At 66.2% G+C, this 230,686-nt stretch carries 202 protein-coding genes, 5 tRNA genes and 5 pseudogenes (2 of these 212 cut by a window edge); 123 read left to right on the forward strand and 89 right to left on the reverse strand.

The window, feature by feature from the left end; translation table 11 throughout:
* The 8 genes from LQ955_RS18655 to LQ955_RS18690 form a co-directional block, all read right to left on the reverse strand.
* Positions 1-253: the beginning of a hypothetical protein gene (locus tag LQ955_RS18655; RefSeq protein ID WP_231025976.1), read on the reverse strand. Its footprint begins 1,295 nt before the window's first position; the window shows 253 of its 1,548 coding nt (coding positions 1-253); its start codon is at positions 251-253; the stop codon falls past the left edge of the window.
* 63 nt (positions 254-316) lie between these two features.
* Positions 317-1,102, reverse strand: coding sequence for a glucosamine-6-phosphate deaminase (locus LQ955_RS18660; RefSeq protein ID WP_231025977.1), 786 nt, complete (start codon positions 1,100-1,102; stop codon positions 317-319).
* Between the two features lie 3 nt (positions 1,103-1,105).
* The gene (locus LQ955_RS18665; RefSeq protein ID WP_231025978.1) at positions 1,106-2,320 is read right to left on the reverse strand and encodes an ROK family protein; all 1,215 of its coding nucleotides are present in this window, start codon (positions 2,318-2,320) and stop codon (positions 1,106-1,108) included.
* Entirely contained in the window at positions 2,317-3,987 is a 1,671-nt protein-coding gene (locus LQ955_RS18670) for a glycoside hydrolase family 3 N-terminal domain-containing protein (protein WP_231025979.1), read from the reverse strand. Before LQ955_RS18670 ends, LQ955_RS18665 begins: the two co-directional genes overlap by 4 nt.
* On the reverse strand, positions 3,984-4,883 hold the full coding sequence (locus LQ955_RS18675; protein ID WP_390623500.1) for a carbohydrate ABC transporter permease: 900 nt from the start codon (positions 4,881-4,883) through the stop codon (positions 3,984-3,986). The genes LQ955_RS18670 and LQ955_RS18675 overlap by 4 nt, the downstream gene beginning before the upstream one ends.
* Positions 4,884-5,014: 131 nt before the next feature.
* On the reverse strand, positions 5,015-6,052 hold the full coding sequence (locus LQ955_RS18680) for a carbohydrate ABC transporter permease (protein WP_231025981.1): 1,038 nt from the start codon (positions 6,050-6,052) through the stop codon (positions 5,015-5,017).
* A gap of 148 nt (positions 6,053-6,200) precedes the next feature.
* The gene (locus LQ955_RS18685) at positions 6,201-7,475 is read right to left on the reverse strand and encodes an extracellular solute-binding protein (RefSeq protein ID WP_231025982.1); all 1,275 of its coding nucleotides are present in this window, start codon (positions 7,473-7,475) and stop codon (positions 6,201-6,203) included.
* A 125-nt stretch (positions 7,476-7,600) separates the two neighbouring features.
* Positions 7,601-8,821: an ROK family transcriptional regulator gene (locus LQ955_RS18690; protein ID WP_231025983.1), complete on the reverse strand. Its 1,221-nt coding sequence runs from the start codon at positions 8,819-8,821 to the stop codon at positions 7,601-7,603.
* A gap of 132 nt (positions 8,822-8,953) precedes the next feature.
* Between LQ955_RS18690 and LQ955_RS20100 the strand changes: the two genes are divergently transcribed.
* The 3 genes from LQ955_RS20100 (at position 8,954) to LQ955_RS18710 (ending at position 11,627) form a co-directional block, all read left to right on the forward strand.
* Positions 8,954-10,771 carry an alpha-keto acid decarboxylase family protein gene (locus LQ955_RS20100; protein ID WP_304961253.1) on the forward strand — a complete coding sequence of 606 codons (1,818 nt, stop codon included), beginning with the start codon at positions 8,954-8,956 and terminating at the stop codon, positions 10,769-10,771.
* Positions 10,772-10,875: 104 nt separating this feature from the next.
* The gene (locus LQ955_RS18705; RefSeq protein WP_231025984.1) at positions 10,876-11,268 is read left to right on the forward strand and encodes a hypothetical protein; all 393 of its coding nucleotides are present in this window, start codon (positions 10,876-10,878) and stop codon (positions 11,266-11,268) included.
* Complete coding sequence (locus LQ955_RS18710) at positions 11,241-11,627, forward strand: helix-turn-helix domain-containing protein (RefSeq protein WP_231025985.1); 387 nt, start codon at positions 11,241-11,243, stop codon at positions 11,625-11,627. Before LQ955_RS18705 ends, LQ955_RS18710 begins: the two co-directional genes overlap by 28 nt.
* Before the next feature lie 27 nt (positions 11,628-11,654).
* Here LQ955_RS18710 and LQ955_RS18715 read toward each other — a convergent pair whose 3' ends face one another.
* Genes LQ955_RS18715 through LQ955_RS18725 form a run of 3 tightly spaced genes read right to left on the reverse strand, consistent with a single transcriptional unit; the run spans position 11,655 to position 15,212 of the window.
* Positions 11,655-12,416, reverse strand: a complete 762-nt coding sequence (locus tag LQ955_RS18715; protein WP_231025986.1) for a GntR family transcriptional regulator — start codon at positions 12,414-12,416, stop codon at positions 11,655-11,657.
* Positions 12,413-13,537 (reverse strand): DMT family transporter, encoded by a 1,125-nt coding sequence (locus LQ955_RS18720; protein ID WP_231025987.1) that lies wholly within the window; start codon positions 13,535-13,537, stop codon positions 12,413-12,415. Before LQ955_RS18720 ends, LQ955_RS18715 begins: the two co-directional genes overlap by 4 nt.
* Before the next feature lie 31 nt (positions 13,538-13,568).
* Positions 13,569-15,212 carry a DHA2 family efflux MFS transporter permease subunit gene (locus LQ955_RS18725; RefSeq protein ID WP_231025988.1) on the reverse strand — a complete coding sequence of 548 codons (1,644 nt, stop codon included), beginning with the start codon at positions 15,210-15,212 and terminating at the stop codon, positions 13,569-13,571.
* A 151-nt stretch (positions 15,213-15,363) separates the two neighbouring features.
* On the opposite strand from LQ955_RS18725, the gene LQ955_RS18730 reads away from it, so the two are divergent.
* From LQ955_RS18730 to LQ955_RS18740, 3 genes are all read left to right on the forward strand, one after another.
* The gene (locus LQ955_RS18730; RefSeq protein WP_231025989.1) at positions 15,364-15,879 is read left to right on the forward strand and encodes a MarR family winged helix-turn-helix transcriptional regulator; all 516 of its coding nucleotides are present in this window, start codon (positions 15,364-15,366) and stop codon (positions 15,877-15,879) included.
* Positions 15,880-15,891: 12 nt separating this feature from the next.
* Positions 15,892-17,244, forward strand: coding sequence for a glycosyl hydrolase family 28-related protein (locus LQ955_RS18735; protein WP_304961254.1), 1,353 nt, complete (start codon positions 15,892-15,894; stop codon positions 17,242-17,244).
* Between the two features lie 63 nt (positions 17,245-17,307).
* Positions 17,308-17,547: a hypothetical protein gene (locus LQ955_RS18740; protein ID WP_231025990.1), complete on the forward strand. Its 240-nt coding sequence runs from the start codon at positions 17,308-17,310 to the stop codon at positions 17,545-17,547.
* Positions 17,548-17,609: 62 nt separating this feature from the next.
* Here LQ955_RS18740 and LQ955_RS18745 read toward each other — a convergent pair whose 3' ends face one another.
* Positions 17,610-19,862, reverse strand: a complete 2,253-nt coding sequence (locus tag LQ955_RS18745) for a heavy metal translocating P-type ATPase (RefSeq protein ID WP_231025991.1) — start codon at positions 19,860-19,862, stop codon at positions 17,610-17,612.
* Between the two features lie 175 nt (positions 19,863-20,037).
* On the opposite strand from LQ955_RS18745, the gene LQ955_RS18750 reads away from it, so the two are divergent.
* The 5 genes from LQ955_RS18750 to LQ955_RS18770 all read left to right on the forward strand — a co-directional run bounded on the left by LQ955_RS18750 (position 20,038) and on the right by LQ955_RS18770 (position 27,097).
* Positions 20,038-20,709, forward strand: coding sequence for a response regulator transcription factor (locus LQ955_RS18750; protein WP_231025992.1), 672 nt, complete (start codon positions 20,038-20,040; stop codon positions 20,707-20,709).
* A gap of 39 nt (positions 20,710-20,748) precedes the next feature.
* The gene (locus LQ955_RS18755; protein WP_231025993.1) at positions 20,749-22,179 is read left to right on the forward strand and encodes a sensor histidine kinase; all 1,431 of its coding nucleotides are present in this window, start codon (positions 20,749-20,751) and stop codon (positions 22,177-22,179) included.
* Between the two features lie 15 nt (positions 22,180-22,194).
* Positions 22,195-22,968, forward strand: coding sequence for a DedA family protein (locus LQ955_RS18760; protein WP_231025994.1), 774 nt, complete (start codon positions 22,195-22,197; stop codon positions 22,966-22,968).
* A 15-nt stretch (positions 22,969-22,983) separates the two neighbouring features.
* Positions 22,984-24,327: an aminotransferase class III-fold pyridoxal phosphate-dependent enzyme gene (locus LQ955_RS18765; RefSeq protein WP_231025995.1), complete on the forward strand. Its 1,344-nt coding sequence runs from the start codon at positions 22,984-22,986 to the stop codon at positions 24,325-24,327.
* A 199-nt stretch (positions 24,328-24,526) separates the two neighbouring features.
* A complete protein-coding gene (locus tag LQ955_RS18770) occupies positions 24,527-27,097 on the forward strand; it encodes a putative bifunctional diguanylate cyclase/phosphodiesterase (RefSeq protein ID WP_231025996.1) in 2,571 nt (856 codons plus the stop codon).
* A 131-nt stretch (positions 27,098-27,228) separates the two neighbouring features.
* Here the strand turns inward: LQ955_RS18770 and LQ955_RS18775 are convergent, their stop codons facing one another.
* Entirely contained in the window at positions 27,229-28,533 is a 1,305-nt protein-coding gene (locus LQ955_RS18775; protein ID WP_231025997.1) for an LCP family protein, read from the reverse strand.
* Between the two features lie 55 nt (positions 28,534-28,588).
* A complete protein-coding gene (locus LQ955_RS18780; protein WP_231025998.1) occupies positions 28,589-29,440 on the reverse strand; it encodes a DeoR/GlpR family DNA-binding transcription regulator in 852 nt (283 codons plus the stop codon).
* Positions 29,441-29,479: 39 nt separating this feature from the next.
* Here LQ955_RS18780 and galT point away from each other — a divergent pair, with 39 nt between their 5' ends.
* Genes galT through galE form a run of 4 tightly spaced genes read left to right on the forward strand, consistent with a single transcriptional unit; the run spans position 29,480 to position 34,183 of the window.
* The gene (galT, locus tag LQ955_RS18785) at positions 29,480-30,718 is read left to right on the forward strand and encodes a galactose-1-phosphate uridylyltransferase (RefSeq protein ID WP_231025999.1); all 1,239 of its coding nucleotides are present in this window, start codon (positions 29,480-29,482) and stop codon (positions 30,716-30,718) included.
* Positions 30,715-32,043, forward strand: coding sequence for a galactokinase (galK, locus tag LQ955_RS18790; protein ID WP_231026000.1), 1,329 nt, complete (start codon positions 30,715-30,717; stop codon positions 32,041-32,043). The genes galT and galK overlap by 4 nt, the downstream gene beginning before the upstream one ends.
* Positions 32,040-33,221, forward strand: a complete 1,182-nt coding sequence (locus LQ955_RS18795) for an aldose 1-epimerase family protein (RefSeq protein ID WP_304961255.1) — start codon at positions 32,040-32,042, stop codon at positions 33,219-33,221. Before galK ends, LQ955_RS18795 begins: the two co-directional genes overlap by 4 nt.
* On the forward strand, positions 33,218-34,183 hold the full coding sequence (gene galE / locus LQ955_RS18800; protein WP_231028193.1) for a UDP-glucose 4-epimerase GalE: 966 nt from the start codon (positions 33,218-33,220) through the stop codon (positions 34,181-34,183). The genes LQ955_RS18795 and galE overlap by 4 nt, the downstream gene beginning before the upstream one ends.
* Before the next feature lie 31 nt (positions 34,184-34,214).
* On the opposite strand, the gene LQ955_RS18805 is transcribed toward galE, so the two are convergent.
* A complete protein-coding gene (locus tag LQ955_RS18805) occupies positions 34,215-34,916 on the reverse strand; it encodes a hypothetical protein (protein WP_231026001.1) in 702 nt (233 codons plus the stop codon).
* A 91-nt stretch (positions 34,917-35,007) separates the two neighbouring features.
* Positions 35,008-35,505, reverse strand: coding sequence for a Rieske (2Fe-2S) protein (locus LQ955_RS18810; RefSeq protein WP_231026002.1), 498 nt, complete (start codon positions 35,503-35,505; stop codon positions 35,008-35,010).
* 176 nt (positions 35,506-35,681) lie between these two features.
* On the opposite strand from LQ955_RS18810, the gene LQ955_RS18815 reads away from it, so the two are divergent.
* Both LQ955_RS18815 and LQ955_RS18820 read left to right on the forward strand, forming a co-directional pair.
* Positions 35,682-36,185 carry a sigma-70 family RNA polymerase sigma factor gene (locus tag LQ955_RS18815; RefSeq protein WP_231026003.1) on the forward strand — a complete coding sequence of 168 codons (504 nt, stop codon included), beginning with the start codon at positions 35,682-35,684 and terminating at the stop codon, positions 36,183-36,185.
* Positions 36,182-37,138: an anti-sigma factor family protein gene (locus tag LQ955_RS18820; RefSeq protein ID WP_231026004.1), complete on the forward strand. Its 957-nt coding sequence runs from the start codon at positions 36,182-36,184 to the stop codon at positions 37,136-37,138. Before LQ955_RS18815 ends, LQ955_RS18820 begins: the two co-directional genes overlap by 4 nt.
* Positions 37,139-37,142: 4 nt before the next feature.
* Here LQ955_RS18820 and LQ955_RS18825 read toward each other — a convergent pair whose 3' ends face one another.
* The gene (locus tag LQ955_RS18825; protein WP_231026005.1) at positions 37,143-37,748 is read right to left on the reverse strand and encodes a histidine phosphatase family protein; all 606 of its coding nucleotides are present in this window, start codon (positions 37,746-37,748) and stop codon (positions 37,143-37,145) included.
* A gap of 229 nt (positions 37,749-37,977) precedes the next feature.
* Between LQ955_RS18825 and LQ955_RS18830 the strand changes: the two genes are divergently transcribed.
* Positions 37,978-38,283: a DUF7882 family protein gene (locus LQ955_RS18830; protein WP_313788400.1), complete on the forward strand. Its 306-nt coding sequence runs from the start codon at positions 37,978-37,980 to the stop codon at positions 38,281-38,283.
* 69 nt (positions 38,284-38,352) lie between these two features.
* On the opposite strand, the gene LQ955_RS18835 is transcribed toward LQ955_RS18830, so the two are convergent.
* The 4 genes from LQ955_RS18835 to LQ955_RS18850 all read right to left on the reverse strand — a co-directional run bounded on the left by LQ955_RS18835 (position 38,353) and on the right by LQ955_RS18850 (position 42,567).
* Complete coding sequence (locus tag LQ955_RS18835; protein WP_231026007.1) at positions 38,353-39,951, reverse strand: HNH endonuclease signature motif containing protein; 1,599 nt, start codon at positions 39,949-39,951, stop codon at positions 38,353-38,355.
* 298 nt (positions 39,952-40,249) lie between these two features.
* Positions 40,250-40,963: a GAF and ANTAR domain-containing protein gene (locus LQ955_RS18840; protein WP_231026008.1), complete on the reverse strand. Its 714-nt coding sequence runs from the start codon at positions 40,961-40,963 to the stop codon at positions 40,250-40,252.
* A 7-nt stretch (positions 40,964-40,970) separates the two neighbouring features.
* A complete protein-coding gene (locus LQ955_RS18845) occupies positions 40,971-41,714 on the reverse strand; it encodes a GAF and ANTAR domain-containing protein (protein ID WP_231026009.1) in 744 nt (247 codons plus the stop codon).
* Between the two features lie 91 nt (positions 41,715-41,805).
* A complete protein-coding gene (locus LQ955_RS18850) occupies positions 41,806-42,567 on the reverse strand; it encodes a fructosamine kinase family protein (protein WP_390623501.1) in 762 nt (253 codons plus the stop codon).
* 279 nt (positions 42,568-42,846) lie between these two features.
* Between LQ955_RS18850 and LQ955_RS18855 the strand changes: the two genes are divergently transcribed.
* Together LQ955_RS18855 and LQ955_RS18860 are read left to right on the forward strand one after the other, a co-directional pair.
* Positions 42,847-43,653: a putative protein N(5)-glutamine methyltransferase gene (locus tag LQ955_RS18855; RefSeq protein ID WP_231026011.1), complete on the forward strand. Its 807-nt coding sequence runs from the start codon at positions 42,847-42,849 to the stop codon at positions 43,651-43,653.
* A gap of 176 nt (positions 43,654-43,829) precedes the next feature.
* Positions 43,830-45,233, forward strand: a complete 1,404-nt coding sequence (locus LQ955_RS18860) for a glutamate decarboxylase (protein WP_231028194.1) — start codon at positions 43,830-43,832, stop codon at positions 45,231-45,233.
* A 116-nt stretch (positions 45,234-45,349) separates the two neighbouring features.
* Here the strand turns inward: LQ955_RS18860 and LQ955_RS18865 are convergent, their stop codons facing one another.
* The 5 genes from LQ955_RS18865 to LQ955_RS18885 form a co-directional block, all read right to left on the reverse strand.
* Complete coding sequence (locus tag LQ955_RS18865; protein ID WP_231026012.1) at positions 45,350-46,048, reverse strand: hypothetical protein; 699 nt, start codon at positions 46,046-46,048, stop codon at positions 45,350-45,352.
* Between the two features lie 36 nt (positions 46,049-46,084).
* Positions 46,085-46,681, reverse strand: a complete 597-nt coding sequence (locus LQ955_RS18870; RefSeq protein WP_231026013.1) for a hypothetical protein — start codon at positions 46,679-46,681, stop codon at positions 46,085-46,087.
* 100 nt (positions 46,682-46,781) lie between these two features.
* Complete coding sequence (locus tag LQ955_RS18875) at positions 46,782-47,237, reverse strand: anthrone oxygenase family protein (protein WP_231026014.1); 456 nt, start codon at positions 47,235-47,237, stop codon at positions 46,782-46,784.
* Between the two features lie 313 nt (positions 47,238-47,550).
* Positions 47,551-48,195, reverse strand: coding sequence for a Clp protease N-terminal domain-containing protein (locus LQ955_RS18880; RefSeq protein ID WP_304961256.1), 645 nt, complete (start codon positions 48,193-48,195; stop codon positions 47,551-47,553).
* Positions 48,188-48,424 carry a helix-turn-helix domain-containing protein gene (locus LQ955_RS18885; protein WP_231026015.1) on the reverse strand — a complete coding sequence of 79 codons (237 nt, stop codon included), beginning with the start codon at positions 48,422-48,424 and terminating at the stop codon, positions 48,188-48,190. The genes LQ955_RS18880 and LQ955_RS18885 overlap by 8 nt, the downstream gene beginning before the upstream one ends.
* 128 nt (positions 48,425-48,552) lie before the next feature.
* Between LQ955_RS18885 and LQ955_RS18890 the strand changes: the two genes are divergently transcribed.
* A complete protein-coding gene (locus LQ955_RS18890) occupies positions 48,553-49,545 on the forward strand; it encodes a class I SAM-dependent methyltransferase (RefSeq protein WP_231026016.1) in 993 nt (330 codons plus the stop codon).
* Positions 49,546-49,700: 155 nt separating this feature from the next.
* Here LQ955_RS18890 and LQ955_RS18895 read toward each other — a convergent pair whose 3' ends face one another.
* Positions 49,701-49,973 carry a DUF2277 domain-containing protein gene (locus LQ955_RS18895; protein ID WP_231026017.1) on the reverse strand — a complete coding sequence of 91 codons (273 nt, stop codon included), beginning with the start codon at positions 49,971-49,973 and terminating at the stop codon, positions 49,701-49,703.
* 172 nt (positions 49,974-50,145) lie between these two features.
* Between LQ955_RS18895 and LQ955_RS18900 the strand changes: the two genes are divergently transcribed.
* The gene (locus LQ955_RS18900) at positions 50,146-51,147 is read left to right on the forward strand and encodes a DUF4436 family protein (RefSeq protein ID WP_231026018.1); all 1,002 of its coding nucleotides are present in this window, start codon (positions 50,146-50,148) and stop codon (positions 51,145-51,147) included.
* A 91-nt stretch (positions 51,148-51,238) separates the two neighbouring features.
* Here the strand turns inward: LQ955_RS18900 and LQ955_RS18905 are convergent, their stop codons facing one another.
* Positions 51,239-52,231 carry an alpha/beta fold hydrolase gene (locus tag LQ955_RS18905; protein ID WP_231026019.1) on the reverse strand — a complete coding sequence of 331 codons (993 nt, stop codon included), beginning with the start codon at positions 52,229-52,231 and terminating at the stop codon, positions 51,239-51,241.
* Positions 52,228-53,271, reverse strand: a complete 1,044-nt coding sequence (locus LQ955_RS18910) for an isopenicillin N synthase family dioxygenase (RefSeq protein WP_231026020.1) — start codon at positions 53,269-53,271, stop codon at positions 52,228-52,230. Before LQ955_RS18910 ends, LQ955_RS18905 begins: the two co-directional genes overlap by 4 nt.
* A gap of 165 nt (positions 53,272-53,436) precedes the next feature.
* On the opposite strand from LQ955_RS18910, the gene LQ955_RS18915 reads away from it, so the two are divergent.
* Positions 53,437-54,468, forward strand: a complete 1,032-nt coding sequence (locus LQ955_RS18915) for a PDDEXK nuclease domain-containing protein (protein WP_231026021.1) — start codon at positions 53,437-53,439, stop codon at positions 54,466-54,468.
* 39 nt (positions 54,469-54,507) lie between these two features.
* Here the strand turns inward: LQ955_RS18915 and LQ955_RS18920 are convergent, their stop codons facing one another.
* Positions 54,508-55,542 (reverse strand): isopenicillin N synthase family dioxygenase, encoded by a 1,035-nt coding sequence (locus LQ955_RS18920; RefSeq protein WP_231026022.1) that lies wholly within the window; start codon positions 55,540-55,542, stop codon positions 54,508-54,510.
* A gap of 23 nt (positions 55,543-55,565) precedes the next feature.
* Here LQ955_RS18920 and LQ955_RS18925 point away from each other — a divergent pair, with 23 nt between their 5' ends.
* Positions 55,566-56,144 carry a helix-turn-helix domain-containing protein gene (locus LQ955_RS18925; protein WP_231026023.1) on the forward strand — a complete coding sequence of 193 codons (579 nt, stop codon included), beginning with the start codon at positions 55,566-55,568 and terminating at the stop codon, positions 56,142-56,144.
* A 198-nt stretch (positions 56,145-56,342) separates the two neighbouring features.
* Here the strand turns inward: LQ955_RS18925 and LQ955_RS18930 are convergent, their stop codons facing one another.
* From LQ955_RS18930 to LQ955_RS18950, 5 genes are all read right to left on the reverse strand, one after another.
* Positions 56,343-58,553, reverse strand: a complete 2,211-nt coding sequence (locus LQ955_RS18930; RefSeq protein ID WP_231026024.1) for a glycoside hydrolase family 127 protein — start codon at positions 58,551-58,553, stop codon at positions 56,343-56,345.
* A complete protein-coding gene (locus tag LQ955_RS18935) occupies positions 58,543-60,642 on the reverse strand; it encodes a glycoside hydrolase family 31 protein (RefSeq protein WP_231026025.1) in 2,100 nt (699 codons plus the stop codon). Before LQ955_RS18935 ends, LQ955_RS18930 begins: the two co-directional genes overlap by 11 nt.
* 2 nt (positions 60,643-60,644) lie before the next feature.
* A complete protein-coding gene (locus LQ955_RS18940; protein ID WP_231028196.1) occupies positions 60,645-61,406 on the reverse strand; it encodes a carbohydrate ABC transporter permease in 762 nt (253 codons plus the stop codon).
* Between the two features lie 119 nt (positions 61,407-61,525).
* Complete coding sequence (locus tag LQ955_RS18945) at positions 61,526-62,521, reverse strand: carbohydrate ABC transporter permease (RefSeq protein WP_231026026.1); 996 nt, start codon at positions 62,519-62,521, stop codon at positions 61,526-61,528.
* Between the two features lie 83 nt (positions 62,522-62,604).
* Positions 62,605-63,870 (reverse strand): sugar ABC transporter substrate-binding protein, encoded by a 1,266-nt coding sequence (locus tag LQ955_RS18950; protein ID WP_231026027.1) that lies wholly within the window; start codon positions 63,868-63,870, stop codon positions 62,605-62,607.
* A gap of 177 nt (positions 63,871-64,047) precedes the next feature.
* Here LQ955_RS18950 and LQ955_RS18955 point away from each other — a divergent pair, with 177 nt between their 5' ends.
* Positions 64,048-65,076, forward strand: coding sequence for a LacI family DNA-binding transcriptional regulator (locus LQ955_RS18955; protein ID WP_231026028.1), 1,029 nt, complete (start codon positions 64,048-64,050; stop codon positions 65,074-65,076).
* Positions 65,077-65,237: 161 nt separating this feature from the next.
* On the opposite strand, the gene araA is transcribed toward LQ955_RS18955, so the two are convergent.
* The 4 genes from araA to LQ955_RS18975 form a co-directional block, all read right to left on the reverse strand.
* On the reverse strand, positions 65,238-66,758 hold the full coding sequence (araA, locus tag LQ955_RS18960) for an L-arabinose isomerase (RefSeq protein WP_231026029.1): 1,521 nt from the start codon (positions 66,756-66,758) through the stop codon (positions 65,238-65,240).
* Positions 66,755-67,444: an L-ribulose-5-phosphate 4-epimerase gene (locus LQ955_RS18965; protein ID WP_231028197.1), complete on the reverse strand. Its 690-nt coding sequence runs from the start codon at positions 67,442-67,444 to the stop codon at positions 66,755-66,757. The genes araA and LQ955_RS18965 overlap by 4 nt, the downstream gene beginning before the upstream one ends.
* A gap of 95 nt (positions 67,445-67,539) precedes the next feature.
* Complete coding sequence (locus LQ955_RS18970; RefSeq protein ID WP_231026030.1) at positions 67,540-69,267, reverse strand: xylulokinase; 1,728 nt, start codon at positions 69,265-69,267, stop codon at positions 67,540-67,542.
* Positions 69,268-69,377: 110 nt separating this feature from the next.
* Entirely contained in the window at positions 69,378-70,400 is a 1,023-nt protein-coding gene (locus tag LQ955_RS18975; RefSeq protein WP_231026031.1) for a LacI family DNA-binding transcriptional regulator, read from the reverse strand.
* Between the two features lie 31 nt (positions 70,401-70,431).
* Between LQ955_RS18975 and LQ955_RS18980 the strand changes: the two genes are divergently transcribed.
* On the forward strand, positions 70,432-70,830 hold the full coding sequence (locus LQ955_RS18980; protein ID WP_231026032.1) for a VOC family protein: 399 nt from the start codon (positions 70,432-70,434) through the stop codon (positions 70,828-70,830).
* Positions 70,831-70,999: 169 nt separating this feature from the next.
* Here LQ955_RS18980 and LQ955_RS18985 read toward each other — a convergent pair whose 3' ends face one another.
* On the reverse strand, positions 71,000-71,584 hold the full coding sequence (locus LQ955_RS18985) for a GIY-YIG nuclease family protein (protein ID WP_231026033.1): 585 nt from the start codon (positions 71,582-71,584) through the stop codon (positions 71,000-71,002).
* Between the two features lie 218 nt (positions 71,585-71,802).
* On the opposite strand from LQ955_RS18985, the gene LQ955_RS18990 reads away from it, so the two are divergent.
* Entirely contained in the window at positions 71,803-72,630 is an 828-nt protein-coding gene (locus tag LQ955_RS18990) for a zinc-ribbon domain-containing protein (RefSeq protein WP_231026034.1), read from the forward strand.
* Here the strand turns inward: LQ955_RS18990 and LQ955_RS20060 are convergent, their stop codons facing one another.
* From LQ955_RS20060 to LQ955_RS19000, 3 genes are all read right to left on the reverse strand, one after another.
* Positions 72,631-72,756 (reverse strand): hypothetical protein, encoded by a 126-nt coding sequence (locus LQ955_RS20060; RefSeq protein WP_255713662.1) that lies wholly within the window; start codon positions 72,754-72,756, stop codon positions 72,631-72,633. It abuts the gene before it with no gap.
* Positions 72,757-73,073: 317 nt separating this feature from the next.
* Entirely contained in the window at positions 73,074-74,099 is a 1,026-nt protein-coding gene (locus LQ955_RS18995; protein ID WP_231026035.1) for an aldo/keto reductase, read from the reverse strand.
* A 149-nt stretch (positions 74,100-74,248) separates the two neighbouring features.
* On the reverse strand, positions 74,249-74,410 hold the full coding sequence (locus tag LQ955_RS19000; protein WP_231026036.1) for a hypothetical protein: 162 nt from the start codon (positions 74,408-74,410) through the stop codon (positions 74,249-74,251).
* 82 nt (positions 74,411-74,492) lie between these two features.
* Here LQ955_RS19000 and LQ955_RS19005 point away from each other — a divergent pair, with 82 nt between their 5' ends.
* Positions 74,493-74,666 (forward strand): hypothetical protein, encoded by a 174-nt coding sequence (locus tag LQ955_RS19005; RefSeq protein ID WP_231026037.1) that lies wholly within the window; start codon positions 74,493-74,495, stop codon positions 74,664-74,666.
* Between the two features lie 119 nt (positions 74,667-74,785).
* On the forward strand, positions 74,786-75,424 hold the full coding sequence (locus LQ955_RS19010) for a MaoC/PaaZ C-terminal domain-containing protein (protein ID WP_231026038.1): 639 nt from the start codon (positions 74,786-74,788) through the stop codon (positions 75,422-75,424).
* A 520-nt stretch (positions 75,425-75,944) separates the two neighbouring features.
* On the opposite strand, the gene LQ955_RS19015 is transcribed toward LQ955_RS19010, so the two are convergent.
* Both LQ955_RS19015 and LQ955_RS19020 read right to left on the reverse strand, forming a co-directional pair.
* Entirely contained in the window at positions 75,945-76,259 is a 315-nt protein-coding gene (locus LQ955_RS19015; protein ID WP_231026039.1) for a ferritin family protein, read from the reverse strand.
* Between the two features lie 244 nt (positions 76,260-76,503).
* On the reverse strand, positions 76,504-78,240 hold the full coding sequence (locus LQ955_RS19020; RefSeq protein ID WP_231026040.1) for an L-aspartate oxidase: 1,737 nt from the start codon (positions 78,238-78,240) through the stop codon (positions 76,504-76,506).
* A gap of 76 nt (positions 78,241-78,316) precedes the next feature.
* On the opposite strand from LQ955_RS19020, the gene LQ955_RS19025 reads away from it, so the two are divergent.
* The 8 genes from LQ955_RS19025 (at position 78,317) to LQ955_RS19060 (ending at position 85,585) form a co-directional block, all read left to right on the forward strand.
* Positions 78,317-79,288, forward strand: a complete 972-nt coding sequence (locus LQ955_RS19025) for a LysR family transcriptional regulator (RefSeq protein ID WP_231026041.1) — start codon at positions 78,317-78,319, stop codon at positions 79,286-79,288.
* 175 nt (positions 79,289-79,463) lie between these two features.
* Complete coding sequence (locus LQ955_RS19030; protein ID WP_231026042.1) at positions 79,464-80,540, forward strand: iron-siderophore ABC transporter substrate-binding protein; 1,077 nt, start codon at positions 79,464-79,466, stop codon at positions 80,538-80,540.
* Positions 80,541-80,715: 175 nt separating this feature from the next.
* Positions 80,716-81,837, forward strand: a complete 1,122-nt coding sequence (locus tag LQ955_RS19035) for a FecCD family ABC transporter permease (protein WP_390623502.1) — start codon at positions 80,716-80,718, stop codon at positions 81,835-81,837.
* Complete coding sequence (locus LQ955_RS19040) at positions 81,834-83,015, forward strand: FecCD family ABC transporter permease (protein WP_231026044.1); 1,182 nt, start codon at positions 81,834-81,836, stop codon at positions 83,013-83,015. Before LQ955_RS19035 ends, LQ955_RS19040 begins: the two co-directional genes overlap by 4 nt.
* A 127-nt stretch (positions 83,016-83,142) precedes the next feature.
* Complete coding sequence (locus LQ955_RS19045; RefSeq protein WP_231028198.1) at positions 83,143-83,916, forward strand: ABC transporter ATP-binding protein; 774 nt, start codon at positions 83,143-83,145, stop codon at positions 83,914-83,916.
* A gap of 131 nt (positions 83,917-84,047) precedes the next feature.
* Positions 84,048-84,323, forward strand: coding sequence for a type II toxin-antitoxin system Phd/YefM family antitoxin (locus tag LQ955_RS19050; RefSeq protein ID WP_231026045.1), 276 nt, complete (start codon positions 84,048-84,050; stop codon positions 84,321-84,323).
* Positions 84,324-84,338: 15 nt separating this feature from the next.
* Positions 84,339-84,716: a PIN domain-containing protein gene (locus tag LQ955_RS19055; RefSeq protein ID WP_231026046.1), complete on the forward strand. Its 378-nt coding sequence runs from the start codon at positions 84,339-84,341 to the stop codon at positions 84,714-84,716.
* A 116-nt stretch (positions 84,717-84,832) separates the two neighbouring features.
* Positions 84,833-85,585 (forward strand): DUF429 domain-containing protein, encoded by a 753-nt coding sequence (locus LQ955_RS19060; RefSeq protein WP_231026047.1) that lies wholly within the window; start codon positions 84,833-84,835, stop codon positions 85,583-85,585.
* A gap of 234 nt (positions 85,586-85,819) precedes the next feature.
* On the opposite strand, the gene LQ955_RS19065 is transcribed toward LQ955_RS19060, so the two are convergent.
* The 5 genes from LQ955_RS19065 to LQ955_RS19085 form a co-directional block, all read right to left on the reverse strand.
* Positions 85,820-86,104, reverse strand: a complete 285-nt coding sequence (locus LQ955_RS19065; RefSeq protein ID WP_231026048.1) for an STAS-like domain-containing protein — start codon at positions 86,102-86,104, stop codon at positions 85,820-85,822.
* Positions 86,101-86,919 (reverse strand): ATP-binding protein, encoded by an 819-nt coding sequence (locus tag LQ955_RS19070; RefSeq protein WP_231026049.1) that lies wholly within the window; start codon positions 86,917-86,919, stop codon positions 86,101-86,103. Before LQ955_RS19070 ends, LQ955_RS19065 begins: the two co-directional genes overlap by 4 nt.
* Positions 86,920-87,171: 252 nt before the next feature.
* Positions 87,172-88,257, reverse strand: coding sequence for a DNA cytosine methyltransferase (locus LQ955_RS19075; protein WP_313788366.1), 1,086 nt, complete (start codon positions 88,255-88,257; stop codon positions 87,172-87,174).
* Positions 88,212-90,155 (reverse strand): ATP-binding protein, encoded by a 1,944-nt coding sequence (locus tag LQ955_RS19080; RefSeq protein WP_231026051.1) that lies wholly within the window; start codon positions 90,153-90,155, stop codon positions 88,212-88,214. The genes LQ955_RS19075 and LQ955_RS19080 overlap by 46 nt, the downstream gene beginning before the upstream one ends.
* 141 nt (positions 90,156-90,296) lie before the next feature.
* The gene (locus LQ955_RS19085) at positions 90,297-90,551 is read right to left on the reverse strand and encodes a ribbon-helix-helix domain-containing protein (RefSeq protein ID WP_231026052.1); all 255 of its coding nucleotides are present in this window, start codon (positions 90,549-90,551) and stop codon (positions 90,297-90,299) included.
* A gap of 56 nt (positions 90,552-90,607) precedes the next feature.
* On the opposite strand from LQ955_RS19085, the gene LQ955_RS19090 reads away from it, so the two are divergent.
* From LQ955_RS19090 to LQ955_RS19100, 3 genes and pseudogenes are all read left to right on the forward strand, one after another.
* Complete coding sequence (locus tag LQ955_RS19090; protein ID WP_231026053.1) at positions 90,608-90,994, forward strand: phage integrase central domain-containing protein; 387 nt, start codon at positions 90,608-90,610, stop codon at positions 90,992-90,994.
* Positions 90,995-91,006: 12 nt separating this feature from the next.
* Positions 91,007-91,519, forward strand: a pseudogene (locus LQ955_RS19095) (site-specific integrase); the annotation flags it as partial.
* Positions 91,520-91,560: 41 nt separating this feature from the next.
* Positions 91,561-93,036, forward strand: coding sequence for a DUF4041 domain-containing protein (locus LQ955_RS19100; RefSeq protein WP_231026054.1), 1,476 nt, complete (start codon positions 91,561-91,563; stop codon positions 93,034-93,036).
* A gap of 7 nt (positions 93,037-93,043) precedes the next feature.
* On the opposite strand, the gene LQ955_RS19105 is transcribed toward LQ955_RS19100, so the two are convergent.
* The 5 genes from LQ955_RS19105 to LQ955_RS19125 form a co-directional block, all read right to left on the reverse strand.
* Positions 93,044-93,619 carry a hypothetical protein gene (locus LQ955_RS19105; RefSeq protein WP_231026055.1) on the reverse strand — a complete coding sequence of 192 codons (576 nt, stop codon included), beginning with the start codon at positions 93,617-93,619 and terminating at the stop codon, positions 93,044-93,046.
* Between the two features lie 145 nt (positions 93,620-93,764).
* Positions 93,765-93,837, reverse strand: a tRNA-Phe gene (locus LQ955_RS19110).
* 64 nt (positions 93,838-93,901) lie between these two features.
* Positions 93,902-93,975, reverse strand: a tRNA-Asp gene (locus LQ955_RS19115).
* Positions 93,976-94,064: 89 nt separating this feature from the next.
* Positions 94,065-94,137, reverse strand: a tRNA-Glu gene (locus LQ955_RS19120).
* Positions 94,138-94,335: 198 nt separating this feature from the next.
* Positions 94,336-94,830, reverse strand: coding sequence for an inorganic diphosphatase (locus LQ955_RS19125; RefSeq protein ID WP_231026056.1), 495 nt, complete (start codon positions 94,828-94,830; stop codon positions 94,336-94,338).
* A 47-nt stretch (positions 94,831-94,877) separates the two neighbouring features.
* Here LQ955_RS19125 and tilS point away from each other — a divergent pair, with 47 nt between their 5' ends.
* Entirely contained in the window at positions 94,878-96,035 is a 1,158-nt protein-coding gene (tilS, locus tag LQ955_RS19130) for a tRNA lysidine(34) synthetase TilS (protein ID WP_231026057.1), read from the forward strand.
* 133 nt (positions 96,036-96,168) lie between these two features.
* The gene (gene hpt, locus LQ955_RS19135) at positions 96,169-96,720 is read left to right on the forward strand and encodes a hypoxanthine phosphoribosyltransferase (RefSeq protein WP_231026058.1); all 552 of its coding nucleotides are present in this window, start codon (positions 96,169-96,171) and stop codon (positions 96,718-96,720) included.
* Between the two features lie 201 nt (positions 96,721-96,921).
* Here the strand turns inward: hpt and LQ955_RS19140 are convergent, their stop codons facing one another.
* Positions 96,922-98,472, reverse strand: coding sequence for an MFS transporter (locus LQ955_RS19140; RefSeq protein ID WP_231026059.1), 1,551 nt, complete (start codon positions 98,470-98,472; stop codon positions 96,922-96,924).
* 99 nt (positions 98,473-98,571) lie between these two features.
* Here LQ955_RS19140 and LQ955_RS19145 point away from each other — a divergent pair, with 99 nt between their 5' ends.
* Positions 98,572-99,222, forward strand: a complete 651-nt coding sequence (locus LQ955_RS19145; RefSeq protein ID WP_231026060.1) for a TetR/AcrR family transcriptional regulator — start codon at positions 98,572-98,574, stop codon at positions 99,220-99,222.
* Between the two features lie 155 nt (positions 99,223-99,377).
* On the opposite strand, the gene LQ955_RS19150 is transcribed toward LQ955_RS19145, so the two are convergent.
* Positions 99,378-100,898 (reverse strand): MFS transporter, encoded by a 1,521-nt coding sequence (locus LQ955_RS19150; RefSeq protein WP_231026061.1) that lies wholly within the window; start codon positions 100,896-100,898, stop codon positions 99,378-99,380.
* A 296-nt stretch (positions 100,899-101,194) separates the two neighbouring features.
* Between LQ955_RS19150 and ftsH the strand changes: the two genes are divergently transcribed.
* The 16 genes from ftsH (at position 101,195) to cls (ending at position 116,205) form a co-directional block, all read left to right on the forward strand.
* On the forward strand, positions 101,195-103,207 hold the full coding sequence (gene ftsH, locus LQ955_RS19155) for an ATP-dependent zinc metalloprotease FtsH (RefSeq protein WP_231028200.1): 2,013 nt from the start codon (positions 101,195-101,197) through the stop codon (positions 103,205-103,207).
* Between the two features lie 107 nt (positions 103,208-103,314).
* Positions 103,315-104,052, forward strand: coding sequence for a GTP cyclohydrolase I (gene folE, locus LQ955_RS19160; protein WP_390623408.1), 738 nt, complete (start codon positions 103,315-103,317; stop codon positions 104,050-104,052).
* A gap of 71 nt (positions 104,053-104,123) precedes the next feature.
* Positions 104,124-104,939 carry a dihydropteroate synthase gene (gene folP / locus LQ955_RS19165; RefSeq protein ID WP_231028201.1) on the forward strand — a complete coding sequence of 272 codons (816 nt, stop codon included), beginning with the start codon at positions 104,124-104,126 and terminating at the stop codon, positions 104,937-104,939.
* Positions 104,940-104,970: 31 nt separating this feature from the next.
* On the forward strand, positions 104,971-105,342 hold the full coding sequence (folB, locus tag LQ955_RS19170) for a dihydroneopterin aldolase (protein ID WP_231026062.1): 372 nt from the start codon (positions 104,971-104,973) through the stop codon (positions 105,340-105,342).
* Entirely contained in the window at positions 105,339-105,863 is a 525-nt protein-coding gene (gene folK, locus LQ955_RS19175) for a 2-amino-4-hydroxy-6-hydroxymethyldihydropteridine diphosphokinase (RefSeq protein ID WP_231026063.1), read from the forward strand. Before folB ends, folK begins: the two co-directional genes overlap by 4 nt.
* The gene (locus tag LQ955_RS19180; protein ID WP_231026064.1) at positions 105,860-106,345 is read left to right on the forward strand and encodes a DUF3180 domain-containing protein; all 486 of its coding nucleotides are present in this window, start codon (positions 105,860-105,862) and stop codon (positions 106,343-106,345) included. Before folK ends, LQ955_RS19180 begins: the two co-directional genes overlap by 4 nt.
* 64 nt (positions 106,346-106,409) lie before the next feature.
* Positions 106,410-106,859, forward strand: coding sequence for a PH domain-containing protein (locus LQ955_RS19185; RefSeq protein ID WP_231028202.1), 450 nt, complete (start codon positions 106,410-106,412; stop codon positions 106,857-106,859).
* Positions 106,856-108,820: a PH domain-containing protein gene (locus LQ955_RS19190; protein ID WP_231026065.1), complete on the forward strand. Its 1,965-nt coding sequence runs from the start codon at positions 106,856-106,858 to the stop codon at positions 108,818-108,820. The genes LQ955_RS19185 and LQ955_RS19190 overlap by 4 nt, the downstream gene beginning before the upstream one ends.
* Positions 108,817-109,653 (forward strand): Rossmann-like and DUF2520 domain-containing protein, encoded by an 837-nt coding sequence (locus LQ955_RS19195; protein WP_231026066.1) that lies wholly within the window; start codon positions 108,817-108,819, stop codon positions 109,651-109,653. The genes LQ955_RS19190 and LQ955_RS19195 overlap by 4 nt, the downstream gene beginning before the upstream one ends.
* A gap of 394 nt (positions 109,654-110,047) precedes the next feature.
* Positions 110,048-110,911, forward strand: coding sequence for a 4-phosphopantoate--beta-alanine ligase (locus LQ955_RS19200; RefSeq protein WP_449342979.1), 864 nt, complete (start codon positions 110,048-110,050; stop codon positions 110,909-110,911).
* Between the two features lie 164 nt (positions 110,912-111,075).
* Positions 111,076-112,785, forward strand: a complete 1,710-nt coding sequence (lysS, locus tag LQ955_RS19205) for a lysine--tRNA ligase (RefSeq protein WP_231026068.1) — start codon at positions 111,076-111,078, stop codon at positions 112,783-112,785.
* Positions 112,785-112,967: a nucleolar 14 family protein gene (locus LQ955_RS19210; RefSeq protein ID WP_231026069.1), complete on the forward strand. Its 183-nt coding sequence runs from the start codon at positions 112,785-112,787 to the stop codon at positions 112,965-112,967. The genes lysS and LQ955_RS19210 overlap by 1 nt, the downstream gene beginning before the upstream one ends.
* Positions 112,968-113,040: 73 nt before the next feature.
* Positions 113,041-113,196, forward strand: a complete 156-nt coding sequence (locus LQ955_RS19215) for a hypothetical protein (RefSeq protein ID WP_231026070.1) — start codon at positions 113,041-113,043, stop codon at positions 113,194-113,196.
* A gap of 72 nt (positions 113,197-113,268) precedes the next feature.
* Entirely contained in the window at positions 113,269-114,075 is an 807-nt protein-coding gene (locus LQ955_RS19220) for a hypothetical protein (protein ID WP_231026071.1), read from the forward strand.
* Positions 114,072-114,626, forward strand: coding sequence for a hypothetical protein (locus LQ955_RS19225; protein ID WP_231026072.1), 555 nt, complete (start codon positions 114,072-114,074; stop codon positions 114,624-114,626). The genes LQ955_RS19220 and LQ955_RS19225 overlap by 4 nt, the downstream gene beginning before the upstream one ends.
* Before the next feature lie 121 nt (positions 114,627-114,747).
* On the forward strand, positions 114,748-116,205 hold the full coding sequence (cls, locus tag LQ955_RS19230; RefSeq protein ID WP_231026073.1) for a cardiolipin synthase: 1,458 nt from the start codon (positions 114,748-114,750) through the stop codon (positions 116,203-116,205).
* Between the two features lie 98 nt (positions 116,206-116,303).
* On the opposite strand, the gene LQ955_RS19235 is transcribed toward cls, so the two are convergent.
* Complete coding sequence (locus LQ955_RS19235) at positions 116,304-117,314, reverse strand: pirin family protein (RefSeq protein ID WP_231026074.1); 1,011 nt, start codon at positions 117,312-117,314, stop codon at positions 116,304-116,306.
* 571 nt (positions 117,315-117,885) lie between these two features.
* On the opposite strand from LQ955_RS19235, the gene LQ955_RS19240 reads away from it, so the two are divergent.
* The 3 genes from LQ955_RS19240 to LQ955_RS19250 all read left to right on the forward strand — a co-directional run bounded on the left by LQ955_RS19240 (position 117,886) and on the right by LQ955_RS19250 (position 128,182).
* Complete coding sequence (locus LQ955_RS19240) at positions 117,886-121,074, forward strand: LamG domain-containing protein (protein ID WP_231026075.1); 3,189 nt, start codon at positions 117,886-117,888, stop codon at positions 121,072-121,074.
* Positions 121,075-121,106: 32 nt separating this feature from the next.
* Positions 121,107-127,484 carry an RHS repeat domain-containing protein gene (locus LQ955_RS19245; protein ID WP_231026076.1) on the forward strand — a complete coding sequence of 2,126 codons (6,378 nt, stop codon included), beginning with the start codon at positions 121,107-121,109 and terminating at the stop codon, positions 127,482-127,484.
* A 206-nt stretch (positions 127,485-127,690) separates the two neighbouring features.
* A complete protein-coding gene (locus tag LQ955_RS19250; RefSeq protein WP_231026077.1) occupies positions 127,691-128,182 on the forward strand; it encodes a hypothetical protein in 492 nt (163 codons plus the stop codon).
* On the opposite strand, the pseudogene LQ955_RS20280 reads toward LQ955_RS19250, so the two are convergent.
* Positions 128,154-129,427, reverse strand: a pseudogene (locus LQ955_RS20280) (transposase). The gene LQ955_RS19250 and the pseudogene LQ955_RS20280 sit on opposite strands and share 29 nt — an antisense overlap.
* A gap of 560 nt (positions 129,428-129,987) precedes the next feature.
* Here LQ955_RS20280 and LQ955_RS19270 point away from each other — a divergent pair.
* The 5 genes from LQ955_RS19270 to LQ955_RS19285 all read left to right on the forward strand — a co-directional run bounded on the left by LQ955_RS19270 (position 129,988) and on the right by LQ955_RS19285 (position 133,697).
* The gene (locus tag LQ955_RS19270; RefSeq protein WP_231026079.1) at positions 129,988-130,446 is read left to right on the forward strand and encodes a hypothetical protein; all 459 of its coding nucleotides are present in this window, start codon (positions 129,988-129,990) and stop codon (positions 130,444-130,446) included.
* Positions 130,447-131,311: 865 nt separating this feature from the next.
* Positions 131,312-131,575 (forward strand): DUF2283 domain-containing protein, encoded by a 264-nt coding sequence (locus tag LQ955_RS19275; RefSeq protein ID WP_231026080.1) that lies wholly within the window; start codon positions 131,312-131,314, stop codon positions 131,573-131,575.
* Positions 131,576-131,596: 21 nt separating this feature from the next.
* Complete coding sequence (locus tag LQ955_RS19280; RefSeq protein ID WP_231026081.1) at positions 131,597-132,280, forward strand: tetratricopeptide repeat protein; 684 nt, start codon at positions 131,597-131,599, stop codon at positions 132,278-132,280.
* Positions 132,281-133,003: 723 nt separating this feature from the next.
* Positions 133,004-133,312, forward strand: a complete 309-nt coding sequence (locus tag LQ955_RS20285; RefSeq protein WP_390623409.1) for a tetratricopeptide repeat protein — start codon at positions 133,004-133,006, stop codon at positions 133,310-133,312.
* 64 nt (positions 133,313-133,376) lie between these two features.
* Positions 133,377-133,697 (forward strand): hypothetical protein, encoded by a 321-nt coding sequence (locus tag LQ955_RS19285; RefSeq protein WP_231026082.1) that lies wholly within the window; start codon positions 133,377-133,379, stop codon positions 133,695-133,697.
* Between the two features lie 300 nt (positions 133,698-133,997).
* Here the strand turns inward: LQ955_RS19285 and LQ955_RS19290 are convergent, their stop codons facing one another.
* On the reverse strand, positions 133,998-135,233 hold the full coding sequence (locus LQ955_RS19290) for an IS256 family transposase (RefSeq protein WP_231028027.1): 1,236 nt from the start codon (positions 135,231-135,233) through the stop codon (positions 133,998-134,000).
* Between the two features lie 724 nt (positions 135,234-135,957).
* On the opposite strand from LQ955_RS19290, the gene LQ955_RS19295 reads away from it, so the two are divergent.
* A complete protein-coding gene (locus LQ955_RS19295) occupies positions 135,958-136,329 on the forward strand; it encodes a hypothetical protein (protein WP_231026083.1) in 372 nt (123 codons plus the stop codon).
* A 385-nt stretch (positions 136,330-136,714) separates the two neighbouring features.
* Here LQ955_RS19295 and LQ955_RS19300 read toward each other — a convergent pair whose 3' ends face one another.
* Positions 136,715-138,433 (reverse strand): hypothetical protein, encoded by a 1,719-nt coding sequence (locus tag LQ955_RS19300; RefSeq protein WP_231026084.1) that lies wholly within the window; start codon positions 138,431-138,433, stop codon positions 136,715-136,717.
* Between the two features lie 110 nt (positions 138,434-138,543).
* On the opposite strand from LQ955_RS19300, the gene LQ955_RS19305 reads away from it, so the two are divergent.
* The 4 genes from LQ955_RS19305 to LQ955_RS19320 all read left to right on the forward strand — a co-directional run bounded on the left by LQ955_RS19305 (position 138,544) and on the right by LQ955_RS19320 (position 143,121).
* Positions 138,544-138,957: a DUF5684 domain-containing protein gene (locus LQ955_RS19305; protein ID WP_231026085.1), complete on the forward strand. Its 414-nt coding sequence runs from the start codon at positions 138,544-138,546 to the stop codon at positions 138,955-138,957.
* Between the two features lie 170 nt (positions 138,958-139,127).
* Positions 139,128-141,635, forward strand: a complete 2,508-nt coding sequence (locus tag LQ955_RS19310; RefSeq protein WP_231026086.1) for an ATP-dependent Clp protease ATP-binding subunit — start codon at positions 139,128-139,130, stop codon at positions 141,633-141,635.
* A gap of 440 nt (positions 141,636-142,075) precedes the next feature.
* Entirely contained in the window at positions 142,076-142,615 is a 540-nt protein-coding gene (locus tag LQ955_RS19315) for an amino-acid N-acetyltransferase (RefSeq protein ID WP_231026087.1), read from the forward strand.
* A 20-nt stretch (positions 142,616-142,635) separates the two neighbouring features.
* The gene (locus tag LQ955_RS19320) at positions 142,636-143,121 is read left to right on the forward strand and encodes an 8-oxo-dGTP diphosphatase (RefSeq protein ID WP_231026088.1); all 486 of its coding nucleotides are present in this window, start codon (positions 142,636-142,638) and stop codon (positions 143,119-143,121) included.
* Positions 143,122-143,260: 139 nt separating this feature from the next.
* Here LQ955_RS19320 and LQ955_RS19325 read toward each other — a convergent pair whose 3' ends face one another.
* The 5 genes from LQ955_RS19325 to LQ955_RS19345 all read right to left on the reverse strand — a co-directional run bounded on the left by LQ955_RS19325 (position 143,261) and on the right by LQ955_RS19345 (position 149,855).
* The gene (locus LQ955_RS19325; RefSeq protein ID WP_231026089.1) at positions 143,261-144,427 is read right to left on the reverse strand and encodes an alpha/beta hydrolase; all 1,167 of its coding nucleotides are present in this window, start codon (positions 144,425-144,427) and stop codon (positions 143,261-143,263) included.
* Between the two features lie 97 nt (positions 144,428-144,524).
* Positions 144,525-146,018 carry a hypothetical protein gene (locus LQ955_RS19330; RefSeq protein ID WP_231026090.1) on the reverse strand — a complete coding sequence of 498 codons (1,494 nt, stop codon included), beginning with the start codon at positions 146,016-146,018 and terminating at the stop codon, positions 144,525-144,527.
* Positions 146,015-147,268, reverse strand: coding sequence for a GNAT family N-acetyltransferase (locus tag LQ955_RS19335; RefSeq protein WP_231026091.1), 1,254 nt, complete (start codon positions 147,266-147,268; stop codon positions 146,015-146,017). Before LQ955_RS19335 ends, LQ955_RS19330 begins: the two co-directional genes overlap by 4 nt.
* The gene (locus tag LQ955_RS19340) at positions 147,265-148,257 is read right to left on the reverse strand and encodes a hypothetical protein (protein ID WP_231026092.1); all 993 of its coding nucleotides are present in this window, start codon (positions 148,255-148,257) and stop codon (positions 147,265-147,267) included. The genes LQ955_RS19335 and LQ955_RS19340 overlap by 4 nt, the downstream gene beginning before the upstream one ends.
* Complete coding sequence (locus tag LQ955_RS19345; protein WP_231026093.1) at positions 148,257-149,855, reverse strand: phenylacetate--CoA ligase family protein; 1,599 nt, start codon at positions 149,853-149,855, stop codon at positions 148,257-148,259. The genes LQ955_RS19340 and LQ955_RS19345 overlap by 1 nt, the downstream gene beginning before the upstream one ends.
* Before the next feature lie 105 nt (positions 149,856-149,960).
* Here LQ955_RS19345 and LQ955_RS19350 point away from each other — a divergent pair, with 105 nt between their 5' ends.
* The 3 genes from LQ955_RS19350 (at position 149,961) to LQ955_RS19360 (ending at position 154,824) form a co-directional block, all read left to right on the forward strand.
* Entirely contained in the window at positions 149,961-151,751 is a 1,791-nt protein-coding gene (locus tag LQ955_RS19350; RefSeq protein ID WP_231026094.1) for a phosphoenolpyruvate--protein phosphotransferase, read from the forward strand.
* A gap of 206 nt (positions 151,752-151,957) precedes the next feature.
* Positions 151,958-152,713, forward strand: coding sequence for a hypothetical protein (locus tag LQ955_RS19355; RefSeq protein WP_231026095.1), 756 nt, complete (start codon positions 151,958-151,960; stop codon positions 152,711-152,713).
* A 41-nt stretch (positions 152,714-152,754) separates the two neighbouring features.
* Complete coding sequence (locus LQ955_RS19360) at positions 152,755-154,824, forward strand: carboxylesterase/lipase family protein (RefSeq protein ID WP_231026096.1); 2,070 nt, start codon at positions 152,755-152,757, stop codon at positions 154,822-154,824.
* Positions 154,825-155,968: 1,144 nt separating this feature from the next.
* Here LQ955_RS19360 and radA read toward each other — a convergent pair.
* From radA to LQ955_RS19380, 4 genes and pseudogenes are all read right to left on the reverse strand, one after another.
* Positions 155,969-157,294, reverse strand: a pseudogene (radA, locus tag LQ955_RS19365) (DNA repair protein RadA); the annotation flags it as partial.
* An 87-nt stretch (positions 157,295-157,381) separates the two neighbouring features.
* Complete coding sequence (locus LQ955_RS19370) at positions 157,382-158,173, reverse strand: hypothetical protein (RefSeq protein ID WP_231026097.1); 792 nt, start codon at positions 158,171-158,173, stop codon at positions 157,382-157,384.
* Between the two features lie 211 nt (positions 158,174-158,384).
* Positions 158,385-159,176, reverse strand: coding sequence for a PIG-L family deacetylase (locus tag LQ955_RS19375; RefSeq protein ID WP_231026098.1), 792 nt, complete (start codon positions 159,174-159,176; stop codon positions 158,385-158,387).
* 135 nt (positions 159,177-159,311) lie between these two features.
* The gene (locus LQ955_RS19380) at positions 159,312-160,502 is read right to left on the reverse strand and encodes an RtcB family protein (RefSeq protein ID WP_231026099.1); all 1,191 of its coding nucleotides are present in this window, start codon (positions 160,500-160,502) and stop codon (positions 159,312-159,314) included.
* A 324-nt stretch (positions 160,503-160,826) separates the two neighbouring features.
* On the opposite strand from LQ955_RS19380, the gene LQ955_RS19385 reads away from it, so the two are divergent.
* On the forward strand, positions 160,827-161,723 hold the full coding sequence (locus tag LQ955_RS19385) for an alpha/beta fold hydrolase (RefSeq protein WP_231026100.1): 897 nt from the start codon (positions 160,827-160,829) through the stop codon (positions 161,721-161,723).
* A 459-nt stretch (positions 161,724-162,182) separates the two neighbouring features.
* Here LQ955_RS19385 and LQ955_RS20135 read toward each other — a convergent pair.
* The 3 genes and pseudogenes from LQ955_RS20135 to mgrA all read right to left on the reverse strand — a co-directional run.
* A pseudogene (locus LQ955_RS20135) lies at positions 162,183-163,193 on the reverse strand (glycosyltransferase family 2 protein); the annotation flags it as partial.
* Positions 163,194-163,632: 439 nt separating this feature from the next.
* A complete protein-coding gene (locus tag LQ955_RS19400) occupies positions 163,633-164,592 on the reverse strand; it encodes an IS481 family transposase (RefSeq protein ID WP_231026101.1) in 960 nt (319 codons plus the stop codon).
* Between the two features lie 103 nt (positions 164,593-164,695).
* Positions 164,696-165,721, reverse strand: coding sequence for an L-glyceraldehyde 3-phosphate reductase (gene mgrA / locus LQ955_RS19405; protein WP_231026102.1), 1,026 nt, complete (start codon positions 165,719-165,721; stop codon positions 164,696-164,698).
* 377 nt (positions 165,722-166,098) lie between these two features.
* Here mgrA and LQ955_RS19410 point away from each other — a divergent pair.
* Positions 166,099-166,188 (forward strand) — tRNA-Ser (locus LQ955_RS19410).
* Positions 166,189-166,347: 159 nt separating this feature from the next.
* On the opposite strand, the gene LQ955_RS19415 is transcribed toward LQ955_RS19410, so the two are convergent.
* Complete coding sequence (locus LQ955_RS19415; protein WP_231026103.1) at positions 166,348-166,908, reverse strand: hypothetical protein; 561 nt, start codon at positions 166,906-166,908, stop codon at positions 166,348-166,350.
* Positions 166,909-167,220: 312 nt separating this feature from the next.
* Between LQ955_RS19415 and kdpF the strand changes: the two genes are divergently transcribed.
* The 9 genes from kdpF to LQ955_RS19460 all read left to right on the forward strand — a co-directional run bounded on the left by kdpF (position 167,221) and on the right by LQ955_RS19460 (position 176,848).
* A complete protein-coding gene (kdpF, locus tag LQ955_RS19420; RefSeq protein WP_231026104.1) occupies positions 167,221-167,310 on the forward strand; it encodes a K(+)-transporting ATPase subunit F in 90 nt (29 codons plus the stop codon).
* On the forward strand, positions 167,310-168,983 hold the full coding sequence (kdpA, locus tag LQ955_RS19425) for a potassium-transporting ATPase subunit KdpA (protein WP_231026105.1): 1,674 nt from the start codon (positions 167,310-167,312) through the stop codon (positions 168,981-168,983). The genes kdpF and kdpA overlap by 1 nt, the downstream gene beginning before the upstream one ends.
* A gap of 2 nt (positions 168,984-168,985) precedes the next feature.
* Positions 168,986-171,145 (forward strand): potassium-transporting ATPase subunit KdpB, encoded by a 2,160-nt coding sequence (gene kdpB / locus LQ955_RS19430; RefSeq protein WP_231026106.1) that lies wholly within the window; start codon positions 168,986-168,988, stop codon positions 171,143-171,145.
* A 39-nt stretch (positions 171,146-171,184) separates the two neighbouring features.
* Entirely contained in the window at positions 171,185-171,793 is a 609-nt protein-coding gene (gene kdpC, locus LQ955_RS19435) for a potassium-transporting ATPase subunit KdpC (RefSeq protein ID WP_231026107.1), read from the forward strand.
* Positions 171,794-171,795: 2 nt separating this feature from the next.
* On the forward strand, positions 171,796-174,303 hold the full coding sequence (locus LQ955_RS19440; protein WP_231026108.1) for an ATP-binding protein: 2,508 nt from the start codon (positions 171,796-171,798) through the stop codon (positions 174,301-174,303).
* Positions 174,300-175,022, forward strand: coding sequence for a response regulator (locus LQ955_RS19445; RefSeq protein ID WP_231026109.1), 723 nt, complete (start codon positions 174,300-174,302; stop codon positions 175,020-175,022). Before LQ955_RS19440 ends, LQ955_RS19445 begins: the two co-directional genes overlap by 4 nt.
* Before the next feature lie 124 nt (positions 175,023-175,146).
* The gene (locus LQ955_RS19450) at positions 175,147-175,698 is read left to right on the forward strand and encodes a DUF6611 family protein (protein ID WP_231026110.1); all 552 of its coding nucleotides are present in this window, start codon (positions 175,147-175,149) and stop codon (positions 175,696-175,698) included.
* Between the two features lie 155 nt (positions 175,699-175,853).
* The gene (locus LQ955_RS19455) at positions 175,854-176,198 is read left to right on the forward strand and encodes a hypothetical protein (protein ID WP_231026111.1); all 345 of its coding nucleotides are present in this window, start codon (positions 175,854-175,856) and stop codon (positions 176,196-176,198) included.
* A gap of 56 nt (positions 176,199-176,254) precedes the next feature.
* The gene (locus tag LQ955_RS19460; protein WP_231026112.1) at positions 176,255-176,848 is read left to right on the forward strand and encodes a dihydrofolate reductase family protein; all 594 of its coding nucleotides are present in this window, start codon (positions 176,255-176,257) and stop codon (positions 176,846-176,848) included.
* Positions 176,849-176,852: 4 nt separating this feature from the next.
* Here LQ955_RS19460 and LQ955_RS19465 read toward each other — a convergent pair whose 3' ends face one another.
* Together LQ955_RS19465 and LQ955_RS19470 are read right to left on the reverse strand one after the other, a co-directional pair.
* Entirely contained in the window at positions 176,853-178,148 is a 1,296-nt protein-coding gene (locus LQ955_RS19465) for an ATP-binding protein (RefSeq protein ID WP_231026113.1), read from the reverse strand.
* A 62-nt stretch (positions 178,149-178,210) separates the two neighbouring features.
* Positions 178,211-179,656, reverse strand: a complete 1,446-nt coding sequence (locus LQ955_RS19470; protein ID WP_231026114.1) for an alanine--tRNA ligase-related protein — start codon at positions 179,654-179,656, stop codon at positions 178,211-178,213.
* Between the two features lie 77 nt (positions 179,657-179,733).
* On the opposite strand from LQ955_RS19470, the gene LQ955_RS19475 reads away from it, so the two are divergent.
* Positions 179,734-180,990: an APC family permease gene (locus tag LQ955_RS19475; protein WP_231026115.1), complete on the forward strand. Its 1,257-nt coding sequence runs from the start codon at positions 179,734-179,736 to the stop codon at positions 180,988-180,990.
* Between the two features lie 122 nt (positions 180,991-181,112).
* On the opposite strand, the gene LQ955_RS19480 is transcribed toward LQ955_RS19475, so the two are convergent.
* Both LQ955_RS19480 and LQ955_RS19485 read right to left on the reverse strand, forming a co-directional pair.
* A complete protein-coding gene (locus LQ955_RS19480; RefSeq protein WP_231026116.1) occupies positions 181,113-181,850 on the reverse strand; it encodes a VIT1/CCC1 transporter family protein in 738 nt (245 codons plus the stop codon).
* 57 nt (positions 181,851-181,907) lie between these two features.
* Complete coding sequence (locus LQ955_RS19485) at positions 181,908-182,231, reverse strand: antibiotic biosynthesis monooxygenase family protein (RefSeq protein ID WP_231026117.1); 324 nt, start codon at positions 182,229-182,231, stop codon at positions 181,908-181,910.
* A gap of 104 nt (positions 182,232-182,335) precedes the next feature.
* Between LQ955_RS19485 and LQ955_RS19490 the strand changes: the two genes are divergently transcribed.
* Positions 182,336-183,190: a helix-turn-helix domain-containing protein gene (locus LQ955_RS19490; protein ID WP_231026118.1), complete on the forward strand. Its 855-nt coding sequence runs from the start codon at positions 182,336-182,338 to the stop codon at positions 183,188-183,190.
* On the opposite strand, the gene LQ955_RS19495 is transcribed toward LQ955_RS19490, so the two are convergent.
* The 3 genes from LQ955_RS19495 to LQ955_RS19505 form a co-directional block, all read right to left on the reverse strand.
* The gene (locus tag LQ955_RS19495) at positions 183,156-184,010 is read right to left on the reverse strand and encodes a TIGR03620 family F420-dependent LLM class oxidoreductase (protein WP_231026119.1); all 855 of its coding nucleotides are present in this window, start codon (positions 184,008-184,010) and stop codon (positions 183,156-183,158) included. The genes LQ955_RS19490 and LQ955_RS19495 overlap by 35 nt on opposite strands.
* A gap of 85 nt (positions 184,011-184,095) precedes the next feature.
* The gene (locus tag LQ955_RS19500; protein WP_231026120.1) at positions 184,096-185,205 is read right to left on the reverse strand and encodes an LLM class flavin-dependent oxidoreductase; all 1,110 of its coding nucleotides are present in this window, start codon (positions 185,203-185,205) and stop codon (positions 184,096-184,098) included.
* 116 nt (positions 185,206-185,321) lie between these two features.
* Positions 185,322-186,839: a nuclear transport factor 2 family protein gene (locus tag LQ955_RS19505; RefSeq protein WP_231026121.1), complete on the reverse strand. Its 1,518-nt coding sequence runs from the start codon at positions 186,837-186,839 to the stop codon at positions 185,322-185,324.
* Between the two features lie 153 nt (positions 186,840-186,992).
* Here LQ955_RS19505 and LQ955_RS19510 point away from each other — a divergent pair, with 153 nt between their 5' ends.
* On the forward strand, positions 186,993-187,349 hold the full coding sequence (locus LQ955_RS19510) for a hypothetical protein (protein ID WP_231026122.1): 357 nt from the start codon (positions 186,993-186,995) through the stop codon (positions 187,347-187,349).
* Positions 187,350-187,429: 80 nt separating this feature from the next.
* Here LQ955_RS19510 and LQ955_RS19515 read toward each other — a convergent pair whose 3' ends face one another.
* Positions 187,430-187,852 carry a hypothetical protein gene (locus LQ955_RS19515; RefSeq protein ID WP_231026123.1) on the reverse strand — a complete coding sequence of 141 codons (423 nt, stop codon included), beginning with the start codon at positions 187,850-187,852 and terminating at the stop codon, positions 187,430-187,432.
* 119 nt (positions 187,853-187,971) lie between these two features.
* Positions 187,972-189,018 carry an LLM class flavin-dependent oxidoreductase gene (locus LQ955_RS19520; RefSeq protein ID WP_231026124.1) on the reverse strand — a complete coding sequence of 349 codons (1,047 nt, stop codon included), beginning with the start codon at positions 189,016-189,018 and terminating at the stop codon, positions 187,972-187,974.
* A gap of 123 nt (positions 189,019-189,141) precedes the next feature.
* Here LQ955_RS19520 and LQ955_RS19525 point away from each other — a divergent pair, with 123 nt between their 5' ends.
* Positions 189,142-190,215 (forward strand): ATP-grasp domain-containing protein, encoded by a 1,074-nt coding sequence (locus tag LQ955_RS19525; RefSeq protein WP_231026125.1) that lies wholly within the window; start codon positions 189,142-189,144, stop codon positions 190,213-190,215.
* Positions 190,215-190,565 (forward strand): carboxymuconolactone decarboxylase family protein, encoded by a 351-nt coding sequence (locus LQ955_RS19530; RefSeq protein WP_231026126.1) that lies wholly within the window; start codon positions 190,215-190,217, stop codon positions 190,563-190,565. Before LQ955_RS19525 ends, LQ955_RS19530 begins: the two co-directional genes overlap by 1 nt.
* Before the next feature lie 146 nt (positions 190,566-190,711).
* On the opposite strand, the gene LQ955_RS19535 is transcribed toward LQ955_RS19530, so the two are convergent.
* Positions 190,712-191,686: an NADP-dependent oxidoreductase gene (locus LQ955_RS19535; protein ID WP_231026127.1), complete on the reverse strand. Its 975-nt coding sequence runs from the start codon at positions 191,684-191,686 to the stop codon at positions 190,712-190,714.
* Between the two features lie 277 nt (positions 191,687-191,963).
* Here LQ955_RS19535 and LQ955_RS19540 point away from each other — a divergent pair, with 277 nt between their 5' ends.
* From LQ955_RS19540 to LQ955_RS19555, 4 genes are all read left to right on the forward strand, one after another.
* The gene (locus LQ955_RS19540) at positions 191,964-192,230 is read left to right on the forward strand and encodes a hypothetical protein (RefSeq protein WP_231026128.1); all 267 of its coding nucleotides are present in this window, start codon (positions 191,964-191,966) and stop codon (positions 192,228-192,230) included.
* 49 nt (positions 192,231-192,279) lie between these two features.
* Positions 192,280-193,935 carry an ABC transporter substrate-binding protein gene (locus LQ955_RS19545; RefSeq protein WP_231026129.1) on the forward strand — a complete coding sequence of 552 codons (1,656 nt, stop codon included), beginning with the start codon at positions 192,280-192,282 and terminating at the stop codon, positions 193,933-193,935.
* 158 nt (positions 193,936-194,093) lie between these two features.
* Positions 194,094-195,899, forward strand: coding sequence for an ABC transporter ATP-binding protein (locus LQ955_RS19550; protein WP_231026130.1), 1,806 nt, complete (start codon positions 194,094-194,096; stop codon positions 195,897-195,899).
* Positions 195,896-197,785, forward strand: coding sequence for an ABC transporter ATP-binding protein (locus tag LQ955_RS19555; RefSeq protein ID WP_231026131.1), 1,890 nt, complete (start codon positions 195,896-195,898; stop codon positions 197,783-197,785). Before LQ955_RS19550 ends, LQ955_RS19555 begins: the two co-directional genes overlap by 4 nt.
* A gap of 197 nt (positions 197,786-197,982) precedes the next feature.
* On the opposite strand, the gene LQ955_RS19560 is transcribed toward LQ955_RS19555, so the two are convergent.
* Together LQ955_RS19560 and LQ955_RS19565 are read right to left on the reverse strand one after the other, a co-directional pair.
* On the reverse strand, positions 197,983-198,660 hold the full coding sequence (locus tag LQ955_RS19560) for a winged helix-turn-helix domain-containing protein (protein WP_231026132.1): 678 nt from the start codon (positions 198,658-198,660) through the stop codon (positions 197,983-197,985).
* A gap of 45 nt (positions 198,661-198,705) precedes the next feature.
* Positions 198,706-198,776, reverse strand: a tRNA-Cys gene (locus tag LQ955_RS19565).
* A 176-nt stretch (positions 198,777-198,952) separates the two neighbouring features.
* Between LQ955_RS19565 and LQ955_RS19570 the strand changes: the two genes are divergently transcribed.
* From LQ955_RS19570 to LQ955_RS19595, 6 genes and pseudogenes are all read left to right on the forward strand, one after another.
* Positions 198,953-200,413 carry an NtaA/DmoA family FMN-dependent monooxygenase gene (locus LQ955_RS19570; RefSeq protein ID WP_231026133.1) on the forward strand — a complete coding sequence of 487 codons (1,461 nt, stop codon included), beginning with the start codon at positions 198,953-198,955 and terminating at the stop codon, positions 200,411-200,413.
* Positions 200,410-201,762, forward strand: coding sequence for an O-acetylhomoserine aminocarboxypropyltransferase/cysteine synthase family protein (locus LQ955_RS19575; protein ID WP_231026134.1), 1,353 nt, complete (start codon positions 200,410-200,412; stop codon positions 201,760-201,762). The genes LQ955_RS19570 and LQ955_RS19575 overlap by 4 nt, the downstream gene beginning before the upstream one ends.
* A gap of 131 nt (positions 201,763-201,893) precedes the next feature.
* Complete coding sequence (locus tag LQ955_RS19580; RefSeq protein WP_231026135.1) at positions 201,894-202,943, forward strand: LLM class flavin-dependent oxidoreductase; 1,050 nt, start codon at positions 201,894-201,896, stop codon at positions 202,941-202,943.
* 95 nt (positions 202,944-203,038) lie between these two features.
* Entirely contained in the window at positions 203,039-203,353 is a 315-nt protein-coding gene (locus tag LQ955_RS19585) for an LLM class flavin-dependent oxidoreductase (RefSeq protein ID WP_231026136.1), read from the forward strand.
* Positions 203,353-204,518 (forward strand): annotated as a pseudogene (locus tag LQ955_RS19590) (alpha-hydroxy acid oxidase). The gene LQ955_RS19585 and the pseudogene LQ955_RS19590 overlap by 1 nt, the downstream one beginning before the upstream one ends.
* Positions 204,519-204,857: 339 nt before the next feature.
* Positions 204,858-206,459, forward strand: a complete 1,602-nt coding sequence (locus LQ955_RS19595) for an HNH endonuclease signature motif containing protein (RefSeq protein WP_231026138.1) — start codon at positions 204,858-204,860, stop codon at positions 206,457-206,459.
* Between the two features lie 60 nt (positions 206,460-206,519).
* On the opposite strand, the gene LQ955_RS19600 is transcribed toward LQ955_RS19595, so the two are convergent.
* On the reverse strand, positions 206,520-207,560 hold the full coding sequence (locus tag LQ955_RS19600; RefSeq protein ID WP_231026139.1) for a zinc-binding dehydrogenase: 1,041 nt from the start codon (positions 207,558-207,560) through the stop codon (positions 206,520-206,522).
* Positions 207,561-207,609: 49 nt separating this feature from the next.
* Between LQ955_RS19600 and LQ955_RS19605 the strand changes: the two genes are divergently transcribed.
* The 3 genes from LQ955_RS19605 to LQ955_RS19615 all read left to right on the forward strand — a co-directional run bounded on the left by LQ955_RS19605 (position 207,610) and on the right by LQ955_RS19615 (position 209,688).
* Positions 207,610-208,239 (forward strand): TetR/AcrR family transcriptional regulator, encoded by a 630-nt coding sequence (locus tag LQ955_RS19605; RefSeq protein WP_231026140.1) that lies wholly within the window; start codon positions 207,610-207,612, stop codon positions 208,237-208,239.
* Between the two features lie 120 nt (positions 208,240-208,359).
* Positions 208,360-208,560: a hypothetical protein gene (locus LQ955_RS19610; protein ID WP_231026141.1), complete on the forward strand. Its 201-nt coding sequence runs from the start codon at positions 208,360-208,362 to the stop codon at positions 208,558-208,560.
* 87 nt (positions 208,561-208,647) lie between these two features.
* Positions 208,648-209,688, forward strand: coding sequence for a Gfo/Idh/MocA family protein (locus tag LQ955_RS19615; RefSeq protein ID WP_231026142.1), 1,041 nt, complete (start codon positions 208,648-208,650; stop codon positions 209,686-209,688).
* Here LQ955_RS19615 and LQ955_RS19620 read toward each other — a convergent pair.
* On the reverse strand, positions 209,636-210,499 hold the full coding sequence (locus LQ955_RS19620; protein ID WP_231026143.1) for a GntR family transcriptional regulator: 864 nt from the start codon (positions 210,497-210,499) through the stop codon (positions 209,636-209,638). The two genes, LQ955_RS19615 and LQ955_RS19620, sit on opposite strands and share 53 nt — an antisense overlap.
* A gap of 198 nt (positions 210,500-210,697) precedes the next feature.
* Between LQ955_RS19620 and LQ955_RS19625 the strand changes: the two genes are divergently transcribed.
* The 10 genes from LQ955_RS19625 to LQ955_RS19670 all read left to right on the forward strand — a co-directional run bounded on the left by LQ955_RS19625 (position 210,698) and on the right by LQ955_RS19670 (position 220,273).
* A complete protein-coding gene (locus tag LQ955_RS19625; protein WP_231026144.1) occupies positions 210,698-211,972 on the forward strand; it encodes an FAD-dependent oxidoreductase in 1,275 nt (424 codons plus the stop codon).
* 80 nt (positions 211,973-212,052) lie between these two features.
* Positions 212,053-212,514 carry a flavodoxin domain-containing protein gene (locus LQ955_RS19630; protein WP_231026145.1) on the forward strand — a complete coding sequence of 154 codons (462 nt, stop codon included), beginning with the start codon at positions 212,053-212,055 and terminating at the stop codon, positions 212,512-212,514.
* Positions 212,514-213,758, forward strand: coding sequence for a cytochrome P450 (locus LQ955_RS19635; protein WP_231026146.1), 1,245 nt, complete (start codon positions 212,514-212,516; stop codon positions 213,756-213,758). The genes LQ955_RS19630 and LQ955_RS19635 overlap by 1 nt, the downstream gene beginning before the upstream one ends.
* Positions 213,755-214,240 (forward strand): HtaA domain-containing protein, encoded by a 486-nt coding sequence (locus LQ955_RS19640; protein ID WP_231026147.1) that lies wholly within the window; start codon positions 213,755-213,757, stop codon positions 214,238-214,240. Before LQ955_RS19635 ends, LQ955_RS19640 begins: the two co-directional genes overlap by 4 nt.
* 34 nt (positions 214,241-214,274) lie before the next feature.
* Positions 214,275-215,249: an aldo/keto reductase gene (locus LQ955_RS19645; RefSeq protein WP_231026148.1), complete on the forward strand. Its 975-nt coding sequence runs from the start codon at positions 214,275-214,277 to the stop codon at positions 215,247-215,249.
* Positions 215,246-215,998, forward strand: coding sequence for a creatininase family protein (locus tag LQ955_RS19650; protein WP_231026149.1), 753 nt, complete (start codon positions 215,246-215,248; stop codon positions 215,996-215,998). The genes LQ955_RS19645 and LQ955_RS19650 overlap by 4 nt, the downstream gene beginning before the upstream one ends.
* Before the next feature lie 145 nt (positions 215,999-216,143).
* Complete coding sequence (locus tag LQ955_RS19655) at positions 216,144-217,196, forward strand: substrate-binding domain-containing protein (protein WP_231026150.1); 1,053 nt, start codon at positions 216,144-216,146, stop codon at positions 217,194-217,196.
* 111 nt (positions 217,197-217,307) lie between these two features.
* Positions 217,308-218,381, forward strand: a complete 1,074-nt coding sequence (locus LQ955_RS19660) for an ABC transporter permease (RefSeq protein WP_231026151.1) — start codon at positions 217,308-217,310, stop codon at positions 218,379-218,381.
* A 5-nt stretch (positions 218,382-218,386) separates the two neighbouring features.
* Positions 218,387-219,178: an ATP-binding cassette domain-containing protein gene (locus LQ955_RS19665; RefSeq protein ID WP_231026152.1), complete on the forward strand. Its 792-nt coding sequence runs from the start codon at positions 218,387-218,389 to the stop codon at positions 219,176-219,178.
* Between the two features lie 6 nt (positions 219,179-219,184).
* A complete protein-coding gene (locus LQ955_RS19670; protein ID WP_231026153.1) occupies positions 219,185-220,273 on the forward strand; it encodes a transaldolase family protein in 1,089 nt (362 codons plus the stop codon).
* Between the two features lie 40 nt (positions 220,274-220,313).
* Here the strand turns inward: LQ955_RS19670 and LQ955_RS19675 are convergent, their stop codons facing one another.
* Entirely contained in the window at positions 220,314-221,075 is a 762-nt protein-coding gene (locus LQ955_RS19675; protein WP_231026154.1) for a GntR family transcriptional regulator, read from the reverse strand.
* A 200-nt stretch (positions 221,076-221,275) separates the two neighbouring features.
* Between LQ955_RS19675 and iolC the strand changes: the two genes are divergently transcribed.
* The 9 genes from iolC to LQ955_RS19720 all read left to right on the forward strand — a co-directional run.
* Positions 221,276-222,232, forward strand: coding sequence for a 5-dehydro-2-deoxygluconokinase (iolC, locus tag LQ955_RS19680; RefSeq protein ID WP_231026155.1), 957 nt, complete (start codon positions 221,276-221,278; stop codon positions 222,230-222,232).
* Position 222,233: 1 nt separating this feature from the next.
* Positions 222,234-223,145, forward strand: coding sequence for a class I fructose-bisphosphate aldolase (locus tag LQ955_RS19685; RefSeq protein ID WP_231026156.1), 912 nt, complete (start codon positions 222,234-222,236; stop codon positions 223,143-223,145).
* Between the two features lie 89 nt (positions 223,146-223,234).
* Positions 223,235-224,779, forward strand: a complete 1,545-nt coding sequence (locus LQ955_RS19690; RefSeq protein WP_304961257.1) for a CoA-acylating methylmalonate-semialdehyde dehydrogenase — start codon at positions 223,235-223,237, stop codon at positions 224,777-224,779.
* Between the two features lie 49 nt (positions 224,780-224,828).
* Positions 224,829-225,746 carry a 5-deoxy-glucuronate isomerase gene (iolB, locus tag LQ955_RS19695; protein ID WP_231026157.1) on the forward strand — a complete coding sequence of 306 codons (918 nt, stop codon included), beginning with the start codon at positions 224,829-224,831 and terminating at the stop codon, positions 225,744-225,746.
* Positions 225,743-227,653, forward strand: coding sequence for a 3D-(3,5/4)-trihydroxycyclohexane-1,2-dione acylhydrolase (decyclizing) (gene iolD / locus LQ955_RS19700; RefSeq protein WP_231026158.1), 1,911 nt, complete (start codon positions 225,743-225,745; stop codon positions 227,651-227,653). Before iolB ends, iolD begins: the two co-directional genes overlap by 4 nt.
* A 15-nt stretch (positions 227,654-227,668) precedes the next feature.
* On the forward strand, positions 227,669-228,604 hold the full coding sequence (locus LQ955_RS19705) for a sugar phosphate isomerase/epimerase family protein (protein WP_231026159.1): 936 nt from the start codon (positions 227,669-227,671) through the stop codon (positions 228,602-228,604).
* 58 nt (positions 228,605-228,662) lie between these two features.
* On the forward strand, positions 228,663-229,676 hold the full coding sequence (locus LQ955_RS19710) for a Gfo/Idh/MocA family protein (protein WP_231026160.1): 1,014 nt from the start codon (positions 228,663-228,665) through the stop codon (positions 229,674-229,676).
* Between the two features lie 15 nt (positions 229,677-229,691).
* Positions 229,692-230,561 (forward strand): sugar phosphate isomerase/epimerase family protein, encoded by an 870-nt coding sequence (locus LQ955_RS19715; protein ID WP_231026161.1) that lies wholly within the window; start codon positions 229,692-229,694, stop codon positions 230,559-230,561.
* Between the two features lie 22 nt (positions 230,562-230,583).
* Positions 230,584-230,686, forward strand: the 5' portion of a protein-coding gene (locus LQ955_RS19720; protein ID WP_231026162.1) for an SDR family NAD(P)-dependent oxidoreductase. It continues 683 nt past the right edge of the window; only the first 103 of its 786 coding nucleotides appear in the window; it begins with the start codon at positions 230,584-230,586; the stop codon falls past the right edge of the window.

The raw sequence follows: 230,686 nt of genomic DNA on the forward strand, positions 1-230,686 counted from the left end.
TCGGAACAGAACTGGCCCACATCAGTGCGCCCGCCAGCGTAGAAATGAGGGTGCCACCGTAGGCCTGTCCCCAGAACAGCGCAGAGAACTCGCCGTGCGCCTGTCGCACCGCCATGAGGTAGACGACGGCTTTGTCGGCATCGAGAGTGAACGAGGGCGAGAAGATCAGCACGATACGCACGGCGGCGCCCAGCGCTAGCACGCCACCCACGACCCAGAGACCCTGCCGGCTAATAAACTGAAGAAACATCACCTTCTGATGATGTCAGATCGTTTTCTCCTCAGCTGGCAACCTGCTGGGTCGCTCTCCGGTTCGTCAGAGCTGCTGCCAGGCCGGGCGGTTCGCCCAGGCGTGCCGGTAGTAGTCGGCGTTCGCGAGGTCGGCGGCGGCGTCTTCGTCGACGAGCACAGTGGTGTGCGGGTGCAACTGGATGACCGACCCTGGCTGGCTCGCAGTGACAGGCCCTTCCACAGCGGCGGCGATCGCGGCGGACTTCGCGGCCCCGAATGCCAGCAGCACGAGGTGACGCGCGCGGCGGATGGTGCCGAGACCCTGCGTGATGCAGTGCATCGGTACGGCATCCAGGCTCTCGAAATAACGCGCGTTGTCGCGGCGGGTCTGCTCGGTGAGGGTCTTCACTCGGGTGAGTGACGCGAACGACGACCCGGGTTCGTTGAAGCCGACGTGCCCGTCGGTGCCGATGCCGAGAATCTGCAGGTCGACGCCGCGGGACTCGGTGATGGCGCGTTCGTAGGCGTCGCCGGCGGTATTGATGGTCTCGGGCGACCCGTCGGGAGTGCGGATGTTCGCGGCCGTCAGCCCCAGCGGCTCCACCACCTCGCGGGTGATGACGGCCCGGTAGCTTTCCGGGTGACCGGGCGGCAGGCCGAGGTACTCGTCGAGTGCAAAACCGCGTACTTCGCTCAGGTCGAGGGCTTCGGCACGCGCATGTTCGACAAGAGCGCTGTAGGTCGACAGGGGAGTCGACCCGGTAGCGAGACCGAGTACCGCATCGGGTTTTCGCGCGATGACTCGCACGATGGCGTCTGCGGCGAGACGGCCGGCCGCAGCGGCGTTTTCGACGATCACGATCTGTGCCATGGGTCAGGAGCTGCTTTCTGAGGCGTTGACGAGGTCGCCTGCGGGGTCGTGAAGAGGGACGGAGTCGGAGTCGGAATCGGTCTCCGTGGCGATCTCCGTGTCGGTTTCGGCGGTGATCTCACTGGCGATCTCCGTGTCGGTTTCGGCGGTGATCTCGCCGGCGACCTCCGTGTCGGTTTCGGCGGTCGCTGCGGCGGTCGTCAGCCCTACCAATGCCGCGCCGACGGCTGCCGCGGGAAACCCTTCGGGTAACAACTCGACGCGGCGTGCCAAGTCGAGCGAAGCGATGAAGGGCGAGGCCGCCGCCCAGTCGGAGAGAACCGCGCAGACGCGCGCGAGAAGGGGGCGCCCGAGATTGCTGAGGCCCCCGCCGATCACGACGGTGTCGACATCGACCGTCAGCACGAGAATGCGCACAGCCGACGCGATGCCCTCGATGAAGCGGTCGCGAAGATCGCTCGCGTACGGGTCGCCGGCGTCTGCCGCTGCGAACAACGATTGCGCCGGTTTCGGGTCGTCGGTCTGCCATTGGCGTGAGATGCCGGAGCCCGATGCCACGGTCTCGAGGCAGCCGCGTTGCCCGCACGGGCAGACGGCACCGGCTGGATCGAGAGGAATGTGGCCGATCTCGCCCGCCGCTCCCCACGATCCGCGCCAGAGTTCGCCGTCGAGCACGAGTCCGGCGGCAAGTCCCGTTCCGAGGTTGAGGTATGCCATCGAACGCGGACGAGCCGCCTCCGTAACGGCCGCGCCCTCAGCCGGCGCGCCCGCTATCGGTGCACCCGCAACCACAGCCCCGCCCGCAACTGCCGAGCCCCACGCCGGCGCGCCCGCCACCACGGCTTCTGCATCGTGCTCGAGCAAGAAGTACGCCCCGACCGCGGCGGCTTTCACATCGTTTTCGATGCGCACCCGGATGCCCAGCCGGGCTTCGAGAGCCGCGCCGAGGTCGAGCGTGTCAAAGCCGAGGTTGACCGCGTGCGACACATGACCCGAGATGCTGTCGACGGTGCCGGGAATGCCGATTCCGACGGATCGGGCGTCGCTGAGCCGAAGCCCCGTCGGCGCGAGCAGCTCGCCGATCGCGGTGACGACCGATTCCACCACCGCATCGGCGCCGAAGCCGGTGGCGACGCGGATGCGACGCGCCAGGGTTCCGTCGTCCGCGACGATCACGGCGTCGGTCTTGGTTCCGCCGATGTCGATTCCGATTCTCACAGCAGAAGCCTTTCGTGGTGCAGGCTCGTGGTCGCCGGCGGTGTATCGAGATTCGTGGGGTGAGAAGCGAGCGCGATGAGCAGCGCCTCGCCGACGAGCCGTGAGGCTCCGAACGTGGCGATGTCGGCGTACTGCCGCTCGGCGTCAGGCCAGCCCATGTCGACGACGAGTACGTCGTTCGAGCGGCGGAGTGTATCGACGAGTCGCCGTACCCAGCTCACTCGGTGGTTGTCGCGGCCGATGACCACGACGCGGTTGCGGGCGAAACGAGGGTCGTCGCCGAGTCGTTCGAGGTCGGCTGCAGACCGTTCGGTGACGGTGATCACGTCGGCGCCTCGCCACCAGCCGCTCGTCGCGGTCGACGTAGCGCTTGCCGCAGTCGACGTAACGCTCGACGCCTCGATCGCCGCGCTCGACGTGGCGCTCGTCGACTCGCTCGCCGACTCACTCGCTGGCTCGCCCGCCATCGTGCGATCGAGAGCGGCGAACGGCCCCCACGGCGCAGTGCCGACCGCCTCGTTGGCGGGTGCCTCGAGTCGCACCACGAGACCGGGGTCGCCTGCCGCGATCCACTGCCGTGCCCAGTCGGAGACGTCGAACGAGGCGGCCACTTCGCCGGCGGTCGGAATCGCCCCGGCGGACGGCATCGTGCCGGCACTCCTGTCGGTGCGGCTCGTGCTGGAGTCCAGCGTGCGCACAGACTGAGCGGCTGCACGCACGCGGCCCTCGGAGAGCCGGCCACCGGCGACGGCAGCCAAGACCACATCTTCGATGGTGGTGAGCTGGGCATCCGTGTTCTTGGTGCCGATGCAGAGCAGGTCGCAGCCCGCGCCGAGTGCCCGCGCGGCCGCCTCGGGAATGCCGATGGTTCCGCTGGCGCCGGCCATGTCGAGGGCGTCGCTGACAATGACTCCGGTGAAGCCGAGTTCGTGTCGCAGCAGGCCGAGCACCGCGCTCGACAGGGTTGCCGGATGCTCGGGGTCGAGCTGCGGCAGCAGAATGTGCGACGTCATGATGGTCTTCACGCCTGCCTCGATAGAGGCCACGAAAGGAACCAGTTCGCGCGAACGAAGGTGCTCGAGCGAAGCATCGACGACAGGCAGGGCTCGATGCGAATCGGTCGCGGTGTCGCCGTGACCGGGAAAGTGTTTGGCGCTCGCGGCGACACCCGTCGACTGCAGCCCACGAACCCAGGCCGCACTGTGTCGGGCGACGTGCTCGGCAGAGGCGCCGAAGCTGCGCACCCCGATCACGGGATTGTCGGGATTCGAATTGACGTCGACGTCGGGAGCGAAGTCGAGCGTCACGCCGGCCTCGGCCAGTGCGGCTCCGACCGCCGCCGCCACGGCCTCGGTGCGTGCCGGGTCGTCGATTCGCCCGAGCACGGCGTTGCCCGGGTACGGCGACCCGATGTCGTAGAAAAGGCGGGTGACGTCGCCGCCCTCTTCGTCGATAGCGATCACCGCGGCCGGATTGGCGGCGTGAATGTCGCCGGTCAGCTCGCGCAGCTGAGCGAGTGACTCGATGTTCTCGCCGAACAGACACACCCCGGCGAGGCCTGACGCGAGCCTGTCGCGCACCCAGTCGGGCAGTCTGCGGCCGTCGAATCCGGGCAGCAGGGTGCCGGCGACGGCAGTGCGCAGCCCGGTTCGGGATTCGTCGCTCATCCCTTCACCGCCCCGCTCATCAGCCCACTCGTCATGCGACCCTGAACGATCAAGAAGAACACGACCACCGGAATCGCCATGAGGGTCGACCCGGCCATGATGGCGGCCCAGTCGGTGGTGCCGTTCGCTTGCTGAAAGGTGCGCAACCACACGGGCAGCGTCTGCGATGCCGGCCGCGACATGACGACAAGGGCGAGTACGAACTCGTTCCAGGCTTGGATGAACCCGAACACGCCGGTGGCCACGAGGCCTGGGGCGAGCAGGGGGAAGGTGATCTTCCAGAACGCGCCGATGCGCGACAAGCCGTCGATCATCGCCGCCTCTTCGAGCTCGACCGGAACGCCGTTGACGAAGCCGCGCAGAGTCCAGATGGTGAAAGGCAGCACGGTCGCGACATAAACCAGCGTGAGCCCGGCGATCGTATTGAGCAGCGACCAGCTGTCGAGCACACGATAGGTCGAGACGATCATCGCTTCGGCCGGAATCATCTGGATGATCAAGATCGAGAGGATGAACGCCTTACGGCCCTTGAACCGGAACCGCGTGACGGCCAGCGACGCCAAGAAGGCGAACACCAGGGCGATGATCACCGTGAGAACCGTCACCGCGAGGGAGTTCGCCAGTGCCGGGAGAAACGGTGAGCGTGACGGCTCGAACAACACCGTGACGTAGTTGCCGAGCGTGAAGTCTTTCGGAAAGAAATTCGGCACGGGCGTGCGGATCTCGTTGTTCGGCTGCAGGGAGGTGTTGATCATCCAGTACACCGGAAAGACCGAACAGACGAAGATGACGACAGCAATCGCGCTGAACACGATGTTCGCCAGCCGGCGCTTCACACGCGGGCCGGAGACCTGGTAGCGGCGCACGCCGTTTCGGGCTGACGGCGGCACGATCATTGCAGAGACCGCAGAGGTCAACGCCCTCGACTCGACAGACGACTCGCCTGCTGAGTCAGACGATTCTGCTGACTGTGCCGACCCGGCCGACGCTGCGGATGAGGAATTCTTGGTGGTGCGGGTGGGAGTGCTCACAGCTCCACCTCCTTGATGACCTGGCGAACATAGAAGATCGAGATGGCCATCATGATGATGACCATGATGACGGCGATCGCGCCGCCGGCCCCGTAGTCGCCGGTACCGAGCGAGGTCTGGTAGATGTAGACGCCGAGTGTCGAGGTCTGCTCGCGCACACCGCCGATGCCCTGCAGCGCGAAGACCTGGGTGAAGACGCGCAGATCCCAGATGATCTGCAGAATCGTGACGACCACGAAGATCGACTTGAGGTACGGAAAGATGACGAGGCGAAAGCGCTTCACGGCACCCGCGCCGTCGAGCTGCGCGGCCTCGAGCACCTCGTCGGGAACCTGGGTCAGACCCGCGTAGATGGTGAAGGCGACGAACGGAACCGACTGCCAGATGATGATGATGGCGGCGACCGCGAAGAAGCTGATGGGGTTGATCAGCCAGGAGTGGCCGATGAAGTCGATGCCGGTGACCTGAGTGAGTACGTAGTTGACCACGCCGAACTGCGTGTCGAAGAGCCAGCCCCACACGATGACCGCGGTAAGAGCCGGCATCGCCCAGGCGAGCAGCAGCCCGACGGAGAGCAGGGCGCGAAAGAACTTGTTCAGTCGGGTCATGAGCAGGGCGATCAGGGTGCCGAGGCTCATGGTGACCACGACATTGACGGCGCAGAACAGAAAGCTGCGTGCGAGCACCTGCCAGAACTGCGAGTCGCCGAGCACACGGGTGTAGTTGTCGAAGCCGATGAAGGGCGCCGCCTGGCCGAACACCTGCGCTCGACCGTACTGCTGAAAAGAAACCACGACGAGCTGCACCAGGGGCCAGCCGATGATGACGATGAGAATAACGATGGCGGGTACGAGCAGCAGCGCCGGGGCGAGCCGCTTGCCGCCGAGCAAACGCCTCGCCCGCGAGCGACGCGACTCTGCAGGGCCGCCGGAGCCGGCGGCGCCGCCCGAGCCGCCGGAGCCGGGGCCGGGCACCTGGCGGGCGCAGTCGATGGCGCCGGGGGCCACATCGATAGAGCTGCTGACAGAAGACATGAAAGGAATCGCTTTCGTTACGATGGCGAGTGTGACTTCACCTTCCTAGGGCTGAAATCACCTGGTGGATGTTCGGGCCCGGCGGGCGATGCCGGGCCCGAACATTCCTATGCGCGCCGCAGGAGCGGCGGCGCGCTATTGGTGCAGCTCAGCCGTTCAGGATCGCGTTGATCTTGCCGTCGACGTCGGCCGCCAGCGTGGGAACGTCGCCGCCCTGCGCGATCTTCACGAAGAAGTCCTGCAGGATGCCCGCCGCCTCAACGTCGGCCCACTTGGGTGAGGCCGGCGTCAGCTTGGCGTTCGCTGCTGCCGCCGCGGTCGCCTTTGCGACGTCGTCGGTGCCGAGCGTGGACGCGAGCGACTTCTTCGCCGGAACCAGACCGTTGTTGCCGAGAATGGTCTGATAGCCGTCGCTCAGCATGATCTTCAGCGCACTGTAGGCCAGTTCGGGGTGAGCCGACTTGGCCGCAATGGCGATGTTCGAGCCGCCGGCGAACACGGAGGCAGCGCCACCGTTCTTACCGGGCAGTGCGAACACGCCGAGGTTCGCCTCTTGGTCGGGGCATCCCGGAGCCGTGGCGGTCGCCGGTGCCAGAATCGACCCCTTCACCCAGCTCGGTGCTGAGAGTTGAGCGACGGTACCGGCGCAGAACGGAACCTGCGGGTCGGTCTCATTGCCGTCTTTCGGCGCGACCGAGGCGGTCGTCATGACCTTCTGCACCTCTTTTAGCCCGGCGATGGAGCCTGCGGACTCGAAACCGGCCTTCCACGTGCCGTTGTCATCGGTTGCGATCTCGCCGCCGTTCTCCCAGATGTAGGGCAGGGCGTTGTACCAGTCTTGACCGGGAAAGTAGATGCCCGAGACACCCGGGTTCGCCGCGGCCAGCGTCACTCCGTTGGAGATGTACTGGTCGAGGGTCGTCGGCACCGTGAGCCCGGAGGCCGCCATCAGGTCTTTCTTGTAGAACACCAGTCGAGCGCCCGAGTAGTAGGGTGCCGCGTAGAACTTGCCGTCGTACGTTCCCGCCGTCACGAAGCCGGGCAGCAGGTCGTCACCCCCGAGATCTTGGTATTTGTCGGTGAGGTCTTCGAAGGCACCGGCCGATGTGAACGCGGCGGCCTGGGTGTTGCCGACCTCCACGACATCGGGGCTGTCGCTGCCCGACAGGCTGGTGGTCAGCTTGTCGACCAGACCCGTCCACGACTGCTCTTCGATCGTGAGCGTCGAACCCGGGTTCTGCGACTCGAAGGTCGTCTTCAGGTAGTCGCGGGCCGCTTGCGGGGTGTCGGTGCCGTTCAGCCAGACGCGGATGTTCGCTGCCTCGGGAGTGCTGCTCGAACCGGAGTTCGCGCCTGACGAGCACGCCGCGAGGGCGAGCATGCTGGCTACGCCGAGGGCGGCGAGGCCGAGTTTCTTTCGCATTGTTGTTACCTTTCCTAGGGCTGATTGTGTCGGCACGATGCCGACGCGTGGGGCGAGATGTGTGCAGTTGTGGAGAAGCGATGCCGAAGGCAGGCTGTGGAAAGTCGCAGGTGGTGTGGTACCTCCTACGACACCCCCAGCTGGCCCGAGAGCACCATGACGGCCGCGCCGCGCAGAACGATGTCGTGCCCGAGCGTGGTCATCCGCAGCGTCAGATCGCCGTGGAACTCGGCCATCGTGCGGCTGCGGAGCGTCTCGATAGTGGCGCGGGCGAGCGCCCCATCGAGAAGTTCAGTGGGCCCGGCGAGCACAACTTCGGGCAGGTTGAGGGCGCCGACGATCGGCGCGAGCGCGATGCCGAGCCGCTGCCCGGCTTCGGTCAGAATCACGTCGATCTGGGCATCCACTTCGCCCTGCGAGGCACCGGATGCCCGGGCGAGATCGATGGCCAGCGTGAGGTTCGGCGTCGAGAGCCAGGTCTCGAGGCAGCCGTGTTTGCCGCAGACGCACAGCGCGCCTCCGTCGGTGCCGACGACGACGTGGCCGATCTCACCGGCCGCGAACCGGCTTCCGTAGAGTGGGGAGCCGCCGAGCAGCAGCCCGGCGCCGACGCCGTGCCCGACCTTGACGATCATGAGGTCGCCGTCGGCTCCGCCGAAGCTGTGTTCGGCGAGGGCCGCCGCATTCGCATCGTTCGCCACGATGATGGGGTGCGCGAACTTCGCTTCGACCTTGGATCGGAGGTCGAGATTGTGCCAGCCGAGGTTCGGAGCGCTCAATACCACCCCCTCGAGATTGACCACACCGGGGGATCCGATGCCGATACCGAGAATCGGTGCCGTCGCGGCGTCGAGCAGTGTCGCCGTGAGTGCGAGCACCTTGGCTACCGCGTCGTCGCCCACGCTGCCGGCGAGGGGGAGTTCGGCGCGCTGCAGAATACGGCCGTCGAGGTCGAGCACCGCGCCGCGAAAGAGGGAGTGCTCAGAGAGGTCGATTCCGACGATCTGAAAGGCCGAACGATCGATGTCGAGAATCGTGGCCGGTTTGCCCGGCCGGGCATCCTCTCGCTGGCCCATCTCGATGACGAGGTGCTCGGCGATGAGATCGTTGACGAGGTCGGAGACCGTCACACGGGTGAGGCCGGTTTCGCGAGCGATGTCGGCACGGCTCAGTTGGCCGGTGCGGTAGAGGGTCTGCAGAACGAGGGAGCGGTTGTGGTGCCGGGCGTGCTCTGGCAGTACTTTCGCGCTCGGGCGCAGTGCTCGGCTCTGGGCGAAACCGAGGTGGGTGTGGGGGTGCGCGGGTTCCAGAATCGAAGAGCCGCGCTGCCCTTCTGATGCAGACATGTTTGTTAGTAAAGCTTACGAACAAACCTCTGGCAAGTGTTCGGCCCAGATTTTTCGGGAATTTACCTTCTCGAAACACGCGAGGTGTGCGGCGGCTCATGCGGTGTCTGCCGCCTGTGATGCAATGGCGGCATGACCGACGCCGCCCGCTATACCGTGACCGACTACCTACTCGATCGGCTCGCCGAACTCGGTGCCGACCGCATTTTCGGTGTGCCCGGCGACTTCACGCTGACCCTCCTCGATCACGTCGAGGCGCACGAGCACGTCGCGTGGGTCGGCACCGCGAACGAGCTCGGCGCCGGCTACGCGGCCGATGGATTCGCGCGCCTGCGCGGCATCGGCGCGCTCTGCACGACGTTCGGGGTGGGCGAGCTGAGCGCGATCAATGCGGTAGCGGGCAGCTTCGCCGAGCATGTTCCGGTGGTGCACATCGTGGGGGCGCCCACGCAGGCCGCCCAGAACGCGGGTCGTGCGCTGCATCACTCGCTGGGCGACGGAGACTTTCGGCACTTCTTTCGCATGAGCTGCGAAGTGACGACCGCCCAGGCCGTGTTGACGCCGTCGAACGCGGCCGCCGAGATCGACCGCGTGCTGCTCGAAGTGCGCGAGCGCCGGCTGCCCGGCTATCTGCTCATCGCGGCCGATGTGGGCGAAGCGGATGCCCAGCCACCCACCGCGCCACTTCCTGCGTTGCTCGACCTCACCTGGGCGCCGTCGCTCGCGGCATTCACCGCGGCCGCCGAGGCTGTGCTGGCGCCGGTTGATGGCGCAGCGGCCGGAGGTGCGGTAGCCGGTGATGCGGGGGCCGGAGGCGCGGCTGCCGGAGGTACGGCAGCAGGTGATGCGGATGTAAGCGGCGTAACGGTCGCGGTGCTGGCCGACCTTCTCGTGCAACGCATGGGCGCGGAGCCGCAACTGCACGCGCTGCTCTCCGCCGGGCCGCTGCCTCACGCGACTCTGCTCTGGGGTCGAAGGGTGGTCGATGAGTCCGGGCCGGGTTACCTCGGAACCTATGCCGGTGCGGCAAGCGACGAAGTCGTACGAGCGGGCATCGAAGGAGCCGACGTGCTCATCCTGGCGGGCGTGCAGTTCACAGACCTGACCAGCGGATTCTTCAGCCAGAACTTCGCCGCCGAGAAGGTGATCCGGCTCGACCCGCACCGCGCCTCGGTAGCCGGTGTCGAGTTCGGCGAGATCGACCTGGGCGATGCGCTCGCCGCCCTCACGGGCATCCTGTCGGCGAACCCGCCCGCCCTTTCGCCGAACGCCGCGGAGGCCTCCTCTCCCGTTCGCGCTGAACATGCCGCTACAGGCATATTTTCTGACGATGGCGGGGGTGGCTCCGAACTCCTCGCTCAGAACTCCCTGTGGGATGTGGTGTGCGACGCGCTCGAGCCGGGCGATCTGGTGCTCGCCGACCAGGGCACCTCGTTCTACGGCATGGGCGCCCATCGTCTTGCGCACGACGTCGTGTTCGTGGGGCAACCGCTCTGGGCAGCGATCGGGTTCTCGTTGCCGGCCCTGCTCGGTGCGGCCCTCGCAGCACCCGAGCGGCGCCCGGTGCTGCTCATCGGAGACGGGGCCGCACAACTCACGATCGCCGAGCTCGGCACGATGACGCGTCAGGGACTCGCTCCCATCATCGTCGTCGTCAACAACGACGGCTACACGGTCGAGCGGGCTATCCATGGCCCGAACGCTGCCTTCAACGACATCGCCGCCTGGGACTGGACCGCCCTGCCTCAGGCCTTCGCGCGGCATGCGCCGGGCATCCGCACCGCCCGGGTCGAGACGGTCGACGCCCTGCGGCGGGCGCTGGTGGATGCCCGGGCCAACCTCGCGGGTCTGTCGCTCATTGAGGCGGTCGTGCCGCGGCTCGACGTTCCGCCGTTACTCCGGTCGATCGCCGCCGCGGCGGCCCGAGCGAACGCGGCTCCGCCGGCTTGACGGCGCTGAGCGTCGAGTTGGCGTCGGCCGGGTGGCACCCTCCACAACTTCGAGTGGTGCGGATATATATTGCGATGCATATTCCTTCATGGCATACTTGAAGAATGATCGTCGATTGGCCGGCTGAGTTCGGGCGGCAGCTGGATCGGTATGAGGCTGATGCCGCGGGCGGCAATTCTCGTGCACGGGTGATGCTGGAGAAGCTGACGTTCGAACTGACGCTGCTCGAAGAACTGGAAGGCGAGCCGCTTCGCGATACGGCGACGATCAAGCGCGTCGCGCAATCGAAGCAGTATTCGGTCAGGCGTGTCTCGCATCCGTTCGCGGCCGGCGTGGCCGTGCGGTTGATCTGCTGGTTCCCGCCGAACACCGGCACAGTCGGTGTTGCTCTCTTTTCGGGCGACAAGGCGAACATGGGAGATGTGTTCTACGACAGTGTCGGCACGAGAGCTGACGCTCTGATCGAGACGTGGATGAGAGAGACAGGGGAGAAATGATGAGTGAAAAGACATTCGAGCGCGGCAACGACCGCATTGGTCAGCTGCGAAAGCTGCCGGGAATGGCGCAGGCCGTCGAAGCGATGCGGCAGGAAGCGGCGGAGGCTGACCGTGTGTACGCGATGAGTTTGGCCATGATCCGCGACGCTGGCGAACTAACTCAAGTCGAGGTCGCTCGCCGCATGAGCGTCAACCAAGGGCAGATTTCCAAGCTGGAACGACGAGATGACATGCTGCTTTCGACACTGCGCCATTACTTGGAGGCAACCGGCGCGACCGATGCCAGTATTTCGGTCACAATTCGTGGGCGGCACGTGCAAGTTCCGTTGGCTGATTTGGGTCTAGAGATCGCCAGCTAGAGTTCGACGCCTCGCCGGTTCGAGGCGTCAAGCGGTCGGCGCGGCGCGCGCGGCGATGAGCTGGTCGGCGGCGCGCTCGAGGTGCTCGTGGATGGCGTCTTCGCCGCGGAGGAGCAGGTCGGCGACGAGCTGGTCGTGCTGGCGGATCATCTCTTCGGCGTCGAGAACCTGCCTCAGCTGGGCGAGAAACAGGATGCTCTCGGCCTCCAGCTGGGCGTGGGCATCCGTGATTCGGGGGCTGTCGGCGGCTTCGACGATGGCATGGTGCAGCGTGGCATGTGCGGCCTCGATGGCCGAACGGTCGCCGGGGGAGTCGCGGCACACTCGCCTGAGCTCGTCGTTCGCGCTGTACACACCGGCGAGAATGGCGTGGGCAACGTCGGGATCGTTGGCAGCGTCGAGATCGTCGGCTCGAGCCGACGCCGACGCCGACGCCGCCGCCGCCGCAGACCCCGATTCCGACGCGCGGCGGTTCAGAAGCCGCACAGCCTCGCCCTCGAGCGCCGAGCGCAGCTGCATGAGGGCCCGTACCTCGTCGTCGTCGAGCAGAGTCACACGGGCTCCGGAGTATGGCTGGATGCTCACCAGCCGCTCGGCCGCCAACTGCCGTAGCGCCGCCCGCACGGTGTGCCGGCCGAGCTGGTATTCGGCCGAGAGAGCCTCTTCGCGAAGCGGGGTGCCGGCCTCGAGATCGCCGCTCAGGATGCGCCCGCGCAGCTCGCCGTGCAGCTTCTCGACCGACGTCGCCGCCCGTTGTTCCCGGGGGTTCTGCGCCGGGTCCGTGGTCATAGTGCCTCTCCTGCCGCGGGCGAGATCGCCACGCCCCTCCGCGGGCGCGTGACCGTCAGGATGCCCATCCCGAGCACGAGCAGCACCAGCCCGACGATGGTCGAAACGGTGAACTGCTCGCCCAACACGACGACCCCGAGAATGGTCGCAGTGAGGGGCTCGACGAGGGTGAGGGTGGCGGCCCGAGATGCCGTGAGGCCGCGCAGGCCACGGGCGAAGAGCGTGTAGGCCAGCGCGGTGGTGATGACCGCCAACCAGCCGACGGTGAGCGCTCCGCCGGCCGTGAACATCCAGGTCAGGTCGGTAGCGAGCAGCACAGGCGTCATGATGAGCGCCGCCACCCCGAAGGTGGCGCCCATCACGACCGAGGGCGCCCAGCCGCGGTCGAGCAGCGCCTTGCTGCTCGTGGCGTAGACGGCGTAGCTGAGGCCCGCCGCAAGAGAGGCGACAAGCCCGAGCGGGGTGATGGCGGAGGCGCCCGAGAAGACTCCCGACAGCGCAGCCACGCCCAGCGCGGCGACGCCGGTCGCGAGGGCCCAGCGCCTGCCCGGAGCTCGCCGCAACACGATCCACTCGAGCACCCCGGTCAGTACGGGTGCCGATCCGAGAGCCACCAGGGTGCCGACAGCGACGCCGTTCTGGCTGGTTCCGGTGAAGAACGCAGGCTGGTACGCCGCCACCCCGAGTGCCCCCACCACCACGAGGCCGATCGGCGCCAGCCGACGCAGACCCAGCCGACGCAGACCCAGCCGACGCAGACCCAGCCGACGCAGACCCAGCCGCCGCAGACCCGGTCGCCGCAGCGGATGCTCGCCCGCACTCGTGGCGACGCTCGAGCCCGACCCGGGCATCCGCAACGCCGCGTACGGAGTCGACGTCGGCTGCCCGGCCCGACCGCCCAGATGCCGCCGCGCGGCAGGCCGCGCTCGCGCGCGCCGATGCAGAACCGTCACGAGCGCGATGAGCGCCAGCAAAGCCCCGCCGAACACGATGCGCGCAGCCCCCAGCGACAGTGCACTTGCGCCGCCACCGCCGAGCGCCTGGGCGGTTCCCGTCGTGCCGAAACACACCGCAGCGCCCACGACAAGCACCGCGGATGCTCGCCCGGCTGCCCTCGTCATTCCACTATTGTTACACAATCATCGCAAATTGTTACACAATCTGGCTCTTCCCGCCCGCGGGCGCTTTCCGGCCTGAGAGCCGAGAGGGCTCGGCTGAGGCAGCCACGCTGCCGGAACCGCCCAGCGACAGCGTCGCCAGAAACCCGATCACGAGAAATCCTGCCGCCGAGAACGCGGCGAGTTGCGTGCCGGTGCTGAACGCCGCCTTCGCGTCTGTCGCCACGGCCGCGGTCGAAGGGGAGGCGGCCAGCCCGGTGATCGCCGCACCTGAGCTGTCGACCACCGTGGAGACGAGCGACGATCGCTGGGCATCCGGAACCCCCTGCGACGCCAGCGACGCGTCGAGGGCGGCACCGGTGGTGGTGAACAGAATGGTGCCGAGAATGGCGATGCCGAGCGCCGAGCCGATCTGCCGCGCTGTCGATTGGGTGCCCGAACCCTGCCCGCTCTGCTCGACCGGAACATCCCGCAGCACCACACCGGTCAGTTGTGCGGTAGCGAGGCCCACGCCGAACCCGTAGACGAACAAGAACGGCACCAGGATGCCCCAGGCGGTCGTCGGCGAAATGACGAAGCCGAGGCCCGCAACCCCCACGATCTCGGCGGCAAGACCCACCCGAACGATAACCACGGGCGCGATGCGGTTGCCGAATGCTCCGGCGAATCCGCTCGCCACGAACGATCCGATGGCGAGCGCGAGGATGATCAGCCCCGTCTGTACCGCCGAATACCCCAGCACGTTCTGCAGCCAGAGCGGTAACGACAAGATGATGCCGAACTCGCCGAGCGCGACGATCATCGCGGCGATGTTGCCGTTGCGAAACGACGGAATCGCGAATAAGTCGAAGGCCAGCATCGTGCTCTTGCCGGCACGTTGCCGCCGCCGGCCCCACAGCACGAACGCCACTCCGGCCACGACCGTCACCGCAAAGGCGAATGGAATCGGCGAAATGGCGAGCGGCCAGGTGACACCGCCGAGCGACGGAGCCGGCGAAGCGGTGAAGAACCAGCCGTAGCTGCGGCCCTCGATCAGGCCGAACACCAGCGACGCGCTCGTCAGCACCGACAGAACGGCCCCGACCACGTCGACCCGGCGCTGCGAGTTCTCGTCGCGCGACTCGGGCACGAACACGAGCACCCCGACGATGACGATGACGCCCAGCGGAATATTGATGCCGAAGGCCCAGCGCCACGAGAAATACGTCGTGAGCCAGCCGCCGAGCAGCGGGCCGAGGGCCGTCATCCCGCCGATGGTCGACCCCCACACGGCGAACGCCAGCGCGCGCTCTCGACCGCGAAAGTTCGCGTTGATCAGCGACAACGTCGTCGGAAGCACCATCGCCCCGCCGACGCCCTGAATCACCCGCGCGGCAATCAGCAGCTCGCCCGAGGGTGCGAGCGCCGCGAGCACCGAGGCTGCCGCGAACACGGCGACGCCTGTCACGAGCAGCAGTCGGCGCCCGTATCGGTCGGCCAGCGTGCCGAACACCAGCAATAGGGCGGCGAAGACGAGCGTGTACGACTCCTGCACCCACTGCACCTGAGTCGAACTGATACCGAGGTCGTCGATGATCGACGGAATCGCCACGTTCACGATCGTCGAGTCGACGATGATCAGCGCGACCCCCACGCTGATGAAGACCAGCCCCGCCCAGCGGGCGCGCGACGAGCTCATGCCGATGCCTTGCCGTCTGTCGCGGTTCCGAGGCGGGCACCGCGAGCGCGATGAGGAGCGGCGTCGGCGGGGGTGCCGCGGAGTGGTTTTTCCATTCGAGACCTCGATTAGTCAGCTAGCTTACTAATTACGCTAGCACTAGATTGGCTGTATGCCAGAAGAGGTCGAGGGGGGCTTGCGCGAGATGCCCGAAGCCCCGCCCACCTCGCAGCAGCCTCCCGCCGAAGACATCTCCACCTGGCCCACGGGGCGGTTGCTCTCCACCGCCGCCCGCCTTGTCGAACATGCCTGGATCGCCGAACTCGAGCGTCGGGGCCTCACCCACGCCGGCCTGATCGTGCTGCACATTCTCACCACAGGCCCGCGCAGTCAGACCGATCTGGCCCGCCTCGCGCGGGTTGAGAATCAGACGATGTCACGCACTCTCGACCGCCTGCAGCGGCAGAATTTCGTCGAGCGCATGCCCGATCCGAGCGACCGGCGACGGCATGTGGTCTCTATCACCCGTTCGGGGGACGAAGCATGGGCTTCAACCCGTACACTGGAGCGAGATCTCATGCCTGACGTCGGTGACGCTTCTGCCTTTCGCACTGCTCTGCTAGACATCATCTCTAGCTCGGCCCTCGAACGCTGGAACACCGGAAAGACGGCTTCCGCGGCGCAGTAGGGGGTACCGAGCATGGTCACAGAAATCATCATCGCGGCCGAATTGACCAGGCGTGCTCTCTTCACCGGAGCGATGTCGGGGGCGGCCGTACCGGCCCTGCACACGGATGCGACCCCCACGTTCATCCCGGAGTCCGAGAAGGCGCAGGCCAACGGCGTCGCATCGCTCGACGCGAACGCGCACGTCTACGTGAACCAGATTCCGCCGGGATTCGCCACGCTCGACGCCAACGGGCAGGTGTACCAGTCGCAACTGCCGCCCATGGTGGCCACGCTCGACAGCAATGGGCACATCTTCGAGTCGCAGTTGCCGGGCGACGTGGCCAAGCACGACGAACTCGTGTTCAACGTGCGCGACTACGGCGCCGTGGGCGACGGCACAACGGATGATCTGGCGGCCATCAACGCAGCGATCGCCGCAGCGACCGCACACGGCGGCGGCACGGTCTGGTTTCCGGTCGGTGTCTACCTCATCTCGGGCGCGATCGGAAACACGACAGCGGGCCTCACCAGCATCACGCTCGCAGGCGCCGGGTCGCAGATCACCACCCTCAAGGCGTCGACGAACGCACCGATTCTCACCGGGCTCTGGTATTCGTGCACCGTCGTCAACCTCGTGCTCGACGCGAACGGCCAGGGGTCGCCGTGCATCTCGGCGCATGTCGACAAGACGCACCTCGAACGTCTGCTGCTGCTCAACTGGAACACCTACGGCATCAACGTCAACGACGGCACGTTCACCGACAACGGCGGCCTGCTGAACTTCATCGACCGCTGCAACATTCAGCAGAACACCGGCACCGGCATCTACACCGGGTACCGGTTCTACGACTCCTGGATCATCAACAACAACGTCGGCGCCAGTGACGCCGACCTCTCGATCGAGGGTGGCCCCGTTCGTATTCTCGGCAACCATCTCGACGGGTCGCCGACGTACAACATCGTGTTCCGCGGCAACAAGCGGGTGCTCGTCTCCGACAACATTCTCGAAGGCTCGCGCAAGCAGTCGATCGTCTATACGATGCCGGCGTGGTTGAGCAGTGACAAGCCGCAGATCCAGATCATCGGCAACATGTTCAGCAACGGCGGCAAGCTCGCGCAGAACACCTACCCGGCCATCTCGATCACCGGCGTATCGAGTGCCGCGCGCACCGAGGGCTTCACGGTCACCGGCAACACCTTCGCCTGCGACGACGTCGGCGCCGGCTGGACGTACGTCATCGAGGCCCAGTTCGCACGTACGATCGCGGCCGTCGGCAACCAGTGGAAAGAGGGGCACATGGCCACCCAGCCCTGCCACTTCTTGACCTGTGCGAACACCGAAGTTGTCGGCAATCATGCCGACAACGTGGTCAAGACGACCTGATTCGGTTCGTCAACCACCCTTTTCGCGTCGCGCTCCGAACACAGCACAGTGAAAGGATGAGTCATGCCTGAAAACGGAGAACAGAACGAACCAGTGATGGTCGGATCAGACGACGCGACAGTCGACGAGAAGATCACCGGAATCGTCGCGCAGGTGCGGCAAGACCACGGCGGCGAAGACCTGCCGGTCGTGCTTGCCAAAATCCGCGAGCGATTCGAGCAGGCCGGCATCGAGGTCGACGACATCAAGCTCGCCCGGCTCGCGCACGAGATCGCCGACCACCCCTCGGAGTTCAACGCCTGACCTGCGCCTGACCTGCGCCCCGCGCTTGCCCCGCGTCCGCGCGGTGGCGGGCTAGTGGTGGGCTAGCGGCGCTCGGCCAGACGAGCCGGGTCGAGGTCGACACGCCGCAGCAGCTGGGCGTTCGCGGCCACGATGACGGTCGAGGCCGACATCAGAATCGCGCCCACCGCAGGAGAGAGCACGAAGCCGATCGGCGCCAGAACACCGGCCGCCAGCGGCACCGACAGCACGTTGTATCCCGCCGCCCACACCAGGTTCTGCACCATTTTGCGGTAACTCGCCTTCGACAGCTCGATGACCGAGAGCACGCCGCGCGGGTCGTTGCTCACGAGCACCACGCCCGCAGACTCGATGGCCACGTCGGTGCCGCCGCCGATGGCAATGCCCACATCGGCGCGTGCGAGGGCGGGCGCGTCGTTCACGCCGTCGCCCACCATCGCGACCTTCAATCCCCGTGCCTGAAGCTCGGCGACCTTCGAGTCTTTGTCTTCGGGCAGCACTTCGGCGAATACCTCGTCGATGTCGAGCTGCCGGGCGACGGATGCGGCGACGCTCTGCGCGTCGCCCGTGATCATGGCCACCCGAATGCCGCGCGCGTGCAGCGCGTCGACGGCCTGCTTCGACTCGGGCCGCAGCTCGTCTTCGAGCGCGAGGGCGCCGACCACCGCGTCTGCACGCAGCACGTAGATGACGGCGGCGCCGCGTTCGCTCCATGCCCGTGCAACTTCTTCGACGTCGGTCGGCACCACGGCACCGGATGCCCGTAGCAACGCCGGGCCGCCCACCTCGACAAGCGTGCCATCCACTCGCCCCTGCACCCCGCGCCCGGCCGTTGCGCGAATCTCGCTCGCGCTGCCTGATCGAACTGCGGATTCGTGCGAGTGCGCGGCGTCGGCACCCGCAGAAACTCGTAGCCCGGCGGCACTGGCGGTGGAGGCGGCTGCGGTGGAGGCGGCTGCGACCGCCGCACGGGTGATGGCCCGGGCGAGGGGATGCTCGCTGTCGGCCTCGACGGCGGCTGCGAGCCCGAGCAGTTGGGATGCGCTGAGGCCTCCGCCGTCAGCGACGACCGTCGAAGTGACGGCGGGCTCGCCGCGGGTGAGGGTTCCGGTCTTGTCGAAGAGCACCACGTCGACGGTGCGCATGCGCTCGAGGGCGAGCCGGTTCTTCACGAGCACTCCGGCGCGAGCAGCACGCTCGGTCGAAATGGCGATCACCAGCGGAATCGCGAGCCCGAGCGCGTGCGGGCAGGCGATCACGAGCACCGTCACGGTTCGGGTCACGGCGTCGTCGATGTTGCCGAGCAGGGTCCAGACGACGAAAGTGATGATGCCGGCACCGGCCGCATAGTAGAACAGCCACGCCGCGGCACGGTCGGCAAGCGCCTGCGCACGCGATGAGGAGTTCTGGGCATCCGCTACCAGCCGGCGGATGCCCGCCAGCGCGGTGTCGTCGCCGAGCGCCGTGACGCGAACGCGCAGCGCGTTGTCGGTGGCGACGGTTCCCGCGACGACACGGTCGCCCGCTTCGCGTTGCACGGCCTTCGATTCGCCGGTGATCATGGATTCATCGACCGCAGCCGCCCCCGACGCCACCACCCCATCGGCCGGTACTCGCGCACCCGGCCGCACCAGCACCACGTCGCCCAGCGCCAATTCGCCCACCGGCACCACCTCGGTGTGCCCGTCTGAGTGGGCAGGGTCGGTGACGCGCTCGGCGGTGTCGGGCAGCAGGGCGGCGAGGGCGTCGAGTGCGCCGGAGGCCGCGCCGAGGGAGCGCATCTCGATCCAGTGGCCGAGCAGCATGATCACCACGAGCAGGGCGAGTTCCCACCAGAAGTCGAGGTCGAACGAGCCGATCTTGAGCGTGGTGATCCAGGAGGCGACGAAGGCCACGCTGATCGCCATGCCGATGAGCAGCATCATGCCGGGCTGGCGCATGCGGATCTCCGAGATGCCGCCGAGCAAGAACGGCGCGCCGCCCCAGAAGAAGATGACGGTGCCGATGACGGGCGAGATCCAGTACGAGCCCGGAAACTCGGGCACGGTGTAACCCAGGATGCTCGCGAACATGCTGCTGAAGAACACCGTGGGCACGGCCAGCACCAGCGTCACCCAGAACTTCGCACGGAAAATGGCGACGTGGTCGCCGTGATTGTGCCCGCTGTGGTCGTGGCCGGAGTGGTCGTGCCCGGTCATTGCGCCGTGGTCATGACCGGCCATCGCCCCGTGGTCGTGCCCAGCCATCGCGCCGTGCTCGTGCTCGCCGTGGTGCTCGTGCTCGCCGTGGTGCTCGTGTTCCGTGTGCATCGTCATGCGCCTGTTGCCTCCGTATTCCGACACCGACAACGCTATACCCCCCTGGGGTATTCCGGAAGAGCCCCGATCATCCACAACCGGCTCAGCTTGTGAGTTTTCACACGTTCTCAGGTTCACATGCGCCCGCTCAGGGGCTTAGCGGTCATAATCGAACTCAGAAGGGTGTGTGCGTGTGAAACTCCTGGTTGTCGAAGATGAAGACGAGATGGGCCGCCTGCTGGTGCGCGGCCTCACCGCCGAAGGGTACGAGGTCGAGCGTGTCGCCAACGGCATCGACGGGCTGATCTCGGCGACCGCGGTGAGCTACTCTGCCGCGATCGTCGATGTGATGCTGCCCGGTATGTCGGGCTTCGAGTTCTGCCGCCACATGCGGGCACAGAACGCGACGCTGCCGATTCTGCTGCTCACGGCCCGCGACGCGGTCGACGATCGGGTCAAGGGCCTCGACGCCGGCGCCGACGACTACCTCACGAAGCCGTTCGCGTTCGCTGAACTCTCGGCGCGCATCCGGGCGCTGCTGCGGCGCGAGACCTCGGGTCCGCAACTGTCGCTCTCGATCGGGTCGCTTGTCATCGACAGCCACAACCGCAAGGCCACGGTCTCGAACACCGCACTGTCGCTCAGCCCGAAGGAGTTCGACCTGCTGCGCCTGCTCGCCTCGCGCCCGGGCGCCATTCTCACGCGCACCGAGATTCTCGACGAAGTGTGGGGCCGCACCGAGCACATCGACGCCAACGTGGTCGACCAGTACGTGAGCTACCTGCGCCGCAAGCTCGACCCCATCGGTTCAGACGTGTCGATCGCGACCCGGCGCGGAATCGGCTATGGCCTCGAGGTCGTCTAGCCCGCCGAGCCCCAGCCGGCGCAGCCTCAGCTGCGACAAATGGATGCGCGCGTGAACCTGCTGCGTCGACTCTCGATCAGGGTGCGGCTCACCATCGGCGCCGTCGTCATCGCTGCCGTCTTCTTCGCGGGAACTGCCTTCGTGGTGCGCCACCAGGTCGAGTCCATTCTCGCCAACTCCTCGGTGATGCTGCTGCAGAGCGACTCGGCTCCGTTCGAGCAAGACATCGCCGCCGGCAAGGGCGCCTCGCTCGACTCGCCCGGTCAGGGCCAGCTCATCGCCGTGATCGACCCCGACGGGCTGGTGACCGACTCGACCTTTCCCATCGAACTGCAGCCCCAGCTCGGCACGCTCGCCGCGGCGGGGCCTGACACGCAGTCGGTGACGACGCCCGCCGCCGACTACCTCGTCATTTCGCGCACCGTCACGACCGACGACGGCACCTGGCACGTCGTGACGGCCCGCAACGAGTCCGCGTCGAAGCTCTCGGTCGACAACCTGACCCGCGCGCTGCTCATCGGCCTGTTCATTCTGACCGCCCTGTTCGGGCTGGGCTCCTGGCTTCTGGCGTCGGCCGCCCTGCGCCCGGTGTCGGCCATGCGACGCACGGCGGGCGAGCTGCAAAGCAGCGTTTCGACCGAGTTGCTGCCCGTCGGCCCGGCGCGCGACGAGCTCTCGGCGCTCGCGATCACACTGAACGGGCTCATCACGCAGCTGCGGGCATCCGCCGACCGCGAGAAGCAGCTCGTCTCCGACGCGAGCCACGAGCTGCGCACCCCGCTGGCGATTCTGCAGACCCAGCTCGAGCTCGCTCACCTGAGCACGGGCGATGCGGATGCCCTGCTGCTCGAAATCGAATCGGCCGAGCGCACCGTCAAGCGTCTCTCGGTGCTGGCCGCGAGCCTGCTCGAGCTGACCCGCATCGAGGGCATGACCGGGCGCGAGTCGGCAACGGTCGACGAGCTGACGGCCGAGCTGGTGGAGGCCATCGACCGCGCACGCATTCTGGCCATCGGCAGCGCCATCGTGGTCGACTACGAGATCGCCGCCGTTCCCGCCGACTGGGGCACCGGATGCACGGCAGCCCTCTCGCGTTACAGCTTCGGCCGCGTGCTCGACAATCTGCTCGGTAACGCGATCGCGGCCATGGCCTCGATCGGGGACGGCTCGGGCACGGTGAAGGCCGAGCTGTCGCTGACGGGCGACCCCGAGCATCCGGTTGTTCGGCTCGAGGTCACCGACACCGGGCCCGGCATGAGCGAGGAGTTCTTGCCGCAGGCCTTCGACCGCTTCGCCCGCGAAGACGCCGCACGCTCGGGGGCCGGCGCCGTCACCAGCGGGGCCGGACTCGGCCTCTCGATCGTGTCAGCGCTCATGTTCTCGGCAGGCGGCACTGTTACCATGACGAATCGCCAGCCCTCGGGGCTGAGTGTTGTCGCCGACTTTCCGGCACTTTCTCTTTCTACGTGAGGTTGGGTCTGACCCGTGCTTCTGGCTTCCGGCATACTCGCGCCTGCGTTCTCGGCGCTGACTTCGGCCGTCACCTTCGCCGGCACCGGGCTGGCCGGCATCAATCCGATCAACCCTGAGCCGCTGGTGCAGAGCGCGGGGCCGTGGGCGCTGCTCATCGTCTGCGCCATCATCTTCGCCGAGACCGGCCTGCTGATCGGGTTCATTCTGCCGGGCGATACGCTGCTGTTCTTCACCGGGTTGCTCACCTTCACGGGCGCGATTCCGCAGCCGCTCTGGCTGGTGCTGATCTCGATCTCGTTCGCCGCGGTGCTCGGCGACCAACTCGGATATTTCATTGGTTACCGATCGGGGCCCCGAATATTCGAGCGAAAAGACTCGGGGTTCTTCTCGACGAAGAACGTGGCGCGCACGCAGGGCTTCTTCACGAAATACGGCGGAGCCGCCGTCATTCTGGCCCGCTTCATTGCCGTGGTGCGAACGTTCGCGCCCGTAGCCGCGGGTGTCGGCAAGATGCGCTACCGAAAGTTCTTGTTCTTCAACGCCATCGGTGCCGTTGCGTGGACCTTCCTGCTCGTGCTGCTCGGCTACTTCTTGGGCCACATTCCGGGCGTCTCCGACCTCGTGACGCAGTACCTCGGCTACGTCATCCTCGGCATCCTGCTGTTCACCGTGATCGCGGCGCTCGTTTCGTTCCTCCGTTCGAAGCGCGAGGCCAAGCGCGAGGCTGCCTCCGCTTCCGAGTCCGCCGGTACGGCCGAGTCCGACACAGCCACGAAACAGTCGTAACCTAAGCTCGACGGTATGGTTTCTGCACCCTTCACCGTCACCCAAGAACGCAAGATCGTCACCGAACTGCCCGGCCCCAAGTCACGCGAGCTGCACGAACTGCGGCGCAAGGTGGTGTCTCGCGGCGCGGGCACTCTGGCCGACATCTACATGGATCACGGGTCAGGCGCGATTCTGGTCGACGTCGACGGCAACCAGATCATCGACCTGGGCTGCGGCATCGGGGTCACGACGATCGGCCACGCGCATCCGGCGGTCGCCGCGGCAGCCGCGGCGCAGGCCAGCAAGCTCACCCACACCCTCTTCACTGTCACGCCGTACGAAAACTACCTGCGCGTCGCCGAGAAGCTCGCCGAGCACACCCCGGGCGACTTCGAGAAGCACTCCATTCTGGTGAACTCGGGCGCAGAAGCGGTAGAGAACGCGGTGAAGATCGCTCGCAAGTACACCGGCCGCCGCGCCATCGCGGCCCTCGACCACGCCTTTCACGGCCGCACCAACCTCACCATGGCCATGACCTACCGCCCGTGGCCGGAGCGCGCGGGCATGGGGCCGTTCCCCGGCGAGATCTACAGCGTGCCGACGAGCTACCCGTTCCGCGACCCCGAGGGCATGACCGGCGTCGAGGCGGCCGAGCGCACCATCGATTACATCAACACGCACATCGGCGCCACCGAACTGGCGGCGCTGTTCGTCGAGCCCATTCAGGGCGACGGCGGCATCGTCATTCCCGCCGAGGGCTTCTTTGAGACGCTCAGCGCGTTCTGCACCGAGAACGGCATCGTCTTTGTGGCCGACGAGATTCAGGCCGGCATCGCTCGCTCGGGCGCGTGGTATTCCATCGAGCACTCGGGCGTGGTTCCCGACCTGATCACGAGCGCGAAGGGCATCGCCGGCGGTTTTCCGCTGGCGGCCGTGACCGGCCGGGCAGAGATCATGGATGCCGTACAACCCGGTGGCATCGGTGGCACCTTCGGCGGCAACCCGGTTTCTACCGCGGCCGCGCTCGCGGTGTTCAAGCTGATCGAAGAAGAGAACCTCATCGCCGAAGCCCAGCGCGTCGAGAAGGCGTTCTTCGCTCGAATCGGCGACTGGACCTCGAAATACGCGGTCGTCGGTGAGGTGCGCGGCAAAGGCTGCATGATCGGGGTCGAGCTCGTGCATCCGGGAACCCGCACGCCATACCCCGAAGCACTCACCGCGGTGATCAAGCACGCCACCTCGAACGGTGTCATCGTGCTCGACGCCGGGAGCTGGGACAGCGTGCTGCGTTTCTTGCCGAGCGTGGTCATCAGCGACGAACTGATCGACGACGCCGCCACCGTGATCGAAGAGGCGTTGCAGGCGCTCGAGCCGTGAGAGGCGAATAGCGACGTAATTCCTCCGAAAGCGTCGTCTGCGCCGTGCAAATGCTAGGTTGTGCAAAAGTGAAAGTTGGCGAGCACCAACCTCATCGGGGCTGACTCGCTCAGCAGCGCCCGAGGGAGGCAAGCAGTACATGGCGAGACGGCAAGGGAGCACAGCGAAAGCAGCGGCAGCGGTATCAGCGTCGGCATCGATGCCAGCTGCCGCGAAAGTGCAGCTGCGCACCGCTGCCGCGCTTCCCTTTCTCGTCTTCATCGTTCTCGTTTTTCTGGCGCTCGCGCTCATGCCGTTCGAGATCGCGCTGGTCGATCTCATCGTGCCGGCCGCCGTGATGCTCGTCATCGTGCTGCTCGCCCTGCTGCTGCCGTGGCAGCGGATGCCCGGCTGGACGCAGGCCGTCCCCGTACTGCTGTTCTTCGTTGTGATCGTGTTGCTGCGCGGGCTCTCTGACGGCGCGACCGGATTCGACCCGCTCGTGCTGCTGCCCGTGCTCTGGTTCGCGCTCTACGGAACGGCCATCGAGGTGGCGCTGTCGGGTCTGGCCACCGCGCTCGTTCTGATCGTGCCCTTGTTGCTGCCGTCGGGCGCCGCGTCGGTGCACGCGTCGACGAGCGATTGGGTGCGCGCCCTCTCGTGGGTCGCCTGCGTGGTGCTGATCGGTCCGATCATCCACAGCGTGGCGCGGCAGTGGCGCGCACAAGAGCGGGAGAGCGCGATACGGCTGGCCGAGGTACGCGAGAGCGAGCTGCGCACACGGCTGCTGCTCGAGCAGATGCCCGACACGATTCTGTTCGTCGTCGACGAAGATTTTCGGTACCAGACGGTCGCAGGGGCCGGAAAGGTCTTCGAGGGGGCGCTCACCTGGCAAGGCAAGACGCTCTATCAGGTGTCGAACGCGACGAACGTGGCCATTCTCGAGCGGGCCTTTCGTTCGGCGCTCGGCGGAATGCGCGCGGTGGTGACCATCAACTCGACCGTCACTCAACTCGAGACGGAAGTGACCTGCGTGCCCTTCGTTCGGGGCGATCATCCGCTCGCCCTTGTCGTTGCACGGGATGTCACCGAGGCGCGCGGTCGCGAACTCGCGCTGCGCGAGGTGACCGCGCAGTTCGAGCAGCTGGTTCGCGAGTCGCCCACCGGCATGGCGCTCGCCGACGTGACAGGGCGCGTAGCTCTGGTCAACGACGCGTTCTGCGCGCTGTTCGACTCCGAGCCGGATGCCCTGATCGAGTCATCGGCAACGACACTGTTGCCCATGATCTCCCCGCACAGCCCCAATTGGGTCGCCGAACTCATCAGTTCGGGTCGTTCGCGCACCGCCGCGGCCGTGGTGCTGCCGACGGTCGGCGAGGCAGAATCGAAGCGGGCCATGGTCACCGCTGTCGTACTGCGAGATTCGCACGGCGAGGCAACCTCGGTGCTCATCAACGCGCACGACACCACCGAGCAGCACCGCTACCACGAGCATGTGGCATATCTGGCTTCGCACGACTCGCTCACCGGGCTGGTCAACCGGTCGGAGTTCGAACGGCTCGTGGCCGCGCATCTCGAGGCGTGCCGCTGGGGCGGCGATGCGGGGGCGGTGCTGGTGCTCGACCTCGACAACTTCCGCGAGATCAACGACCGCCTCGGGCACAGCGGAGGCGACGAGTTTCTCGTGGCGATGGCCGGCATGCTGTCGCGCTGGATCCACTCCAGCGACGCGGTGGCCCGCATCGGCGGAGACGAGTTCGCGGTGCTGCTCACCGAGGGCGACCGCGACGAGGCCGAGGCCGCCGTTCAGACGCTGGTCTCGCTCGTGCGCGACGGATTCCGCTCCAGCGACGGTGAAGTGCTCGGTCGGCGAGTCACCGCGAGTGTCGGAGCGGTGGCGGTCGTCAGCGAGGCCACCACGGCAGCGGAGTTGCTGAGCGACGCCGACCTGGCCATGTACCAGGCCAAGAACGCCGGCCGCAACGGCTACAGCTTTCTCGGCCCCTCCGATCTGCTCGCCGCTCGGGTGTCGAACCAGATCAACTGGACGGAGAAGATTCTCGCGGCCATCGAGAACGATGCGCTCGTGTTGCACGCGCAGCCGATTCTCGACCTCACGACCAACACGATTTCTTCGCTCGAGCTGCTGGTGCGCATGGTCGACGATGACGGCAGCCTCATTCCGCCGGCCGGCTTCATCGCGGTCGCCGAGAGCGCCGGGCTCGCCGTGATGATCGACAAGTGGGTGGTCGGCCGCGCCCTCGAACACCTGTCAGATCTGCAGCGATTTGCGCCCGACATCAAGGTGCACGTGAATCTGTCGGGGCGCTCGGTGGGCAACCTCGAGTTCGCTGAGTTCATCGAGCGGCGGCTCGCCGAAACGGGTGTGGATGCCGGGGGCCTTGTGCTCGAGGTCACCGAAACTGCTGCGGTCTCCAGTATCGACGCCGCGCAGATCTTCATGAATCGGCTGACCGCACTGGGCTGTGTGTTCGCGCTCGACGATTTCGGGGTCGGATACGGCTCGTTCTACTACCTCAAACACCTGCCGTTCGGCATCGTGAAGCTCGACGGCGAGTTCGTGTCCGGCAGCGAACGCGACCCGCTCGACCTGCTCGTGATGTCGTCGCTCGTCTCCATCGGCAAGGGCCTCGGCAAGTTCACCGTGGCCGAGTTCGTCGAAGACGAGGCCTCCCTCACCATGCTGCGCGAGCTGGGCGTCGATGGCGCCCAGGGCTACTACATCGGCCGCCCCGCCCCCCTCTCGGAGTACTTCCCCCAGCTCGCCTGACCCGCACCGAGATCCACTTTGCGAAAAGGCCCCCAAGAATTGCGTTTTGGGGCACTTTTCGCAAAGTCGAACGCGCGCGCGGGGAGGGGAGGGGGCAGGGTAGGGGGAGAGGGAGGAGGGAGGAGGGCAGGTCAGTCGCCGAAGGCGTTGGCGCAGGTCTGCTGGGCGGCGGTTTGGCCCGTGACGCCGTCGATGACGGCGGGAGCGGTCGAGGTGGGTGACGGGGTAGATGAGCCCGAGGCATCCGGAGTCGGGGAGGCTGAGTCGGTTGCCGCGTCGGTTGCCGCGTCGGTGGCGCCGTCGGTCGGCGGGTTGGTGGCCTCGTCGGTCGCGCCCGGTGTGGGCGTGGCTGTGCCGCCGTCGACGAGGCTCGAGCCGGGCCCGGTCGCATTCGCGTCGAGGGTGAACGGCTCGTCGGCCTTGATCTTGGCGAACAGCTCTTCGGCGACACTCGTCGTCGGCACCACCTTGCCGGGGTAGTCGGGGTCGCCTGTCGAGCCCGGATACTGCACGAAAACGAGGTTGTTCAAGTCGACGTCTTTGAGCGCGAGCGCCAGCGACACCATCGAATCGAGGCTGGCGAGCGACGTCGAGAGCTTGATGTTCGACGCGGCCGCCTGCGCGAGCCCGTAGAGCTTCGTCACGTCGGTGAGCGTATTGGCACTCTTCAGCGTGCGCACCAGTGACGAGAGGTACTGCTGCTGCGACGAGATGCGGGCGAGGTCGCTTCCGTCGCCCACGCCGTGCCGCGTGCGCAGGAACGCGAGCGCGTCGGCGCCCTTGACGACGCTGGTTCCGGCCGGCAGGTCGAGACCCGAGTCGGTGTCGGTGATGGGCTCGTTGAGGCAGATCGGCACGCCGCCGACGGCATTCGTCATCTCGATGACGCCGTTGAACGAGATCAGACCGGCGTAGGGAATTTCGAGCCCGGTGAGGTTCGCGACGGTCGACGTGATGCAGGCCAGCCCGCCGCGTTCGTACCCGGTGTTGAGCGCCTGGTTGTAGGTCGCGTCGAACACCTCGCCCGTGGTCGGGTCGGTGCACTTCGGATGATCGACGATCAGGTCACGCGGAAGGCTGACCACCACTCCGCTCTTCTGGTCTGCCGAGATGTGCAGCAGAATGTTCACGTCGTTGAGCGTCGCATCGCGCTCGCCGAAGTAGTCGCCCTGGGTCGCATCGTTGTCGGTGCCCACGATCAGCACGTTGAATCCGCCCACGAACGCCCCCACGTGCGGCTGCGACTGACCGCCCGAGATGTCGATGGAGTTCGCGGTGACCTGGTTGGCGATGCTCGTCACGGCGATGGCGGCGACGGATGCCCCGCTCGCGAGCACGACAGCCGCCGCGATGGCGACCAGTTTCACGACGGTGCTGGCGGTGCCGAACCGCGGCCGTTCGGCGTGCTTGAGCGGCGGGTCGAGCTTCGAAGGCATCAGAACAGCATACGTAGTGAGCTGGGCTCAACCTGTGAACGCTCGATGCGGGTTGTCACGCCGCGAACTGCGAAGCGAACTGTGCGGCGGCCGCCACGTCGGTGATGAGCCGCAGACCGGTTTCGGCGAGCGGCTCGAGCCGGGCATCCGTCGCGGGCTCGACGGGGGAGGCACTCGTCACCAGCGCCGCGAACCGCTCGATGCCGCCGATGCGGCCGAGATGCACCTGGCCGAGCTTGCTGCGGTCGGCGATGATGACCGCACGAGTCGACGATTCGAGCATGAGCCGCTTGAGCTGCGCCTCGGGCAAGTTGACGTTCGTGACGCCGCGGTCGGCGTCGACGCCGTTGCAGCCGATGAAAGCGAGGTCGGCGTGCAGATTGCGCAGCATCGACGACGCCAGCGGCTCGACGAGAGAGTGCTGCAGCGGGCGCAGCGTGCCTCCCGTCACGATCACGGTCAGGCGCGGGATGCCCGGCTCGAGCGCGAGCGCGATGCTGAGCCCGTTCGTGATGACGACGACATCGCTGAGGTCGGTTCGTGCCACCAGTGCTTTCGCAACCGCAAGGGCGGTGGATCCCACGTCGAGCAGCACACTCTGCCCCGGCCGAACCAGGCTCGCTGCGAGGCGCCCGATCTGCTGCTTCTCGGCGGCAGAGGCCTCGAGGGCCTGCTCGAAGCTCGGTTCACGCTCGAGAGAGCGGTTGCGGATGACCGCTCCGCCGTGCACGCGGGTGATCGCCTGCTGTTGATCGAGCAGGTCGAGGTCGGAGCGAATGGTGACGTCAGATACTCCGAACGTCTCACTGAGCTCGGCGACACGCGCGAAACCGCGCTCGTCGATCACCTCGAGAAGTCGTTCTCGACGGTCAGTCGCCGAGTAGGATACTTTTGATTCTGAAACCACTCCTTGATTCTATTTGCGAAATCGAAAGTGCACTACTCCATGACGCTCGAACCGCCCGCCGCAGATCACTCGGCCGATCATCCGGCCATTCCCCTCAGCACCGTCGGCGGCAGGCCCATCGTGAAACGCGAGTATGTGCTGGCCGATGGCCGCGAACTCATCTACTACGACGACGCCGACACGGGCCTCGCGCCCGAGCGGCTGCCCGATGAGCGAGCGCTCGACCCGCGGCCGGCCACGGCGTCGATGCGACAAGACGCGCTGACGGGGGAGTGGATCTCCATCGCCGCGGCCCGCAACAATCGCGTCTTCTTGCCGCCCGCGAACCTCGACCCGTTGGCCCCGCAGGCACCCGACAATCCGTCGGAGGTGCCCAGCCTGTACGACGTCGCCGTGTTCGAGAACCGGTCGCCGTCGTTCGGTCCTGAGCTGGCGGGCGAGGGCCCGGAATCCCCGACGCCGGGGTCGCTGGGGTTGCCGGGGTCGCTGGAGTCAGCGGAGCCGCTCGGGTCGCCGGGGGTCGGCGGCGCTCCGGTCGAGGGCATCGAGCTGGGCCGGGCACGGGCATCCATCGGTCGGTGTGAAGTGGTGTGCTTCAGCCCCGAGCGCGAGGGGTCGTTCGGCTCGCTCGGCACCTCGCGGGCACGCACAGTGATCGAGGCCTGGGCCGACCGCACCGCGGTGCTGCAGGCACTGCCCGGGGTCGAGCAGGTGTTTCCGTTCGAGAACCGCGGCGAGCAGGTCGGGGTGACTCTGCACCATCCGCACGGGCAGATCTACTCCTACCCCTTCGTCTCGCCGCGCACCCAGCGGCTCATCGCCTCGCTCGAGTCGTACGGGCCGACGCTGTTCGCCGACATTCTGGCGTTCGAGCAGGCGGGCGAGCGGATGATCGTGCAAGGTGAGCACTGGAGCGCCTTCGTTCCGTTCGCGGCACGCTGGCCGATCGAAGTGCACCTGCTGCCGCACCGGCAGATCCCCGACCTGGCCTCGACTTCGGGCGGCGAGCGCGACGAGCTCGCCGTGCTCTACCCGCGGGTGCTGCGAGCCATCGATGCGCTGTACCCGACGCCGACGCCCTACATCGCGGGGTGGCACCAGGCGCCGGTGAACATGCATCGCGACGACATTCGGCTGATGCTGCAGGTGACGTCGCCGCGCCGCGCCGCCGATCGCCTCAAGTTCTTGGCCGGGTCAGAATCGGCCATGGGTGCTTTCATCGGTGACATTCCGCCCGAGACGACGGCCGCGCGGCTGCGCGAGGTGCTGGGCGCATGAGTGACGTTCTCGACGAGTCGCGCGGCGGGTCCCGCGCTACCGTGCATGCCGACCTGCGCGAGAACCTGCTGCGCGAATTCGCCGAGCGGCACGGCGGCGACGCGCTCGGAATCTGGTCGGCCCCGGGGCGCGTGAACCTCATCGGGGAGCACACGGACTACAACCTCGGCTTCGTGCTTCCGTTCGCCATCGACCGTCGCGCCTACGTCGCGCTCGGCACCCGCGATGACGGCCTGGCCCGGGTCTCGTCGACCTTCTCCGACGAGGTCGTCGAGCTGCCCCTAGCCGACCTGACCCCCGAGGCCCTCACCGGATGGTCGGCCTACCCCCTAGGCGTGGCTTGGGCCCTCCTGGCGCACCCCACCCCCGCCCCCGCCCCCGCCCCCACCATCGAGAGGGCAATTCCTCTCCCAAACGGCCACTTTTCGGAGAGAAATCGCCCTCTCGATGAGCCGGCGGCACAGGAGCCGGCGGCACAGCAGGATGCGCCGCGCGGGTTCAGCCTGCACATCCACTCCGACGTACCGATCGGGGCCGGGCTGTCATCGTCGGCCGCCATCGAGTGTGCGACCGCCGTCGCGCTGAACGAGTTCTGGCAGCTCGGTGACTCCGCTCAAACGCTCGCCCGCATCGGCCAGATCGCCGAGAACCAGGTCGTCGGCGCCCCGACCGGCATCATGGACCAGAGCGCTTCGATGCTCGGCCGGCTCGACTCCGCGGTGTTCCTCGACTGTCGAAGCATGCAGGCCGAGGTGGTGGGTCTTGGGCTGGCGGCGAACGACTATGAGATTCTCGTCATCGACACCAAGGTCAGCCACGCCCACGCCACCGGCGGATACGCGGCCCGCCGGGCATCCTGCGAGCTCGCCGCGCGCACCATGGGCGTCGAGTCGCTGCGTGACCTCGGCCCGGCCGATCTGCCGCGCATGCAGCAACAGCTCGACGACGAGACCTTTCGGCGCGCTCGCCACATCGTCACCGAGAACGATCGTGTCGAAGAGACCGTGCGCCTGCTCGAGACCGTGGGCCCGCAGGCGATCGGCCCCCTGCTCGACGCCTCGCACGTGTCGATGCGCGACGATTTCGAGATCTCGGTGCCACAGCTCGACCTCGCCGTCGACGTCGCTCAGCGCGGCGGCGCCATCGGCGCACGGATGACCGGCGGAGGCTTCGGCGGCAGCGCCCTTGCTCTCATTCCCCGCGCACTCCGCGCCCAGCTGGAGGCCGGTATTCTCGAAGCGTTCGCACAACACGCGTTCGACCAGCCCGATCTCTTCGTCGTTCAGCCGTCTGACGGCGCGACCCTGAAAGGCGACGCCCGATGAGTACCCCCACCGCCCCCAGCACGGGCACTGGCCTCGCCGCCGGCACGGATGCCCCGGCCGGCACGGGCACAGCCCCCACGGGCCGCCAGTTCGAACTGACCAGCGGCGGCCGTTTGCGCGCGGTCGTCACCGAACTCGGTGCGATGCTTCGGCTTCTCGAGGTCGACGGCGTTTCCCTCATCGAAGGCTTCGACGAGAGCGTCTACCCGCAGTTCTGCGCGGGATGGATGCTCGTTCCCTGGCCCAACCGCGTGCGCGACGGCCGCTGGAGCTACGACGGTGTCGAGCGTCAGCTGCCCCTCACCGAGCCCGAGCGCGGCAACGCCCTGCACGGCTTTCTCTTCGGACTCGTGCACACCGTCGTCTCGCAGAGCGACTCGTCGATCACCCTTCGCGCCCTCATCGAGCCGAGCGAGGCCTACCCGTTCGCGCTCACCGTCGACACCACGTTCACCCTGAGCGATACCGGCGCGCCGGCCGGCGCGGCTCAGATCGCCGGGCCCGCCGCGCCCGCCGGGCCCGCAACGCCAGCCGCCCCCGTGCTCACCATCACCCACGCCCTCACGAACACCGGCGACCGCGACGCCCCCACCGCCATCGGTGCGCACCCCTACTTTCGCATCGGCGACGTGCCAACCGAGCAGCTGACCGTGACCGTCGATGCCGCCACCCGGGTCACTGTGGATGCCCGGCTGAACCCCACCGGCACCGCCCCCGTCGCCGGAACCCCGTACGACCTCAGGCGCGGAACCGTCGTGGGCGGCTCCGACCTCGACACCGCGTACCTCGACCTGACTCCGGCCGCCGACGGACGCTACCGCCACAGCATCGCCGCCCCTGACGGACGGCGCATCGAGCTCTGGGGCGATGAGAACTACAGCCAGGCGCAGGTCTTCACGACGCCGATCTTTTCCACCGCGGCCGGTCCTGGCTGGGCCGTCACCGTCGAACCGACCACCGCGCCACCGGATGCCCTGAACACCGGCGAGAACCTGCGCTGGATCGCTCCCGGCGACAGCTGGACCAGCTCCTGGGGCATCGACTTCGCCGCCGCGACCGCCGCCGGCCCGACCGCCGCCGGCCCGACCGCCGCCGGCCCGACCGCCGCCGCCGGCCCGACCACCGCCGCACCGGCCCCCGCGGTCACCCCGACTACGACCCCGGAGGCAACACGATGACCTGGCTTGTCACCGGCGGCGCCGGATACATCGGCTCGCACGTCGCCCGTGCTTTTCTCGCGGCGGGCATCGAGGTCGTTGTGCTCGACGATCTCTCGAGCGGGCGGCCGGAATTCGTGCCTGCGGGTGCCGTGCTCGCTCAGGGTTCCCTCGTCGACGCGGAGTTCGTCGAGCGCACGTTCGCCGAGCATCCGGTCACCGGAGTCGTGCACCTCGCCGGGTACAAGTACGCCGGGGTGTCAGTGCAACGCCCGATGCACACGTACACCCAGAACATCACGGCCACCGTGAACCTGCTGAATGCCATGAATGCGAACGAGGTTCCGTCGATCGTGTTCTCGTCGAGCGCCGCGGTATACGGCAACACTCCGGCCGAGTTCGTCACCGAAGAGACGTCGACGGCGCCCGAGTCGCCCTACGGCGAGACGAAGCTGATCGGCGAGTGGATGATCGCCGACCAGGCCCGCGCGACCGGCCTGCGGCACACGAGTCTGCGGTACTTCAACGTGGTGGGGTCGGGCGTGCCCGAGGTGAGCGACACCAGCCCGCACAACCTGTTTCCGCTGGTGTTCCGGGCGTTGCAGAGCGGTGCCACGCCGAAGATCTTCGGCGACGAATACCCCACCCCCGACGGCACGTGTGTGCGCGATTATGTGCACGTCGCCGATGTCGCGGCGGCGCACGTCGAGGCTGCGCAGAAGCTCGATGCGGGCATCCAGCTCGAGCGGGCGTACAACCTGGGCAGCGGATCGGGTGTTTCGGTGCGCCAGATCATGACCGAGATGGCAGAGGTCACGGGCATTCCGTTCACGCCAGAAGTGCTGCCGGCGCGGCCCGGCGACCCCGCGCGCATCGTCGCGTCGGGTGAGCTCGCGGCCCGAGATGTGGGCTGGGCGCCGCGGCACTCCCTGCACGACATGATCGCCTCCGGCTGGGCCGCCGCCACCCACCAGCCCGCCTGACCCGGCCTCCCCGTCGCCGCCTGACCCCGTGTCAGTTCAGCGGATCCTCGCTGAACGACCCCTGCCACACGGCGTTCGAGCCCGATTCGCCGATCTGCACGACCTTCACCACGGTTCCGGCCGAGATGCCGACTCCGAGCACGATGAGCACGATCGAGACGATCACCGACACCCGCCAACTGGCGCGATGCGGCAGTGAGGCGGCCGCACCAGGTGCGACCGTCGTGCCCGGGGCCGCCGCCTCACTGGATTCCGTCGCGTAGGGGTCCGCGACAGCTCTGTGGCCGGTGGTGGCCGTTCCACCCGCCGAAGGGGTACCGCTGCTGGCAACGAGAGGCACCCCGCCGGCCGGAACCGGCACCGACGCATTGCGCGCCGGCGGCTGGGGCACGGTGCGCGGCGCGGCGAAGAACCGGTACCAGCCCCAGATCACCACGGCGATCAGGAACTGGGCGATGGCCCACGGCAGCAGCGTGTCACCGAGCGCCACGTGTGCCTGCACCAGGGGCGTCGACGCCACGCGCTGCTCGAGCCACTCACCCGCGTTCGTCGCCAGCGGCACGCTGATGAGACCGATCAGCGCCACGAGAGGCGTGACGATGCCGAGCTTGCGACGAAACGCCGGCCAGAATGAGCCCAGCGCCGTCATGAGGCCCGCGGCGGGCAGCACGATCACCACTACGTGCACCAGCAGTATGTGCAGCGGCAGTCCGTTGATCTCGTAGGGCAGCATCAGGTTCTTCTCCGTCGAGGTCGAGAGTGAGGGTAAGAGCGTTTCGAGGCGAGCGCGGGTCTAGGCGCGTGCGGGTGTGGGCGAGCGCAGCTCAGGCCGCGACGATCGAGTCGCCGTCGACCTTGATGGCCACGGCGGTCAAGCCCTTCGTCGCCGGCCCATGGGTGACGTCGCCCGTCGTGAAGGTGAAGGTCGATCCGTGGCACGGGCAGGCGAAGTCGCTCGAGGCGATACCGACGGCGCAGCCCTGATGCGGGCACACCGAGCTGAAGCAGACCACGCTACCCGCGGCGGGCTGCGAGACGAGCAGGTCTTGCCCGTTGAAGGTCACGCTCTTCGCCCCGCCGACCGGAATGTCGGCCAGCTTGGCGATCTCCGCCCCGCCCGCGGTCGATCCGGATGCCGAACCCGACGTTGCAGCGGCCGACGAGGTTGCACCAGCCGTCGGCTGGGCGTTGTTCGCCGCTTCACCCGAGCCCGCCGTCGAGGTGGGGGCACAGGCGGCCAGGGCGAGAGCGCTGGCGCTCGCGAGGCCGACGCTGCCGGCGGTGAGAACGACACGGCGGGGAATAGCGGATTTCTCGGTCATGATGCTCCTTCGTGGGTGGGCCTGAGGTACAGCGGCTCTGAGGTGTTCTACTGGTATCTACGAGAGCGCCGCCGGGTTCGTTCACCGACCGCCCAGATTTTTTCTCGGTCGGCGACTTGCTACGCTACTGAACTTTTTCGCCCCGGCCGTCGTACTACACAGTGGAGGTGTTATTCATGGGCAACGAACAGGCTGACGTGCTGCGTTCGCTGCACGACGAATACGCGCCTGCGCTCTACCGCTACGTGGTGCGCATGACCAACGATCGCCAGTGGGCCGAAGACGTGGTGCAAGAGACGCTCTTTCGCGCCTGGCGCAGCCCGAGCATCCAGTCGACCGACGATTCGGCGCAGGCGTGGTTGTTCACCGTGGCCCGCAACCTCGTCATCGACGAGTGGCGCAGCGCCCGCTCGCGCAACGAGATCGGCACCGCGACAGTACCCGAGCGGGCCAAAGCCGACCACACCGACGCCGTGCTGCAGGCCTGGCTGGTGTCGGATGCCCTGACCGAACTCACGCGGGAACACCGCGAGGTGCTCGTGCACTCCTACTACGGCGGCAAGACCGTCGCCGAGATCGCAGAGCACCTCGGCATACCCGACGGAACTGTCAAATCGCGCCTGCACTACGCCCTGAGGGCCCTGCGTCTCGCCCTGCAAGAAAAGGGGGTGACCCGATGAGCCCCGCAGATCGTCACGCTGGCGGTTCGCGCGCAGACGTATATCGCGACTGGGACGCCGCCTACGTTCTCGGCTCGCTCTCGCCCGCCGAGCGTCTCGAATACGAAGAGCACCTCGCGCGCTGCCCCGAGTGCGCAGCCTTGCTCGCCGAGCTCGCCGGAATGCCGAGTCTGCTCGCCAGCCTCAGCGCCGACGAAGCCTTCGCAATCGATGCTGCAATCGATGCCGCGATCGACGGTGCCGTCGGTTCCGGTCACAACGCCACGGGCGAAGCCGTGGATGCCCCACCGACCCTCCTGCCGACGCTCTTGTCGCGCGCCCGTTCCGCGCGCCGCCGCTCGCGACTGATCTCGGTCGGCGTCGGTGTCGGCTCGGTTGCCGCCGCCGTGGCGCTGACCCTTGTCGTCGCCCTGGCCATCTGGCCGGTCGGGGGCGCCGGATCCGCGGGAGTCTCTGCACCCACCTCCTCGGCGGTCGCCTCGCCCGGCACGTCACCCGGAGCCTCGCCCGGCACGTCAGCTCCGAACGACGCCTCCCTCGCCAGCCAGCTGCAGTTCGTGCCCCAGGTTCCCGGCCCGCTGAGCGCCGAAGCGACCCTGCAAGACGAGCCGTGGGGCACCCGCATCGAGTGGAAGTGCACGTGGGCCGCCGGCGACGGCACGCCGGGCGCTGTGCCACCAACGGCGCCACCGTCGGGTTACCACGACGGGCCGCCGCCGTCAGGTGCGCCGGCCTCGGGCAGCGCTGCGACCGGCGCCGACTCAGGCGCCGTCGGCTACGGCATGATCGTCACAGACCGCAACGGAGCGAGCATTCAGGTCGCGACGTGGACCTCAGACCCGGGAACGGTCGCCACCCCGACGGCCACCACGAGCATCCGGCTCGCCGACATCGCGTCGGTGGCCATCGTCGCTGCCGACAGTGGCCAGGTGCTGCTGAAGTCGACGCTCTGATTCGTCAGGCGCCCACCGAAGGCCGGTGCAGTTCGCCGTTCACAACGGTGACCGACCAGCACGAGGCATCCGCCTCACCGGCAGAAGGCGAGTGCACCAGTACGCTGTGCGCGGCGTTCGTGATGGTGGGGATCTCTTCACCACTGAGCGCCTTCATGGCGATGCGAATGAGCGTGCCGTGAGCAACCACGATGATGCGGGCACCCGGATGCTCGGCGACCAGTTCAGCGAGTGCCGGGGCCGCGCGATCCGCCACCTCGCGCTCGGTTTCGGCGCCCTCGAACCCGCCCGGAATGCGCAGGGCGCGCAGTTGCTCGCCGTCTTGCAGACCCTCGGCGAGACCGTAGTGCCGCTCGACGATGCGCGGAATCTCGGCAACGACGGGCACGCCCAGCTCGGCGCCGAGAATCGATGCGCTCTCGCGCGCACGCTCGAGGGGCGAACAGACGATGAAATCCCACTCCGTGTCTCGCAGCAGCTCCGCAGTCGCGCGAACCTGGGCGCGGCCGATGTCGTTGAGCGGAATGTCTGTGCTGCCCTGCAGGCGCCGTTCGGCGTTCCACTCCGTCTCTCCGTGGCGGACAAGAGCGAGGGTGGTCGATGCGGTCACCCCTCCAGTGTGACAGCTTCGGGGCGCCGCGGGCGCGCGGTCAGTGGATGAACGGGTGGAGCACGGGCATCCACACACCGTTGTTCACACCGCACACAGCATGAAATGCCAGACCCGTCAACCCCCTAGCTCGCGTGCCGCAGCGCGTGCTTTGTTTGAATACTGTCTATCTGTAGCTGTGCAGGGGAACGTCTCCTGGAGTGCGCCGGGAGGCAAAAACGTGGGCAAGATGATCTACGGCAACGCGGGCACCGAGATCGTCTTCGACGACCGGGTTCTCGCGCACCTTCAGATCGTCATCGGCAACAAATTGCGCCGGCGCGAGAGCTTCTTCTTCTCGTGGAAAGACGACGCAGAGCAGGGATCGGGGCGCAGCAGTCTCTGGCTCGATCCGTCGATTCCGCTCTACTTCAAGTACTTCGGAAGTAAGGTTCCCGTCGTCAACCGCGAGTGGCTGCGTCTGCTGGCCGATTCGGCGAACAGCGGCGGCGGTCTGCACTACATTCCGGAGCCGGAGCTGTCGAGTCTCGCGTAGGCGGATTGGCCGTGCGTCGACCTCTCTGTGAGTCGATGTTCGGCGGCGCCGAAGCTTGCCTGTGTCGGGCTAGTCGGCGTCGGTGAATCTCGGGCGCACGGGTGTGTTGTCGCGTCTTCGTCGTTCGAAAATGTTCGGTGGCCCGGTTTTCGTGAGGCGGTCTGAGGTTTGTCGACACCTTTGGGGTCGCTGCTCGTGGTCGACCCATTTCGGTGGAATCAGATGCGGCACCCCCTCAACCATGACGAGCTTCCAGTCGGCGGTATGTAAGTGGTTGTGGTGGAACTTGCACAACAACGCACCATTACACACATCCGTCACACCAGGTGCGTAGGTGTCGTCTTTCCAGTCCACAACATGATGGCTCTCGCAGAATTGCGGGGGCCGGTTGCAGCCCTTCCACACACACCCGCCATCACGTGCGGCGAGAGCCCGGTTCTGCGCGGCGCTGAACAGGCGCTTCGTCTTCCCGAGGTGCAGTACTTCCCCGTGCGCACCGAACACGGTCGTGACGATGTCGGCGTGGCAGAGAGTCTGCGCGACCACCGATGCCGGGACGGGTTCGTCGATGCCGTCGATCCACCCCACACCACGCCCAGAGACAACGTCCTCGAGGGTGGCGTGGATGTTCAGCACCGGCCGGGCGCCGTTGATCTGCGGCATCCCCGACAACCCTGCTGCGACCCGGATGACTTCCGTGAACACATCCACCCGACGCTGCGGCAGCGTACGCGTATCCACCGCTACCGCCTCAGTCTCAGTCGCCGCATCAGCACCAGCACCGGTGGCCGTGGCGAGGGTGCCGGCTCCCGTGTCGGCATGGGGTGTGCCGGGGTCGAACGGGATGTGTCCGGCGACGCGGGGGCTGGAGATCGCATGATCAACGGCCATCCACACCCCGCCCTGTTCCGGCGTGAGTATCCCGTTCACACGGATGCAGCCTGAGCGGGTGTTCGAGAACGTCAGACCGCGTTTCGCTTCCAAATCTTTGTACCGCGGTTCCGCACCGTCAGCGTCCAACGACTCCCGGGCCCGGACAGCGAGCCCACGAATATCATCCGCCGGTAGAGACACCCCGCCGACCCCATCGATAGCCCACTCAACGAGTTGCCGTTCGACCGCACGGACCTCCTCGGTGCCGCAGTTCGGGGCCGCCTCCGAGAGCGGACGGGTGATGGCTTCTGCGGTGTCGATACCGATCAGGCCCGACCGGAGAGCATCCTCGACCTCCGGGAACCTCGACGGGACCGGCATCCCAACCACAACCGAGGGCACCACCTGCGCACCGAGCTTCGTTCGCGCCCGAGCCGTCGACCTCGCCACCGACGTGCTGGCCACGATCAGTTCGACAGCGTTCGCGAACCCCTGCTTCCGTGCGAGTGACTCCTCCCCCAGCTCGTGTCTACTCCGGTCTGCGACATCCCCAGCCACCTGAATACGTAACCCGTCTACCAGCCTGCCCAGCCGCTCCACCGCAACCAAGCCGGCCAATAATTCTTCGTCGGCAAGCCCGCAGGGCGCGGCAGCCCGGAACACCCCACACTCACCACACGCCGCAACCGCCTCCGCCAACAGAACACCCAACGACACCCGAACAGCATCGTGCCCATCGGGATGATTAGGGCCGTCGGCAGTGCTGCCGGGGGTGTTGGGAGGTGTTGCGGACATAGACCGATCATACCACAATCCCGAGGTATTCTCACTAACAAAATGGTCGCCGAACCACGGGAATCCGCACCCCGAAACACCCACCCCGAAGCATCCCGGGGCTGCCGCGCCCTGCCGGGCTTGCCACCAGGCGACCTACCGCACCACCATAAATACCAGCAGCCACCGACAGCGAGACCCGCCGGACACCTCCCCGAGGCGGTCACCAAGAACGTGCGCCTAACGAAGATGCTTGTACCGAAGATGCTCGAGCCGATGAGGGCTGCGCGGTCTGAGAACCCGACCTCGGCGGCGCTCTCTAGATGACGAGGCGGCGGTTCACGACCCGCGCGGCGACGTCGCTGAGCGGCAGCGCGTTGCTGCGGGCGTAGCTGCGCAGCAAGGTGAACGCCGTATTCATGTCGACCGCTCGGGACTGCGCGATGACACCCTTGGCCTGCTCGATGACCACTCGGCTGTCGAGGGCGCGCTGCAGCTGTTCGCGCGCCAGCTCGCTCTGGCGCAGGGTGCGCTCGTGCACGATGCCGATTGTTGCAACGTCGGCGAGGGCTTGCGCGGCGGACGCGTCGGAGCCGTTCAGCGCACCGGGCACTTCGCTGAAGAGGTTGAGGGCACCGAGAGTGGATCCGCGCAGTCGCAGGGGAACGGCATGCACTGCGAGAAGTCCCTGCTCCAGCGCGCCATCACGAAACAGCGCCCAATCCGCACGCATCGTGCGAATGTCGGGCACAGAGACGACGGCTCCGGTGGCGTAACACTCCACGCATGGCCCGAGCCCTTCGCGCAACTGCAGAATCTCGAGCAGCCGGCTGCGCTCACTGGTCGAGGCGACGACCTCGAGCACCCCGTCTTCGTCGGCAAGCAGCAGGCCGACCGCCGCGGCGTCGAACACGGTCGCGCAGGTGTCGACCAGGTTCTGCAACAGGTCGACGACGTCGTACCCCACGACGAGCGTGTCGGCGAGCGAGACGAAGGATGCAGCCAGCAGCCCTTCACGCGAATACTCAGGCATGTCGAATCTAGGCCCGCTCGTTGTCGATGGAGAGGTTGAGGGTGCGCTCGACCACGTCACGAGCGACGTCTCGAACAGGGCGTCCCGAACTGAAGGCGTGTGCGCGCAAGAGCAGCAGAGCATCCGTCGGGCTCACCTGCAACTGGGCGATGATCATTCCTGTCGCCTGATGCACCTGACGGCGTGAGAAACCCGGCGTCGGGTCGGACTCGTCGTCGCCGAGCGCCCCGTTCGACGCGTCGATGTCGGAGCCCGCGGCAAGAACGCGGCGCACGACCTGCCAGGCGGCGACGCGAGCGAGCGTGGTCACGTCGTTGACCTCGCTCGGCGTGAGGTGTCGCGGTGCGCGCGAGTAGAGGTCGACCGACCCGACGTCGACCGCACCGAGGGTGAGGGGAAAAGCGTAGAGAGCGCCAATCTCATAACCGCGCAGTGCCTCGGCGAAGACCGGCCAGTCGCCGTGATCGCCTCGCTCGAAGTCGCCGCTCAGCACGGGCTTTCGTGCCGCGATCGCCTGCCAGCAGGGGCCTTCGCCGAGATCGATCTGCAGCTCGTCGATGCGAGCCGCACGCTCGTCGCTCGCGCAGATGGTGGCCACACCGAGCCCGGTGCCGATGGTCGACACGGCGGCTCCGCTCACCGACAGAACGCGCAGAAAAGGGGCGCACAGACTTGCTCGGCGGCCGTTTTCGTTGGCCGCGCGCATCTCGCGCAGCGCCATCTGCAGCGGGGCGATCGAGGCATCAGGCACAATCAACCTCCAGACCGATTCGCGTGCAGAAAAGTCTATTGTCTCAGCGCGAGAATGGATGCCCGGGGAGTCCCCGCGCCACCCGAACCCGTCACAACGCCAGCACTGCCTCGGCCGCGTGCATCAACTCGGCGCCATACGACGGCCCGTGCCCGGCGGCGTGCACGGCGAGAGGATGCAGCTGATGAAGCGGCACCCGGTCGACCCAGCCGGCCCGCAACGGATGTACCTCCTGGTACCCCTCGAGAATCTGCTCGAGAAACGGGCACCCGAAGAGCGCGAGCATCGCGAGGTCGGTTTCACGGTGACCGCCGTGTGCTGCGGGGTCGATTAGCACGACTCCCGCCGTCGACCAGAGCACATTGCCCGACCAGAGGTCGCCGTGGATGCGCGACGGCACGTCACCGTCGTCGAACTCGCCCGCGGCGATGCGGTCGCAGGCCTGCTCGACGACCGCGCGGGCATCCCGACTGAGGTACCCGGCGTGCTCGGCCGTGTTCAGATACGGGCGAACCCGGTCTGCGGCGTAGAACGCACCCCACGTCGAGGAGTGTGCTGTGGGCAGTGGCCGTCGGCCGATGAACAGGGGTCCTTCGAAACCGCGCGGCGGGGCGCCGAACGCGTCAGCGCCCGCGTCATGGGTGGTCGCCAGGTCGCGGCCGAACGTGCGGGCGGCGGCTGCGGCGGGGCGGGTTTCGTCCACGCGGCGCAGGGTGATGTGCCCGGGGTCGACGCTGAGCACGTCGACGATGCTGACTCCGCGCGCGTCGGCAAGCCAGGCCAGCCCGGCGGCTTCGGCCTCGAAGAAGCCCGGTGGGGCATCCGATCGCCGTTTTTCGAACGTTCTGGGCAGCACGACGCCCCCACTTCCGCCCGCCTACGAGCGAGCAGTCGAACGAGAGGAGCGGGTCAGCCGCGGTAGGCGCTGTGGGCCATGGCGAGCCCCGCTGCGATGCCGGTGATTCCGACGCCGAGCGTGATGAAACCGAGAATCGCGAACAGAAGTTCTGGCATCGTGGGGCTCCTTGGTGAACGTCGGGTGACCGCGGATAGAGGCCGAGGCCTCTGCTGAAAGTGCTCTTAACGTATCAAGCACTGGTCGCCTGGGCCAGCCCCCGGTAGCGTGGGGGCGATGACCGACACCGCAATCGCCATCGTGAAGCGGCTGCGCGCGGCCGGCTGCGTGTTCGCCGAAGACGAGGCCGCGCTGCTGATGGCCGAGGCCGAGTCGCCCGACGAACTCGACGCGATGGTCGATCGTCGCGTCTCCGGGCTTCCGCTCGAGCACATTCTCGGCTGGGCGCAGTTCTGCGGGCTACGCATCGCGGTCGAACCCGGGGTGTTCGTGCCGCGCCACCGCACGGAGTTTCTGGCTCAGCAGAGCATCGAGCTGGCGACGGCCGCGCTGGTCGGCCGCACGACCTCCGGCGAAGCCCCCGTGGTGGTCGACCTGTGCTGCGGCGCCGGCGCGATCGGGGCGGCGGTGATCGCCCAGGTTCCGGGCGCCGACGTGTTCGCCGCCGACATCGACCCCGCGGCCGTGCACAGCGCGCGACTGAACATTCCGAACGGGCAGGTGTACGAGGGCGACCTCTTCGAAGCTCTGCCCCCGCAGCTGGCCGGCCGTGTCGCGGTGCTGGTGGCCAACACGCCGTATGTGCCGACCGAGGCCATCGCGCTCATGCCGCCAGAGGCGAGGCTGCACGAGGCCCGGTTCGCGCTCGACGGAGGGCTCGACGGGCTCGACATCCAACGCCGCGTCGCTGCGGGCGCAGCGGCGTGGTTGCGACCCGGCGGCCACGTGCTGGTCGAGGTCAGTGACGAGCAGGCGTCGCACTCCGCGGCCGTGTTCGAGAGCTACGGGATGCCCGCCCGTATCGTGAGCTCAGAAGAGCTGTACGCCACCGTCGTGGTCGCGACCCGCCCCGCCGTGGGTTAGCACCGGGTCACGGCGCGGCACGATCATCCGTTTGGGATGAACACTCGGCCAACGGCGCGTGAGTCTGCCCGGCACCATTGACGCTGTCTCGCCGCCACCAGCACACTGGAGACACGCCGCGCGGGCGCCGCGCAGACGTTCGACCGAAGAAGGCGACCGTGACCACAGAACACTTGATCAAGCCCAGCGAATCCACGCACGCCTTTACCGGCGATTCGGGTCAGAATCAGCTCAACCCGATCTTCTGCCGGGAGGGGGAGGCGAGCGATTTTCCGCTCAACACCCTGCCGCCGGGGGAGTCGCTGCCCGAGACCGCGTACCAGGTCGTGCACGACGAGGCGATGCTCGACGGCAACTCGCGCCTGAATCTCGCGACGTTCGTCGGCACCTGGATGGACGAGCACGCGCAACGCATCTACGCCGAGTCCGCCGACAAGAACATGGTCGACAAAGACGAGTACCCGCAGACGGCGGCCATCGAGACGCGCTGCTGGCTCATGCTCGCGAACCTCTGGCACGCTCCGGATGCGAACAACGCCATCGGCACCTCGACCATCGGCTCGTCGGAGGCGTGCATGCTCGGTGGCCTCGCCCTGAAGCGCCGCTGGCAGCTCGCGCGACGCGCTGCGGGAAAATCGACCGAGAAGCCGAACCTCGTTCTCTCGAGCGCCGTGCAGGTCTGCTGGGAGAAGTTCTGCAACTACTGGGACGTCGAGCCGCGCTACGTTCCCATCACCGATGAGCACAAGGTGCTCGACGGCTACGAACTCGAGAAGTACGTCGACGAGAACACCATCGGTGTCGTCGCCATCATGGGCGTCACCTACACGGGCATGTACGAGCCGGTGGAGCAGATCGCCGCGGCGCTCGACAGGATTCAAGCCGACACCGGTTTCGACGTGCCGATCCACGTCGATGGTGCGTCGGGCGGCATGATCGCGCCCTTCTTGCAGCCCGACCTCAAGTGGGACTTCCGCGTGGAACGCGTCGCCTCCATCAGCACTTCGGCGCACAAGTACGGACTCGTCTACCCCGGCCTCGGCTGGGTCATCTGGCGCACGGTCGACGACCTGCCCAAAGAGCTGGTGTTCGACGTCACCTATCTCGGCGGTCACATGCCGAGCTTCGCGCTCAACTTCTCGCGCCCCGGGGCTCAGGTGCTGCTGCAGTACTACCTGTTCTTGCGGCTCGGGTTCGACGGGTACCGCCGCGTGCAGCAGGCTTCGCAAGATGTCGCGGTCTACCTGGCGACCGAGATCGGCAAGATGCCGGCCTTCGACCTCTGGAACGACGGCACCGACATTCCCGTTTTCGCGTGGCAGCTCAGCAAGGGCTATACGAAGAATTGGACGCTCTACCACCTGTCGGAGCGTCTGCGCCTGAAGGGCTGGCTCATCCCGGCGTATCCGATGCCCGACAACCTCACCGACATCACGGTGCAGCGCATCGTGGTGCGCAACGGACTCAGTCGTAACCTCGCCGAGAGTCTGATGAGCGACATCCGTGAGGCCGTAGGCTACCTCGACCGCCTCGAGTCGCCCATGCCGACTGAGGGGCTGGTGTCGGGCTTCACGCACTGACGGGCAGGGCCTCGCCCGGGCATCCGCTCTCCGCGCCAGGCCGCGAAAACGGCGGAGGATTCGAGAGGGTGCCGCCCTATAGCGCCTACCGTGTCGGAAACTCCGCCGTTTTCGCGTCAGCCGGCCGTCGGGTGCTCGCGATGGATGCGTGCTGCCCGTACCGCCTTCAGACCCGGGCGGCTGAGCACTGCCGCTACGAAGAAGCAGGCCGCGCCCGCGAACGTGCCGAAGTTGGCCCAGAACAGGCTCACGAAATCGTCGGTGGCCGGCAGTACGAACGCGCCGATCGCCGAGAGGCCGAAGAGCACAGAGCCGGCCATGTTCAGCCAGGTGCAGCGCCACGTGCGGGCCTGCGGATCCCACAGCGTCTCGCGCTCGGTCGTCGCGATCACGGCGAACGTGCTCGACACGAGAAACGCGATCGATCCGTAGGCGTCGGGTCGCCAGCCACCGTCGAGGCGCGACGTCGCATTCACCGACACGATGAGTGCGGAGACCGTGCTCACGTTGAACAGCAGCGTGCCTACGAACTGCACGGCGGCGGCCCACCAGTCGAACGTGTCGGGCCTCGTGCCGGTGTGCCCGTTCGCGTCGGGTGAGGCTTGCGGATGCCACGGCGGACGCTTTCCGCTCATGCTCAACTGGATGAATCCCGCTGCGGTGAAGAACAATGACCCGGCGAAGAAGGTGCTGTTGACCGCTACATCGCCGACCGCCTCTTGGTACATCGGCACGGCGCCCAGCATGAAGAGCAGCGATCCGACGGCGAATCCCCACGATTCGCGGCGCAGGCGCAGGGCGGCGGGAACGGGCATCGTTTCGTCGTTCGTCGTTCGTCGTCTTGCCGAGCGCTAGCCCGCGGCGCAGTTGGTGAACTTCGGCGCGGTGTTGTCGACGAAGATGTACGACCACTGGATGTCGGTGAAGTACGCGCCGACCGACGCGGTGGCGCCCAGATCGCCCCACGCGCTCGGAACGAGGTCGGACTTGACGATGGTCACGTCGACGAGACTCGAATCCCCGGCCTCGAACGGCAGGGTGTTGTACACGTACACATCGCCCCCGCCGAAGTCGGGGTCAGTGGCCAGAAACGCCCAGCCGGCCGATACCCCGGTGACCTTGAGCCCGCCGTCGAGTGGAAGACAGAAGTCGAGCAGCACCCCGTCTCCGACGCTCTCGGGGCTTCCCGCGTCGGTCTTCGGCAGGTTCGAAACCGTCGCCCGAAACACCTGCGGGGATCCGGTGTCGGTGTGCTGCACGGCGATGAACACCGGGTCGCCCGGGTCGGGGCTCGCTGCCGCGGCGGGCGCAGAGGCCACCGCAAGGGCGACGACGGGCGCGCTCCACGCGGCGCCCTTCACGAGCGTGCGGCGTGACACGCCTGCCGCGTCGGCGTCGAGCGCTGCCGGATGCGTCGGGGTGCGGCCCTCGGGCTCTGCTTCGCTCATCGTGCCGCCAGTCTATGAGTTCAGGGCAATCCACTTTGCGAAAAAGCACCGAAGAACCGAGGTTTGGGGTCCTTTTCGCAAAGTGGATTCGGAAGTGGATTCAGAGGAGGGCGGCGAGGGTGAGGAAGACGAGGCCTGCGAAGCCGCCGAGCACGCGGATGAGGTGGAAGGAGACCCAGCGATCACGCTGGGTCTGCCAGTCGGGCGGCAGGGCATCCGGAGTCCAGTCGCGGATGCGAGTCACGATGGGTACCTCGACGAGCATCGTCACCAGCAGTGTCACGACGAAGGCCGCGAAGGCTGCGATGGCGAGGGCCAGGTTCAGCGGGCCGACGCCGGCCGCGGCGATGCCGACCGGAACGATGGAGAGAATCGCGACCGGCATGATGAAGCCCATGATGCGGCCGAGGTTGTGATCCATGCGGGCGACGATCGCGAGAAACACGGGTGCGCTGAACGTCGCCATCGAGCGGCTGAGGGCGAGCCACGGGCCCCAGAAGACGCCGAAGAGCAGGGCGCACAGAGGGATGGCGATGAGCGCGGTGATGCTCAGCACGGCGAGGTCGGGCGGGCGGAGTGAGAGTGGGCGGGATGAGAGGAGACGGGGTGAGAGGAGGCGGGGTGAAAGGGCATGTAAGCAACTTAGGTTGCTGAACTCTGTTTTGTCAACTCATGTTGCTTATCTAATTGCGCGGCAGGCGGGCGGTCCTGCAGCCAGGCGAGCCAGCAGTCAGGCAGGCCTGTAGCCAGGCGAGCCAGCAGTCAGGCAGGCCTGTAGCCAGGCACGCCGGCGGGCATCCAGGTTCACGCGCACGCCGACGGGCATCCAGGTGCACGCGCAGGCGCGCGGGCGTCAGTTCCGCGAAGGCTCAGTTCTTTGGCCGAGCATCCAGCAGCTCGAGCAGGCGCTCGCGGTCGATGCCGGCGTAGGCGACTGCGCGCGGTACCGTGCCGAGAGACGCGGCCAGGATGCCCGCGGCCAACGCCGGCTCGGCGGCCCGGCGCGTGCGGGGCAGGGCGCCGGCGCGGGCGCGCGCCGCAGCGACGGATGCTCCCCAGCCTGGTTTCGAGACGCGCGGCGTCGAGCGCACGAGGCCGGGATCGGGCACGGATGCTCCGATGGCCGCGAGGCTGAGCCGCCGTTCGACGTCGAGAGCTTCGCTCAGCCCGGCATGGTCGAGGCCGCCGGCGGCAAGGATGCTCGCGGCCGGGCTGCCCGCATCGGCGACGATGGCGAGCAACACGTGTTCGGCCTCGATGGTCGAGCTTCCGCGTTTCGCTGCTTCGAACACCGCGTCGCTGACGAGCCCACGCATGCCGCCGGTGAGCCAGTCGTCGGTGCGCCGGTCTTCGGTGCCTCTGCGGGTCGGAGCGTTGGCGTCCCGGGTTGCGTCGGTGTCCCCGGTTGCATCGGTGTCACGCGATGCGTCGGTGCCACGGGTTGCGTTGGCGTCCCGGGTTGCGTCGGTGTCCCGGGTTGCGTCGGTGTCACGGGATGCGTCGGCGTCAGCCATTGCGCCTCCGAAGGGCGATGCCGGTGTCGGCCAGTCGCGCGAGGTGCTTCTTGTGCACGGCCTGACGCGTCACGCCGAGGGCTGCGGCGATGTCGCTCCACGACCATCCGGAGCGCAGGGCGCGTTCGACGCTCGCGTCTTCGAGGCGGTCGGCGAGGTCGCGCAGCGCAACGACGGCCGCGAGTTCGTCGGCTACGCCGCCGATGGGTGGGGGAGTCGAGGGGGGCATGCAAGCAACCTAGGTTGCCGGGAGGTCGGGCGTCAACTCGGCCGCGGCAGGCGCTCGGGATCGGCCGAGACTTGCCATTTCGGCAATCGCGTTTGGCGCGCTGCTCGGCAGGGGCTCAGGATGGCTACATGCCCGACCACATGCCCGACCACACGCACGACTACGCAGCGCGCGACGTCGCTTCTGCCGCCCCAGACCGGAGCGCCGCGGCTGACGCGGCACGCGACCGAGGCGCGGCGGCTACTACCGCCCCCACCAGTCACCCCGCCGCCAGTCACCCCGTCGCGAGCCACTCAGCCGCCAGTCACCCCGTCGCGAGCCACTCTGCCGCGAGTCACCCCGTCGCCACCGACTCCACCGCCACGACCGCTGCCGGCAACCACCCCGATGCGGCCGATCGCCATGCTGTCGCCGACCACCCCGCTGCCGCTGACCACCCCGCCTCCGTCGTCGCCGACCACCAGCACCCCGCCGCAACGACGACCGCCGCCGACCCCGCCACGATGGCGCCCGAGCAGTTCTGGAACGCTCGCTACGGCGAGAGCGACCAGATCTGGAGCGGCCAGCCCAACCCCATACTCGTGCGCGAGTCCTCGAAACTGGCGCCCACCACCGCTCTCGATCTGGGGTGCGGCGAGGGCGCCGACGCCATCTGGCTGGCCGAGCAGGGCTGGCACGTGACCGCTGTCGACATCTCGACCACCGCCCTCGATCGCGGCCGCGCGCGGGCGGCCGTCGTAGGCGTCGCCGACCGCATCGATTGGCAGCAGCACGACCTCAGTGCGACGTTTGCGAGCGGCTCGTTCGGGCTGGTTTCGGCGCAGTTCTTGCAGTCGCCGGTGCAACTCGACCGAGAGCGAATTCTGCAGAACGCCGTGGCCGCGGTGGCGCCGAACGGATGCCTCGTGGTGGTCGGTCACGCCGAGTTTCCTGCTGCACTGGCCGAAGCGCACCCCGACGTTCAGCTGCCCTCGGCGGCCGAAGTGCTCGACTCGTTGCGGCTGCCCGAAGGCGAGTGGATCACCGAGATCGTGGCCGAAGAGTCTCGCGAGGCATCCGGAGTACACGCTGGAATGGGCACGCTGGTCGACAGCGTGGTGGTGGTTCGGCGCCGAGCCTAGGTTGGGGCGAAAGGGCGCGGCGAATCCGCTCGGGGAGCAGCGAGCTCAGGCGACCGCGAATCGGGCAGCCGCGAATCGCGAGTCCACGCGGGGAGTAGCGAGCTCAGGCAGCCGCGAATCGGGAAGCGGCGAATCGCCCCGGCGCCGGGCTGAGTTCAGGCTGCGGCGAACCGCTTCGCTGAGCGAGCCTTTGCCTTCTCGGCCTCGATTTCGCGATTCTTCGGCGGCGCTGTCGACACGAGGTCTTCGAGCAGGTGCCGCGAAAGATGCGCGATCTCGGCGACGGCGTGATCGAACGCCTCCTGGTTGGCCTTCGACGGCTTGGTGGTTCCGCTGATCTTGCGCACGTATTGCAGCGCAGCGGCGTGCACCTCGTCGTCAGTGGCGGCGGGCTCGAAGTTATGCAGAGTATGGATGTTCCGGCACATGCGTTAAGGGTACGCACCCCGCCCGATCCTGTCACCGGCCGATTTCAGCGCTGTTGGAGGGGCCCGGCTGCTCGGTGGGCGTCGCTGCAGCGTACACATCCGCAGCTGCGTACACATCCGCTGCTCCGCGGATCCGCTGCTCGATCGGTGCGCTGCTCGATAGGCTCTCAGGGTGAGCACAGACGGCGCAGAACCCGGGGCGGCTACCCCTGCTACCCCCGCCACCCCTGCCGCGCCCGGCACCACGCCTGCCACGCCGCCGCGGCGGCGTCTCGCAACACGCCATCGGGTGATCGCGTTCATCGTGCTGGCCGTTCTTGTGTACGCAGCGTCAGTGACCCTTTATGCCTCGAGTGGCCGCGTCGGCTCGACCGGCGAGCCCGAAACGCCGAAGCCGGGTGGTGTGACGGTGATCATGTCTCCTCAGGCAGTGGATGCCGTCGGCCAGACCATCACCATGGAGGTCACCATAAAGCCCTCCGCCGAGCTCGACGACCCCGAATCGATCGGGCCGAAGAACCCCATCAGCATCATCATCTCGCCGGTGGCGGGAAACCAGGTCGTGGATTTCGCCGCCGACGCGATTCCGGGAACCCAGAACGTCAAGGTGCTCACGTCGGGTGAGGTCGAAACGTGGCCGTTCGATCACTACTCCGTGGGTCCCGGCACTGACGACCCTGGAGTAGCGGTGATCGCCTACACCACGGTCGACGGAGTGAAGGAGTCGGTACCCACCACCATCTTCATGACAGGATCGCTTCCCGGTTGGACGCTCGGCGCGAGCCTCGCGACTTCGTCGAATACAACGGTGACCACCGCCGACGGTGTGCAGCCTGTTCCGTTCGTCGATCTGACGGCCCATCGTTCGGCGAGCACGCTCGCGTTCGCTCTGGTGCTGTTGAGCCTGCTCGTCGTGATGCCGGTGCTGGTGTTGTTCGTCGCGATCACCGCTTATCGCGGCAAACGTAAAGTCGAGGCCTCGTTCAACAGCTGGATGGGCGCAATGCTCTTCGCGACGATCCCGCTGCGTACTTTTCTGCCCGGGTCGCCGCCCATCGGCTCGTGGATCGACTTTCTCATCGTGCTCTGGGTGATCGTCGGCCTCGTCACCGGTCTCGCCATCTACGTGGCAGCCTGGTATCGCTGGGGCACCTCGGCCACGCCCCGGGTCTAGAAGCCCCTCCCCGCGCGGCTGGGCTGAGTCTAGAGGCGCCCCCGGCACGCGGCCGGGCCGGGTTTCGACGCCGCTAGGGGCGCGCGTTCGGTCACGTCTGCAGGGTTTCCAGAAAGCTCAGGATGCCCGCCAGCAGCTGCTCGGGTGAAGAGAGCTGTGGCGCGTGATCACTCGGCAGCGTGAGGCGGGACGCCCCCGGGGTTCGCGTCTGCATGTGGCGCTGCACCGCCAGCGGTATGGATCGATCGAACTCGGCCTCCACATAGACGCGCGGCACGGTTCCGAACCGCTCGACGGTGTGCGTGACCACGGGAGAGAGCACCGTATCGGGCCACGCTCCGAGCCGGCGGCTCGCCGCGACGGCGTCGGCCGCCGGTGCGCGGTTGAAGAACACCGCGACGCCGGCCTCGGGCGGCACGACCGTGGCCGCTGTGGGCGGCGCGGCGGAGGTGGCCGGCGTGGCGGGGGTGCTTCCGGACTGGCCGCCGGCGCCCGCTGCGCCACCCGTCGCGGGGAGCGCATCATCGGCGCCGATGTGCACGGGCTCGAGGTACGGAACGATGCCGTTCGCATCGGGCGACGACACGCTGATCTCGTCGCAGAGCTCGGCGAAGGTCAGCCCCGAGGGGAGCATGATGCCCGCCACGTAGAGCACCCCGGCGATGCGCTCCGGCATCCGCTCGGCCACAGCGGTGGCGATCACGCCGCCGCCCGAGTGCGCGACGAGCACCGCTCGCGAGCTCTCGTCGATCGCCGCGACCACCGCAGCGACGTGCGACTCGAGCGTCGCCTCGGCCGGGTCGCCCGCGTGTGCGCCGACTCCCGGCAGGTCGACGGCGCGAGTGCGGTATCCGGCGGCGGCGAGTTCGGTGCAGAGGCGGTCCCACACCCAGGAACCGGCCCACGCTCCGTGGATCAACACGATCGACGGCATCGTGGCGTCGAGCTCGGGGCTGGCATTCGCTGAATCGGCCTGAGCTTCGGCGCGACGGGTGTCGACGGCGCGGGGGGTGTTGCCCACGGCCTCGACCCGAGCATCCGCCCGCCCGCCGTCGGGTCCGTCGAGCCAGCCCGCTGCCGTCACTGGGCGGCGGCGTTCACGCGCGCGGCCTCGCGAACCGCGCTCACGTTCTTCTTGCCGGCACGCGAGCCGCTGAGTTTGGCGACGATGTGCTCTTTGACGGTGACCGGGTCGTAATGCGGCTCGTCGCCCTCGGCCACGAAGTGCGGCAGCGGGCCGACGACGGCGTCGGCGTTTCCGTCGTGGAAGAACGCGGCCGAACGGCGTCGCTTGATGGTTCCGTTCACGATCGGCGGCTTCACGCGGTGCAGCGTCGACGACCACTGGTCGTTGGTGAGCCGGGCGGATACGTCACCGAGGTTGATGAGAAAGGCGTCGTCGGCCGGGCTGACGTCGTGCCACACGCCGTCGCTGTCGAGCACCTGAAGGCCCTCCACCTGGTCGGCCCAGAGCACGGTGACGATACCGAAATCGGTGTGCTCGCCCATGCCCGTGAGCTCGGCGCCGAGCTCGATATCGCCCTCGGGCAGGGCGTAGTTGTTCATCCGCAGCACGTCGATGGAGTGGTCGGTGAGGCCTTCGAGGTAGCCGGGCTCGACCTTGAGCGCGTCTTCGAAGATGCGGATGAGCGTCTGAGCCACGCGTGCGGCCTCATCGAAGTAGGCGCTGACGCGGGCCTCGTAGTCGGCGACCTCTGGCCACAGGTTCTCGGCGTAGTCGTCGGTCGACAGGTTCGCTTCGGGATACTCGGCGGCCGAGGTGCCCACGTTGAACGCCTCGAAGAAATCGTTCATGCGCGTCACCGGATCGACGCCGAGGCTGTAGCTCAGTGATTCGCTCTTGGGCGGGCTATAGCCGCGGTTCTTCGAGGGTGGAAGCACGTACTTCTTCTTGTCGTCGAGCGAGAGGGCGAAGAAGTCGTCCATGGCGCTGGCCAGCCCCGCGACTGCTGCGGAGTCGACGCCGTGGCCGACGATCTGGATGAACCCGACCTGCCGGCAGGCCTGGTCGAGGGCTTCGGCGACGGATGCCCGTTCGGCAGCCGTTCCGTTCGTGACGTACGGCGTGATGTCGACGGTCGGTACGAAAAAGGTGCTGGCCACGGTGGCTCCGTTCGGTAGGGGTTCTTGCTAATTATTGTATATATCAATATTTTCTGGCGCATATCAATAATGTTTCGTACACGTAACGACAAACAGCTGAGTAATGCTCGCGTAAACTTGACTCGCCGCGAGATCCTTCACGACGCAACACAAAGGTGGTACAACGTGGTCGAATTCGGTCTCTCCCTCCCCGAAAACTATTCGCAGTTGCTCGACTCGCTGAAAGGTCAGATCCAGGCCGCGCGTCGCAGAACTCACGTTGTCGTCAATACCGCGTTGATCGACCTGTACTGGTCTATCGGCTACACCATCCTGGCCGAGCAGCAGCGGTCCGGATGGGGCAGCGGAGTTGTGGCGCAGCTGGCTGCTGACTTGCGATTTGAGTTTCCCGCGATGACGGGGCTTTCGCGCAGCAATCTGCGGTACATGCGAAGTCTCGCCGCCGCGTGGCCTGACCGTGATGCAATTTACCAACAGCCTGTTGGTAAATTGCCGTGGGGTCACATCACGGTATTGATCGACAAGATCTCGGAACAGTCTGCGCGTGACTGGTACGCCGCCGAGGCGGTAAACCGGGGGTGGTCGCGCAACGTTTTGCTCAACCAGATCAAGAACCGCACGCTCGAGCGTTCCGGTGCGTCGCCGAGTAATTTCACGATGCATCTGGGTGGCTCCGACTCCGAGCTCGCGCAGCAGATCGCGAAAGACCCGTACGTGTTCGACTTTCTCGACCTCAGAGGCGAAGTCGCCGAGCGAGAGCTCGAAGGCGCCCTGACCGACCGAATGGTCGACACTCTGCGTGAACTAGGGGAGGGATTCGCGTTCGTCGGGCGCCAGGTGCACTTCGACGTCGGCGGAGACGACTTCTACCTCGACCTGCTGTTCTTTCACATCGAGCAGTCGCGCTACGTGGTGATCGAACTGAAGACCGGAAAGTTCGAGCCCGGATTCGCCGGCCAGCTCGGGTTCTATGTCGCACTTGTCGACGATCGTCTGCGCCGCGAAGCTCACGCTCCCACCGTCGGCATCCTTGTCTGCGGCAGTCGAAACGACCACACGGTGCGCTATTCGCTCGGCCGATCGCTGTCACCGATGGCGGTTTCGACCTACACCTACGACGCGCTCCCTTCGAGCGAGCAGACTGCTCTTCCTAACGCCGCCGTCATCGCGGCGGCGCTGCAGGCAGCGGGGGAGTGAAGTCGCGCGCTGAAGCGCGGGGCGTGCGGGGCGGGGGCGTCAGTCGCGGGCGGAGCGGGCGCGGGTTGCGTCGCGAGCGGCGGCGTAGTTGCGCTGGCCACTGCGGCTGCCGCGGAGCTTCGCGACGAGGTTCTCACGCACCGTGATCGGCTCGTAGAGGGGGCGCTCGCCGGGTTCGACGAAGGCCGGGTGGGGCTCGATAGTCGCGTCGATGTAGCCGTCGTGAAAGAACGCCGCTGAGCGCCTCCGCACGTTCCCGGTCGCAGACACGCGCACGCGGTGCAAGGCCGCGGGCCAGACGTCGTTCGTGAGGCGCGCGGCGAGGTCGCCGAGGTTCACGAGCAGGGCTCCCTGCGCGACCACGACGTCGTGCCACGAGTTGTCGGGGCCGAGAACCTGCAGCCCGGGCATCCGGTCGGCCCAGAGCACGGTGACGAAACCGAAGTCGGTGTGGGCTCCCATGCCGCCGGATGCCTCGGGGTAGACGTTCAGCCGCAGCATGTCTACCGCCGCCGCATCGAAGGCGTCGAAGAACGAGGGCGCGACTCCGAGCGCGTCGGCGATCACGCGCATCAGAATTCCTGCCACGCGCTGCGCCTCGCGATAGTAGTCGGCGACCTGGCCGCGAAAGGCGACCGGATGCCCCGGCCAGACATTCTCGGGGTAGTGCTCAGGCGGCAGAGCCAGGTGCGCGAACTCGGAGGCGGCCGCGCCGATGTTGAAGCTCTCGAAGTTGTCGTTCGTGCGCTGGGCGGGGTCGATGCCGATGCTCTTGCTAAGGGCCTCGCTGCGCGGCGGACTGTAGCCGCGGTTGATCTCGGGAGCGAGGCGCAGGGCGAGCTTGTCGCTCTCGGGCAGGGTGATGAAGTCGTCGATCGCGTTTTCGAGACCCGCGACGACGGCAGGGGGAATGCCGTGACCGACGATCTGCATGATGCCGCCGGTACGTGCCGCCGCGTCGAAGGCACGGGCGACCGCGCGGCGTGCGTCGGCAGGGTTCGTTGGCGCGTCAGCGACGTACGCAGACACATCGATCGTGGCGATCTCGAACGCGGGTCGAGCAGAAGCGGACATAGCCCAACGCTATTGTAAAGATCGTGGCAGAATCCACGGCGGATGCCGCCGAGCAGCGCGAGCTTTCGCTGGCGCTCGGAAAGGTCATCCGCTCGATGCGCCGCGACGCCGGCAAGACGCTGCAGCAGCTCGCCGATGCATCCGGTCTCTCCCAGCCGTATCTGAGCCAGACCGAGACGGGCCGTTCGATGCCCAGCGTCATGACGCTGCACCGCATCGCGACCGCCCTCGGCACCACGAGTTCGGCGCTGCTCGCGCTCACCGAACCGCCGATCGCGCCCGTCGTGCGGCTCGAAGAAGACAGCTACGACCTCGACACGAAGGTGCAGGTGTGGTTTCGCGGGCCCGCGGAGCGGCACATCGAGCAGCACGAGATCGTCGCGCCTCCGCTCGGTCGCGCGGGCGGGCACGCGGCGCATGCCGGGGGAGAGTTCATCCACGTGCTCGAGGGCCGCATCCGCGTCGTCGTCGGCACCGAAGACGCCTACGTACTCGGTGTCGGCGACTCTCTGTACTACGCCGCGACCCTCGCCCACGAGTGGTTCAACGACACCCCGAAGGCGGCGCGCTTCGTGCAGGTGGCGAACTCTCCCGCTGGCTGACGCGCCCCGCCCCGCCCAGCACGGCTAGACCCGCCCAGCACCGGCCCGCCCGCGCCCGTTGGCATCTCCCTGGGCGCCGGATGCTCGTGCTGAACCGCCCGCATGCGCACCCTTTTGGCGCACGCGCGGTAATTCGAACTACCGCCACGGAGCCGAAACACCGCCTATGCGCCGAAACACCGCCGATGCGGCCGAGTATCACGACGGAACAGTCGGCAGCCAGACGCGCATGGTCGAGGGGCCGCGATTGGCCCAGGCGAAGTACGGGGTCAGCTCGGCGTCGACGATGGTCACGCTCGCCTGGCTCGCCATCGTGTGCGCCGCGTGTGGAGTGCCTGCCGCTCCCGATGGCGAGGGGAGACCCGCCGCCTCGCTTAGGGGCGCCCCCGCGACGTGCCCCGCCCCGCCCGTATCGGCCCCCGCGACTCCCGTGTCGGGTCCCGCGAGATCCGCTGCCGCGCCCGTGTCGGGCCCCGCGAGATCCGCTGCGACGCCCGTGTCGGGCCCCGCGGCATCCGCTGCCCCACCCGTGTCAGCCACCGCGACAGCAGCAGTCTGCGCCGCGTCGCCGAAGTACGGCCACGGTGCGTCGTCGCTGTCGACGCGAAGCCGCACCGCCGCACGAGCGCCACGAGCGGTCTGCACGAGAGGGCGGGAGAGATCGATCTCGGCCGTCTCGGTGCCGGCGCCGGCCGGCAGATCGGGCGACTCGAGCACCAGCACGAGGGGGCCACGTTCGACCGCGACGGTTCCGCGTGCAGCGTCGATGCGCGGGTGCGGGCGAACGACTCGAGGCTCCATGGGCAGCAGAAGCTCGATGCAGTCGCCCGCGGTGAAGTGCCGTGACACGGCCAGTTCGGTGCCGTCGGCGACGAGCGGCGTGCCGCCGAGGCTGGCGGTCGCCACCCCCTGAGCCCAGCGGGGAATGCGCAGCGTGATGGTCGCATCGACGTCGGCGAGCACCCTGACCCGCACGGTTCCGTGGAAGGGGTAGCCCGACTCGACCCGCAACGACACGAGCCGCCCGTCGGGCAGCTCCGTCTTCACGCTGTAGTCGCCGAACTGATGCAGCTGTACTCCGTCGACGTCGGCCGTGGCGAAGTAGAGCCCCACGCTGGCAAGGGTGCGCGCCACATTGGTTGGGCAGCACGACACCTCGAACCACGGCGCCCGCAGGCTGGCCTCGGCGCGCTCGCTCAGCTCGTCTTCGCTGGGCTCGGCGCCCTCGGTTCGCTGTTGCAGCGTGTTGGTGTAGTAGAAGGCGCGGCCGTCTTCGCGCGGCGATGCGAGGATGTTGTTGAGCAACGTGCGCTCGATCAAGTCGGCGTACGCACTCTCGCCGGTTTGCAACAGCAACCGCCAGCTGAGCATCACCGAGCCGATGCCGGCGCACGTTTCGGAGTACGCCCGGTCGGCCGGTAGCTCGTAGTCGTCGCCGAAAGCCTCGTCTTGATGGTGCGATCCCATGCCGCCCGTGATGTACGTGCGGCGCGACACCGTGTTCTTCCACTGCAGCGCGATGGCGTCGGCGAGCTGGCGGTCGTGCGTCTCGGTCGCCACATCGAGCGCTCCGCTGGCCAGGTAGAGAGCCCGAACGGCGTGCCCGCGAAGCACGGTGGCGTCGCGCACGGGTACGTCGTCTTGAAAATACTCGTGCCCGAAGAGAATGGTGGTGGCGAGCATGCCATTGCCGCGTCGCTCGACGAACAACTGTGCCATTTCGAGGTAGCGCGCCTCGCCGGTAGCGCGCGAGAGTTCGGCGAGGGCCACCTCGATCTCCGGATGCCCGCAGATACCGATTCGCCCGTCGGGCCCGAACTCGCGGTACACGTGGTCGGCCGCGCGCCTCGCCACCCGCACGATCTCGTCGTCGGAGTACCCGCCGCGAATGCGCGCGACCGCCGCCTGAATGAGATGCCCGAAGCAATACAGCTCGTGCCCCCATTCGAGGTTCGAGTAGCGCGGCGGCTGCCCTGGGTGACCAAAACTGGTGTTGAGATACCCGTCGTCGTCTTGCGCCGCCGCGACCCTCGCCACCAGTGCCCGGTAGCGAGCCCCGAGCCCCGCCTCAGGTTTGCGGCCGAGCTCCCACGCCATGGCCTCGAGCAGCTTGTAGATCTCGGAGTCGACGAATTCGATGCCCGCGTGGTTGCCGCCGATCACGCCGTCGGCGACCTTGTCGAAGTTCGAGATCCAGCCGATGCGTTCCATCCAGGTCTCGCAGTGCGCCAGAATCACGTCGGCGTTCAGGCTCTGCCGCTCACCCCAGAAGCCGCCGTCGATGACGATTTCGTCGGGGCCGAGCGGGCGAAGGCGCGAACGAGTCGGCGCCACTGGGCCGCCTCGGGTGACGCCGTCGGGCGTGCTCTCGAGGTCGGCCTCTCGTGAGAGTGCGAGGTCATGTGACAAGAGACACCTGGGCTTCTTCTCGAAGGTAGACGGGGATGTGTGAAAGAGGGGCGTCGGCCGCGATGGTCTGGCCGGGGGTGAACGTCTCGCCCGTGTAGGCGTCGATCCAGCGCCCGCCGCCCGGGTCGCCGGGCAGGTACACCGAGCGTTCTCGAGCGCCCGGTGCGGTGACTGGGCAGACGAGAATGTCGGGGCCGAAGAGAAACTGATCGTCGATCATCCACGCACCCGCATCGTCGGGGTAGTCGACGAACAGCGGCCGCACGGGCGGCAGGCCGGTCGCCGACGCCAGACGCATCTGGTCGTGGATGTACGGCCGTAACCGCTCGCGCAGCTCGAGCACCTCGCGCAACAGCGCAAACGTCTCGTCGCCGAACGACCACACTTCGTTCGGGCCTCCGGTCATGGCGTACCCCGTCGGCGTGCGGGGTTCGCGGTCGCCGTGCAGCCGGAAAAGCGGGCAGAACACGCCGTACTGAAACCAGCGCGTCACAAGCTCTTGGTATGCCGGGTCACTCGCGTTTCCGCCGTGAAAGCCGCCGATGTCGGTGGTCCACCAGGGGATGCCCGAGATGGCGATGTTCAGCCCCGCCCGCACCTGCTCGGCGAGCGAGCCCCACGTGGCCGGAATGTCGCCCGACCACACCGCGGCACCGTACTTCTGCGAGCCGGCCCACGCCGAGCGGCAGAGCAGCACGGTGGGTTGCTGCCCGGCCGCCGCCATTCCCTCGGCGAACAGCCGGGCGTTGTCGCGCGGGTAGATGTTGGCCACCTCGGCACCCGGCCCGGCATAGAGGTGCATGTTGGCCGGATGCGCGGGGTTCAGTTCGGGCTCAGAAGCGTCGAGCCAGAACACCCGGATGCCCGCCTCGAGGTAGTTGCGGGAGACCAGCCCCCACACGTACGCGCGTGTCTCCGGGTTGGTCGGGTCATAGAACCCGACGGGCATCGGTGTGACCATGCCCTTGTCTTGGATGGTCTGCAAGAACTCGACACCCTGGTCGGCTCCCACCAGCAGCCCTCGGTCGCGGTAGTCGGCGAAGTTCTCCGACAGGGGCGAGACGGTCGGCCAGATCGAGACCATCAGCTCGACGCCGAAGGAGGCGAGTTCGGCGACCATGGCGGGTACGTCTGGCCACTCCTTCTCGTCGAAGCGGTAGTCGCCCATGGCCGACCAGTGAAAGAAGTCCGCGACGATCACCGAGAGCGGCAGGCCGAGCCGGGCGTGTTCGCGCGCGACCGTGAGCAGTTCATCCTGTGTGCGGTAGCGCAGCTTCGACTGCCAGAACCCGCTGGCCCATTCGGGCAGTTCCGGGCTGTGGCCGGTGGCGTCGGCATAGCGCTCGAGAATGGCCGCGGGGGTGGGCGCAGCGGTGATCCAGTAATCGATCTCGCGGGCTTGACTCGCCTGCCAGCGGGTGGCGTTGTCAGCGAACTCGACGCGGCCGACGGCCGGCACGTTCCAGAGCAGCCCATAACCGCGGTCAGAGAGCACGAACGGAATGTTCACCTCGGCGTTGCGCTGCACGAGGTCGAGCGCGAGCCCCTTGATGTCGAGCCGACCGTGCGTGCGCTGCCCCATGCCGAAGAGCTTCTCGCCGGGATAGGCGGCGAACTGCTGATGAATCTCGTAGGCGCCCGAACCGTTTCCGAGAAATACCCGCGCGCCGGGCTGCCAGAAGTGCTCGCGGCTCTCGGTCAGCAGTTCGGCGCCCGTGGAGGTGCGTGTGAAGGTCAGATGAGGTACGGGGTACGGCTCGGCCTCGTCGAAGGTCACGTTCACGGTCAACTCGCCGTTCACGAGCCGGGCCCCGCCGGCCGTGGTCTCGACGACAACACGCGCTGCGCCCGCCGTCTGCGGCGCCGCGTCATCGAGAGCACCGAAGTCGAGAGCACCGTCGTCGAGAGCGCCGACGCTGAAAGCATCGACGCTGAGAGCACGGTCGTCGAGAGCACCGACGCTGGAGTCGGGCAGGCGGTACAGGGCCGCGCGCACGCGAGCGCTGTCGGTTCCCCACGCCTCGATGCGCAGCAGTTCGTGCCCGTGCCGAACCTCGAGAGAGGTGGGCGACGGAAGGTAGCTCACCATGGTCAGTCTTTGACCGCGCCGGCCGTCACGCCGGCGGCGACGTAACGCTGGGCGACGACGAGCAAGACGGCGGCCGGAATCGAGGCGACCACGGCCGTGGCCATGATGGAGTTCCACTCTTGGTTGTTGTTGCCGATGTACTTGTAGATGCCGAGCGTGATCGGCTGAATCTTGCCGCCGCCGTCGAGCGTCGAGGCGAAGATGAAGTCAGACCAGGCCCACAAGAAGGCGAACAACGAAACCGTCACGATGGAGTTGCGGCTGATCGGCAGCACGATCGAGGTGAACGTTCGCCAGGTGCTGGCTCCGTCGATCTTGGCGGCCGACATCAGCTCGTCGGGAATCGCTGACATGAAGGCCGTGAAGAGCAGCACTCCGAATGGAACCGCGATCGTCGAATCCGCGATGATCAGCCCCGGTATCGAGTTCAGGATGCCCAGATTGAGGTAAATCGCATAGAACCCCATGGCCATGATGATGCCCGGAATCATCTGCGAGATCAGGAACACGAAGCTCAGCGCACCGCCCCCGCGCGGCCGGAGCTTCGCAAGCGCGTAACCCGCCGGCGCCGAGAACACCAGTGTCACGATCACGGTGCCCAGACCCACGATGAGGCTCGTGGCAAGGTAGGGCAGCTGCTGGGAGATGACCGCCTGGTAGCCCGAGAACGTCGGGTCGATCGGAAACCAGTTCGGCGGGCTCTTGCGCATGTCGGTGGTCTTCGTGAGGGAGACGTTGATCATCCAGTAGATCGGGAACAGCATGATCGCGGTGAGTACGACGCCGATCACGGTGATGTACCACGTCTTGCGGGGCCGCCGGATCTTCGGCGCCGGGGCGTCGGCGGCAGACAGTGCGGCGCGCGACGGGGTGGCGAATGTGGTCATCGACGGGCCTCCCTTCGTTGCATGAGTATGTAGAGCAGCCCGAAGACGAGCGCCACGATGATGAGAATGTTGCCGACCGCCGCCGCGGGCCCGAAGCGGGGCAGGGTCGAGCCGAAGCCGAGCTGGTACGACCAGGTGGAGAGAGTGGTCGACGAGTTCGCAGGCCCGCCCTTGGTCATGATCCAGATGATGTCGAAGACCTTCAGCGTGTAGACCAGGCCGAGCAAGATGGTGATGGCGGAGACGGGCCGAAGAAGCGGAAACGTGATGCGCCAGAACTTCTGCCAGGCATTCGCACCGTCGAGCGAGGCGGCTTCGTAGAGGTCGGCCGAGATGTTCTGCAGGCCGGAGTAGAGAATAACGAGGTTGAACGGAATACCGATCCAGATGTTGGCGATCGTCACCGAGATCAGGGCCCAGCCCGGCGACGTCAACCAGTTGATGCTGCCGATGCCGAACGCCTGCAGCACCGAGTTCACGATGCCCGAGTCGCTGTTGAGCATCCACGACCAGGTCGAAGCCGAAACGATGAGCGGCAGAAGCCACGGCACCAAGAAGAGGGCCCGCAGGGTGCCGGAGAGCCGGAATTTGTTGTAGAAGAACACCGCCAGCGCCATACCGATGGTGAACTGGAACAGAATCGAGATCAGAACGAAGAAGCCGGTGTGAAAGATCGCGGGCCAGAACGTGGGGTCGTTGAAGACCTTGAGGTAATTGTCGAGACCGGTGAACGGGGCGTTGCCCTGCACGAACGAACGAACCGTGTAGTCACGGATGCTCAGGTCGATGTTCTTATAAAGCGGAACGACGTAGAACAGCGCCAGGTAGATGACGACCGGGGCAAGGAACGCCCACGCTACCCACTGAGAGGAGCGCACCTTGCGCCGTTTGGGCACATTTTCGTCGACTGGGAATCCCGGCGAGGCGACGGGAGGTGTCGCCCCGCCGGCCCGATGCGCAGACGAAGCGCCGGTCTTCTGGGTGATGGTCATAAAGAATTCCTACCTTGATCGTCCGCGGCGGTGGCTGGAGGTGCCGGTTATGTGAATAACCGGCACCTCGGGCTGCCTGTGTATTACTGCGTGGCCGAAGCGGCCGCGGTCTGTGCGGCCTTCATGGCATCGGTCGGCGACTGACTACCCGACATGGCGTTCTGAAAACCGCCCCACATCTGCTGCGAGATGAGCGGGTACTTTGTGCCGAGGTTGTCGCTCGTGCGGCCCTTCGCGGCAGCGACGGCGGCGACCCACGGAGCCAGTTCCGGGTTCGCGGCGACCTGCTGCTGCTGCACGGTAGCAATGGGAGCCACGTACGACAACGTGGTGTCGGTGGTCAGCAGGTTCGCATCGCTGGTCAGGCACGAGATGATCTTCTCGGTGGTGGCGTAACGCGACGTGTCTTTCTGCACCGGAGCGGTGACGAATTCGCCGCCTGTCGGCGCGGCCGCCGATCCGCCCGTCTGAGCGGGAATCGGAATGACGCCGTAGCTCAGCCCCGACTTGTCGGCTCCGGCGAGCTGCCAGGTGCCGTTCTCGCTGAAGGCCGTGTCACCGGCCAAAAACTCCTGCCAGCTCGTGGTCTGTGTGTTGTTGATCACCGAGTTCGGCGCGTAGCCCTCTTTCACCCAGTTGGTCCACAGAGTGGCTGCGGCGACCGCCTGAGGCGAGCTGAGGTCGTTCAGGTTCGCGCCGGCTCCCCAGAACCACGGCAGAAATTGAAAGCTGCCTTCTTCGGTGCCGATTCCGGCGAAGGTGATGCCCTGTTTACCGGCTGCCTTGACTTTGGCGAGGGCTGCGTTGAGCGAATCCCAGTCGGTGACACTCGCGATGTCGACGCCGGCTGCGGTGAGAATGTCTTTGTTGTAGTACAGCGCGAGAGTGTTCGCGCCGATCGGAACGCCATAGGTGTCGCCGTTGCTCTGACCCGCAGCGAGAATGTTCGCGGCGAAGTTGCTCGTGTCGAGCCCGAGGTCTTTGGTGGTGGTCAGGATGCCCGCATCGGCCAGCGTCGAAACGACGGGGTTGTCGATGAGCAGCACGTCGGGGGAGTTGCCCTGCTGGCCCGCGAGCAGTGCCTTGCTGGTCAGGTCGGAGGTGTCGTACCCGGTGCGTTCGATGGTGACACCGGCGTCGGTGCCGCACTTGGCGACGAGTTTGGACCAGTCTGCGGTCTCATCGAACTGAGGGTACGGATCCCAGAAGGTGTAGGTGCCGCCGGCTGCGGCGGCCGACGATGTGTCGGAGGCGGTGCCGCCCGACGAGCAGGCCGCGAGGCCCGCCACGGCGGCGACGGTGAGAACGGCGGCCCCGACGAGGCGCCCCCTCTTGGTTGAACTGATCACGATATTCCTCTCTGAATGTGACGTGGCCGTGCTGGTGCAGGTAACCGATACCGAAAACACCGAAAGTACTTTCGGTCATCACCATAAGGGCGAAAATCCAGCACGTCAAGCGCAAAGTCGGTGCAAAGTGCGTGTAACAATCTACGTAGGGTTTCGCAGGAATCAGACGGGTAGACGATGGACGGCCGCAAGAGGGGTAAAGGCGCGACGACGCTGACCGATGTCGCCGAACTCGCCGGCGTCTCGTTGGCTACGGCGTCGAAGGCGATCAACGGCGTCAGTCAGGTGCGAGCCGAGACCAGGCAGAAGGTGCTCGACGCCGCAGCCGCGCTCTCGTTCACCCCGAACCCCTTCGCCAAGGCGTTGAACTCGGCCACCACCGGCACCATCGGCATGCTCACGCAAGACCTCGACAATCGTTTCGTTCTGCCCGTGTTGCTCGGCGCCGAAGACGCGTTCGGAGCCGGGTCGACTTCGGTGCTGCTCGCCGACGCCCGCAGCGACTCGATTCGCGAGAATCACCAGCTGAACATGCTGTTGGCGAAACGGGTCGACGGGTTGCTGGTGGTGGGACGAACCACGAACCCCCGACCATCCATCACCGCCGGTTTGTCGATACCGGTCGTCTATGTCTACGCCCCTTCTGAAGACCCCGAAGATCTCTCGTTCACGCCCGACAATCACGATGCCGGACGCCAGGCGGTCGAGCACCTGCTCTCGCGCGGGCGCCGCCGAATCGCGTTCATCAACGGCGACCCGTCGTACTCGGCGGCTCGCGATCGGGTCGCCGGTGCTGCCGAGCGGATGCACGAAGAAGGCCTCTCGCTCGTCGGCGGCACCGGACTCTTCGGCCCGTGGGGTGAGCGCTGGGGGCGTCGGTGCACCGAGTCGCTCGTCGAATCCGGCGAGCGGTTCGACGCGCTGCTCTGCGGCAGCGATCAGCTCGCCCGCGGCGCCCTCGATCAGTTGCGCGAGAGCAAGCTCGCAGTGCCCGACGACGTCGCGGTGATGGGCTTCGACAATTGGGACCTGCTCGCCGAGGAGGCCCGCCCGCCGTTGACGAGTGTTGAGATGAACCTGCAGGAACTCGGCCGGTCTGCGGCGCAAGAACTCGTTCGCGCGATTGGCGGGCAGACCGCTCGCGGAGTGCGTCTGGGCCCCGTTCGTGTGGTTCCGCGCGAGTCGACGGGCGCCTGGGCGCACTGACGCCTCGGCGCGCCCTGACGCCTCGGCGCGCGAGGGCGACCCTTTCGGACGAGATGAGCCGCCGGGGCGGCCGCTCTCGTCCGAAGAAGTCGCTCTCGCGCCTCGCGCCTCGCGCCTCGCGCCGCGTGCGGCGTGCGGCGTGCGCCGTGCGCCGCGCGCGGCTAGAGGCCGCGGGCGAGGCGGTAGTAGGCCTGGTTCCAGCGCACCTGGTCGGCGAACGAGCGCAGCTCGGTTGCGGAGTCGATGACGAGCAGCTCGGTCTTGGCGATGTCGGCGAAGTCGGTCAACGTCTCGAGGCCGACGGCCGTCGACATGACGGTGTGGTGTGCGGCGCCCGCGGTGAGCCAGGCGGCGGCCGAGACGGCGAACGACGGCTCGGGCTTCCAGACGGCACGTCCCACGGGCAGCTTCGGCAGCGGAGCGCTGGGCTGCACGACCTCGACCACGTTGGCGACCAGACGGAACCGGTCGCGCATGTCGCTCATCGCCACCACGATGCCGGGACCCGAATCTGCCGTGAAGACGAGCCGCACGGGGTCTTCGCGGTCGCCGATTCCCAGCGGGTGGATCTCGAGCGTGGGCTTCGTGGTGGTCAACGACGGCGAGACCTCGAGCATATGCGCGCCGAGGATGAGCTCGTTGCCGGGCGTGAGGTCGTAGGTGTAGTCCTCCATGAGCGAGGCGCCGCCGGGTAGACCGGATCCCATCACGTTGGCGGCATGCACCAGAACGGCGGTCTTCCAGTCGCCCTCGGCGCCGAAACCGTAGCCGTCGGCCATGAGGCGCTGCACCGCGAGGCCGGGCAGCTGACGCAAGGCTCCGAGGTCTTCGAAGCTCGTGGTGAAAGCGCCGAATCCGCCTTCTTCGAGAAAGGAGCGCAGCCCGATTTCAATGGCCGCGCCGTAGCGCAGCGACTCGTGACGGTCGGCCCCGGGCAGTAGTTCGGGAGCAACGTCGTAGGCGAGAAGGTACTCCTCGACGAGGGCGTCGATCTGGGCATCCGTCGCCGCGGCGACAGCCTCGGCCAGCTCGTTGACGCCCCAGGTGTTGACCTGCACGCCGAAGACCAGCTCGGCCTCGGTCTTGTCGCCCTCGGTCACGGCGACGTAACGCATGTTGTCGCCGAAGCGCGCCAGCTTAAGGGAACGAGTGGATGCCCAACCCGACGCCGCGCGACTCCAGGTGCCGATCGACGCGGTGACCGCGGGGTTCGACACGTGGCCGACCACGGTCTTGCGGGCGACCCCGAGCCGGGTCTGGATGTACCCGAACTCCCGGTCGCCGTGCGCGGCCTGGTTGAGGTTCATGAAGTCGAAGTCGATGTCGGCCCACGGCAGCTCGACGTTCGCCTGGGTGTGCAAGTGCAGCAGGGGCTTCTGCAGGGCGTCGAGGCCTGCGATCCACATCTTCGCGGGGCTGAAGGTATGCATCCACGCGATGAGGCCCACGACCCTGTCGTTCGCGTTCGCGTCGAGGGCTGCGCGGCGAATCGACTCGGAGTCTTTCAGCACCGGCTTCCACACCACGGTGACGGGGATGTCGCTCGAAGCCTGCAGCGCGGCCGCGATCTGCTGCGACTGCTCAGCGACCTGGCGCAGGGTGTCTTCGCCGTAGAGGCTCTGGCTGCCGGTGAAGAACCAGACCTCGTACGAGTCGAGGTCGGGAATGATGCTCGTGCTCACTGCAGGGCTCCTTTTGGCGCTTGGCCGTAGACGTTCTGGTACCGGTCGAAGAGGGAATCAATGGCGGCTTCGGGGATGGGCAGCACCTCGCCCAGCTGGCGCGCGATGTGCACCGTGCGGGCCACGTCTTCGGTCATCACGGCCGCCTTGACGGCGTCGCGGGCGTCTTTGCCGATGGTGAAGACGCCGTGGTTCTGCATCAGCACGGCCCGCGAACGGTGCCCGCTGAGGGTGTCGACGATGCTGACACCGATGGAGTCGTCGCCGATGATGGCGAACGGGCCGACCGGAATCGGTCCGCCGAACTCGTCGGCCATGGCGGTGATGACGCACGGAATCGCCTCGCCGCGAGCCGCCCAGGCGGTGGCGTAGGTCGAGTGCGTGTGCACCACCCCGCCGACGAGAGACATATGCCGATAGACGTATGCATGCGCGGCGGTGTCGCTCGAGGGCGAGCGGTCGCTGCCGGGCGTGCCCGGGATGACCCGGCCGTCGAGGTCGCAGAGAATCATGTTCTCGGGGCTGAGCTCGTCATAGCTCACGCCGCTGGGCTTGATCACGAACAGATCGGCGCCGGGCACGCGGCCCGAGATGTTGCCGCCTGTCCAGATGACGAGGCCGTACTTCACCAGCTCCGCGTGCAACGCGGCGACATCCGCACGGATGCCCGTGATCGCGGCCTCGATCTCAGGGCCAAACGAGGGTGTTGCTGCGGCGGGCGGGGCGGCGGGCGGGGTCGCGGGCGGGGCTGCGGGCGGGGTCGCGGGCTGGGTCGAATCGGTCACGCGTTGGTTCCTTTCGGCAGGAGGCTGGTGACGGCGGCGCGCTCGATGTCGAGCCCGGCGCTGTAACTGTCGAGGTAGCTGGCGAAACCGACGACGTCGGCCTCATCGGGAGCCGCGGTTTCGACAGTGGCGCGGTCGAAGACGCGGTCGCGCAAGTATGTATCGAGGTCGAGGTCGGGATCGAGATCGAGGTCCAGATCGAGGTCGAGCTCGGAACGGGCGGCTGCGAACGATGCGAGCACCGCCATGCCCCACGCTCCGCCCTCCGAGGCCGTTTCGCCGACCGAGACCGGCGTATTGAGCGCAGCGGCGAGGAAGCGCTGCGCCACACCCGCGGTTCGAAAGAGGCCGCCGTGGGCGAGCATCCGGTCGAGCGCGACGCCCTCGTCGTCGAGCACCCGCATGCCGAGGGCGAGGGTGCCGAACACGCCGTAGAGTTGTGCGCGCATGAAGTTGCCCAGGGTGAAGCGGCTGTCGGGGGCTCGAACCACCAGGGGCCGCCCCTCTTCCAAGCCGGTGATGGGCTCGCCGGCCAGGTAGTTGTACGCCAGAAGTCCGCCGGCATCTGCTTCGCCCTGCAGGGCTGCGCTGAAGAGTGCGTCGTAGACGGCGTCGGCGTCGAGGGGTGCGCCGGCGGCCGTGGCGAATCCACCGAACAGCCCCGCCCAGGCGGCCAGCTCGCTCGCCCCGTTGTTGCAGTGCACCATCGCCACCGGGTCTCCGGCCGGCGTGGTGACGAGGTCGAGCTCGTGGTGCACCTCGGCGAGCGGATGCTCGAGCACGATCATCGCGAAGATGCTGGTTCCGGCGCTGACGTTGCCGGTGCGCGGCGCGACGGCATTGGTGGCGACCATGCCGGTGCCGGCGTCGCCTTCGGGCGGGCAGAGCAGCGCGCCCGGCCGCAGTGCGCCGGGCCGCAGCGCGCCCGTCGGGTCGAGCAGCGCGGCTCCCTCCAGCGTGAGTTCGCCGGCGGTCTGGCCGGCGACGAGTACCTCGGGCAGCAGGTCACGCAAGGGTGCGGACGCTCGCGGTGCGGCACCGGACGTCCCGTCGCCGGCCGCCGCGTTGCCGGACGCAGCGTCGCCGGTCCTCCCGGCGAGCCCGTCGTAGCGCGCCAGCAGGTCGGCGTCGTAGTCGTGCGTGGCAGAGTCGATGGGGAACATGCCCGAGGCATCGCCGATACCGATGACCTTGCGCCCCGTGAGCTTCCAGTGCACGTACCCGGCGAGCGTTGTCAGAAAGCGGATCTGTGGAACGTGCGGCTCGGCGTCGATGACGGCCTGGTGCAGGTGAGCGATCGACCAGCGCAACGGGATGTTCACGCCGAACAGCTCCGACAGTGCGGCGGCAGCGGGGCCGGTGTTCGTGTTGCGCCAGGTGCGGAACGGAACGAGCAGCTCACCACCCTCGTCGAAGGCGAGGTAGCCGTGCATCATCGCCGAGACTCCGATGGCGCCGAAGGTCTCGGGGCGCACGCCGTGGCGGCGTTCGGCGTCGGCGAGCAGGTCGGCGTAGGCGGCGCGGATGCCCGTCCAGACGTCGTCGAGCGAGTAGGTCCATAGCCGGTCGACGAACTGGTTCTCCCAGTCGTGGCTGCCGGTCGCGATCACGGTCGCGGGGTCGTCCCCGATCAGGCAGAGCTTGATGCGGGTCGATCCGAGTTCGATGCCGAGAAAGGCGCGGCCCGCGGCGATCGTTTCGCGCGCGGCGGGGGAGTCGGGCAAGAGAAACCTCTTCGTCTCAAGGCGGTGGGGTCGAGCATCCGGTTCGGGAAGTCGTCATGTGAACGTTAACATAATGCCGCCCGATGACAAAGCCTTCGGCCGTGATTGATTCAGACTTCGTCGTGCGACCGGGCTGTGCTCGCGCGAACGACGAGTTCGGGCTGCATCGAGAGTTGGTATTGCGGCGTTCCGGCGAGCTTGCGCAGCAGGAGCTCGACCGAGCGTCGGCCGAGTTCGTCGAAATCCTGCCGCATCGTAGTCAAGGGCGGGTGGAAGTATGCCGCTTCGGGCATGTCGTCGAAGCCGATCACGCTGAGGTCTGTGGGCACGGCGATTCCCCGTTCATCCGCAGCTCGCAGCAAACCGAGCGCCATCTGGTCGTTGGCGCAGAAAACGGCGGTGTACCGGTTCAGCGCGAGCAGCTCGTTCGCTCGTTCGTACCCCGACGTGGCCGACCAGTCGCCTTCGAACGCTGCGTCGGCGGCAAGGCCGGCCTGCGTCATCTCGGCGGCGAAACCCGCCTCGCGTGCTTGAGCCGAGAACCAATCGCTCGGCCCCGAAAGGTGGGCGATGGCACGGTGACCGAGGTCGAGGAGGTGACGGGTGGCGGCGCGGGCGCCCGCGATCTGGTCGACCGAGAGTTCGCTGTCGCGGCTGTCGGCCGTCGACTGCAGGGTCACGAACGGCACCGAGACCTTGAGCGCCGTGAATGCCTCGAGCACGTTCAGTTCGGGCGCGATCACGACGAGCCCCTCGACGGCGTGGTCGAGCAGGCTGTCGAGTCCGCGCTCGACCTCCTGCTGTTCGGCGGAGTCGACATTGACCGTGATCACGAAGTACCCCGCCCGGCGCGCGGCGACCTCGATGGCACGGATCGACGCCGACGGCCCGTACTGCGAACTCGACGCCGACAGCACTCCCAGCAGGAGCGAACGGTTCGACTTGAGCGCACGCGCAAGCCGATTGGGGCGGTAGCCGAGTTCGTCGATGGCCTGCTGCACGCGCTCGCGAGTCGACTCCCGGATGCTCGGGTGATTGTTGAGCACCCGCGACACCGTCTGGTGCGAAACACCCGCCAGCTTCGCCACGTCGTACAGGCCCGGGGGGCGGCGGGCGGGCTGGTCGGGCGGCATGGCTCAACTCTAGGCGGGCGATACTGTCTGTATGCAGTTCACCGGGGTGCACCACATCGCCATCATCGCCAGCGACTACGAGCTCTCGAAGCGGTTTTACGTCGACGTGCTCGGGTTCACCCTCGAGGCCGAGTACTTTCGCGCCGAGCGTGACTCGTGGATGGGAAAGCTCGCGCTGAACGGGCAGTACGTCGTCGAGTTGTTCAGCTTTCCGGGGGCGCCTCAGCGGGCATCCGGACCCGAGGCGCTCGGGCTTCGGCACCTCGCCTTCGCGGCGGTCGACGTGGCGGGGGTGCGGCAGGAACTGATGGCGCAGCAGGTCTCGTGCGAGGAGCTGCGCACCGACCCACACACGGGCCTTGCGATGTTCTTCTTTCGCGACCCCGATGGGCTGCCGCTCGAGGTCTACGAGGTGGGGGCGCCCTACTGATGCTTCGCGGGGCCGTCGCCCCGGCCGCGCGGTCGTCGCGCCCCGCCGTACCGCCGCGTACCGCGCCGCTGCCCCCGCCACGTCAAAACAGCGGAGATTTGCGGGTGGTAGCTCGCATATGGAGACACCCCCTCGAAAACTCCGCTCTTTTGTGGGCCGTCGGCCGGTGTCAGCCGCGCAGCGCCACCGCCTCGCTGACCCAGCGGCGGTAGAGGTCGAAGGGGTCGCCGACTCCGGCGGCGACCAAGTGGATGTGCTGTAGCAGCTCGTCGTGCACAGCGAACCACTCGCTTCCGGCGACTCGATGGGCGCCGAACTGCGCGTGACGGCGCCGTTCGAGGTGCCGGTCGCCGCGCTCGAAGGCGAGTAATTCGTCGAAGTGCAGCTGGGCGAGCCGCCCGCGCGGGTTGGCCGACGTGCCGATCTTGATGCGCTCCCCGGCGCGAACGTAGTACACGACATCGACCCGGATGGCCGCAGAACCCGGGTCGGGAACGTCTCCGTATTTCCACTCGCACACTGCGCAGAGCCAGCCCGACGGGTAGCGCACCCCGAGCCGGGAGCTGCAGGCCAGGCAGGGGGAGGGCAGGGCATCCGTCACGCCGACGTCGGCCGCGACTTCGTCGTACGCCGCGAGCAGGTGCCGGGTGCACAGGTTGAGACTCGACCCCGGCGCCGCCGGTTCGCCGCACGCGGGCTCGCCCTCGAGCCGGGCGCCGCAGGGTGAGGATGCTCGGGGCTCGTGCTCGACCATGCCGACTCCTCTCGCCGTGTTTCGAACACTACTTCCACCCGCCGACATCTATCGACTTTGCGAAAAGGCCCCCAAGATCACCCGGTTCGAGCACTTTTCGCAAAGTGGATTGAGCTACGTAGGGGCACGGGTGGCGTGTCGGGGGGTGGAGGTACTCTCGCCGCGCGGGGAGGGTAGCGGGCGAGGGCGAGGGTGGCGGACGGCGGTGGCAGGCGAGGGTGACAGACAACGTAGCGGCGTGGTGGGCCAGGCGGCAGTTCTCGAAGGGTGCCGTGGTGCCCTACGACGTGGGCGAGTATCGCGAGCAGTGGCAACAGTTTCCCGCGCTCATCCGGCAGTACCATCCTGACCTCAACGACTTCATCACGCTCACGCAGATTCCTCCGGCCGCCGATGTCTACCTCACCTGGCTATGCGACGTGGGGCACGTCTTCGTGGCGACTCCCGACGAGCAGCGCAACCGCCCCGGTCGCACCCGGCGGCGGTCGTCGTGGTGCCCCGAGTGCAGCGCAGGCGCCACCCGCCAGCGGGTTCGGGATGCCCGAGCTCAGGCCGATCCGCCGACGGCGCTTGCGCTGCCGGGGGCCGGGGAGGCGTTCCACAGTGCGGCGGCGCCACGGCCCGCATCCGCAGCCGAGGCGCGATTGCGCCAGTTGCTGGCTGAGCGCCTCGAGTTCGACGCCTCCGTGAACGCGGTTCGGGTCGCGCGGCCGTTCTTCGGTCGGCTCGAGGTGTGGCCGGACATCCTGCTGCCCGACCTGCGCGTCGCCATCGAGTACGACACCGTCGGCCGATTCGGGCTGGAACACGTCGGCAGACGCGAGGTTGCCGACCGCCGTAAAGACCGCTTGTTGCGCGCAGCCGGCTGGGAGGTGGTGCGCATTCGGGCGGGCAAACTGCTGCCGCTCGGGCCCTACGATCTGGCGGCGTCGGCGGTGGCACCGAAACTGGTCGACCGCTTGATCGACACACTGCGCGCGATTCGCGGCGACCTCATTGTGAACGCGTACCTGGATGCACGGCGTTCCGCTAGCGGCGCGGAATGATCAGTGGCTGATCGTCAGGGCGATCGTCGCCAGCGTAGCGGTGACGGCCGCCAGCGCGGCGAGGCCGGTGAGCATCGCGATCTGGGCGGCAGTGGACTTCGATTCGGGTTCTTCGTACGACGACACGGTTCTTCTTTTCTGGGCGGCCGCTTTCGAGCGCAACGGCGAGCTTCGGGTGAGTGTGTGGCGGGCCGGGGAAGGGTGGCCTCCGACACGACGTGCGTAAGCCTGCCAGCACACTGCACGCACCCGAAACTCCCAAAACGGGGGCGACTTTGGCGTGAAAAACGGCCATTGTGGGGCTGCTGAGCCCGTTGCGCCTTGTTGAGCCCGGTATAAGGGGCTCAACAGGTGGCAACAGGCTCAACGCGGGGTAATGGGCTCACCCGCGAAGCGTGTCCGCTGAGCTCAGCGCCGCCGCGCCCCCGCCGCCACCGCTGAGCTCAGCGCCGCCGCGCGCCTACGGCCAGCTCCGCCGTACTGTAGCTGTTGTCGGCCGGGTTGATGGTGGTGCCGGGAACCACGAGCTCGTCGATGCGGTCGAGCACCTCGTCACTCAGCACCACGTCGGCTGCCGGCAGCTGCGACTGAAGCTGATCCAGCGTGCGCGGCCCGATGATGGCCGAGGTCACGCCCGGATGACGGATCACAAAGGCGATCGCCAGCTCGATGAGCGAGATGCCTGCTTCTTCGGCGACGTGGGCCAGGGCATCCGCTATTTCCAGCTTCTGCTGGTTCGCCGGCAGCGACATGTCGAAGCGGCCGGGCAGCGCGCGGCGTGCGCGCGACGCGGGAGTGGGCGTCTCGGCGTCTTTGCGCCAGCGCCCCGAAAGCCAGCCGCCGCCGAGCGGGCTATAGGTTAGCGTTCCCATGCCGTAGCGCTGGGCCGTGGGTAGCACGTCGCCTTCGACTCCGCGCACCATGATCGAGTACGGTGGCTGCTCCGTGACGAACCGCTCGAGGTTGCGATCGCGCGACACCACCTGCGCCTCGACGATCTGGCTGCCGAGGTACGACGACGAGCCGATGTAACGCACCTTGCCCTGGCGAACCAGGTCGCTGAGCGCTCCGAGGGTTTCTGCGACATCCATTTCAGCGCTCGGGCGGTGCACCTGATAGAGGTCGATGTAGTCGGTGCCGAGGCGGCGCAGCGAGTTCTCGACCTCGCGCATGATCCACTTGCGCGACCCGCCGCCCTGGTTCGGAGCCGTGCCCATAGGCATGAAGAACTTGGTCGCGAGCACCACGTCGTCGCGGCGCCCAGCGAGCGCCTTGCCGACGATCTCTTCGGATCCGCCGGCCGAATACACATCGGCGGTGTCGACGAAGTTGATGCCGGCGTCGAGGGCGTGGTGGATGATCGAGACCGAATCCTCGACGTCACTATTCCCCCAGTCGCCGAACATCATGGTGCCCAGGCACAGCGGACTGACCGTGAGGCCGGTGCGGCCCAGCAGGCGGTACTCCATCGTCGTTCTCCTTCGTGTGAGGCGTCACGCGTGCGGAGTCACCCGCGCCGCGTCGTGCGCCACGTCGAGGCTACGCGCGCCTGCCCGGCGGTGGGAGGCACTGACGGGGCCCCTCGGACTGCGTGTGACGCACGTCGGGCGTCGCCCAGTCAGGCCTTGCCGGGGCGGTATTTCGCGTCGTCGCGCACGTCGATGCGCTTGGTGCCGTCGGCGGTCTCGGTGACGTCGATGCGCGGTGCCGCGTCCGAGGCGTCGGCCTTCGGTGCGGTCGTGAGTTGGTCGTCGCGCTTGGCCCGCTCGCTGTCATTCATGTCGCCACCCTACGTCACTACCCGTCATTGTCTGCGTGGGCAACCCGGCGCACGCATTGGCAGGGCGGCGTAGGTTCGAGGCATGAGCGAGAACGAGAGTGACACGAGCGCGGGCACGCCTGAAGTTGATCCGTTTCACGACTTCACGGTGCCGCAAGACGCGGACTTCGCCACGTCGAAGGATTCCGACGGCGACGACATCGAAAAGCCGGAGTCGGAGCCGGAGTCGGGCGCGGGGTCGGGGTCGGGCGAGTAGCACGGCGCGGGCATCCACCGGCGGCGGGTGAGTAGCACGGCACGGGCATCCACTGGCGGCGGGTGCGACGAGCGCGGGCATCCACGGGCGGTGGGTGCGGGCATCCACTGGCTGCGGGCGTGACGGGCACGGGCATCCGCGGGCGGCGGGTGCGGCGCCGCGGGCATCCGTTCGTGCGGGTGCGACGGCCGCGGGCATCCAGCGGCGACGGGCACGGCCCCGGGCGTCCGTTCGTCGCGCGTAGTCGCACCCCGGGCATCCACTTGGCGCGCCCCGCGGTGGCGCGAGATACTTTTTTGATGCCGCACTACCTCGAAGACCTGCACGCCGGTCAATCGTTCGTCACACCGGGCAAGACCGTCACTGAGACCGATGTGGTGATGTTCGGAGCCCTGACGAATGACAACAATCAGGTGCACACCGACGTCGAATTCGCAGCTCACACCCGCTACGGCCAGCGCATCGTGCACGGCCTCTTCGTCACGTCGCTGTGCCTCGGCCTCATCGCGCGCACAGGCGTGTTCGAGGGCAGCGCCGTCGCCCTGCTCGGCGTCGACCAGTGGCGCTTCGAGAGGCCCGTCTTCATCGGCGACACAATCACGTGCACGGTCGATATTCTGTCGACGCGTCTCGCCAGCAACGGTCGAAACGGGGTCGTCGAGCGGCTGGTTTCGGCGCGCAATCAAGACGGTGAGACCGTTCAGTCGGGCCGCATGGATCTGCTCGTGCTCACCCGCGAGGCCGCTATCGCGAGCTGAGCCGCCCCGCCCCGCGCCGGGAGTTACGTCGGAGCAGAGCCGTCATGTCCCCGTATTGTCGGCATGTTCGCTCTGCTCCGACCTAAGCGACACGGCCGGGGGAGCGGATGCCCGTCAGCGCGGGCGTCTACGAACACGGTGACGAACACCGTGATGAGCACCGTGATGAGCACCCGAGCCCAGCTGTCTCAGATCTGTCTCGATGGTCATGACGCTCGCCGTGTTTCTCACCCCGTTCGCGGTCGGGGGCGTGGCGCCGCGTTCTGCGCTGGAGTGCGCCGCGGTCATCCTCGCGCCCTTCGCGATCTGCCGCATCGACGCCGAAAACCGCACTGCCCTGACGCCATCTCGCGCACTGTCAAGCGGCCAGACGGGCGCAAACTCGGTACCGTTGTCGTGGCCCACGACGTGACCGTTCTGGTCGGCGCACTCGAGCGGTTGCGGATTCAGCAGACTGCGGGCTGAGCGCCGCGGCGGCCCCAGGGCGTGCACGTGAACGTGCGCTAGCGCGGAACCCCGATCATCCGGCAGCCTCTTCGGCGTCTTCACCGTGCTGCACGATGTCGCCGTCGGTGAACAGGATGCCCTGGGCGATCTCTCGCCACTTCGGAGTCTTGCGCAGCAGAAACTCGAGCTCCATGCTGAAGTGCTTGAACTCTTCGCCGAGCGAATCCTCCATGATGGCCTTCGCGTCTTCGTCGGGCTCGACCGACATGCGCTGCACGTACCAGCCGATGGCCTCCGCCTCTTCGCTGAGGCTCGCACACATGCGGGCGAACGTGCGCGTTTCGGCGCTCAGTTCTTCGGGCGGTTCGTGATACTGGTCGAATCCCACGGTGGTGCCTTTCTGACGGTTGCCCTCACCGTATTTTCGCGGCGGCTCGGGCGCAACCGGTGGCGCGGCGCGGGTATCCGTGCAAGGGATCCCCGCGCGGTACTTCGGCGCTTCGGCGGTGGTTCGAACTACCGCACGAGCGCCGAACCACCGCAGTAGCGCCGAACTACCACAGACGCGCCGAACTACCGCACAAGCGCCAAACCGCCGCACGAGCGCCGAACTACCGCGCCCGGCCGCCCGGCTACTCCACGAGCTTGCCCGCCACCGACACCTCTTCGCGCATGAGGGCCGCGATCTCGGCGGGGATCGCCGGGATCGGCTCGCGCACGACACCACCGGCCGGCGACCACACGAGATTCACCTGCAGCGCCGGGTCGAGCTCGGGGTAGTCGCTGCGGTTGTGGCAGCCCCGAGTCTCGCGGCGTTCGAGTGCCGCCTCCAGAGTGGCCCGAGCCGCCAGGGCGGCCGACTTGAGGTCGAACGCGTGGGCGAGGTCTTGGTAGCCCGCGATGTCGGGGTGGATGCCCACGCCGGCGATGCGCGCTTCGATGGCGTCGAGCTCGGCGAGGCCGGCCCGCAGCCCCTGCTCGTCGCGCACCACGCCCGCGTGCTCGGTCATCGTGTTACGAATGGCGCGCTGCAGGGCGCGCACGTTCTCGGGTCCGTCGGCCGCGAGCAGCTCGGCGATCTCGCCTCGTGCGGTCGATACGGCGGCGGCCGAACGCGCCTGCGCCGGCAGCCCGGCCGAATACGCGGCCGCGGCCTGCCCCACGATGCGCCCGAACACCAGCAGCTCGATCAGCGAGTTGCCGCCGAGCCGGTTCGCCCCGTGCAGCCCCGACGACGCTTCGCCGATGGCGTACAACCCGGGTACGTCGGTCGAGTGATCCTCTGGCCGAACCCAGACCCCGCCCATCGAGTAGTGCGCGGTGGGCGCGATCTCGATGGGGTCTTGCGTGATGTCGAGCATTTGCAGCTCGAGCATCGTCTGGTAGACGCGCGGCAGCCGGGTCATGATGGTCTCGCGGGGCAGGTGCGAGACATCCAGCCATACCCCGCCGTTCGGCGTACCGCGCCCCTCTTTGATCTCGGTGTAACAGGCCAGCGCCACCCGGTCACGGGTCGACAGCTCGAGCCGCTCGGGGTCGTAGTTCTGCATGAACCGCTCGCCGAGCCCGTTGCGCAAGATTCCGCCCTCGCCGCGGGCCGCCTCGGAGATGAGCGTGCCGGCCGCGTTCTCGGGCTCGATGATGCCCGACGGGTGAAACTGCACCAGCTCGGGGTCGCGCAGCCGCCCGCCCGCCTCGACCGCCAGCCGGAACGAGTCGCCCGTGTTCTCGTCGCGCCGCGACGACGTGCGCCGCCAGATGCGGTTGTGCCCGCCGGCGGCCAGGATGACCGCGTCGGCGTGAATCAGATACCGCGTGCCGTCTTCGAGGTCGAAGCCGTATGCCCCGAACACCGCCCCGTCGTCGTTGACCAGAATGCGCGTCACGTACACCGTGTCGAGAATGGGAACATGCAGTTGTGCGGCCCGGTTGATCAGTGTGCGCTGAATCTCGAGGCCCGTGTAATCGCCCGCGAAGGCCGTGCGCCGGTAGGTGTGCGCGCCGAAGAAACGCTGCGAGATGCGGCCGTCGGCTTCGCGCGCGAACGGCATGCCGTAGCGCTCGAGATCTTCGATGCCGCGGGCAGCGCCGGAGGTCACGATCTCGACGGTGTGCGGGTTGGCGAGCAGGTAGCTCTCTTTCAGCGTGTCGGCGGCGTGCTGCTGCCAGCTGTCGTCGGCGTCCATCGTGGCGAGCGCGGCGTTGATGCCGCCGGCCGCGAGGGAGGTGTGGGCGTCGCTCTTGGGGCGCTTGCCGAGGGCGAGCACATCGACCCCGGCTTCGGCGAGCTCGATGGCGGCGCGCAGGCCCGATCCGCCCGTGCCGATGACGAGAACCGTGGTGGAGATTTGGCGTTCTGAAGTGGTCATTCCTTCACGTTAGGCACGGGCATCCGATTACTCCAATGCATATAAATCGTGATCACGATGCGAATACGCTATGAGAATGAACCTGGAACAACTGCGCAGCTTCGTCGAGGTCGCCCGTGTCGGCAACTTCACCCGGGCCGCCGAACAGCTGCATCTCGCGCAACCGTCGTTGAGTCGCCAGATCGCGTCGCTCGAACACGACCTGGGTGCCCAGCTGTTCGCGCGAACCCGCGGCGGCAGCACGCTAACGACCGCGGGTGATTCCCTGCTGCCTCTGGCGAAACGGATGCTCGCCGACGCCGAATCCGTTCGCCGAGAATTGGCCGAACTGGCCGGCCTCGAGCGGGGCAGGGTTCGGCTGGGCGCGACGCCCACGCTCTGCATCAGCCTCGTCGCCGAGGTGCTCAGCGCGTTTCACGCTGCGCATCCGGCCGTCGAATTGCACCTCTCAGAGCACGGATCGCGCCGCCTGCTCGACGAACTCGCCGGTGGGGAGCTCGACCTCGCGCTCATCACGACCTCTGATGCGTCGACAGCCGAGCGGTTCACGGTGACGCCGTTGCTCGTCGAAGAGCTCGTGGTCATCTCCTCGGCCGCCGCGCCAGCTGTCGCATCGGGCGCTACCATCACGCTCACCGAGGTCGCGGCGCTGCCGCAGATCGTCTTCAGCGAGACCTACGACCTGCGCAGCGCGACCGACGCGGCCTTCGCTGACGCCGCGCTCTCGCCCGAGGTGGTGCTCGAAGGGGCCGAAATGGATGCGGTGCTGCGCTTCGTCGAACGCGGACTCGGCGTCGCCATCGTGCCCGCGATGGTGCTCATCGATCGCCCGGGGCTCCGATCGGTGCGACTCGACGGCCCGACCATCACGCGCACGATCAGCCTCGCGCGCCCCGCCGATGTCGCCCCGCCCGCCGCCGTGCGGGTGATGCAGCGCACGATCGCCGCGACGGCGACCGAGCTCGCCGCCCGGGCCGGCGCTACCATGCGCCTCGCTGCTGCCGGTGCTCCTGGTGCTCCGCCAGCGCCCGCCGCCGTGCCGGCGTAGCCCCCGGCGAGAGAAGTCCGCCCGGCTTCTCTCGCGGCCGCGCGTCGAGCCCGGGCACGCCGACCCGCGGCTCGAAGCGATGGCCGCCATCGGCTCGGGTCGCATCCATACGATGGTTAGGTTAGGCTAACCTGACCCGGCGCCACAGCAGCGCGCCCGATGAGGAGCACGATTCGTGAAAACCCCTTTGCCGACCATCCACTCGCCCGGTGCACGCCGCCGTTTCACCCTCATTGCGACCACCCTCGCGGCGGCCACGGCACTCGTGCTGACGGGCTGCAGCTCGTCACCGAGCGGTTCCGAAACGGCGAGCAGCGCTGCGGCGACCGGCACAGCGGGCGACGCCTTTCCGGTGACGATCTCGAGCGCGCTCGGTGAAACCACCATCGAATCGCAGCCGACGCGGGTTGCGGTGTGGGGCTGGTCGGCGCAAGATGCCGTGCTGGCGCTCGGGGTGGTTCCGGTCGCCATGCCGAAGATGACGTACGGCGGAAACGCCGACGGCGTGCTGCCCTGGGATGCGACCGCGATCACCGACCTCGGCGGCCAGACTCCGATTCTGCTCGACGGCGGTGACACCGGCGAGCCGCCCATCGAGCAGTTCGCGCAGGCGGCGCCCGACGTGATTCTCGCGCCGTATTCGGGCCTGACCCAAGAGCAGTACGACACCCTCAGCAAGATCGCACCCGTGGTGGCCTACCCCGACGCGGTCTGGTCGACGTCGTGGCAAGACCAGCTGTCGATCGTCGGTAAGGCGCTCGGCAAGACGGCAGAAGCGGATGCCCTGCTCACGAAGACGAACGACCAGGTGTCGGCGCTCGCCGCCGCCAACCCGGTTCTCGCCGGCAAGAGCTTCGTCTACGGTGCGAACAACACCCCCGACGTGCTGAACGTGTACACCGCGGGAGACCCGCGGGTGCAGCTGTTGACGCAACTCGGCATGACCGTCGCCCCCAGCGTGGCGACGGTCGACAACGGGTCGAGTGCCGGAAGTTACTTCTTTCCGGTCAGTTTCGAGAACGTGAACCAGCTCACCAGCGACGTTCTGGTGGCCTACTTCGACGACCAGGCGGCCGCCGACACTTTCGCTGCCGACCCGCTCGTCGCCGCCATGCCGGCGGTGCAGGCCGGCCGGTTCGCGCCGATTGTGGGGCAGTCGTTCGTCATGGCGACCAGCGCGCCGAGCGTGCTGTCGATTCCGTGGATGCTCGACCAGTACGTTCCCGAACTCGCCGCCGCGGCAGCGAAGTAAGCGAAGCCCGCTCGTGACGCGAACCGCCGACCCGGCGGGCGCCGGCGGCGGTTCGCGTCGCGGCGCCGGGGGCGCGGGTGGCGGTGGCGCGGGTGGCGGTCGCGCGGATGACGCGGACGCTGGCGCAGGTGGCGCGGCCACCACCGCGGTCCGCGCGGCCACCGCCACTACCGCGGTGCGCGCGGTCACCGCCATCACCACCACCGCCGCGGCCCCGCCCGCGGCCACCACCGCGCCGGCGCGCAGCCACGCACCGAACCGCCGGATCGTCATCGGTTTCGCCGTGGCGCTCGTCGCCCTGGCCGCCGTGTGCGTGCTGAGCCTCGCCGTGGGCTCCCGCTACATCGCGCCCGACGTTGTGTGGTCGGCGCTCGGGCACTGGATTCAGGGCGGCGCCACCGGCTCGGGCGCGCCGACGGTCGGCGCCGACCCCTCGGCGACCGACGCGATCGTGGTGATCGACAAGCGCCTGCCGCGCACCCTCATCGGTCTGCTGGCCGGCATCTGCCTGGCCCTGGGCGGAACAGTGATGCAGGGCCTCACGCGCAATCCGCTGGCCGATCCGGGCATCCTCGGGGTGAACTTCGGTGCGGCCCTGGCCATCGTCATAGCAATCTCGGTCTTCGGCATCACGGCACCCTCGAACTACCTCTGGTTCGCCTTCGCGGGGGCCGCACTCGCCGCGGTGCTTGTCTACGTCGTGGCCTCGGGCGGCCGCGAGGGCACGACCCCCGTCAAACTCGCGCTGGCCGGCGCCGCCGTGTCAGCGGCGCTCGGCTCGATCATCACGGCCATCCAGCTCACGAGCACCGAAGCGCTCGACGCCCTGCGCTTCTGGCAGGTCGGCTCGCTCGCCGGCCGGGGTGCGGATGTTCTGGCCTCCGTCACTCCGCTCGCGCTGGCCGGCATCGTGCTCGCCCTGTGCCTGGGCCGCAGCCTGAACGGACTGGCTCTCGGCGACGACCTTGCCCGCGGCCTCGGACAACGCGTCGCGCTCTCGCGGCTGCTCGGTGCCGTGGCGGTCGTTCTGCTCTGCGGATCGGCCACCGCGGCCGTCGGCCCCATCGTCTTTGTCGGGCTCGTGATTCCGCACATCGCTCGGGTGATCACGGGGCCCGACTACCGTCTGATCCTGCCGTTCTCCCTCGTGCTCGGGCCCGTTCTGCTGGTCGGGGCCGACGTGATCGGCCGAGTCATCGCGCTGCCGGGCGAGCTGCAGGTCGGCATCGTCGTCGCCTTCGTGGGCGCGCCCGTGTTCATCGCCCTGGTGCGGCGCAAACGGCTGGCCGCCCTGTGAAAAGCGAGGTTCGGCGCGCGCAAACGCACAGCGACCACCAGCCGGCCGGCGACGCTGCAGCCACCCCCTCCCGCCGTGTAGGCCGCCACCCCGAGGCTCCCCACCCCGAAGCTCCCCACTCCGAGGCTCCGCACCCCGAGGCCCGCCGCCACGATGCCCGCCACCCCGCCTCGCTGCGCCGCCGCGGGACGGCGCGCGAGCTGCGGGTGACGCTCGTGCTCGGCGCCCTCATCCTGGCGCTCGTACTGGTGTCGCTCTGCCTCGGAGCGTTCACCCTCAGTGTGCCCGATGTCTTCGGCGCTCTGGCCGGGCACGGGTCGAGATCGGCACTGTTCGTCGTGAACGAGGTGCGTCTGCCCCGGGCATCCGAAGCCCTGCTCGTGGGTGTGTGCCTCGGGCTCTCGGGCGCGCTCTTTCAGTCGATCGTGCGCAACCCGCTGGCGAGCCCCGACATCATCGGCATCACCTCGAGCGCGAGTGCCACCGGAATCACCGCGATTCTCGTGCTCGGCCTGAGCGGGTTCGCGCTCTCGGGCGTGGTGCTGGCCGGGGCGCTCGTGGCCGCCGCCGCCATCTACCTGCTCGCCTGGCGCAACGGCGTCAGCGGCTATCGGCTCGTGCTGGTCGGCATTGGTATCGCGGCGCTGGCGGCGGCCCTCGTCTCGTTGCAGCTCACCCGCAGCAGAATCACCGACGTGCAACAGGCGCTCGTCTGGATCACCGGCAGCCTGAACAACGCCAGCTGGGCCGAGGTGGCCGTGCTGGCGGCCACGATGGTGTTGCTCGTTCCGGCCACCTTCGTGCAGGCGCGGCGGCTCGACGTGCTTCGGCTCGGCGACGATTCCGCTGCGGCGCTCGGAGTGTCGCTCGAGCGAACGCGGCTGCTGCTCATCGTGACGGCCGTGGCGCTCGCGGCGGTGGCCGTCTCGGTGGTCGGCCCGGTCGGGTTCGTCGCTCTCGTCTCGGCTCCGATCGCCCGCGGGCTGGTGGGCTCCGGCCGGCTGGCACTGCTGCCGGCTGCGCTGCTCGGGGCCGTCGTGATGCTCGCCGCCGACCTCGTGGCGCAGTTCGCCGTGCCCGGCACCTCGTTTCCGGTCGGCGTCGTCACCGGAATCGTGGGCGCGCCCTATCTGCTCTGGCTGCTGACCAGAACCAACCGCCGTGGCCTGGGAGGCTGACATCGATACCTCGAACGCATCTGCACCCGCACGCGATTATGCGGCCGCCGCTCCGGCATCGGTTGCCACGGCCTTATCGCCGGCGACGCTGGCGGCCTCCGGCGTCTCTCTCGGCTACGGCGACCGGATGATCGTCGACAACTTGAGCGTCGAGATTCCCACCGGGCGCATCACCACCATCGTCGGGCCGAATGCCTGCGGAAAATCCACTCTGCTGCGCGGCCTGGCGCGGCTTTTGGCACCCACGAGTGGGGCGGTGCTGCTCGATGGTGAGAGCATCCGGAGCCTGAAAACGAAGACGGTGGCGACGAAAATCGGGCTGCTGCCCCAGACGCCCACCGCGCCCGAGGGCATCACGGTCAACGACCTCGTGGCGCGCGGCCGCTACCCGCACCAGGGGCTGTTCTCGCGCTGGAACGCCTCAGACGACGCCATCGTTGCAGAAGCGCTCGCAGCGACTGGCACCGCAGACCTCGCCGGGCGGTCGATCGACGAGCTCTCGGGCGGCCAGCGTCAGCGGGTCTGGATCGCCATGGCGCTCGCGCAGCAGACGGGCATCCTGCTCCTCGACGAGCCCACCACTTTTCTCGACCTGAGCCACCAGCTCGAGGTTCTGGATGTTCTGGTCGACCTCAATCGCACCCGCGGAACGACCGTGGTGATGGTGCTGCACGACCTCAATCTCGCGTGTCGGTACACGGATCACCTCGTGGCGATGTCTGGCGGCGCGATCGTCGCCGAGGGGGCGCCGGCCGATGTGGTGACGGTTTCGCTGGTGCGCGAGGTGTTCGGCGTGGAGTCGCTGCGGCTCGACGACCCGGTGACCGGAACCCCGCTCATCGTGCCGCTGGGGCGGCATCATCGTGCGTCCGGCGATGGTGCCGGTACGGCGCTGCGGTGACTGGTGGGGGTCGACGGCGTAACTTTCGACGCGGCAGGCGGAGCCGCGGCCGAGCTCGACCCCTGACCCGCGGCCGTGAGGCGGCCATCCGAAATGTAGCCCTTGTTCTACATTTGCCGTACAATAACGACATGAGTAAGGCAGACATCGGGCTCCGTGAGCTGAAGCAGAACGCCAGCGACGTGGTCAGTCGTGCTGAGGCAGGCACTCAGTTTCGCGTCGTTCGCAACGGAAAGCCCACCAATGTGGTGATCGCGCTGCGGGAGCCGGCGAAGAAGCGATGGGTTCCTGCCTCCGAACTCGCCGACCTGTTCGCTGGAGTCGAGCCCGACGCCACCGGGTGGCTCGCCGAAAACGATCGACACCGCGACGACGATCCCCTGGTCGACCCCTGGAAAGTTGCCTAGAGACCCGGTGAAGCATTGATCCTGCTCGACACGAATGTGCTGATCCAGCTTCCCGCTGCTCTTCCCGATGACACATTCGGCGCCAGCATGATCTGCCTCGCCGAACTCCACTTCGGTGTCGAGGCGGCGCCAGACGCTATTTCTCGCGCTGACCGCACCCGCCGTTTGTCCCGTCTGAGAGGCACCTTTGACTGGGTGCCGTTCGATGAATTCGCGGCCGAGGCATACGGTGTACTCGCCGCCACGGTTTCGCGCACGCGACCAGGCCACGCGCGCAGCAAAGACATCATGATCGCCGCTCAGGCTTATTCGCTCGGCGTGCCGCTGATGACGCGCAATGTCAAAGACTTCGAACTCATCAGTCACATGGTGCAGATCATCGGCGCCGAGTGAGGGCGCTCGCCGCGGACTGACGTTCACGATGGGTGGTCTTCGACTGTCGGTGGTCTCCGACTGTCGGGGGTGTGGCCGTGCCCGGCCTACCCTTGACGAATGCCGATGCGTCGAGGATGCCCGTGATCACGGCCGGCGTCGACCTCGCCGCCGAGCCGAAGGGAACCGCGCTCGCCGTCATCGAGTGGATGCCCGGTTCCGCTGTTCTGCGCGACCTGCGCCTGGGCGTCGCCGACGAGGCGATCGTCGTGGCGGCCGCCGGGTGCGACAAACTCGGAATCGACTGCGCCCTCGGTTGGCCCGACGATTTCGTCGCCTTCGTTGCGGGGCACGCTGCCGGTGACGTGCTTGCGGCCCACGCCGACGGTGCCATGGCCTGGCGCCGCACACTCGCCTATCGCGCGACCGACCGTGAGGTGCGGGAGGTCACCGGGCGTTGGCCGCTGAGCGTCTCGACCGACCGGCTCGGCCTCACCGCGATGAGGTGTGCGGGTCTGCTCGGGCGCCTCCGGGCATCCGGAATCGACGTCGACCGCGCCGGCGCCGGCCGCATCGCCGAGGTCTACCCCGCGGCATCCCTGCGGCTCTGGGGATTCACCACGGCGGGCTATCGCACCGAACCTGCCCGTCGAGCCGAACTCGTCGCCGCACTGGGGGGTGAGGCCCCGTGGCTTGACCTGACCGAATTCGAGCCGCTGATGCGGGCCTCGACCGACGCCTTCGACGCCGTCATCGCGGCCCTGGCCACGCGCTCCGCCGCCCTCGGCCGCTCGACCGTCGCGCCGCCCGGGATGCTCGCGCAGGCCCGCCGCGAAGGCTGGGTAGCCCTGCCGACCGGGCCGCTCGCCGACCTGGTCGACTCCGCCTAGCGTCGGGCTGGAACAAAAAAAGCCTCAGCCTCCGTAGAAGCCGCAAGGCGAGGCAGTGGCTCCGACCGGCATCGATCCGGTGACCTTTCGATTTTCAGTCGTTCTTCCACGTCATCGCTGATGCGTCGAGCGCCCATTTTCCCCTAAGAGACAAACGAAATGACTGCGGAGTGATGACTAAAGCACCGTCTAATTTCGATGAAATGTGTCCAAAATTTGTCCGCGGTGATGACATTAATCTTCGAAGTCATCTTGCGCGTACTCGACAACGATCTGAATTATGTCCTTTATGGCATCGTTGCAGTGTTTGAAGTCGATTTTTTCGAGGCTATCGGGGTTCTCACGAACGATTGCGGCTAGTAAGGCGTGAACGAATGACTGTGTCGCGAGTTCAACGTGACTGAAGTCGAGGAGAGCGGTCTTGCCTCTTGCGAGGGTTGGCCTGAGATACGTGTCCCGGATGTGTGCAGCGGCATCTTTGTCACCCGCGAAATTTCCCGTGGACGCGTGGATTTTCAACTGAACCGAGCCTTGTGGCGAGCTCGCTTCTGCGTTCTAACGTTTAGATCGTAGACCTTCCGGATTTCGCTCATTAGAGTGTCGAATGCGACCGAGTCTTCGACCTTCAAGTCCACACCTACGGCCGTTCCAAAGAACGGCGCGTCAAGGCTCGTCCAGACGACAACATCATCGCTTAGATCTGGATGAAGCTGAGGTTCATCGTCGAGCTGAGGTTCAAGTTGCATCAGGCTATGGCCAGAGAGCACCAGCATTCGTTGCTTGGCGAGAGTTGCTAGAGCCTTCATGAAGAAGAGGCCGGCACCTCCATTTGTCTCATCCCCTCCATATTTCGCGGTGACTCCGGAGATACCCGGCGTCATAGCTAGCTTTACGGCTGCGTGGTCGTCGACGGCTCGATGCGACTGTCGAATACTTTGGGTAATACCCATCCCGGAGTCGGATACCCCAATGAGAATTCGACCATCATTGGACACGGACGCTGCGGCGTAGGCATCGAATCCGATCCCGGAGTGCTCTAACACGTTGCGGATCAGTTCGAATAGTACGTACTTCACGGTATTTGCAGTTTCCGCGGAGGTATGTAGCAACGGGACGAAGTCCGTTACGAATTCGGTCAAGTTCTTGTTATCGGTGATGGCTTTCAGCGGAATGTAGGAACCAGTTGGATCGAATTCCTGTGAGCCGACGCTGCCAGATTTTTCGAGCGCACGAAAGAAACCCATTTCATTAAGCGCTCGCGCTTCCGTCATATCCCCCTGGCACTCGATTGCCTGCCCAAGCCCGCGTGCCCGGGCTGCGATGGAGGCAGTCATACACAGCAAGACCGGATGTAAGGCACCCTGATCGCTGGGCAACTCTATTTGTAGCCCCGACACGTCGGGATCTCTTATTGACTGAATGAACGACGCGATATCGGGAAGTTCCGCGCTAATGGGAATTGGGATTAGCAAGAATGCCCCCACTTGCTTGCCGACCAAACGGAAAATGGGGCCAGAGTGCCGCGTCTTGTGTCTCCGACGCGCAGTGCCCTCATGCTAGTTGGTATCCCCCTGGTGCTCATGCGGCTACTTTTTGAGGCCCAACGAGGCAACAAGACTTAGGGCAATGCCACGCGCCATCTTTACTGGCACGGCATTCCCAATTTGACGCTCGATATCCCCGTGCTTGCCGGCAAATTGGTATGTCGCCGGAAATGTTTGGATGGCCGCGGCTTCCCTAAGAGTGATCGCACGGTCGAGAGTCGGGTGAATGAACGAGCCGCATGCTGGCGTCGTGCATCGAGTTGTCATTGTAGGTGCCGGATCATCCAATCGAAGTCGACCGTACGACCCGGCGGCGCTCCTCTGGCTTCCCGCCGGCAAGTTCTTGTGGCAGGCGAGTTGAAGGTGCTCGGGCAAGTCAAAGCGATTGCCGCCCAGCGGAATTGCAGCGATTCGCTCTTCAACAAGTTGCGATGTTGGGCGAGGAACGTGCAGTGGGTCGGTCGGATCTATCGACTGCTCAAGCTCTTCAAACGCCTCGCGCACGCTCTTGGGAGAAACTAAATCGGCGGGGCTAAGTTTGGCTGGCAATACCTTATTCTTGCCTCGTAGAGCCAAGATTATGAACCTTTTTCGACGCTGCGGCACGTCAAAGTCTGTTGCGTCAACGACATACGACTTGACCGCGTAGCCCATAATCGCGAGAGCAGACATGAGATCTGCTGAGCGATGATCCCTACCAAGCCCAGGGACGTTTTCAAGGAGAACGCTCATCGGTCGTAACGCCCGTACGAAGCGTACGGTATGCCCCACAAGATCGTTTCGATCGTCCCTCCGGCCATCCATTCGACCCTCCGCCAGGGTGGAGAAACCTTGGCAGGGTGGGCACGCCTTCAGTAACGTGAGTTCGCCCGGTTCTAATTGAAGCTCGTTCCGGACTTGGGTGGCAGGCAGTGTTCGAATGTCCGTCTGCCACACCCGCACCCGTGGATGATTGAGGCGATAGGTCTCTGCTGCGATCGGGTCCAGTTCGACAGCGCCTAGTACTTCGAATCCTGCGTCGGTCAGACCCTGTGTAGCTCCCCCCGCGCCTGCGAATAAATCGATGGCTGTAAAGGTCTGACTCACTCTTGCACCTTCGCAGCTCTTGAACGCGAGATTGCAAGCCACCCAAGATGCAGGTCTCTCGATTGTTCTAGAACTTCGGCCCAAGTCCGGATTTTCACTGATCCGAGAGAATTGATGTTGATCGCTGCTCGGTAGTCAGGCGGCACAGAATCGTAGCTGCTCGAAATCAACATTCCATGAACTAGCGCGGGAGCCCCTTGGCTAATCTGAAACTGCTGCACGCGCTCCACGAGAGAGGTGAAGTTGGCAATTGCGGCCGTGTTTGTTTCGACTTCGTCACGCAGTTCGATGATGGCGATCTCGTCAGTGGCCGCTGGCGCCATCGGAGCAAAAACGCGGATAGAACTATCTTTTGGGGAAATTGGCCAGTCGTGTTCCGCCAGCACACTATTCATCTCAATCCCTGACCCAAGCTGATGCAATCGCGGGTCAACGACCCAGATATCGTCGCCAAGCATTTCGTGGGCTCCAACGATATGTCCGCCTCTCGCCAAGCCAGCTCGTATCTTCTCGATTGTCGTAAGCCTTGCCTCGATTACAGCGATCAGACGTCTTGCATCTATCGCCCCGAACTGCGAGACGAGTGACCATAGTTCAGGATCGTGGTCGTCACCTGCGGTTTCGATTTCGGCAGCCACGCGTTGCACTTGCGCGTCACTTCGGCTTTCGATTACGGAGCGCATAATCTCGTTGACCTGTGATTGTTCAATTTCGGGCAGTCGACCGAGCTTATCCGCGACACCACGAAGTGCGCGCCGTTCGCGCGAACTTGTGTTCCCGAGGATTAGGTCCAGTTCCTCGTTCTTCTCGGTTTCGTCCGCGGATAGCTTTTGCCGCAAGTCTTGGCGAACCCTCAAAGCCCACGCGAGGCGCCGACGGCCCCAATCCATGAACTCATCCAGGCGAGCGTTCTCTAGTTGAAGTTGATCTCGATTGCTTTGGATGTAATCCGAGTCAATATCGTCCCCCTGATCCAGCCAATCCGCTACAACCTCTCCAACCAGGTATTCCATTCCTAATTGGGCGGTCGTTCCGGCTGATCTCTCAAATTTGAATGGACGCTGAGCCATCTTGTCGCGGGCCAGAACGCTGACCCCGAGCTGATCACTATCGGTCAATGGTTTTTCAGTGAAGCCAATCCACCATTTGATCTCGTCACCGGATGGCAGTCGCTCGACACCCCAACCGTCCGAATCAACCTGGGCACCAGCCGGGGTTTCGTCTCTAGGGAGTCGAAACTGAAGTGGTATGTCGAATCGTTCCAAAGGCCGACCATTTATGATGACTTTCATGTCGCGTATGGCGAATCGACGCGACATCGCGGTTTGAAACGTATCTGCCGAGATTTTGCGCTTCACCCTGAGTTTTGTCAGACGAACCCTTGTGCCGTGTTCGAGAGGAACACCGTTTGGGTCAAGCAGAGGAAGAGGATTGACAATGTCGTCGACGAAGTAGTTTTGATCGGGATTCAGTAATCGCAGCTCGTCGTAGTCGATCCCGAACGAGGTGCGAACTCCGTCTCGCACCGTTGTGCACTCGAGGTATCCGGCAGTGCCGAAGGCGGCCAATTTGCCGATTCCCTTTCGACCATGCACCAGCCGCCCGCCCTCGGACTTATCCCCGAGCCTCGTCAACCGCTTTTTCCGCCCAACCACCAGGTAAGCTTCCTGCGCTTCGGATCTCGTCATGCCATGCCCATCGTCAAGCACGACGAGTTCGCCGTTTTCGCTCCAATCGTCGCCGAAGGGCACTGTTACCCACACATGATTAGCGTCAGCGTCCCAAGCGTTGCTGATGAGCTCCGCGACAGTTGCAGTAACGGATGGGTAAAGCTGCGCACCGAGTTGCTCGACGAGGGAACCGCCAAATTTCAGGACCAAAGGGCGCGGCGCACCGGTCGCGCTTTCGAGAACAAGCTCCTGTGGCTCATTCCTGTTCATTATCTAGCGCTCCTTGGGCATACAACGTGATCGGATTGTGATGACGATTGGGAGAACGCGATCCCCACTCGGTCCTATAGAGACTGTATCTATTTCGTTACTGCGGCGTGCGGCCCGACGTACGTGTCGGGCTTGAAACTATTAGGCAATCTTGAGCCACTCGCGAAGTGCCTCGCGGATGACGTCGCTGCGCGTGCTGTGCTCCTGTTCCGCCCGGTCGTCGAGCGCCGACTCGAGTTCAGGGTCGAGCCGGATCGTCGTTACGTGCGCAGCGGCGCTTCCCATTCGCGGACGTCCGCGTCGTTTGAGCTCTACGACGTCGTAGCCGCGCTCTGCTTCGTCAGCCCACTCCTGGATCTGAGCGTCTGACACGGGCTTGCCGTTGATTGTGGCCACTGTCGAAGTTTCGAAGATGCGGTGAGTGGATCGACCCTACGAGGTCGCGATCGACTGTGGCGAGCGTCGCCGTGGAGTGGTTCACCGCTCAGGTCCAGGTGAAGCCGACGACTCTCTCTGGCTATCGCCATTCCCTCGACAAGCACGTTTTTCCGAGATGGGGTCACTTGCGGCTAGTTGATGTCAACCATGGAGAAGTTCAGGCGTGGATCACAGACTTGATGAAGACCCTGGGGCCCTCCATGGTCCGACAGATTCATCTCGTCTTGGCCGGCGTCATGAAGTATGCCGTTCGTGACGGCCGAATCATCAAGAATCCGTGCGATGACATTCAACTCCCCAGGATCGTCAGGAAGAAGCGTGGTTACCTGAACCACGCGCAAGTGCGCGCTCTCGTAACCGAGTGCGGCGAGCAGGGTGACATCGTTCTGTTCTTGGCCTAAACCGGCCTACGTTGGGGCGAGATGGCTGGCCTGACCGTAGAGCGCCTCGACATGAGCCGTCGTCGAGTCGAGGTCTCCGAGGCAGTCTCCGAGCCCCGAGGCGTCATCACGTGGGGTACGCCGAAGAATCACGAGTGTCGATCCGTCCCATTTCCAGAGTTCCTCGTTCCACATCTTGAAAAGCGTTGCTCAGGCAAACCACGCGAGGCAATCGTCTTCGCCGGAGCTGACGGGGGAGTACTCCGGTCAAGCAACTTCTGTGGTCGCGTGTACGACGGTGCCGTGAAGCGAGCCATGACTGCCGATCCCACCTTCCCGCGCGTCACAGTTCACGATCTGCGGCACACCGCAGCCTCACTCGCGGTTTCAGCTGGTGCAAACGTCAAGGCAGTCCAGCGGATGCTCGGCCACGCATCGGCGGCGATGACTCTCGATGTCTACGCTGACCTCTTCGACGACGATTTGGATGCAGTGGCGACGGCACTTAATCGAGGCGCAGTCATGAGCGAATGTCTCACAAACTAACTAAGCGATATGCTCGCCATTGATTTGTTCGAGGGGGACGAATGGCCAACGCAGCTGCTGGATGGTACGACGACGGTTCAGGCCGTCAACGATGGTGGGACGGCACTCAGTGGACTGAGTATTTCCAAGACGACGTTCGGCCACCAGCGAGCCGACGAGAGGCTCGGGCGCAACAAGAGGTCGTTACGCCTGTTGCAAACGCTCAGGCCACAAGCGTGCCGATTGCGATCGATCGACTGTCCAAGAGAGATGCGCGAGACCTTGCGACTCGATTGCAGGCAGAGTGCGAACGACTTGCGGCGATCGTAGACAAGCACGGGCTCAAAACGTTCGCCGACATCGACTCTTATCGCGCGCAGGCAGAGGCTGCGATGGCTGCCGAGCGCGTGGAGTTGGAGGTGCGTCTCGCCGAACTGAATCGATCACTCCAAGAGGTGGAAATGAGACGTCAGTCCGCAGAGGCTGACGTCGCGGGTCTGAATGCGCAACGCATCGAGATCGCTGCGACAATCGAACTCCAAAACGTCGGACTGTTCGATTTCGAGCATCCTGCACAGTCCTCCGCGCAGCTTTCTACGCAGCTCGAATCGCTCCGCGCGTCGATCAAGGAGCGCATTCGTCTGAAGCAGGCCGTAATCACCGCAACCGGATTCACATTCAACGGATCTACAGCGCTGGGCAAGAAATTCACTGACAACATGGCCAAGGTTTTGTTGCGGGCATACAACGCTGAAGCCGAGAACGCTATCAAGACGACGAAGGCCGGCAATCTTCATGTTGCGCAGACGCGGCTGACTCGAGCCGCGGAGCAAATCGCGAAGAGCGGTGAGATGGCTTCGCTTCGCATCGATTCGCAGTTCCATTTTCTGAGGCTCAAAGAGATCGAACTCGCCAATGAGCATCTGATGACTGTGCAGCGCGAAAAGGAACTCGAGCGAGAACGGCGGGCGGAGCTACGCGAGCAGCAGAAGGCCGAGCAAGAACTCCGTCGGGAGGGCGAGCGGCTGCAGAAAGAGAAGGCGCACTACGCTGCGGCCATCGCGGCACTGGCAGCCAACGGAGACCTCGAGGGTGTCGAGCGAATGAACGCAAAGCTAGAAGACGTCCAGCGAGCGATTGATGATGTCGACTACCGCACCGCTAACATCCGGGCGGGATACGTCTACGTGATCTCGAACGTTGGTGCATTTGGCGAGCGAATGGTCAAGATCGGAATGACCCGGCGGCTCGAGCCAATGGATCGGGTCAACGAACTCGGCGACGCGTCCGTTCCGTTCCGTTTCGATGTGCACGCGCTGGTTTTCGCAGACGACGCGGTCGGCGTCGAAGCGATGCTGCATCAGACGTTCGCGGCGCAACGCGTCAATCGCGTGAACCTTCGACGCGAATTCTTCTACACGACTCCTGCGGAGGTGCTCGCAGCACTGAAGGCTCAGTCGGTCGAAGTGGTCGAGTACACGATTGGCGCTGTGGCCGAGGAATTTCGAGCAAGTACCGGCAATGTTCTGGTGACCTGAATCACTTTCACCACAGGTCTGAATCGCCAAACCACAATTCGAGTTGCGACCAGGGTGGCTTGCGATCCTCGCCGTAATCGGTTGGAGCTTCCCGGTCCATCAGCCCGAACTCAGTGAGAAAGTACTTCGCGAGATTGGTGCCGTAGAAGATCGTGTCGAGCCCGTGGACTGACAAAACTGGAGCGCCAGACTCGCTTGGCTCAGCCGGCATGTAGCGATGCGCGTACAACGGAACAAGGGCGGGCCAAAGATTGATCTGCCTGATCGCGATGTCCGCAGCTTCAAACAAGGAGGTCGGCCGTTCGCCCCAGGTGCGGCCCCACACGCCATCTTCGACTACGTACGAAAGCACCCAGTCCTTATGGCGGTCGAGTCGCTTTCTGACTTCATCATCCGAGTCGGAGCGCCAGCCGACCCATCCTTTGCCCACGGGCAACACTCTCGACAACAACTGTCGGTGATCTGGTCCGAACCGAAAGTCGAAAGTGCTCTCGATGCGGCGTAGCTCGGATTCTGACAGTCCTGCTTCTACGGTGACGCCGACCATGCGCAGTACCTCGACTGCTTGATCGACGATGTTCACGTATCCTCAATCCTCGACGCGATTCGGAGGGCATCGAGTCAGCAAGTTGGAATGTGTCCAAAATGTGTCCACGGCACCGAAACAGCGCATCTCGAGACGGGAACGAAAAAGCCCTACTCCAAGTAGAAGCCTCGAAGTAGGGCAGTGGCTCCGACCGGCATCGATCCGGTGACCTTTCGATTTTCAGTCGAACGCTCTACCAACTGAGCTACAGAGCCGAAGAGCGCGAGGCCCTCCAGAGGCCGAAAAACCCTTCCCGAAGGAAGGGCACTCGAACCTTTGCGACCCTGACCGGACTTGAACCGGCGACCTCCGCCGTGACAGGGCGGCGCGCTAACCAACTGCGCTACAGGGCCAAACTGATGAAACTGGTACTTCTTGTGAAATTGTGTTGCTGAGCATCCGTTGCCGGGTGACCCCAGAAGAGCCTACCCTACGTCAGCTGTGACCCCAACGGGATTCGAACCCGTGCTACTGCCGTGAAAGGGCAGCGTCCTAGGCCGCTAAACGATGGGGCCGTTTTGACAACTCAACGAGTATGCCACACCGCTGAGTCGCGCGCCAATCGATCCGAATCCGCGCGCGTCGGGTGAGCATCCGCGCCGCACGGCGACCCGTTCGCTCGCCTCGTCGACGAAGGCGCGGTAGTTCGGAACAACTGCGGTGGTTCGAACTACCGCGCATGCGCCGAACTACCGCCGATGCGGAACGCGACGCTAGTGTGCGCCCTCTGCGGCCAGCTTGGTGATGCCGTTCTGGATGATCTCGTCAGCATCCGCGGCAGAGCCCCAGCCCTCGGTCTTGACCCATTTGCCGGGCTCGAGGTCTTTGTAGTGCTCGAAGAAGTGCTCGATTTCGCCGCGCAGCTGCGAGGGAATGTCCGAGACATCCTGAATGCCAGCCCAGCGCGGGTCTTTCGCCGGAACAGCGATGACCTTCGAGTCGACACCCGCCTCGTCGCTCATGTTGAACACGCCGACCGGCCGCACCTTCACGCCCACGCCGGGGTAGACGGGGTACTCGAGCAGCACCAGCACGTCGACGGGGTCGCCGTCGAGGCCGAGGGTGTTCTCGAAGAAGCCGTAGTCGGTGGGGTAGACGAACGAGGTGAAGAGCACGCGGTCGAGGTACACCCGGCCGGTTTCGTGGTCGACTTCGTACTTGTTGCGGCTTCCCTTGGGAATCTCGATGACGGCGTCGTAACTGGCCATGACGAAAGTGCTCCTTTATGAGTCGATAACTGCAATAACGTTACTGGATGCATCCGAACGAACGCCGCCCGCGCCTCACCCCGGCGATGGCCGACGTGCGCCGTGCCGTGCGTGAGCTGCTCGGCGAGGTGCTGTCGCCCGCGGCCGCGTCGGCAAGAGTGGATGCCCGGCAGCCCGACCCCGCAGGCTCGCCGCCGCAGGCTGCACCGGCTCCGGATGCCCGGCTCGTGCTCGTCGCCCTGAGTGGCGGCCCCGATTCCCTCGCCCTGGCAGCCGCGCTCGCCTTCGAGGCGCCGCGTGCACGCCTTCGCGCCGGCGCCATCATCGTGGATCACTCCCTGCAACCAGGATCGGCCGAGGTCGCCGCCCACGCTGCCGCCCAGGCCCGGGCCCTCGGCCTCGCCCCGGCGCTCGTCGAGCGCGTGGTGGTGGCGCGCTCGGCCGCGGCGGTGGACCGCACCCGCGCCGAAGCCGACACAGACCCCGCGGCGGGCGAGTCGGGCGAGCCTCCGACGCCCACCGGCGGCCCCGAGGCCGCCGCCCGCACGGCCCGTTACGCGGCCTTCGAGCGCGCCCGCGCTGCCACGGGTGCAAGCTTCATCCTGCTCGCCCATACCCTCGACGATCAGGCCGAGACGGTGCTGCTGGGTCTCGCTCGCGGCTCCGGAGCGAGCAGCCTGAGTGGCATGAGCCGCATCAACGGGGTGTATCTGCGGCCGCTGCTGGGCATCCACCGGCGAACCGTGCACCACTCTCTCGAAGACCAGGGGCTCGAGGCGTGGCACGACCCGCAGAACGACGACCCGGCGTATGCCCGCGTGCGTGTGCGCAGCACCGTGCTGCCGCTGCTCGAGGCCGAACTCGGCCCCGGAATCGCCGAAGCCCTCGCGCGCACCGCTGACCTGCTGCGTGAAGACGACGAGGCACTGGATGCCCTGGCCGCCGAATGGGCGGCCGAGATCGTCGAGCACGCCGAGGCCGGCATCGCCATCGATGTGCACGGCCTCGCCTCGAACCCGCCGGCGCTCGCGCAGCGGATCGTCCGCTACGTGGTCGCCGCGGAGTTCGGCACGGCCCTCTCGCGCACGCAGACCCTTGCCGCGATGCGGCTCGTGCACGACTGGCACGGGCAGGCCGGGGTAGATCTGCCGGGCATCCGCGTCACCCGGGCCGCCGGCCAACTGCTCTTCGCCCGCCGCGCCTGACCGCGCGTCGCCTCGAAACAGCGGAGATTTCGGGGGAGTGCCCCGCTATAGGCCTCACGGGGTCGGAATCTCCTCCGAAATGCCGCCCCAGGCAGCGCCGCGCCGCCCCGGCCGCGTTGGGTAGGCTGGCCGCATGGATTCCAGCGACGTCGAAGCCGACCTTTCGAACATTCTGATCACTGAGGCCGAGATCCACGCGAAAATCGCCGAACTCGCCCGCCGCATCGAGGCCGACTACGCCGGGCAAGACCTGCTGCTGGTGGGCGTGCTGAAGGGTGCGGTCATGGTGATGGCCGATCTGGCGCGCGAGCTGCACCTGCCGGTGAGCATGGACTGGATGGCCGTGAGCTCGTACGGCAACAGCACGCAGTCGAGCGGTGTGGTGCGCATTCTGAAAGACCTCGACTCCGAACTCGAGGGCCGTACGGTGCTGATCGTCGAAGACATCATCGACTCGGGGCTCACGCTGTCGTGGTTGCTGGCGAACCTGCGCTCACGCGGCCCGGCGTCGGTTGAGGTGTGCGCGCTGCTGCGCAAGCCCGACGCCGTGAAGATCGAACTGGATGTTCGCTACGTGGGCTTCGACATTCCGAACGAGTTCGTGGTGGGCTACGGGCTCGACTACGCCGAGAAGTACCGCAACCTCAAAGACATCGGCGTGCTGTCGCCGCACATGTACTCCTGACGCCTGCCCCGCCCGCAGCTGGTCGCCGGCCCGTGAAACGGGGACGAGCCGGTCGCGGCCGGCCGAGCCGGTCGCGGCCGGCCGAGACCGCCACGGTCGGACGAGCCCGTCGCGGTTGACCGAGCCCGCCGCGGTTGACCGAGACCGCCACGTAGACGTGTCGACTTCGGCCGCACGAGATGGACTCGCGCGTCGGATGCGTTACGCCGTGGCGGGGGCGCCGGCCGCGTCGTTCGCGCGGTCGTTCTCGCGGTGCTGCTCGGCCGTGGCGTGCGCCGCGTGCAGTGTCGCCTGAATCGACGCTTTGCGCTTGTAGAGCAGCGCCGCCATGATGGCGCCGGCCAGGAAGAACGCCGATGCGCACCAGTACGCCACGTGGTAGCCGTTCACGGCGGCCTGCGCCGCGACCGCCGCCTGCGCGGCCGGCGTCGTGGCCCCGGCGATGTTCGAGGCGATGAAGTTCGTCACGGCGGTGGCGACCAGCGTGTTGAGCAGGGCGGTGCTGATCGAGCCGCCGATCTGCTGACTCGTGTTCACCATAGCCGAGGCGACGCCGGCGTACTGCCGGTCGACACCGAGCGTGGCGGTCTGGATCGACGCCGGCATGATCGTGCCCATCGCCAGGCCCATGAGCATCAGGGGCGGCAGGATGTTCGCAGCATAGGTGCTCGCCAGGTCGAGCTGGGTCATCCACGCCAGTGCGATCGACGCCATGACCATTCCGGTGGGAACCAGCACCTTCGGGCCGAACCTCGGTACGAAGATGTTCGTGCTGAGTTGGGCGGCCAGCACGAGGCAGGCGATCATCGGCAAGAACGAGAGGCCCGTGGTGATGGGCGAGAACCCGAGCGAGGTCTGCAGGTAATAGGTCAAGAAAAGGAAGACGGCGAACATGCCCGAGCCCGCCACGAAAACCGACAGGTACGACGCCCCGCGGTTGCGGTTGAGAATGATCGGCAGCGGCAGCAGCGGATGCTTCGCGCGCTGCTGCCAGAGCACGAATGCCACGAACAGGATGCCGCTGGCCACCAGCATGCCCCACGTCCAGAAGTCGCCCCAGCCGTTCGTCTCGGCGTTCGAGAAGCCGTACACGAGCGAGAACAGAGCCGCCGAGACGAGCAGCGTGCCCGGGATGTCGAGCTTGGGTCGCGCGCCGACCCGCTTGCCGAGCGCCGGCACGAAGATGATGGCACCGATCACCGCGATGATGGCGAAGAAGACGTTGATGTAGAGGTTCCAGCGCCAGCTGTAATCCTGGGTGAGGTAGCCGCCGAGCAGCAGCCCTACCGCGCCGCCTGCACCGGCGATGGCGCCGAAGACGCCGAACGCCCGCGCACGCTCTTTCGGAATGGTGAAGGTGGTGGTCAGCACGGCGAGAGCGGTTGGCGCGAGCAGTGCGCCGAAGACGCCCTGCAGGGCACGCGCGGCGACGAGGGTGCCGAAGCTGTCGGCCGCGCCACCGAGAGCGGATGCCGCGGCGAACCCGATGAGACCGATGATGAAGGCGCGTTTACGCCCGATGAGGTCGGAGACGCGGCCGCCCAGCAGCAGCAGGCTGCCGAAGGCGAGTGAATAGGCGGTGACGACCCACTGCCGGTCGCCGTTGCTGAACCCGAGGTCTGCCTGGGCCGCAGGAAGCGCGATGTTCACCACCGTGGCGTCGAGCACGACCATGAGTTGTGCGAGTGCGACGGTGGCCAGAGTGAACCAGCGACGAGTAGATGCGGTTTCAGCCGCCGTTTTCTCCGACATGTTTGATAGCATATACGGTACTCACCAGTTTCGGATATTGAGAGTTTCTGAAAATTGGATGGTTCTTCACACGTTCTTCACAGAAAGGCAGCCGCTGTAATGACGCAGATCGACGCCCCTCAGATCACCCTGCCAGGGACCACCGACACCGCCCCGAAGCTCGGCCGCAAGCGTGATCACACCCGTGACCCCGAGATTCTGGATGCCGCACTCGAGGTTCTCGCCGAGACGGGTTACGACGGCATGACCATCGACATGGTGGCTGCCCGCGCCAAGGCGGGTAAGGCCACGCTCTACCGCCGCTGGTCATCCAAAGCCGACCTGGTGATCGACGCAGTGGCCTGTATGAAGCAGAGTCACTTCGATCTCGAAAGCCTGCCCGACACCGGTACCCTGCGCGGCGACATGGTCGCCATGATCAAGCCGCACTCCATCGAAGAGGGAGAACGCAAGCTGCAGATCATGGCCGGGGTCATGTCGATGCTCTCGCGCGACCCGGGTCTCGCCGACGTGGTGAATGCGGCAATCGTCGAGCCACGCGCGAGTGTCAACCGGATGTTCATGCAACGGGCCGTCGCGCGAGGTGAGATCTCGGCAGACGCTGACATCGAGACTCTCGCCATGATCACGTCGTCGATGGCTGCGTATCGCACCCTCGTGCTGAAGAAGCCGGTCGACAAGGAGTTCTTGCTATCGATCATCGACGGCGTGCTGATGCCGGCGCTGGGCATCCGCCCTACCGCTGTCTAGCTCCGTAGCCTCACCTGGCGAAGACGCCTCACCTGGCGCAGTCGACTCACCTGGCGAGATCGCCGCGACGCCTCGCCTGCCGCAACAAAAAGTCGCCCGAGCCTGAACGGCCGGGCGACTTTCTGCTGTGCGACGTGAACCGCTGTGCGACGGTGTTAGTGCGCGGCGACCAGGGGAAGGTCGTCGGCAGCGTCTTCGGCCTGAGCCTCAGCGTGCGCGGCGTGGGCCGTCGCCGTGACGGTCGAACGACGCGTGTAGAGCAACGCCGAGATGATCGCGCCGACCGCGAAGAAAATCGCACTGAACAGGTAGGCGGTGTTGTAGCTCGCGATGGCGGCGTTCGAGATGACCTCGGGGGAGGCCGGCAGATGCGATGCGACATAGCTCGTCGCGGCGGTCGCCGCGAGCGTGTTCAAGAGCGCGGTACCGATCGACCCGCCGACCTGCTGGCTGGTGTTGACGCTGGCCGAGGCCACGCCCGCGAACTGGCGGTTCACTCCGAGTGTCGCGGTCTGCATCGCGGCGGGCATGATCGATCCCATCGCGAAGCCGAGAACGAGCAGCGCCGGCAGGATGTCTCCGAGGTAGGTGCTGTTCGTATCGAGCCTGGTGAGCAGCAGCATGCCGATCACGCCGATCACCATACCGGTCGGAACCATGACCTTGGGCCCGAACCGCGGAACGAAGATGTTCGTCGACAACTGCGCCGCGATGACGAGCATCACGATCATCGGCAAGAAGGCGGTGCCGGTCTGAATGGGCGAGTAGTGCAGCGAAACCTCGAGGTAATAGGTGACGAACAAGAAGATGCCGAACATTCCGGCACCGGCGATCAGCACAGAGAGGAACGAGGCGCCGCGGTTGCGGTCGAGCACCACGGCGAGCGGCAGCAGCGGATGCTTCGCCAAACGCTGCCAGAGCACGAATGCCGCGAGCAGCACACCGCTGGCCACGAGGAAGCCCCAGCTCGAGACCGATCCCCAGCCGTCTGTCTCGGCGTTCGAGAAACCGAAGACCAGTGAGAACAGACCGGCGGAAACCAGGATCGTTCCCGGAATGTCGAGCTTCGGGCGAGGACCGGTGCGTGCGACGGTGGTCAAGAAGATGACCGCGCCGATCACGGCGATGACGGCGATGAACACGTTGATGTAGAGGTTCCAGCGCCAGTTGAAGTTCTCGGTGAGCACACCGCCGAGAAGCAGTCCCACGGCGCCGCCGGCTCCGGCGATCGCGCCGAACACGCCGAAGGCGCGAGCGCGTTCCTTGGGAATGGTGAAGGTGGTTGTCAGCACGGCGAGCGCTGTGGGCGCGAGCAGAGCGCCGAAGGCTCCCTGCAGGGCGCGTGCAGCGACCAAGGTGCCGAAGCTGTCGGCTGCGCCGCCCAACGCCGAGGCGATGGCGAAGCCGATCAGCCCGATGATGAAAGTGCGCTTGCGCCCCATCAGGTCAGACAGGCGGCCGCCGAGCAGCAGCAGGCTGCCGAAGGCGAGGGAGTAGGCCGTGATGACCCATTGGCGGTCGGCGTTCGAAAAGCCGAGGTCGGCTTGAGCGGCGGGGAGGGCGATGTTGACGACGGTGGAATCGAGCACGACCATGAGCTGGGCGAGGGCGACGACGACGAGCGTCCACCAGCGGCGCGATGGCGCGGCGGTGATTTCGGGTGAGGCTTCAGACATAACCATCAGCCTATACGGTACTGGCGAGTTTCGGAAATGAACAGTTCCTGAATTTACCCGATCGAAACATACGGCTGACGGCAGACGGATGATCGCTGGAATGGGCAACCGCGACGAGTGGCCGATCATTCCCGCTTCGGCGGAATGCTGCGGAAGTCGCCGGTGCCCATCATTTAAGCGACGTGCGTTAAGCCCACGGGGAACACGCAGGGCACGCCCAGTCGGGCACGGGTAACCTTAGCCAGTACTTGGTGACCAGAAAGGTGCCGGTTTTGCCGCAAGAACCGAAGAAAGACATGAGCCTGAGGCGTATTTTCAGGTCTCCGATTCCGTACATCATCCTTGGTGCCATCGCGTTATGGGTCGGCTTCGGCCTGATCACCGGCTCGGGTTTCCAGCAGGTCTCCACTCAGCAGGGGCTTCAGTTCTTGCAGAACAAGCAGGTCTCGCAGGCACTCATCGTCGACGGCGAGCAGCGTGTCGACCTCACGCTGACCAGCCCCGACGCGAAGTACGGCTCGAAGGTGCAGTTCTACTACGTGACCCCGCGCGGCACCGAGGTCATCGACGCCGTCACGGCTGCGGCCCCCGCCGACGGGTACAACGACCAGGTTCCGCAGACGAACTGGTTCGTCTCGCTGCTGGGCATTCTTCTTCCGGTCATCCTCATCGGTGCGTTCTTCTGGCTGATGCTCTCGGGCATGCAGGGCGGCGGAAACAAGGTCATGCAGTTCGGCAAGTCGAAGGCGAAGCTGGTGTCGAAAGACACCCCGAAGGTCACCTTCCAAGACGTCGCCGGTAACGACGAGGCCATCGAAGAGCTCGAAGAGATCAAAGATTTCTTAAAAGACCCGTCGAAGTTCCTCGCCGTCGGTGCGCGTATTCCGAAGGGCGTTCTGCTCTACGGCGCGCCCGGTACGGGCAAGACGCTGCTCGCCCGCGCTGTCGCCGGTGAGGCCGGCGTTCCCTTCTACTCCATCTCGGGTTCTGACTTCGTCGAGATGTTCGTGGGTGTCGGTGCAAGCCGCGTGCGTGACCTGTTCGAACAGGCCAAGCAGAACTCTCCCGCCATCATCTTCATCGACGAGATCGACGCGGTCGGTCGTCACCGTGGCGCAGGCATGGGCGGCGGGCACGACGAGCGCGAGCAGACCCTCAACCAGCTTCTGGTCGAGATGGACGGCTTCGACGTCAAGACGAACGTCATCTTGATCGCGGCGACGAACCGCCCCGACATTCTCGACCCCGCACTTCTGCGCCCGGGCCGCTTCGACCGACAGATCGGTGTGGATGCGCCCGACCTCAAGGGCCGCCAGCAGATTCTCGAGGTGCACGGCCGCGGCAAGCCCCTGGCCGCCGGGGTCGACCTCGAGGTGCTCGCTCGCAAGACGCCCGGTTTCACGGGCGCCGACCTGGCGAACGTGCTCAACGAGGCCGCCCTGCTCACCGCTCGCTCGAACGCGCAGCTGATCGACAACCGTGCGCTCGATGAGGCCGTCGACCGTGTCATGGCCGGCCCGCAGCGTCGCACGCGCATCATGCGCGACAAAGAGAAGCTGGTCACGGCGTACCACGAGGGCGGTCACGCTCTCGTCGCCACCGCGATGAACTACACCGACCCGGTGACCAAGATCACGATTCTGCCGCGAGGCCGTGCCCTCGGTTACACGATGGTGCTGCCGCTCGAAGACCGTTACTCGGTTTCGCGTAACGAACTGCTCGACCAGCTGGCGTACGCCATGGGTGGCCGAGTGGCCGAAGAGGTCGTGTTCCACGACCCGACCACGGGTGCGTCGAACGACATCGAGAAGGCCACCGACACGGCGCGCAAGATGGTGACCGACTACGGAATGTCATCGAACGTCGGCGCGGTCAAGCTCGGCAGTGCATCCGGTGAGATGTTCTTGGGGCGCAACATGGGCCACGAGCGCGATTACTCCGACAGCGTCGCCCAGCAGGTCGACGCCGAGGTGCGCACGCTCATCGAGGCGGCGCACGACGAGGCCTGGCAGGTCTTGAACGACAACCGCGACATTCTCGACCGTCTGGCGACCGAGCTGCTCGAAAAAGAGACGCTCGATCAGCACGAGCTGGCCGAGATCTTCAAAGACGTTCGTCACCTGCCTCCCCGCCCGCAGTGGCTGTCGAGCGAGCGGCGCCCCGTGTCGTCGATTCCGCCGGTGGAGTTCGTGACCGCGAAGGCCCCCATCGACCTCGGCGCAACCGACGGCGGAATCTCGAGCGAGCCTGAACTCGAGACGAAGCCGAAGCGCGCCCCGCAGGCTCCGCCGCGGCCTGCCACCGCCTGAGGCACTCTGACACTTCGGTGCCGAATCCAGTGGCAGAGCTGACAACAGGGCTGACTTCACCAGGGCCGACTTCCATAGGGCCGACTCCGACAGGGCCGACTTCAACAGTGACGGGTTCTCTCGTGAACAAGGCACGAATTGAGGCGGCGGTGCTCGAACTGCTCGAGGCGATCGGAGAAGACCCCGGTCGGCCCGAGCTGGCGAGCACTCCGCGCCGGGTCGCCGAGTCGTATGCCGAGTTCTTCTCGGGCGTCGGCGTCGAGCCGCTGAGCGTGATCGGCGAGACGTTCCCGCTCGCGAGCGCCGACGACGCGGCGGCGCTGGATGACCGTGGAGCCCCTCGCACAACCGAGCCCGTGCTCGTGCGAGGCATCCACTTTCGCTCGATGTGCGAACACCACCTTTTGCCCTTCGTGGGCACGGCGCACATCGCCTATGTACCGAGCGATCGGCTGGTGGGCCTCGGCCGTCTGTCTGCCATCGTCGACGTGCTCGCTTCGCGCCCGCAGCTGCAAGAGCGCCTCGGCGAGCAGATCGCTCAGACGCTGGCCGACGGGGTGGATGCCCGGGGGGTACTCGTGGTGCTCGAAGCCAGTCACGGCTGCGTCACCACCCGCGGCCCCCGGCAGACCGACAGCACCACCGTCACCGTGGCCAGCCGCGGCTCGCTCGCGGAGCCTGCCGCGCGGGCCGAACTGATGGCGCTCATCGGCCGCCCCGAAGCATCCATCGAGTCGATCGTGGCGACTGCCGGCTCGACGCCCGAAGTCGCGACGCCCGAAGCGGCGGTGCCCGAAGCCGCCGCGCTCGACGCTGCGCATACCCCGCACGGAGTCTCGCTGTGACCGACGTGGGCGCGGCCTTCGCGCGCCGCCGCCGCCCCGCCGACGTGGTCGAACCGCCCACCTTCGACCAGTTGCCCACGGGCCGCACGCTCATCGTGGGTGTGCTGAACGTGACCACCGATTCCTTCAGCGACGGGGGCCGCTGGCTGCGCTCCGAGGCCGCCATCGCGCACGGCCTCGAACTGGCCGCCGCGGGGGCCGATCTCGTCGATATCGGGGGAGAGTCCACGCGGCCCGGCGCGCGCCGGGTGCCGGTCGAAGAGGAGCAGCACCGGGTGATTCCCGTCATCGAGGCACTCGCCCGCCGAGGCGTCGCGGTGAGCGTCGACACGATGAACTCCAGCACCGCCGAAGCGGCCATCAACGCGGGCGCGGTGATCGTGAACGATGTGTCGGGCGGGCTGAGCGATCCGCTGATGACCGAGACGATCATCCGGTTGGATGCCCCGTTCGTCGTTTCACACTGGCGGGGCCACAGCAGCGAGATGAACAACAAGGCCGTGTACGGCGACGTCGTGGCGGAGGTGAGCGGTGAACTCGAGTACCGAGTGGCCGAGCTGGTGGTTCGCGGCGTGAACCCCGACAAGCTCATGATCGACCCCGGCCTCGGCTTCGCGAAGAACTCCGAGCACAACTGGAAGATTCTCGGCCACCTCGAGCGGTTCACCCGCATCGGGCTGCCGATGATGATCGGTGCCTCGCGCAAACGCTTTCTGGGTGAACTCGTGCCGAAGGGCGCTCCCTTCGAAGACCGCGACTTCGTGTCTGCGGTTACGGCGGCACTGGCCGCGCAGGCCGGCGCCTGGGCGGTTCGGGTGCACGACATCACGAGCACGAAGGCGGCTCTCTCGGTGGTTGAGCAGTGGAAGCGGGGCGCCGATGAGTGACCTCGCACGGGCATCCGCTAGGGTGCGAATTGTGCCCGATGAACCCGACTCCCTGACACTGACCGGCCTGCTCGTGCAGGCGAACCACGGAGTCTTCGACTTCGAACGCCGCGACGGGCAACCGTTTGTGGTCGATCTGACGGTGTGGCTCGACACCGTCGGTGCCGCGGCCGACGACGATCTCGCCCAGACGCTGCACTACGGCGAGCTGGCCGTCGAGGTGAACGAGGCGGTTGCCGGCGAACCCGTCGACCTCATCGAGACTCTCGCCGAGCGAGTGGCGCAGGTCGTTCTGGCGCACGACGTCGCGCAGAAGGTGCGCGTCACGGTGCACAAGCCCGAAGCCCCGATCGGCGTGCCGTTCACCGACGTGTCGATCACCATCACGAGGAGCCGGGAGTGACCAAAGACAAAGCGTCGTCGGGCCTGCCCGCGACCATCGCGCTCGGCAGCAACCTCGGCGACCGCGAGGCCACCCTGCGTGCCGCGGTCGGCGAGCTGGCCGACACCGGCGGCATCGTGGTCGACAGCGTTTCGAGTCTCTACGAGACGGATGCCCTCAAGCCCGATGGCGTCGACCTCAGTGCCCCGGCCTACCTCAACGCCGTGATGACGGTGCACACCACGCTCGACCCGCACGCGCTGCTGCGGGTGCTCAATTCGATCGAAGAGGCGCACGACCGGGTGCGCGCCGAGCGCTGGGGCGACCGCACGATCGACCTCGACATCATCACGTTCGCCGGGCTGCAGCAGCACGATGAGACGCTGACGTTGCCGCATCCGCGTGCCTACGAACGCGCCTTCGTGCTCGCTCCCTGGCACGAGATCGAGCCGAACGCCGAACTGCCGGGGCGCGGGCCCATCGCCACGCTGCTCGCGGCGACCTACGAGAGCCCTCGTCTGTATTCGCGGTGGTCGCGATGAAGCGCACGCGGCCGCTGACCCTGGTGCTGCTGGGTATTCCGGGCGCCCTGATCGGGTTCTTTCTCGAGATCGGGCTGGCCTCCGCAGGGCAGCCGATCATCTCGCTTCCGCTGTCGTTGTCGATCACGCTCGTCGCCGCGGGGGCGATCGTGGTGGTGTTGGCTGTGCCTATCGCCCGGGCCATCCGCGGTACGAACCCGAACCCGATCAACCCGTTCCGGGCGATGCGGGTCGCCGTGCTGGCAAAGGCCTCGAGCATGGTGGGCTCGCTCATCGCCGGGTTCGGCCTCGGCATCGTGGTGTACCTGTTGTCGCGTTCGGTCGTGCCGGCCGTCTCGTCACTGTGGACCAGCATCGCCGCGGCCGTTGCGGGCGCCATTCTGCTCGCCTGCGGCCTCGTCGCCGAGAAACTCTGCACGCTTCCGCCCGAAGACAAAGATCCAGACCTTCGGGAACCGCTGCCCGACCGCCGGTTAAGCTGAGCAGGTGAGCGAAACCTCTGATTCGCGGCGGCTGTCTGGCGCACTTCTGGCCGACGGCGAATGGATGCGGGTCAGCCCGAAGTACGTCGCTGTCGAGATCGCCGCGTCGATCATCACGGGCGTGATTCTCTCGGCGATCAGCGTCTTCTTCATCGTGGTGGTGGGCTGGTGGTTCGGCTGGTGGATGCTCGGGGCCTCGATCGTCATCATGATCGTCTTGCTCGTCGTGGCGCCCCGGCGGGCCCGCGCGATCGGCTACCAGCTTCGTGCCGACGACTTGCTCATGCGCCGAGGGATCATGTTCTTTCGCATCGTCGCGGTGCCCTATGGTCGCATGCAGCTCATCGACGTGAATCGCGGGCCGCTGGCGCGAGCGCTCGGGCTGAGCGATCTCAAGTTCGTGACCGCTGCGGCGACGACGGCGGTGTCGATTCCGGGGCTGCCGGAGGCCGACGCCGATGCGCTGCGCGACCGGCTCGTGGCGCTCGCTGAGACGCGGAGGACCGGGCTGTGAGCGAGCCGGCGCAGGGTGCGGCGGGTGCGCCGGGCGGCGCGCTAGGCGAGCCGGCTCAGGGAGCGGCGGGTGCGGCGAGCATCCCGCCCCCGCGCGCGAGCGCCGGCGCCGGGCGGCTCGCCGACGGCGAGTGGCACCGGCTGTATTGGGCCTCGCCGCTGCTCAAGGGCGGCTTCGCGCTGATTGCGATTCTGGGCTTCATTCTGGCGAACCTGCGCGAGCGGCTCGTCGACCTCTTTCTGCCGTCGAGTCCCGACCCCGGGCCAGGCCCCGGCGGCGGGCCAGGCCCCGGCGACGGCGGCGACATCGTCGCGCTGGTGTACGACCACGGGCAGACCGGCATCGCACTGCTCATCATCGCGGGAGTGCTGATTCTCTCCATCGTCGCGTTCTCGGTGGCGTGGCGCATGCACACCTTCCGCATCAGCGCCGATGCCGTCGAGGTGCGCAGCGGAATACTGTTTCGCCACAACCGACAGGCCCGGCTCGACAGGATTCAGGGCATCCACATCACCCGGCCGTTCTTCGCGCGGCTGTTCGGTGCGGCGAAGATCGAGCTGAGCGTGGCCGGCCAAGACGCGAAGGTCGACCTGGCGTACCTCGGGTCGGGGCAGGTCGAAGAGTTGCGGCGCGAGATCTTGATGCGGGCATCCGGTATTCAGGCGCAGGAGGCGGGCGCCGTGGCCTCCGCCTCCGCCGTCGCCGACGCTCCCGGGCTCGTCAACCGGCGGCTGAACGAGCTGCTTGCGCCCGAACTGCATCCTGACGTCGCGCCGCCGGAGTCGGTGGTGAAAATACCCCCACTGCGCCTGCTCGGCTCGCTGGTGCTGAGCGAGTTCACGGTGTTCTTGCTGCTCGTGGTGGCGGCGCTCATCCTCTCGTCGACGTGGGTGCACCACGCGCTGGTGTTGTTCCTGCTGCTGCCGAGCCTGCTCGGTTCGCTGGGCTTCTACGTGCGGCGCTTCACCAAGTCGGCGCGGTACTCCATCGCGGCGACGCCCGACGGTGTGCGCGTAGGATTCGGGCTGCTCACGACCAGCAACGACACGCTGCCGCCCGGCCGCATCCACGCCCTCGAAGTCACGCAGCCGATTCTGTGGCGGCCGTTCGGGTGGTGGATGATCCGCATCAACCGCGCCGGGCACGCGTCGTCGCACGGGTCGGCCGGGCAGCATCACACGTTGTTGCTACCGGTCGGCCGGGCATCCGATGTCTCGACCGTGCTCGGGCTGGTACTGCCCGGATTGGCCGGGGCCGAGACGCGCGCACTCGTGGTCGGCGGGCTCTCGGCCTCGCACGGGGCGGGCTTCGCCGACGCACCCCTGCGGGCCGTGGTGCTGCGTCCGTTCTCCTGGCGGCGCACCGGATACGCGACCACGACCGACGCGGTGCTGCTGCGGTCGGGGTTCTTCTGGCGCCGGCTCATGGTGGTGCCGCTGGCCCGGTTGCAGAGCCTGCACGTTGCGCAAGGCCCGGTGAGGCGGATGCTCGGACTCGCCGCCCTGCACTTCAATACCATCGCCGGGCCCGTTCGGGCCAGTTTGGGCGTCATCGATCGCGGGCTCGCCGTCTCGGCGTTCGAATCCCTCTCGGCCGCGACGGTCGCGGCGGCGGCCGCCGACGGGTCGCACCGCTGGGCGGAGCCTGCGCCTGCTGCTGACGCGGCTGCGGGGCCGGCCGAGGCGGCTGCGGGGCCGGCGTCGGGTGCCGCGGCTGCGGTGGCGGATGCCGAGGAGGGCCTGTCGACGCTGCCGGCGGTGGCGCTGGGCGAGCTCGGCGCGGCGATGGATGCGGAGGAGGCCGTATCGACGCCATTGGCGACGGCGGCTGTGGCTGCGGGGAACGCTGGAGGAGCGACGGGAACGACAGAAGCGACAGGAACCGCGGACTCAGCCGGTCGCATCGAGGGCCCCGGCGGGCTGCATGGCGCTCCGCTGGCGCGAGTGGGGCGGCACGCATGAGCGGGCAGCATCCATCCGGGCAGCAGCCGTTCGGGCAGCAGCAGCCATTCGGGCAGCAGCCGCTCGGAGCGCGGCCCGCGCAGCAGAGGTCGGGGCGGCTCGGAATCGGGATCATCGGCGCGGGGCGAGTGGGTCCGGTACTGGGTGCCGCTCTCGCCGGCGCCGGGCACGCGATCATCGGGGTCGCCGCAGTGTCGGAGGCCAGTCGGGAGCGCGCAGAGGTGATGCTTCCGGGGGCCCCGATCCTCGACATCCCCTCGCTCATCGAGCGCAGCGAACTCGTGCTGATCGCCGTGCCCTCAGAGGAGCTTGCTGCGTTGGTGGAGGGGCTGGCGGCGACCGGCGCGTGGCAGCCCGGACAGCTCGTGGTGCACACGGCGCCCGGGTTCGGAATCGGGGTGCTCGCCCCGGCTCTCGCGGCCGGTGCGATTCCGCTCGCGCTTCACCCGGCGATGGCGTTCACGGGGTCGAGCATCGACGTCGCGCGGCTCGCCGGAACGTACTTCGCCGTCACGGCTCCGGCTCCGGTGCTGCCCATCGGGCAGGCGCTCGTGGTGGAGATGGGGGGAGAGCCCGTGGTGATCGCGGAGCGCGATCGGGCGGCCTACGCCGAAGCGATCGAGACTGCCACAACCTTCTCGACGGCCATCGTCGACCAGGCCACGGGCATCCTGAGCTCGATCGGCGTGCCGTCGCCGGGGCGCGTGCTCGCCCCGCTCGTGCGGTCTTCGGTCGAGAATGCTCTGCAGCGGGCATCCGCCGGCGACGCCTTCGGCCTCGGCTCCGACGCCCTGGGTCTCGGCCCCGACGCCCTGCTGCCGCCGGGCGCCTGACCCTCCCCGCCAATCGAGAGGGCGATTTCTCTCCCATAATCTTGGGTTTTGGAGAGAAAACGCCCTCTCGATTGGTAAGGAGCGGGGAAAGAAGCGAGTGGGCAGCGAGTAACATCGGGTGGTGCGGCGTGCTGGTCGCAAAACCGGATGCCCGGCAGCGACCCGGCACGCTCGACCCGACGTGAGGCCGCTCGAGGCAGCGGCCCGCGAAGCAATGAGTGCTTCGCGCAGAGAAGGAGAACCCGTGCCGACACTCGCTGTCACGATCGCTGACGTGCGCCACCAGATCGCCCGCGCCAAGCAGAACGCTCAGGATGCCCGCGCCGTTGTCGGGGCCGATTTCGGCGTCGAGGGGCTCACCGAGGCGCCAGGGGCGGAGGCCGAACGAGAGGCGCTGACCCGGGCATCCGATGGCCCCGTGCGCGTGGCACTCGTGCCGACCATGGGAGCGCTGCACGCCGGGCACCTCGCCCTGCTGGCCCGCGCTCGAGAGATCGCCGATGTGGTGGTCGTGTCGATCTTCGTCAACCCGCTGCAGTTCAACGAGGCCGAAGACCTCGAGCGCTACCCGCGCGACGTCGAGGCCGACCTCGCCACGATCGACGCCGCGATCCACGAGGCGAATTCGGCCGCCGCGGCAGGTGGCCCGGGCGCGCACATCAGCGCCGCTCCCGTCATCGTGTTCGCCCCGAGCGTGGCCGAGATGTACCCCGACGGCAAGACCCAGACGAAGGTCTCTGCGGGCAACGTGGGCAATCTGCTCGAGGGCCGCAGCCGTGCCGGCCACTTCGACGGCGTGCTCGTCGTCGTGAACAAGCTGCTGAACATCGTGCAGCCCGACGCTGTGCTCTTCGGACAGAAGGATGCCCAGCAGGTCTTCGTCGTGAGCCGCATGGTGGCCGACCTGAACATTCCGGTGACGGTCGAGGTCGTCGAGACCGTGCGTGAAGACGACGGCCTCGCCCTTTCGAGCCGCAACCGCTTTCTCGACGAGCGCGAACGGCTCGCCGCCCGGGTGCTCTCGCACACGCTCGAGGCCGCGGAATCCGCCGCCGACAGCGGCATCGATGGCGTCATCGCGGCAGCTCAGGCGGCCAGCATGGGCGAGCCGCTCGTCGAGCTCGAGTACCTCTCCGTGGTGAACCCCGCGACCTTCCTTCCCGTCGACGACGGCTACCACGGCAAGGCCACCGTTCTCGTCGCCGCCCGCGTCGGCTCCACCCGCCTCATAGACAACGAAACCGTCTACCTCGGCTGACCCCCGCCCCCTGCCCCCGCCCTGTTGGGTGGGTGTCAGCCCATTCCGTTTTGCGCACATGCACCGAAAACGCGATTCTTGAGTGCTTGTGCGCAAAATGGAGTGCGGACGAGCGGGCGCGCTGCTCGCGTAAACTTGGGGCGACTTCAAGGAGTACCCGCCGCATGAGCAGCAACCCCGAACATCCCGCCGACGAGAGCGCCGCCCCCGCGGACGAGAACCCGAAGCTGGGCGCCACGCCCGCAGGCACGAGCCCCGAGCAGGGCGCCACGCCCGCAGGCCCCACCGCCGGGCATCCGTTCGCCCAGCCACCGGCCAACGCCGAGCTGAGTGAGGCCGCCCGCGCGGCCGAGGCCACCGCGAGCGATGCCGCCGCCGAAGAGCGCGCCGCCGAAGAAGCCGCAGAGGCCGCTGCCGCGAACGAGCAGCAGGTCATCCGCATGGCCAAGCGCGAGCGGATGCTCGAGACCGGCCTCGAGGCCTACCCCGTCGCGGTGCCGGTGACCACCACTATTCCTGCCGTGCGTGCGAAGTGGGCACACCTCGTGGCCGACGAGGTCTCGGGCGAGACCGTCGGCGTGGCCGGGCGCGTGGTGCACCTGCGCAACACCGGAAAGCTGTGCTTCGTGTCGCTGCAGTCGGGCGACGGCACGCGCATTCAGGCCATGGTCTCGCTGGCCGCCGTGGGTGACGAATCGCTTGCCGCATTCAAGGAGTTCGTCGACCTCGGTGACCACCTGTTCGTGAGCGGCGAGGTCATCTCGTCGCGCCGGGGCGAACTCTCCGTGATGGTCACCGAGTGGCAGATCGCCTCGAAGGCGCTGCTGCCGCTGCCGAACCTGCACTCCGAGCTCAGCGAAGAGACGCGCATGCGCAGTCGTTACCTCGACCTCATCGTGCGCGACGAGGCTCGCGTCATGGTGCGCACCCGCGCGGCCGCGGTGGCGAGCCTGCGCAAGACCTTCGCCGACCGCGCCTTCATCGAGATCGAGACGCCCATGCTTCAGACGATGCACGGCGGTGCTTCGGCGCGCCCGTTCTCGACGCACAGCAATGCGTTCGACACCGAGCTCTACCTGCGCATCGCGCCCGAACTCTTTTTGAAGCGCGCCGTGGTCGGCGGCATCGACCGGGTGTTCGAGATCAACCGCAACTTTCGCAACGAGGGCGCCGACTCCACGCACAGCCCCGAGTTCGCCATGCTCGAGGCCTACGAGGCGTACGGCGACTACAACACCATGGCCGAGCTGACGCAGACGCTCATTCAGAACGCTGCGCTCGAGGTCGCCGGATCACACGTCGTGACCTGGGCCGACGGCACAGAGTACGACCTCGGCGGCGACTGGGATCGCATCAGCATGTACGAGTCGCTGAGCGCGGCCGCGGGCATCCTCATCACTCCCGAGACGGGCCTCGACGAACTCAAGGCACTCGCCGAGGCCGAGGGCGTCGAGGTGCACCTGGCGAATCACGGCAAGTACGTCGAAGAGCTCTGGGAGCACTTCGTGAAGGGCGACCTGGTGCGGCCGACCTTCGTGATGGACTTTCCCGTCGAGACCAGCCCGCTCACCCGCGCACACCGCTCGATTCCGGGAGTTGTCGAGAAGTGGGATCTGTACATTCGCGGGTTCGAGCTGGCGACGGCGTACTCCGAGCTGGTCGATCCGGTCATCCAGCGCGAGCGCTTCATCGAGCAGGCTCGCCTCGGCGCGGCAGGAGACGACGAGGCGATGCGTCTCGACGAAGACTTCTTGCGGGCGCTCGAGTTCGGAATGCCACCCTCGGGCGGTCTCGGCATGGGCATCGACCGGCTGCTGATGGCCCTCACCGGGCTCGGCATTCGCGAGACCATTCTCTTTCCGTTGGTGAAGTAGTGAGTTTCTTGGGGCTGGGCGGCCCTCCTGACGACGACGGCGTCGAGAAGACCCCCGAAGAAAAGGCCGCCGAAGAGAAGCAGAAGCGCCAGCGCCTCATCGCCGCGCGCCTCGTCGTGGCGGGCGTGGGCCTGACGTTTCTTGTCGTGGGGTTCGTCGATTTCATCACCAAATCGCACTGAGGTCGACGGTCGAACCGTGCGGTCGTCAACATGATGACGGCTCGCGGATGATCGGCGTACAGTAGAGGTCATCATGGACTTCTGGGCTGACTTCTCCGCGCTGTTTCCGATGATCGCGGTCGGGCTGCTCTTCTGGTTCATCATGCGCGCGGTGTTTCGTGCCGATAAGACCGAGCGCAAGGTGCTTGCGAAGTACGAGGCCGAAGAACGGGCCAAGCGCGGGCTGTAGCCTTCCTCAGTTCTGAGCCTTCACCCCACGGGCGGGTCGGCTCTTCTGCGTTCGTCGTGAGGCGGTTCAGAAATGGTCATAGAACTGGATGCCTCGAGCATTCCGCCCAAGGGAGTAACGACTCCCTCGTACTTCAGTGTCTTCGTCGGGTATACCCCGCGGCAGTTGCTCTTCTTCAGCGGCATAGCCGGCTGCGACTGGACCTCGAACGGCGATCTCGACCGCGAAGACGTCATTGTGCATCTGGGCGTCGCCACGACTCCCTACTTCCAATCCACGGTCACGACGGCGCTCGCGTCGCTCAGCGATGAGAACAGCGACTTCGTCTTCGCCACCGACAGTGCCGTGGTCGAGACCGCCCCCGACGGCACGCTGCAGCTCAGAGTGCGAATAGCCGCGCAGGGCGACTCGGGCACCCTGAACGCCTTCAGCTACTCGGCCCAGGTGCTGAGCGATCCGATCAGCTCGAAGATCCTCGGCATCATTTCGTGGTCGCGCGAGTTCGGAGACCCGGCTCAGGCGGTGCTCGTCGGCGGTCAACCGATGTTCCGCATCGCCGCGGGGCAGTTCGTGTCGACGCCGCCGCCGACACCGGGCGGGTTCGGCAGCACCTCTTTCGACGAGTCGGCGGCCGGATATTCGTCGACTCCGGCGCTCTCCGGCGACAAGTGGATGGTCGCATACGAGATCGACGGAGTGCCGTTCGGCCCCACGTGGCAGCTCCGTCCGTCACTGCTGCCCGGGATGCTCGTCGGGCCGCCGGCCGGTTATGCGCCCGACCCCCAGTTCGACCCCGCGCAGTCGGTCGCGCTCACGCCTTCCGTGCCTTCTGCAGTCGGAGTCGACTTCGTCATGACATTCGGGCATGGGCCGAAATGACCGGATACACCTACCTCGGGCCCGCCACGACCATCGAAGTGCCGGTACGTTCGGCCACTCTGCCGATCAACATCTGGCAGCGCACGTCGTACATCGCGGTGACGAGTTCGCGACCGGCCAAGGGCACCAACGAGGTACAGGGTGACTGGCAGCGCGGGCTGGTGCAGATCGACATTCCGGTCGCTGCTGGCGACACCGTGCTTTACGCCTATGCCCTGCTGACCATCGCCGGGGGCCAACGACGGGAGCAAGGCTTCTTCGATCTCGGCTGGCCCGATACCAACGACTGGAGCATGGCGTTCGACGGTGCGGAACCTCTCACACAGCCCTTCACCGGCCCGGGAACTCTGGCGCTCTGGGGCAAGCAGGCGACCAGAGGCAACGCCTGGCCGAGCTCGACCAGCGTCATCGTCGATGCGCTGATTCTGCGCGCCGGGCTGGTTCCGGATGATCCGCCGCCGTTCACGGCCGCGGTGCCCACTCCTCGTTCCTTCGTTTCGCAGCTCGGCCGAACCGTGGATTGGCAGACGTACGACCCGTTTCGCCACTGACCCGCGCCGTATGCGGCTTATGAGATTCCTGTGACGCGATACGGTAAAGGGAGTGCCCTCTGCAGCGCACTGAGGTAGGTCGTGGCGTCAACGGAAGGTGCAACCCATCGACGGGTCTGAGATGGTTGCCATCGTCATCGTTCTGCTGTTTTTGTTCGACCTCGGCGTGCGAATCACCGCCATCATCGTTGTGCCGCGCAACCGGCGGCCCAGTTCGGCGATGGCCTGGCTGCTCGCCATCTTCTTGATTCCCTACCTCGGCCTGATCGTTTTTCTCATCATCGGCAGCTACAAGCTGCCGAAAAAACGGCGTGACAAACAGCAGGCGATCAACGACTTCATTATCGAGACCACTGAAGGTATCGATCAGGTCTCGAACGATCATCCGTGGCCCGCGTGGTTGCGCTCGGTCGTCGAACTGAACCGCCGGCTCGGGGCGATGCCGCTGGTCGGCGGCAATAAGGCGAGGCTGATCGGGGATTACGCGCAATCCATCGCCGAGATGACGGCTGACGTCAATACGGCGACGCGGTTCGTGCACTGCGAGTTCTACATCATGTCGTACGACACGGTGACGGCCCATTTCTTCGACGCGCTCGAGCGGGCTGTGCAGCGCGGGGTCACGGTGCGCGTGCTGCTCGACCACGTGGCATCCATTCGCTCACCCGGACACCGCAAGACCGTGCGGCAGCTCAAGAAGATCGGCGTGAGCTGGAACTTCATGATTCCGGTGCAGCCGCTGAAGGGTAAGTGGCAGCGGCCCGACCTGCGTAACCACCGCAAGGTGCTCGTGATCGACGGGCGCATCGGGTACATGGGGTCGCAGAACATGATCGACCGCAGCTACAACAAGCGCAGCAACCGTCGCCGCGGGCTGCAGTGGAAAGACATCATGACCCGCGTGCAGGGCCCCATTGTGAACGGGCTCAACGCCATTTTCATCACGGACTGGTACAGCGAGACCAACGAGCTGCTCGTGCGCGAGACCGAGGCGATTACGCCCGGCGTGGTGTTCGAGAGCGAAGACGCGCTCGACTGCCAGGTGGTGCCGAGCGGCCCCGGGTTCGACGGTGAGAACAACCTGCGACTGTTCTTGGCGCTGCTCTACTACGCGCAAGAGCGCATCATCATCACCTCGCCGTACTTCGTGCCCGACGACTCGATGCTGTACGCCATCACCACGGCCACGCAGCGCGGCGTCGAGGTGCAACTGTTCGTGTCGGAGATCGGCGACCAGGCTCTGGTGTACCACGCCCAGCGCTCGTACTACGAGGCGCTGCTTCGCGCGGGCGTGCAGATCTGGATGTACAAGGCCCCGTACATCCTGCACGCCAAGCACTTCACCATCGACGACGACGTGGCGGTGATCGGGTCGTCGAACATGGACATCCGCTCGTTCAGCCTCAACATGGAGGTGTCGATGATGGTTCGCGGGGCATCCTTCGTGCGCGACCTGCGCGTCGTCGAAGACGGCTACCGCGCGCAGAGCCGCGAGCTGACGCTGGCCGAGTGGGAGCGGCAGCCGCTGCGCTCCACCATTCTCGACAACCTCGCGCGCCTCACCTCGGGCCTGCAGTAACCCTCGGCTATGCCCAGGCGGCCGTTCCGGTCGCACGCCCATTTTGCGCAGAAGCACCGACCCCTCGGTTTTTCGGTGCATCTGCGCAAGCTGGATGTTCAGGGGCGGGGCTTGAGGCGAACGGTGGGTAGGGCGGGGGCAGGGAGCGGGCCGCCTTCGTAGAAGTGCTCGGTGCCGGGGAGGGTGGGCACGAAGAGGTCTTCGAGGCCCGCGGGAGTGGCCGTGCCGGGCTCGCCGAGCGCCTCGGCCTGCCAGGCCGCGCGGTAGCTCACGACCTCTTCGTGGGTGCGGCCGACGAAGTTCCACCACATCAGAATCTTCTCGCCGAGCGGCTCGCCGCCGATGAGCAGCAGCCGCACCGGCTCGTCGCCGGCGCTCAGGGTGAGGGTCGGGCATCCGGGTGCCAGATACGCGAGCTCGTGCTGCTCGACGACGCGGTTCAGGATGCTCACCCGGCCCGAATCGACCAGAACCCCGTGTTCGTGAGAGGCCGTCACGTCGAGCTCGACCGTACCGCCGGCGGGCAGGTCGATCTGCGCGGCGACGAGCTCGGTGAGCATCAGCGCCTCAGCCTCGACGCCTGCCAGCCGGCCCATGAACACCTGGATGCGCGCGTCGCCCACCTCGACCTTCTGCGAAACGTGGCTCTCGAACGACGGCAGCCGGTGCCGCTCGGCCTCCGGCAGCGCCACCCAGAGCTGGGCGCCGTGCAGCAGAGTGGTCTCGGGTGTCGACACCTCGGAATGGCTGATTCCGCGCCCCGCCGTCATGAGGTTGAGCTCGCCCGGCCGCACGATGGCGTGGCTGCCCACGCTGTCGCGGTGCTCGATCTCGCCCTCGAACAGCCACGACACGGTCTGCAGCCCGGTGTGCGGATGCGGTGGCACGCGCATTCCGCCGGTCGCCGCCACCGTTTCGGGGCCGTAGTGGTCGAGAAAGCACCACGCCCCGATGAGGCTGCGCTGCTTGCTCGGCAGCGTTCGCCGCACGGTCATCGCGCGGGGGCCGCCGAGGGGCACCTCGCGGGGCTCGAGTACCTGTATGTCGGCTAGCGGCTCGGCGTTCGAGCACTCCGTCACTTCGGCGGGGTCGCGCTCGAGATTGCTCATGCTCTCATCGTAGAAGCCCCGGGGCCCGCTCGTGCGCGTGCCCCGGGGCTCGGCGGGTGCGGGCCTCAGGGCTTGACGTCCCGCCAATGGCCCCACGCCGTTTGCTAGGACTAATAGACGCAAAAAGAGTGCGAAAAAGTTGGGAGTTTATTCTGAGAGTATTCACATCATTGCTTGGAGGGTTTCTACTTCGCGCCTGCGCGAGATTCCTCGATGACCGCTGAGAAAGTGTGGATGATTTCTAAAACGCTGGGGGTCATTGAGGACTTGAGCCAAATTGGCTCAAGTCGGACTTGAGTTTGATTCGCCCCTCGGTGTGACTTATGTTCTGTGGCGGGGGACGGGAGCGAACGCCGCTTTCGACCAGAACGACTTTGGGGCTCTAATGGCGCATGCTCGCTCACTTTTCTCGACGGCACTTTCGGTTCTCACTGTAGGTATTCTCGTGGTTGGCTTCGCCGAGTCTGCTGATGCGGATTCGACGCCCTTCCCGACTGCGGGGCCGATTTCGACGAGTACAGCAAATCCGTCGCCACCCGCGTCATCGTCGAACTCAGCTTCAGGCTCCGACGTGGAGGATGGCCAGCGTGCGGCTGATACGGCAACGGCGGCGGCGATCGCGGAGAAGTACGACCATGCGGTGGCGGATGATTCGCAGACGTCGGAGACGGCTCAGGTTTCTGCGCAGCCGGATGGGTCGTTCACGCTGGAGTCGACCTCGTTGCCGGTGCGTGTTCAGCAAGACGGCGACTGGGTGCCTGTCGATTCCTCCTTGAACTATGGAGCCGACGGGATGCTGACGCCTGCTGCGGCCGCAGCGCCGGTCGAGTTCTCCGAGGGTGGTACCAACCTGATGGCGAAGGTCGAGGTACAGCCCGGCTCGTGGCTGACCGAATCGTGGCCCTACGGAAATCTGCCGACGCCGTTGGTCAGCGACAACGACGCGACCTACCCGAATGTGCTTCCCGGTGTTGATCTGCGTTTGAGCTCGACCGCCGCGGGTATGGCGGAGGTGCTGGTGGTGAAGACGGCGCAGGCGGCGGCGAATCCGCAGCTCGATCAGGTGAAGCTGAGCCTGGACGGCGCGACAGTTACCCCCAGCGACGGCAGTGCTCTCGGGGTGACGCCAGATGGCGCGGCGGCGCAGAACGCGGCAGCCGCGGCGGATGCCTCGGGCACGGTTTCGTCGGCACCGATCTGGTGGGACTCCCAGGTGAAGAACTCCGGCCCGGATGGGCCCGTGGGTGCTGAGGAGGCTCACCCGCTCGCGCAGGCCGCGACCGGGGATGACGTGACCTTGAACGTGGGTGATGTCGTGGACACGCAGAAGGTCACGTATCCGTTGTATGTCGACCCTGACTGGTCCACCGGTGCGCAGGCGTATTGGTTCACCGACCGGGCGTACCCCGACACGGTGTATCTGAATGGCAACGCGAACTCCGGTGGCATCCAGGCTGTCGGGTACGCCGGGCCGACGCCGAACTATCTGTCGCACGCGTTCTGGCAGTTCAATACGGCCGCTTTGAACGGCAAACACATTCTCGGCGCGTCATTCAACACGTATCTGGCGTGGTCGAACAGTTGCACGAACACCGCAGTGCAGGCGTGGGTGTACGGAAGCGGGTCAGCGTCGCCGGGGTTCACCTGGAATCAGGAACCGAACACCTGGAACACGCTGATGGACACGCAGACGGTCAGTTACGGCAGTTCCTGCAGCGCCGGCCAGAACATGGGCTTCAACGCTGTGCAGGGCGTGGTGAACGCTGCTGCCGGTGGGTGGTCTGATTTGCAGATCGGTTTGCGCGCAGCGAACGAGTCCGATCCGCTGACACGAAAGCACTTCGCCGAGACGGCGTCGTTGACGGTGAGCTACAACACGATTCCGAACAAGCCGACGGGTTTGGCGATCTCCAGCCCACCGCGGGGCTGTGGCACGGCGGCGAGCCCTGCCTATCTGAACAGCCATCAGCCCATTAATCTGCGGGCCACGGTAACGGACCCTGACCCGCAGAACATCGGCGCGGCATTTTTCGTCACCAACCTCGATACGGGTCAGAATGCGTTCGCACCGTTGGGGCTTGGGTTCCTCGGCACCTCGTCGCAGGCTCAGGGTGTTCAATCCGTTCAGATCGGGGCTAGCACGTTGCCGGAGGGCCGTTACACATGGCTCGCCCAGGCGGTGGATTACACCGACTGGGGGCCGTTGAGCGACCGGTGCTACTTCACGGTCGATAACACCGCCCCCGCGCTGCCTGTGCTAACGGTGATGTCCTCGGCGCCATACGTGGTTGGGCAGCCGATGACGGTCAAGTTCACGTCGGTATTGTCCGATCACATCGTCACGTTCGCGTACTTCTGGACTAGTGCAACAACCAACACAGTTCTGCCGACGATTCCGGTACTCGGCGCTGCCCCGTCATGCACCGCCGCGCCGACCACGGGCATGAGGTACGCCTGCGCAGATGGGTCGGGTGCCTCGCCGTCGATCACGGTTGCACCGAGGGATGACACATCGACGCTGTGGGTGGTGAGTTTCGACGCCGCCGGAAATGCCTCCAACAGTGCTTCATCATCGGTGACGTCAGGTCGGACTATCAACGCAAGCCCTGACGCCAACATTGTCGCGTCGAAGGGACATGAATGGCCGATGACCTCTTTGTCCAGTATTGGTGCATCTGTGGCGGATAAAAACACCACTACCGGCACAGGGCTGACCGCTCAAAAGATCCTGAAGATAGGCACCGGCACGAACGTGTCAGTGAACGACTCGATTTCGGGGGCGGCGCACCCGATTATTACTCTGCCGGGTTACGTAGAGTTGGCCCGCTACTACAACGGCATCTATGACGCAGCGATTAGCGACGGCTTCGCGCCGGCTGGCTACAACTTCGAAGTCGCTCTCGGGCAGTACATACCGCTCGGAAGCGCCCACGATGGAATGCGTGAACTGTACTCCTGTGGTCTCTCGACCGGTGACATGACCTCGAACTCGTCGACCTGCGAGGGCACAGGGGCGACTGCGCAAGGATTCGGCTACGTGTGGGACAAGCCCGGAGATACTCATGCTCCTGCCGGCACACCACTAGCACCCCTATACCGGTGCTACATTCCGTCGAACGGTCACCACTTCGACTCTCCTGATCAGAGCTGTTTGGGGTTCACGAATGATGCGATGTTGGGTTACATGGCTGCTATCTCGCCGACCGTCTCCGCGAACACGGCTGGCAGCCCCGCAGTGCTGACGCCGGCACCTGCGATCGACACGACGAAGAGTTTCACAGTATCCGCGTGGCTGAAACTCGATGGCGGGAACTTAGCGAACGGCAACTACACCGCCATGTCCGAGGCCGGTACCGGGACGAACGCGAATTCGGCGTTCTATCTGCAAAAGGCCACCGGACATTGGCGTTTCTGCGTCCGCACCCAGGCGGGTGCAGACGTCGTGAATTGCGCTTCAACTACAGCGCCTGCGGCGTCGGGCACGTGGACGATGGTCACTGGGATCTGGGATGCGACCAATCAGGAGGTCAGGCTGCTGACCAGCGGGAGTGCTCAAATAACGGATGCCTCGACGGTCGTCAGCCATGTGTTACCGGTCGGTGAGATCTCAGCGACCGGGCCACTGAATGTGGGGTCCGCGGTCTCCGACGGCAGTCCCGATAACCAGTGGGATGGCGAGATTTCCAATCCGATCGCTTTCCAGGGCGTGCTCGACAGCAGCCAACTAGCCACCCTCGCATCTCTGAGCCCGCTGCCGTGACCCGACACCTCCGATCTGAGAATAACCACACCATGAAGAACCTCTCGAACCGGGTCATACGCACCACCGCGCTCGGCGTGACGATCGCGGTCACCGCGGCAACTTTGACCGGGACCAGCGCGCTCTCGGCGGCAGCGGCGAGCATCCCACCCGCGCCTTTCGATGGAACCCTCGTTCCTGGCAGCTCCGCACCAATGCTGCCCACGCCGCCGACACCGGCATCTTCAGCGAGCACTGCCACGGTAGAGTCTGCGCTCCCCGCTTCTGGCTCCTACACACTCGCAACACCGACAAAAGTGGGCTCCGTACCTCTGACGACTCAAACCGCTACCGGCGGCACACCAGCAGCCATGGCGGGCGACTGGTCTCCGCTCGGCTCCACCGGGCTCAGCATCGCGCCGGCGACCACCGCGAACGTCGCCATGGGAACGACTGCGCAAAGCCTGATCGGTCAGCCCGTGCAATCAGTGAGCGCCACTGTGTTGGACGCGAATACGGCAGCCAAACACGGCCTCACCGGGCTCGTGCTACAACTTGCCCGCAACGACAAGACCGACACCGTAGCACCGGTCGGGGTGCGCATCCCGACTAGTCTGCTCGCCGGTTTGTATGGCGCCGACTTCGCAGCCCGCACCCGATGGGTGCAGATCCCGTTCGACGCGACCGGTACAGATCCGAGCGCGCAGACAACTGTCGCTGCGACCTCTGACGCCGCAGATAACGCGATCGTCGTCACCCCGCAGGTTTCCTCCGCCGCGGTGATGCTGACAGCCCTGTCGACGCCGGTGTCTTCGACCGGGACCGGGTCGTTCTCGGCAACCTCATTGAAACCCGCGTCGTCGTGGGACGTGTCCGCACAGACGGGTGACTTCTCGTGGTCTTATCCGATGAGTGTTCCGCCCGCCGCGGCCGGCCTCTCACCGAGCGTAAATCTTACCTATGACTCGCAGTCCGTCGACGGAGAGACCGGGTCGAGCAACAACCAACCCTCTGCGGTCGGCGATGGGTGGTCGCTCGGCGGCAGTGGTTTCATCGAACGCACCTACGTTTCCTGTTCCCAAGACAATGGCGCCTCCGGCCCCGTCACCACCTCCGGGGATCTCTGCTGGAAAACCGACAACGCTACCCTGTCTCTCGGTGGCCACACCGGGCAGCTCGTGAAAGACGCCGGCACCGGCGCATGGAGATTGCAATCCGACGATGGATCCCGCATCGAGCATCTCGTTGGCACCGCCGCTGGCTGTGCCGCGAATGGCACGTACGACACGGACTGCTGGAGGCTCACCACCCGCGACGGCACCCAGTACTACTTCGGCCTGAACCAGCTTCCCGGCTGGGCGACCGGAAAACCGACAACGAACTCCACCTTCACCGTGCCCGTGTACGGCAATGACAGTGGTGAGCCGTGCCACGCGGCAACCTTCGCCGCATCAGCGTGCACGCAGGCGTGGCGGTGGAACCTCGACTACGTCGTCGACGCACACAACAACGCCGAAGCGCTTTACTACGACACCGAAACGAACAAGTACTCCCAAAACGGTGGCACCGCCGTGTCATACATTCGCGGTGGCCAGCTCGACCACATCGACTACGGCATGACCGCCGCGACCATTTACTCCGCGAATGCCGCTTCGGACAAGGTCGCCTTCGGCTACGACCAATACGGTCGCTGCTCCGACACCACCCACGCGAACTGCACCACCGAAACCATCACCTCAGCCCCGGTCACGGCCGCGCACCCGACATCGTACCCCGACGTTCCGTTCGACCAGTTCTGCAACGGCAGCACCTGCCCGAACCTGGTCTCTCCGACGTTCTGGACCACCGGGATGCTCGACACCGTCACCACGAAGGTCCTGAAATCTGGCGCGTACAGCAACGTCGATGTCTGGACTCTTGGGCATTCCTTCCCCGACCCGGGCGACGGAACAAACGCTGCGCTCTGGCTTACCCAGGTCGCCCACTCCGGCTACGACGGCGCGAACTCCCTCCCCGAACCGACCACGATGTTCACCGGCGCTACCATGCAAAACCGGGTCTGGGTAATCAATGGGCTCGCACCATTGGACAAGTGGCGGATCTCCTCGATACTGACCTCGACCGGTGCGGTGATCTCGGTGAGCTACTCCGCTCAACAATGCGATGCCACGAGCGCTCCAGCGATCGAGGCGTCACCCCAATCGAACACGAGCAGGTGTTTCCCGCAATGGTGGACACCTCAAATCGTGCCAGCCGTCGCAGCAACTGAGGACCTGTTCCACAAGTACGTGGTCACCAAGGTGATATCGAACCCGAAGACCGGCGGTGACAACGACAAGCCCCAGGAAACCGATTACAACTACACGGGCACACCCGCCTGGCGCTACGACACCTCACCACTCACCCCAGACAGTCAGAAGACCTGGTCGCAGTACGCGGGCTACAACACGGTCGAAATTCGAGTCGGCGACCCCGGCACCCCGGCCAAACAACAAACCACCGACTACACCTTCTACCAAGGCATGGACGGCGACCGCGCGACCGCAACCGGTGGCGCGAAAACCGTGAAGGTCACCGGCAGCACCACCCTCGATGACTCGAGATGGTTCGCCGGCAGCACTCGCGAAGTCAAAGTACTCAACGGTGTCGGAGGCGCTGTCGTTTCCGACACCGTGAATACGCCCTGGGCCGGGCCAATCACCGCCAACGACAACACGCTCACGGCACGAATGACGGGTCAGCAAGAGACCCTGCTCACCGAACCGGTATCCACCGGCGGAAACCGCACCACGGACACCACCACCGGCTACGACAGTGCCTACGGGCTGCCGACCACGGCCAATACCACCACCTCCGACGCGGGAAGCACCTGCACGACCACCAGTTACGCGCCCGCGAACACCACCGCGTGGCTGATCGGGCTTCCAGATGAAACGGCGAAAGTCGGTGTCGCCTGCGCCAACGTCGCAACCGCCGTATACCCGGCGGCCGCGGTCTCGGACACCCGCACGATATACGACAACCTCGCCTGGGCCGCTACCCCCACCAAGGGAGACGCCACCACTACCAAAATCGTCTCCTCTTACACGGGTTCGGCGGCCGCCACCGCCGTGTGGACAACGTCAGGCAAAGCCGCGTACGACAGCCTCGGCCGTACGACATCCACAACCGACATCATGAACCACACCACCACTACCGCCTACACTCCCGCGACATCCGCGGCTGGCTCGGGCGGCCTGACCAAAACAGTCACGACGAACACTCTCGGCTGGACAAACACCGAAACGTTCAACCCGTCCTGGGGTGCCGAAACCTCGGCGACCGACCAGAACGCCAACGTCACCACGGCGACTTATGACCCGCTGGGTCACCGTACAGCAGTCTGGCTACCGACTTGGCCGCAAGCCGCCAACCCTAACACCCCATCGATCAGTTACGCCTACACGCTCTCTCAGACGTCTCCAAATGCGGTCGCCACCACAGTACTGAAGGGAGGGCAAAACGTCGAACAATTCACCCTCTATGACGGCCTTGGCCGTCAAGTGCAAACCCAAGCCGCAAGCTACGGCGGAACACTTGTCACCGACACCGACTACGACGCTGCGGGAATGGTGTATCTGACGAACAATCCTTACAGTGAGCCAACCACTGCGATGTCAGCCGCGCTCTTCATCGGCTATAACGCGCAGAACATCGACTCGTCGGTTTCCACCGACTACGACGGCGCCGGCCGTGCCCTCCACACCATCCTGAACCACGGCGGGGTAGAACGTTACCGCACCACCAATACCTACCTCGGCGCGGACCGTGTCGACACGGTGCCACCCGCGGGCGGCACACCGACCAGCTCGTACACCAACACCCTGGGTGAAAAAACAAGACTAGTCCAATATCTCGCGCCCACGATCAGCGGCACCCAGGAAGCCACCACCTACGGATACAACCCAGGCGGGAACATGACTTCTATGACCGACCCTGCCGGGAATAACTGGACTTGGGCGTTCAATGTGCTCGGCCAGCAGACTCAAGCTGTCGACCCCGACACCGGAACCACCAACAGCACCTACGACCTCGCCGGAAACACCCTCACCACCACAGACAGCCGCGGCATCACCCTCGCGTACTCCTATGACGCCCTGAACAGAAAGACCGGCCAATACCAAAACGCTGTCGGCGCAGCCGGTCTGGAACTCGCCTCCTGGAACTATGACACCGCTACCGGAGGAAAAGGCCAACTGACAAGCTCCAGCAGCTACACCGGTTCAACCGCCGGGAACCCCGGCCTTGCGTACACCGACACCATCAGCGGCTACGACGGCCTCTACGACCCAGCCGGCGAAACCATCAGCATTCCGACCGGCGCGCCTGCGTTCGGCGGAACCACGTACAGCACATCCATGTACTACAAAGTTGACGGGAGCATCGCTGAAAAGGACTACCCTGCCACGGGCGGTATCGCCGGCGAAAGCCTCCGATATCTCTACGACAGTCTCGGGAACACCTATGCCAGCGGCGGCCTGACCACTTATGGCCTCATGTTCTACAGCCCTCTCGGGCAAGTCTCCCAAATCAAGAAAAATGGCACCACAACCCAAACCACCGGGTACGCCTATGACCCATCCAGCGGCGCGACTTCGGAGATCTCCGACTCCACCACTACCGCAGCTGTCACCACCATGCAGTCCGACCGGATGTACACCCACGACAATGCCGGCAACGTCACCTCTGACAAGACCACCGGCACCGCCACAGACACCCAGTGCTACACCTACGACTACCTCCAAGACCTGACCGCTTTCTGGACACCGACCAGCAACAATTGCGCCACCACCCCCACCTCGACCACCATCGGCGGTGCGGCACCGCTCTGGAAGACCTACACCGTCGACCCCGCCACGGGGAACCGCACCAGTGTTGTCGGTCACGCGACCACCGGTACGGGTGTGGATACGACCAAGACGTACACCTACCCGGCAGCAACGACATCGCATCCGCACGCTGTTTCGAACGTCGCTGCAACCACATCGGGCACCACGACGAACCTCGGCTACGGGTACGACAATGCTGGTGACACCACCACACGGCCGGGTCAATCTCTGACGTACACGCCGACCGGGAAGGTCGCGACTGATACCGTCGGCACGTCTGTGCAAACGGACGTGTACGACGCGTCAGGATCCCTGCTGCTGCAAAAGGACTCCAGCAACGGTGCGACTCTGTATCTTGGTGACACGCAGATCAGGATCGCGAACGGTGCGACCGCCCAATCCGTGGTCCGCACCTACGCCCTGAAAGGTATTCCTGTCGCTGAACGTATCAGTGCCGCTGGTTCCACGACGAGTGCGGTGTATTGGCTTGGTAACGACATCGATGGCACTCCCGACCTGGAAACCAACGCCACGACCGGTGTGATAACGCACCGCTATCAAGACCCTTATGGCAACACCCGCGGTGCCGCCGCGACCTGGTCATCACAAAACCAATACCTCGACGACCCGACCTCCGGTCTGACCGGGCTCACCCAGATCGGGGCGCGCGCGTACGATCCCACGATCGGTAAGTTCCTCACCGTCGACGCCGTGCTGTCGCCGTTCATCCCGGCGCAGAATAACGGATACGACTACGCCGGTAATAGCCCGATCACCAACACAGACCCGTCGGGGAACTGCTTCACGATCGATGACTCGATCTGCGCCGGCCACGCGCCCACCAACAGCAAGTACAACCCGGGCGCAAACGATAACCACGGCGGCGGAACACCACCCGCCCCCGGAAACGGCGGTGGTGGCGGCGGGGGCTCGAGCGGGGGCGGGGCACCGGGTGGAACCGTGACTCAGTCAGGCAAGGGCTGCCAAGCCACCGGCACCACAGGATGCCTGTCAACCACCAAAACAGCCACCCCACAACAACTCCAAACCGCACGAACCAACGCCAACCAAGCCATCCAAGGCCTGCTAGCGGTCGGAATCGTTATCGGCGCCCTGTGCGTTACCGCGACCTTCGGACTCTGCACACCAGCTGAAGCCGGCATAGCAGCCGCCGAAGGGGCGGTCGGCGCAGTAGACGTTGCAGAGGGGGTAGAAGCCGGCGGAGGCCAACTCGCTCAAGACGCCGCAGTCAACCCTGCCGCTCCGCGTGAACTTCTGTTGGATAGGCCCGTGGGTGGCAGTGCATCTCAGAATGCGTTCGTTCAGGATCGGATTGGCGCATTGCAAGAGAACGGCGCGACTGAATTTCGCGTCAATCAACAACAGGTTGATCTGAGCGGCAACCGCGTCGGGATAAATAGACCAGACCTGCAATATACGATGAATGGCCAACGGTACTACGAAGAATTTGACGTTCCTCCCTCACTTCGTGCGGCTGGGCATGAACAGAGAATACTTTCGAATGATCCGGATGGGGTTGTGCAACTGTTTGAGGTGAAGTGATGGCGTTATTCTCTGATGCTTACGTTCCCGTGACGTGGAATATCGGCTTCCTACGTGCATCGTTGGACGAAACCGCCGATGCTTTACATGCGTGGCGGACGAGAATCCACGGGTCAGCCCAGAAGGAATTCCTACAGGAGGGGTTTCGCCCGAATGTTCATCGCCTCGAACCGTTGACCGAAGCTGTACGACCCCGAGAATTGGTCGTGGCTACCCGCAACCCGGAATGGGTCGCGATCTTCGACAATGGACTCCGAGGCGGGGATCAAGTAACGACCGTGAGCTATCTCGCCAGAACGATTCACTGTCAAGGTTTGGTTACGACACTCATTCCGGATCGGCCTCACGCGGTTGATGGTCGATCCCGGTTTGGGGCGGTTCAATTTCAACTATTCGGCCCGATCCGCACGCATTTCTTGAATTACGTGCGGACAATATCAGTTGTCAGAGAAGTGAATGGTTGGCGATTCGATGCCAACGGTACCATTCAAGAATTCGAAGATATCGAGTCTTACCGGAAACGCAAGATAGTCGACCGTTTCACCCCTGAAATGTTGGAAGAATATAGTGAAGCCCTCGACCTTTACCCTTATCGTGACGACTTCTACACCGGGCCAAGCGTCCTGATCTCTAATCCGGCCGATCCAGGGAGCCATGCAGCTGCAGCAATCATTGAAGCGCAGCGAGTCTTCCTCTAGTCTCTGGGTCTGTAACAGTAACGGTGTTTCTGGCGTTTTCATTTAGTAGGTCTCCACGGCCGGCCGGCCAGCCGTCGGCGAAGGTGATGGCGAACGCGTTCAGTGCGGGCTTCCAGCGCATCGTCCATCGGGCTCGTCCCGCACCGGTCGGGTCGAGGGATCTGGTCACAAGATACAAGCATTTCAAGGCTGCCTGCTCTGTGGGGAAATGCCCGCGGGCACGAACCGCGCGCCGGTATCGGGCGTTCAGGGACTCGATCGCGTTGGTGGAGCAGATCACTTTCCTGATCTCGATGGCATAGAGCCTGTCGCAGAATGCCGGTGGCCTCGTTTTGGGCGTGACGAATCAGCCGGCGCGGTTGAGTGCCGCGGACGTCAGCATTGATTCCTGGCCCCGCACCAGTCAGGCGGTCGCGGTGTGGATCTTGCGAATGTTGTACGCGGTTGCTGCGAGGTTCAGCTCGCTTCGCGCGGCATTGATGCCTCGGCGGGAGAATCTGTTCAGGATGGTTTTCAGGGTTCCGATGCTGGGTTCGACGGTCGCGCCGCGTCTTTTGTAAGCCGCTATCCCGTCGGGGGTTCGGAGTCGGTGAGCCATCGCTTCTCGCGTAGTCGCTCCTACTGGCGGCGGCCCGAATGTTGGAGCTTGAAGTGCGGCAGCGGCTTGCTCTCGGCTTTTGCCTAGCGCTATGAGCCGGTCTGGTCCAAGTGCGTCGAGGTTGCTGTTGCTGCAGTAGCCGGCATCGGCCAGCACCACACCGATCTGGTGCTCGGGCGAACTGGTCGCTGCGTGCACCGTCGCAGCCGCTGCCAAGCCAAATGTGCACTGATCTCACCGGTACTCAGACCGTTCGCGTACAGCGACAATACGATCTCATCCACCCCGGTCAGGCGGCGTTGGCGTTTCTTCACGATAACTGGCTCGAAGGTGCCATCCCGATCCCTGGGGACCTCGATCGTGACCTCGCTCGTCGCTTCGGTCAGCACCGTCTTCGGGCGCGTACCGTTGCGCACGTTCGTGCCCTCACGCTCTTCCGGGGCGTGATGCTTCTCGTGGCCGAGGTGCTCGGTGAGCTCCTCATTCAACGCAGTTTCGAGCACCGTTTTCGTGAACTGCTTCAACAGCCCGTCCGGGCCCGTCAGCGACAGGCCCTGCTCCTGGGCGAGCCGCACCAGCTCGACCGCGGCCAGTTCCTCCGCCGTCGGCTCCTTCTTCTTCGAACTCACAACATCCAGTGTCGTCATCACGGCACCTTCCCCGCCAAACCTCAGCTCAGCGTGTCAGGCCAGAAACACCATTTAAGAGACAGTCCCGTCACATGGACGGGACTCGGAACTGTTGCGATTTTGGGCTTCAAGCTGCTGGGGGGAGTGGGGGACTTGGGTCTCGTCTTGTCCCTGTCCGGAGACTCGACAGGTGCTGGCACCGAATCTGAGTCATCTGCCGAGCCCGACCAAACCCAAGCTTCGCCGAGCGCGAACTGCAGCCCTCTTCTTCCTCAATGTAGTAAGGAAGAAGAGTCTGAAAATTCTCGGGGCCCTCAGTTCAGGACGGATGCCTCTCATATCTTTCGAGATGATCCGGGGCATTTTACGGATGACACCCCAGCTAACCGTGAATTGATTCAGGGGATCATTAGACCGGAGAACTTATTCAAAACGATAGAAACCAACGGTGGGCCAGTGCAGACGTATCGCGAGGTACAAGAAGACGGTAGTCAGGTGTGGGCGGAGGTCCGGAATGGCAATGAGATCACCAACGCTGGACAGAATTCATCACCCTTCCTTAAGTGAAAGGTGAACATATGGACATGGGATTTTCGGCACTCGAGATTCGAGATGGTTCGCTGCTCTTTCTTGAAAAGTTCGAGACCACCGCTGGCGACGACCTGACCACTTTGATCGGTGACACCGATCGAAGTGTCTGGGCGGACGGAGGAACTACTGACCCCGCGGCTTGGTTCAACTGGATCAGATGCCTGTGGCTGATGAAGGGGATATCCAGCGTGTGGAAGGGCGGTCAGAAGGTAGAAGTGCAAACCGATACCGGAGATCTGGCCGTCTTAGAGTGGCTGCCGTGTAGGAATACCGACTGGCCGCCGGGATACGATGCGGTGGCTGTAGGGCGTCCGTTTACAGAGCTATCGGGATTTGAAATGTTTGTTTCCGCTTTGCGAGAATTTGACTCACGCGGAACCGCCGGAGGGATTAAGCAATTCCGGTCAAACCTTTCCGATTCGGGGTGGCCCTCAATCCCCCTGTAGATCGGGTCTGCAACGCGATGCGAATTCACCACCAAAACAGCCACATCACAACAACTGCAAACCGCTTACTCAACTGCTCAAGACCCCAATGTGCCGATGAACCTGAATTGCATTCCATGAGTAGTTCGAGTGGGCCCGAGTGGGCAAAGGCGAGCGATTTGATGGCGCGCCTGGAGGCGGACCCCGCATACCAAGCGGCTGTTGCAAAAAGAGAAGAGGCCAGGCGAGAATCGGCATTTGGGCAGCATGGTGGTTGGCCTCAAGTTCCCTTACGTCAAGGGATCGGAATTGAGAACTTCCAAGACGGCGCACCTTTAGGGCAGTAGCTAGGAGAACAATGGCTTATGGACTAGATGGGGCCGCTGTGACTTTTGGCGGGTCGGAGAAACAGGGTGCGTGGAAGGCGATAATCAATGGCATTCCTGCAACACGCGTTCAACGAATACCGGATTCAGATGACGCATTGGTTCTGTGGGACTACATGGCATCGACAGAGGGACGCTTCGACAATTTACTTCGAATTAGGCCGGACGGAACTATTAGGTGGAGGGCGACCTTACCGAAGGTTGACGAGAACGACACTTTCGTATCCTTTGAAATATCTGCCAGTGGCACCCTCGCCGCGAACACTTGGAGTGGGTACAAAGTGGATATCGACATCCGGACGGGGGAGATTCAAAGTACCCGGTTTGTCAAGTAGCCAAGGGTCCCTGCCTGCTGATAAGGACGAAACCGCAGCCAACGTTCCGTTCGGGCGAACGGGACAGGTTTGAAACATAGTTAACACCAACTGCACTACGAAGAATTTGACGTCCCTCCCTCACTTCGTGCGGCTGGGCATGTCTAACTTGATGAAGGCGCGACCATGAAAATCACCTATGACAAATTTGCTGACGCCGTTTACATACAGTTGGCCGAGTCAATTGCCCCGGGCGGCGTTGCCAATGTGTATTTGTGTGACCCGGATCAGATGGGCGGCATCGTCAACATCGACCTCGATGAGGCAGGACAGATCATAGGATTAGAAATCCTGACTGCCAGTTCGATGCTCCCAAAGAATGTGCTCGACGAGGCCGACGGCATCGGCGATGGCGCGGTGTCCGAAACAAAGCTTTCTGGTTCAAGCTGACTCGAGCGAAGTAAGCGTTCGATGCAAAGATCTAATGATCCCTTGCTTTGGCGCGCGATTATTTATCTGGAATCGGGTAGGGCGCAGGAAGCGCAGAAGATAATCGCTGAGCATCTGTCTTTGCGGCCGGATGACGTTGAAGCTCTGATCATTCTCAGTCGGGCTCTCATCCAGTTAGATGATTCCGCGGGCGCGGTGAAGGTGGCCTCGCGTGCCTCGAGTATCGTGCCGAATGATGCTAGGGCATGGAGGGCGGTTGCGGCGGCACTTTCGAATCTAAACCGATATGAGGAGGCTCGAGATAGCGCACTGACATGTTTGCGACTGGAACCGACCTCGTGGGCGGCGCTGAGGGAAACCCATCAGGCAGCATGCGTCTCGATCTGGTTCAAGGCGATATTGCGCATCTCTGCAACAGCATTAGGGACGGCCTTATCTGCCTCACATATGGAGCCAGAAAACGCTAAGACCTGGAGAGTGCTAGCGACAGCATTTTCGCATGCGGCCTATCACGATAATGCCCGCGTCAGTGCACTGAGATCTCTCCGCCTGGATCAACTTCCTTGGTGGCGCACGGTGCAGTTGCGGATGACGACGAAAGCGAGCATCGTGTCACCGATCGGGGCCTTAAGTCGGCGCGAGCTGCTGTTCGTCTGGCTCCAAATCAGCCCGATGCTTATCTGGCGTTGGGAAACTTTGCCTTGATCGCCAAAGATCTTGCCGCTGCGGAGACCGCTTTTCGCGCCGCTCTACGGATCCAACCAGAACATGCTTCCGCGCGACACAACCTAGTGCTGATCAGGATGCCCTACGGAGACTTCGGGGGTGCCGCAAGCGAACTACTAGCCGTTCTCGCTAACAAGCCAAACCATGCTTTCGCTAATCGAAATTTACGTAAGGAAACTGGTCAGCAGGCTATGGAAGGTCCACATTGGAGGGTGAATTGAAGGCGAGCGAGGCATTTGCGGCCTGGATGACTCGAACGGCTACAGTCGACGACGTCTACCTCAGCCAAGTGGCCGATAGCGCGCCCGAGTTCGGAATGGACCGCGATGCAGTAATTCCGGCACTCAAGATTGGCGTCGACAGGCGATGGTTTGTCATTCGGGACTCAAGCGGGAGCGTGGTTACTGAGCCAATTCGCGTAGAGCAGGGGGGCCGGGTCAGGGGCGTTCCGGCCGCCTGGGCCGAGCCAGGATTCTGGGAGGCGTACTTCGACGCCGACCCGGTCGCCTTAGACGTCTATGAGCGAGAATCTCGGTGTGAATCTGAGGCCGACTCAGGTGACACCCCTCCTGGGCATATCGCACTCCTGAAATTGCTTCTGAAGAACGTGCATCTTCGATTTGGCGGCGGCGTCGCGCGAACTCGGTCGTCGAGAAGAGACAGCGCAGGATTCTTGTCGTCGTTGTCCTGGTTGGCCTAATAGTGGAGTATTTGCTTTGGTTGGCAGCTGCTTACTTGGGATCAGGCAAGGCGCGAGATGCCCAGAAAATAGCGTCGGAGCACTTGTCGACGCGACCAGATGACGCTGAGGCATTGTTGATTCTCAGTCAAGCTCATCTTCAGTTGGGGGAACCTGGGCGAGCACTGGAGGCGGCGTCGCGTGTCACGACACTTGAGCCGGACAACGCCGCGGGATGGCGGGTCATCTCGAAGGTGTTCTCGCATCTGAGCCGCCATTACGACGCTCGTTTCGCTGCGCTGACGTCCGTGCGGTTATGCCTAATACTGTAAAGGGCCTGGGTAGCAGGAGTACGCGCACGGGCACTTTCGATTACAACCTGGAATACGTAGGGCCATGACCATTGACAAGAATGAAGGTAACGATCTCATTTGGCCCTACTGGTCAATTGACCTACCCGGATTGAGTCCGAAAAACGGAGTTCGCCTGCTGGAGTGGGCTAAGCGCGAGAATATTTCACTCACTGGCATCTTGATCGATCCAACGAACTCATACACTTCGAGCGTTGACGCAGAAACGGCGCAAACGCTTGTAGCCGCAATCGAGATCGCCTTGGAATCCAACAAGTTGCAAACCGACCAAGTTCTCATCGCGAAGTCTCTCGCCGGTCAGGTTCGCGACTGGTTAGACCAGTCAACTTCCGGGACAAGTGATTGACGGTCAAGTCCCCCGGGGGTGGATGCTCGTATTGTTGTCAAGCGGTGTTCGGGGGCGTGATTTGGTCCAGCGCTGCGGTGACGAGTTGTTCTAGTTGTGGGTCGGCTCGGGTTCCGATCTCGACACGAGACTCCAACAACGAAATCGACCACGGCCATCTGGATGAGTTTTCAAATGAAGGCATGCAGTACTCGGTTTCAGGTGAGTTCGGCGCAATCAAAATCGACGCTGATTACTTTGAGGGTCACGTCCCGTTGTGTGGTGGAGTTTCTCGACACCGTGCGGGGATCAATTCATTGATTATGCGGCAGCGAGTTCTGGGATAACAACCACCTCCTCGACCTCGTTGAGTGTGGTGTCGAGTTCCTTCATTGAGGCTTCGGAAAAGTAGCGTCGCTCGCCGGCTTCCCATTCGTCGTGCTGCTCGACGAGGACAGATCCGGCGAGGCGGAGCATCGCTGCTGGGTTCGGGAACACGCCGACGACGTCGGTGCGGCGTTTGATTTCTTTGTTCACCCGTTCCAGCGGGTTCGTGGACCAGATCTGACGCCAATGCTTCGGCGGGAAGCTCGCGAACGCGAGCAGGTCCGGGCGGGCGTCGTTCAGCATCGTCGCGACTTTCGGGTGGGAGCGTTCCAGCATTTTCGTGACCTCGTCGAACTGGCCGTTCACGTGCTCTTTGTCGGGTTGGGCGAAGATCGTGCGAATGATCGAGCCAACCATCTCCTGCGATCCTTTCGGGATCACCGCGAGCACGTTGCGCATGAAATGCACCCGGCACCGCTGCCACGACGCACCCTGCACCGTCACGGTGATCGCCTTGATCAGGCCGGCGTGCGCGTCGGAGATCACGAGCCTCACGCCGTTCAGGCCGCGGGCTTTCAGGCCGCGGAGGAACTCGGTCCAGAATGCCTCGTTTTCGCTGTCACCGACGTCGAAACCGAGGACTTCACGGTGCCCGTCAGCGGCGACACCGACCGCGACAACGATCGCCTGTGACACGACCCGATGATTCACGCGTGCTTTGCAGTACGTCGCGTCGAGGAACACGTACGGGTATGCCTGCCCGGTCAGGTCACGATCCCGGAACGCAGCAACCTCCTGGTCGAGGTCAGCGCAGATGCGTGACACCTCCGACTTCGATATGCCCGTGTCAGCGCCGAGCGCTTTCACGAGGTCATCGACCTTTCGGGTCGAGACGCCGTGCAGGTACGCCTCCATCACGACCGCGAACAAAGCCTGATCAACCCGTCGGCGGCGTTCCAGCAGCGACGGGAAGAACGTGCCCGCCCGCAGTTTCGGGATCTTCAACTGCAGATCCCCAGCCGTCGTGGTCAGCAGGCGTTGCCGGACCCCGTTTCGTTGCGTGACCCGATCGGTACTGCGTTCGTAGGGTCCGGCGCCGATGAACGCGGCAGCTTCCGCGTCGATCAGTTCCTGGTACAGCGTTTCGGTCGCGACCCTGACCCGGTCGCTGACATCAGTGAGTTTCAGTTGGCCAAGCAGCTCGAGCAAGGCAGAATTATCCAGAGCCATCGTGCGTGAGTCCATTCCATGAGTAGCTTTAGTCGGTGCTCATCGACCATCGCACGATGGCTCACCACGTCGACAACACGACGCTCAGCTAGCCAAAAATTCCACCACCCACGGGGACGCAACCACTTTGAGGTTGAGCTTGAGTGATTTGGCGACTGATTCTGACGTGCTCGAGCAGTCAACGATTGCGGCGACCGTTTACGCGCTGAGGGCTCGCGAAGCTGCTGCCTATGACTCCGCGTTTTGCGCCGCTAATCAGGTGTTCGATTTCGCGGATGCGGCATTACAGAAACGTGCTCCACAAATCGCGTACTCCGCGCCGACGGCCTCGTCCGAAGAGATACGAGTCGCGTTAGAAGCGCTGGAGAGCTGCCTCACGGCAGCCGAGAACGAATCAAATCACGCGGTCCATAGCGTATCCGTGCAGCACGGGGCGAAACCGTCCCGTGCTGCACGGTAAGATGAGCATCAATCGGCTCTGTGGAGTGAGCCGGAACGTCACAGCGCCAATTGGGTAAGGGACTCGATCGTACAGGGAGCACCGCTGTCGGAAGGAGAGACAACTTCATGATGGATGAGCTGGGCCCAGCTGATGCAGTTCAAGAAGCGAAGACCCGCACGTGGAAATTAGAAATTCGGACGGGCAAAGGACTGACCCGTATGGAAACAGCGTCACGAGGAAGAGTCCAAGCAACCACGCCTCGATCACTTGGGATCTCGGGCAATGAGCATAGGTGCTGAATCTCCCGAGCTTGTTGGCATTGACCTCGAAGACAGCTATGTACTGAACGTCGAGTCGTTCCCATCGAATGTATGGATTTCGTTCGATTTCGTGCTCACCGAGGAACATCCAAGTTACCTGCCGCCCGACGCTGATTCCCAGTTCTGCTTTAGACGAGGCAGAATTGTGTTCCACGGCGTTACGCATTGCGACTGGTCGGGTCAGGGAGAGTTAGTGCCAGCACGAGACGCCAACAATGAAATCGACTACGGCCATCTCGATGAGTTTTCAAATGAAGGTAAGCGGTACTCGGTTTCGGGCGAGTTCGGTGCAATGAAAATCGAGGCCGATCGCTTTGAGGTTCAGCTTGAGTGATTTAGCGACTGATTCTGATGCCTCGAGTGAACCGTCTACGGTCTTCTGCCGCTTCTATGCGCGATCAGTTCAGCTGCCCGAAGCGCCCCAGGTTTGGTGCCGCATCCTTTTGAGCTGAAGGATGTATGTCATGATCCCGCGCTCCGTGACTGGGCAGTGCGCTTGGTGCGGGAGTGATTGGGCCTGGGACTGATTCCTACTTGTTTCCCTGTCCGGCGGTCGTCGGTGGGGCCGATTTTCTGATCAGCTCGGTCTCATACAGCCAGGTCACCGCCTTAGCCCAGGCATTCTGGAACGAAACTCACACTTTTCCGGTCAAGGGCGGGCGTCAATTGGCTTCAGTCAGCGAGCGGCCCGAGCATCTGCATTTCGGCTGGCGGTTCGGTCAGTTGCAGGATGCGCGGCGACGCCCTCGCGAGACGATGAGCACGATCGCCCCGACACCGAACAGCACGAACGCGGCGATACCAGCGGGCGCCACATCGGTCTGGCCGGTATTCGCGAGTGCGCTCGGAGTCGCTGTGGCCGCGCCGGCCGACGAGGGCGCCGCGGGCGCAGATGTTGTTGGCGCAGGCGTGGAAACCGGGTCAGAGCCCGCCGTCGCCACCGCTCCGTCGAGACGGTCGAGCGTCACGAGGCGACCGAACTGGTCGAATGACGCTGCGACCGTGCCGCCGGAGGTGAACGACCCCGGCACGACGAACGAATAGGCGAAGCCGCCGCTCATGAGCGGAATGGTCGAAGACCCGAGCGCCGTCGGAGCCCCGTACACGTAGTTGTCGACGGTCAGGGAGTCGTTCGGCACGATCGACGTCGGCGTCACGTTGGTGAAGTCGAGCGTGAGGTCTGAGCCGGCCGGCCATGACGTCGGCGACACCATCGATGTAGCCACGGGCGTCAGCGCTTCCGCCTCGGCCGCGGTGGTGGGGATGACCGGCGCGGGTACGGGGCCGATGAGGCCGAACGGGTTATTGTCGGTAGTCGAGACGACCGGGTAGCCATACACCACGGTCTGAGCACGATAGATGTTCACATCGGCGCGGAAGGTCGCAGGATTCTGATTGTCGTCCGCGCTGCCCGAACCGATGTCGATTCTGGCGTACCCGGCGAAGTTCGTCAGCGCGACCAGGCCGTTCGAAGTTACGGTTGCGCTGACGACACTCGACGCACCAGGGTTCGTCGGATCGGCGACGGTGGAGGTCACAATCGTTCCCGACATCACATTCTGAAGTTCGAGCAGTACGTTCCCCGTGTCGAGCGGATGGGCCGCGGCGCTTGATCCTGCAGGGGCGCTGGGAGCAGACGCGCTGCCTACCTTTGCGACGGTCACCAGGCGCCCATACTTGTCGAATGAACCGACGGTGTGCTCCCCGTAGCTGTAACGAGCGGGGATGGCGACGTCGAATCGTCCGTTTCTGACGATTGTCGCGCCGAGAGAATCTGGTTGCCCGTAGATATAGCTGGTCACCGAGTTCGTGTAATTCGGATCGCCGATCCCGTTCGGGCTGATGGAAGAAAAGCGCAAGTCGAGAGGCCATCCGGGGTTTGCATCTGAGGAATCGACGGTGAAGTGCGTAATAGGAATCTGAGTGAGAACCTCTGCGGCTGTCGGGGGAGTGACGGGTCCGGAGGGAAAGTTGATGGGAGTGAACGTGTCGTTATCTGCTGCGTACGAGTACGTCCACGTCTGGCCGCGGAAGATCGAAGCCGCCTGCCGGCTCATGACGGTGCCGGGCAGCGGGCTGCTGCCGAGTTGGTGCACCTGGCCATCGGCCGTCTTGATGTAGACGGCGGCCGGGCCCGCGAAGTCGCGGATGTTCACCGATCCGTCGGCGCCGATGACTCCCGTCACGGTCGAAACGGCGGTCGAATCGGCCGGATCCGGTGTCGCGACCGCCGCCGTCAGGCCCGCCTGCGACGCATCGAACTGCAGCACGATGACGCCGGTGTCGACCTCATGGCCGGCGATCGGTGTGACCGGGCTGCTCGACGGAAAGCCGGTGTTGGCCGAAGCCGATTCTGCCAGGCCGAGACCGACTGCGGTCATGCCGAGCGTGAGCGACGCTGCCAGTACAAGGCGCAGCGCGCGCGAACGAGTATTCAACTGTGATTCCCCCGGTGGTTCGTATTCGACAATGAATTGGGCAAGCATAGGACGCGCAAGAGCTCGAACAGAAATCGTGGTGTCGCGCGGCTCGGGTACTGTGAGGAACCGTGCAGAGTCATGACGCAATCGTTCTCGCCCGCCAGGTCGTCGAGGCCGCTGGGGGTGCATCCAACCCGGGGCAGACCACCGGCCAGGTCATCGGTCTGCTGCTCGGGCTGCTCACCATCGTGGGCATGTGGGTCACGTTTCAGAAGGCGGGGCGCCACGGCTGGGCCGCGATCATCCCGGTCTACAACCTGTACACGCTGATCAAGATCACGGGGCGGTCGGGCTGGTGGCTGCTGCTGTTCATCATTCCGCTGGTGAATGTCGTGGTGTACATCGTGATCGTTCTCGACGTCGCCGCGTCGTTCGGCAAGGGTGTGCTCTTCGGCGCGTTCGGGCTGTGGCTGTTTCCGTTCGTGGGGTTTCCGGTGCTCGGCTTCGGCTCAGCGCGGTACGAGGGTACGCCGCTGTTCTGAGTCGCGCGCGAGCACATCGGCCGCTTCGGCTGGGCGCCTGCGGGCGAGTGGATGATCGGGCATCCGATTTGGCCTGTATGCCGAGGGCGAACAGAGCCACCTCAGCGCACCGGTGTCGTTAACCTTTATGTACCGGATACCGCTTCTGCCCCGGTACCGAAGGAGTGCGCATGTTTGAGAGATTTACAGACCGAGCCCGTCGCGTCGTCGTTTTGGCCCAAGAAGAGGCCAAGATGCTCAACCACAACTACATCGGTACCGAGCACATTCTGCTCGGTCTCATCCACGAGGGCGAAGGGGTCGCCGCCAAGGCGCTCGAGTCGCTCGGCATCTCGCTCGACGCTGTGCGCGAGCAGGTGCAAGACATCATCGGCCAAGGCCAGCAGCAGCCGACCGGGCACATCCCGTTCACGCCGCGTGCCAAGAAGGTGCTCGAGCTTTCGCTTCGCGAGGCTCTGCAGCTCGGCCACAACTACATCGGTACCGAGCACATTCTGCTCGGTCTCATTCGCGAGGGCGAGGGCGTCGCAGCCCAGGTTCTCGTGAAGCTCGGCGCCGACCTCAACCGCGTGCGCCAGCAGGTCATTCAGCTTCTCTCGGGTTACCAAGGCAAGGAGGCGGTTGCTGTGGGAGGCAATGACCAGGCTCCCGACAAGGGGTCGCAGATTCTTGACCAGTTCGGGCGCAACCTCACGCAGGCTGCTCGCGACAACAAGCTCGACCCGGTCATCGGGCGCGAGAAAGAGATCGAGCGCGTCATGCAGATCTTGTCGCGCCGTTCGAAGAACAACCCGGTTCTCATCGGTGAGCCGGGCGTCGGCAAGACCGCTGTGGTCGAGGGCCTCGCGCAGGCGATCGTTCGCGGTGACGTTCCCGAGACGCTGAAAGACAAGCAGCTCTACACGCTCGACCTCGGTTCGCTCATCGCCGGCAGCCGCTACCGCGGTGACTTCGAAGAGCGTCTGAAGAAGGTCACCAAGGAGATTCGCACCCGCGGTGACATCATCACGTTCATCGACGAGATCCACACGCTCGTCGGTGCGGGTGCTGCCGAGGGTGCCATCGATGCTGCCTCGATTCTCAAGCCGCTGCTCGCCCGCGGTGAGCTGCAGACCATCGGTGCGACCACGCTCGACGAGTACCGCAAGCACTTCGAGAAAGATGCAGCTCTTGAGCGCCGGTTCCAGCCGATTCAGGTCGCGGAGCCGTCGCTGCCTCACGCCATCAACATCTTGAAGGGCCTGCGCGACAAGTACGAGGCGTTCCACAAGGTGTCGATCACCGATGGCGCCATCGTGGCCGCGGCGAACCTCAGCGACCGGTACGTCTCCGACCGCTTCCTTCCCGACAAGGCCATCGACCTGATCGACGAGGCCGGCGCACGCCTGCGCCTCTCGATTCTCTCGGCCCCGCCGGAGCTGCGCGAGTTCGACGAGCGCATCGCGCTGGTTCGCGGTCGTAAAGAGGCCGCGATCGAGGAGCAGGACTTCGAGAAGGCAGCCTCGCTGCGCGACGAAGAGAAGAACCTGCTCGGCGAGCGTCTGCGCCTAGAGAAGAAGTGGAAGTCGGGCGACGTCAAGTCGTCGGGCATCGTCGACGAGGGGCTGATCGCCGAGGTTCTAGCTCAGGCCACGGGCATCCCGGTGTTCAAGCTCACCGAAGAAGAGTCCTCTCGCCTCATGTTCATGGAGAAGGCGCTGCACGAGCGTGTCATCGGGCAAGAAGAGGCCATCGCGGCTCTCTCGCGCACGATCCGCCGCACGCGGTCGGGCCTGAAAGACCCGAAGCGCCCCTCGGGCTCGTTCATCTTCGCTGGCCCCACGGGTGTCGGTAAGACCGAGCTCGCCAAGGCGCTCGCCGAGTTCTTGTTCGACGACGAGGGCGCGCTCATCTCGCTCGACATGTCGGAGTACGGCGAGAAGCACACCGTTTCGCGCCTGTTCGGTGCCCCTCCCGGGTTCGTCGGCTTCGAAGAGGGCGGCCAGCTCACCGAGAAGGTGCGCCGCAAGCCGTTCAGCGTGGTGCTGTTCGACGAGATCGAGAAGGCTCACCCGGATATCTTCAACTCGTTGCTGCAGGTACTCGAAGAGGGTCGTCTGACCGACGGCCAGGGCCGCGTGGTCGACTTCAAGAACACCGTGATCATCATGACCACCAACCTCGGTACGAAAGACATCACGGGTTCGCCGATCGGTTTCCAGTCGCAGACGAACACGTCCACGTCGTACGACCGCATGAAGGGCAAGGTCAACGAAGAGCTGAAGAAGCACTTCAAGCCCGAGTTCTTGAACCGCGTCGACGACACCATCGTGTTCCCGCAGCTGTCGCAGTCGGAGCTTCTGCAGATCGTCGATCTGTTCATCGGCCGCCTTCGCGACCGCCTGATGGATCGCGACCTCACCATCGAGCTGTCGCTCGCGGCGAAGGAGCGCCTCATCCAGGTCGGGTTCGACCCGTCGCTCGGTGCTCGTCCGCTGCGTCGTGCGATGCAGAATGAGGTCGAAGACCGGCTGTCTGAGCGCATCCTCACGGGTGACCTCAACGCGGGCGACCACATCTACACCGACTTCGTCGACGGGGAGTTCACCTTCCTCACCACCTCGCCCGAGCCGCTGGCCGCCATCACGGCGGGCGACGTCGCCGAGGCAGGTGCGGGTACGGCGACGATCGTCGAGTAGTTCGCGTCGCTCGAGTAGCTCGCGTCGCTCGAGTAGTTCGCGCTGCTCGGGTAGTTCGAGTCGCGCGAGTAATTCGGGTAGCGCGCGATGCGGGCATCCGGATGCCCGCGGTGCAGTAGTTCGAAAGGGGTCGGCCACTTCGGTGGTCGGCCCCTTTTGCGTGCCGTCGCCTGTGCGGTTGCGGCGGTACTTCGGTAGGTGTGCGGTGGTTTGGCGCTCCCGCGGTGGTTCGAACTACCGCGCGGGCGCCGAACTACCGCCGAGGGCGCCGAACTACCGCGCGACGCGGTTGATGCGGTTGATGCGGCCGTGCGAGCAACACCGTGCGGTGGCTGCGAAGGCGCGATCGCTAGCGATCGAAGGTGAGGATCAGCAACTCGATGCGCGTGACCTGCCGGGCCGGTTTTCGTCAAATGGGGGCGGGCTGGGAGGATGGAGGGATGACCACTCCTGACGTGTCCGCCGCTCGCCCCGCAACTGGGTCGATCACGGTGCGACGCGCCCGCACGTCTGATGTGCCGTGGATTCAGCGCCTCGTCGAACCTCTGGTGCAGCAGCGCATTCTGCTCGGCAAAGATTCCGTGGTCTTCTACGAGGCCGTGCAGGAGTTCCGCATCGCCGTCGACGCAGACGGAACCCCGATCGGCTGCGGCGCCTTACACGTGTTCTGGGAAGACCTCGGCGAGGTTCGCACTCTCGCGGTCGACGAGGCCTGGCTCGGCCGGGGGGTCGGGCACGCACTGCTGAACGCGATCGAACAGGATGCTCGAGACTTGGGCCTCTCGCGACTGTTCTGCCTCACGTTCGAGGTGCCGTTCTTCGAGCGCCACGGGTTCATCGCCTCTCCGCTCTCGCTCGTCGATCCCGAGGTGTACGCCGAACTGGTGCGCTCGCCCGACGAAGGCGTCGCCGAGTTTCTCGACCTCGCCCGCGTGAAACCGAACACTCTCGGCAACACGCGCATGCTGAAGCACCTCTGAGGCCCGGAGGGGCGCGGGCTGTGTCCGGATACGAGGTGTGCGTGTGCTACCTCACGCGCACCAGGCCGGATGGCCGCCGCGAGGTTCTGCTGGGGCGTAAACGCACCGGGCTGGGCCTCGGCAAGATCGTCGGCCCCGGGGGCAAGGTGGAGCACGGCGAGAGCCCGCTCGAGGCCATCGTGCGCGAGGTGGCGGAGGAAACGGGCATCCGGGTGCCGCCTTCGTCGCTTCGGGAGGCGGGGCGGCTCGAGTACGAGTTTCCGTTCCGAAGCGCGTGGAGCCAGAATTCGACCGTATTTGTGGGCGAAGAGTGGTCGGGCTCGCCGGAAGCGTCTGACGAGCTCGCTCCGGAGTGGTTTGCCGTCGACGAGCTGCCATTCGACGAGATGTGGCACGACGCGCGGTTCTGGTTGCCGCGGGTGCTCGCCGGCGAGCGTGTGCAGGCGTGGTTCTCTTTCCGCGATGACAACCAGACGGTGGCGGAGTCGAGCCTGCCGCTGGGCTGAGGCGCGTGCGGGCTGAGGTGCCGGTGGGCTGAGGTGTCTGCGCGGGCTGAGGCGCGCGAGGGCTAATGCGCGTGCCCGGGGTGGCGGCGGCTGAGGTGCTTGCGCGCGCTAATGCGCCTGCCCGGGCCGGCGGCACCGCTCACCCGAGGTGCCGACGCAAGAACTCCACCAGGTCGTCTGCGGCGCGAGTGGCCACCCGCAGGATGCCCGGATACGTCACCCAGCCGTGCGGAGCCTCAGGGTAGGTGATCACCGTGACTTCGGTGCCATCTGCGCCCAATTGACGAGCGTACGAAAGGCCTTGGTCGTGCAACACGTCATGGGCGCCGAGCTGCACGAGCGCCGGAGGCAGGTTCGCGAAAGTGGATGCTCGTGCGGGGGCAGCGCGGGCATCCACTCTCGCGGCCGACGTGGCATCGGGGCCGAGGTAGTAGTCGAAGAAGGCGGCCATGTCGGCCTGGTGCAATACCGGGCTGTGGGCGTTCGCTCGCATAGAGGCGTCGTCGAGCACGGTGTCTGTGACGGGGTAGATGAGCGCCTGGGCCGCGATGCGCGGGGCGGCGGCGCCGGGCGAGAGGCCACGCGTGGCCTCCGGTGGCGGTGGCGTGGACGTGGACGTTGCTGTTGCTGCTGCCGCTGAGTCCGCGTCATCGCGGGCGAGCAGGCTGAGTACGGCGGCGAGGTTGCCTCCGGCGCTGTCTCCGAACACGGCGAGCCGCGCAGGGTCGGCTCCAAGCGCCGTGGCGTTGGCCGAAACCCAGTCGAGGGCGGCCTGGCAGTCGTCGACGGCGGCGGGAAACGGATGCTGCGGGGCCAGACGATAGTCGACGGCGACGACGATCGCTCCGAGCTCGGCGGCCACCCGCGACGGCAGCCAGTCGCACATGTCGAGTGCGCCGAAAAGGGTCCAGCCGCCGCCGTGAAGGTAGAGGGCGATGGGGAGGCTGCCTGAGGGTGTGGTGCTGGTGGCAGTGTCGGTGCCGGTGCCGGTGCCGGTGCCAGCGCCGATGCCCGGGTTTGGGGTTGTGGCGCCGGCGCGCGAGGTTCGCGGCGACGGAGCGAGGCGGGGCCGGTAGATGCGGATCGGGATGCCCGTGGTGCTGCCCGGCGCGGGTGGGAGGGTTCGATCATCCACTGCCACTCGCCGATCGCGCGCGCCGAAAAGCAGCCGGCGAAGGGGCGCCGGCACGTGCTGCATGGTCTGGTTGTGCGCGATGTCGGTCGGGCTCATGGTGGCGATGTGCATCGAGTCGAAGCGGTCCATGAACCAGCCCCAGGCGCGCACGCGCAGCGGAATCGGGGTCATCTCGCCGACTCGCGAGCACGATCGTGGTGAGGGGCGAGGGCCGTGGTGGGCGGACTACACGATCGTGGGGCCCGAGTCTCCCGCACGACGAGCATCATCAGTGCCTGCCGCCGGCACCGTGTGCGTCGTGAGGCTGCGGGTCGGTCAGCCGCGGGGAGCGCGGAACGTCGCCGACGGCGACTCCGACGCTGAACACCGAGAGCGCCACATCGCTGCGGCCGAGAGAGAGGCGTTTGCGCAGCAGCCCGTGAGCCAGCGGAGAATCGATGAGTTCGGAGTGCGGCGACACCGAGAGCCCGCGGGTGTGGGCGTGCAGCCACAGGCGTTGCAGGGCGCGACCGGCCTGCAGGGCATCCGGTTCAGAGACGCCGATGCGGCTGTCCATCGCGGCGGTGATGCGAGTGGTGTCGTCGGCGGCCGCGAGGCGGGCATTCGCCACGAGCACCAGGTGCGTCGGCGACTCGGTCGAGCTCTCGGAGAGCGAGAGGGCAAGCGGGCGCAGGCTGCGCGCGCGTTCGAGCGACTCGGCGCCCCGCCCGATGATGCCTGCGAGGGCCAGCACCGGGTCGCGCAGGCCGACACGGCGCGTCGCCGGTGCCGCGACGCGCGCGAGCGGGCCCGGGATGCCCAGCATCACGTCGGTCATGCCGTCGAGCCGGTAGCGGGGATGCCGCGGATCGAGCCGCAACCACTGCAGCAGCTCGCGAGCCACGCTGCGCCGCGACGCGGTGAAGGCGATGCCGAGCCGGCTGAGGTACGCCATGGCCCGGTCGTCGAGTCGCCGCAACGAGAGCCACGGCGGCAGGTCGACGTCGCTGAGGTCGTTCCAGGTCTCCGGATGCCCGGCGAGTCGACCCCGATAGACCGCCCGCTGGCGCACGTCGTCTGGCGTGAAGGGTGCAAGTAGGGAGACGGGTGCTTGGGGTGTGAAGGGTTCTGGGGGTGTGAAGGGTAGGAGTGGGGTGACGGGTGCTGGGGGGGTGGGGGGTGCGGGTGGGGTGGGCGGCGGCGTGGTGGCGTCCGCGCTCGGAGAGGCGGAATCGGCACCGCCACAGGCATCCACTCGAGGCACCAGACGCACGCGGAACACGGGCCTCGCGGGGTCGGCGCGCCCGCTGATCGGCAGTTCTTGGAGCAGCGAGAGCGCAGGGAGCGTCTCGACGACGGCGTCGTGTCCGCGCGCGGCCGCGCCGATGCTGAAGCTCTCGATCCAGGCGCCGAGCGAGAGCACGACGTCGCGAAAGCTCGGATCGCCCGCCGGAAGCGTGCGGCTCGGAACGACGGCGACCTCGACGGCCAGGTCAGCAACCGCGCCGGCTGCGGCTGGCTCGATGCGACCGGCCTCGCGGCCAACCGCCCAGGTGCCTACTGCCGCGGTGCGGCCTGCCGCCGAAGTGCCTACTGCCGCGCTGCGGCCTCCCGCCGAAGTGCCTACTGCCGCGGTGCGGCCTGCCGACCCGCTGCCGACCGACCCCACAACACGCGGCGACCACGGCTGCGTATTGTGCGGCGACGGAGAGCGGCTGGCAAGCAGCACCAGGTCGTCGAGCAGCGCTCGCATGTCGCCGACCGCGTTCAGATCATCGTTCACGAAGTGACCTCCTCGTTGGGCGTGGTCGGGCTATCGGCAGCCCTCGGCACGGCCTTTCGATAGAACGTGTACGCCTGTAACGGGCGGCCGCCGAACCGCGTGAACGCGGCCGCCGAAGCCGGGTTGTCGCGATCGATGTAGGTGCTGCGCAGGGCGGAGTACCCGCGCTCGCGCAGGTTGTGCTGCAGTTGCCGCGTGAGCAGGCTCAGGATGCCCTGCCCCTGCCGAGGCGGATCCGTTCCCTGAATCACCAGCACCGCCTCACGCCGGTACCGCGCGCGCGTCGCGAGCAACTGCAGCTGGCGCGGCAGGCTGAGCCGGCCGCGCACCTTCTGCACGAATTCGGTGATGTCGGGAATGACCAACACGAACGCGGTCGCCCGGTGGGAACGGGCATCCCGTGCCAACAGCAGAAGCCGCTCGTCGAGCAAGAACGCCAGACCATCGGTGGCCGCGGACATTTCGGCGGCAGTGATCTGCGTGTAGTAGGGCAGTTGCGCGAACGAGGCGTTCAACAGCTCGAGCAGCTCGGGGATGAGCGTGCGCATGCGGCGTTTCGAGCCGTATTCGAGGCGCACCCCGGCCGCCTGCCACTCGTCCAACGAGGGTCTGCGCGGGGCATCGGAGAGCCGGCCGGGGCGCACGATGAAGGTGTCGGCCTCGCCCCAGCGCTCAAAGCCTGCGGACTCGTACACCGAAGGCACCCAGACGGGATTCCACGCGGAGTCGACGAATCCGCGCTGGTCGAACCCCGAAGTGATGACGCCGCCGGACTGGTTCGGCAACAGCGACACCGGCCCGAAGAGTGCTGAAGCGCTGGCCTCGGTGGCCCGTGCTTCAAGGTGGGCGAACAGCGCCTGGGCTGCGGCGTCGTCTTCGAACTCGGTCGCTCCGAACAGCAGCAGTTTCTCGCCGAGTTTCTCGTCGAGACGGCGGTCGGTGTGCACGGTGCTGCGCGCGACCACCCGGCCGCCGCCGCTGTCTTCGCCTGCCGGGGCGCTCGCGTGGCTCGCGTCGTTGCTACCGCCGCCGTCTCCGCCGGCCGTCGCGCTCGCGTGGCCCGTGTCGCCGGAATCGCGCACGACGACGAGCTCGATGGGCTCCGGATGCGGGCTCGCGCCCGTGAACCACGACCGGATGCTCGACTCCAGTAGTGGCACATAGAGGTCGGCCGGCCACAGCCGCAGCGGAAGCTCGATGAATTCGCGCAGCGACGCCTCGCCCGTCACGCGCTCGACGGTCAGCGTCATGGATCCACCTCCCCGCTCGCCTCGGGCACAGGGGGAGCGGTGTGCAGGCGGATGTAGCCGCCCGTGCCGTTCTTGGTGTCGCGGGTGATCCATTGCATGAGGGCGCGGTGCGCGGGAAGCCGCGCGAAGGCCAGCAGGTCGTCGCGCGTGGCGAAGAACGCGAGGGTACCGAGCGTGAACGGAGGTTGCCAGTAGACCGTGTGCCACACATAGCCGTGCAGCGTCTGCAAACGCGCGACCATCGGGTACCAGGTGCGCGACAGCGTCAGAAGCGCTCGGGGGCCGCGGTACTTCGTGGCACCGACGAACATCGCCGTGGCGTCGGTGACAGGTCGCCCGTCTTCGCCGACCGCCGTGGATGTCGTCGTGCCTGCCCGTGCGGGTGCTGGCTTCGCAGCCGCAGCCGCAGCCGCAGCCGCCGTCGAGCTACGAGTTTGTGCCGGTGCGGAGCGCCGCGACCCACCCGAATCCGCAGCTCGATGAGGATGTTCGGGCACTGCGGGTGTCGCGACGAGCGGGGGAGTCGTGCCGCGGGCGGCTTCGACCGAGGTCGGGGTGAAGTGCTCGATGTGCGCCATCACGTTGCCCTCGGCGCGCCAGACCCCGTTGCTGTAACCGCTCGGCTCGGCGACGAGCAGCCTGGTGCTCTCGGAGAAGCTCGATGCCGCATCGCGGTAGGCCTCTGCGTTCGCGACGGTATCGAAGAAGACGATGGCGCCGTGCTTCGGGCCCCGCCAGAACGTCTTATGCCACACGTACCCCGGGGCGCTCGGAATCTCGCCAGAAGCCTTAGCTGACTGTCGCGAAAACCAGGGTGTGCCCGTATTCATGCCGAAGACTCCGGAGTTTCCGTCTTGTTCACGGTTCTCGCGTGCCGCTCGGCCGACAAGAACGCCCGATCGGGCGCCTGCCGCGGCACCGAACTCCACCACGACAAGCGCTCGGGCGCCTGCCTGCTTCGGTGCCTTCGAAAAGTCGGTGGTGCGCATCAGCTGTCGCCACCCGCGGCCCCGGCCGCCGCCTCACCACTCGTCACGAGGTACACGTTCTTGATCTTGCTCGAGGTGCCTGCGAAGACGCCGGTGCCGTGGTCGTGCAGCTCGATGCGCACGTCGGCCGTGCTGGCGTCTTCGGCGAGAGACTGGGCGATGTCGCGCGAAACGCTCGCGAGGTGTCGAAGCACGCCGGCGGCGGAGCGGGCCCGGAGGTCTGCCCGGGCATCCGGAGCCAGAGTGGCGCCGGGGCGCAACTGCAGATGGATGACCGGCCGCTGCTCGAGTTCGCCGATGTCGAGCAGGCTGAGCTTGAACGACTCGATCTCGGCGGCATACGGATTGTCGAGGTAGAGCCCGTTCTCGACGTCGAGCGGATAGATATTCGCCCCCATGTACGAGATCGTGGAGTCTTTGCGCCCGAAGAGCAGAACGAACGGCAGCTTCATGCGCTGCGAGGCGAACGCCCGCTCGAAGGCCAGCGCCAGCCGCGGAAACGCGGCCACGTAGCCGCTCATGTCGGGAAACGAGACCAGCCGCGCCTCGTCACCGATGTTGTAACGCACCTTCGGGCTCATGATGGCGGTCGAGTTCAGCGTGACGAGCAGCTCGCCCTCGGCCGTGGTCTCGAGGTACGTCTCGAGCGGGTTGTACTGAAAGATCATGGGTGTTCGGTCTTCGTCGGGCCCCAGAACCCGCGCACGCAGGTCGGTGTTGGCCACGAGACTTCGCCGCAGCCACACCGACAGGTCGCTCTCACCCGCCATTCCGATGGTGAGGTCAGACGCTCCGTACCCCGAATACACCCGGGCGAACCGTTGCTCGAGGTAGTCGCGCAGCCCCTCGGTGAGTGCCTCGCCGCCCACGAAGCCGTTGAGCTCGTAAGCGTCCCAGTCGAAGCCCTCGGCATCGAGCCGGTCTCGCAGATGCTTCAGAAACGGCGGATACGCGCTGATGAGATACGTATACGAGGGGCCGAAGTGCTTCAGGGTGTCGACGATCTTCTCGATGTCGGGGCCGGTGTTCTTCACCATGGCGACCTTCGACATGGCGAGCCCGGTGTTGGTGCCGGTCGCCCACGCTCCCATCGAGAACGCGTTGATGCAGAACAGCCGTCGCGACCCGAAGAGCAGAGTGATGTAGCCCGCCACGTTGGCGTGCACGGTTCGCAGCTCGTCTTTCGAGCGCATCCAGTTGTACGGCGTTCCGCTCGAACCGCTCGACTCGTCGACGACGGTTCCGACGGTGACGATGGATCCGCCCCAGCAGCGGTCGTCTTCGCTGAAGCGGTCGACGTAGTCTTTTTTCGACGTGGGCCGGAACGCGCTGAGGTTCCACCAGCGAAACCCGAACCGAGGCCGGAATCCGCTCTCGTCGAGGTACCGCCGATAGGCCGGAACGTCGAGATAGGCCTGCTGCGCGATCATCCATGCATTCACGCGCGCGAAGCGTTCGAACGACGGCTGGTAGTGCCTCGCGGTGAACCGCCACAACACCGGGTGGAGTCGGTACACGCCGTAGAACGCCGTGACGAGCGCGGTGACCAGGCGCAGCACGATGCGGCGGCCCAGCCCGATGGGGCTCGTGTTCGGCATGAAAGATCTCCTTGATCGGTTCTTGAGAGAATATCAGCAGCCGACGACATCGCGCAGGATGCATTCCGCGCACTAATGTGGGTGACGCAGGTAAGGAGCTTCACCATGCTGTTGCAAGGCGTAGGAGTCGGTCGTGGTTCTGCAGTCGGGCCCACGCTCAGGATGCCCGAACCCCTCGCCGAGCCGACCGACGAGCCGAGCGACGCGTCGCCGTCTGCCGAGTTCGCGCGAATTCACGAGGCGCTCGCCCACGTCGCAGCCGATCTCGAGGCACGGGGCGCTGCTGCCGGCGGAGAAGCCCAAGACGTGCTCAACGCCCAGGCGCTGATGGCGCAAGACCCGACCATCGCCGACGACATTCAGGTGAGGTTGGGCGATCGTAAGTCGGCCGATCGCGCGGTGTATGAAGCCTTTGCGGGCTTTCGCGACCTGTTGCTGCAAATGGGCGGCTACATGGCCGAGCGGGCGACCGATCTCGACGACGTTTCGCAGCGCATCATCGCTCGGCTGCGGGGCGTGCAGGCGCCGGGCGTTCCCGAGTCGGAGACCCCGTTCATCCTGGTCGCCCATGACCTCGCGCCCGCCGACACCGCGCTGCTCGATCTGACGAAGGTCATCGGGCTCATCACACGCGAAGGCGGCCCCACTTCGCACACAGCGATTCTTGCGCGGTCGAAGTCGATTCCGGCGATCGTCGGCGTGGGCGGCGCCGAAGAACTCGCTGACGGCACATTCGTCGTGCTCGATGCCGGCAGCGGAACCGTCAACACTCAGCCCACCGACGACGACCTCGCCGAAGCCCGTGCCGCGATCGCTGCGCGAGCGGCCGTCGCTGCGGCTCCGCTGAGCGCGGGTGCGCTCGCCGACGGAACGCTGGTGCCGCTGCTGGCCAACCTCGGCTCGGCCGACGGAGCCGAAGAAGCTGTCGCACTCGGCGCCGAGGGCGTCGGGCTCTTTCGCACCGAGTTCTTGTTTCTCGACGCGACGGAGGCTCCCTCGGTCGAGACGCAGGTCGCCGAATACGAGCGGATGCTGCGGGCCTTCGTGGGCAAAAAGGTCGTCGTTCGCGTGCTCGATGCGGGCGCAGACAAGCCGCTCAGCTTTCTGAACGACGAAAAAGAAGAGAATCCGGCGCTGGGGCTGCGGGGCATCCGTGCCCTGCGGGCGAGTGAGCAGATTCTGCGCGACCAGCTCACCGCTCTGGCCATCGCCGAGGCGCGTGTCAACGGTTTCGCGCCCGACACTGCGCCTGTTCAGGTGCAGGCCGCCAGCGATCTCGGCAGCCTCGAATTCGGTGACGAGAAAGTGGATGCGGCCGAAGCTCTGGCCTCCTCAGAACAGCCCGCGAACACGGTCGAGGTCTGGGTGATGGCGCCGATGGTGGCCGACTACGACGACACGGAGTACTTCGTCTCGCTGGCCCGCGAGCTGGGCGTTCGGGTCGCCGGGGTGATGGCCGAGGTGCCCTCGCTCGCGGTCGTCGCCGACCAGGTGTTCGACATCGCCGACTTCGTGAGCATCGGAACCAACGACCTCACGCAGTACACCTTGGCCGCCGACCGCTTGCTGGGGTCGGTCGCGAACCTGCAAGATCCGTGGCATCCCGCGGTGCTGCGGCTCGTCGGCATGATCGGGCGCGCCGGGCGCGACGCGTCGAAGCCCGTGGGCGTGTGCGGCGAGGCGGCGGCGGATCCGCTGCTCGCGGTGGTGCTGGTGGGGCTCGGCGTGACCACGCTCTCGATGACGCCGGCGGCACTGGCGGATGTTCGCGCCGAACTCTCGCGCCACACCCTCGCCGAGGCGCAAGAACTCGCCCGCGTGGCGGTCACCGCCACCTCCGCCGCCGCTGCGCGCCAGGCCGTGACCCGCCTCTCCGCCGCCAACGCCGTAGGCTGACCCCCCTCTTTCTCTCTCTCTCTCCCTCCCTCTCCGTGGTTGGGATCGACTTTGCGAAAAAGCCCCCAAAACCGCGCGGGAAGGGGCTTTTTCACAAAGTCGATCTCGGGCGCAAGCTGGGAAGGCGCCGAAAGTTGAGGGGCGGGGTGGGGCGAGGAGCCATGTCGATCACGGGGGAGGGTGCGCGGGCTGGGTAGCCTGGATGTATGTCCGCCACGCAGCCTCCGCGACGCCGGGTATCGCAGAAGGTGTACCGCCGGCGCCGCCTGGTCGTGCTGCTGGGAGTGCTCGCGGTGATCGTGGTGGTGCTGCTGGTCATCCTGCGACCGGGGTCGGGCAAGGCCGAGACGGCGGCCCCCGCGACGGCGACGCCGGGCGCGACGGATTCCGCCGGGGCTCTGGGTGCCGCGACCCCGGCGCCCGCGGCGAGCGGCACGGGCGCGGGCAGCGCGGGCACGGGTGCGGGCGACGCCGGCGCGACGCCCAGCGCTGCCCCGAGCGCAGCGGCGACGGATGCCCCGGCCCCCGCCGCGAGCGAGACCCCCGCCGACGGATCCGCTGCCTGCGCGGCCGGAAACATCACGGTGACGGCCATCACCGACGCGAACGACTACTCCAGCGGCAACCTGCCCATGCTCTCGTTCAGCATCGTCAACACCGGTTCGCAGCCCTGCACGATCAACGCCGGAACGTCGCAGCAGGTCTATACGATCACCAGCGGAACCGAGACCTACTGGCTCTCGACGGACTGTCAAACGGGTGCCACCGATACACTCGCCATGCTCGAGCCGGGTAAGACCATCACGTCGACACCGTTCGCCTGGAACCGCACCCGCTCGTCGAAAGACTCCTGCGCCTCTACCTCGCCGCCGGCTGTTCCGGCCGGTGGGGCGGCCTACCACCTCTCGGTGAGCGTCGACGGAATCGCGTCGGCGCAGTCGGCCCAGTTCATCCTCGAGTAGCTGCGCCCTCGCCGTTAATCCCAGCGGGATACGATCAAGGCATGTCGACCCTGTCTCGCTCGCCGGTGGCCGCAACTCTCGACATCACCATAACGCAGGGCGCTCTGCGCGGCGCGCGCGAGCGGGGAATCGAGACGTGGCGCGGCATTCCGTATGCGGCGCCGCCTGTCGGCGAGCTGCGATTCCGTGCCCCTCAACCGCCCCTGTCGTGGCGCGGCGTTCGGGATGCGCGCCAGTTCGGCGCCGTTTCGCCGCAGTCGCGCGAAGGAAACTTCATCGGGGCGGCGAAGAACGCTCCGATGAGCGAAGACTGCCTCACCCTGAACGTCGTGCGCCCGGCGCGCCCGGTGCGCCCGACGCCGGCGCGCCGGGCGCGAACGAGCGGTGACGAGCGTGGTGCTGACGGCGGCACGCGGGCGCCCGCCGACAGCGGCGATCCCGAGCCGGCCCTGCTGCCCGTGATGGTGTTCATCCACGGCGGCGCGTACAGCGTGGGGTCGTCGGCCGAGGTTCCGCACAACGGCGACACTCTCGCGCGCGAGGCGAACATCGTCTACGTCTCGATCAACTACCGGCTCGGAGCCCTCGGCTTTCTCGACTTCACGGCCTACTCGACGGCCGAACGGATGATCGAGAACAACCTCGGCCTGAAAGACTGCGTTGCGGCGCTCGAGTGGGTTCAGGCGAACATCCGGATGTTCGGGGGCGACCCCGACCGCGTGACGCTGTTCGGCGAGTCGGCGGGCGCCAACGCGGTGACGACGCTGATGACCGTGCCCCGGGCATCCGGTCTCTTTGCGCGGGCGATTGCGCAGAGTTCGCCGACGAATGCTGTGTATCCGCCAGACCTGACACAGGCGTGGGCCGCACAATTCGTCGAGCTGCTGAGCGAGCGCGTGTCGAATGACAGTGTCGAGAACACCTCCGCCGAGGAGGCGGGCGAGATGCTCGTCACGGCGAGCTGGCGCGACCTGATCAGGGCGACGGATTCCCTCACCGTGAGCGCGCCCGACGACGACCCCGGAACCATCGCCCTGTGCCCGGTCATCGACGGCGACTTTCTGCCGGAGCGGCCGCTCGATGCGTTCAAGGCGGGACGCGCGCATCCGGTGCCCCTCATCATCGGCACGAACGACCGCGAGGGAGCCCTCTTCACCGGCCGGCTCGACATTCTGGCAACCACGCCCAAGCGCATTCGGGCGATCTTCGCCAAGACGAAGAAGAAGGCGCGCAAGGCGATCAAGGCTGAGTATCCGGGACTGCCTGCCAAGCGCGCGGCTCATGACTTCGGGGGCGACTACGCGTTCTGGTACCCGACGGTGAAGGTCGCCGAGCGGCACTCGCGATTCGCGCCGGTGTACTTCTATCGTTTCGACATCGCGCCGCGCCTGGTGCGCCTGGCCGGCTTCGATGCGACCCACGGACTCGAGCTCTTCGCGCTGTTCGACCGCATGGGCGGAACGTTCGGGCGCACCATGACGCTGCTCGGCGGTCGCCGCGCGTTTGTGCGCACGGGCGCTCGTATGCGGCGGTATTGGGGTGCGTTCGCGTACTCGGGCGACCCGAACGGTGGCTCGGGTGACTCGGCCGGCTCGGGTGGTTTGGGTGACTCGGGTGGCTTGGGTGACTCGGCCGGCTTGGGTGACCCGAACGGTGGCGGCGGAGTGGGTGCCCCGGGTCGCGCGGGAGGTGGCGTGGCTGGCTCCGGTGGCTCGGGCGACTCGGCCGGCTTGGGCGACCCGAACGGTGGCGGCGGAGCGGGTGCCCGGGGTCGCTCGGGCGGTGGCGCGGCCGATGACGCGAGCAGTGTCGGGACTCAGGCCGGCGAGAGCGATGACGGTAGTGGGACTTCCATCGGCACACGCGGCAGCAGCGTCAGGACTTCGGCCGGCACGCGCGTCGTGAATGGCAGCCGTAGCGGCGGGCTCAGCGTGCGTGCCGCGGGAGGCGATGAGCAGACGCCCGAATCGACGACGGCGGCCTTCGGCGGATGGCCCCGTTACGACGAACAGACCCGCCAGACGCTCATCATCGACGCGTACGACCGCGTCGAGCACGATCCGCGCGCTTCGCGCCGCCTCGCGTGGCAGGCCTTCGTTCCGCACGTGTGACCGCGCCGGAGCCGGTGAAACGGAGGAGATTTCGATGGCGTGGGGCGAATAGCAGCTCACGCCTGCGGATTCTCCTCTGAATTCACGCCGGCGGGCGCGGCTGCGGAGTGTGTGCCGCCCGAGAGTGTGCAAGTGGTGGGATGTTTGGCCCGTGGGGGTGGCCGGGGCGCGGGCGGGCCAGAGTGTGGACCTGCTGTGCGGGTGGGCCAGAGTGTGGACCCTGCTGTGCGGGTGGGCCAGAGTGTGGACCCTGCTGTGCGGGTGGGCCAGAGTGCGGACCCTACTGTGCGTGCGGGCAAGAGTGCGGGCCTACTGTGCGGGTAGGCCAGCGTGCGGGCCTACTGTGCGGGCGGCAGCGTGCGAGCACCGGCCCGCCCATGTCGGTCCAGCGGGCATCGCTACCCGTTAGGTGACCTGCCCGTTAGGCGACCTGTTCGATCGCGCCGGCCTGACGCGCACGTCGGGATGTGGTCGGGTGTGGAGAGCCGATGCAGGGTCAGCCTTGAGGCGGGAGCTCGGGGTCGGACGCGGGAACACCCCATCGTTCCGCTGCGCGAGAGCCCGCGTCTCGGGCGGGCGTCGCAGGTGCGTGGCTCTCAGATGCACCGCCGTCGCGCCGAACCTGACCGACGCCGTCACCCTGACCGTCGCCGTCACGCCGGCCCTGACCGTCGCCCTGCCCCTGACGTCGTGCGACGCCGTTGCCCTGCCCGAAGCTCGGGTGATCACGGCGCGCGCTCGGGTCTGAGGAGGTGGGGAGGCTTTGGTCGATGCTGTCACGAAACTCGGCGCGGGCGCGCCTCTTGGCATCGGCCACACCCTCGGCGGCGGAACGGAGGAAGGGCACGCCGTCATCGAGTCGCCTACCCGATCGCCTCGCGGATTCACGGGCGGACCGGTGACCGGGATTCGGCCCGCCGATCGCAGAAGGCGGCGTGGGCGCCTTGGGTGCCGCGGGCGCCGCGGGCGCCGCGGGCGCAGGCCCGGAGGCGAACGTCTTGTCGCCGTCGACCGAGTGCTCTGCAGGCTTCGCCGCCTGTCTGGGCGCAGCACCCGGGCCGCCCCCGGGAAGGCGCGACGCCGCACTCGCGCCGCCCGCGGGAGTGCGGGGCGCCGCACCCGGGTTGGTCGCGGTGAGGCGGGGCGCCGTGCCGAATGCTCGGTGGAACGCCGGCTTGATCTGCGTCTCGTGAGGCCCCAGAACGTCGCCGAAACCGAGACGGCGCGCCTCGGTCGCTCGCAGCGCCGACGACGTGACCTGACGTACCTCGCCCGCCAAGCTGATCTCGCCGAAGGCGACGAAGCCGCTGGGCATGGGGCTGTCGCTGTACGCAGACGCGATGGCGAGTGCGATCGCCAGATCGGCGGCCGGCTCGACGAGTTTCACGCCGCCGACGGTGGAGACGTAGACGTCTTTGTCGGAGAGCTTCAGCTTGAGTCGCCGTTCGAGAACGGCGAGCAGCATCGACACTCGTGACGAGTCGACACCGTTGGTGACCCGTCGCGGGTTCGGGGCATTCGTCGTGATCACCAGCGCCTGCACCTCGACGGGGAGCGCGCGCCGGCCCTCGAGCGCGATCGTGACGCAGGTTCCGGTGGTCGGCTCGACGGCGTTACTGAGGAACAACCCGCTCGGGTCGCTCACCTCACGGATGCCCGCCCCCGTCATCTCGAAACACCCGACCTCATCGGTGGGCCCGAACCGGTTCTTCAGCGTGCGAACGAACCGCAGTGCGGTCTGGCGGTCGCCTTCGAACTGGCAGACCACGTCGACGAGGTGCTCGAGAACGCGAGGCCCGGCGATGTTGCCGTCTTTGGTGACGTGCCCCACCAGCAGAATCGGCAGTGCGCGCTCTTTCGCCACCCGAATCAGTGCCGACGCGACCGCGCGCACCTGAGCGGGGCTGCCCGCCCCACTGTCGAGCGCCGAGTTCGCGACGGTCTGCACGGAGTCGACGATGACGAGGTGCGGCATCACCGCGTCGATCTGCCCGAGAATGGTGGCGAGGTCTGTTTCGGCCGCGAGCATGAGCGTGGGTGAGAGCGATTGGGTTCGGTCGGCGCGCATCTTGATCTGCCCGACGGACTCTTCGGCGCTGACGTACAGCACCCGCAGATGCTCTTGAGCGGCTCGCGCCGCAACTTCGAGCAGCAGGGTCGACTTGCCCACCCCCGGTTCACCCGACAACAGGATGGTCGCCCCGGGCACCAGACCGCCGCCCAGCACACGATCGAATTCGCCGATACCGGTCGCCCAGTGTGTGGTCGCGTCGGTGTCGATCTCGGTGATGGGCCGGGCGATGCTTCCTTCGTCGACCTTCACGGCCTTCACCTGCCCGGCGGTCGCGGCGCTCTCGAGTGCCGAGACGACGGTTCCCCACGACTGGCACTCACCGCAGCGGCCGGCCCAACGAGGGGTCGTCCACCCGCACTCGGTGCACTTGAAGTTGGAGATCGGCTTTGTGGGCATGCCTCAACGATAGGTGCGGCCACCGACACCGTGAGGCCGACGCCCCGAGTTGTGCAGAGAAGGCCGCGGTGCGTGGTTGTGGAGAAGTCAGTCCTCGAAGTCGTCTTCTTCGACGAACGCCTTGCCGCTGGCCCGCTTGCCCTGTGCGGCCAGTGTCGCCGCGCGCTCGGCAAGCCGGCGCTTCACCTCGTTCTGGGCGTCTTCGACGACCTGCGCATCGAGCGCAGGCTGGGACTTCTGCGGCGCCCCGTGGTACTTCTCGATGTACGCGTCGAGCTCAGGGCCGGAGGTCCACGACGTGATGAGGCAGTACCGAGGCGAGGGCCCGACCTGCCACACCGCGTGCCAGAACCGCTGCGTGTCGACGATGACCTGCGTGCCGGCGGGCAACGGGATGCGTACCTCTGTCGCCGGGTCGAACCGGTCTTCGCGCAAGATCAACAACGAGTCAGGGTCGTCGCTGAGGTTGAAGAAGCCCCGCACGATCCACCCCGTGCCGTCGGGATTCAGCCGATTGTTGTCATCCTGATGCAAGTTGTAGATGGCATTGACATAGTCGTTGGGCTGCAGCTCGATCACGCGAGAACGCCCGATGTTCGCTCCCGGCTCTTCGGCGCGCGCCTTCAGAATCGGCGCCTTCTCGACATTGGCCTGCACCCAGACCCCGTCTTTGTCGGTGCGCGGGGGAGTGTGGTTCCAGAATCCGTTGCACTCCATCTCGCCGAACGCGCTGGCGAGCGGGGCGAAACGCGTGTCTCCCGACGACTTCCAGTCGACGTACTCGAGGTCGAGCCACTCTGCGGGATCTTTCGACTGATCGTACGAATCCAGCACGACATAACCCGTGTCTGCGAAGGCAGCAGATCTGATGTAGCTCAAGAATGGCCCTTTCTCACAGAGACCACGCGCGTTTGTACATGATCTAGTAAGGCGAGCCTAACACCCGGGCCTCCCGCAACGCCCGAGATTACGGGCAGCGATGGCCGTGCATCCGGTGCCCGGACCGGCTTTACCTGGCCGCCGCTGCCCGCCTGCGCGCACACCCGCCAGGCCGGGCTGCGCCCGCCCGCACCCTGCCCGCCCACCTCGCCTACTCGCCCGCCCACCGCCGAAACACCTCGACGTCACGCACCGGCTGCCGCTGCCCGCCCGACAGCACGATGTCGTCGCCGTCGACACTCAACTGCGTGCGATGCGCCGCCAGCGCCCGAAACTTCGCCGCACGATACTCCCCGAGCGGCACGACCACGTCGCCGCCCTCCGCCTCCGCAGCGCTCGGCACGATCGTATAGAGGGGGAGCCCCGAACGTTCGGCGGCCGCGACAGCTGCGTCGTGCATGCGCACGTGATCCGGATGCCCGTATCCGCCCCGCGCGTCGTAACTCACCAGCACGTGCGGGTGCACGTCTGCGATGACGGAGAGTACATCGTCGACCACCTCATCGAGCGGGGCGAGGCTGAACGCGTCGGATGGAGCATCCGGGGCCGCCTCGGCGAACCCCGACGCCCCCCACGTCATGCCCGAGTCGCTGTACCGGCGGGGCGCGCGGGTGGATGCCCGGGCATCTGCCGCGCCCAGAAACCGATGATCGGTCACGCCCAGCTCGCGCATCGCGGCATCGAGTTCAGCCACCCGCACCTCGGCCAGTTCGGCGGTACCCTCGAGGTGCTTCAGCGGCCCTGGAACAACCTCGCCGCGCTCGCCCCGCGTTGCCGTGACGAGCACGACGCGCACCCGCTCGGCCGCCAGCCGCGCCATCAGGCCGCCCGTGCCGAGCGTCTCGTCGTCGGGGTGCGCGTGCAGCAGCAGAATGGTCGCGTCGGGAATGCCGCCGTCGCGGCCCACATCGACATCGGGTCGTTTGAGCTCGGGAAACACCATGGCTCCACCCTATGCGCGGCTCGACGCGCCGCCGGGACGAGCGGCACGGCGGTGATAACTAAGGAGATACCCAGTGCGGCACCACATATCGCCTCGGCGGGCTGCATCTCCTTAGTTATCCACGGCACCCCCGCCTCAGTTGCCCTTCACGTTGAGAATCTGGCGCAGCGTGTGCCGCACCTCCACCAGCTCGGCCGCATCGGCCATCACCTGGTCGATCGGCTTGTACGCCGCAGGAATCTCGTCGATGAAGGCATCGGTGTCGCGAAACTCGATGCCCACCATCGCTTCACGCAACTGTTCGTGCGTGAAGGTGCGCCGCGCCGCCGAGCGGGAGTACGACCGGCCCGCACCGTGCGGCGACGACTCCAGTGCGACCGGGTTGCCGAGCCCGGCCACCACGTACGAGGCCGTTCCCATCGAGCCTGGGATGAGCCCGGGCTGACCCTTGCGAGCCGAGATCGCGCCCTTTCGCGAGAGCCAGACGCTCTTGCCGTAGTGCCTCTCTTTCTCGGTGAAGTTGTGGTGGCAGTTGATGCGCTCCCGCTCGACGATCGGTACGGTCATCCACTCACTGAGCTGACGAATGACGCGATCCATCATCTCTTCGCGGTTGAGCAGAGCGAACCGCTGCGCCCAGCGCAGCTCGGCGATGTAGCGGTCGAACTCGTTCGTGCCCTCGACCAGGTAGGCGAGGTCGCGGTCGGGCAGCTCGATCCACCACTTCGTCATGAGCGCTTGCGCGACCGCAATGTGGTGTTGTGCGATGCGGTTGCCGATGCCTCGGCTGCCCGAGTGCAAGAACACCCACACCGCGCCGTTCTCGTCGAGCGAGACTTCGATGAAGTGGTTTCCGCTGCCGAGAGTGCCCAGCTGCCGCTCCCACTCGCGAACGTAGCTCGCAGGGTCGAACCCCGATTCCGTGGCGAGCGTGCGCAGCTCTTCGACGCGCGGCACGGCTGTCGCCACGATCTTGTTGTTCTTGCCGCCCGCCGACAGCGGAATGGCCCGCTCGATCTGTTCGCGCAACTCCCGCAGTGGCGCTCCAGCTGTGACGCGAGCGTCGACATCGGATGCCGTGAACTGCGTTCTGACTGCGATCATGCCGCAGCCGATGTCGATGTCGACGCCGACGGCAGCCGGCATGACTGCGCCGAGCGTCGGGATGACCGAGCCGACCGTTGCGCCGAGGCCCAAGTGGGCGTCGGGCATCAGTGCCAGGTGAGGGTAGATGAACGGCATGCTCGACGAGGTGCGGGCCTGTTCGAGTGTGTTGTCTTCGAGCAGACTGGCCCAGCTGAGCAAGCGTTCAGTGATTTTCTTCATGACCTTTCGTTTCTGTGGATTGCAGCACAATGAGTGCCGCGGGGTGACGCAAAAGAAGCCCTCGACCTCGACGGTCGGGGGCTTCGGTGAAGACGGGTGAGGGTCTCTACGAAGCGTCGATGGGGTCGAGTACTGTCGGGTCGGCAAGCGGCTGGAGGCCGCGCTGATTCATTTTCGGCAGGGAGACGTGATCGAGATGCACGGTGAGCGTGTACATGTCTCGATTTCCTCTCGGTTCACTCGGGTGCCAGGCGGCACAGCCTTGCGACGTTACCGGAGGCGTCGAGTCTCTGTCAACTCGCCAGATGCGGTATTTTGGCAAGGGTGACCACCCGTCGTGAAGAGCAGCTGCGCGACGAAGCGCTCGGCGACATCGACTGGGCCACGCCGCCCGAGGGCGTCACGGCGTCGACGTTCGAGGCGCCGAGCGGGCCGCTCGCGGTCTGGGAGGCGGGGGAGGCCGGGCATCCGCGGGTCGTTCTGCTCGCCGGGGTCACGGGCTCGAAAGAAGACTTCTTCTACATCTTCGGCGAACTCGTATCGCGGGGCTATCACGTGCAGAGTTACGACCTCGCCGGGCAGTACGAATCGCACCAGGCGGGCCCCGAGAACCTGTCACCGCCGAAGAAGCACTACGACTACGCGCTCTTCACCGACGATCTCGTCGCCTACCTGCGGCAGGGTGAGACCCCGGCGCACCTGCTCGGCTACTCGTTCGCGGGAATCGTGGCCGAGCTGGTGACCGCCGAGCATCCGGAGCTCGTCGCCAGCCTCACCCTGCTCGGGGCGCCGCCGGAGCCCGGGCAGTCATTCCGTGGCGTCAAGCGCCTCGGAGCGTTCTCGACCAACGCCCCGAACCGCGTCGCCGCCGCCCTCATGCGCTGGGGCGTCGTGGTGAACGTCTTGCACGTGCGACCCGGTCGGTTGCGGTTCGTCAAGGCGCGTTTCGCCTACACTCGGCGGTCGTCGCACGCCGACATCATGGGGTTGATGAAATGGGTTCCGGATGTTCGTGAAGAACTTCGAGCGTCGGGAATCCCGATCGACGTGGCGGTGGGTGAGCACGATCTGTGGCCAACGGCGCTTCACGCGGCCAACGCCGAGGCGCTCGGAGCCCGCCTGCACGTTTATCGCACCGGTCACAGCCCCTGTGAAGACGCCCCGTACGAGCTCAGTTTCGACCTGCTCGACCTGTTCGAGCGCAGCCGCACCGCGGGCTGAGCTGCGTTCGGCGCGCAGCCGGCGCGTGTTCGCGCGTCGATTCTGGCTCCAAACGGCGGCGGATGCGACCGAGATCGACGCGCGAGCGCGAGATGTGGAGCGGCGGCTGTGCGCGGGAGTGGGCGGTGCGGCAGTGCGGGGCGCGGGAGTGCGGGGTGCGGGAGCGCGGGATGCGCCAGTGCGGGGTGCGGCGGTGCGGGGCGCGGGAGCGCGGGGTGCGGCGGTGCGGGGTGCGGCGGTGCGCGGTGCGGCAGTGCGGGATGCGCCGGCGCCGGCCGGGCCTCTGTCGGGCGGGGTGCTGTCGGGCCGGGTCGAGCGCGGGTCGTGGTTGGCGTGGGGTGCAGGATGCTCGGCTTTCGCCAGGCGGCGGCTAGGGTGCTCTGCGAAGCGAGTGCGTGCGCCGGCCGCGATACGAGCGGCGACCCGCGTCCACGGGCGCTCTTCGGCCCAGTTCACGCCTAGCGTCGCGAACGCCCAGTCGAGCCGTCGGCTGAAGCCGCCCAGGGAATCGAACGGGCGGGCTGAGATGGGCATCCGCATTTCTTCGACGAAACGCACCCGCATGGCAGGCGTGAGGCGCATCGAGATGTCGAAATCGTCGTGCATGCGCGGGTTATCGATGTGCAGGCCCGGCTTGATGCGGCTCCAGGCGCTGGAGCGCAGCGCAAAGTTCGACCCGAACAGCGGCACGTGCCCCATCAGTGCGCGCACCGCGACGAAGTACCCGCCGAGGTAGAACGTCTCGCCCGCCCAGCGCACCAGCGCGTTGCTGCCGTAGTACTCGCCAGGGCCGGTGACGCCGGTGAGCCCCGGATCTGCGGTGAAGGCGCGTTCGATCTCTTCGAGCCAGTCGGGCCGGGGAATCGAGTCGGCGTCGATGCGCGCCATGATGTCGGCCCGCGGCGCCGACCCGGGGGCGACTGCGGTTGCGCCGCCGCTCGTGGCCGCCGCCGCGGGGTTGGCACTCATGGCCTCGGTAGGGACACCGGCGAAGTCGTCGCCGGTGGTGGCGCCAACGAGGTCACCGGCAATCGTCGCGGCTGCGCTGGTATCGGCAGTGGTGGCGCCGGCGAGGTCACCGGCAGTGGTGGCGGCGGCGAGATCATCGCCGGTGGCGGTGGCGGTGGCGGTGGCGGTGGCGGTGGCGGTGGCGCTGGAGACGGCGGCGAGGTCACCGGTAGTGGTCGCGGCGGCGCTCGCATTGCCCGCTCCAAGCGGATCGGCGGCCAGTACACGGATGCCCGCCACGTAGTCGAACCCCGCGACGGTGGCGTGCAGGATGCCCGCGACCGGCTCGAAGACGACCGTCACTCCCGCGCGGCGAGCGACCTCTGCCGTCTCATCCGAGCTGCCGTTATCGACCACCACGATCTCGTCGGCAGGCCTGGTCTGCCGGGCGAGCGCCGCCAGGCACACCCGAAGCATCTCGGCGTCGTTTCGCGCCGGTATCACCACCGAGATCGAAAGCATTACCCTTCGAGCCTATCGCTCGCGCAGCTCCCACCACCCTCAGCGGGCCCGGTCGTGCTTGGGTTTCGCGAGAGCGACCTTTGCGGTCGAGATGAGCCGCCGGGGCGGTCGCTCTCGACCGCAAACGTCGCTCTCGGCGGCGCCGCGCGGGCGCGGGCGGGCGAGCGCGGGTGGGGGCGCGGGCGGGCGAGCGCGGGCGGGGCGCGGGGTGGCGCCGCGCGGGCGGGGACGGGCGAGCGCGGGGTGGCGCAGCGCGGGGGCGGGTGCGGGCGGGGCGGTCGGGCGGGCGAGCGCGGGCGGGGCGCGGGGTGGCGCCGCGCGGGCGGGGACGGGCGAGCGCGGGGTGGCGCAGCGCGGGGGCGGGTGCGGGCGGGGCGGTCGGGCGGGCGCGGGCGGGCGGGCGGGCGGCGCGGCTAGATGTACTTGGCCATGAGGTTGGTTACACGCGGTTGATGGGTGTGGTTCCGATGCCGGAGTGGATGCGATCAGTGTTGTAGTACTCCAGCCAGGGCGCAAGAGCTGCTGCTCGTTCGGTGTTGCTGCTGTAGGGCCGGGCGTAGGCCCATTCGGTGGCGAGGGTGCGGTTGAGGCGTTCGACTTTCCCGTTCGTCCAGGGGCAGTGCGGTTTGATGAACCTCTGCGCAGCACCGAGCTCGGCGACCGCGGCTTTGAAGACGGCTGAGTTCCTGTACGCGAAGGCGTTGTCGCTGATCACCCGTACGATGCGTGGAATACCGCAGCTGGCGAAGAACGCCGCCGCACGCAGGAGCACCCCGGCTGCGGTGGTGCCCTTCTCATCAGCATGGATCTCGGCGTACGCGAGCCTTGTATGGTCATCGATCACGGCGTGGACGTAGTCGTATCCGACCCTGGTATGGCTGGTCTTGTGGTTGCGGCGGCCCTGGGTGGGGTCGGCGCGCCACCCGCCGCCGTCGGGTATCCGGCCGAGTTTCTTCACATCGATATGGACGAGTTCGCCGGGACTTTCTCGTTCGTACCGGTTACCGGTGGTCCGGGTCGCCCTGATGGGTTGCCCGGTAACGGGGTCGCAGTCTGTCAGCGGGGGTATCTGGTGACGGGCGAGGATCCGGGACACGGTTCGGGCGGGCACTCCGGTCGCTGCACCGATCCTGGCCGGCCCGCAGCGCAGCACCGACCGCGCCTGAATGACGGCCTGTTCGCGGTCGCTGCTGGTCCGAGTCGGTGTGTGGTGTGGTCGGCTCGACCGGTCAGACAACCCAGTCAGGCCCTCGGCACGGTACCGGCGTACCCACCGGTACGCGCACTGCCTCGAGATGCCGAGTTCTTTCGCGACGTGAGCTGCAGGACGACCCGACAGGACCCGCCGAACGAGCAAGGTCCTGCCGTGAATGGTGAGTCGGGCATTAATGTGGGGCATGAGGACCTCCGTGGCCGGTGAAGATGTCAGATACCTCCACTAAGCCCCGGAGGCCCTCCTTAAATCAAGCCCCGCGTGTAACCAACGTCACGGCCCGGTACAGCTAGACCGCGCTCTGCTGCGCCCAGAGGTTGATGCCGGCCTCCGTGGCGAACGAGTCGATCGCCGCGAGCTCGTCGGGCTCGAAGGTGAGGTTGTGAGTGGCGGCGAGGTTGTCTTCGAGCTGTTTCACGGAGGAGGCTCCGATGAGCACAGAGGTGACCCGGGCATCCCGCAGCGCCCACGACAGCGCGAGCTGGGCCAGCGTCTGCCCGCGGCCGGCGGCGATGTCGTTCAGTCCCTTCACGCGAGCGAGGGTCTCGTCGTTGATGAAGCTCTGCTGCATCGACCCGTTCTGTGCCGCGCGGGAGTCGGCGGGAATGCCGTTCAAGTACCGATCGGTCAAGAGACCCTGGGCGAGCGGCGAGAAGGCGATGCATCCGACCCCCAGATCGCCGAGCGTGTCGAGCAGGCCGTCTTCGATCCAGCGGTTGAACATCGAGTACGACGGCTGGTGAATGAGCAGCGGTGTGCCCAGGTCGGCCAGGATGCGCGCCGCCTCTACCGTGCGCTCGGGCGAGTAGCTCGAGATGCCCGCATAGAGTGCGCGCCCGCTCTGTACGGCGGTGTGCAGTGCACCCATCGTCTCTTCGAGCGGAGTCTCGGGGTCTGGCCGGTGCGAGTAGAAGATGTCGACGTAGTCTAGCCCCAGGCGGGCGAGCGACTGGTCGAGGCTCGCCAGCAGGTACTTGCGCGACCCGAATTCGCCGTACGGGCCCGGCCACATGTCGTAGCCGGCCTTCGACGAGATCACCATTTCGTCGCGGTACGGCACGAAGTCTTCGGCGAAAATGCGCCCGAAATTCGTTTCGGCCGAGCCGTACGGCGGGCCGTAATTGTTCGCCAGGTCGATGTGAGTGACGCCCAGGTCGAACGCGCGCCGCAGAATCGCGCGCTGCGTCTCGGTGCTGGTCGTGTCTCCGAAGTTCTGCCACAACCCCAGCGACACCGCCGGAAGTTTCAGCCCACTCCGCCCGGAGCGTCGGTAGGGAAGTTGTTCGTAACGGTCATCTGCAGCGTTGTAGGTCACCCTCTGATTTTGTCACGTTTCAAACCGGGGTGTGGATGCCCGGGCGCCCCATCACCGTGACGGTGACCGGCAGCACAGGCACCCGGACTCCGACGCCCCCGACGTTCACCTACCAATAGAAGCATTCTGGCATAGCGATCTCCGGAGCGTCTGCGGCGACCTACACCCTCGTGGCGGCCGACGCTGGTGCGAAGATCACGGTCACGATCACCGCCCATCGTTCGGGCTATCAGTCGGCGTCGACGACGAGCGCGGCGACCGCTGCCGTCACCGGATAGCCGGATTCCGGGTGCCTCGTCTGAGCCCGCTCTTAGCTCTGCCGCGCTTAGCTGCCGCCGGATTGGCGCACCACGCAGGTGTGCCGTAAAGTATCCCCCGGTACCGTGTCCGAGCGGCCGAAGGTGCAACTCTCGAAAAGTTGTGTGCTTGAAAGAGCACCGTGGGTTCAAATCCCACCGGTACCGCCATGTGATGTCGCAAGACATGGGAATAGCTCGAACCTACGTTTTTGTGGGTTCGGGCTATTTTTTGTCGGGTTGGGGCCCCGGGTTCGCCGGTCGATTGCTAGTCCGTCGCGAATGCGCAACTGTGGCGCCGGGCGACGAGGGGCTGCGCCTTCTCGAAGCTCACACCGCCGCGGTCGCCAACTCGGTGTTCTGCTCGGGCACGGCGTGCGAGCGGCTGATGTGCCGAAGCGCGAGCTCGCCCCGGCACGGCACGGCGAGGAGGTCGCCGACCCGAATATCGGCGGGCAGACCGCCGGTCAGCACTTCGAGCACCGCCGGAGCGTCACGGTTCGAGTCGGCGAGCACGAGGGCTGCAGAGGTCGTGTGCGCGACGGATGCCCGCCCGATCAGCCGCAGCTCGCTGAGCAGGGGGCGCACGGTGTCGAAACGGGCGTCGACGCTGATGCAGAGGGTGCCTGTCGCGGTCACCGCGATTTCGGTGATCGTCGTCACGATCGCTGTCGCCCGCTCGAGAGTGGAGGGCCGGCCGTGCGTGCCCGGAACGACAGCGGCCGCGGTGTGAATGCAGGGCGATTGGCAGATATCGACGAGCCGGAGCAGGGAGACTCCGGCGACAACGACATCGGTTGTGGTCGCCGAGGTGTATTCGGGCCAGAGGTCCGCGTTCAGGGGATCAGGGATGCTGCTGCGCAGGGAGGGCAGCAAACGGGTCAAGGTCATGGCTCTTTCTTACAACCTGAGAACGCCGATTTTCGGCGTCTTAACGGAAGTTCTCCGGCCGGATTTTCGGCGGCCGTAGGAGAACCGTATTGATCTGGCGATATGGCGTTAGGGAACCGTTAGGACCGTGAAGATCGGCCGAATCGGGGTGTCTAATCATGTGCTGTACCTGTGAGTTCCGGCCCTCCGCTGGAGGCTCCGCAGGCTTCCCTGACTTGGATGGAGATCTCTCGTGCTTGACGTGTTCTACATTGTCGGCATTGTCGCGTTGTTCGCGATTGTCGAACTGATTGCCAAGGGGGTCGGCAAGCTGTGATCGCCTTTGACATCATCGCCGCCGTACTCGGCGTCGCCTCACTCGGGTACCTCGTGTATGCCCTCGTGAAACCGGAGCGTTTTTAGTGGACACCTTCTTCGCCATCCTCCAAGTCGCAACCCTGGTGTTGTTTCTTGTTCTGATCTATCGCCCGCTCGGCGACTACATGGCACACATCTATACGAGCAAGCACAATCTCAAGGCCGAACGCGGTTTCTACCGGATCATCGGGGTGAACCCCGAATCCGAGCAGACCTGGCGGGCGTACCTGCGCGGTGTACTCGCGTTCTCCCTGATCGGCGTGCTGATTCTCTACGGCATCCAGCGGCTGCAAGCCGTGCTGCCCTACTCACTCGGTATGCCCGCCATCCCCGAGGGGCTGTCTTTCAACACGGCCATATCGTTCGTGACCAATACGAACTGGCAGTCGTACTCACCCGATGTCACGATGGGTTACAGCGTTCAGCTCGCCGGTCTCGCTGTGCAGAACTTCGTCTCCGCGGCCGTCGGCATCGCGGTGGCCATCGCTCTGGTGCGCGGATTCGCGTACCGCCGCTCGGGCACGATCGGCAACTTCTGGGTCGACCTGACGCGCGGCACGCTGCGGCTGCTGCTGCCGCTGTCGATCCTGACTGCGATCGTACTGATCGCCGGAGGCGTGATCCAGAACTTCAACGGCTTCACCGACGTGACCACTCTCACCGGCGGTACGCAGAGCATTCCGGGTGGCCCGGTCGCGTCGCAGGAGGCGATCAAGATGCTCGGCACCAACGGTGGCGGCTTCTTCAACGCCAACTCCGCGCATCCGTTCGAGAACCCCACCGCCTGGACCAGCCTGTTGCAGATCGTGTTGATGCTCGCTATTCCGTTCAGCCTGCCGCGCACGTTCGGCAAGATGGTCGGCGACAACAAGCAGGGTTACGCGATTCTCGCCGCCATGTCGACGATCTTCCTCATCTCGCTCTCGGCCCTCTCGATCTTCGAGAAGATCGGCGCAGGCTCCGCACCACAACTTGCGGGTGCCGCTATGGAAGGCAAGGAAGACCGCTTCGGCATCTTCGGGTCGACTCTCTTCGGTACCGCCAGCACGCTGACCTCGACCGGTGCCGTGAACTCTATGCACGACTCGTACACGGCCCTCGGCGGAATGATGCCGATGCTCAACATGATGCTCGGTGAAGTCGCGCCGGGTGGTGTCGGATCCGGCCTCTACGGAATGCTGATCCTCGCCATCATCGCGGTCTTCATCGCCGGACTGCTGGTCGGGCGCACCCCCGAGTACCTGGGCAAGAAGCTCGGACCGCGCGAAATCAAACTCGCCAGCATCTACATTCTGGTCACCCCGACGCTGGTGCTCGCCGGCACCGCACTGAGCTTCGCGATACCCGCGGTGCGAGACGACGTGACGAGCACATCGATCTGGAACTCCGGACTGCACGGCTTGTCAGAAGTGCTCTACGCGTTCACCTCAGCCGCCAATAACAACGGTTCTGCCTTTGCCGGACTCACGGCGAACACGCCCTGGTTCAACACCGCGCTCGGAGTCGCCATGCTGCTCGGCCGGTTCGTGCCGATGGTGCTGGTTCTGGCGCTCGCCGGTTCTCTTGCGGCTCAAGACAAGATTCCCGCCACAGCAGGCACCCTGCCAACGCACCGGCCCCAGTTCGTCGGGCTCCTCGTCGCAGTGACAGTGGTCATCGTCGCTCTCACCTACTTTCCCGCAATCACGCTAGGTCCGCTAGCGGAAGGACTCAAGTAATCATGTCCACCCTCACACCCCTACGACCCTCAGAACCTCAACCCACCGAAACGAAGCCCGCAGAGAAAAAGAGCGCCTTCGGACTCAGCCAACTCATCGCCGCCACTCCGGGTGCCTTCCGCAAGCTCGACCCGCGGGAGATGTGGCACAACCCGGTCATGTTCATCGTCGAGATCGGCGCCGCGCTGACCACGGCGCTGGCCATCGCCGAACCGTTCATCGGCGGCGCCGGAGACTCCGGCGGCGCTCCTGTGCCCGCATCGTTCACCTGGGGCATCGCGCTCTGGCTCTGGGCGACCGTGCTGTTCGCCAACCTCGCCGAATCCGTCGCCGAAGGGCGCGGCAAGGCGCAGGCCGACAGCCTGCGAAAGACCCGCACCAGTACGGCGGCCAACAAGGTGCTGGGTTATGACGCGAAAGCCGATCCGTCGGCCGAAGCGAGCTCGATCGAGACGCTCTCTTCAGCCGATCTGACTCTCGGCGACGTCGTCGTGGTCGTGGCGGGCGAACTCATCCCGGGTGACGGCGACATCGTCTGGGGCATCGCTTCGGTCGACGAATCGGCCATCACAGGCGAATCCGCCCCGGTGGTGCGCGAATCGGGTGGCGACCGCAGCGCCGTCACGGGCGGCACCCGGGTGCTCTCCGATCGCATCATCGTGCAGATCACCAGTAAGCCGGGTGAGACGTTCGTCGACCGGATGATCGCGCTGGTCGAAGGCGCGTCGAGGCAGAAGACTCCGAACGAGATCGCCCTGAACATCCTGCTCGCCAGCCTCACCATCGTGTTCGTCGTGGTGACGCTGACGCTCAACCCGATCGCCAGCTACGCCGCCTCGCCGGTCAGCCTCACCGTTCTGGTGGCACTTCTGGTGTGCCTCATTCCGACGACCATCGGCGGCCTGCTCTCAGCCATCGGCATCGCCGGTATGGACCGCCTTGTGCAGCGCAATGTGCTCGCCATGTCGGGCCGCGCGGTGGAAGCAGCCGGTGACGTCACGACACTGCTGCTCGACAAAACAGGCACCATCACCTACGGCAACCGCCAGGCCGCCGAGTTCACGGCCCTCACCGGCGTCAGCCAGGCCGATCTGGTGCATGCCGCCGCGGTCTCGTCTCTGGCCGACCCGACACCGGAGGGCAAGTCGATCGTCGACCTGGCCGTCAAACAGAACTACGTCGACGGCCTGTCGGTCGCGGGGGACATCGTGCCCTTCACCGCCCAGACCCGCATGTCGGGCCTTGACCTGCCCGACGGATCGCAGATTCGAAAAGGCGCCGGCGCGTCTGTCGTCGCGTGGGTCGAAGAGTCTGGACCCATGGCGAGCACCGAGCACGCCGAGCTCGAAGAGAAAATCGAGAACATCTCCAAAGCGGGTGGCACCCCGCTCGTCGTGGCCAGCAAGAGCCCTGCCGGAACAGCCCGCGTACTCGGCGTCATCTATCTCAAAGACGTCGTCAAGGAAGGCATCAAAGAGCGTTTCGCCGAGCTGCGTGCGATGGGCATCCGAACCGTCATGGTCACCGGAGACAACCCTCTCACCGCCGCCGCGATCGCGGCGGAAGCCGGCGTCGACGACTTTCTCGCCGAGGCGACGCCCGAGCAGAAACTCGCTCTCATCAAGCGCGAGCAGGAGGGCGGCAACCTCGTCGCCATGACCGGAGACGGCACGAACGACGCTCCCGCGCTGGCTCAGGCCGACGTCGGTGTTGCGATGAATACCGGAACGTCGGCCGCGAAAGAGGCCGGCAACATGGTCGACCTCGATTCCGACCCGACGAAGCTGATCGACATCGTGCGCATCGGCAAGCAGCTGCTCATCACGCGCGGGGCGCTGACGACGTTCTCGATCGCGAACGACGTGGCGAAGTACTTCGCCATCATTCCGGCGATGTTCGCGGGCATCTTTCCGGGGCTCGGTGTGCTGAACATCATGCAGCTGCACTCGCCGGCCTCCGCGATTCTCTCGGCCATCATCTTCAACGCGATCATCATCATCATCCTGATTCCGTTGGCCCTCCGCGGCGTGAAATACCGACCGCTGAGCGCCTCACGCATTCTCAACCGCAACCTGCTCATCTACGGTGTCGGCGGTGTGATCGCGCCGTTCATCGGCATCAAGATCATCGACATCTTCGTCAGCCTGATTCCGGGCTTCTAGCTCGCCATCTGCCGACACATTGACAAGAAAGGTTTTCACATGAGTACCTCACGAACCGCGGGGCGACAATATTGGGTCGCCGTGCGAGCCATGATCGTCTTCACGATCGTTCTCGGAATCGCCTACACCGCGCTCATCACGGGCATCGGTCAGCTCGCGTTCCCTGCGCAGGCGAACGGGTCGATGATCAAGTCCGGTGACGCAGTCGTCGGATCGGCCCTGATCGGCCAATCCTTCACCGATTCCGACGGCAAGGCGCTGCCGGAGTGGTTCCAGTCCCGACCCTCGGCAGCAGGCGACGGGTACGACGCCGCCGCCTCGAGCGGAAGCAACTACGGCCCGGAGAACTCCGATCTGCTGGCCGCGATCGCCGAACGTCAGGCCGCGATCGCCGCGTCAGACAACGTACCCGTTTCCCAGATACCTGCTGATGCGGTCACGGCCTCTGCTTCGGGGCTCGATCCGCACATCAGCCCCGAGTACGCTCAGATTCAGGTGGCCCGTATTGCCGCCGTTCGCAATCTTCCCGTAGACGAGGTAGAACAGTTGGTTGCCAATGCCACGACCCAGCGCGACCTGGGGTTCCTGGGTGAACCCGTCGTCAATGTTCTGCAGCTGAACATCGCCCTGGCAGGCCTGGGCAGCTAACGATGAAGCGCGGACAGTTCCGGGTGCTGCTCGGCGCAGCACCCGGGGTCGGCAAGACCTACACGATGCTCGAAGAAGGTCGGCGCCTGAAGGGTGACGGCAAAGACGTGGTCGTCGCCGTGGTCGAAACCCATGGCCGCAAAGGCACCGCGAGCATGCTGTTGGGCCTCGAAGTCGTTCCGCGCACGACCAGCGTGCACCGGGGTGTCGAGCTGACCGAGATGGATCTCGATGCGGTTCTGGCTCGAAAGCCCGATATCGCCTTGGTCGACGAACTCGCGCACACCAACGCCCCGGGGTCGACCCACGAGAAGCGCTGGCAAGACGTCGAGGCGCTGCTTGCCGCGGGCATCAGCGTGATCTCCACCGTGAACATTCAGCACATCGACTCGCTCACCGACGTGGTCGAGCAGATCACCGGAGCACCGCAGCGCGAGAACGTACCCGACAGCGTGCTGCGTTCCGCCGACCAGATCGAAGTCGTCGACCTCGCACCCCAAGCCTTGCGCGACCGGCTCGCCGGTGGATTCGTCTACCCTGCGACCCGCATCGATGCCGCTCTCTCGAACTACTTTCGCCTCGGCAATCTCACTGCCTTGCGTGAGCTCGCCCTGTTGTGGCTGGCCGACGAGGTCGACAGCGCGCTGAAGTCGTACCGCACCGAACACGGCATCAACAACAAATGGGAGGCTCGCGAACGAGTCGTGGTCGCACTCACCGGCGGTCCTGAAGGTGAGACTCTCATTCGTCGCGGGGCTCGCATCGCCGCCCGAACGACGGGCGGAAAGCTTCTCGTCGTGCACGTCAGCAGCAACGACGGGCTGCGCGACGCCAACCCCGCAGCGCTGCTCAACCAACGCGCTCTCGTCGATTCCCTGGGCGCAACCTATCACCAGGTCGTCAGCGATGACATTCCCCGCGGCCTCGTGGACTTCGCACGGGCCGAGAACGCAACCCAACTCGTCATCGGTGTCAGCCGCCGCAGCCGCCTCAGCGCAGCACTCACCGGGCCGGGTATCGGTGCCACGGTCATCCGGGAGTCCGGCGACATCGATGTGCACATCGTCACTCACGCTGCAGCAGGTGGTCGGTTCGCGCTGCCCCGACTCGGCGGCGCACTCACGCTTCGGCGCCGCATTCTGGGACTCGCGATAGCGCTTGTCGGCGGCCCGCTTCTCACGTGGATTCTGGTCGCCCTGCGCACCAAGGACTCCATCACGAGCGATGTTCTGGCGTACCAACTGCTGGTCGTCGTCGTCGCGCTGATCGGCGGATTCGGGCCCGCGCTGTTCGCTGCCCTGCTCTCTGGGCTGACCCTGGACTTCTTCTTCGTCGAACCCTTCTACACCGTGACCGTCACCGAACCGGCGCACCTGTTCGCTCTCGGGCTCTACGTCGTGAACGCTGTACTCGTCAGCGCCGTCGTCGACCTCGCCGCCCGCCGATCGCGCGCTGCCAGACGCGCGGGTGCCGAATCCGAACTGCTTGCCACGGTCGCCGGGAGTGTCGTGCGTGGGCAAGACGCCCTGCAGGCACTCGTCACCCGCACCCGCGAGGCCTTCAACCTCAGTGCCGTTCGCCTCATCGTCGACGGCGAACCGACACACACCGACGGCGAGTGCGCGCCGACAGACAAGATCACGAACATCGACATCGGCGGCGGTGCCACGCTCGAGCTGCACGGCGCCGACTTGGCCGCCTCAGAACGACGCCTCCTCACGGTGATCGCCACGCAGATCGGGGCCGCCCTGGAGTACAGCGACCTCGCCCAAACGGCACAAGAGGTCGAACCTCTGGCTCAGGCCGATCGGGTCAGAAGCGCCCTTCTCGCCGCCGTCGGCCACGACCTCAGAAGGCCGCTCACTGCAGCGACCGCCGCCGTCAGCGGCCTGCGCGCAACCGATGTGAAACTCACCGATGCAGACCGCAACGAACTGCTCAGCACCGCCTCCGAGAGCCTGGACACCCTGTCGCTTCTCGTGACCAACCTGCTCGACGTCAGCCGGCTGCAGGCCGGCGTTCTCGCCGTCTTCCTCACTCCCGTCGACATCGGCGACATCGTGCTCCCTGCTCTCGACGAACTCGGCCTGAGCCCTTCGACAGTCGAACTCGACCTCCCCGAAACGATCAAGCCCGTCAGCGCCGACCACGGCCTGCTCCAACGGGTCATCGTCAACCTGCTTTCGAACGCCGTGCGGTACTCACCGGCAGGCAAGCGGGTACTGATCTCCGCGAGCGAATTCGGGGGCACCGTCGAAATACGAATCGCGGACCAAGGCCCCGGCGTACCCGCCGAACGCTGGGACGACATCTTCGTACCCTTCCAGCGCCTCGGCGACACCGACAACCTCACCGGCCTCGGCCTCGGGCTTGCCCTGTCGAAAGGGTTCATCGAAGGCATGGGCGGCACCCTCGAGGCCGAAGACACTCCTGGCGGCGGCCTCACCATGGTCATCGCACTACCCGAAGCGCACACCTCGTCCACCCCCGTCCCGGAGCTGGTTCCATGAAAATCCTCGTCGCCGACGATGACCCTCAAATCCTCCGTGCCCTCAAGGTCACCCTCCGAGCCCGCGGCTACGACATCGTGACCGCCTCCGACGGCACTGAAGCACTCAACCGCGCCATCGAACACCACCCCGACCTCGTCATGCTCGACCTCGGCATGCCGAACCTCGACGGAGTCGAGGTCATCCACGGCCTTCGCGGCTGGAGCGAAGTGCCCATCCTCGTCGTCTCCGGCCGCACCGGTGAAGCCGACAAGGTCGAAGCCCTCGACGCCGGCGCCGACGACTACGTCACCAAACCGTTCTCCATCGACGAACTCCTCGCCCGGATCCGAGCCCTCACCCGTCGAAGCCCCACCTCGGAAGACTCTCCCGCCATCCGATTCGGAACGGTCACTGTCGACCTGCTGGCCAAGAACGCCTATCACGGCACGGCGGAAGCCCCCGAGATCATCCGGCTGACGCCGACCGAGTGGGCCATCCTCGAAGTTCTGCTGCGAAACCCGGGCAAACTCATCACGCGAGATGCGCTGCTCACTCACGTCTGGGGTGCACACCACTCGAATGACAGCGGGTACCTGCGTGTTTATATCGCGCAGCTCCGAAAGAAGCTCGAACCCCAACCTTCGCAGCCCCGGTACCTGATCACGGAATCGGGAATGGGTTATCGGTTCACACCGGATCGCAGCGACATCACGACATCGTACGAAGAAGTTCCGTAAAGAAACCCCCGAACCCCGTTCGATTCCGCTCCTGGATCCGGCCGCGTATTAAGTGCGTCAAGATAGCGCATGAAGACCGTGAAGATCGAACACCTGACCGTGGGCGTTGCCTAGCGTGGCAGGTATGACCATGCATCCTCATCTTCAAACAGGCATCCCCGCCGATTCTGCAGCCCGACTGCTCGCTCGGGCGGCACGCCGAATCAGCGAAGGGCCGCACCTGTGGGGCGCGATCGATGTCACCCCCACCGGCCGCACGTCGTACTGCCGAACGCGACTGACCGTCTACCCGCCCGGAACGAACGCGGCCGAGCGCCGCGCTCTGCGTTTCTACCGCAACTGGCCCGTCGCGGGAGCGGTGCTCGCACTGTTCCTCTTTCTCGCCCTCGCCGAAATGCCCGCTCTCGTCGTCACCAGCATCGCTATCAGCGTCTACGCCGCGGGTATCTGGGCCGGGCACGCGGCCACACGGTCCCTTCGCCCGCACGTGCGACGCCTCACCGTCCTGACGGCAGCAACCGGACAGCACTTCGAGACGCTCGGCGACATCGCCTTCTTCCAGGCCGCGACAGACCAACTTCGCGCCATGGACAAGCTCAATGACCACGGGCTGCTCAGCGCAGCAGAATACGAAAGCTACTGGGCCGAAATCTACGACGCACTGCCGGCCGCGTAGCATCTCCCTGACACGCGCGACTGCTCTTCGCTGACAGAAGCCTCGCCGCCCCCGGCGGCCACGAGCAGCTGACCCGACAACTCGGCCCCGCCGTTGAGCCCTCGCGATTCGCGCCGTTAGAATGACCTCAGGTACTGGGTTGGGAGACGCCGACCGTGGCAGCAACGCTGAAGCTCACGCACAAGGCAATCGGAGTCGAAGTGCGGCGCCACCCCTACGACGTGGTTCTCGACGGGCAGAACGCCGGGTCGGTCACCATGAACGAGTCGATCGAGATCCCAATCTCACCCGGAAGTCACACGGTGAGAATCCACAGTGGGCGGGACTCGAGCAAGACGGTAACGTTTGACGCGGGCGACAGCGAGGTGATCGCTTATCGATGTACGGGTAAGCGCTTCTTGCCGCTCTTTCTCGCTTCGTTCGTCGACCCTGACTTGGCGTTGGTGCTGGTTCCCGAGAATGAGGCCGAGCGCATCGGAGACTTTGGCAACACGCCCTAACGGCGACTCAGCCCTAACATGTGAACAGGGTACACATCAGGGAGAGGTGGTCGTCGATGAGGGAACTCGTGCTGAAGATGTCGGTGTCGCTCGATGGCTTCGTTGCCGGCACTCGAGCGGATTCGAACTGGCCGTTACGCGCAGGCACTCCGGATTCGGCCGCGTGGGTCTTCGAAACTCTCTCCGGCGCCGGCGCGCACCTCATCGGGCACCGGTTGTTCGAGGGGTTCGCTCGCCTGTGGCCGACCTCGACCAACCCGATGGCTGCGCCCATGAACGACATTCCGAAGGTCGTGTTCACGCGACAGGCCACGTTCGATCCGACCTCGTTCAGCGCCGGCGCTGACGAATCGCCCGCCGCCGCGAGCTGGAGCGGCGCGCGGGTCGCCAGCGGTGATCTCGCCGAAGAGATCAATCGCCTCAAGCACGAGCCCGGCGGCTACCTGCTCGCCCAAGGTGGCGTGGATTTCGGGCGCAGTCTCGTGCACTCGGGTCTGATCGACGAGTACCGGTTCGTCGTGCTTCCGGTCGCGCTCGGCTCGGGTTCCGGGCTGTTCACCGAACTCTCTGACGAGCTGGATCTGCAGCTGATCAGCTCGACCGCGTTCGACGGCGGCGCGATCGCCAACGTCTACCGCCCGAAGAGCTAGCGCATCAGAGGCGGGCGATGCCCTCGATGTCTTCGAGGAAGGCTTGGGCGACCTCGGCCGAGACGGTGGCCCGGGTGGAGTTGATGGCTTCGAGATAGTCTTCAGTTCGCGGCCCCGAGGCGGGGGCAGAGCCGTCGGGGGAGACGGGCGAGAAGAGCGCCTTCTCGAGCGCGCTCTGGGAGGCCTTGCGCGCCGCGTACTCGATGTCGGCGGGCGAGAACCCTTCGGTGCGCTCGACCAGGGCCGAAAGATCGACCTCGCCGAGCGACTGCGCCGGAATGTAGCGCGCCCAGATCGACTCTCGAGCGGCAGGGTCGGGCAGCCCGATGGGAATCACGTAGTCGAATCGGCCGTGCCGCAGAAACGCGGAGTCGAGCGAGCGAATGAAGTTTGTGGCGCACACCAGAAGACGATTCGGTTGATCGCGGAACGTCGGGATGATCTTCAGCAGCTCATTCGTCACGCCCTGCATGGCCGACGGCGGTTCACCCCCGCGTTGCACCGCGATCTCTTCGACTTCGTCGATGAACACCACAGCGTGTTCGAGGTCGGCGATCTTCGCGAACGTTTCGCGCAGGGCCCCGGCCAGGCCGGCTGGATCGGCAGCAAGGCGCGACGGAAACACCTCGACGAACGACCACTCGAGTCGTGACGCAATCGCTCGGGCGAACGTGGTCTTTCCGGTTCCGGGCGGCCCGAACAACACCACCGCGCTGGGCGGAACGACGCCGAACTGGTCGGCCAGATCGCTGTTCGCGAGCGGCATCACGAGTCGGCGCTCGAGCAGTTCTTTCTCTTTCTGCATGCCCCCGATCGACTCCCACAGGCCTCGCGGCAGAATGCGCCCACCCAATTCGGTGAGGGCGTTCAATTCGTTGCGCTGCACCGGAATGCGCCGTTCGAGATAGCGGAGGTTCTGTTTCGTCTCGAAGCCCTGCTCGCTGAACGCGTCGACGGGTACCGTGCTGTCGGGCAACAGAACAGAGAGCTTCGAGAGCCCGAGGGGCGCCATGCGTTTCTCGAGCGCAGCAAGCAATCTGCCTCCGACCCCCTGGCGCTGGTGTTGCGGTGCGGTCGACAAGAACACGATCCAGCCCTGATTGTGAGCCGCTCGGCCGACGGCTGCGCCGATGACGACATCGTCGATCACGGCGACGACGGCGTGATCCTGCTGGCACGACGCCAGCACCTCGGGAAGACTGTAGACCGGCTCGGTCTGCGACGACCGCATCTCTTCCCAGAGGTGCAGAATGCTATCGATGTCATCGGGATGAAAATCTCGAATGCGAAAGTGGGCCACGAGGGCAGCATAGCGTCGCACGAGCCCCTGCCCGATGCTTCGATCGCGGCGCCGACCGCGTTCTAGCGTTCTGGGCTGACCGCGCTGACCGCGCCGCCCGGCAGACCGGCTGCGCCGAGGCGGGTCGCGGCCCGCGAACGAGCCCGCTGTTCATCCATCGCCGCCTCGAAGTCGGCCTGCCAGTCGGGGTGCACGTCGATACCCAGCCGGCGCGCCTCTTCGACGCTCAGCTCTTTCGGAAAGCCGCTCGTGTCTGAGAGCACGAACACATCGTGGCCGGTCATCGTGCGCCCCGCGAATCCGGCGACCGCTGTAAGCCCGGCCGCAAGGGTGCGCCGAAACGCCCGTTCTTCTTTGACGAGCACCTCGATCACCTCGGCGCGATGCTGCCGAACCTCGGGGTAGTCATCGGCGTACAGGTCGGCGATCACGGGCACGATCTCGCCGAAGAAGTTCTCGCTCAGCCCCAGTGCGAGGGCGAACCGGATGGCCCGCCGCAGCAGGCGGCGCATGACGTAACCCTGCTCTTTGTTCGACGGCCGCACTCCGTCGACGGCGAGAAAGGTCGCGCCGCGCAGATGATCGACGATGATGCGCATCGACTCGGTCTCATCGACATACGACCGGCCGGTGAGCTGCTGCAGCTTCTCGACGATGGGCCAGAGCAGGCTGATGCGAAAGACGTCGGAGGAATGGATCGCGGCCGCCGCAATGCGTTCCAGCCCGCCCCCGAAGTCGACATTGCGGCGGGCGAGGGGTTCGAACGAGCCGTCTTCGCGGCGCCGGTACTGCATGAAGACCTGGTTGCCGATCTCCATGTACTGACCGCTGTCACTCGCGGGGTGCGCCTTGCCGAACGAGGCGTCATGGTGCTCGGGCCCGAAGTCGTAGAACACCTCGCTGTCGGGGCCGCAGGGGTCGCCGATGGGGGTGCCGTCGAGTGATCCGCCGCGCGACCACCAGTTCTCGCCGCCGTCGTAGAAGAAGATGCGTTCGCCCGGGTGCACACCACGGGCATCCCCGTCGGCCTGGCTGCCGATGGCCGCGATCTGTGCCTCGATGCCGCGTTCGGCGAAGACGGTCTGCCAGATCTGCGCCGCCTCGTCGTCGCGCGGAATGCCGTTGGCTTCGTCGCCGATGAAGCAGGTCACCGAGAGCCGATACGCATCGAGGCCGACGATGTCGACGAGAAACGTGAAGAACTGCCGAATCTGCTGCTCTTTGAAGTAGTCGCCGAGGCTCCAGTTGCCAAGCATTTCGAAGAAGGTGGTGTGCCGGTTGTCGCCGACCTCGTCGATGTCTTGCGCGCGCACGCAGGGCTGGCTGTCGGTCAACCGCACGCCATCCGGATGCTGTTCGCCCAGCAAATAGGGCAGAAGTGCCTGCATGCCACTACCCGTGAAGAGCGTGCTGGTGTCGGCTGGAACGAGATTGGCGGCCGGAATGACCGTGTGGCCACGGCTCTCGAGGTAGTGCAGATAGGAGTTGCGAATCTCGTGGGCGTCCATGATCCTAGGATTTCACATCGTCGACGTTCACCGGCCGGACACCTCACTGGGTTACTCTGCGGCGCAGAAGGAGCGCGATGTCGACCAACCCTGCCCTGGCCCGACGGCTCGGACTCGCCGATGCTGTGACCATCGGCCTGGGCTCGATGATCGGTGCCGGAATCTTCGCGGCCTTCGCGCCGGCGGCTGCCGCAGCGGGCGCGGGGCTGCTGATCGGGCTGGCCATCGCCGCCGTCGTGGCGTACTGCAACGCGTCGTCGTCGGCCCAGTTGGCCGCGCAGTACCCGACGTCGGGCGGCACCTACGTCTATGGGCGCGAGCGACTCGGCGAGTGGCCGGGTTACCTTGCGGGGTGGAGTTTTGTCATCGGAAAGACCGCGAGCTGCGCCGCGATGGCCCTCACCTTCGCGGCGTACGCGGCGCCCGTCGGGTGGCAGAAGCCGACCGCCGTGGTGGCCGTTCTGGCGCTGGCCGCCGTGAACTACTTCGGGGTCTCGCGTACGGCGAGGCTGACGCGCATCATCGTGGTGGTCGTTCTGCTGGTGCTCGCCCTTGTCGTCGTTGCGGGTCTGTCGTCGGGTGGGCAGCGCTCGGCGGCGGTCGACGCAGGCCTGTTCGAGGGCGGCTGGTACGGCATCCTGCAGTCTGCCGGGCTGCTGTTCTTCGCCTTCGCCGGGTACGCCCGCATCGCGACCATGGGCGAAGAGGTGAAGAACCCGCGTCGAACGATTCCCCGCGCGATCCTGACCGCGCTGACGATCGCTCTCGTGATCTATGCGGTCGTCGCCGTCACGGTGCTGGTCGTGATCGGCCCCACGCAGCTCGCCAGCAGTGTGGCGCCGCTGGTCGACGTCGTGACAGCGAGCGGATGGTCGTGGGCCACTCCGATCGTGCGCGTCGGCGCCGCCGCTGCCGCGCTGGGCGCACTGCTTGCCCTCATCGCGGGGATCGGCCGCACCACGCTCGCGATGGCCCGCAACAGCGACCTGCCGCGCTGGCTCGCGGCCGTGCATCCGAAGTACCGGGTTCCGCATCACGCCGAGATCGCGCTGGCGGTTGTGGTGAGCATCCTGATTCTGAGCGTCGACCTGCGCGGGGCGATCGGGTTTTCGTCATTCGGCGTGCTGCTGTACTACTTCGTAGCCAACGTCTCGGCGTTCACGCAGACCACGGCCGACCGGCGGTTTCCGCGTGCCGTACAGCTTCTCGGCGCGGCCGGCTGCCTGGTTCTGGTCGTGACTCTGCCGCCGACGGCCATCGTCGTCGGCATCGTCGTGCTGGTGGTGGGCCTCGGCTACCGCCTGATTCGGTTGCGCGTGCTGCAGGCCGGTTAGGGTCGCGGCGACGGTCGCGTCACAAATCGCGGCACGGAGTGATGCGCAGCGTCGTGTCGGCCGCGTCGATCTGCGCGGGCTGCTGCGCGGACCACGAACCCGTCATGTCGGTCTCCTCGAGATCAGCCGATGCCGGAGGTGCCGAGCAACGAGCCGATCACGAACGTGGCGGCCAGAGCGAGCGCGCCGCCGATGACGACGCGCAGAGTCGCCCGAACCACCCGACTCTCGCCGAGCACCGCACCCGTGATTCCGGTGGCAGCCAAGGCGACGATGACGACGGCGAAGGTCAGCGGCACACGTATCGTCGTCGGCGGCAGCAAGATGGCCAGCAGGGGCAGAATGCCACCCACGACGAACGAGAGAGCGGATGCCCCGGCCGCCGCCCACGGGCTGGCAATGTCATTCTCGTCGAGGTTCAGCTCCATGGCGAGGTGGGCCTTGAGGGCGTTCTTCTCGGTGAGTTCGACCGCAACCTGCCGGGCTGTCTTGTCGGACAGGCCCTGGGCGCGGTAGAGGTCGGTGAGTTCGTCCAGTTCACCCGCAGGGTCGTCGTGCAGCTCGGCACGTTCTTTCTCGATGAGGGCCTGCTGCGAGTCGCGCTGGCTGCTCACCGAGACGTACTCGCCGAGCGCCATCGAGATGGCGCCTCCGACCAGCGCGGCCGAACCGGCGGCCACGATCGCCGCCGTGGGGGCGTTCGCGCTCGCGACGCCGACCACGATCGCGGCCACCGAGACGATTCCGTCGTTTGCGCCGAGAACGCCGGCGCGCAGCCAGTTCAGTCGGCCCGCGAGGCTGCCGGCGTGCGGCTCGGGGCGGGCGTGTGTCGGCGACGATGTGGCCGAATCACTCGTCATGGTTGTGCCCTCAGCCCTGGAGCGTCGTCGGTGCGGTGCATCACGGGCAGCCAGGCGCTAGTTCGAGCCACCTGCGACCTCGTACGACCAGAGTTCGCTGCTCACGCCCACGTGGGCCGGCGCCGGCTGGCCGGAGCGCTCGGCCTCGCTACGGTGGCCGTGCCCGAAGGCGGGGGAGTTCACCCAGGCCTGGAACGACTCGTCGTCGCTCCACCGGGTCACGACGAGCCAGGTGGTACGGTCATCCACTGGCTTCAGCAGTTCGAAGCCCTCGAAGCCGGATTGCCCGTCGACGGCACCGGCGCGGGAGGCGAAACGCTTGGCGAGCTCGTCTCCGCTGTCGGCGGGAACGGTGATGGCGTTGATCTTGATAACGGTCATGCAAAAAGGCTATCTCTGTCAGCTGACCGCTCCCGACCAGTCCCTCGCAACACTGGTAGTGGCAGAGGCACGCACCCGGCCGCCCGGCGGCCTACGGTGGGGTCATGGATGATCGGCAGAACCAGCTCGGCGAGTACCTCCGTGCCCGCCGCGAACTCGTCACGCCCGAGCAGGCGGGCATCCCGGTTCTGGGCATGCGCCGGGTGCCCGGGCTGCGCCGCGAAGAAGTGGCCATGCTCTCGGGCATCAGCGCCGAGTACTACCTGCGCCTCGAACAGGGCCGGGACCGCAATCCGTCGATGCAGGTGCTCGAATCGATCGCTCGCGTGCTGCAGCTCGAGGGTGACACCCGCGACTACCTGCTGACCTTGGGCGCCGCCCGGCCCCGACAGGCGCGACGTCGACCTCGCAAAGAGACGGTTTCGCCGACCATCGCGCGGTTGGTCGACAGCATGCAGGTGCCCACGTTCGTCGAAGGCCGGTACCTCGACGTGCTGGCCGCGAACGCGCTGGCGTCTGCCCTGTCGCCGCGGCTCGTCGTGGGCAGAAACCGGCTGTTGGATTTCTTCTTGGAACCTGCCGAGCAAGAGCTCTACACCGACTGGGAGCCCGCCACCAGAAACCTCGTCGCCGGCTTTCGGCAGTCGATGGGAACCGACACCGACGACCCCCGTTTCGTCGAGCTCGTCGGTGAACTCTCCATCGCGAGCCCGCGTTTTCGGCAGCTCTGGGCGCGCCACGAAGTCGCCAGCCGCAAGGGTGCTCCGGTGCGCTTCACCCACCCGCAGGTCGGCGAACTCACGCTCGACCGCGAGAAGCTCGCCATCAGTGGCGCCGACGGCCTGGTGCTGGTCATCCATCACCCCGAACCGGGCAGCGAGAGCGCGGACAAGCTCGCGCTGCTCGCCTCCGCCGCGCTGCCCTCTATTCGCGACGCACGAGCCCGAGCGCCTCGCTGAGGGCGGTGAGCGCGGGAAGGGGGGATCCGTCGCCGATGACCTGGACGAGTGCCTGGTCGGCGCCGGCGTCGATGTGGGCGCGCAGGGCGGCGGCGATGTCGGCGGGTGAGCCGTGAGCCACGACCTCGTCGACGAAGCGGTCGCTGCCGCCGTCGGCCAGATCGGCTTCGGTGTAACCGAGGCGCAGCCAGCTGCGTCGGTAGTTGACCAGTCCCAGGTACATCGCGAGGGCGGCGCGGGCTGCGGCACGGGCCGTGACGGGGTTCTCGTCGAGAATCACGTGCTGTTCCGGAACGAGCAGGGCGGCCGGGCCGAGCAGCTGCCGGGCATCCGCGGTGTGCTCGGGGGTGACCAGGTACGGGTGGGCGCCCGCCGTGCGGTCGCGGGCCAGCTCCAGCACGCGCGGCCCGAGGGCGGCGAGAACGATGCGGGAACGGTCGAACCCGAGGGCGTCGAGCTCGTCGAGGTATTCGGTGAGAGCGGTGTAGGGCTTGGCGGCGCCGGGGCCGACGGATTCCCGGTGCCCCGGCCCGAGCCCGAGCAGAAAGCGCCCCGGATGCGCCGCATCGATGCGCCGGTAGCTCTCTGCCGCGGCGGCGGGCTCGGTCTTCCAGATGTTCGCGATTCCGGTCGCGACGGTGAGCGTCTCGGTCGCGTCGAGCACCTCGAGCACCAGGGGTTCGAAGTCGGCCGGAGCCCCGCCCAACCACAGCGAGCCGAAGCCCACCTGTTCTACCGTTCGGGCGAGGGGGCCGTCGATGTCGGGGCTTCTGCGCCACACGCCGAACTGGCCGGTCAGGTTCGTCTTCGTTGCATCCATCTTTTCATGATGTCACGCTCGCCGGGCCTCGAGCCGGTGCCCGAGCATCCGCTCAAGACCCGGCCCGAGCCCCGGCGCGGCCGAGTTACGATGCGAGCGCGGCAGGCTCCCACGCGGCTTCGAGGTTGATGCCGCGACGCGCGATCTCGTCGTGCACCAGCGGGATGATGTACCGCCCGGTGTCGATGGATTCGCCGATATCGCCGAGCGACGGCAGCGAGATGACATCGGCACCCAGCTCGACGTACTTGACCAGCGTCTTCGCGATGGTCTCGGGTGACCCGACCAGCAGCGACGAGGCTCCGCCGGCCCCGGCGAAGGCGCGCGGAGTCCAGAGCACGCCGTCTTCGTGGTACTCGGCCGTCTTGGCGATCTCTTGCAGACGCACGGTGCCGACGTTCGTGGCACCCTGGCCGAAGTTGCCGTACAGCTTCGTGGCTGCCTCGACGATGCCGCGAGCCTTCTGCTGGGCAAGCTCGTCGGTCTCGGCGACCACCGGGCGAAAAGTCACCCAGAACCGAATGCGCTCGGTACGACCGGCCTTGTGCGCCTCTTCGTAGACACGATCGATCTGCTGCTTGGTCTCTTTCAGCGGCTCGCCCCAGAGCGCGAAAATGTCGGCCTGCTGGCCTCCTGAGGTGTAGGCGAAATCGGATGATCCACCCAGCGAAACGGGCAGAGACTGGCCCGAGAACGTCTCGAAGGCCGGGCCGAAGTTGTCGAAGTCATAGTACTTTCCGTGGTGCGAGAACGTCTCTTTTTTCGTCCACACATCACGCAGAATCTGGATGAACTCGGTCGACCGCTCGTAGCGCTCCGTCTTGCTGAGGTAGTCGCCCTGCCGCTGCTGCTCGGCGTCGTCACTGCCCGAGATGATGTGCACGATCGTGCGGCCCTCGCTGAGCTGGTCGAGGGTGGCGAGCGCCTGTGCGGCGACCGTCGGGAACGACGTATTCGGCCGCACCGCGACCACCGTCTTGAGCCGTTCGGTCGCGGCGAGGATGGTCGCCGCCAGCGCGTACTGGTCTGGCCCCGACGAGTGATACGGAACAAGCGTGTAGTCGAAACCGAACTCGTCGATCGTTCTCGCGTACCGCTTCAGCCACGCGGGGTCGATTCCGGCCCGGAACGTGTCGGCGATAGTGGTTTTCTTCGCAGGTCTGGTGCTGATCGCATTGACGAACTCGACAGTCATGGCTCTTCTCCCTTTTTTCGGCGCCTTCTCCATGGTGCCGCTCGTCGACCCTGCAGGGCCCTTGTATTGCCAGATGTTTCAGGTGTTGCCAGATGTTTCAGGCTTTGCCAGATGTTTCAGACGGCAGGCGAATACGCCCCGAACTGCGCCTTGGTGCGAGCAATCTGCGGGCGCAGTTCTCTGCCCCCGTCGATGGTGTCGCGCACGCTCGAGCTGTAGGCGACTGCGCGGCGCGAGACGCGCCATCCGCTCTCGCCGCGGGTCAACTCGTCGACGTAGAAACCTCCCGAACGAAGACGGTCGAGGTGATCATCCGCCCCGTCTGCCGGCTCGTGAATGGCGATCGTCGTGAAGTCGGTGTACGCCCAGGCGTGGTCGCCGTCGACCCGCAGCACCGGCTCGGCGATGCTGTGCAGTCCCGTCAAACGGTCGTGGTAGAACGCCCTCGCCCCGTCGACGAACGACGACGCGCCCGAGCCGGCGGGCTCGTCGCCGAACGCGGCGTCGGGCGCGAAAACCTCGCCGATGAGCCCCCAGCGCTCTTGGTCGAACACCGACGAGTACCGAATCAGCACCTCGCGAATCGCCAGGCGGGCGTCGGTGACCTCGCCGAGGGCGAGCGGATGCGGCACGACCAGTTCGCCCAGAGCCCTGGTGCCCACAGCGATCGCCTGGCGCACGGTCTCGTCGAGTTCGGCGGAGCTGCGGGCATCGCTCTTCAGGTATTCGGTGCGTGTCGAGATCACCCAGCCGTCGGGGGAGCGCTCGAGCTCGGTCAGCTCGACACCGCTGGTGCGTCGGCGGGTCACGCCGGTGGCCGTGTCGCTGGTCGCGCCGCTGGCCGCCTGCGTCAGCGTGGTGCGAACGAACTCGGACTCCGCCTGCGCGCGGTCGCCGTCGACAACGACCTTGACGTTGCTGACGAGGTGACGGCTGCTGAGCGTGCCCGTGCCCGTGGCAGCGCTCGTGCCGGCGGCAACGGTGGCTTCGCGGTCACGCTCGAACGCAGCGAAGGCGAGTGCGGCCTCGACATCGAGCAGCTCTGACGCGTCGCTCGTGCCAGGCGCGCCACCCGCGCCAGTCGTGCCACCCGAGGTGCTCGTGCCGTCGGTCGACGACCCGAGGAACTCCGCCGCAGTCAGGATGCCGGCTCCCTGCTCGATCAGCGCGCGCCGATCGGCGGGCACGGCTACCGACGCCACGTCGACGTCTGCGAGGTGCAGTCGGCGCTCGGCCAGTCGCCACCCGTCGGGCGTGCGCACGAGCCGATCGACCGAGGTCGCGTCGTACTGCCGGCGCACGGCGCCACCGTCGGCCAGCAGCTCGAGCTCGACCAACCCGAGCTCCGAGACGACGGTCGCGTTGCCGCCGTCGACACTCACGAGCGGGTTGCGGAACACCGTCTCCCGGGTGATTCCGGGCGCCGGCGCAGTAACGAGCGCGACGAGCGCGACGAGCCCGTCGACACCCACGGCCGGGGCCCGTGCATCGAGCAGCGTTTCGATGCGGGCATCCGCTGCCACCGTCTCGCGAAGTAGCGCTTCGTTCTGGTGGTCGACGGCGTAGGAGTGCCGGGCGAGAAGGGCGGTGATGTCGAGGCGGTCGGTCGCGAGCAATGAAGTGGAGGAGGTCATGGCCCCACTGTAAGGAGCAGACGCGCGAGGGGCACCAGCTGCGTGACGTACTCCGTCTTTGTTTCGCCTCATGACGTCGACTGGTGACACGGGAGCGGGCGGCACGTACCGTGATCTCTACGACAGAACCCCACGCATTCGATTGAGGACCCCATGACCAGCCAGCCCACCCGTACCCCACTTCAGCTCGCGTGCGCGGCGGAGTCGGTCATGGAGTGTGCGCGGGCCGAAGAAGGGCACTCACTGCACCCGATGCGTCGCCGTCTGGCGGCAGCGACGCCGAGCAAGTGGGCTGACGCTCTGGTCGTCTCGGTCAGCGCAGACGGCTGGGTCGAACTGTTCTCGGTCGAAACGGGCGCGACGGCACGGGTCTGGCACCACGAAAGCCTGACGCACGCGGTGCGTGTCGGCGAGCCCGTGGCGTTGCACACGACGTACAACGTGCTCGCGGTCGGGTCGGAGTGGCGCAGCGTCGTCACCGAGCCAGCCTTCGCCGAGGTGCTCGGCTAGCGAGCCCCGGGAATCGCCGCTACCGGTCGCGTTGGTCGTTCCGGGGCGCCGATTCGGCCCCCGGGCATCCGGTTTTGCCGTTATGCCATGCTCTTCATGCTCATGAGCATGGTCTCGCAGGCCATCATGCACTCCATGCAAGCCTGAGCGCACATCTTGCAGTGCTCGCTCATGTCGGCGTGCATCATGCACTCGTCGGCGCAGGCCTTGCACATGGCCATGGTGGCTTCGAGCATCGACATCATCGCCGCCATGTCGTAGCCCATCGGGCGCATCATCATGCGCATCATGGTGTTGCAGACGTCGGCGCACATGGTGCACATGCTGGCGCACTTGCCCATGCCCTCACCCATGTCGGCGTCGGCGCACATCACACAGGCCTGCTCGCAGGCCGAACACGCCTCGATACACGCCTGCATGGCCGTCATGTCCATCTCGGCCATGCCCGGCATGCCGTCTTTCATGGTCGGCATCGACATCATCATTTCGCTCATCGTGCTCATCGGAGAACCTTCTTCGCATCGGGGGCCTCTCGCGAGGCGCGTGGCTGACGTAGCAGAACATGATCTGCTCTATGACGTCATGTTACGGTGAAGGCTTGACAGAGCGCCAGTCGACGGTGTCAGTTCTTGGCGGGCGCCCAGCCGATCTGCGGGCCGACTTTTTCGACGATGGCTTCGAGCAGCGCGATGTTCTCGGCCAGGCCGAACGAAGGCGGCAGAAAGGCGATGAGGTTGTCGGCCTGCTGAACGGCCTGGTCGGCCAGCAGCGTGTCGACGACGAACGACGGGTCGCCGTGGATGACCGGGCTGACCGAGAACCGGCCGGCACCGCTGCTCGCCGGGGTCAACGCCCCAGCCGGCCGAGCGGCTCCCGGCCCGAGCGTGCGGCGCTCTTCGTCGTAAGCGGCGTACGCCCGAGCTTGCTCTGCCGACGCCGCAGGCAAGAAGGAACGCGAGACCGAGACCTGCGGCTCGAACGGGCCGGTGTGCACCCGGCGGTAGACCTCGATGGCCCGCAGCTGCTCGGCGTTGTAGTCGTCGATGGTGCCCGTCAGAATCGTGCTCAGCAGTAGCCGTAGTCCCTGCCGCCCCACCCGTTCGGCCGACTCGACCGAGCCGCCGCCGAACCACACCCGCTCGGGCAGGCCGGGGCTGACCGGTCCCGCGGTGAGTTCGGTGCCGAAGGCAATGGGCGCATCCACGTCGTCGATGGTGTCGAGTACCTCGCCGCGGATGCCGCGCAAGAACGTCGCCAGGCGGGCCTGCGACTGTTCGCGCCCGTCGTTCGGCTGCTGCCCGAAGAGCCTGCCGTAGCCGCCCTGGCCGGTGCCGAGGCCGAGCTGGAGCCGGCCGCCGGTCAGAAGGTCGGCCGTGCCGGCGGCCTCGGCGAGCAGCACCGGGTCTTCGTAGCGGATGCCGATGATGGCGGTGCCGAGCCCGATACGTTCGGTGTGCTGCGCGACGGCCGCATGAAAGACGAGGGGGGAGGCGAGGTAGTTGTCGAAGTGCCGCTGGTACACCCAGCCCGAGTCGAAACCGAGCTGTTCGGCGATGCGGAAGAGCTCGATACCCTCACGTAGGCCCTCGGCCTGTCGGCCCGGCGTGAAAGGGATGCGCGTGTGAAAGCCGAGGGTGAACGGGCGTCGTGCGGAGGTTTCGGTCGACATGAAGACATCTTGTTCGACCGGGCCTCGCGTCGCGGTCAGATGACGATTCGTTGCACGTCACACATCGTCACACAGGGTCTGAACGGGAATCCGCCGGCCGGATGCCCTGTTGACTTGGCTACTATGCCGACCACGCCCCGCGTCTACATCATCCACGAGAATCCGGAGTGGCTGCCGCCGCTGGAGGCGGCCTTTACAGCGATCGGCACCGAGGTCAGCGAGATTCTCGTCACCGCTGGTTCGCTCGATCTCGGCTCACGGCCGGAACCCGGCGTGTATTGGTCGAGGCTGAGCGCCTCGTCGCACACCCGAGGCCATGCCGATTCGAAGGAGTACGCCCGCGCCCTGCTGACGTGGCTCGAGAGCAACGGCGCGCGGGTGGTCAACGGCCGGTCGGTCGTCGAGTTCGAGGTGAGCAAGGTGCAGCAGCACCAGGCGCTGTCTCGCGCCGGGTTCGATGTGCCGCGAACGACCGCCGTCTTCGGCCGCAGCGAGCTGAAAAGCGTCGCCCGAACCTTCGAGACACCGTTCATCTCGAAGCACAATCAGGGCGGCAAGGGCCTCGGCGTGCGCCGCTTCGACTCGCACGACGAGTTCGACCGCCACGTCGACTCGGCCGAATTCGAGCCGTCGCCCGACGGCGTCACCCTGATTCAGGAGTACCTGGTGGCGCGCGAGCCGTTCGTCACGCGCGTCGAGTTCGTCGGCGGGCGGTACGTTTACGCTGTTCGTGTCGACATCTCGTCAGGCAGCTTCGAGCTCTGCCCGGCCGACGCCTGCGCGGTCGATGCCGACGCCGACGAGCCGGGAGCCGAACCCGCGCCCCTCTTTGCGCTGCGCGCGGGATTCGACGACGACCCGTTGATCGCCCGTTACGAGGCGTTTCTCGCCGACAGCGGCATCGAGATCGCCGGAATCGAGTTCATCGAGACCGCCGACGGGCGTCGGGTAACGTACGACATCAATACGAACACCAACTACAATCCCGACGTCGAGGCCGCGTCACAACGCTCCGGCCCCGACGCGATCGCCCGCTACCTCACCGATCTGCTCGCCGAGCAGGCGCCAGCCGATCATCCGGCCACCGATTCGACCGGTCAGCCGACCGACCCCGATCATCCGATCGCCACCGCATCGCCAACCAGTACAACCAGTACGACCATCACCGCACCATCGACCCAGAAAGCACTCGCCTGATGTCTCACTACCTCGACCCGAACGACAAGAAGTTCACCCGCGTCTACAAGACCGAGACGCCCGACATGCTGAAGACGTTCAACGACTTCAATGCCGCCGTTTTCGCGCCGGAGGGGCCCGAGCTGTCGCTGAAGGTGCGCGAACTCATCGCCGTGGCCGTGGGCATCACGACGCAGTGCGTCTACTGCATCGAGGCCCACTCGAAGAACGCCGCTGCTGCGGGCGCCACCGAGAAGGAGCTCGCCGAGACCGCCTGGGTCGCGACGGCCATCCGCGCCGGCGGCGGCTTCGCCCACGGCCGCCTCGCCTTCAAGTTCACCGAGGGTGAGCCCGCCGAGCACACGCATTAGGCTCCCGCGCCCGCGCCCGCGCAAAAACAGCGGAGATTCCGGGGTAGTGGCGGCTATAGGCCGGTACACCCTCGGGTTCTCCGCTGTTTTCGCGCGCGGCGCGCGGCTCCGGATGCCCGGGGTCGCCGCCCGCGACGGCAGGCGCCTTACGGAATGAGTACGAGCTTGCCGCGCACGTGACCGGCCTCGCTGATGCGGTGCGCCTCGGCGGCCTGCTCGAGCGGCAGGGCCTGCGAGACCTCTATCTCGAAACGCCCGGCAGCGAGCAACTCGGCGAGCACCGACAGCGATTCGGCGCGTAACGCCTGCTCTTCGGGCGTCAACGGCACGGGGTTTCCGCCCGCCCAGGCTCGAATGCCGAGTTCGGCTGCTCGAGCTCCGACGACAACGGTGCCGATCGCGGCGCGATCATCTACCAGCTCGAGCGACGCCGCGATCGCCTCGTCGGTTCCGACCGCATCGAGCACGAGGTCGATGCCGCCGGGCGCCGCGGCACGCACGCGCTCCACCAGCCCGGGCCCGTACGCAACCGGAATCGCCCCGAGCTCGATCAGGCGCGCGTGATTCGCCGGGCTCGCCGTGCCGATCACGGTCGCGCCCCATTCCCGGGCGAACTGCACGGCCGCCTGGCCGACGCCACCAGAGGCGCCGTGGATCAGCAGCGTCGTTCCCTCGCCCACGCCGAGCGAGCGCAACGCCTGGTACGCCGTTCCCACCGGCACTCCGACCGCAGCGGCCTGACCCCAGTCGAGGCCCGCCGGTTTTGCCACCAGGTGTGCGGCGTCGGCGGCCAGATGGCTCGCGTAGGCTCCGTAAACACCGCGCACGATTACCTCGTCGCCGACCTGCCAGCCATCGACGCCGTCACGCGCACCGCCGTCACGCGCAACGCTCTCGTGCACCTCGACGATCACACCCGCGGCATCCGTACCGACGCCGCGCGGTTCGGTGAGCGGACCGCTGGCGCGCAGACCGCCGCGCAGCTTCCAGTCGATGGGGTTCACCCCGGCAGCGCGCACCTCGACGACCACCTGGCCTTCGGATGCCCGGGGTACGTCGATCTCGGCGACCTCGAGTACCTCTGGCCCGCCGAATCGCGAATACTGCACTCGTCTGGGCATCAGACTCCCTTTCGTTCCTTAACGTTCTCCAACGAACGGTACGACTGGCGGATGCCCGGGGCAGCCCCGTTTCGTCACAAGTTGTCACGCAACCCGACACAACTCGTCACGTGCTCGCCGGGGCACGGGTGACCCCAGTACGTTCAGAACACCGAAAGCCCGAGTCAACCTCACAGGAAGGATCGCATCCATGTCGCTTGCCCGAATGCCGCGATGTTCCTGTCGATTCGCACGCAACTGATCTGCACTCGCTGATCTGAGCGCCACTCCCGCTCAGTTGAGACTGAGCCCGGTCGAGGTCTTCTGCACGGCGATCACCGCGGTCGAGACCGCGATCGCCGCGCTCGGCAACCCCGGGCTGACGCGCAACAACCCGCTCGAGCGACATCGGCGGGACGTGCTCGCTTCGCGCGTGCATCCACCGCAAGACGACGCCGCCCTGCTCGTGGCCGGGCACCGCGTTCTCGCGACGTACATGCCTGAGACGCATTCGCCTGAGACATACATGCCTGAGACGTACATGCCTGAGACGTACACCCCCTGAACCGACCTACCTGCACCACCCACAGCACCCCACGGAGAGAGACAGAGCAATGACAGAACACAAACACTTCAGACGGCGAACCGCCGCGCTGGCCGCCACGGTGGCAGCCGTAGCACTGGTGCTCACCGGATGCTCGACCGGCACCTCTGACGCAAGTGCCACCAGCAGCGACACCGCGACCCCTGTGCCCGGCGGCACCCTCAAAGTGGCCTTCTGGGACGACCAGCAGGGCTGCATCGACCCGAACCAGGTGTACTGGATCGAGTCGCGCTCCATCGACCGCCAGGTCGCAGACTCGCTCACCGACCAAGACCCCGACACCGGCAAGATCGTGCCCTGGCTGGCCACCAGCTGGACCGTCAGCCCCGACGCCACGCAGTACGTCTTCACCCTTCGTGACGGCGTCACGTTCAGCGATGGCGAGAAGCTCGACGCCACCGCGGTGAAGACCGCGCTCGACGGCACCTTCGCGCTGGGCGCCAAGTCGATTCTGGGCTTGACCTACCTGGCGGGCTATGGTTCGACCACGGTGATCGACCCGACGCACGTGCAGGTGACCTTCACGAAGCCGAACGCGGCCTTCCTGCAGGCGACGTCGACGACGACGCTGGCGATTCTGGCGCCGAAGACGTATACCGAGACGCCGGAACAGCGCTGCGCAGGTGCGATCGTCGGCTCGGGTGCGTTCACGCTCGACAACTACACGGCGGCGACGTCGGCCCACCTCACCAAGCGTGCCGACTATGCCTGGCCGTCGAGCCTGGTGAAGAACCAGGGCGCGGCGTACCTCGACGCGATCGACATCACCTACATCAAAGAAGACAGCGTTCGTAACGGCGAACTCACGGCCGGCACCATCGACATCGCCTGGCCACGCCAGCCGATCTCCGACGCCGACCAGCAGGTCATCACGGCGGCCGGCGACACCATCGAGTCACGTCCGTTGCCCGGTATTTCGAGCATCATCGTGCCGAACGTGACCCATGGTGGCCCCCTCGCCGACGCGAATGTGCGAAATGCTCTGCAGAAGTCGATCGATCGTAAGACCTACGCGTCGACGATCTTCTGGGCTGACTATCCCGTCGTCGAGAGTGTCGTCGACTCGACCACGCCGTTCGCCACCGACGAGTCGAGCCTGCTGGCCTACGACCCCGATGGCGCGAAGAAGCTGCTCGACGCGGCGGGCTACACCGTTGGCGCCGACGGCTACCGCTACAAGAACGGCCAGGAGCTCACGCTGCACTACCCGCTGGTCGTCAGTGGCCCGGGTGAGCAGTTGCTGCAAGACCAGCTCAAGCAGGTCGGCATCAACCTCTCGCTCGACGTCGTGACCTCCGCGCAGAGCACGCAGAAGCTCGCCGCCGGCGACTACGACCTCACGGGTACCTACCTGACTCGTGCAGACCCGAGCGTGCTCGGATCAGCGGTCGATCAGGCGACCTCGAAGGCGGCGTCGGCCGTGAACAGCCAAGACCCCACCACCGCGGCGGCCGTCAGCACGCTGTTCGCTGCGGGCCTGCAGACCTCCGACGACACGGCGCGCGCCGCGGCGTACGGAGACGTGCAGAAAGAGCTGATCTCCACAGGTTCTGCGTTCCCGATCTTCGAGCGAGTGCAGATCGCGGGCGTCTCGAGCAAGGTGCACGGATTCGCCTTCACGTCGGAGGCGTTCCTTCGGGCGAACGACATCTGGCTCGAGCAGTAGACGAGCACGAGTTCACACCCTGTAACACTCGCGGGGCCGATGTGCGAGCCGCACGAGTCGCGCGATATACATAGCAGGAACCCTCAATCTGGGGGCGGAGTGATCCGTCCCCAGATTTCTGCGCGTTCACCACACACCCCACCGAGGAATCACGCCCCATGACCGACGCCGACCTAGACGCCCCGAAGTCCGCGCGTGTGTTCCGCACGGGGCTGGGGGTCATGCTGCGGGGCTCCCGCGAGCATCCACTCGCCATCAGCATCGCCATCGTCGCCGGTCTCATCAACGGATCGACGATGGTGCTCGGCTCGCTCGCCATCGGCTGGGCCACCGACAACCTCATCGTTCCCGCCTTCGCGGGCGGTGACATCGCGGGCGGAGTGTGGATCACCGCCTTCGTCGCCATCATCGGTGTCTCGGCGCTGCGGATGATCACCATCGTCATTCGCGGAATCGCGACCGGTGTCGTGCAGTTCGGTTCGCAGGCCTCGACGCGGTCCGCCGTGACACGGCAGTACCTGCGCTTGGGCAGCTCGTGGCATCGCCGTCACTCCACCGGACAATTGCTCTCGAACGCGACCTCAGACGTCGACGTTCAGTGGCAGCCCATGAACTACTTCGCCTTCGCCATCGGCATGGTCTTCATGCTCGTCTTCGCGCTGGTCGACGTGACGTTCACGAGTTTGTCGCTCGGCCTCATCACGATGGTGTTCGTGCCTCTCGTGCTCGCTCTGAACGTGGTGTACCAGCGCGTGATCACCCCGCGCGCGCGGGCCGCCCAGGCCGCCCGGGCCAACGTCTCCCGCCTGGCCCACGAGGGATTCGCGGGCGACCACGTCATTCGCACGCTGGGCATCGGTGCGGCCGAGAGTCTGCGGTTCGCCGACGGAGCGCAGCAGCTGCGCACCGCCAACACGCGGATGGGGTATGCGAGCGCGATCTTCGACCCGCTCATCGAACTCATTCCGACGGCGACCGTGCTCGTGGTGCTGCTCGTCGGATCGAATCTCGTGCTGACGGGCAGTATCACCACGGGAACCCTCGTGCAGGTGATCTACCTGCTGCTCACCATGGCGCTGCCGCTGAACATCATCGGGCGCTTCTTGAGCGTGCTGCCGCTCGGGGTCATCGGGCATGAGCGGGTGTCGCACGTGCTCGACTCCGATGAATATGCCGAGCACGGCATATTCGAGGCGGCTCCGGATGCCCCGGTCTCCGTTGCTCTGAACGACGCCGGTCACAGCTACTCACACCCCGCCGCCGCCCTGCCGTCGACGCTGCACATCGACGCGGGGGAGATCATCGCCGTCGTCGGCAGCACGGGCGCCGGAAAGAGCACCCTGCTGCACCTCATCGCCGGGCTCATCGAGAGCCATACCGGTGAGGTGACCTACGACGGAACCAACGTCAGGGCGTTCTCGCACGAATCCACCAGCGCGCGGGTCGCCGTGGTGCCGCAGACCGGGTTCGTGTTCGACGACTCGGTTCGGGGTAACGTGACGCTCGGCCGGCCGATCGATGATGCGCAGGTGTGGCGGGCGCTGCGCGTCGCGCAGGCGCAGGAGTTCGTCGCCGAGCATCCGAACGGCCTCGATGCACCACTCGGTGACCCGCTGAGCGGCGGGCAGCGTCAGCGGATTGTTCTGGCGCGAGCGCTGGCCGGTGAGCCGGCGCTGCTGATTCTCGATGATGCGACGAGTGCGCTCGACCCGAACGTGGAGCGGGCGGTCGTGGAGCAGCTTCGCCAGTACCTGGCCACCGAGCATCCGCGTCGCACGACGGTGGTGATGTCGGCGTCGCGTAAGAACACGATCGCGCTGGCCGACCGGGTCGTGTACCTGCGCGACGGGCGCGTCGTCGCGTTCGGTACTCACGCCGAGGTCAGCGCCGAGCACGAGGAGTACCGCGACATCGTGGCCGCCTACGACAACACGCTGACCGCGGCGACGGAGCACGTCTCGTGAGCACGACGCGAAGCCGCGCCGATGGCGCTACCCGCGGTGGGCGCCGTATCACTCGCGCCGGCCGCGCCGGTGGCGCTAGTAGCGCTGATGCCCGCGGTGGCGGCCCGGATGCCTCCGCCAGCCCAGCGCCCTCGGTGCGCGCCGGCCTGGCGCTGACTCCGCAGATCTTCACCGGGCTCTGGGTGACGCTGCTGTTCGCGCTCGTGGCTGCGGGCGGGCGCATCGTGGTGCCGTTGACGGTGCAGTTCTGTATCGATCATGGATTGGCCGCGGGCATCCCCGCAGCCCAGACCAACCAGGTGCTGGTCGGTGCCGTGCTGATCGGCGCGGTCGCGGTGGTTGCGGCCGGCATCAGTTCGAGCCTGATGAACCGCCGGCTGGTTCGCGCCACCGAGAGCTCGCTCGCCACTCTGCGCACCACGGCGTTCAGCCACATTCTCGCGCTGTCGCCCACTCGGTACCCGTCGGAGAAGCGCGGCGCGCTCGTCTCCCGCGTGACGAGCGATGTCGACACGGTGTCGCTGTTCACGCAGACCGGCGGGCTCACCCTCGTGATCAATACGGCGCAGATGATTCTCGCTTCGGCCGTCATGCTCGTCTACTCCTGGCAGCTCACGCTCATCGTGTTCGGCATCTCGGCAGTCGCGGTGCTGGTGATGCGGCGCACGCAGCGCATCATCGCGAGACGGTACCGCGCCGTGCGCGACGCGGTCGCGCGGCTCTATGCGCGCATGGCCGAGACGATTCTGGGCGCCGACGTCATCCGCGTCTACGGCGTGGCACCGCGCAGCCAGGCCCGCGTCGACGAGGCCGTCTCGGCGGTGCGCGATGCGCAGCGCGCAACGCTCTGGCCGCTGAACATCAACACCTCGCTGGGTGAAGCGGCCAGCGGACTCATCACGGCCACCGTCGTCGTTCTCGGCTCGGCGATCGGTGCCGGATTCATCGGCTGGGCCTCGATGTCGGCGGGCGAGCTCGTGGCGTTCCTCTTTCTCATCACGTTCTTCGTGCGCCCGCTGCAGTTCTCGGTGTCGATTCTCGGCGAGGCGCAGAGCGCGCGGGCGGGCTGGGGCCGTGTGCTCGAGATCATCGCCATTCCGACCGGTATCGTCACCGAGGCCCACGGGGAGTCGCTGTCACCGGGGGCGCTGAGCGTGACCGCCTCGAACGTGACGTTCTCGTACGTGCCCGGTCGCCCGGTCCTTCGCGACATCGACCTCACCCTTGCGGCAGGCCAGCACATCGCTGTCGTGGGCCAGACCGGGTCGGGAAAGACGACGTTCGTGAAGCTCCTCACCCGGCAGCTCGAACCCACGGCGGGCCAGATCAGGGTGAACGGCGTCGACCTCGCGCGCATCGCCGACAGCGCCCTCGCTCGTCGCGTGGCCATCGTTCCGCAAGAGGCCTTTCTCTTCGATCGCAGCGTGGCAGAGAACATCGCCGTCGCACGTGAGGGTGCCACGCGTGCCGAGGTGCTCGACGTGCTCGCGCGGCTCGGGCTGCAGCAGTGGGCGGATGCCCTGCCGAACGGTCTCGAAACGCAGGCAGGCCAGCGCGGCGAAGCTCTCTCCGCGGGCGAGCGGCAACTCGTGGCTCTTGCGCGCACGGCCCTCGTCGACCCCGATCTGCTCGTGCTCGACGAGGCGACGAGCGGAGTGGATCCGGGTACCGACGTACGGGTGCAGAACGCGCTCGCGAAGCTCGCGCACGGCCGCACGACGGTGACCATCGCGCATCGCATGGTGACCGCCGAGCGGGCCGACACGATTCTCGTGTTTCACGACGGCCGCATCGTCGAGCACGGGCCGCACAACGAGCTCGTGCGCGCCGGGGGACGTTACGCCGGCCTCTACGAGGCCTGGACGGCCATCCGCCAAACCTACTGAGGCCTCGCCCGGCGGGGCCTCGCCGGGCTAGCGCGCGGGGCCGCCTCCTGCCCGCGCGGTACTTCGGCGCTGCCGCGGTACTTCGAACCACCGCGCGAGCGCCGAACCACCGCGCGAGCGCCGAACCACCGCGCGAGCGCCGAAACACCGCGCGAGCGCCGAAACACCGCGCGAGCGCCGAAACACCGCGGGTCGGGCTACTGGGGTGCGTCGCGGCGGGGGCGGATCCGCACGTTCGAGCCGCGGTTGAAGACGTAACCGACGCCGTGCACGGTGCGCACGAGGTCGGCCTCGGCGCCGAGCTTCACCCGCAACCGCCGAACGTGAACGTCGATGGTGCGGGCGCTCGCCTGGTCGCCGGATTCGTCAGACCACAGCACGCCGACCAGCTCTCGGCGGCTGACGGCGCTGCCCTCGTTCTCTACGAGGTACTGCAGCAGCTCGAATTCCATGGAGGTGAGCATCCTCACCTGGCCGCGGATGACCATGCGCTGACGCGAGAGGTCGATGACGACCGTCTCCGAATCGTCACCACCGGCGGCGCTCCCGCTGCCCGCGCTGCCCGCGCCGCCGCCGAGGTGGGCGGCCGCCGCGCCTACCCGCGCGCCCGCGTTCGGCGAGTGAAGGGGCACCTGCTGACTCGACGAGCGCTTCACCACGTCGAGGTCACGCCCACCCGCGTTGCTCGGAGCGACCGCGATCGACGTGTAGGTCTGGGCGCTCGGCGCGATCCTCTGCACCAGGGCCTTCAGCGCGGCGGCCATCTCGGTGAGCGTGGTTCCGTCGGCGAGGGCGTGGAACTCGTCGATTCCGACATAGAGAGCGAACCCGCGCGCCTCGGCGGGTTCGTTCGCTGTGTCGTCGTGACCGGTCATCCGTTCGCCCTCTCGTCTCAGGTTTCTCGCTCTCGTGAAACCTCGACGCGGCGACGGGAATCGAACCCGCGTACACAGCTTTGCAGGCTGCTCCCTGGCCTCTCGGGCACACCGCGACAACCGAATTTCTTCGATATGCCGAGTCTGCGGCGACAGTGCAAGGCCCCTCAATCAAGATGACGACTCGTGACTCTGTGTCTCGCTCTGTTGCGTGGCCGCTTTACATTTCGCAGTGTGCAGCTTTGTTACGGCCGCGTTGGTGAAAGCCCGGGCCGCGGCATAGCTTCAAGAGATGAGCGACACCCCTGCGTGGCACGAGCGTTCCGGGCAGCTGACGCTCGGTGTGGCAGTGCGCACCCTCGGCGCGTTCGCCTCGGGGTGGCGGATGCCCGGGGCTCACTCCGACCCGGCCGACGACGTTTCGGCGCTCAAGCGGGTCGCGGCGGTGGCAGAGGCGGCCGCCTTCGACTTTCTGTACTTCGGCGACTGGCTCTCGACGGGAGCGGAGCTCGAGCTCACCGACCCACATCTGCTGGTGCGTACCGATCCGTTGAGCACTCCCGCGTTTCTCGCCGCAGTGACGTCGCGAATCGGGCTGGTCGGCACGGTCAGTCTGACCTATACCGAGCCGTACGCCGCTGCGCGAACCGCCGCCTCGATCGACCTGCTGAGCGAGGGGCGCTTCGGGCTGAATCTGCTGATCGGCAGTGATCCGCGGGCGGCCGCCAACTTCTCCGCCACGCCCGCCGGTACGGGCGCGAACCGATTCGCGGTTGCCGAAGAGTACGTGACCGTGTTGCGGGGGCTGTGGGCGAGCGTGCAACCGGCATTGTTCAGCCGAGACTCGGTCGCCGGCAGGCTCATCGACTCCTCCCGGCTGAGAGCGCTCGAGCACCACGGAGAATCCTTTTCGGTGCGCGGGCCGCTGAACACGCTGCCGCCGATACAGGGCAGTGTGCCGTTGGCCTTCGCGGGCTCGTCCCCGAGAGCCCGTGCATTCGCCGCGACGGTCGCAGAGGTGTATCTCACCTCGCCGTCGAGCCTCGGTGAGGCCATCAAGGCCTATCGCGACATGGGTCTCTTGGTCGAGGCCGCCGGTCGGGCTCGGGGCGATCTGAAGGTCGTGGCACCCCTGCTGCCCCTCGTGGCGCCGACCCGTCGTGCGGCTCAGGATCTCTACGACCAGCTCGTTTCGCTCACTGTTCTGCACGGCGATGCCGGCGCGCCCGACCTCTCTGTTCTGGGAGCGCACCGCACCGCGGCGCACATCACCCAGCTCGTGGGTCTGCCGCTGAGCGAACGAGAATTCGACGACCCCGTGACGCCGGCCGACTCGTTGCGATTCAACGCAGCTGGGCGCAAGCTGCTCGAGATCGACGAGAAGCGCTCGGGACGGGTCGTCGGTTCACGCCGGGTGCCCACCTACCGGCACCTTCTGGTCGCTCAGCTCATCGACGCGCCTGTGGTCGTCGGTTCTCCCGCCGATATCGCCGACACCATCGAGACCTGGTATCGCTCGAGCGCGGTCGACGGATTCACCATTCTCAGCGCGTACCTGCACGAGCAGTTCGAGTCGTTCGCCGAGCTGGTGCTGCCGGAACTGCGGCGTCGGGGGCTCTTTCGTGAGCAGTACGAAGGTACGACGTTGCGGGAGCATTTACGCACGGCGGCGCCTGCCAGAGCCGGCTCGACGGCGGCGCCAGTGGCGCCGGCAGCCGCCCGTCGCCCGTGCGACACCGGGGCGACCTCGTGAGCGACGACCGCAACGACCCCGAGTACGACTGGGACGGCTACGGCTTCGCCACCCGCCAGGTGCACGCGGGCGAACGCGAAGACCTCACCAGCGGCGCGCGCGTCTCGCCCATCGCCATGACGGCCGGGTACCGCTTCGATTCGTTCGACGACGCTCGAAGCCGGTTCTCCGGTGACGCCGACGGACTGATCTACTCCCGCCAGCGCAACCCGTCGGGCACGGTCGCCGAGCGGCGCATCGCCTCGCTCGAGGGCGGCACCGAGGCCATCGTCGTCTCGAGCGGCCAGGCGGCCATCACCGCGGCGCTCTTCGCGCTCGCCCAGTCGGGCGACCGCATCGTGTCGACGGCGAGCATCTACAGCGGAACCCGCATTCTGTTCGGGCGCAGCTTCAGGCGCATGGGAATCGGCGTCGACTACGTCTGGGGTGACGACTCGGGCGGTGACTCGGCAGGCGGCTCGAGCGGCAGGTCGTCCGGCGACGACTGCGAGTGGGAACGGATGATCGGCCCCGACACCAAGGCCATCTTCACCGAGACCATTCCGAACCCGAAGAACGACATCGTCGACATCGCCCGCGTTGCGCGCGTCGCCGAGCGGCACGGACTGCCTCTCGTGGTCGACAACACCATCGCGACGCCGTACCTGATCCGGCCGTTCGAGCACGGCGCCGCCATCGTGGTGCACTCGTCCACCAAGTTCTTGAGCGGTCACGGTGCGGCTCTGTCGGGCACGATCGTCGACGGCGGGCGCTTCGACTGGGCCGGGGCGGGCCGGTCGTACCCCCTCATCACCGAGGCGCCGCGCGCCGGGGTGCTGTCGAACCTCGACCGCTACGGCCCGACGGCCTATGCCCGGGCGGCACGAGAGGGTGTCGTGAACGACATCGGTCCGGCGCTGTCGCCGTTCAACGCGTTCTTACTGCACCAGGGCATCGAGACACTGACTGTTCGCATGAAAGAGCACCTCGCCAATGCGGCGCACGTCGCCGAGTGGCTCGCCGGGCATCCGAAGGTCGAAAGCGTCGACTACGCCGGACTGCCCGGCAACCCGCGGTTCGAGCTCGCCCAGCGGCTCTACGGCGGACGCACCGGATCGGTGTTCGCCGTGACCATTGCGGGCGGCGAGGCGGGAGCGCGGCGCTTTCTCAACCGGTTGCGGGTGTTCAGCCACATGACGAACATCGGCGACGTGCGGTCGATGGCGCTGCACCCGGCCACCACCACGCACGCCTCGTTCACGCCCGAGCTGCGTTCGCGGCTCGGCATCGCCCCCGGCCTTGTGCGTCTCTCCGTGGGCGTCGAAGACCCCGGCGATCTGCTCGCCGACCTCGACCGCGCCCTCTCCTGACCTTCTCGCCGGGGGTTGCGGGTACCGCGTAAGGCAGTTGTTACACCGGGTGACGGCTCATTGCGTCAGATGACGGGCGTGAGGATGTGAAACTCTGTGCGCTGCGAACGGCAGGGCACAATCGAAGAACGATGACAATGAGATTCGGCTATTGGTCGCCGCTGAACGGCGGCTGGCTCCGCAACATTCCCGACGAGAATACGCCCGCCACCTTCGAGCACATCAAGGCGATCGCGCTCGAAGCAGAGGCCTCGGGCTTCGACGTGACGCTGGTGCCCGAGCTCAACCTCAACGACCAGAAGGGCATGCCCAGCCCCCGTCTCGACGCCTGGACCGTCGCCGCCGGCCTGGCCGCGGTCACACAATCGATCGAGATCATGGCGGCGGTCAGACCCGGTTTTCACCTCCCCGCTATTGCCGCCAAACAGGCTGCCACCATCGACGAGATCAGCGGCGGCCGCTTCTCGCTGAACGTCGTGTCGGCGTGGTGGGCCGAGGAGGCTCGGCAGTACGGCGGCATCTTCGCCGAGCACGACGAGCGTTACCGTCGCACCGAAGAGTTCGTGGCGGTGCTGCGCGGGCTGTGGAGCGAGACGCCCTTCTCGTTCGACGGCTCGTTCTACCAGTTCGACGGCACCTACGCCGAGCCCAAACCGCTGCACCGGCCGACCATCTACGCCGGCGGCGAGAGCGAGGCCGGCCGTGATTCCATCAGCCGGTTCGCCGACGCGTACGTGACGCACGGCGGAACGGTCGACGAGATTCGCGAGAAGATCGCCGACCTCGGCCGCCGCCGCGACCTGCACGGCAGGCCACCCCTCGAGACCGTCGGCATGGCCGCGTTCGCCATCGTGCGCGACACCGAAGCGGATGCCCGTGCCGAACTCGCGCGCATTACAGAAGTGCAGCCGGGGCCGAGTTTTGCCAGCTTCACCGAGTTCGTCGAAAAATCCGAACTCGACCTCGAGATCACGCTGAAGGACTATTCGGTCTCGAACCGGGGCCTGCGGCCGGGGCTCGTCGGCACGACCGAAGCGGTCGCCGACACGATCGTCGAGTTCGAGAAAGCCGGGCTCGGTCTGCTGCTTCTGCAGTTCTCGCCGAATCTGCCCGAACTCAAGAGGTTCGCCGCTGACGTGATCCCGCTCGTTCGGCAGCGGGAAGAGCAGCTCGGGCTGTGAACGCGCGCGACTCTGCCCGCACGACTCTGCCCGCACGGCCCTGGGCCGGCGCGACCCAGAGCCCGCGCGACCCTCGAAAGGACCCTGACCCGCCCATGAAATTCATCACGATCGACTTGATCTCGGCATCCGGTGCCCTCGGCGAAGCGCCGCTGAGGGCTCGCGAACGACTGCACCGGGTCGTCGACAATGCGGTGTTCGCCGAGAGCCTCGGTTTCGACAGTGTGGGCATCGGCGAGCATCACGAGCAGGGCTTTCTTGCGACGGCCCCGACCGTGGTGCTGTCGGTGCGGCGCCGCGACCTGCCCGGCCGGGAGTGGGGGCCGCTGCTCGAACGAGGGGATGATCATCCGGTCGCCGCGCGAACTGCGCCCTACGTCGAGCCTCAGCTCGAGTTGCGGACGCACTAGTGGCGGGCGGTGCTTCGGGAGTCGGCGGCTCGTCCCGGGCAGGCGGATCTTCGGCCCCGGCAGCCGGCCCGCGGCTCGAGCCCACTGCGGAGTCGCGGGCTGCTGCTCTCGCATACATCGACGGCGCTGCGGGTTCGGGGCTGACCGCGCGCTGGAACGAGGAGGCGTGGCAGCGGTGGGCGCTGCGGCCCCGCATGTTTCGGGATGTGAGTCGGCTCGATACGTCGACGACCGTGCTCGGGCATCCGCTCGCCACGCCGATCTTCGTCGCCCGTGGGCCGTGCACGGCATCGCCGACGCTGAAGCCGAAAGGGCCACCGCGCGGGCCGCGCGCGCCAACGGCGTCGGATTCGCCCTCTCGAGCAGCAGTTCGCTCCCCGTCGAGTCGGTCGCCTCGGTTTCGGGACCGTTTCTGCAGCAGTTGTATCTGTTTCGCGACCGGGAACTGGTCAAGCCGTTTCTCGAGCGAACGGTTCGCGCGGGAGCCTTCGGCATCGCACTCACCGTCGACGCGCCGACGACAGCGACACCGCATCCGTTCCGTACCGGCACCGCCTTCACCGATCTGAGGGGCGCCAGCGGATGGGCGGCGAACTTCGACGGCCTCCCTGCGTCGGCCCTCGGCGCGACCCCCGACCTCGCGCTCGAAGACATCGCGTGGATCCGCGACTTCACCGGGCTGCCAGTCCTGGCCAAGGGCATCATGCGAGCCGACGACGCGCGCCTGGCCGTGGATGCGGGTGCCGCCGGAGTCGTGGTTTCGAACCACGGCGGCCGGCAGCTCGACGCGACACTGCCGACCGCGGAGGTGCTTCGCGAGATCGTGGAGGCTGTGGGTGCTGTGGGTGGGGCCGGTTCCGCCGGTGCCGTGGGTGCCGTGGATGCTGCGGGTGCTGCGGATGCCGCCGGTGCCGCCGGTCGTGGCTCGACGGTGCTCGTCGACGGCGGGATCCGCAGCGGCGAAGACGTTCTGCGAGCGCTCGCCCTCGGCGCGTCGGGTGTGCTCGTCGGGCGTCCGGTCGCCCGCGCGCTCGTGCAGAGTGGTGAGGCGGGCGTTGCTGCGCTGCTGTTGGAGTTGGTGCAGCAATTCGAGCGGGCACTTGCGCTCGCGGGGGCGCCGACGGTGGGGTCGATCGGGCGCGATTTGGTGCGGTATCGGGCGTAGACGCTGGCGGCGTAGCTGTCGCGTTTTCTGATTCTGTGGCTGTGGCAGCTTCTGTAGCTGTTGCCCTCGCTGTCTCTACTTCTGCTTCGTCTCGCCATCCACCGCCACCAGAAAACCGCCCATCTCCGGTTTATCGGTGACCGTCTCGGGGAGGTGTCCGGCGGGTCTCGGTGTCGGTGGGTGCTGATATTTGTGGGGGTGCGGTAGGTCGTTTGGTGGCAAGCCCGGCAGGGCGCGGCAGCCCGGGATGCCCGGGGTGGGTGTTTCGGGGTGCGGATTCCCGTGGTTCGGAGCCACTTTGTTAGTGAGAATACCTCGGGATTGTGGTATGATCGGTCTATGTCCGCAACACCTCCACCGCCCACCGGCAGTACTGCCGACGGCCCCAACGATCCCGAGCATGTTCGGGTGTCGTTGGGTGTGCTGTTAGCGGAGGCAGTTGCGGCGTGTGGTGAGTGTGGGGTGTTCCGGGCTGCCGCGCCCTGCGGGCTTGCCGACGAAGAATTATTGGCCGGTCTGGTAGCAGTGGAGCGGCTAGGCAGGCTGGTGGACGGGTTGCGTACGCAGGTGGCTGGGGATATCGCCGACCGGAGCAGACACGAGCTGGGGGAGGAGTCACTCGCACGCAAACAGGGGTTCGCGAACGCGGTCGAACTGATTGTTGCGTCGACGTCGGTAGCGAGGTCGACAGCGAGAAGCCGGATCAAGCTGGGGGTGGGCGTGTTGCCGTCGGTCGTGGTCGGGATGCTGGTCCCGTCGAAGTTCCCGGAGGTGGAAGACGCTTTACGGTCGGGTCTGATCGGTATTGATACTGCTGAAGCGATCGTGCGGCCGCTGTCGGAGGCGGCCCCGAACTGCGGCACGGAGGAGATCCGTGCGGTCGAACGGCAGCTCGTTGACTGGGCTGTCGACGGTATCGGCGGGGTGGGGTTCGGTGCGGATGACATTCGCGGCCTCGCTGTCCGGGCGAGAGAGTCGCTCGACGCGGACGGCGCCGAACCCCGGTACAAAGATTTGGAAGCGAAACGCGGGCTGACATTCTCGAACACCCGCTCAGGGTGTGTCCGGGTGAACGGGGTGCTGACGCCGGAGCAGGGTGGGGTGTGGATGGCGGTTGATCATGCGATCTCCAGCCCCAGAGTCGCCGGACACGTCTCCTTCGACCCCGGCACACCAGGCGCCGGCGACGCGGCTGGAGCCGGCATCCTCGCCACCGCCACCGCCACCGACACGGCCACCGCCATCGATGACGACGCTGGGGCGGTAGTGGTGGATACGCGTACTTTGCCGCAGCGTCGGGTGGATGTGTTCACGGAAGTCATCCGGGTCGCTGCGGGGTTGCCGGGGATGCCGCAGATCAACGGTGCCCGGCCGGTGCTGAACATCCACGCCACCCTCGACGATGTTGTCTCTGGGCGTGGGGTGGGGTGGATCGACGGCATCGACGAGCCCGTGCCGGCATCGGTGGTCGCGCAGACTCTCTGCCACGCCGACATCGTCACGACCGTGTTCGGTGCGCACGGGGAAGTGCTGCACCTCGGGAAAACGAAGCGCCTGTTCAGTGCGGCGCAGAACCGGGCTCTCGCCGCACGTGATGGCGGGTGTGTGTGGAAGGGCTGTAACCGGCCCCCACAGTTCTGCGAGAGCCACCATGTTGTGGACTGGAAAGACGACACCCACCTGCCTGGTGTGACGGATGTGTGTAATGGTGCGTTGTTGTGCAAGTTCCACCACAACCACTTACACACGGCCGACTGGCGGCTTGTCATGGTCGACGGGGTGCCGCATCTGATCCCACCGAAATGGGTCGACCATCAACAACGACCCCAACGGTGCCGACAAACCTCAGACCGACTCACGAAAACCGGGCCACCAGACGCGTTCAATCGACGAAGACGCGACAACACACCCGCACGCCCGAGATTCACCGACACCGAATAGCTGAAGGGCGCCTCCGCGCCGAAACCGTCGACGCCAACGCACACGCCGACGCCGACCCCATCAGTCTTCCGGAGTCAGCACGATTCGGCCGAAGACCTCGCCTGCGTCCATGCGGCGATGGGCTTCGGATGCCTCGTGGAGGGGAAGCACGTCATGAACGACGGCGCGCAGCTCGCCACGAGCGGCCGCGTCGAACTGCTCGGCACGTATGCGATTGCGCTCGGATATGGGCACGGTGTTGAGGCTGAAGGTGCTGAACGAGAGGGATCGCTGAAACGCGCGCATGAGCGCCATGCCGAAGTCTGCCGGGGGATACCCGCCGACGACCCCGACCGACACCAGCCGACCATTCGGGGCGAGAGCGTCGAAGAATGCCGGCATTGCCGCGCCTGCCACGACGTCGAGCACGACGTCGTACAGCGGTGACTGCAGGGCGACGTCGTACTGCGGTGACGGCGCTGCTGACTGCGCCGTCGACTGCGTTGCCGACTCTGCCGTTGCCGGCTCGCCCAGCTCAGCACCCGAGCGGTCGAGCAGGCGATCGGCACCGAGCATCCGCAGCCGTTCGCCGCGATCACGAGACGAAGTCGTGACGCCGATCGAGCGGGCACCCTGCGCAGCGGCGATTTGCACGGCCATGATGCCGATGCTGCCTGAGGCGCCGCGAACGAGCAGCGTTTCGCCCGGCGTGAAGTGCGCGTGAGCGAGCGCGAAGTGAGCGACGGGTCCGGCGCTGCCCAGGGTCACCGCATCGATCGCCGACAGCGCGGCGGGAAGGCGCGTGACATCGTCGAGGGCCGCTACCGCGCGTTCGGCATATCCGCCGCTGACACCCGTGAAGGCCCAGACTCGCTCGCCGATCCATGACGGGTCGACGCCCTCGCCGACACCGATGACCCGCCCGGCCACTTCGCTGCCCGGCACCAGCCCCGGGCTGAATCCGCTGCCGAGGGTGCCGCGCCGAATGACGGCGTCGACACCGCCGACGCCCATGGCTTCGACCTCGATCAGAAGGTGGCCCGCGCCGGGGCTGGGCTCGGGCAGAGTGACGACTGCCATTCCGCCGGCATCGCCGAATGTGTGAATTGTGACTGCTTGCATGAATCCGACCGTAATGGACACCTGCGTCCACTTGACTAGAGTGAGAACCGTGACCGAAACTTTGCCTCACATGCTGCGCTCCGACGCCGAAGAAAACCGGCAGCGCGTGCTCGAGGCCGCTCGTGAGCTGTTCTCTGAGCGCGGCCTCGATGTGCCGATGCGGATGATCGCCCGCCGAGCCGGAGTCGGCCCCGCGACGCTGTACCGGCGATTCCCGACCAAGCAGTCTCTGGTCGATGAAGCGTTTACCGATGAACTCCGTTCCTGCCAGACGATCGTGGCGGAGGCATGCGTCGACGCAAATCCGTGGCGCGGGTTCTGTTCGTTCCTCTTTCGCATCGGCGAGCTGAACGCCCGCAATCAGGGCTTCACTGACGCGTTCATGTCGACGTTTCGGGATTCTGTCGACATCGCTGCCCATCGGCAGGGCATCTTGCGCTCACTTGCCGCCCTGTGTCAGCGCGCGCAGCTGGCCGGGTCGATGCGCGGCGATCTTGTTCTCGATGACGTCGTGCTCGTGCTGATGGCAGGCCGTGGCATCTCCGCACCGACGCTCGATGCGCGCATCGCGGCGGCCCGCCGCTTCTCGGCTCTGGCGATCGAGGCGTTTCGTGCGCCCGGCCCCGAAACGGGCATCCAGTTGCCGCCGCCGGCCCGCGTGGCGGCCGCGATGCTCTGAAGCCGCACCGCTCGCCTGAGCCCGCACTCTCGTCAAGTATCAAGGTTCGAGTGCTACTTTAGGGCCAGCCCTAGACCCCGGCCTCACAAGTTACTTCGATACGGCCGGAACGGGTGCGAAATGCCAAACGACGAGTCGCTCGACTGCATCGTCTTCGGCTGCGAGTCGGTCGCCGACGAGGTGCTGACCTTTCGGGTCGAAGAGTTGCGGCTGGTGTACGCCGTGTGTGCGTTTCACTGCTGCGATCTGCGGAGAGGCTCCTATTTCGCCGCGCCTGAACACGCGAATCGCGGTTTCATCGGCCTGAAGGTGGCCGACTGAGCAGCCGAGCTTGGCGCCGCGACCTCGTTCTCATATGTCATTATGTAAGAACATAGTCAAAACACGGCCACGAAGGCGAGGCGACCCATGCCCGAATCCGCAGCGCGCACTCTGCCGCTTCTCGAAGCTGCAGACCCGATGGATGCTCCGGCGCTGCGCTGGGGCATCATGGGCCTCGGCAGCATCTCTGAGCGCTTCACCACCTCGCTGCGCACGCACACGCGGCAGCAGCTCCAGGCGGCCGGATCGCGCACCCTCGCCAAGAGCACGGACTTCGCCGCGCGTCATCGCATCGCCCGGGCCCACGGTTCGTACGAGGAGCTGGTGGCCGACCCCGAGGTCGATATCGTCTATGTCGGCACTCCGACGAGCATGCACTACGACTGCGCGATGCTCGCGCTCGAGGCAGGCAAGCACGTGCTCGTCGAGAAGTCGTTCGCCGCGAACGTGCAGCAGGCCCGGGCGATGGTCGAGGCATCCGAGGCCCGTGGGCTGTTCATCATGGAGGCGATGTGGCCGCGATTCTTGCCGTTCATGCGCATCGCGCGTGCGGCGGTCGATTCGGGGCTGATCGGGCGGCCGCTCACCCTGACGGCCGATTTGGCCGACTACAACGAATACGATGCCGACAACTACATGTTCTCGCCAGAGTTGGGCGGCGGCGTGACGCTCGACCGCGGAATCTACCTCGCATCGCTGAGCTCGCTGCTCATCGGCCCGACAGAGACGGTCGCGGTCGACGGTCTGCAAGACCCGACGGGTGTGGATGCTCACCTCAACATCACGCTCGGCAATGGTCAGGGCGCTTACTCCCAGCTGATGGCCAGCATGTACGTCAACGCACCGTCGAACGCGCGCCTCTCGGGCACGCAGGGGAGTCTGTCGTTCGAGCCGCCGTGGTTTCTCTCGCCGCGCGTGACGATGCTCGATTCGCGGGGCGTGGTGCTCGACGCGGTGGACTCGTACCTGCGGCGAGACGTCGATGCCTTCTGTTACGAAGCGGCGGAGGCCGCGCGGGTGATCACCGCGGGAGGCATTTCGTCGCCGCTCATGCCGGCGCGGGAGTCGATTTCGATCATCGAGACGCTCGATGCGATTCTGCGACAGGCGCACGCGTCGTGGCAGTAACAACCGGTTGTGCACCCTGTACCGGTTGTGCACCCAGTACCGGTTGTGCACCCAGTACCGGTTGTGCACCGAGGGCGGTCAGCTCTGCCATGTCGATGTTGCCGAGCGTCAACGAGCGACCGTAGGTGAAGCGCACGCGGCTGGCGAGCCACGATGTTCTCGACAGTTCCACCAGCTCGCCGGTCTCACGCAGACGACTTGCGGTTGTCACCTCGAGCAGCGGCACGTCTCGGTAGGCGCCCAGCCAGCCGGCCTGCTCGATGGTCGCGAACGAAATGCGCACCGAACTGCTGGCGCCGACCAGCGCCGTCGAAAGCGCGGTCGAGACGGCAGACGGCAGGTCGGGCATCCACGAATCGGTGATGCCGATGGCGATCTCGTCGACCTGCTGAATGTGTCGCCCGAAACGCACGTCGTCGGGTGAGTCGTATTCGACGTCGCGGCGAAGGGCCTCGGGAATGCTCACGTGCTCGGCGGTTTCGATGAGCCGCGAACGAGCGGTGTGCCCCGTGGCGAGCACCTGCTCGCGCCACGGCCGCAGCAGATCGACGTCGCAGCGCAGCAGATCGGTGATCTCGGTGACGAAGGTGCCAGAACCCCGACGCGAACGCAGAAGCCCCTCGGCGGAGAGGGCCTCGATGGCCCGGCGAACGGTCATGCGACTGACCCCGTAATACTGAACGAGTTCGGCCTCGGACGAGATGCGCGAGCCGGGAGCGAATTCGCGCGACTCGACGCGGCGGCGAAGATCGCGCTGTACCTGACCCCAGGCGGTGAGGGGGGAGTCGGGTTCGACGACGAAGCGAGTCACCCGTCTATTGTGGCTCATCTCTTCTCACTCATGTCTCGTGGCCCGTCTCTTCTGGCTCATCTGGGTCGGCATTCAGCCGAGCTTGTCTACAATCCCGTGCAACCTGCTGTAAATGTTCGTTTGTCTTTACGTATGGGTCGGTTGTGGTGCTACCTTGGCGATCGTGTCAGAGCAGTCACAGAACTCAGGAGTACGGCCGTGAACGAGCCAGCAGCGCCGAAACCGGCCCCTCGAATCGCCATCGTGGGCGCCGGCCCTGCGGGGTGTTACACCGCGCAGTTCTTGCGCAAGCGGTGGTCGCTCGCCGACATCGTGATCTACGACCGACACGATGCGCCGTACGGCCTCATTCGCTACGGGGTGGCCCCCGACCATCTCGGCACCAAGGCCATCGCGAAGCAGTTCGATCGGCTGTTCGCCCGTGACGGGGTGACTTTCGTCGGCGCAACCGATATCGGCACCGACCTCACTCTCGACCAGTTGCAGGCCGACTTCGATGTCGTCGTGCTCGCCACCGGGCTCTGGGCCGACCGGATGATCGATACCTTTCACTCCGCGGCCACCACTGCCGTCGGCGCCGCGCCGGTCGCAGCCGCACCGCTCGCGGGAGTGTACGGCGCGGGCCGGTTGACTCGGCTGATCAACGGGCATCCGGCCGAGAGCGTGCAGGGGCTGCACATCGGCCGCAGAACGGTCATCGTCGGCAATGGCAATGTGGCTGTCGACCTGGTGCGGCTGATGCTGACACCCGCCGAGGTGCTCGTCTCGCACGGTGTGCCGAACGAAGTCGCCGCCGCACTGACGGCCGGCCCGCTCGAGCACATGGATGTGGTCGGCCGATCACCCGTGTACGCCGCGAAGTTCGACCTCGCGATGATCCGTGAGCTCGGCAAGCTCGACGACGTGCGGTTCACGAGCGATTCCCCCGGTGATGACGTCGACGAGAACGACGAGACCGCTGCTCAGGCCGCGGGTACGGATGCTCCGGCAGACGGCACCGCGAAGGCCGACGCGATTCGTGAACTCGTCGAAGGCTCGTCACCCACGGCAACCCGCACCGTCGCCTTTCACTTCGGGTGGACCCCCGACCGCGTCTTTGCCTCCGATGCGGGCGAGGTGGGCGACGCGGGCGAGGCGGGCGAGGCGCGCGTCTCACGCGTCACCTTCACGGCGACACCGGGAGCCGGCCAGCGCGACGCGACACTCGAGCTCAGCACAGACTCCGTCTGCACCGCCGTCGGCTTCACCGAAACCGAAGGCGCTTTGCTGCGCCGTGACGCCATCGCGTCGCCGACCGCCGACCTCGAGCGCGGTCTGCTCGCCGACGGTCTCTACTGCGTCGGCTGGTTCCGTCGCGGGCCGGTCGGAACCATTCCCGCTAACCGCGCCGACGCCCGCACGGTGGCCGACGCGATCATTCACGACGTCGAGGCAGCAGCGGCCGTACTCGAAGCGGCCGTCACGAGCACGTGATCACGCACCCACTGATAGATCACGCACTACTGGTAGATCAGCACCTCTTGTATCCAGCACCCCTTATATAAGGAGAACCGATGAAATTCGTTATTCTGTACGGCACCGAATCGGGCAATGCCGAGACCGTCGCCGACGACCTGGTCGACGAGCTCTCGGCCGACAATGAGGTCGAGTCGATCGACATGACCGACGCCGAGCTCGATACACTCACGCCCGACGCGTTTTTTCTCGTCGTCTGCTCGACCCACGGCGACGGCGGCCTGCCGGCCAGTGCTGTACCTTTCGCCGAGTTGCTCGACGCCGAGCGACCCGATCTCACGGGCATCCGTTATGCGATGTTCGGCCTCGGTGACAGCTCGTACGAGACTTACAGCCGAGGCAGCGAGCGCATCGACGAGCGTCTTGCCGCGTTGGGGGCGATTCGCGTCGGCGAGTACGGGCGGCACGACGCGAGTGACGGATCGCTTCCGAACGATACCGCGCTGGAGTGGGCCCGAGACCTCGTGTCGACCCTCGACGATGTAGCGGCGGTGGCCTGATGAGCATCACCACCGCGGTTCACGCGCCCGACATCGTCATTCCCGCTAACCTCACGGTGCACTACGACCCCCTGTCGTACGCCGATTACGACTACCCGTACGACCTGTTCAAGCGACTGCGCGACAAGGCGCCGGTGTACTACAACGCCGACCGCGACCTCTACATCGTGTCGCGTTACGCCGACGTGCGGGCGAGCCTTGGCGACCACGTTCGCCTCTCGAACCGACTCGGCAACGACATCGACGGCACGCACGATTCGTACGGCAACGGCATGCTCGTGGCCCTGGACCCGCCGCGTCACACCGCTTTGCGCGCCGCCATTCGCCGCACCTTCTCGGCCCGCGAGATTCTCACCAAAGAAGACAGCACGCGTGAGTTCAGCCGAGAACTGATCGGGTCGATTCGCCGGGCGGGCGGGGGAGACTTCGCCACCGACGTCGCCATTCCGATGGGCATCGGCATGGGAATCGCGCTACTCGGCGCCCCGCAGAGCGACAACGAGGCGTTCAGCGAGCACCTGTTGCGCGCGATGGTTCGAATCGTCGGTCACCTCGGGGTTCCCGAAGATGCCGCGGAGGCCAACCATGAGACCGAGCAGATTCTCGAAGAGCGGTTCGCCGAACGGCGCGCTGCGATCGATGCGGGCGCCGACGGCACCAGCACCGACGCCTTCACCCAGATTCTGATCGCCGTGCACGCCGGCAAGGTCTTTGCCGAAGAGCAGGGCGGCCTGGCTCACCTCGTGCTGTCGGCCGCGAGCGACGCCCCCGCCTCGTTGTTGACCAACTGCATTGCCATTCTCGACAAGTTTCCGGCGCTGCAGAGCTTTCTGCGCGACAACCCCTCGATGATTCCGCAGTTCGTCGAAGAGTCGCTGCGTTACGACACACCCGGGCAGAACCTCTCGCGGCAGACGACCGAAGAGATCGAGATCGCCGGCACGGTCATCCCCGACAATTCGCGAGTGATGTTCTTGCAGGGTTCGGCGAACCGGGATGAACGCATCTACGACGACCCCGACAGCTTCGACTTGACGCGCGAGTTCACGCCTGCGAATCGCATCATGTCGTTCGGCGACGGAATCCACGCCTGCATGGGTGCGCCCTTCGCTCGGCTCGCGGCACGGGTCGTCATCGAAGAGCTGGTGCAGGCCGGTGAGTTCCGCATCGTCGGGTCGCCCGAACGCTGGACGAAGCAGCTCGTGCGTGGTTTCTCGAAGTTGCCGATTCGGTTCGTGTCGTGACCAGTGCGCCGTCGGGTTCGGCGCTGCCTGCGACCGTCGCTGCGCCGAAGGGCGGCCGACGCCTCGAGTGGGCCGTCAAGCCGAGCTTCGTGGCCTACGTCGAGGCGCTGCCCGACGGCCTGGTCGAGGTCGGCGGCGGGGTGACGCGCACCAGCGACGGACGGTTCGTCTTCGGTGCCGACGCCGGGTCGGGCGAATTCGGCTTCGTCGGCAGTGTGCACTTTTTCGGTCACCACGGCGTGCTCGACGTGACTCTCGCCGATCCGCGCATCGAAGTGGTCGGCGACGAATTCGTCGTCACGGTCGACGTGCAGGGCGAACGGGTGCGCGTGGCCACGGTCGAACAACTGCTCGAAGACGGCAATGATGTGCTCTCGGCATCCGGAGTCGAAGCCACCGACGACGGCGCCTCCCTGCTGGGCGGGGTCTACCAGGCCGGCACGCCGCTCGACAATCTCACCATCTACAGCGCGGCCGCCTAGGTCTCGTTTCGCTCGACGAAAGGCACCTCTTCTTATGCATTATAGAAAGTTCGGTCGTACAGGCTGGGACGTCAGCGAGATCTCGTTCGGCGCCTGGCAGCTCGGTGGCCAGTGGGGCACGGTCGACGACGAGGAGTCGATCAGCGCGCTGCTGCAGGCCTACGAGCAGGGCATCAACTTCGTCGACACCGCGGAGCTCTACGGCGGCGGTCACAGCGAAGAGGTCATCGGCGAATCGCTGCGCCGGTGGCAGGGCGACAAGATCTACGTCGCCACCAAGATTCAGCCGAGCCGCTGGCCCGACCCCGACGACGACAACCCCCTCATGCGCGGCCGGTACCCCGAGTGGTACCTGCGCGAGGGCGTCGACCTCGCGCTGCAGCGGCTCGGCGTCGAGCGTCTCGACCTGCTGCAACTGCACTGCTGGGTGCCCTCGGGCAGCTCTCAGCTCGACTGGCTCGAGACGCTGAACGCGCTCAAGATCGAGGGCAAGATCGACAAGGTCGGCGTCTCGATTCGCGACTACCGGCCCGACGAGGGGGTGGATGTCGCGAAGCTCGGCCTCATCGATTCGATTCAGGTGATCTTCAATATGTTCGAGCAGCGCCCGGTCGACACGCTCTTTCCCGCCAGCGCGAGCACCGAGACGGCGATCATCGACCGCGTGGCGTTCGACTCGGGATCGCTGTCAGGGCTGTGGACTCCGGAGACCTACGACTCGTGGGAAGACGGTTCGCAGCAGAAGGAGATGTTCCGCGGCGAGCGATTCACCGAGACGTATCAGAGGGTCGAGGCGCTCAAGCGACTCGTCTCGCCGTACTACTCCTCGCTGGCTGAGGCGGCCGTCAAGTACGTGCTCTCGTCGCCCGAGGTCTCGACGGTCATCGCCGGCATGAGCAGCAGCCGCAACATCGCCCGAAACGTGGGCTACTCCGACGGCGAGCCGTTCCCCGAAGAGCTGCGCGCTCAGTTGGCCGACCACGCGTGGATTCGGAACTACTACAAATGACCCCCTTGTCAGAGGATGTCGCGGTCGAGAAACCGCCGGAGATCCGCGCCGAACGGCTGAGCCTGGCCGAACTCGACGCGGCGATCGCCGCGTCGCCGATCGCCTACCTGCCACTCGGCACGCTCGAGTTCCACGGGCCGCATCTGCCGATCGGTCTCGATGCGCTGAACGCTCAGGCCCTGTGCGAGGCGGCCGCGCGGATCACGGGGGGAATCGTGCTGCCCGTCGTCTACCAGGGCACGGGGGGTGGTCACGGGGCGTATCCCTGGACGATCATGATGCCCGGCCCCGACGCGATCGTTGCCAACCTGAAAACGACCCTGACGCGCCTCGAAGACTTCGGAGTGCGCCGGGCGGTCGTGTTCACCGGGCACTTCGCCGACGAGCAGCTGGCGATGGTCGATGAGCTCACGTCGACGTGGAACGCCTCCGATTCGGCTCTCACTGTCGTCGGCAGCGGGGTCAACCGGTGTGCGGATGCACCGCTGCCGCCCGACCATGCCGGAGCCTTCGAGGCCACCCTGCTGTACGCCAGCGCGCCCGAACTCGTGCACCTCGAACGACTGCCCGATGTGCTCACGCATCCCACTGTCGACCCCGACGACAACCCATTCGGCACGCACCGGCACGACCCCGGGCATCCGCTCTGGGGCGTTTTCGGCGCAGATCCGCGACCGGCCGACCTCTCGAAGGCCCCCGAATTGCTCGCACATCTGGCCGGCTGGCTCGCCGACCTCGCCCGAAGATAACAAATCGAACATTCATCGTAAGAATGTCTTGACATTCTTATCTAACCGCCTTTACGGTTAGCTCACCCTGGTGTTAGCAACGCAGCTATCCATTCGGTTCGCAACGCAGCTACCCCGATGACCTAATGAAAGGAGCCCAGGGAAAATGATTCTCTCGAAGCTCATCACACCCACGGGCACCACCCGCAAACGTCTCCGCGCCGCACTGCTCATCACCCCGGCACTCGCGGCCGTTGCAGTGCTGTCGGCCTGTTCACCGCAGAACGGTGGCTCGACCTCCTCGACCGGAGACGCCAGCGCCTCCAACGTGAACCTCGTCGTCATCGGCGGCGCCTCAGACGACGTGTTCTTCTCCACCGTGAAGCGCGGCATCGACGACGCAGCCAAGGTGCCCGAAGCATCGGGTGCGAAGGTCACCTACCTCGCGCTGAAGAACTACGACAACCTCGGACCGGATGTCGCGCAGCTCATCACCAACGCTCTGGGCATGAAGCCCAGCGCCATCGCCGTTCCCGACTGGGTTCCGACCGCAGAAGACCCCGCCATTCAGTCGGTCATCGCCGCAGGCATTCCGGTCGTCATCTACAACGCCGGAACGTGGGACCAGGCCAGCAAGCTCGGTGCCATGACCTACATCGGCACGGACGAGTACCTCGCGGGCAAGGCCGCCGGCGAAGCACTTGGCAAGGCCGGCTCCAAGAACGCCTCCTGTGTCAACACTGTTCCCGGTTCGACCAACCTCGAAGACCGTTGCTCGGGTGTGAAAGACGGCATCGCTGAAACCGGCGGAACGTCGAGCGAACTCGCGCTTCCCGCGACGAGCTTCGGCAACGCCACTGCAGTGACGCAGGCCATCAAGTCCAACCTGCAGCAGAACACCTCGATCGACGCCGTCATCACGGTCGGTGGTTCTGACTCCGAGGCGGCCTTCGCTGCTCTCACGCAGGCCAACTCGACCGCGAAGTTCATCACCTTCGGCAACTCGACCACGGTGGATGCCCGCATCCAGGCCGGCACTCAGCTCGCCTTCATCGATCAGCAGCCGTACGCGCAGGGTTTCTACAGCGTCTCTGCCATGTGGCAGTACGTCGCCTACGGTCTTGAACTGCCGACCAAGCCGATTCTCACCGGCCCGGCCGTCATCACGAAAGACAACGTCGCAGCCGTCATCGCCGGTTCAGCGGCAGGCGTTCGCTAACCACTCGCTCCACACGGGTGCCGGGCCCTTTCACGAGGGTCCGGCACCATCACCCCCCTCACCACTGCTCAATCGGTCGCCCATCGACTTCTCACGTTAGGAACTAGACACATGGCAATCGCCGCTTCTCCGGGGGTGACAGCAACCAAGCCGGTTGCCGCACCGCCCGCCCCCCGCAATCAGACCTCGTTCGGCCGCTTGTCACGCCGGCCCGAGACCGGGGCGCTCGCCGGAACCGTTCTGGTTTTTGTGATCTTCACGATTCTGGGTGGATCGAACTTCATCTCCATCGGTGGAGTCGCCAGCTGGCTGAACGTCGCCGCCGAACTCGCCATCATCGCCCTTCCGGTCGGCCTGCTGATGATCGCCGGAGAACTCGACCTCTCGGTCGGGTCTGTCGTCGCCGCCAGCTCGATGACCATGGCGATCGTCTCCGGCACCTACGGTGCTCCCATGATCGTCGGCATCATCGCGGCCCTTGCCGTCGGTGCCGCGGCCGGCTTCATCAACGGCCTGATCGTCTCCCGAACCAACGTGCCGTCGTTCGTCGTGACGCTGGGTATGAACTTCGGTCTGGCCGGCATCACCCTCGGTCTCTCGCGGTTGATCACGGGTACCACGAACGTTCCGCTCGACCCGGGCCCCTTCTTCAAGGGCCTCTTCGGCAGCCTGATCGGCGGCCAGTTCGAGGTCGCCATCTTCTGGGCACTCGGCGTCGCCCTCGTCATCGCCTGGCTGTTGCAGATGACTCCCTTCGGCAACTGGGTCTTCGCCATCGGCGGTGACAAAGAGAGTGCTCGTGCCACGGGCATCCCCGTCACCCGCGTGAAGATCTCGCTGTTCATGATGAGCGCCCTGGGTGCGGCTCTTGTGGGCATCATTCAGACCTGCCTCTACAACGGTGCGCAGACGTCGACGGGCCAGTCGTTCGTGTTCAACTCGATCATCGCGGCCGTCATCGGTGGCGTTCTGCTGACCGGTGGGTACGGTTCGGTGCCCGGCGTCATTCTCGGTACCCTCACGTTCGCCATCGTGAGCCAGGGCATCTACACCACATCGCTCAGCTCCGACTGGGCCAGCTTCATTCTCGGCGCCCTTCTGCTGGCCGCCGTTCTCATGAACAACACGTTCCGTAAGCTCGCTCTCTCGAGCGGCGTGCGGGCCCCGAAGATCAAGAAGGCGTGACGACCATGACCGAACCACTGCTCAAACTAGACCACGTCGGCAAGAGCTACGCGGGCACCGACGCCCTCGCCGACATCTCCCTGCAGGTCGAGCCCGGCAAGGTGCTGTGCCTGCTCGGCGACAACGGTGCCGGCAAGTCGACCCTGATCAAGATTCTTTCGGGGTACCACACTCCGACCACGGGCACGGTCGAGATCGATGGCAAGCCCGTCGTGTTCAACAGCCCGCGGGATGCCAGTGCCAACGGCATCGCGACCGTTCACCAGTACGGCGGAACCTTTCCGCTGATGACCGTCGGCCGTTCGTTCTTCGTCGGCGTCGAGCCGACAAAGGGCTGGGGTCCGTTCAAGCGATTCGACAAGGCCACGGCCAACGAGATCTCGGTTCGAGAGCTCAAGGGCCTCGGCATCACGCGGATCAACGACGGCAACCGCCTCGTCGGCGGCATGTCGGGTGGTGAGCGCCAGTCGCTCGCGATCGCCCGTGCCGTGTACTTCGGTGCCAAGCTGCTCATTCTCGACGAGCCCACGGCGGCCCTCGGCGTGAAAGAGGCCTCGCACGTGCTGCGCATCATCATGCAGGCCCGTCGTAAGGGCATCGCCGTGGTCTTCGTGACGCACAACGTGCTGCACGCGATGACGGTCGGCGACAACTTCGCCGTGCTGATCCATGGTCGGCTGGCCGACTCGTTCGCCAAGGGCGAGCGTACTCGCGAGCAGATCACCGACCTCATGGCCGGTGGTGAAGCGATGGCAGAGCTCGAGGCCGAGATCGCTCAGTACGAACTGGAAGCGTGATCGGCGATGACCACTCTGTCTCCTGCTCCGACGACCGACCCCCTTCGGGTCGCCGCGGAGTCCACGCCGACCGTTCTGTGGAACGACTCGGCCGACCCCGACGAACTCTCGCGGTCGATCGGCTTCGGGGCTGTCGGGGCCACGTGCAATCCGGTGATCGCGCTCGCGGCCATCCGTGCGCACCTCGACGTCTGGCGCCCGCGTATCGCTGAACTCGCGGTCGAGCATCCTCGAGCGGGCGAGTCCGAACTCGGCTGGATGGTCGTGGAGGAGCTGTCGATTCAGGCGGCTGCCCTGCTGCACCCGGCCTTCGTCGCCAGCGGAGGGCGTAACGGCAGGCTGTCTATTCAGACGGATCCGCGGTTGCACCGCGACGCCGATGCCCTCGTCGAACAGGCTGTTCACTTCAGCGGTCTTGCCGAGAACATCATTGTCAAGATTCCGGCCACGGCGGTCGGAATCGTGGCCATCGAAGAGGCGACCTACCGCGGTGTGAGCATCAACGTGACCGTCTCGTTCACGGTTGCGCAAGCGGTGGCCGCCGCAGCCGCTATCGAGCGTGGGCTCGACCGCCGTGCTGCCGATGGTCTGCCCGAGCGTGAGTTCGGCTCGGTGGTCACGATCATGGGTGGCCGACTCGACGACTGGCTGAAGGCCTACACGCAGAAGCACCGCATTCTCATCGATCCGGGCTACCTGGAGTGGGCGGGCGTGGCAGCGCTCAAGAAGGCGCATGCCGTCTTCGTCGAGCGCGGCTACCGCTCGCGAATCCTCTCGGCCGCGTTCCGCAACTACATGCAGTGGTCAGAACTGCAGGGCGGCGACCTCGTGGTCTCACCACCGTTCGACTGGCAGGCCCGCATCAACGAGAACCGTCTTCCCGTCGAGAATCGTATCGATGTGCCGGTCGACCCGCGCATCATCGAAACGCTGCGCGCGAAGGTGCCGGAGTTCTCTCGGGCATACGACGTCGACGGGCTCACTCCAGCCGAATTCGACACCTTCGGCGCCACTCGCGTGACGCTGCGGCAGTTTCTCGACGCCGACGCTCAGCTCGATGCGATCGTTCGCGACATCCTGATCCCCGCGCCGTGAACGTGCACGGGCCGTCTCGGTGTTCGCCGTGACGGCCCGGCTACTTCGCGACGAGCGTCGTCTCGAAGCTGTACATGTCGGGGCGGTAGGCGTGGTGTCCGAACTCGATCGCTCGGCCCGAGCTGTCGAAGGCGACACGCTCCATGGTGAGCACCGGGCCGCCCTTGTCGATCTCGAGCAGCTCGGTCTCTTCACGGTTGGCCCGACGGGCGCCGATCTTCTGCTGGGCGATGCGGATGGTCACTCCACGGCCGCGCAGAATCTGGTAGAGCCCGCGCTCTTCGAGCTGCTCGGTGGTGATGTCGGAGAATTCCGGTGGCAGGTAGTTCTCGAGCATGGCGACGGTGACTCCGTCGGTGCTGCGTGTGCGCCGCATGTACACCACGTCGGAGCCGGGCGTCACGCCGAGGCTGGTGGCGACGGAATCGGTGGCGGGCCTGATCTCGTGCGCGATCACGTGGGTGCCTGGCTCGTGATGCGCGCTCTGCAGATCTTCGTAGAGGCTGGTGAGTTCGACCTGCCGGGTGACGGTGCCCTGCACGACCTGGGTTCCGATGCCGCGTCGGCGAACCAGCAGGCCCTTGTCGACGAGCTCTTGAATGGCCCGGCGCACGGTGGGCCGGGAGAGGCCGAGGCGCTGCCCGATGGCGATCTCGTTCTCGAGCCGAGCGCCCGACGCGATGGCGCCCGAGCGGATGGCCGCTTCGAGTCGGCTCGACACCTGAAAGTAGAGCGGAATGGGGCCGTTGCGGTCGAGATCGAGAAAAAGCTCCTCTGGCCAGACCGTCTCATCGCTTGCCATGGCATCTCCTTCGATCAGACATTCGTGACTGCACAGCATATTGTCGGAACAATGTTACTTACAGCATACTTTGTTGGTTTCACACCCCGAACGACCACCGCACCGCACGTTGACGAACACGCCCCATGTGCTATTGTTAAGACATACATACGGCGAGCTGCCGGCATCACCCCTGATTTGAGAGAGTTGTACATCGGAGTATGACGGATACGTCCTTTCCCCTCGACGTGCTGGCCATCGGCCGGCTCGGTGTCGACATCTACCCGCTTCAAGACGGTGTCGGCCTCGAAGATGTGTCGACCTTCGGAAAATACCTCGGCGGCAGTGCCGCGAACGTCAGCGTGGCCGCCGCTCGTTACGGGCATCCGACCGCCCTCATCTCGAGAGCCGGTGACGACCCGTTCGGCCGCTACCTGCTTCGTGAGCTCGAGCGCCTCGGTGTGAGCAACCGCTACGTCAAGGTCGACCCCGACCTCAAGACGCCGGTGACGTTCTGCGAGATCTTTCCGCCCGACGACTTTCCCCTGTACTTCTATCGCGAGCCGAAAGCTCCAGACCTCAACATCGCGCCCGCCGATCTCGACCTCGACGCCGTTCGCGCCGCTCGGGTGTTCTGGCTGACGGTCACCGGGCTCAGCCAAGAGCCGAGCCGCGCCGCGCACCTCGCGGCGCTCGCTGCTCGCGGGCGGGTCGACCACACAGTTCTCGACCTCGACTACCGCCCCATGTTCTGGTCGGAACCGGCCGACGCTACGACGCAGGTCGCCCTCGCTCTCGAACACGCCACCGTGGCTGTCGGCAACCGCGAAGAGTGCGAGGTGGCCGTCGGCGAAACCGAGCCGCTGCGCGCGGCGGATGCTCTGCTCGAGCGCGGCGTCACGCTGGCCATCGTGAAGCAGGGCCCGAAGGGCGTGCTGGCGAAGACCGCCGACGAGACGGTCGAGGTGCCGCCGTATTTCGTCGACGTGGTCAACGGTCTCGGAGCCGGCGACGCCTTCGGCGGCGCCTTGTGCCACGGTCTGCTCGAGGGTTGGGATCTGACCCGCATTCTCACGTTCGCCAACGTCGCCGGCGCACTCGTCGCCTCGCGCCGCGAGTGCTCCACGGCCATGCCGACGACGGCAGAGGTCGACGCCATTCTTCAGAGGGGAGCATAAAATGGGCACCGCCCTCAGTGACTTCGATTTCGCGCGTCTGCGCGACATCAGGGCCAGCAAGCCCGAAGCGATCGGCGAAGCCTTCGCCAGCCGCAAGCGCAGAGAAGTGCTGCGCGGCGACGGCAGGCTGTTCATCGTCGCCGCCGATCATCCGGCTCGCGGCGCCCTTGCTGTCGGATCGGATTCGACCGCCATGGCGAACCGTTACGACCTGCTCGACCGCCTTGCCATCGCGGTGAGCCGGCCCGGTGTCGACGGTGTGCTCGGCACGCCCGACATCATCGACGACCTTGCCGCGCTCGGCCTGCTCGACGACAAGATCATCGTCGGGTCGATGAACCGTGGTGGTCTGCGCGGCGCGACCTTCGAAATGGATGATCGCTACACCGGCTTCGACGTGCCCACGATGGTCTCGTCTGGCATCGACTTCGCGAAGACCCTCATCCGCGTGAACCTCGAAGACCCGATGACCGCACTGACGCTGGAGGCCACGGCCAAGGCCGTCACCGAAGCGGCGGCCGCGGGGCTGCCGATCATGCTCGAGCCGTTCATGAGCAAGTGGGTCGACGGTCGCATCGTGAACGACTTGTCGGCGGATGCCGTCATCTTGTCGGTCTCGATCGCCGCGGGCCTGGGCACGAGCAGTTCGTACACCTGGATGAAGCTGCCGGTCGTCGACGACATGGAACGCGTCATGGAGGCGACCACGATGCCCACCCTGCTGCTCGGCGGCGACTCGGGCGCCGACCCCGACGAGACGTTCGCCGCGTGGGAAGACGCCCTCTCGCTTCCCGGCGTGCGAGGGCTCACCGTCGGCCGTACCCTGCTCTACCCGCCCGACGGCGATGTGGCAGCCGCTGTCGACACCGCCGCCGGCCTGGTGCACCCCACCGGGCTCGCCATCGCCTCCTGAGCGGCTGCGCGCACGCCGCGCTTTGCAGGCCGCCCTCCCCACCTGCACTCACCCCCCCCGTAGGCACTCGAAGAATTGAGGAATCACGAATGAGCACCATCGATTTGAACCCCGACACCACCACTGACGACGCCGTCACCGAGCTGCCGACTGTTCCGCACTGGATCAACGGGGCAGCGTATCCGTCGAAGAGCGGCCGGGTGGGAGATGTGTACGACCCCGCCCTCGGTGTGGTTACCAAGCATGTCGCGCTGGCCGACCAGGCCGAGATCGAGGCTGCGATCGCGGGTGCCGCGGCGGCGTTCCCCGCGTGGCGCGACACGTCGCTCGCGAAGCGGCAGACGATCATGTTCAAGTTCCGTGAGCTGCTCGATGCGAAGAAGGGTGAGCTCGCCGAGATCATCACGAGCGAGCACGGAAAGGTCGTCTCCGACGCGCTCGGCGAGATCAGCCGTGGTCAGGAGGTCGCGGAGTTCGCGACCGGGCTCGCGCACCACCTGAAGGGCGAGTTCAGCGAGCAGGTCTCGACGGGCATCGACGTGTACTCCACCCGCCAGCCCCTCGGCGTCGTGGGCATCATCAGCCCGTTCAACTTTCCGGCGATGGTGCCGTCGTGGTTCTTCCCGATCGCGATCGCGGCCGGCAACACCGTCGTACTGAAGCCGAGCGAGAAAGACCCGTCGGCGGCCAACTGGCTCGCCGCGGTCTGGAAAGAAGCCGGCCTGCCCGACGGCGTGTTCACTGTGCTGCACGGCGATAAGGAGGCGGTGGATGGACTGCTCACCCACCCCGACGTGAAATCCATCTCGTTCGTCGGGTCGACCCCGATCGCTCGGTACGTGTACGAGACGGGCACCAAGAACGGCAAGCGTGTTCAGGCGCTCGGCGGGGCGAAGAACCACATGCTCGTGCTTCCCGACGCCGACCTCGAGTTGGTCGCCGACGCGGCGATCAACTCCGGGTTCGGTTCCGCGGGTGAGCGGTGCATGGCGATCTCGGTTGTCGTCGCGGTCGAGCCGGTCGCCGACCCTCTGATCGAGAAGATCGTGGCGCGCATGTCCACTCTGCGCACCGGTGACGGCCGCCGCGGCTGCGACATGGGCCCGCTGGTCACGAAGGTGCACCGCGACAAGGTCGCCTCGTACATCCAGATCGCCGAAGACGACGGCGCCACGGTGGTCGTCGACGGGCGTGACGTGAAGCCCGATGGTGACCCGAACGGGTTCTGGCTCGGCCCGACCCTCATCGACAACGTGCCGACCAGCTCGCGCGTCTACACCGAGGAGATCTTCGGCCCGGTACTCGCTATCGTGAGGGTGAACACATACGAAGAGGGTGTGAAGCTCATCAACTCGGGCGCGTTCGGCAACGGCACCGCGATCTTCACCAACGACGGCGGAGCAGCGCGACGCTTCCAGAACGAGATCCAGGTCGGCATGATCGGTATCAACGTACCCATTCCGGTTCCCGTCGCGACGTTCTCGTTCGGCGGCTGGAAGGACTCCTTGTTCGGAGACACGAAAGCGCACGGAGCCGAGGGAGTGAAGTTCTTCACCCAGCAGAAAGCCATCACGAGCCGCTGGCTCGACCCCAGCCACGGCGGCATCAACCTCGGCTTTCCGCAGAACGACTGATCTGCCCTCGGCAGCCATTCAGAGCAGCACATCTCTTCAGGAGCACCAGATGACCGACCAACGATGGTTCTATCGCCGGGGCGAGCTCGCGCGAGGCGCGTGGCAGAGCGTCGTCGACGGCTCGACGCCCGGCTGGGAGCACACGGGCATCCGTGTCGCCCAGTTGGCCGAGGGCGAGAGTCTCGACCTCGACGAGACGGGTATCGAACGCATCGTCGTGCCTCTCGCCGGCTCGTTCACGGTGTCGTATGCCGAGAACGGCATAGGGTCTGAGGTGGTTCTGAACGGTCGGCCGTCGGTGTTCGACGGGCCGACCGACGTGCTCTACCTCTCGGCCGGCGCCACGGCCACCATCGGGGGCACAGGCCGGGTCGCCGTGGCGACCTCGCCGACCGACGACGTGCGGCCGACCCGGTACATCCTCGCCGAAGACACCCCCGTCGAGTTGCGGGGGGCCGGGGCATCCAGTCGCCAGGTGCACAACTTCGGCACCCCACAGGCGCTGGATGCGGCGCGCCTCATCGTCTGCGAAGTCATCACGCCTTCGCAGAACTGGTCGTCGTACCCGCCGCACAAGCACGACCAAGATGTGCCCGGCCACGAGTCACGGCTCGAGGAGATCTACTACTTCGAGTCGGCGCCGGCGCGTACCGAAGCCGCGCTGGCGCCCGACCCCGAGGCGTCGTTCGGCATGTTCAGCACCTACTCGTCTCCCGCAGGCGAGATCGAGATCGACGCGCGGGTGCAGACCGGCGATATCGCCCTCGTGCCGTACGGCTACCACGGGCCGGCCGTGGCCGCCCCCGGCTACGACCTCTACTATCTGAACGTCATGGCCGGCCCCGATGCTGAACGCGTCTGGCTGATCAGCGACGATCCCGCGCACGCGTGGGTGCGCACTTCCTGGGAGGGTCAGCAGATCGACGCCCGCCTTCCCTTCACGAACCAGAGAGACCAGACCTCATGACAACAAAGCGCATGACCGTGAGCCAGGCCCTGGTGGAGTTTCTCGGCCACCAGTACACCGTCGACGGTGACATTCGCGAACGCACGATCGCTGGAATGTTCGGCATCTTCGGGCACGGCAACGTGGCCGGCATCGGCCAGGCCCTCGCGCAGTACAACGCCGAGCAGCCCGACCTGATGCCGTACTACCAGGCGCGCAACGAGCAGGCCATGGTGCACCAGTCGGTCGGCTACGCCCGCATGCACCGTCGTCGGGCGACGTTCGCCTCTGCTGCGTCGGTGGGCCCGGGCGCCGCGAACATGCTGACCGGTGCCGCGCTGGCCACGGCCAACCGCATGCCCGCCTTGCTGCTGCCGAGCGACACCTTCGCCACCCGGGTCGCCGACCCGGTGCTGCAGCAGCTCGAACTGCCGCACGACATCGGAATCACGGTGAACGACGCGTTCCGTCCGCTCTCACGATTCTTCGACCGCGTGCAGCGCCCCGAGCAGCTCTACTCCATCGCTCTCGCGGCGATGCGGGTGCTGACCGACCCGGCCGAGACCGGTGCCGTCACCATCTCGTTGCCCGAAGACGTGCAGGCCGAGGCGTTCGACGTGCCCGTCGAGTTCTTGCAAGACCGCGAGTGGCACATCCGTCGCCCGTTGCCCGAGCGCGGTGCGCTCGCCCGCGCGGTGGCGGCGATCCGCGGTGCGAAGCGGCCGATGATCGTCGCGGGTGGCGGCGTGCTCTACTCGAGCGCCGAAGACGCCCTGCGTGCCTTCGTCGAGGCCACGGGCATCCCGGTCGGCTCGTCGCAGGCCGGCGGCGGTGTGCTGAACTGGGATCACCCGCAGTACCTCGGCGGAGTCGGCGCGACCGGCACGCTGGCCGCGAACCGCATCGCGTCAGAGGCCGATGTCATCATCGGAATCGGCACCCGCTACAGCGACTTCACCACGGCGTCGCGAACGGCGTTTCAGAACCCCGACGTGCAGTTCGTGAACATCAACGTGGCGTCGTTCGACGCCTACAAGCACGGCACGCAGCTGCCCGTGATAGCGGATGCCCGTGAGGCACTCGAAGCGCTGGCGAGCGAGCTCGGCGGCCTGCGCATCGACGCGGCCTACGCGTCGCAGATCGCTTCAGAGAAGTCGGCCTGGGATTCCTCGGTCGACGACGCTTTTGCGCCGTCGGGACTTGCGCTGCCGGGTCAGACCGAGATCGTCGGCGCCGTTCAGTCGTCGAGTGCACCCGAAGACGTGATCGTTCAGGCGGCCGGCTCACTGCCGGGCGACCTGCACAAGCTCTGGCGCGTGCGTGATCCGCTGGGCTATCACGTCGAATATGCCTTTTCGTGCATGGGTTACGAGATCGCCGGCGGGCTCGGTGCGAAGCGCGGGGCGCTGGCCGACGGCTCCGATCGCGACGTGATCGTGATGGTGGGCGACGGTTCGTACCTCATGCTCAACACTGAGCTGGTGACCGCTGTCGCCGAGGGTATCAAGATCATCGTCGTGCTCATTCAGAACCACGGTTACGCATCGATCGGTCACCTGTCAGAGACCGTCGGATCCGCGCGCTTCGGTACCTGGTATCGCGAGTACGACGAGAAGGCGCGCAACTTTCAGGGCGAGCAGATTCTGCCCGTCGACCTGGCGATGAACGCGCGCAGCTATGGCATCGACGTCATCGAGGTCGAACCCGGCGCGTCGGCGATCGACGACCTCAAGGCCGCTCTCGCGGTTGCGAAGGCCTCAGAGAAGTCGACGTTCATCCACATCAACAGCGACCCGCTGCTGTATTCGCCCGATGGGGCGGGCTGGTGGGATGTGCCTGTTGCCGAAGTCTCGACTCTCGAGAGCACGCAGCACGCGCGAACCGAGTACGAAGAATTGCAGAAATCGCAGAAGAAGCTTCTTGGCTGAGAAAGGCAGAAAATCATGACAGACACACTCACCACCACGACCAGCATGCGCATTGGAACGGCTCCCGATTCCTGGGGCGTCTGGTTTCCGAACGACCCCGGCCAGATTCCGTGGCAGCGGTTTCTCGACGAGGTGCAGAAGGCCGGCTACAGCTGGATCGAGCTGGGCCCGTTCGGCTACCTGCCGACCGATCCGCACGAGCTCGAAGACGAGCTGGGCAAGCGTGGCCTGAAGCTCTCGGCCGGAACCGTCTTCACCGGCTTTCACAAAGGCGACGACCAGTGGAAGCGCGCGTGGGATCAAGCGCTCGAGGTCGCCGGTCTGGCGACGAAGCTCGGAGCCGAGCACCTGGTCGTCATCCCCGATCTCTGGCGCAGCGACGCCACCTCGGAGGTGCTCGAGAGCCGCACCCTCGACGACGAGCACTGGAAGAAGCTCGCCGCGGGCCACGACAAGCTCGGCAAGGCGCTGCTCGAAGAGTTCGGTGTCAAGCAGCAGTTCCACTCGCACGCCGACAGCCACGTCGGTACGTACAAAGAGGTCGAGCGCTTCTTGCACGAGACCGATCAGGCGTACACGAACCTGTGCCTCGACACGGGCCACTTCTCGTACTACGGCGGCGACAACCTCAAGCTCATCGCGGCCTACCCCGAGCGCATCGGCTACCTGCACCTCAAGCAGGTCGACACCTCGCTGCTGTTCGACGTGCTGAAGAACGACGTTCCGTTCGCCGAGGCCGTGACGCAGGGCATCATGAGCGAGCCCGGAACGACGGATGCGGGAGTGCCAGAACTCGGTCCGATCATCGATGCCGTGGCCGCGCTCGACCCCGAGATCTTCGGCATCGTCGAGCAAGACATGTACGGCACCGACATCGAGCTGCCGCTCGGCATCGCGACCCGTACCCGCGAGCACATCTTCGGGTGCACCTCGCACGCGCGCATTCACTGACCACGGGCATCCGCTCGCCGTATTCTCACCACTCATCACCTTTCAGGAGTTATAGAACATGACTACAGATCTTCGCGTCGGTGTCGTCGGCGCCGGCCTCATGGGCGCCGACCACATTGCCCGCATCACACAGCGCATCAGCGGCGCCGTCGTCTCGGCGATCGTCGAGCCTGACGCGGGCCGTGCCGCTGCCGCGGCGGCGAACGCCCCCGGGGCGCAAGCCTTCACGCGCATCGAAGACGCGATTGCGGCCGACGCGGTCGACGCGGTGCTCATCGCGACGCCGGGTCAGTTTCACGAGCCGGTGCTCATTCCGGCGCTCGAGGCGAAGCTGCCTATCTTGTGCGAGAAGCCGCTCACGCCCGACTCTGCCTCGTCGTGGAAGATTCTCGAGCTCGAGCAGAAGCTCGATAAGCCGCACATTCAGGTGGGCTTCATGCGCCGCTTCGACGCCGAGTACCAGAAGCTGCGCGAGCTGATCACCTCGGGCGAGGCCGGCGAGCTCATGATGCTTCGTGCCGTGCACCGCAACCCGTCGGTGGGCGAGAGCTACACGCAGTCGATGCTGATCACCGACTCCGTCGTTCACGAGTTCGATGTTGTTCCGTGGCTGGCCGGTTCGGGTGTGAAGACCGTCGAGGTCAAGTACCCCAAGCGCAACTCGCTGTCGCCGTCGCACCTCAAAGAGCCGATTCTGGTGCTGATGGAGCTCGAGAACGGCGTGTTCGTCGACGTCGAGATGAACGTCAGCATTCAGTTCGGCTACCAGGTCGCCACCGAAGCGGTGTTCGAGAAGGGCCTGGCCCGCATCGGCCAGCCGTCGGGGCTGCAGACCTGGAAAGACGGAAAATTCGAGATCGCCGAGCACCAGAGCTTCGTGACGCGCTTCGCGGCCGCCTACGACACCCAGGTTCAGCGCTGGGTCGACGCCGTTCGCGCCGGAACGCTTGTCGACGGCCCGAACTCGTGGGACGGTTACCGTGTCGCCCTGGCCTGCGAGGCCGGTGTCGCGGCACTCGACGGCGGCATCATCACCGTCGAGGCTCCGGAACGCCCCGCGTTCTACGCGTAGGAGAAGACGTCACTCATGGTGCGCATCGCCCTCGACCCCACCCCGTATCACCACGACTACTCGCTGCTGCAGTTTCCCGACGTAGCGGCGCGGCTCGGCTACGAGCACCTGCAGCTGACGCCGCACCCCGACTTCAGCCCGTTCTTTCGGTACCCGAAGGCCGACGACGACCTCGTCGCCAAGCTGAAGAAGGCGGCGGCAGACGCCGGGGTGTCGATTCCGGCGATCTTGCCTGTGCAGCGCATCTCGTCGCCCGATGAGGTGCTTCGACTGACTGCCGTGCGCAACTTTCGCCGCGTCATCCAGTTGGCCGTCGAGCTCGAGGTGGGCATCATCAACACCGAGTTCTCGGGGCGGCCCGAGCTGTCGGAAGAGTCGGAGGCGGCGTTCTACCGCTCGATGGATGACCTGCTGCCCCTCATCGAATCCGAGGGTCTGCGGCTGAACTTCGACCCGCACCCCGACGACTTCGTCGAAGACGGGCTCGAGGCGTGGCGCGTGCTGCGCGGGCTCAACTCGAGCGCCATCGGATTCGTGTACGTCGCGTCGCACACCTTTCATTACGGCGACCGGGCGGCGACGCTCATCCCGGAGCTCGGTGACCGGCTCGGCACGGTGTACACGGCCGACACCTTCGACCACCACCGCTCGCACGGCCTGCGCTATATCTCCAACCCGCCCGGAAACGCGGCGCGCGTGCACCAGCACCTGCGCATCGGCGACGGCGATGTCGACTTCGAGGCGCTCTTCGCGCTGCTGCGCACCTCGGGGTACCTCGACCGGCCCGACGCGCTGATCGTGTCGAACGTGTTCGCCGAAGACGAGACGGCCGACGAGGTGTCGCGCTTTCAGTTGCAGCGGCTGCGCGAGCTGGTCGCCGGATGATCGGCCCCCGCGGCGCCGCAGCGTGATCGCCTGGGCGCGGTACCCCTACAACGGCTCTCGGGTGCTCGTCACGGGAGGCGGGTCGGGCATCGGCCGGGCCATCGCGCGAGCCTTTCTCGAGCAGG

Origin of the sequence: Subtercola endophyticus (assembly GCF_021044565.1) — a bacterium.
GTDB lineage: Bacteria > Actinomycetota > Actinomycetes > Actinomycetales > Microbacteriaceae > Subtercola > Subtercola endophyticus.

What these genes read in the sequence shown, in the direction of transcription:
- LQ955_RS18660 (WP_231025977.1), bottom strand. Translation starts at nt 1,102, where the DNA reads ATGGCACAGATCGTGATCGTCGAAAACGCCGCTGCGGCCGGCCGTCTC.
- LQ955_RS18670 (WP_231025979.1), bottom strand. Translation starts at nt 3,987, where the DNA reads ATGAGCGACGAATCCCGAACCGGGCTGCGCACTGCCGTCGCCGGCACC.
- LQ955_RS18675 (WP_390623500.1), bottom strand. Translation starts at nt 4,883, where the DNA reads ATGATCGTGCCGCCGTCAGCCCGAAACGGCGTGCGCCGCTACCAGGTC.
- LQ955_RS18680 (WP_231025981.1), bottom strand. Translation starts at nt 6,052, where the DNA reads ATGTCTTCTGTCAGCAGCTCTATCGATGTGGCCCCCGGCGCCATCGAC.
- LQ955_RS18685 (WP_231025982.1), bottom strand. Translation starts at nt 7,475, where the DNA reads ATGCGAAAGAAACTCGGCCTCGCCGCCCTCGGCGTAGCCAGCATGCTC.
- LQ955_RS18690 (WP_231025983.1), bottom strand. Translation starts at nt 8,821, where the DNA reads ATGTCTGCATCAGAAGGGCAGCGCGGCTCTTCGATTCTGGAACCCGCG.
- LQ955_RS20100 (WP_304961253.1), top strand. Translation starts at nt 8,954, where the DNA reads ATGACCGACGCCGCCCGCTATACCGTGACCGACTACCTACTCGATCGG.
- LQ955_RS18705 (WP_231025984.1), top strand. Translation starts at nt 10,876, where the DNA reads ATGATCGTCGATTGGCCGGCTGAGTTCGGGCGGCAGCTGGATCGGTAT.
- LQ955_RS18715 (WP_231025986.1), bottom strand. Translation starts at nt 12,416, where the DNA reads ATGACCACGGACCCGGCGCAGAACCCCCGGGAACAACGGGCGGCGACG.
- LQ955_RS18720 (WP_231025987.1), bottom strand. Translation starts at nt 13,537, where the DNA reads ATGACGAGGGCAGCCGGGCGAGCATCCGCGGTGCTTGTCGTGGGCGCT.
- LQ955_RS18725 (WP_231025988.1), bottom strand. Translation starts at nt 15,212, where the DNA reads ATGAGCTCGTCGCGCGCCCGCTGGGCGGGGCTGGTCTTCATCAGCGTG.
- LQ955_RS18730 (WP_231025989.1), top strand. Translation starts at nt 15,364, where the DNA reads ATGCCAGAAGAGGTCGAGGGGGGCTTGCGCGAGATGCCCGAAGCCCCG.
- LQ955_RS18735 (WP_304961254.1), top strand. Translation starts at nt 15,892, where the DNA reads ATGGTCACAGAAATCATCATCGCGGCCGAATTGACCAGGCGTGCTCTC.
- LQ955_RS18740 (WP_231025990.1), top strand. Translation starts at nt 17,308, where the DNA reads ATGCCTGAAAACGGAGAACAGAACGAACCAGTGATGGTCGGATCAGAC.
- LQ955_RS18745 (WP_231025991.1), bottom strand. Translation starts at nt 19,862, where the DNA reads ATGACGATGCACACGGAACACGAGCACCACGGCGAGCACGAGCACCAC.
- LQ955_RS18755 (WP_231025993.1), top strand. Translation starts at nt 20,749, where the DNA reads ATGGATGCGCGCGTGAACCTGCTGCGTCGACTCTCGATCAGGGTGCGG.
- LQ955_RS18765 (WP_231025995.1), top strand. Translation starts at nt 22,984, where the DNA reads ATGGTTTCTGCACCCTTCACCGTCACCCAAGAACGCAAGATCGTCACC.
- LQ955_RS18770 (WP_231025996.1), top strand. Translation starts at nt 24,527, where the DNA reads ATGCCAGCTGCCGCGAAAGTGCAGCTGCGCACCGCTGCCGCGCTTCCC.
- LQ955_RS18775 (WP_231025997.1), bottom strand. Translation starts at nt 28,533, where the DNA reads ATGCCTTCGAAGCTCGACCCGCCGCTCAAGCACGCCGAACGGCCGCGG.
- galT (WP_231025999.1), top strand. Translation starts at nt 29,480, where the DNA reads ATGACGCTCGAACCGCCCGCCGCAGATCACTCGGCCGATCATCCGGCC.
- galK (WP_231026000.1), top strand. Translation starts at nt 30,715, where the DNA reads ATGAGTGACGTTCTCGACGAGTCGCGCGGCGGGTCCCGCGCTACCGTG.
- LQ955_RS18795 (WP_304961255.1), top strand. Translation starts at nt 32,040, where the DNA reads ATGAGTACCCCCACCGCCCCCAGCACGGGCACTGGCCTCGCCGCCGGC.
- galE (WP_231028193.1), top strand. Translation starts at nt 33,218, where the DNA reads ATGACCTGGCTTGTCACCGGCGGCGCCGGATACATCGGCTCGCACGTC.
- LQ955_RS18805 (WP_231026001.1), bottom strand. Translation starts at nt 34,916, where the DNA reads ATGCTGCCCTACGAGATCAACGGACTGCCGCTGCACATACTGCTGGTG.
- LQ955_RS18810 (WP_231026002.1), bottom strand. Translation starts at nt 35,505, where the DNA reads ATGACCGAGAAATCCGCTATTCCCCGCCGTGTCGTTCTCACCGCCGGC.
- LQ955_RS18815 (WP_231026003.1), top strand. Translation starts at nt 35,682, where the DNA reads ATGGGCAACGAACAGGCTGACGTGCTGCGTTCGCTGCACGACGAATAC.
- LQ955_RS18820 (WP_231026004.1), top strand. Translation starts at nt 36,182, where the DNA reads ATGAGCCCCGCAGATCGTCACGCTGGCGGTTCGCGCGCAGACGTATAT.
- LQ955_RS18830 (WP_313788400.1), top strand. Translation starts at nt 37,978, where the DNA reads ATGATCTACGGCAACGCGGGCACCGAGATCGTCTTCGACGACCGGGTT.
- LQ955_RS18835 (WP_231026007.1), bottom strand. Translation starts at nt 39,951, where the DNA reads ATGTCCGCAACACCTCCCAACACCCCCGGCAGCACTGCCGACGGCCCT.
- LQ955_RS18840 (WP_231026008.1), bottom strand. Translation starts at nt 40,963, where the DNA reads ATGCCTGAGTATTCGCGTGAAGGGCTGCTGGCTGCATCCTTCGTCTCG.
- LQ955_RS18855 (WP_231026011.1), top strand. Translation starts at nt 42,847, where the DNA reads ATGACCGACACCGCAATCGCCATCGTGAAGCGGCTGCGCGCGGCCGGC.
- LQ955_RS18865 (WP_231026012.1), bottom strand. Translation starts at nt 46,048, where the DNA reads ATGCCCGTTCCCGCCGCCCTGCGCCTGCGCCGCGAATCGTGGGGATTC.
- LQ955_RS18870 (WP_231026013.1), bottom strand. Translation starts at nt 46,681, where the DNA reads ATGAGCGAAGCAGAGCCCGAGGGCCGCACCCCGACGCATCCGGCAGCG.
- LQ955_RS18880 (WP_304961256.1), bottom strand. Translation starts at nt 48,195, where the DNA reads ATGGCTGACGCCGACGCATCCCGTGACACCGACGCAACCCGGGACACC.
- LQ955_RS18885 (WP_231026015.1), bottom strand. Translation starts at nt 48,424, where the DNA reads ATGCCCCCCTCGACTCCCCCACCCATCGGCGGCGTAGCCGACGAACTC.
- LQ955_RS18890 (WP_231026016.1), top strand. Translation starts at nt 48,553, where the DNA reads ATGCCCGACCACATGCCCGACCACACGCACGACTACGCAGCGCGCGAC.
- LQ955_RS18895 (WP_231026017.1), bottom strand. Translation starts at nt 49,973, where the DNA reads ATGTGCCGGAACATCCATACTCTGCATAACTTCGAGCCCGCCGCCACT.
- LQ955_RS18920 (WP_231026022.1), bottom strand. Translation starts at nt 55,542, where the DNA reads ATGTCCGCTTCTGCTCGACCCGCGTTCGAGATCGCCACGATCGATGTG.
- LQ955_RS18935 (WP_231026025.1), bottom strand. Translation starts at nt 60,642, where the DNA reads ATGGTGAGCTACCTTCCGTCGCCCACCTCTCTCGAGGTTCGGCACGGG.
- LQ955_RS18940 (WP_231028196.1), bottom strand. Translation starts at nt 61,406, where the DNA reads ATGCTGTTCCCGATCTACTGGATGATCAACGTCTCCCTCACGAAGACC.
- LQ955_RS18945 (WP_231026026.1), bottom strand. Translation starts at nt 62,521, where the DNA reads ATGACCATCACCCAGAAGACCGGCGCTTCGTCTGCGCATCGGGCCGGC.
- LQ955_RS18955 (WP_231026028.1), top strand. Translation starts at nt 64,048, where the DNA reads ATGGACGGCCGCAAGAGGGGTAAAGGCGCGACGACGCTGACCGATGTC.
- LQ955_RS18975 (WP_231026031.1), bottom strand. Translation starts at nt 70,400, where the DNA reads ATGCCGCCCGACCAGCCCGCCCGCCGCCCCCCGGGCCTGTACGACGTG.
- LQ955_RS18980 (WP_231026032.1), top strand. Translation starts at nt 70,432, where the DNA reads ATGCAGTTCACCGGGGTGCACCACATCGCCATCATCGCCAGCGACTAC.
- LQ955_RS18985 (WP_231026033.1), bottom strand. Translation starts at nt 71,584, where the DNA reads ATGGTCGAGCACGAGCCCCGAGCATCCTCACCCTGCGGCGCCCGGCTC.
- LQ955_RS18995 (WP_231026035.1), bottom strand. Translation starts at nt 74,099, where the DNA reads ATGGAGTACCGCCTGCTGGGCCGCACCGGCCTCACGGTCAGTCCGCTG.
- LQ955_RS19000 (WP_231026036.1), bottom strand. Translation starts at nt 74,410, where the DNA reads ATGAATGACAGCGAGCGGGCCAAGCGCGACGACCAACTCACGACCGCA.
- LQ955_RS19005 (WP_231026037.1), top strand. Translation starts at nt 74,493, where the DNA reads ATGAGCGAGAACGAGAGTGACACGAGCGCGGGCACGCCTGAAGTTGAT.
- LQ955_RS19020 (WP_231026040.1), bottom strand. Translation starts at nt 78,240, where the DNA reads ATGACCACTTCAGAACGCCAAATCTCCACCACGGTTCTCGTCATCGGC.
- LQ955_RS19025 (WP_231026041.1), top strand. Translation starts at nt 78,317, where the DNA reads ATGAACCTGGAACAACTGCGCAGCTTCGTCGAGGTCGCCCGTGTCGGC.
- LQ955_RS19045 (WP_231028198.1), top strand. Translation starts at nt 83,143, where the DNA reads ATGATCGTCGACAACTTGAGCGTCGAGATTCCCACCGGGCGCATCACC.
- LQ955_RS19050 (WP_231026045.1), top strand. Translation starts at nt 84,048, where the DNA reads ATGAGTAAGGCAGACATCGGGCTCCGTGAGCTGAAGCAGAACGCCAGC.
- LQ955_RS19060 (WP_231026047.1), top strand. Translation starts at nt 84,833, where the DNA reads ATGCCCGTGATCACGGCCGGCGTCGACCTCGCCGCCGAGCCGAAGGGA.
- LQ955_RS19070 (WP_231026049.1), bottom strand. Translation starts at nt 86,919, where the DNA reads ATGACTGCCTCCATCGCAGCCCGGGCACGCGGGCTTGGGCAGGCAATC.
- LQ955_RS19080 (WP_231026051.1), bottom strand. Translation starts at nt 90,155, where the DNA reads ATGAACAGGAATGAGCCACAGGAGCTTGTTCTCGAAAGCGCGACCGGT.
- LQ955_RS19100 (WP_231026054.1), top strand. Translation starts at nt 91,561, where the DNA reads ATGGCCAACGCAGCTGCTGGATGGTACGACGACGGTTCAGGCCGTCAA.
- LQ955_RS19125 (WP_231026056.1), bottom strand. Translation starts at nt 94,830, where the DNA reads ATGGCCAGTTACGACGCCGTCATCGAGATTCCCAAGGGAAGCCGCAAC.
- tilS (WP_231026057.1), top strand. Translation starts at nt 94,878, where the DNA reads ATGCATCCGAACGAACGCCGCCCGCGCCTCACCCCGGCGATGGCCGAC.
- hpt (WP_231026058.1), top strand. Translation starts at nt 96,169, where the DNA reads ATGGATTCCAGCGACGTCGAAGCCGACCTTTCGAACATTCTGATCACT.
- LQ955_RS19140 (WP_231026059.1), bottom strand. Translation starts at nt 98,472, where the DNA reads ATGTCGGAGAAAACGGCGGCTGAAACCGCATCTACTCGTCGCTGGTTC.
- LQ955_RS19145 (WP_231026060.1), top strand. Translation starts at nt 98,572, where the DNA reads ATGACGCAGATCGACGCCCCTCAGATCACCCTGCCAGGGACCACCGAC.
- LQ955_RS19150 (WP_231026061.1), bottom strand. Translation starts at nt 100,898, where the DNA reads ATGTCTGAAGCCTCACCCGAAATCACCGCCGCGCCATCGCGCCGCTGG.
- ftsH (WP_231028200.1), top strand. Translation starts at nt 101,195, where the DNA reads ATGAGCCTGAGGCGTATTTTCAGGTCTCCGATTCCGTACATCATCCTT.
- LQ955_RS19180 (WP_231026064.1), top strand. Translation starts at nt 105,860, where the DNA reads ATGAAGCGCACGCGGCCGCTGACCCTGGTGCTGCTGGGTATTCCGGGC.
- LQ955_RS19185 (WP_231028202.1), top strand. Translation starts at nt 106,410, where the DNA reads ATGCGGGTCAGCCCGAAGTACGTCGCTGTCGAGATCGCCGCGTCGATC.
- LQ955_RS19195 (WP_231026066.1), top strand. Translation starts at nt 108,817, where the DNA reads ATGAGCGGGCAGCATCCATCCGGGCAGCAGCCGTTCGGGCAGCAGCAG.
- lysS (WP_231026068.1), top strand. Translation starts at nt 111,076, where the DNA reads ATGAGCAGCAACCCCGAACATCCCGCCGACGAGAGCGCCGCCCCCGCG.
- LQ955_RS19215 (WP_231026070.1), top strand. Translation starts at nt 113,041, where the DNA reads ATGGACTTCTGGGCTGACTTCTCCGCGCTGTTTCCGATGATCGCGGTC.
- LQ955_RS19220 (WP_231026071.1), top strand. Translation starts at nt 113,269, where the DNA reads ATGGTCATAGAACTGGATGCCTCGAGCATTCCGCCCAAGGGAGTAACG.
- LQ955_RS19225 (WP_231026072.1), top strand. Translation starts at nt 114,072, where the DNA reads ATGACCGGATACACCTACCTCGGGCCCGCCACGACCATCGAAGTGCCG.
- cls (WP_231026073.1), top strand. Translation starts at nt 114,748, where the DNA reads ATGGTTGCCATCGTCATCGTTCTGCTGTTTTTGTTCGACCTCGGCGTG.
- LQ955_RS19235 (WP_231026074.1), bottom strand. Translation starts at nt 117,314, where the DNA reads ATGAGCAATCTCGAGCGCGACCCCGCCGAAGTGACGGAGTGCTCGAAC.
- LQ955_RS19245 (WP_231026076.1), top strand. Translation starts at nt 121,107, where the DNA reads ATGAAGAACCTCTCGAACCGGGTCATACGCACCACCGCGCTCGGCGTG.
- LQ955_RS19270 (WP_231026079.1), top strand. Translation starts at nt 129,988, where the DNA reads ATGGACATGGGATTTTCGGCACTCGAGATTCGAGATGGTTCGCTGCTC.
- LQ955_RS19275 (WP_231026080.1), top strand. Translation starts at nt 131,312, where the DNA reads ATGAAAATCACCTATGACAAATTTGCTGACGCCGTTTACATACAGTTG.
- LQ955_RS19280 (WP_231026081.1), top strand. Translation starts at nt 131,597, where the DNA reads ATGCAAAGATCTAATGATCCCTTGCTTTGGCGCGCGATTATTTATCTG.
- LQ955_RS19285 (WP_231026082.1), top strand. Translation starts at nt 133,377, where the DNA reads ATGACCATTGACAAGAATGAAGGTAACGATCTCATTTGGCCCTACTGG.
- LQ955_RS19290 (WP_231028027.1), bottom strand. Translation starts at nt 135,233, where the DNA reads ATGGCTCTGGATAATTCTGCCTTGCTCGAGCTGCTTGGCCAACTGAAA.
- LQ955_RS19295 (WP_231026083.1), top strand. Translation starts at nt 135,958, where the DNA reads ATGAGCATAGGTGCTGAATCTCCCGAGCTTGTTGGCATTGACCTCGAA.
- LQ955_RS19310 (WP_231026086.1), top strand. Translation starts at nt 139,128, where the DNA reads ATGTTTGAGAGATTTACAGACCGAGCCCGTCGCGTCGTCGTTTTGGCC.
- LQ955_RS19315 (WP_231026087.1), top strand. Translation starts at nt 142,076, where the DNA reads ATGACCACTCCTGACGTGTCCGCCGCTCGCCCCGCAACTGGGTCGATC.
- LQ955_RS19325 (WP_231026089.1), bottom strand. Translation starts at nt 144,427, where the DNA reads ATGACCCCGATTCCGCTGCGCGTGCGCGCCTGGGGCTGGTTCATGGAC.
- LQ955_RS19335 (WP_231026091.1), bottom strand. Translation starts at nt 147,268, where the DNA reads ATGACGCTGACCGTCGAGCGCGTGACGGGCGAGGCGTCGCTGCGCGAA.
- LQ955_RS19340 (WP_231026092.1), bottom strand. Translation starts at nt 148,257, where the DNA reads ATGCGCACCACCGACTTTTCGAAGGCACCGAAGCAGGCAGGCGCCCGA.
- LQ955_RS19345 (WP_231026093.1), bottom strand. Translation starts at nt 149,855, where the DNA reads ATGCCGAACACGAGCCCCATCGGGCTGGGCCGCCGCATCGTGCTGCGC.
- LQ955_RS19350 (WP_231026094.1), top strand. Translation starts at nt 149,961, where the DNA reads ATGCTGTTGCAAGGCGTAGGAGTCGGTCGTGGTTCTGCAGTCGGGCCC.
- LQ955_RS19355 (WP_231026095.1), top strand. Translation starts at nt 151,958, where the DNA reads ATGTCCGCCACGCAGCCTCCGCGACGCCGGGTATCGCAGAAGGTGTAC.
- LQ955_RS19360 (WP_231026096.1), top strand. Translation starts at nt 152,755, where the DNA reads ATGTCGACCCTGTCTCGCTCGCCGGTGGCCGCAACTCTCGACATCACC.
- LQ955_RS19375 (WP_231026098.1), bottom strand. Translation starts at nt 159,176, where the DNA reads ATGGTGTTTCCCGAGCTCAAACGACCCGATGTCGATGTGGGCCGCGAC.
- LQ955_RS19380 (WP_231026099.1), bottom strand. Translation starts at nt 160,502, where the DNA reads ATGAAGAAAATCACTGAACGCTTGCTCAGCTGGGCCAGTCTGCTCGAA.
- LQ955_RS19400 (WP_231026101.1), bottom strand. Translation starts at nt 164,592, where the DNA reads ATGCCCCACATTAATGCCCGACTCACCATTCACGGCAGGACCTTGCTC.
- LQ955_RS19415 (WP_231026103.1), bottom strand. Translation starts at nt 166,908, where the DNA reads ATGACCTTGACCCGTTTGCTGCCCTCCCTGCGCAGCAGCATCCCTGAT.
- kdpB (WP_231026106.1), top strand. Translation starts at nt 168,986, where the DNA reads ATGTCCACCCTCACACCCCTACGACCCTCAGAACCTCAACCCACCGAA.
- kdpC (WP_231026107.1), top strand. Translation starts at nt 171,185, where the DNA reads ATGAGTACCTCACGAACCGCGGGGCGACAATATTGGGTCGCCGTGCGA.
- LQ955_RS19440 (WP_231026108.1), top strand. Translation starts at nt 171,796, where the DNA reads ATGAAGCGCGGACAGTTCCGGGTGCTGCTCGGCGCAGCACCCGGGGTC.
- LQ955_RS19445 (WP_231026109.1), top strand. Translation starts at nt 174,300, where the DNA reads ATGAAAATCCTCGTCGCCGACGATGACCCTCAAATCCTCCGTGCCCTC.
- LQ955_RS19450 (WP_231026110.1), top strand. Translation starts at nt 175,147, where the DNA reads ATGACCATGCATCCTCATCTTCAAACAGGCATCCCCGCCGATTCTGCA.
- LQ955_RS19460 (WP_231026112.1), top strand. Translation starts at nt 176,255, where the DNA reads ATGAGGGAACTCGTGCTGAAGATGTCGGTGTCGCTCGATGGCTTCGTT.
- LQ955_RS19470 (WP_231026114.1), bottom strand. Translation starts at nt 179,656, where the DNA reads ATGGACGCCCACGAGATTCGCAACTCCTATCTGCACTACCTCGAGAGC.
- LQ955_RS19475 (WP_231026115.1), top strand. Translation starts at nt 179,734, where the DNA reads ATGTCGACCAACCCTGCCCTGGCCCGACGGCTCGGACTCGCCGATGCT.
- LQ955_RS19480 (WP_231026116.1), bottom strand. Translation starts at nt 181,850, where the DNA reads ATGACGAGTGATTCGGCCACATCGTCGCCGACACACGCCCGCCCCGAG.
- LQ955_RS19485 (WP_231026117.1), bottom strand. Translation starts at nt 182,231, where the DNA reads ATGACCGTTATCAAGATCAACGCCATCACCGTTCCCGCCGACAGCGGA.
- LQ955_RS19490 (WP_231026118.1), top strand. Translation starts at nt 182,336, where the DNA reads ATGGATGATCGGCAGAACCAGCTCGGCGAGTACCTCCGTGCCCGCCGC.
- LQ955_RS19495 (WP_231026119.1), bottom strand. Translation starts at nt 184,010, where the DNA reads ATGGATGCAACGAAGACGAACCTGACCGGCCAGTTCGGCGTGTGGCGC.
- LQ955_RS19500 (WP_231026120.1), bottom strand. Translation starts at nt 185,205, where the DNA reads ATGACTGTCGAGTTCGTCAATGCGATCAGCACCAGACCTGCGAAGAAA.
- LQ955_RS19505 (WP_231026121.1), bottom strand. Translation starts at nt 186,839, where the DNA reads ATGACCTCCTCCACTTCATTGCTCGCGACCGACCGCCTCGACATCACC.
- LQ955_RS19510 (WP_231026122.1), top strand. Translation starts at nt 186,993, where the DNA reads ATGACCAGCCAGCCCACCCGTACCCCACTTCAGCTCGCGTGCGCGGCG.
- LQ955_RS19515 (WP_231026123.1), bottom strand. Translation starts at nt 187,852, where the DNA reads ATGAGCACGATGAGCGAAATGATGATGTCGATGCCGACCATGAAAGAC.
- LQ955_RS19520 (WP_231026124.1), bottom strand. Translation starts at nt 189,018, where the DNA reads ATGTCGACCGAAACCTCCGCACGACGCCCGTTCACCCTCGGCTTTCAC.
- LQ955_RS19525 (WP_231026125.1), top strand. Translation starts at nt 189,142, where the DNA reads ATGCCGACCACGCCCCGCGTCTACATCATCCACGAGAATCCGGAGTGG.
- LQ955_RS19530 (WP_231026126.1), top strand. Translation starts at nt 190,215, where the DNA reads ATGTCTCACTACCTCGACCCGAACGACAAGAAGTTCACCCGCGTCTAC.
- LQ955_RS19535 (WP_231026127.1), bottom strand. Translation starts at nt 191,686, where the DNA reads ATGCCCAGACGAGTGCAGTATTCGCGATTCGGCGGGCCAGAGGTACTC.
- LQ955_RS19545 (WP_231026129.1), top strand. Translation starts at nt 192,280, where the DNA reads ATGACAGAACACAAACACTTCAGACGGCGAACCGCCGCGCTGGCCGCC.
- LQ955_RS19550 (WP_231026130.1), top strand. Translation starts at nt 194,094, where the DNA reads ATGACCGACGCCGACCTAGACGCCCCGAAGTCCGCGCGTGTGTTCCGC.
- LQ955_RS19560 (WP_231026132.1), bottom strand. Translation starts at nt 198,660, where the DNA reads ATGACCGGTCACGACGACACAGCGAACGAACCCGCCGAGGCGCGCGGG.
- LQ955_RS19570 (WP_231026133.1), top strand. Translation starts at nt 198,953, where the DNA reads ATGAGCGACACCCCTGCGTGGCACGAGCGTTCCGGGCAGCTGACGCTC.
- LQ955_RS19580 (WP_231026135.1), top strand. Translation starts at nt 201,894, where the DNA reads ATGACAATGAGATTCGGCTATTGGTCGCCGCTGAACGGCGGCTGGCTC.
- LQ955_RS19585 (WP_231026136.1), top strand. Translation starts at nt 203,039, where the DNA reads ATGAAATTCATCACGATCGACTTGATCTCGGCATCCGGTGCCCTCGGC.
- LQ955_RS19595 (WP_231026138.1), top strand. Translation starts at nt 204,858, where the DNA reads ATGTCCGCAACACCTCCACCGCCCACCGGCAGTACTGCCGACGGCCCC.
- LQ955_RS19600 (WP_231026139.1), bottom strand. Translation starts at nt 207,560, where the DNA reads ATGCAAGCAGTCACAATTCACACATTCGGCGATGCCGGCGGAATGGCA.
- LQ955_RS19610 (WP_231026141.1), top strand. Translation starts at nt 208,360, where the DNA reads ATGCCAAACGACGAGTCGCTCGACTGCATCGTCTTCGGCTGCGAGTCG.
- LQ955_RS19615 (WP_231026142.1), top strand. Translation starts at nt 208,648, where the DNA reads ATGCCCGAATCCGCAGCGCGCACTCTGCCGCTTCTCGAAGCTGCAGAC.
- LQ955_RS19630 (WP_231026145.1), top strand. Translation starts at nt 212,053, where the DNA reads ATGAAATTCGTTATTCTGTACGGCACCGAATCGGGCAATGCCGAGACC.
- LQ955_RS19635 (WP_231026146.1), top strand. Translation starts at nt 212,514, where the DNA reads ATGAGCATCACCACCGCGGTTCACGCGCCCGACATCGTCATTCCCGCT.
- LQ955_RS19645 (WP_231026148.1), top strand. Translation starts at nt 214,275, where the DNA reads ATGCATTATAGAAAGTTCGGTCGTACAGGCTGGGACGTCAGCGAGATC.
- LQ955_RS19650 (WP_231026149.1), top strand. Translation starts at nt 215,246, where the DNA reads ATGACCCCCTTGTCAGAGGATGTCGCGGTCGAGAAACCGCCGGAGATC.
- LQ955_RS19655 (WP_231026150.1), top strand. Translation starts at nt 216,144, where the DNA reads ATGATTCTCTCGAAGCTCATCACACCCACGGGCACCACCCGCAAACGT.
- LQ955_RS19660 (WP_231026151.1), top strand. Translation starts at nt 217,308, where the DNA reads ATGGCAATCGCCGCTTCTCCGGGGGTGACAGCAACCAAGCCGGTTGCC.
- LQ955_RS19665 (WP_231026152.1), top strand. Translation starts at nt 218,387, where the DNA reads ATGACCGAACCACTGCTCAAACTAGACCACGTCGGCAAGAGCTACGCG.
- LQ955_RS19670 (WP_231026153.1), top strand. Translation starts at nt 219,185, where the DNA reads ATGACCACTCTGTCTCCTGCTCCGACGACCGACCCCCTTCGGGTCGCC.
- LQ955_RS19675 (WP_231026154.1), bottom strand. Translation starts at nt 221,075, where the DNA reads ATGGCAAGCGATGAGACGGTCTGGCCAGAGGAGCTTTTTCTCGATCTC.
- iolC (WP_231026155.1), top strand. Translation starts at nt 221,276, where the DNA reads ATGACGGATACGTCCTTTCCCCTCGACGTGCTGGCCATCGGCCGGCTC.
- LQ955_RS19685 (WP_231026156.1), top strand. Translation starts at nt 222,234, where the DNA reads ATGGGCACCGCCCTCAGTGACTTCGATTTCGCGCGTCTGCGCGACATC.
- LQ955_RS19690 (WP_304961257.1), top strand. Translation starts at nt 223,235, where the DNA reads ATGAGCACCATCGATTTGAACCCCGACACCACCACTGACGACGCCGTC.
- iolB (WP_231026157.1), top strand. Translation starts at nt 224,829, where the DNA reads ATGACCGACCAACGATGGTTCTATCGCCGGGGCGAGCTCGCGCGAGGC.
- iolD (WP_231026158.1), top strand. Translation starts at nt 225,743, where the DNA reads ATGACAACAAAGCGCATGACCGTGAGCCAGGCCCTGGTGGAGTTTCTC.
- LQ955_RS19705 (WP_231026159.1), top strand. Translation starts at nt 227,669, where the DNA reads ATGACAGACACACTCACCACCACGACCAGCATGCGCATTGGAACGGCT.
- LQ955_RS19710 (WP_231026160.1), top strand. Translation starts at nt 228,663, where the DNA reads ATGACTACAGATCTTCGCGTCGGTGTCGTCGGCGCCGGCCTCATGGGC.
- LQ955_RS19715 (WP_231026161.1), top strand. Translation starts at nt 229,692, where the DNA reads ATGGTGCGCATCGCCCTCGACCCCACCCCGTATCACCACGACTACTCG.